The sequence below is a fragment of the Pseudomonas sp. Pseusp21 genome, assembly GCF_059492145.1.
In genome coordinates this window covers 2,966,003-3,196,688 of the sequence record NZ_CP168520.1, presented here as the reverse complement: position 1 = coordinate 3,196,688, position 230,686 = coordinate 2,966,003, and the positions used below count along the sequence as shown (strand labels likewise).

The 230,686-nt window shown below is 60.0% G+C and carries 207 protein-coding genes, 7 tRNA genes and 3 rRNA genes (1 of these 217 only partly in view); 131 read left to right on the top strand and 86 right to left on the bottom strand.

What is annotated here, in order from left to right:
* Positions 1-448 precede the first annotated feature (448 nt).
* The gene (locus ACEN93_RS14535; protein ID WP_223290698.1) at positions 449-2,389 is read left to right on the top strand and encodes a BCCT family transporter; all 1,941 of its coding nucleotides are present in this window, start codon (positions 449-451) and stop codon (positions 2,387-2,389) included.
* A 241-nt stretch (positions 2,390-2,630) separates the two neighbouring features.
* On the opposite strand, the gene choV is transcribed toward ACEN93_RS14535, so the two are convergent.
* The 3 genes from choV to ACEN93_RS14520 all read right to left on the bottom strand — a co-directional run bounded on the left by choV (position 2,631) and on the right by ACEN93_RS14520 (position 5,678).
* Positions 2,631-3,809, bottom strand: a complete 1,179-nt coding sequence (choV, locus tag ACEN93_RS14530) for a choline ABC transporter ATP-binding protein (protein WP_011336304.1) — start codon at positions 3,807-3,809, stop codon at positions 2,631-2,633.
* Positions 3,806-4,651 (bottom strand): choline ABC transporter permease subunit, encoded by an 846-nt coding sequence (gene choW, locus ACEN93_RS14525; RefSeq protein WP_039767993.1) that lies wholly within the window; start codon positions 4,649-4,651, stop codon positions 3,806-3,808. Before choW ends, choV begins: the two co-directional genes overlap by 4 nt.
* A 76-nt stretch (positions 4,652-4,727) precedes the next feature.
* Positions 4,728-5,678: a choline ABC transporter substrate-binding protein gene (locus tag ACEN93_RS14520; RefSeq protein WP_039767994.1), complete on the bottom strand. Its 951-nt coding sequence runs from the start codon at positions 5,676-5,678 to the stop codon at positions 4,728-4,730.
* A gap of 434 nt (positions 5,679-6,112) precedes the next feature.
* Between ACEN93_RS14520 and ACEN93_RS14515 the strand changes: the two genes are divergently transcribed.
* Positions 6,113-7,489, top strand: coding sequence for an L-serine ammonia-lyase (locus ACEN93_RS14515; protein ID WP_039767995.1), 1,377 nt, complete (start codon positions 6,113-6,115; stop codon positions 7,487-7,489).
* A 470-nt stretch (positions 7,490-7,959) separates the two neighbouring features.
* Positions 7,960-9,063 (top strand): choline metabolism transcriptional regulator GbdR, encoded by a 1,104-nt coding sequence (gene gbdR / locus ACEN93_RS14510; protein ID WP_011336300.1) that lies wholly within the window; start codon positions 7,960-7,962, stop codon positions 9,061-9,063.
* Between the two features lie 74 nt (positions 9,064-9,137).
* On the opposite strand, the gene ACEN93_RS14505 is transcribed toward gbdR, so the two are convergent.
* The 6 genes from ACEN93_RS14505 to choX all read right to left on the bottom strand — a co-directional run bounded on the left by ACEN93_RS14505 (position 9,138) and on the right by choX (position 14,420).
* The gene (locus ACEN93_RS14505) at positions 9,138-9,398 is read right to left on the bottom strand and encodes a hypothetical protein (protein ID WP_007959758.1); all 261 of its coding nucleotides are present in this window, start codon (positions 9,396-9,398) and stop codon (positions 9,138-9,140) included.
* Between the two features lie 273 nt (positions 9,399-9,671).
* Positions 9,672-10,835 carry a gamma-butyrobetaine dioxygenase gene (locus tag ACEN93_RS14500; protein WP_039767997.1) on the bottom strand — a complete coding sequence of 388 codons (1,164 nt, stop codon included), beginning with the start codon at positions 10,833-10,835 and terminating at the stop codon, positions 9,672-9,674.
* A gap of 24 nt (positions 10,836-10,859) precedes the next feature.
* Positions 10,860-11,336 (bottom strand): thioesterase family protein, encoded by a 477-nt coding sequence (locus ACEN93_RS14495; protein ID WP_074692115.1) that lies wholly within the window; start codon positions 11,334-11,336, stop codon positions 10,860-10,862.
* A gap of 140 nt (positions 11,337-11,476) precedes the next feature.
* On the bottom strand, positions 11,477-12,442 hold the full coding sequence (locus tag ACEN93_RS14490; protein ID WP_103385380.1) for an L-carnitine dehydrogenase: 966 nt from the start codon (positions 12,440-12,442) through the stop codon (positions 11,477-11,479).
* 70 nt (positions 12,443-12,512) lie between these two features.
* Complete coding sequence (cdhC, locus tag ACEN93_RS14485; protein WP_495610194.1) at positions 12,513-13,400, bottom strand: 3-dehydrocarnitine:acetyl-CoA trimethylamine transferase CdhC; 888 nt, start codon at positions 13,398-13,400, stop codon at positions 12,513-12,515.
* Positions 13,401-13,475: 75 nt separating this feature from the next.
* Positions 13,476-14,420, bottom strand: a complete 945-nt coding sequence (gene choX / locus ACEN93_RS14480; protein WP_039768001.1) for a choline ABC transporter substrate-binding protein — start codon at positions 14,418-14,420, stop codon at positions 13,476-13,478.
* A gap of 192 nt (positions 14,421-14,612) precedes the next feature.
* Here choX and ACEN93_RS14475 point away from each other — a divergent pair, with 192 nt between their 5' ends.
* Together ACEN93_RS14475 and ACEN93_RS14470 are read left to right on the top strand one after the other, a co-directional pair.
* On the top strand, positions 14,613-15,557 hold the full coding sequence (locus ACEN93_RS14475) for a GlxA family transcriptional regulator (protein WP_011336294.1): 945 nt from the start codon (positions 14,613-14,615) through the stop codon (positions 15,555-15,557).
* Positions 15,558-15,625: 68 nt separating this feature from the next.
* Positions 15,626-16,798, top strand: coding sequence for an ATP-binding protein (locus tag ACEN93_RS14470; RefSeq protein WP_495610193.1), 1,173 nt, complete (start codon positions 15,626-15,628; stop codon positions 16,796-16,798).
* Here ACEN93_RS14470 and ACEN93_RS14465 read toward each other — a convergent pair whose 3' ends face one another.
* Positions 16,799-17,215 carry a DUF3010 family protein gene (locus tag ACEN93_RS14465; RefSeq protein WP_007959772.1) on the bottom strand — a complete coding sequence of 139 codons (417 nt, stop codon included), beginning with the start codon at positions 17,213-17,215 and terminating at the stop codon, positions 16,799-16,801.
* A gap of 47 nt (positions 17,216-17,262) precedes the next feature.
* The gene (locus ACEN93_RS14460) at positions 17,263-17,664 is read right to left on the bottom strand and encodes a lysozyme inhibitor LprI family protein (protein WP_445434673.1); all 402 of its coding nucleotides are present in this window, start codon (positions 17,662-17,664) and stop codon (positions 17,263-17,265) included.
* Between the two features lie 234 nt (positions 17,665-17,898).
* Here ACEN93_RS14460 and ACEN93_RS14455 point away from each other — a divergent pair, with 234 nt between their 5' ends.
* The 9 genes from ACEN93_RS14455 to ACEN93_RS14415 all read left to right on the top strand — a co-directional run bounded on the left by ACEN93_RS14455 (position 17,899) and on the right by ACEN93_RS14415 (position 33,585).
* Positions 17,899-18,876 carry a dipeptidase gene (locus ACEN93_RS14455; RefSeq protein WP_039768004.1) on the top strand — a complete coding sequence of 326 codons (978 nt, stop codon included), beginning with the start codon at positions 17,899-17,901 and terminating at the stop codon, positions 18,874-18,876.
* A gap of 77 nt (positions 18,877-18,953) precedes the next feature.
* Positions 18,954-19,484 carry a DUF5943 domain-containing protein gene (locus ACEN93_RS14450; RefSeq protein ID WP_011336290.1) on the top strand — a complete coding sequence of 177 codons (531 nt, stop codon included), beginning with the start codon at positions 18,954-18,956 and terminating at the stop codon, positions 19,482-19,484.
* Positions 19,485-19,499: 15 nt separating this feature from the next.
* Complete coding sequence (gene dgcA, locus ACEN93_RS14445; protein WP_064599960.1) at positions 19,500-21,560, top strand: dimethylglycine demethylation protein DgcA; 2,061 nt, start codon at positions 19,500-19,502, stop codon at positions 21,558-21,560.
* Between the two features lie 150 nt (positions 21,561-21,710).
* The gene (dgcB, locus tag ACEN93_RS14440) at positions 21,711-23,660 is read left to right on the top strand and encodes a dimethylglycine demethylation protein DgcB (protein ID WP_039768006.1); all 1,950 of its coding nucleotides are present in this window, start codon (positions 21,711-21,713) and stop codon (positions 23,658-23,660) included.
* Entirely contained in the window at positions 23,660-24,880 is a 1,221-nt protein-coding gene (gene etfA, locus ACEN93_RS14435) for an electron transfer flavoprotein subunit alpha (RefSeq protein WP_007959785.1), read from the top strand. The genes dgcB and etfA overlap by 1 nt, the downstream gene beginning before the upstream one ends.
* A gap of 9 nt (positions 24,881-24,889) precedes the next feature.
* The gene (gene etfB, locus ACEN93_RS14430; RefSeq protein ID WP_074692129.1) at positions 24,890-25,660 is read left to right on the top strand and encodes an electron transfer flavoprotein subunit beta; all 771 of its coding nucleotides are present in this window, start codon (positions 24,890-24,892) and stop codon (positions 25,658-25,660) included.
* A 1,185-nt stretch (positions 25,661-26,845) separates the two neighbouring features.
* A complete protein-coding gene (locus tag ACEN93_RS14425) occupies positions 26,846-30,298 on the top strand; it encodes a GMC family oxidoreductase N-terminal domain-containing protein (RefSeq protein WP_495610192.1) in 3,453 nt (1,150 codons plus the stop codon).
* A 148-nt stretch (positions 30,299-30,446) separates the two neighbouring features.
* The gene (locus tag ACEN93_RS14420) at positions 30,447-32,315 is read left to right on the top strand and encodes a c-type cytochrome (RefSeq protein ID WP_495610191.1); all 1,869 of its coding nucleotides are present in this window, start codon (positions 30,447-30,449) and stop codon (positions 32,313-32,315) included.
* Positions 32,316-32,340: 25 nt separating this feature from the next.
* Positions 32,341-33,585: a metallophosphoesterase family protein gene (locus ACEN93_RS14415; RefSeq protein ID WP_495610190.1), complete on the top strand. Its 1,245-nt coding sequence runs from the start codon at positions 32,341-32,343 to the stop codon at positions 33,583-33,585.
* 142 nt (positions 33,586-33,727) lie between these two features.
* Here the strand turns inward: ACEN93_RS14415 and gbca are convergent, their stop codons facing one another.
* Positions 33,728-35,020 carry a glycine betaine monooxygenase oxygenase subunit gene (gene gbca, locus ACEN93_RS14410; RefSeq protein ID WP_039768012.1) on the bottom strand — a complete coding sequence of 431 codons (1,293 nt, stop codon included), beginning with the start codon at positions 35,018-35,020 and terminating at the stop codon, positions 33,728-33,730.
* 293 nt (positions 35,021-35,313) lie between these two features.
* Between gbca and gbcB the strand changes: the two genes are divergently transcribed.
* Positions 35,314-36,414, top strand: a complete 1,101-nt coding sequence (gbcB, locus tag ACEN93_RS14405) for a glycine betaine monooxygenase reductase subunit (RefSeq protein ID WP_011336281.1) — start codon at positions 35,314-35,316, stop codon at positions 36,412-36,414.
* A 228-nt stretch (positions 36,415-36,642) separates the two neighbouring features.
* Here gbcB and ACEN93_RS14400 read toward each other — a convergent pair whose 3' ends face one another.
* The 3 genes from ACEN93_RS14400 to ACEN93_RS14390 all read right to left on the bottom strand — a co-directional run bounded on the left by ACEN93_RS14400 (position 36,643) and on the right by ACEN93_RS14390 (position 39,720).
* Complete coding sequence (locus ACEN93_RS14400) at positions 36,643-37,467, bottom strand: SDR family oxidoreductase (RefSeq protein WP_039768013.1); 825 nt, start codon at positions 37,465-37,467, stop codon at positions 36,643-36,645.
* A 354-nt stretch (positions 37,468-37,821) separates the two neighbouring features.
* Positions 37,822-38,355 carry an REP-associated tyrosine transposase gene (locus ACEN93_RS14395; protein ID WP_074692140.1) on the bottom strand — a complete coding sequence of 178 codons (534 nt, stop codon included), beginning with the start codon at positions 38,353-38,355 and terminating at the stop codon, positions 37,822-37,824.
* Between the two features lie 324 nt (positions 38,356-38,679).
* A complete protein-coding gene (locus ACEN93_RS14390; protein WP_039768015.1) occupies positions 38,680-39,720 on the bottom strand; it encodes a threonine aldolase family protein in 1,041 nt (346 codons plus the stop codon).
* Positions 39,721-39,848: 128 nt separating this feature from the next.
* Here ACEN93_RS14390 and ACEN93_RS14385 point away from each other — a divergent pair, with 128 nt between their 5' ends.
* The 8 genes from ACEN93_RS14385 to fdhA all read left to right on the top strand — a co-directional run bounded on the left by ACEN93_RS14385 (position 39,849) and on the right by fdhA (position 49,579).
* The gene (locus tag ACEN93_RS14385) at positions 39,849-40,559 is read left to right on the top strand and encodes a TraX family protein (RefSeq protein WP_495610189.1); all 711 of its coding nucleotides are present in this window, start codon (positions 39,849-39,851) and stop codon (positions 40,557-40,559) included.
* Between the two features lie 156 nt (positions 40,560-40,715).
* On the top strand, positions 40,716-41,969 hold the full coding sequence (gene glyA / locus ACEN93_RS14380) for a serine hydroxymethyltransferase (protein ID WP_064599942.1): 1,254 nt from the start codon (positions 40,716-40,718) through the stop codon (positions 41,967-41,969).
* Between the two features lie 20 nt (positions 41,970-41,989).
* Entirely contained in the window at positions 41,990-43,240 is a 1,251-nt protein-coding gene (locus tag ACEN93_RS14375; RefSeq protein ID WP_003206307.1) for a sarcosine oxidase subunit beta, read from the top strand.
* Between the two features lie 14 nt (positions 43,241-43,254).
* A complete protein-coding gene (locus tag ACEN93_RS14370; protein ID WP_007959805.1) occupies positions 43,255-43,584 on the top strand; it encodes a sarcosine oxidase subunit delta in 330 nt (109 codons plus the stop codon).
* On the top strand, positions 43,581-46,598 hold the full coding sequence (locus tag ACEN93_RS14365; protein ID WP_074692149.1) for a sarcosine oxidase subunit alpha: 3,018 nt from the start codon (positions 43,581-43,583) through the stop codon (positions 46,596-46,598). The genes ACEN93_RS14370 and ACEN93_RS14365 overlap by 4 nt, the downstream gene beginning before the upstream one ends.
* Before the next feature lie 147 nt (positions 46,599-46,745).
* Entirely contained in the window at positions 46,746-47,378 is a 633-nt protein-coding gene (locus ACEN93_RS14360; protein WP_495610188.1) for a sarcosine oxidase subunit gamma, read from the top strand.
* 13 nt (positions 47,379-47,391) lie between these two features.
* On the top strand, positions 47,392-48,249 hold the full coding sequence (gene purU / locus ACEN93_RS14355) for a formyltetrahydrofolate deformylase (RefSeq protein WP_007959808.1): 858 nt from the start codon (positions 47,392-47,394) through the stop codon (positions 48,247-48,249).
* Positions 48,250-48,379: 130 nt separating this feature from the next.
* Positions 48,380-49,579, top strand: coding sequence for a formaldehyde dehydrogenase, glutathione-independent (fdhA, locus tag ACEN93_RS14350; protein WP_011336270.1), 1,200 nt, complete (start codon positions 48,380-48,382; stop codon positions 49,577-49,579).
* Positions 49,580-49,633: 54 nt separating this feature from the next.
* Here fdhA and ACEN93_RS14345 read toward each other — a convergent pair whose 3' ends face one another.
* Positions 49,634-49,936 carry a hypothetical protein gene (locus tag ACEN93_RS14345; protein ID WP_074692150.1) on the bottom strand — a complete coding sequence of 101 codons (303 nt, stop codon included), beginning with the start codon at positions 49,934-49,936 and terminating at the stop codon, positions 49,634-49,636.
* A gap of 259 nt (positions 49,937-50,195) precedes the next feature.
* On the opposite strand from ACEN93_RS14345, the gene ACEN93_RS14340 reads away from it, so the two are divergent.
* Positions 50,196-50,753, top strand: coding sequence for a DUF2780 domain-containing protein (locus ACEN93_RS14340; protein WP_039768021.1), 558 nt, complete (start codon positions 50,196-50,198; stop codon positions 50,751-50,753).
* 1 nt (position 50,754) lies between these two features.
* On the opposite strand, the gene yihG is transcribed toward ACEN93_RS14340, so the two are convergent.
* Entirely contained in the window at positions 50,755-51,642 is an 888-nt protein-coding gene (yihG, locus tag ACEN93_RS14335) for a 1-acylglycerol-3-phosphate O-acyltransferase, YihG family (protein WP_039768022.1), read from the bottom strand.
* Between the two features lie 265 nt (positions 51,643-51,907).
* Here yihG and rloA2 point away from each other — a divergent pair, with 265 nt between their 5' ends.
* From rloA2 to creD, 4 genes are all read left to right on the top strand, one after another.
* Complete coding sequence (rloA2, locus tag ACEN93_RS14330) at positions 51,908-52,411, top strand: retropepsin-like aspartic peptidase RloA2 (RefSeq protein WP_007959815.1); 504 nt, start codon at positions 51,908-51,910, stop codon at positions 52,409-52,411.
* A gap of 74 nt (positions 52,412-52,485) precedes the next feature.
* A complete protein-coding gene (creB, locus tag ACEN93_RS14325) occupies positions 52,486-53,166 on the top strand; it encodes a two-component system response regulator CreB (protein ID WP_007959816.1) in 681 nt (226 codons plus the stop codon).
* A complete protein-coding gene (creC, locus tag ACEN93_RS14320; RefSeq protein WP_039768024.1) occupies positions 53,166-54,581 on the top strand; it encodes a two-component system sensor histidine kinase CreC in 1,416 nt (471 codons plus the stop codon). The genes creB and creC overlap by 1 nt, the downstream gene beginning before the upstream one ends.
* An 82-nt stretch (positions 54,582-54,663) precedes the next feature.
* A complete protein-coding gene (gene creD / locus ACEN93_RS14315; RefSeq protein WP_495610187.1) occupies positions 54,664-56,034 on the top strand; it encodes a cell envelope integrity protein CreD in 1,371 nt (456 codons plus the stop codon).
* 87 nt (positions 56,035-56,121) lie between these two features.
* Here creD and ACEN93_RS14310 read toward each other — a convergent pair whose 3' ends face one another.
* From ACEN93_RS14310 to ACEN93_RS14275, 8 genes are all read right to left on the bottom strand, one after another.
* Complete coding sequence (locus ACEN93_RS14310) at positions 56,122-56,751, bottom strand: glutathione S-transferase (protein ID WP_103385432.1); 630 nt, start codon at positions 56,749-56,751, stop codon at positions 56,122-56,124.
* Between the two features lie 65 nt (positions 56,752-56,816).
* A complete protein-coding gene (locus ACEN93_RS14305; protein ID WP_039768028.1) occupies positions 56,817-56,996 on the bottom strand; it encodes a hypothetical protein in 180 nt (59 codons plus the stop codon).
* Entirely contained in the window at positions 56,993-58,123 is a 1,131-nt protein-coding gene (locus ACEN93_RS14300) for a PepSY-associated TM helix domain-containing protein (protein WP_495611529.1), read from the bottom strand. Before ACEN93_RS14300 ends, ACEN93_RS14305 begins: the two co-directional genes overlap by 4 nt.
* Before the next feature lie 74 nt (positions 58,124-58,197).
* Positions 58,198-60,624 carry a TonB-dependent siderophore receptor gene (locus ACEN93_RS14295; RefSeq protein WP_495611528.1) on the bottom strand — a complete coding sequence of 809 codons (2,427 nt, stop codon included), beginning with the start codon at positions 60,622-60,624 and terminating at the stop codon, positions 58,198-58,200.
* Between the two features lie 178 nt (positions 60,625-60,802).
* Positions 60,803-61,774 (bottom strand): FecR domain-containing protein, encoded by a 972-nt coding sequence (locus tag ACEN93_RS14290; RefSeq protein WP_085612966.1) that lies wholly within the window; start codon positions 61,772-61,774, stop codon positions 60,803-60,805.
* Positions 61,771-62,289 (bottom strand): RNA polymerase sigma factor, encoded by a 519-nt coding sequence (locus ACEN93_RS14285; RefSeq protein ID WP_039768032.1) that lies wholly within the window; start codon positions 62,287-62,289, stop codon positions 61,771-61,773. The genes ACEN93_RS14290 and ACEN93_RS14285 overlap by 4 nt, the downstream gene beginning before the upstream one ends.
* A gap of 110 nt (positions 62,290-62,399) precedes the next feature.
* Entirely contained in the window at positions 62,400-63,107 is a 708-nt protein-coding gene (locus ACEN93_RS14280) for a 3'-5' exonuclease (protein ID WP_495611527.1), read from the bottom strand.
* The gene (locus tag ACEN93_RS14275; protein ID WP_490842983.1) at positions 63,104-65,044 is read right to left on the bottom strand and encodes a putative nucleotidyltransferase substrate binding domain-containing protein; all 1,941 of its coding nucleotides are present in this window, start codon (positions 65,042-65,044) and stop codon (positions 63,104-63,106) included. Before ACEN93_RS14275 ends, ACEN93_RS14280 begins: the two co-directional genes overlap by 4 nt.
* Before the next feature lie 254 nt (positions 65,045-65,298).
* On the opposite strand from ACEN93_RS14275, the gene ACEN93_RS14270 reads away from it, so the two are divergent.
* Positions 65,299-65,745 carry a response regulator gene (locus ACEN93_RS14270; protein ID WP_085654016.1) on the top strand — a complete coding sequence of 149 codons (447 nt, stop codon included), beginning with the start codon at positions 65,299-65,301 and terminating at the stop codon, positions 65,743-65,745.
* Positions 65,746-65,816: 71 nt separating this feature from the next.
* On the opposite strand, the gene ACEN93_RS14265 is transcribed toward ACEN93_RS14270, so the two are convergent.
* The gene (locus ACEN93_RS14265) at positions 65,817-67,994 is read right to left on the bottom strand and encodes a malate synthase G (RefSeq protein WP_495611526.1); all 2,178 of its coding nucleotides are present in this window, start codon (positions 67,992-67,994) and stop codon (positions 65,817-65,819) included.
* Positions 67,995-68,448: 454 nt separating this feature from the next.
* Here ACEN93_RS14265 and ACEN93_RS14260 point away from each other — a divergent pair, with 454 nt between their 5' ends.
* The gene (locus tag ACEN93_RS14260) at positions 68,449-68,967 is read left to right on the top strand and encodes a glycine cleavage system transcriptional repressor (RefSeq protein ID WP_011336250.1); all 519 of its coding nucleotides are present in this window, start codon (positions 68,449-68,451) and stop codon (positions 68,965-68,967) included.
* A gap of 223 nt (positions 68,968-69,190) precedes the next feature.
* Here ACEN93_RS14260 and rarD read toward each other — a convergent pair whose 3' ends face one another.
* The 5 genes from rarD to ACEN93_RS14235 form a co-directional block, all read right to left on the bottom strand.
* Positions 69,191-70,078, bottom strand: a complete 888-nt coding sequence (gene rarD / locus ACEN93_RS14255; RefSeq protein ID WP_495611525.1) for an EamA family transporter RarD — start codon at positions 70,076-70,078, stop codon at positions 69,191-69,193.
* A 66-nt stretch (positions 70,079-70,144) separates the two neighbouring features.
* Positions 70,145-71,119, bottom strand: coding sequence for a serine/threonine protein kinase (locus tag ACEN93_RS14250; protein WP_495611524.1), 975 nt, complete (start codon positions 71,117-71,119; stop codon positions 70,145-70,147).
* Between the two features lie 116 nt (positions 71,120-71,235).
* Positions 71,236-73,137 (bottom strand): PhoX family protein, encoded by a 1,902-nt coding sequence (locus ACEN93_RS14245; RefSeq protein WP_495611523.1) that lies wholly within the window; start codon positions 73,135-73,137, stop codon positions 71,236-71,238.
* A 68-nt stretch (positions 73,138-73,205) separates the two neighbouring features.
* Positions 73,206-73,970 carry a TOBE domain-containing protein gene (locus ACEN93_RS14240; RefSeq protein WP_414881152.1) on the bottom strand — a complete coding sequence of 255 codons (765 nt, stop codon included), beginning with the start codon at positions 73,968-73,970 and terminating at the stop codon, positions 73,206-73,208.
* Positions 73,971-74,028: 58 nt separating this feature from the next.
* The gene (locus ACEN93_RS14235; RefSeq protein ID WP_490840634.1) at positions 74,029-74,766 is read right to left on the bottom strand and encodes a ComFC family protein; all 738 of its coding nucleotides are present in this window, start codon (positions 74,764-74,766) and stop codon (positions 74,029-74,031) included.
* A gap of 91 nt (positions 74,767-74,857) precedes the next feature.
* Here ACEN93_RS14235 and bioB point away from each other — a divergent pair, with 91 nt between their 5' ends.
* From bioB to ACEN93_RS14205, 6 genes are all read left to right on the top strand, one after another.
* Positions 74,858-75,913: a biotin synthase BioB gene (bioB, locus tag ACEN93_RS14230; protein WP_011336244.1), complete on the top strand. Its 1,056-nt coding sequence runs from the start codon at positions 74,858-74,860 to the stop codon at positions 75,911-75,913.
* Positions 75,914-75,981: 68 nt separating this feature from the next.
* A complete protein-coding gene (bioF, locus tag ACEN93_RS14225) occupies positions 75,982-77,160 on the top strand; it encodes an 8-amino-7-oxononanoate synthase (protein ID WP_134333628.1) in 1,179 nt (392 codons plus the stop codon).
* Positions 77,153-77,884 carry an alpha/beta fold hydrolase gene (locus ACEN93_RS14220; RefSeq protein ID WP_414881148.1) on the top strand — a complete coding sequence of 244 codons (732 nt, stop codon included), beginning with the start codon at positions 77,153-77,155 and terminating at the stop codon, positions 77,882-77,884. Before bioF ends, ACEN93_RS14220 begins: the two co-directional genes overlap by 8 nt.
* Positions 77,877-78,683: a malonyl-ACP O-methyltransferase BioC gene (gene bioC, locus ACEN93_RS14215; protein WP_414881147.1), complete on the top strand. Its 807-nt coding sequence runs from the start codon at positions 77,877-77,879 to the stop codon at positions 78,681-78,683. Before ACEN93_RS14220 ends, bioC begins: the two co-directional genes overlap by 8 nt.
* Entirely contained in the window at positions 78,680-79,360 is a 681-nt protein-coding gene (gene bioD, locus ACEN93_RS14210; RefSeq protein WP_007959854.1) for a dethiobiotin synthase, read from the top strand. The genes bioC and bioD overlap by 4 nt, the downstream gene beginning before the upstream one ends.
* A 106-nt stretch (positions 79,361-79,466) precedes the next feature.
* Complete coding sequence (locus ACEN93_RS14205; RefSeq protein WP_007959856.1) at positions 79,467-79,763, top strand: hypothetical protein; 297 nt, start codon at positions 79,467-79,469, stop codon at positions 79,761-79,763.
* 89 nt (positions 79,764-79,852) lie between these two features.
* On the opposite strand, the gene ACEN93_RS14200 is transcribed toward ACEN93_RS14205, so the two are convergent.
* A complete protein-coding gene (locus ACEN93_RS14200; protein WP_103385406.1) occupies positions 79,853-81,103 on the bottom strand; it encodes a hypothetical protein in 1,251 nt (416 codons plus the stop codon).
* A 315-nt stretch (positions 81,104-81,418) separates the two neighbouring features.
* On the opposite strand from ACEN93_RS14200, the gene ACEN93_RS14195 reads away from it, so the two are divergent.
* The 5 genes from ACEN93_RS14195 to ACEN93_RS14175 all read left to right on the top strand — a co-directional run bounded on the left by ACEN93_RS14195 (position 81,419) and on the right by ACEN93_RS14175 (position 90,950).
* Positions 81,419-83,224 carry a phenylacyl-CoA dehydrogenase gene (locus ACEN93_RS14195; RefSeq protein WP_074692190.1) on the top strand — a complete coding sequence of 602 codons (1,806 nt, stop codon included), beginning with the start codon at positions 81,419-81,421 and terminating at the stop codon, positions 83,222-83,224.
* A gap of 261 nt (positions 83,225-83,485) precedes the next feature.
* Complete coding sequence (locus ACEN93_RS14190) at positions 83,486-85,600, top strand: cytochrome-c peroxidase (RefSeq protein ID WP_103385408.1); 2,115 nt, start codon at positions 83,486-83,488, stop codon at positions 85,598-85,600.
* 210 nt (positions 85,601-85,810) lie between these two features.
* The gene (locus tag ACEN93_RS14185; protein ID WP_007959861.1) at positions 85,811-87,100 is read left to right on the top strand and encodes a GGDEF domain-containing protein; all 1,290 of its coding nucleotides are present in this window, start codon (positions 85,811-85,813) and stop codon (positions 87,098-87,100) included.
* A gap of 90 nt (positions 87,101-87,190) precedes the next feature.
* The gene (locus ACEN93_RS14180; protein WP_495611522.1) at positions 87,191-88,987 is read left to right on the top strand and encodes an acyl-CoA dehydrogenase C-terminal domain-containing protein; all 1,797 of its coding nucleotides are present in this window, start codon (positions 87,191-87,193) and stop codon (positions 88,985-88,987) included.
* A gap of 184 nt (positions 88,988-89,171) precedes the next feature.
* Positions 89,172-90,950 (top strand): acyl-CoA dehydrogenase C-terminal domain-containing protein, encoded by a 1,779-nt coding sequence (locus ACEN93_RS14175; protein WP_074692198.1) that lies wholly within the window; start codon positions 89,172-89,174, stop codon positions 90,948-90,950.
* A gap of 227 nt (positions 90,951-91,177) precedes the next feature.
* On the opposite strand, the gene ACEN93_RS14170 is transcribed toward ACEN93_RS14175, so the two are convergent.
* Positions 91,178-92,107, bottom strand: a complete 930-nt coding sequence (locus ACEN93_RS14170; RefSeq protein ID WP_064380308.1) for a LysR family transcriptional regulator — start codon at positions 92,105-92,107, stop codon at positions 91,178-91,180.
* Between the two features lie 169 nt (positions 92,108-92,276).
* Here ACEN93_RS14170 and ACEN93_RS14165 point away from each other — a divergent pair, with 169 nt between their 5' ends.
* The 4 genes from ACEN93_RS14165 (at position 92,277) to ACEN93_RS14150 (ending at position 94,748) form a co-directional block, all read left to right on the top strand.
* The gene (locus ACEN93_RS14165; RefSeq protein WP_495611521.1) at positions 92,277-93,560 is read left to right on the top strand and encodes an aspartate aminotransferase family protein; all 1,284 of its coding nucleotides are present in this window, start codon (positions 92,277-92,279) and stop codon (positions 93,558-93,560) included.
* Between the two features lie 252 nt (positions 93,561-93,812).
* Positions 93,813-94,169, top strand: coding sequence for a type II toxin-antitoxin system RelE/ParE family toxin (locus ACEN93_RS14160; protein ID WP_134333631.1), 357 nt, complete (start codon positions 93,813-93,815; stop codon positions 94,167-94,169).
* Entirely contained in the window at positions 94,162-94,482 is a 321-nt protein-coding gene (locus ACEN93_RS14155) for a helix-turn-helix domain-containing protein (RefSeq protein ID WP_039768053.1), read from the top strand. Before ACEN93_RS14160 ends, ACEN93_RS14155 begins: the two co-directional genes overlap by 8 nt.
* A gap of 107 nt (positions 94,483-94,589) precedes the next feature.
* Positions 94,590-94,748, top strand: coding sequence for a YqaE/Pmp3 family membrane protein (locus ACEN93_RS14150; RefSeq protein WP_003228885.1), 159 nt, complete (start codon positions 94,590-94,592; stop codon positions 94,746-94,748).
* A gap of 3 nt (positions 94,749-94,751) precedes the next feature.
* On the opposite strand, the gene ACEN93_RS14145 is transcribed toward ACEN93_RS14150, so the two are convergent.
* The 16 genes from ACEN93_RS14145 to rpsU all read right to left on the bottom strand — a co-directional run bounded on the left by ACEN93_RS14145 (position 94,752) and on the right by rpsU (position 115,105).
* Complete coding sequence (locus ACEN93_RS14145) at positions 94,752-96,560, bottom strand: S9 family peptidase (RefSeq protein ID WP_495611520.1); 1,809 nt, start codon at positions 96,558-96,560, stop codon at positions 94,752-94,754.
* Positions 96,526-97,698, bottom strand: coding sequence for a pyrroloquinoline quinone biosynthesis protein PqqE (gene pqqE, locus ACEN93_RS14140; protein ID WP_103385413.1), 1,173 nt, complete (start codon positions 97,696-97,698; stop codon positions 96,526-96,528). Before pqqE ends, ACEN93_RS14145 begins: the two co-directional genes overlap by 35 nt.
* Positions 97,670-97,945, bottom strand: coding sequence for a pyrroloquinoline quinone biosynthesis peptide chaperone PqqD (gene pqqD, locus ACEN93_RS14135; RefSeq protein WP_495611519.1), 276 nt, complete (start codon positions 97,943-97,945; stop codon positions 97,670-97,672). The genes pqqE and pqqD overlap by 29 nt, the downstream gene beginning before the upstream one ends.
* On the bottom strand, positions 97,942-98,694 hold the full coding sequence (gene pqqC, locus ACEN93_RS14130) for a pyrroloquinoline-quinone synthase PqqC (protein WP_011336228.1): 753 nt from the start codon (positions 98,692-98,694) through the stop codon (positions 97,942-97,944). Before pqqC ends, pqqD begins: the two co-directional genes overlap by 4 nt.
* 21 nt (positions 98,695-98,715) lie before the next feature.
* Positions 98,716-99,627, bottom strand: coding sequence for a pyrroloquinoline quinone biosynthesis protein PqqB (gene pqqB, locus ACEN93_RS14125; RefSeq protein ID WP_495611518.1), 912 nt, complete (start codon positions 99,625-99,627; stop codon positions 98,716-98,718).
* Between the two features lie 84 nt (positions 99,628-99,711).
* The gene (gene pqqA, locus ACEN93_RS14120) at positions 99,712-99,786 is read right to left on the bottom strand and encodes a pyrroloquinoline quinone precursor peptide PqqA (RefSeq protein WP_003444522.1); all 75 of its coding nucleotides are present in this window, start codon (positions 99,784-99,786) and stop codon (positions 99,712-99,714) included.
* Positions 99,787-99,945: 159 nt separating this feature from the next.
* Positions 99,946-102,372 carry a pyrroloquinoline quinone biosynthesis protein PqqF gene (pqqF, locus tag ACEN93_RS14115; protein WP_495611517.1) on the bottom strand — a complete coding sequence of 809 codons (2,427 nt, stop codon included), beginning with the start codon at positions 102,370-102,372 and terminating at the stop codon, positions 99,946-99,948.
* A gap of 38 nt (positions 102,373-102,410) precedes the next feature.
* Positions 102,411-103,205 (bottom strand): carbon-nitrogen hydrolase family protein, encoded by a 795-nt coding sequence (locus tag ACEN93_RS14110; protein WP_495611516.1) that lies wholly within the window; start codon positions 103,203-103,205, stop codon positions 102,411-102,413.
* Positions 103,206-103,217: 12 nt separating this feature from the next.
* Positions 103,218-104,900, bottom strand: coding sequence for a flavin monoamine oxidase family protein (locus ACEN93_RS14105; RefSeq protein WP_495611515.1), 1,683 nt, complete (start codon positions 104,898-104,900; stop codon positions 103,218-103,220).
* Between the two features lie 146 nt (positions 104,901-105,046).
* Positions 105,047-105,508, bottom strand: a complete 462-nt coding sequence (locus tag ACEN93_RS14100) for an Lrp/AsnC family transcriptional regulator (protein ID WP_064599860.1) — start codon at positions 105,506-105,508, stop codon at positions 105,047-105,049.
* A gap of 167 nt (positions 105,509-105,675) precedes the next feature.
* Positions 105,676-106,428: a YuaM family protein gene (locus ACEN93_RS14095; protein WP_210709710.1), complete on the bottom strand. Its 753-nt coding sequence runs from the start codon at positions 106,426-106,428 to the stop codon at positions 105,676-105,678.
* A gap of 133 nt (positions 106,429-106,561) precedes the next feature.
* Positions 106,562-106,638, bottom strand: a tRNA-Ile gene (locus ACEN93_RS14090).
* A gap of 15 nt (positions 106,639-106,653) precedes the next feature.
* The gene (locus tag ACEN93_RS14085; RefSeq protein WP_039768065.1) at positions 106,654-110,400 is read right to left on the bottom strand and encodes a bifunctional diguanylate cyclase/phosphodiesterase; all 3,747 of its coding nucleotides are present in this window, start codon (positions 110,398-110,400) and stop codon (positions 106,654-106,656) included.
* A 126-nt stretch (positions 110,401-110,526) separates the two neighbouring features.
* A complete protein-coding gene (gene rpoD / locus ACEN93_RS14080) occupies positions 110,527-112,374 on the bottom strand; it encodes an RNA polymerase sigma factor RpoD (protein WP_039768067.1) in 1,848 nt (615 codons plus the stop codon).
* Positions 112,375-112,441: 67 nt separating this feature from the next.
* Positions 112,442-114,409, bottom strand: a complete 1,968-nt coding sequence (gene dnaG, locus ACEN93_RS14075; protein ID WP_039768069.1) for a DNA primase — start codon at positions 114,407-114,409, stop codon at positions 112,442-112,444.
* 480 nt (positions 114,410-114,889) lie between these two features.
* A complete protein-coding gene (gene rpsU / locus ACEN93_RS14070; RefSeq protein ID WP_002551877.1) occupies positions 114,890-115,105 on the bottom strand; it encodes a 30S ribosomal protein S21 in 216 nt (71 codons plus the stop codon).
* Between the two features lie 199 nt (positions 115,106-115,304).
* Between rpsU and tsaD the strand changes: the two genes are divergently transcribed.
* Positions 115,305-116,330, top strand: coding sequence for a tRNA (adenosine(37)-N6)-threonylcarbamoyltransferase complex transferase subunit TsaD (tsaD, locus tag ACEN93_RS14065; RefSeq protein ID WP_039768071.1), 1,026 nt, complete (start codon positions 115,305-115,307; stop codon positions 116,328-116,330).
* 23 nt (positions 116,331-116,353) lie between these two features.
* On the opposite strand, the gene plsY is transcribed toward tsaD, so the two are convergent.
* On the bottom strand, positions 116,354-116,923 hold the full coding sequence (plsY, locus tag ACEN93_RS14060) for a glycerol-3-phosphate 1-O-acyltransferase PlsY (protein ID WP_007959895.1): 570 nt from the start codon (positions 116,921-116,923) through the stop codon (positions 116,354-116,356).
* A gap of 74 nt (positions 116,924-116,997) precedes the next feature.
* Here plsY and folB point away from each other — a divergent pair, with 74 nt between their 5' ends.
* Together folB and folK are read left to right on the top strand one after the other, a co-directional pair.
* A complete protein-coding gene (folB, locus tag ACEN93_RS14055; protein WP_064380331.1) occupies positions 116,998-117,354 on the top strand; it encodes a dihydroneopterin aldolase in 357 nt (118 codons plus the stop codon).
* Positions 117,345-117,863 carry a 2-amino-4-hydroxy-6-hydroxymethyldihydropteridine diphosphokinase gene (gene folK, locus ACEN93_RS14050; RefSeq protein ID WP_495611514.1) on the top strand — a complete coding sequence of 173 codons (519 nt, stop codon included), beginning with the start codon at positions 117,345-117,347 and terminating at the stop codon, positions 117,861-117,863. Before folB ends, folK begins: the two co-directional genes overlap by 10 nt.
* Before the next feature lie 39 nt (positions 117,864-117,902).
* Here folK and ACEN93_RS14045 read toward each other — a convergent pair whose 3' ends face one another.
* The 11 genes from ACEN93_RS14045 to ACEN93_RS13995 all read right to left on the bottom strand — a co-directional run bounded on the left by ACEN93_RS14045 (position 117,903) and on the right by ACEN93_RS13995 (position 132,001).
* Positions 117,903-119,132: a multifunctional CCA addition/repair protein gene (locus ACEN93_RS14045; protein WP_039768076.1), complete on the bottom strand. Its 1,230-nt coding sequence runs from the start codon at positions 119,130-119,132 to the stop codon at positions 117,903-117,905.
* Positions 119,133-119,195: 63 nt separating this feature from the next.
* Positions 119,196-120,758 carry a SpoVR family protein gene (locus ACEN93_RS14040; RefSeq protein WP_039768077.1) on the bottom strand — a complete coding sequence of 521 codons (1,563 nt, stop codon included), beginning with the start codon at positions 120,756-120,758 and terminating at the stop codon, positions 119,196-119,198.
* A complete protein-coding gene (locus tag ACEN93_RS14035) occupies positions 120,755-122,026 on the bottom strand; it encodes a YeaH/YhbH family protein (RefSeq protein ID WP_007959907.1) in 1,272 nt (423 codons plus the stop codon). The genes ACEN93_RS14040 and ACEN93_RS14035 overlap by 4 nt, the downstream gene beginning before the upstream one ends.
* A gap of 120 nt (positions 122,027-122,146) precedes the next feature.
* Positions 122,147-124,069: a PrkA family serine protein kinase gene (locus ACEN93_RS14030; RefSeq protein ID WP_064599839.1), complete on the bottom strand. Its 1,923-nt coding sequence runs from the start codon at positions 124,067-124,069 to the stop codon at positions 122,147-122,149.
* A 297-nt stretch (positions 124,070-124,366) separates the two neighbouring features.
* Positions 124,367-124,696, bottom strand: coding sequence for a thiosulfate sulfurtransferase GlpE (gene glpE, locus ACEN93_RS14025; RefSeq protein WP_039768079.1), 330 nt, complete (start codon positions 124,694-124,696; stop codon positions 124,367-124,369).
* A 33-nt stretch (positions 124,697-124,729) separates the two neighbouring features.
* A complete protein-coding gene (locus ACEN93_RS14020) occupies positions 124,730-125,611 on the bottom strand; it encodes a symmetrical bis(5'-nucleosyl)-tetraphosphatase (RefSeq protein ID WP_074692226.1) in 882 nt (293 codons plus the stop codon).
* Entirely contained in the window at positions 125,611-125,991 is a 381-nt protein-coding gene (apaG, locus tag ACEN93_RS14015) for a Co2+/Mg2+ efflux facilitator ApaG/CorD (RefSeq protein ID WP_039768081.1), read from the bottom strand. The genes ACEN93_RS14020 and apaG overlap by 1 nt, the downstream gene beginning before the upstream one ends.
* A gap of 113 nt (positions 125,992-126,104) precedes the next feature.
* Positions 126,105-126,923, bottom strand: coding sequence for a 16S rRNA (adenine(1518)-N(6)/adenine(1519)-N(6))-dimethyltransferase RsmA (gene rsmA / locus ACEN93_RS14010; protein WP_039768082.1), 819 nt, complete (start codon positions 126,921-126,923; stop codon positions 126,105-126,107).
* The gene (pdxA, locus tag ACEN93_RS14005; RefSeq protein WP_039768083.1) at positions 126,920-127,909 is read right to left on the bottom strand and encodes a 4-hydroxythreonine-4-phosphate dehydrogenase PdxA; all 990 of its coding nucleotides are present in this window, start codon (positions 127,907-127,909) and stop codon (positions 126,920-126,922) included. Before pdxA ends, rsmA begins: the two co-directional genes overlap by 4 nt.
* Positions 127,906-129,222: a peptidylprolyl isomerase gene (locus ACEN93_RS14000; protein ID WP_495611513.1), complete on the bottom strand. Its 1,317-nt coding sequence runs from the start codon at positions 129,220-129,222 to the stop codon at positions 127,906-127,908. The genes pdxA and ACEN93_RS14000 overlap by 4 nt, the downstream gene beginning before the upstream one ends.
* Positions 129,203-132,001, bottom strand: a complete 2,799-nt coding sequence (locus ACEN93_RS13995; RefSeq protein ID WP_039768085.1) for an LPS-assembly protein LptD — start codon at positions 131,999-132,001, stop codon at positions 129,203-129,205. Before ACEN93_RS13995 ends, ACEN93_RS14000 begins: the two co-directional genes overlap by 20 nt.
* A gap of 130 nt (positions 132,002-132,131) precedes the next feature.
* On the opposite strand from ACEN93_RS13995, the gene ACEN93_RS13990 reads away from it, so the two are divergent.
* Genes ACEN93_RS13990 through ACEN93_RS13980 form a run of 3 tightly spaced genes read left to right on the top strand, consistent with a single transcriptional unit; the run spans position 132,132 to position 134,588 of the window.
* Complete coding sequence (locus tag ACEN93_RS13990; protein ID WP_210709705.1) at positions 132,132-133,151, top strand: aminoglycoside phosphotransferase family protein; 1,020 nt, start codon at positions 132,132-132,134, stop codon at positions 133,149-133,151.
* Entirely contained in the window at positions 133,148-133,819 is a 672-nt protein-coding gene (murU, locus tag ACEN93_RS13985; RefSeq protein WP_039768087.1) for an N-acetylmuramate alpha-1-phosphate uridylyltransferase MurU, read from the top strand. The genes ACEN93_RS13990 and murU overlap by 4 nt, the downstream gene beginning before the upstream one ends.
* A 1-nt stretch (position 133,820) precedes the next feature.
* Positions 133,821-134,588, top strand: a complete 768-nt coding sequence (locus ACEN93_RS13980) for a TerB family tellurite resistance protein (protein ID WP_039768088.1) — start codon at positions 133,821-133,823, stop codon at positions 134,586-134,588.
* 49 nt (positions 134,589-134,637) lie between these two features.
* On the opposite strand, the gene ACEN93_RS13975 is transcribed toward ACEN93_RS13980, so the two are convergent.
* Positions 134,638-135,627 carry an alpha/beta hydrolase family protein gene (locus tag ACEN93_RS13975; protein ID WP_210709704.1) on the bottom strand — a complete coding sequence of 330 codons (990 nt, stop codon included), beginning with the start codon at positions 135,625-135,627 and terminating at the stop codon, positions 134,638-134,640.
* A gap of 73 nt (positions 135,628-135,700) precedes the next feature.
* Here ACEN93_RS13975 and ACEN93_RS13970 point away from each other — a divergent pair, with 73 nt between their 5' ends.
* The 10 genes from ACEN93_RS13970 to trpE all read left to right on the top strand — a co-directional run bounded on the left by ACEN93_RS13970 (position 135,701) and on the right by trpE (position 147,959).
* Positions 135,701-138,100 carry a PAS domain-containing sensor histidine kinase gene (locus tag ACEN93_RS13970; RefSeq protein ID WP_085612927.1) on the top strand — a complete coding sequence of 800 codons (2,400 nt, stop codon included), beginning with the start codon at positions 135,701-135,703 and terminating at the stop codon, positions 138,098-138,100.
* Entirely contained in the window at positions 138,101-138,730 is a 630-nt protein-coding gene (locus tag ACEN93_RS13965) for a response regulator (RefSeq protein WP_007959929.1), read from the top strand.
* Between the two features lie 218 nt (positions 138,731-138,948).
* The gene (locus tag ACEN93_RS13960) at positions 138,949-140,073 is read left to right on the top strand and encodes an ABC transporter ATP-binding protein (protein ID WP_007959931.1); all 1,125 of its coding nucleotides are present in this window, start codon (positions 138,949-138,951) and stop codon (positions 140,071-140,073) included.
* A 48-nt stretch (positions 140,074-140,121) separates the two neighbouring features.
* A complete protein-coding gene (locus ACEN93_RS13955; RefSeq protein WP_007959933.1) occupies positions 140,122-141,165 on the top strand; it encodes an ABC transporter substrate-binding protein in 1,044 nt (347 codons plus the stop codon).
* A 212-nt stretch (positions 141,166-141,377) separates the two neighbouring features.
* Positions 141,378-142,625: an ABC transporter permease gene (locus ACEN93_RS13950; RefSeq protein ID WP_007959935.1), complete on the top strand. Its 1,248-nt coding sequence runs from the start codon at positions 141,378-141,380 to the stop codon at positions 142,623-142,625.
* A gap of 12 nt (positions 142,626-142,637) precedes the next feature.
* Complete coding sequence (locus ACEN93_RS13945) at positions 142,638-143,462, top strand: ABC transporter permease (RefSeq protein ID WP_163976614.1); 825 nt, start codon at positions 142,638-142,640, stop codon at positions 143,460-143,462.
* Between the two features lie 194 nt (positions 143,463-143,656).
* On the top strand, positions 143,657-144,805 hold the full coding sequence (locus tag ACEN93_RS13940) for an iron-containing alcohol dehydrogenase (protein WP_236188436.1): 1,149 nt from the start codon (positions 143,657-143,659) through the stop codon (positions 144,803-144,805).
* Between the two features lie 114 nt (positions 144,806-144,919).
* Positions 144,920-145,594 (top strand): ribulose-phosphate 3-epimerase, encoded by a 675-nt coding sequence (gene rpe / locus ACEN93_RS13935; RefSeq protein WP_064599815.1) that lies wholly within the window; start codon positions 144,920-144,922, stop codon positions 145,592-145,594.
* Entirely contained in the window at positions 145,591-146,409 is an 819-nt protein-coding gene (locus ACEN93_RS13930) for a phosphoglycolate phosphatase (RefSeq protein WP_007956306.1), read from the top strand. Before rpe ends, ACEN93_RS13930 begins: the two co-directional genes overlap by 4 nt.
* A gap of 71 nt (positions 146,410-146,480) precedes the next feature.
* Complete coding sequence (gene trpE, locus ACEN93_RS13925; RefSeq protein ID WP_039768096.1) at positions 146,481-147,959, top strand: anthranilate synthase component I; 1,479 nt, start codon at positions 146,481-146,483, stop codon at positions 147,957-147,959.
* A 69-nt stretch (positions 147,960-148,028) separates the two neighbouring features.
* Here trpE and estP read toward each other — a convergent pair whose 3' ends face one another.
* On the bottom strand, positions 148,029-149,939 hold the full coding sequence (estP, locus tag ACEN93_RS13920) for an esterase EstP (RefSeq protein WP_039768097.1): 1,911 nt from the start codon (positions 149,937-149,939) through the stop codon (positions 148,029-148,031).
* Positions 149,940-150,341: 402 nt separating this feature from the next.
* Between estP and ACEN93_RS13915 the strand changes: the two genes are divergently transcribed.
* The 4 genes from ACEN93_RS13915 (at position 150,342) to ACEN93_RS13900 (ending at position 153,622) form a co-directional block, all read left to right on the top strand.
* A complete protein-coding gene (locus tag ACEN93_RS13915; RefSeq protein WP_007956309.1) occupies positions 150,342-150,935 on the top strand; it encodes an aminodeoxychorismate/anthranilate synthase component II in 594 nt (197 codons plus the stop codon).
* A gap of 9 nt (positions 150,936-150,944) precedes the next feature.
* Complete coding sequence (trpD, locus tag ACEN93_RS13910; protein WP_039768098.1) at positions 150,945-151,994, top strand: anthranilate phosphoribosyltransferase; 1,050 nt, start codon at positions 150,945-150,947, stop codon at positions 151,992-151,994.
* On the top strand, positions 151,991-152,827 hold the full coding sequence (gene trpC, locus ACEN93_RS13905; protein ID WP_039768100.1) for an indole-3-glycerol phosphate synthase TrpC: 837 nt from the start codon (positions 151,991-151,993) through the stop codon (positions 152,825-152,827). Before trpD ends, trpC begins: the two co-directional genes overlap by 4 nt.
* Positions 152,828-152,923: 96 nt before the next feature.
* The gene (locus ACEN93_RS13900; RefSeq protein ID WP_039768101.1) at positions 152,924-153,622 is read left to right on the top strand and encodes a lipoate--protein ligase family protein; all 699 of its coding nucleotides are present in this window, start codon (positions 152,924-152,926) and stop codon (positions 153,620-153,622) included.
* A gap of 10 nt (positions 153,623-153,632) precedes the next feature.
* Here the strand turns inward: ACEN93_RS13900 and crp are convergent, their stop codons facing one another.
* Complete coding sequence (gene crp / locus ACEN93_RS13895; RefSeq protein WP_011336190.1) at positions 153,633-154,277, bottom strand: cAMP-activated global transcriptional regulator CRP; 645 nt, start codon at positions 154,275-154,277, stop codon at positions 153,633-153,635.
* 236 nt (positions 154,278-154,513) lie between these two features.
* Between crp and ACEN93_RS13890 the strand changes: the two genes are divergently transcribed.
* Together ACEN93_RS13890 and speD are read left to right on the top strand one after the other, a co-directional pair.
* Positions 154,514-154,936 (top strand): OsmC family protein, encoded by a 423-nt coding sequence (locus ACEN93_RS13890; RefSeq protein ID WP_016772921.1) that lies wholly within the window; start codon positions 154,514-154,516, stop codon positions 154,934-154,936.
* Positions 154,937-155,173: 237 nt separating this feature from the next.
* Complete coding sequence (gene speD / locus ACEN93_RS13885) at positions 155,174-155,968, top strand: adenosylmethionine decarboxylase (protein ID WP_007956315.1); 795 nt, start codon at positions 155,174-155,176, stop codon at positions 155,966-155,968.
* A gap of 61 nt (positions 155,969-156,029) precedes the next feature.
* Here the strand turns inward: speD and coq7 are convergent, their stop codons facing one another.
* From coq7 to hemJ, 6 genes are all read right to left on the bottom strand, one after another.
* The gene (gene coq7 / locus ACEN93_RS13880) at positions 156,030-156,677 is read right to left on the bottom strand and encodes a 2-polyprenyl-3-methyl-6-methoxy-1,4-benzoquinone monooxygenase (protein WP_007956317.1); all 648 of its coding nucleotides are present in this window, start codon (positions 156,675-156,677) and stop codon (positions 156,030-156,032) included.
* A 107-nt stretch (positions 156,678-156,784) separates the two neighbouring features.
* Positions 156,785-157,123: a histidine triad nucleotide-binding protein gene (locus ACEN93_RS13875; RefSeq protein WP_007956318.1), complete on the bottom strand. Its 339-nt coding sequence runs from the start codon at positions 157,121-157,123 to the stop codon at positions 156,785-156,787.
* A gap of 81 nt (positions 157,124-157,204) precedes the next feature.
* On the bottom strand, positions 157,205-157,993 hold the full coding sequence (locus tag ACEN93_RS13870; RefSeq protein ID WP_007956321.1) for an SDR family NAD(P)-dependent oxidoreductase: 789 nt from the start codon (positions 157,991-157,993) through the stop codon (positions 157,205-157,207).
* Positions 157,994-158,054: 61 nt separating this feature from the next.
* A complete protein-coding gene (locus ACEN93_RS13865; protein WP_039768105.1) occupies positions 158,055-159,005 on the bottom strand; it encodes a DUF805 domain-containing protein in 951 nt (316 codons plus the stop codon).
* Positions 159,006-159,075: 70 nt separating this feature from the next.
* On the bottom strand, positions 159,076-160,044 hold the full coding sequence (locus tag ACEN93_RS13860; protein WP_039768107.1) for an NAD(P)H-dependent flavin oxidoreductase: 969 nt from the start codon (positions 160,042-160,044) through the stop codon (positions 159,076-159,078).
* Positions 160,045-160,077: 33 nt separating this feature from the next.
* Positions 160,078-160,506 (bottom strand): protoporphyrinogen oxidase HemJ, encoded by a 429-nt coding sequence (gene hemJ / locus ACEN93_RS13855; protein ID WP_011336184.1) that lies wholly within the window; start codon positions 160,504-160,506, stop codon positions 160,078-160,080.
* Between the two features lie 135 nt (positions 160,507-160,641).
* Between hemJ and argC the strand changes: the two genes are divergently transcribed.
* Both argC and erpA read left to right on the top strand, forming a co-directional pair.
* Positions 160,642-161,676, top strand: a complete 1,035-nt coding sequence (gene argC, locus ACEN93_RS13850) for an N-acetyl-gamma-glutamyl-phosphate reductase (RefSeq protein ID WP_074692255.1) — start codon at positions 160,642-160,644, stop codon at positions 161,674-161,676.
* A 168-nt stretch (positions 161,677-161,844) separates the two neighbouring features.
* Complete coding sequence (gene erpA / locus ACEN93_RS13845) at positions 161,845-162,195, top strand: iron-sulfur cluster insertion protein ErpA (RefSeq protein WP_003228776.1); 351 nt, start codon at positions 161,845-161,847, stop codon at positions 162,193-162,195.
* 72 nt (positions 162,196-162,267) lie between these two features.
* On the opposite strand, the gene ACEN93_RS13840 is transcribed toward erpA, so the two are convergent.
* Positions 162,268-163,359 (bottom strand): anhydro-N-acetylmuramic acid kinase, encoded by a 1,092-nt coding sequence (locus ACEN93_RS13840; RefSeq protein WP_495611512.1) that lies wholly within the window; start codon positions 163,357-163,359, stop codon positions 162,268-162,270.
* A gap of 3 nt (positions 163,360-163,362) precedes the next feature.
* Positions 163,363-164,787 carry a peptidoglycan DD-metalloendopeptidase family protein gene (locus tag ACEN93_RS13835; protein ID WP_103385429.1) on the bottom strand — a complete coding sequence of 475 codons (1,425 nt, stop codon included), beginning with the start codon at positions 164,785-164,787 and terminating at the stop codon, positions 163,363-163,365.
* Between the two features lie 210 nt (positions 164,788-164,997).
* Here ACEN93_RS13835 and tyrS point away from each other — a divergent pair, with 210 nt between their 5' ends.
* The 56 genes from tyrS to bfr all read left to right on the top strand — a co-directional run bounded on the left by tyrS (position 164,998) and on the right by bfr (position 208,672).
* Positions 164,998-166,197, top strand: coding sequence for a tyrosine--tRNA ligase (gene tyrS / locus ACEN93_RS13830; RefSeq protein ID WP_074692263.1), 1,200 nt, complete (start codon positions 164,998-165,000; stop codon positions 166,195-166,197).
* 551 nt (positions 166,198-166,748) lie between these two features.
* Positions 166,749-168,285 (top strand): 16S ribosomal RNA (locus ACEN93_RS13825).
* 81 nt (positions 168,286-168,366) lie between these two features.
* Positions 168,367-168,443, top strand: a tRNA-Ile gene (locus tag ACEN93_RS13820).
* Between the two features lie 30 nt (positions 168,444-168,473).
* Positions 168,474-168,549 (top strand) — tRNA-Ala (locus ACEN93_RS13815).
* A gap of 244 nt (positions 168,550-168,793) precedes the next feature.
* Positions 168,794-171,684 (top strand): 23S ribosomal RNA (locus tag ACEN93_RS13810).
* A 157-nt stretch (positions 171,685-171,841) separates the two neighbouring features.
* Positions 171,842-171,957: ribosomal RNA gene (rrf, locus tag ACEN93_RS13805) — 5S ribosomal RNA — on the top strand.
* Together the 16S, 23S and 5S rRNA genes with 2 tRNA genes alongside form the textbook arrangement of a ribosomal RNA operon.
* A gap of 132 nt (positions 171,958-172,089) precedes the next feature.
* Positions 172,090-173,043, top strand: a complete 954-nt coding sequence (gene birA / locus ACEN93_RS13800; RefSeq protein WP_074692372.1) for a bifunctional biotin--[acetyl-CoA-carboxylase] ligase/biotin operon repressor BirA — start codon at positions 172,090-172,092, stop codon at positions 173,041-173,043.
* A complete protein-coding gene (locus tag ACEN93_RS13795; protein WP_039773325.1) occupies positions 173,033-173,782 on the top strand; it encodes a pantothenate kinase in 750 nt (249 codons plus the stop codon). The genes birA and ACEN93_RS13795 overlap by 11 nt, the downstream gene beginning before the upstream one ends.
* A gap of 7 nt (positions 173,783-173,789) precedes the next feature.
* Positions 173,790-174,230 (top strand): hypothetical protein, encoded by a 441-nt coding sequence (locus ACEN93_RS13790; RefSeq protein ID WP_080770675.1) that lies wholly within the window; start codon positions 173,790-173,792, stop codon positions 174,228-174,230.
* Between the two features lie 143 nt (positions 174,231-174,373).
* A tRNA-Tyr gene (locus ACEN93_RS13785) sits at positions 174,374-174,458 on the top strand.
* Positions 174,459-174,483: 25 nt separating this feature from the next.
* Positions 174,484-174,557 (top strand) — tRNA-Gly (locus tag ACEN93_RS13780).
* Between the two features lie 26 nt (positions 174,558-174,583).
* Positions 174,584-174,659 (top strand) — tRNA-Thr (locus ACEN93_RS13775).
* Positions 174,660-174,744: 85 nt separating this feature from the next.
* Positions 174,745-175,938, top strand: coding sequence for an elongation factor Tu (tuf, locus tag ACEN93_RS13770; protein ID WP_010220303.1), 1,194 nt, complete (start codon positions 174,745-174,747; stop codon positions 175,936-175,938).
* A 53-nt stretch (positions 175,939-175,991) separates the two neighbouring features.
* Positions 175,992-176,067 (top strand) — tRNA-Trp (locus ACEN93_RS13765).
* A 45-nt stretch (positions 176,068-176,112) separates the two neighbouring features.
* Positions 176,113-176,481, top strand: coding sequence for a preprotein translocase subunit SecE (gene secE / locus ACEN93_RS13760; protein WP_007957600.1), 369 nt, complete (start codon positions 176,113-176,115; stop codon positions 176,479-176,481).
* 9 nt (positions 176,482-176,490) lie between these two features.
* Positions 176,491-177,024, top strand: a complete 534-nt coding sequence (nusG, locus tag ACEN93_RS13755) for a transcription termination/antitermination protein NusG (protein ID WP_007957598.1) — start codon at positions 176,491-176,493, stop codon at positions 177,022-177,024.
* Positions 177,025-177,141: 117 nt separating this feature from the next.
* Positions 177,142-177,573, top strand: coding sequence for a 50S ribosomal protein L11 (gene rplK / locus ACEN93_RS13750; protein WP_003228756.1), 432 nt, complete (start codon positions 177,142-177,144; stop codon positions 177,571-177,573).
* Entirely contained in the window at positions 177,573-178,268 is a 696-nt protein-coding gene (rplA, locus tag ACEN93_RS13745) for a 50S ribosomal protein L1 (protein ID WP_003228754.1), read from the top strand. The genes rplK and rplA overlap by 1 nt, the downstream gene beginning before the upstream one ends.
* A 198-nt stretch (positions 178,269-178,466) precedes the next feature.
* Positions 178,467-178,967 carry a 50S ribosomal protein L10 gene (gene rplJ, locus ACEN93_RS13740; RefSeq protein WP_007957597.1) on the top strand — a complete coding sequence of 167 codons (501 nt, stop codon included), beginning with the start codon at positions 178,467-178,469 and terminating at the stop codon, positions 178,965-178,967.
* Between the two features lie 79 nt (positions 178,968-179,046).
* Positions 179,047-179,412 (top strand): 50S ribosomal protein L7/L12, encoded by a 366-nt coding sequence (rplL, locus tag ACEN93_RS13735; RefSeq protein ID WP_007957596.1) that lies wholly within the window; start codon positions 179,047-179,049, stop codon positions 179,410-179,412.
* A 220-nt stretch (positions 179,413-179,632) separates the two neighbouring features.
* Entirely contained in the window at positions 179,633-183,706 is a 4,074-nt protein-coding gene (gene rpoB, locus ACEN93_RS13730) for a DNA-directed RNA polymerase subunit beta (protein ID WP_039772428.1), read from the top strand.
* Between the two features lie 63 nt (positions 183,707-183,769).
* On the top strand, positions 183,770-187,969 hold the full coding sequence (rpoC, locus tag ACEN93_RS13725) for a DNA-directed RNA polymerase subunit beta' (protein WP_103385522.1): 4,200 nt from the start codon (positions 183,770-183,772) through the stop codon (positions 187,967-187,969).
* A 215-nt stretch (positions 187,970-188,184) separates the two neighbouring features.
* Positions 188,185-188,556, top strand: a complete 372-nt coding sequence (gene rpsL / locus ACEN93_RS13720) for a 30S ribosomal protein S12 (protein ID WP_003186084.1) — start codon at positions 188,185-188,187, stop codon at positions 188,554-188,556.
* 108 nt (positions 188,557-188,664) lie between these two features.
* Positions 188,665-189,138, top strand: coding sequence for a 30S ribosomal protein S7 (gene rpsG, locus ACEN93_RS13715; RefSeq protein WP_007957592.1), 474 nt, complete (start codon positions 188,665-188,667; stop codon positions 189,136-189,138).
* A gap of 30 nt (positions 189,139-189,168) precedes the next feature.
* Positions 189,169-191,274, top strand: a complete 2,106-nt coding sequence (gene fusA / locus ACEN93_RS13710; protein WP_039772423.1) for an elongation factor G — start codon at positions 189,169-189,171, stop codon at positions 191,272-191,274.
* Between the two features lie 31 nt (positions 191,275-191,305).
* On the top strand, positions 191,306-192,499 hold the full coding sequence (gene tuf / locus ACEN93_RS13705) for an elongation factor Tu (RefSeq protein ID WP_010220303.1): 1,194 nt from the start codon (positions 191,306-191,308) through the stop codon (positions 192,497-192,499).
* A gap of 157 nt (positions 192,500-192,656) precedes the next feature.
* Positions 192,657-192,968 carry a 30S ribosomal protein S10 gene (rpsJ, locus tag ACEN93_RS13700; protein ID WP_003186070.1) on the top strand — a complete coding sequence of 104 codons (312 nt, stop codon included), beginning with the start codon at positions 192,657-192,659 and terminating at the stop codon, positions 192,966-192,968.
* Between the two features lie 80 nt (positions 192,969-193,048).
* Positions 193,049-193,684, top strand: coding sequence for a 50S ribosomal protein L3 (gene rplC / locus ACEN93_RS13695; protein ID WP_007955641.1), 636 nt, complete (start codon positions 193,049-193,051; stop codon positions 193,682-193,684).
* Positions 193,685-193,696: 12 nt separating this feature from the next.
* On the top strand, positions 193,697-194,299 hold the full coding sequence (rplD, locus tag ACEN93_RS13690) for a 50S ribosomal protein L4 (protein WP_003228735.1): 603 nt from the start codon (positions 193,697-193,699) through the stop codon (positions 194,297-194,299).
* Positions 194,296-194,595 carry a 50S ribosomal protein L23 gene (gene rplW, locus ACEN93_RS13685; protein ID WP_002555488.1) on the top strand — a complete coding sequence of 100 codons (300 nt, stop codon included), beginning with the start codon at positions 194,296-194,298 and terminating at the stop codon, positions 194,593-194,595. The genes rplD and rplW overlap by 4 nt, the downstream gene beginning before the upstream one ends.
* A gap of 14 nt (positions 194,596-194,609) precedes the next feature.
* Positions 194,610-195,434, top strand: a complete 825-nt coding sequence (gene rplB, locus ACEN93_RS13680; protein ID WP_003186055.1) for a 50S ribosomal protein L2 — start codon at positions 194,610-194,612, stop codon at positions 195,432-195,434.
* A 16-nt stretch (positions 195,435-195,450) separates the two neighbouring features.
* Positions 195,451-195,726, top strand: a complete 276-nt coding sequence (rpsS, locus tag ACEN93_RS13675; protein ID WP_011336172.1) for a 30S ribosomal protein S19 — start codon at positions 195,451-195,453, stop codon at positions 195,724-195,726.
* An 11-nt stretch (positions 195,727-195,737) separates the two neighbouring features.
* Complete coding sequence (gene rplV, locus ACEN93_RS13670) at positions 195,738-196,070, top strand: 50S ribosomal protein L22 (RefSeq protein ID WP_003103908.1); 333 nt, start codon at positions 195,738-195,740, stop codon at positions 196,068-196,070.
* Positions 196,071-196,083: 13 nt separating this feature from the next.
* Complete coding sequence (gene rpsC, locus ACEN93_RS13665; protein ID WP_003176422.1) at positions 196,084-196,770, top strand: 30S ribosomal protein S3; 687 nt, start codon at positions 196,084-196,086, stop codon at positions 196,768-196,770.
* 12 nt (positions 196,771-196,782) lie between these two features.
* Positions 196,783-197,196, top strand: coding sequence for a 50S ribosomal protein L16 (gene rplP, locus ACEN93_RS13660; RefSeq protein WP_003228729.1), 414 nt, complete (start codon positions 196,783-196,785; stop codon positions 197,194-197,196).
* On the top strand, positions 197,196-197,387 hold the full coding sequence (gene rpmC, locus ACEN93_RS13655) for a 50S ribosomal protein L29 (RefSeq protein ID WP_002555481.1): 192 nt from the start codon (positions 197,196-197,198) through the stop codon (positions 197,385-197,387). Before rplP ends, rpmC begins: the two co-directional genes overlap by 1 nt.
* 2 nt (positions 197,388-197,389) lie before the next feature.
* Entirely contained in the window at positions 197,390-197,656 is a 267-nt protein-coding gene (gene rpsQ / locus ACEN93_RS13650) for a 30S ribosomal protein S17 (protein ID WP_003194644.1), read from the top strand.
* A gap of 23 nt (positions 197,657-197,679) precedes the next feature.
* A complete protein-coding gene (gene rplN, locus ACEN93_RS13645) occupies positions 197,680-198,048 on the top strand; it encodes a 50S ribosomal protein L14 (RefSeq protein WP_002555479.1) in 369 nt (122 codons plus the stop codon).
* 11 nt (positions 198,049-198,059) lie between these two features.
* Entirely contained in the window at positions 198,060-198,374 is a 315-nt protein-coding gene (gene rplX / locus ACEN93_RS13640) for a 50S ribosomal protein L24 (RefSeq protein WP_003186046.1), read from the top strand.
* A gap of 20 nt (positions 198,375-198,394) precedes the next feature.
* A complete protein-coding gene (rplE, locus tag ACEN93_RS13635; RefSeq protein ID WP_003210069.1) occupies positions 198,395-198,934 on the top strand; it encodes a 50S ribosomal protein L5 in 540 nt (179 codons plus the stop codon).
* A 13-nt stretch (positions 198,935-198,947) separates the two neighbouring features.
* Entirely contained in the window at positions 198,948-199,253 is a 306-nt protein-coding gene (rpsN, locus tag ACEN93_RS13630) for a 30S ribosomal protein S14 (protein ID WP_007955639.1), read from the top strand.
* Between the two features lie 209 nt (positions 199,254-199,462).
* Positions 199,463-199,855 carry a 30S ribosomal protein S8 gene (gene rpsH / locus ACEN93_RS13625; RefSeq protein WP_003228724.1) on the top strand — a complete coding sequence of 131 codons (393 nt, stop codon included), beginning with the start codon at positions 199,463-199,465 and terminating at the stop codon, positions 199,853-199,855.
* 12 nt (positions 199,856-199,867) lie between these two features.
* Positions 199,868-200,401, top strand: coding sequence for a 50S ribosomal protein L6 (rplF, locus tag ACEN93_RS13620; RefSeq protein ID WP_011336170.1), 534 nt, complete (start codon positions 199,868-199,870; stop codon positions 200,399-200,401).
* 10 nt (positions 200,402-200,411) lie between these two features.
* A complete protein-coding gene (rplR, locus tag ACEN93_RS13615) occupies positions 200,412-200,762 on the top strand; it encodes a 50S ribosomal protein L18 (protein WP_003186037.1) in 351 nt (116 codons plus the stop codon).
* A 3-nt stretch (positions 200,763-200,765) separates the two neighbouring features.
* Positions 200,766-201,266 carry a 30S ribosomal protein S5 gene (rpsE, locus tag ACEN93_RS13610; protein WP_039771985.1) on the top strand — a complete coding sequence of 167 codons (501 nt, stop codon included), beginning with the start codon at positions 200,766-200,768 and terminating at the stop codon, positions 201,264-201,266.
* A gap of 2 nt (positions 201,267-201,268) precedes the next feature.
* Complete coding sequence (gene rpmD / locus ACEN93_RS13605) at positions 201,269-201,445, top strand: 50S ribosomal protein L30 (RefSeq protein WP_003176408.1); 177 nt, start codon at positions 201,269-201,271, stop codon at positions 201,443-201,445.
* A 3-nt stretch (positions 201,446-201,448) separates the two neighbouring features.
* Positions 201,449-201,886, top strand: coding sequence for a 50S ribosomal protein L15 (gene rplO, locus ACEN93_RS13600; RefSeq protein ID WP_003228720.1), 438 nt, complete (start codon positions 201,449-201,451; stop codon positions 201,884-201,886).
* Positions 201,887-203,215, top strand: a complete 1,329-nt coding sequence (gene secY, locus ACEN93_RS13595) for a preprotein translocase subunit SecY (protein ID WP_003228718.1) — start codon at positions 201,887-201,889, stop codon at positions 203,213-203,215.
* Positions 203,216-203,242: 27 nt separating this feature from the next.
* Entirely contained in the window at positions 203,243-203,359 is a 117-nt protein-coding gene (gene rpmJ, locus ACEN93_RS13590; RefSeq protein ID WP_002555468.1) for a 50S ribosomal protein L36, read from the top strand.
* 130 nt (positions 203,360-203,489) lie between these two features.
* Positions 203,490-203,846 carry a 30S ribosomal protein S13 gene (gene rpsM, locus ACEN93_RS13585; protein WP_009045849.1) on the top strand — a complete coding sequence of 119 codons (357 nt, stop codon included), beginning with the start codon at positions 203,490-203,492 and terminating at the stop codon, positions 203,844-203,846.
* Positions 203,847-203,876: 30 nt separating this feature from the next.
* Positions 203,877-204,266: a 30S ribosomal protein S11 gene (rpsK, locus tag ACEN93_RS13580; protein ID WP_002555466.1), complete on the top strand. Its 390-nt coding sequence runs from the start codon at positions 203,877-203,879 to the stop codon at positions 204,264-204,266.
* 18 nt (positions 204,267-204,284) lie between these two features.
* Positions 204,285-204,905, top strand: coding sequence for a 30S ribosomal protein S4 (rpsD, locus tag ACEN93_RS13575; protein WP_011336168.1), 621 nt, complete (start codon positions 204,285-204,287; stop codon positions 204,903-204,905).
* Between the two features lie 26 nt (positions 204,906-204,931).
* Complete coding sequence (locus ACEN93_RS13570) at positions 204,932-205,933, top strand: DNA-directed RNA polymerase subunit alpha (protein WP_003186012.1); 1,002 nt, start codon at positions 204,932-204,934, stop codon at positions 205,931-205,933.
* A gap of 42 nt (positions 205,934-205,975) precedes the next feature.
* Complete coding sequence (gene rplQ, locus ACEN93_RS13565) at positions 205,976-206,362, top strand: 50S ribosomal protein L17 (RefSeq protein WP_007955635.1); 387 nt, start codon at positions 205,976-205,978, stop codon at positions 206,360-206,362.
* A 238-nt stretch (positions 206,363-206,600) separates the two neighbouring features.
* On the top strand, positions 206,601-208,055 hold the full coding sequence (locus ACEN93_RS13560; protein WP_495611511.1) for a catalase: 1,455 nt from the start codon (positions 206,601-206,603) through the stop codon (positions 208,053-208,055).
* A gap of 149 nt (positions 208,056-208,204) precedes the next feature.
* Entirely contained in the window at positions 208,205-208,672 is a 468-nt protein-coding gene (gene bfr, locus ACEN93_RS13555; RefSeq protein WP_064382244.1) for a bacterioferritin, read from the top strand.
* A 65-nt stretch (positions 208,673-208,737) separates the two neighbouring features.
* Here bfr and uvrA read toward each other — a convergent pair whose 3' ends face one another.
* A complete protein-coding gene (uvrA, locus tag ACEN93_RS13550; protein WP_039771981.1) occupies positions 208,738-211,572 on the bottom strand; it encodes an excinuclease ABC subunit UvrA in 2,835 nt (944 codons plus the stop codon).
* Between the two features lie 191 nt (positions 211,573-211,763).
* Between uvrA and ACEN93_RS13545 the strand changes: the two genes are divergently transcribed.
* Together ACEN93_RS13545 and ACEN93_RS13540 are read left to right on the top strand one after the other, a co-directional pair.
* A complete protein-coding gene (locus ACEN93_RS13545; protein ID WP_039771979.1) occupies positions 211,764-213,161 on the top strand; it encodes an MFS transporter in 1,398 nt (465 codons plus the stop codon).
* A 9-nt stretch (positions 213,162-213,170) separates the two neighbouring features.
* On the top strand, positions 213,171-213,689 hold the full coding sequence (locus tag ACEN93_RS13540) for a single-stranded DNA-binding protein (RefSeq protein ID WP_007966163.1): 519 nt from the start codon (positions 213,171-213,173) through the stop codon (positions 213,687-213,689).
* A 76-nt stretch (positions 213,690-213,765) separates the two neighbouring features.
* Here ACEN93_RS13540 and ACEN93_RS13535 read toward each other — a convergent pair whose 3' ends face one another.
* The 7 genes from ACEN93_RS13535 to ACEN93_RS13505 form a co-directional block, all read right to left on the bottom strand.
* Positions 213,766-214,923, bottom strand: a complete 1,158-nt coding sequence (locus ACEN93_RS13535; RefSeq protein WP_495611510.1) for a glutathionylspermidine synthase family protein — start codon at positions 214,921-214,923, stop codon at positions 213,766-213,768.
* A 2-nt stretch (positions 214,924-214,925) separates the two neighbouring features.
* Entirely contained in the window at positions 214,926-215,618 is a 693-nt protein-coding gene (locus ACEN93_RS13530; protein WP_039771974.1) for a DUF1190 domain-containing protein, read from the bottom strand.
* 17 nt (positions 215,619-215,635) lie between these two features.
* Positions 215,636-216,061, bottom strand: coding sequence for a DUF350 domain-containing protein (locus tag ACEN93_RS13525; RefSeq protein WP_074691674.1), 426 nt, complete (start codon positions 216,059-216,061; stop codon positions 215,636-215,638).
* Positions 216,062-216,074: 13 nt separating this feature from the next.
* The gene (locus tag ACEN93_RS13520; protein ID WP_085654911.1) at positions 216,075-216,725 is read right to left on the bottom strand and encodes a DUF2491 family protein; all 651 of its coding nucleotides are present in this window, start codon (positions 216,723-216,725) and stop codon (positions 216,075-216,077) included.
* A gap of 123 nt (positions 216,726-216,848) precedes the next feature.
* The gene (locus tag ACEN93_RS13515; protein ID WP_210710539.1) at positions 216,849-217,547 is read right to left on the bottom strand and encodes a PspA/IM30 family protein; all 699 of its coding nucleotides are present in this window, start codon (positions 217,545-217,547) and stop codon (positions 216,849-216,851) included.
* 17 nt (positions 217,548-217,564) lie between these two features.
* Positions 217,565-218,233: a YjfI family protein gene (locus ACEN93_RS13510; RefSeq protein WP_039771966.1), complete on the bottom strand. Its 669-nt coding sequence runs from the start codon at positions 218,231-218,233 to the stop codon at positions 217,565-217,567.
* A 153-nt stretch (positions 218,234-218,386) separates the two neighbouring features.
* Positions 218,387-218,941, bottom strand: a complete 555-nt coding sequence (locus ACEN93_RS13505) for a cysteine hydrolase family protein (RefSeq protein ID WP_039771964.1) — start codon at positions 218,939-218,941, stop codon at positions 218,387-218,389.
* A gap of 100 nt (positions 218,942-219,041) precedes the next feature.
* Between ACEN93_RS13505 and ACEN93_RS13500 the strand changes: the two genes are divergently transcribed.
* The 3 genes from ACEN93_RS13500 (at position 219,042) to ACEN93_RS13490 (ending at position 222,069) form a co-directional block, all read left to right on the top strand.
* Entirely contained in the window at positions 219,042-220,037 is a 996-nt protein-coding gene (locus ACEN93_RS13500; RefSeq protein WP_495611509.1) for a GlxA family transcriptional regulator, read from the top strand.
* Positions 220,038-220,214: 177 nt separating this feature from the next.
* Positions 220,215-221,321 (top strand): DUF3182 family protein, encoded by a 1,107-nt coding sequence (locus ACEN93_RS13495; RefSeq protein ID WP_495611508.1) that lies wholly within the window; start codon positions 220,215-220,217, stop codon positions 221,319-221,321.
* Positions 221,311-222,069 (top strand): alpha/beta hydrolase family protein, encoded by a 759-nt coding sequence (locus tag ACEN93_RS13490; RefSeq protein ID WP_495611507.1) that lies wholly within the window; start codon positions 221,311-221,313, stop codon positions 222,067-222,069. The genes ACEN93_RS13495 and ACEN93_RS13490 overlap by 11 nt, the downstream gene beginning before the upstream one ends.
* Here the strand turns inward: ACEN93_RS13490 and ACEN93_RS13485 are convergent.
* The 5 genes from ACEN93_RS13485 to ACEN93_RS13465 form a co-directional block, all read right to left on the bottom strand.
* Complete coding sequence (locus ACEN93_RS13485) at positions 222,057-223,058, bottom strand: lysylphosphatidylglycerol synthase domain-containing protein (protein WP_495611506.1); 1,002 nt, start codon at positions 223,056-223,058, stop codon at positions 222,057-222,059. The genes ACEN93_RS13490 and ACEN93_RS13485 overlap by 13 nt on opposite strands.
* Positions 223,055-224,341, bottom strand: coding sequence for a cardiolipin synthase ClsB (gene clsB, locus ACEN93_RS13480; protein WP_074691657.1), 1,287 nt, complete (start codon positions 224,339-224,341; stop codon positions 223,055-223,057). The genes ACEN93_RS13485 and clsB overlap by 4 nt, the downstream gene beginning before the upstream one ends.
* Complete coding sequence (locus ACEN93_RS13475; RefSeq protein ID WP_039771952.1) at positions 224,338-225,135, bottom strand: endonuclease/exonuclease/phosphatase family protein; 798 nt, start codon at positions 225,133-225,135, stop codon at positions 224,338-224,340. The genes clsB and ACEN93_RS13475 overlap by 4 nt, the downstream gene beginning before the upstream one ends.
* Positions 225,132-226,058 (bottom strand): DUF72 domain-containing protein, encoded by a 927-nt coding sequence (locus ACEN93_RS13470; protein ID WP_495611505.1) that lies wholly within the window; start codon positions 226,056-226,058, stop codon positions 225,132-225,134. The genes ACEN93_RS13475 and ACEN93_RS13470 overlap by 4 nt, the downstream gene beginning before the upstream one ends.
* 101 nt (positions 226,059-226,159) lie before the next feature.
* Positions 226,160-227,371, bottom strand: a complete 1,212-nt coding sequence (locus tag ACEN93_RS13465) for an MFS transporter (RefSeq protein ID WP_085668103.1) — start codon at positions 227,369-227,371, stop codon at positions 226,160-226,162.
* Between the two features lie 320 nt (positions 227,372-227,691).
* Here ACEN93_RS13465 and ACEN93_RS13460 point away from each other — a divergent pair, with 320 nt between their 5' ends.
* Entirely contained in the window at positions 227,692-229,797 is a 2,106-nt protein-coding gene (locus tag ACEN93_RS13460) for a mechanosensitive ion channel family protein (protein WP_495611504.1), read from the top strand.
* On the opposite strand, the gene ACEN93_RS13455 is transcribed toward ACEN93_RS13460, so the two are convergent.
* On the bottom strand, positions 229,791-230,686 hold the 3' end of the coding sequence (locus ACEN93_RS13455; RefSeq protein WP_495611503.1) for a DEAD/DEAH box helicase. It continues 3,400 nt past the right edge of the window; only the last 896 of its 4,296 coding nucleotides appear in the window; its start codon lies beyond the right edge, outside the window; it ends in the stop codon at positions 229,791-229,793. The genes ACEN93_RS13460 and ACEN93_RS13455 overlap by 7 nt on opposite strands.

Below are 230,686 nucleotides of genomic sequence, written 5' to 3'. Positions count from 1 at the left end.
GACGCCTATCGGATTGAGGGCCAGTCTATTTTGTTTTGATTGAACGTTCAATCAACAAAGAATAAGATCTGCGACAAATCGTCGCTGCCTACAGATTTTTCCTACGTGTAAGTGGCGATAAAACCGACATCCGAAAAGGCTCGAAACCTGCGCGCGGCAAGGCGCGGTTCGACGTTCGATGGACGTGTTGAATGGGCAAGACGCTCAAGGCCAGGTTTCGGATGAACGTCCATGCCTCGGCCACGACGGCGATTCGCGGTGCCATCTCTGCAGGTTCGGGCTTTTTTCGGGGTGTCTTTATATCACCCGCCGGTCGGCTGCCAACTAACCGATTGGTCGGGTTCCGTGTTGCCTTGTGTTCTTCTCTCGCACTGCCTGGAGCATTTGTGCCATGAGTTCTGCCTCGCTAATAAAGACCCCGCCCGAGAAGGTGACGGTCAACGGTTGGGTGTTTTACACCTCTACCGCGCTGATTCTGTTGTTGACCGCCATTCTGATCATCGCCCCGCAAGAGGCCGGCAGAATGCTGGGAGTGGCTCAGGCCTGGTTGTCCCGCAGCTTCGGCTGGTACTACATGGTGGTGATCGCCGCTTACCTGGTGTTTGTGGTGGGCCTGGCGTTTTCCTCGTACGGCAAACTCAAACTGGGCAGCAAGGACGACACCCCGGATTTCAGCTACGGCGCCTGGGCCGGGATGCTGTTCTCGTCGGGTATCGGTATTTCGCTGCTGTACTTCGGTGCATCCGAGCCGCTGGATCACTACTTCAATCCGCCGGAAGGTGCGTCGGCTACCAACATGGCGGCGCGTCAGGCTGTTCAGCTGACTTTCCTGCACTGGGGCCTGCACGGCTGGGCGATCTACGCACTGGTCGGTCTGGCCGTGGCCTATTTCGCTTACCGTCATAACCAGCCGCTGGCCCTGCGTTCGGCGCTGTATCCGCTGGTGGGCGAGCGTTGGGTCAAGGGCGCTGCCGGTCATGCGGTAGACGGTTTCGGCATGTTCGTGACCCTGCTGGGTCTGGTGACCAACCTGGGGATCGGCTCGCTGCAAGTGTCCTCGGGCCTGGAAAACCTGTTCGGCATGGAGCACAGCAACACCAACCTGCTGATCGTGATCATCGTGATGAGCACCGTGGCCACCATCGCTGCCGTGTCCGGTGTGGAAAACGGCATCCGTCGTCTGTCCAACCTCAACATCATCCTGTTCAGCGGCCTGCTGATTTTCGTCCTGCTGTTCGGCCCGACCCTGCACCTGCTCAACGGCTTCGTGCAGAACATCGGCGACTACCTCAACGGCGTGGTGCTGAAGACTTTCGACCTGTACGTCTATGAAGGCGACAGTGAGAAGTCCGACCGCTGGCTGGGTCTGTGGACGCTGTTCTACTGGGCGTGGTGGATTTCCTGGGCCCCATTCGTCGGCATGTTCATCGCGCGTATTTCCCGTGGTCGTACCGTGCGTGAACTGGTGGCTGGCGTGCTGCTGATTCCGCTGGGTTTCACCCTGGCGTGGCTGTCGATCTTCGGTAACTCGGCGCTGGATCTGGTGATGAACCAGGGCGCGGTGGAACTCGGCAAGACGGCACTGGAACAGCCGTCGATGGCGATCTATCAGTTGCTTGAACACTACCCGGCGTCGAAAGTCGTGATCGGCGTGTCGATCTTCGTTGGTTTCGTGCTGTTCCTGACACCGGCCGACTCCGGCGCGGTGATGATGGCGAACCTGTCCTGCAAGGGCGGCAACGTCGACGAAGACGCTCCGCACTGGTTGCGGATCTTCTGGTCGGTCGTGATCACCCTGGTGACCATCGGCCTGCTGTTCGCCGGTAACTTCGAAGCCATGCAGACCATGGTGGTGCTGGCCGGTCTGCCGTTCTCGGTGGTGCTGGTGTGCTTCATGTTCGGCTTGCACAAGGCGATGCGCCAGGACATGCAGATCGAACAGGAGCAGGCGCAACTGGCTGAACGCGGTCGTCGTGGTTTCAGCGAGCGCCTGACCCAGCTGGACCTGCAACCGAGCCAGTCGGTGGTGCAGCGCTTCATGGATAAACATGTCAGCCCGGCGCTGGAAGATGCCGCGGCGCAAATGCGTGCCCAGGGTCTGGAAGTGCAGACGCTGCTGGGCAAATCCAAGCGCTGCATGGGCGTGCGGGTCGAGATGGAAGAGGGCAACCCTTTTGTCTACGAAGTGAGCCTTGACGGCTATCTGGCGACCCCGAGCGAGTCGGTTCAGTCCGATGAAGCGCGCCAGCGTTTCTACCGCGCCGAGGTGTACCTGCACAACGGCAGCCAGGACTACGACCTGATGGGCTTCACACAGGATCAGATCACACGTGATGTGCTCGATCAGTTTGAAAGCCATCGGCAGCTCCTTGGCCGGGTCTATAGCTGAGTTGTGAAGTGATCTTTCCTGCACGTTGTGCGGGAATACAAAGGGGCTCAAGTTGAGCCCCTTTTTTGTGTCTGATCGTTCCCACGCTCTGCGTGGGAATGCCTCAACGGACGCTCCGCGTTCGGCTTTTGATTTGGGACGCGGAGCGTCCCGGGCTGCATTCCCACGCGGACGGTTCGACGCCTCGACGTGGGAACGATCACGCCGCGATCCTCTCGCGGCGTTTTTGTGTCTGCTCTCTTTACCCCAGGTTCTTGCCGAGCAGCGCGTGATACAGCTCGCTGTCCCCAAGAATCCCCACCACATGGTTGTTGTCATGCAGCACCAGTTTGTTGCCAGTCTGGTAACGGATCTGCAACGCGTCGCGCATGCCGATGTTCGAGTCCACCAGCGTCGGTTTGCGCTCCAGGCCTTCCACGGCTTGCCCCGGTGCCCAGTTCTGCAGGTTCAGCACCGAACCGTTCTGCCGCGCACCCTTGATGGTGTTGCCTTCGGCCAGATCCAGCCACGAATCGCCGCCCGGATCCAGACATACCGAACCGTTGATGCGTTTGCAGTTGTCCAGGGTGCGCATCAGGCTGCGACCGCACAGCACGTTCAGCGGGTTGGTGTGGGCGACGAAGGTGCGCACGTAATCGTCCGCCGGGTTGAGCACGATCTCCTCCGGCACGCTGTACTGGATGATCCGGCCGTCCTTCATGATCGCGATGCGGCTACCGAGTTTCAGCGCCTCGTCGAGGTCGTGGCTCACGAACACGATGGTCTTGCTCAGCTTGCGTTGCAGTTCCAGCAGTTCATCCTGCAGACCCTGACGGATCAGCGGGTCGAGCGCCGAGAACGGTTCGTCCATCAGCAGAATGTCGGCGTCCATCGCCAGCGCGCGGGCCAGGCCGACACGCTGCTGCATGCCGCCGGACAGCTCGTCGGGCTTCTTGTTGCGCCATTGGGTCAGGCCAACCAGTTCGAGTTTGTCATCGACCAGTTTGCGCCGTTCCTTCTCCGGACGACCCTGCATTTCCAGACCGAAACTGATGTTCTCGCGCACCGTCAGCCAGGGCATCAGGGCGAACTTCTGGAACACCATCGCGATGCGTTTGGTGCGCATCATTTTCAGCTCGGCCGGGGAGCAGGAAGCGATGTCGATCTGCTTGCCTTCATGTTCGACGAACAGCTTGCCGCGGCTCACGGTGTTGAGGCCGTTGATGCAGCGCAGCAGGCTCGACTTGCCGGAGCCGGACAGGCCCATCAGCACGCAGATCTCGCCTTTGTTGATGTCCAGGCTGGCCTTTTCAACGCCAACGATCTGCCCGGTCTTTTTCAGGATTTCACTGCGGGTCAAGCCTTGATCGAGAAGTTTCAGTGCTTCGCGCGGATCTTTGGTGAAGATCACGTCAACGTTATCGAAGCGAATTATGCTCATGCGTCACCCCCTGCTTTGGCGTCGGGTTGTTTGCAGATACGGTCGAGCATGATCGCCAGCAGTACGATCGCCAGGCCCGCTTCGAAGCCGAGGGCGATATCAGCAGTGTTCAGTGCGTTGACCACCGGTTTGCCGAGTCCGTCGGCGCCCACCAGTGCCGCGATCACCACCATCGACAGCGACAGCATGATGCACTGGGTGATGCCGGCCGCGATGCTCGGCATGGCGTGAGGCAGTTCGATCCGTGAAAGCAGTTGGCGACGCGAGCAGCCGAAGGCCTTGCCGGCGTCCATCAGTTCTTGCGGGACATCGCGGATGCCCAGGTAGGTCAGGCGGATCGGCGCGGCGATGGCGAACACCACCGTCGAGATCAGGCCCGGCACCACACCCAGCCCGAAGAGGGTCAGGGTAGGAATGAGGTAAACGAAGGTCGGTACGGTCTGCATCAGATCGAGTACCGGCCTCATCAAAGTGTAGAACATCGGTTTGTGCGCGGCGACGATGCCCAGCGGCACGCCGATGACCACGCAGACCAGGGTCGCGAACATGACCTGGGCGAGGGTTTCCATGGTTTCCTGCCAGTACCCCAGGTTGAGGATCAGCAGGAAGGAGGCGACCACGAACGCGGTCAGGCCCCATTTGCGTTGGATGAAGTGGGCCAGCAGGGCGATGAGGCCGATCAGCACCAGCGGGTTGAACCAGGTCAGCGCAAACGTCACGCCGTGGATCATCGTTTCCAGTGTCACGGCGATTGCGTCGAAGGTGTTGGCGCCGTGTTGCGTCAACCATTCAACGAAGCCCGCGATGTACTGGCCTAAAGGGATTTTCTGATCAATCAGCATGGTAGTGAACGTCCGCATGCAAGGAATAAACAGCCCGGGCGGTTAGCCCGCCCGGCATAAGCGATGCCTCTTTAATTCAAGGCTGTGCGAGTTTGGCTTTCACGGCCTCCAGGCCTGGTTTACCGTCAATGGTGGTCACGCCAGCGAGCCAGGTATCGAGCACCTGTGGATTCTTTTTCAGCCAGGCCTTGGCGGCCGCGTCAGGCTTCATCTTGTCGTCCAGGATGTTGCCCATCAGTTCGCTTTCCATGTCGACGGTGAACTCCAGGTTTTTCAGCAGTTGGCCAACGTTGCTGCATTCCTCGGCGTAGCCCTTGCGGGTGTTGGTCGCCACGGTGGCGGCGCCGAAATCCGGGCCGAAGAAGTCATCGCCGCCGGTCAGGTACTGAATCTTGAAGCGCTTGTTCATCGGGTGCGGCGCCCAGCCGAGGAACACCACGGCGGTGTCGCGTTTTTGCGCGCGGTCGACCTGCGACAGCATGCCCGCCTCGCTGGATTCGACTACCTTGAAGCCGGCGTCTTTCAGGCCGAAGGCGTTCTTGTCGATCATGCTCTGGATCAGACGGTTGCCGTCGTTGCCCGGCTCGATCCCGTAGATCTTGCCGTCGAGTTCCTTCTTGAATTTGGCGATGTCGGCGAAGTCGTGCAGGCCCTTGTCATACAAGGCCTGCGGAACGGCGAGGGTGTACTTGGCGCCCTTGAGGTTGGTGCGCACGGTTTCCACGGTGCCGGCGTCGCGGTAGGCCTTGATGTCGTTTTCCATGGTCGGCATCCAGTTGCCGAGGAACACGTCCATGTTCTTGCCGTCGGCCAGCGACTTGTAGGTCACGGGTACGGAAATCATGGTGGTCTTGGTCTTGTAGCCGAGGGCCTGAAGCACGACGGAGGTGGTGGCGGTGGTTGCGGTGATGTCGGTCCAGCCGACATCGGAGAAGTTCACGGTACTGCACTGCGCCGGTTCTGCGGCTTGAGCCAGTAACGGCAGACTCAGCATGGCGGCCAACAACAACGACGGGGAACCTTTCATGAATGGACTCCTTGGTGTTTTTTTTGGCAGTGTTCCGATTGGACCACCGCACTTATGGGTTGCGGTTGGATGGCGTTCTGGAGACAGCTCTACCGCAGCGCCTTGCAATCGAGTCGATACGATCATGTACCAGTGAAAATCTGACGCCTACAGGGTGCGTCGTATCCAGTACAGGGATGGTCGCATCCAGTGTCAGTGACGTCGTTTACAGCTTTTTTCTGCCCTTTCTGGCCATCTGAACCGCATAAAAACGGCGAAAACACGGGCTGAAACCGGCACGGCGTTAGTGGGCATGAGTGCGTCGGTGTCAGACGCCGAGCGACCCGGGAAAAGCCTGATGATGCGGGCATTCCGGCGGATCGCAGCTTGAGCGTAGCAGCTCCGCCAGCGGGCGTTTCACGCCCCGGACCGGCACTTTCAGGAGCTCTGCAGCAATGGCTATCAGCGTTTTCGACCTGTTCAAAATCGGCATTGGCCCCTCCAGTTCCCACACCGTCGGGCCCATGCGCGCCGCCGCCCTGTTTGTCGAGTCATTGCGCGACAAACATTTGCTGGAGCAGGTGCGTCGCATCGAGGTGCAGCTGTTCGGTTCGCTGTCGGCCACCGGGGTCGGTCACGGCAGCGACAACGCGGTGATCATGGGCCTGATGGGCGAGTGGCCGGACGCGATCGACCCGTCGCAGATCGGCCCGCGGATCCAGGCTCTGCGTGAAACCCACACGCTGCTGCTCGACGGTCGTTTGTCGGTGCCCTTTATATGGGCCCGCGACATGCGCCTGATTGACGAGAACCTGCCGTTCCACCCCAACGCCATGACCCTGGTTGCCGAAGGCGATCACGGCGAGCTGCATCGCGACACCTACTATTCGGTCGGCGGCGGTTTTGTGGTGGACGAGGCGCAGGCCTCCAGCGGCGTGGTGGATCTGGATCGCACCGAGTTGCCTTACGATTTTTCCAGCGCGGTGGAGCTGCTGGAGCTGTGCAAGACCCACAACCTGCGCGTGGCCGAATTGATGATGGCCAACGAAAAGGTCTGGCGCAGCGAAGAGGAAATCCGCGCCGGCCTGATGAAGCTCTGGCGGGCGATGCAGGATTGCGTCGAGCAGGGCCTCAAGCACGAAGGCATCCTGCCGGGCGGCCTCAACGTGCGCCGCCGCGCGGCGAAGTTGCACCGCAGCCTTCAGGAACTGAACAAGCCCAACGTGATCGGCTCGACCCTCAGCGCGATGGAGTGGGTCAACCTGTTCGCCCTCGCGGTGAACGAGGAAAACGCCGCCGGCGGGCGCATGGTCACGGCACCCACCAACGGCGCGGCGGGGATCATTCCGGCGGTGCTGCACTACTTCATGAAATTCAGCGAGGCGGTGACCGACGCCAACGTGGTCGACTACTTCCTCGGGGCGGCGGCGGTGGGGATTCTGTGCAAGAAGAACGCCTCGATCTCCGGTGCCGAAGTCGGGTGTCAGGGGGAAGTCGGTTCGGCCTGCGCAATGGCGGCAGCTGGTCTGGCGGAAATCCTCGGCGCAAGCCCCGAGCAGTTGTGCAACGCGGCGGAAATCGGCCTGGAACACAACCTGGGTCTGACCTGCGATCCGGTGGGCGGCCTGGTGCAAGTGCCGTGCATCGAACGCAATGCGATTGCGGCGGTGAAGGCGATCAATGCCGCGCAGATGGCCTTGCGTGGGGACGGTCAGCACTTCATCTCGCTGGACCGGGTGATCCGCACCATGCGCGATACCGGCGCCGACATGCATGACAAATATAAAGAGACTTCGCGGGGCGGGTTGGCGGTCAGCGCGGTGGAGTGCTGATACCTGGTCGCCCCAATCGCTGGCTTGCCAGCGACGGGGCCGGACCAGTCAAAACTGCGCACCAAGTGAGCACCGGATATCAAACGCGCCACCTTTTGGCGCGTCGCTATCGGATAAGAGTCTTTCCTGCCTCCAGCGCCTGATTCGCAGGCGCTACCGTCCGTCACCCGTGCCTGCGGTGACACTGTAGGACAATCGCGCGCAGGCCAGTTCCCACAAGTGCTACCGATTTGCTCACACGCTCCGGGGCAGGGCTTTCGCGGCCACTGATGGCACTTCGAATTACCCTTCGTCGGAGCGCTTGTATAGACGCGTCGCGACGTCGTTTTCAGGAGTTATTGAACAGCCATTCAATTTTAGGCATGGCAATTGCTCTGTCATAACAAAGCCCGTCTCACGCAAGAGAACGATGGCAATAACAAGAGCCTCCGCCTGAGGCCATCACCCGCTTTGTGTGAGGAGATACCGCGATGACGTCGTTCAACTCCGGGGCTCAACCCCAGAACCGTGCGCCTCAATCCATCGGCTTTCTGCTGCTGGACAATTTCACGCTGATTTCCCTGGCTTCCGCAGTCGAACCGCTGCGCATGGCCAACCAGTTGTCCGGTCGCGAGCTGTATCGCTGGACCACCCTCACCGTCGACGGCGGCCAGGTCTGGGCCAGTGACGGTCTGCAGATCACCCCCGACGCTTCCATGCATAAAGCCCCGGCCCTCGACACCGTCATCGTGTGCGGCGGGATCGGCATTCAACGTACCGTTACCCGTGAACACGTGTCGTGGCTGCAAAGCCAGGCGCGGCAGTCACGCCGCCTCGGTGCCGTGTGCACCGGCAGTTGGGCCCTGGCCTGCGCCGGCCTGCTCGACGGCTTCGATTGCAGCGTGCACTGGGAATGTCTGGCGGCGATGCAGGAAGCTTTCCCGCGTGTTGCGATGAGCACCCGCCTGTTTACCCTCGACCGTAACCGTTTCACCAGCTCCGGCGGCACCGCGCCGCTGGACATGATGCTGCACCTGATCAGCCGCGATCACGGTCGTGAACTGTCCGCCGCGATCTCCGAGATGTTCGTCTACGAACGCATCCGCAACGAGCAGGATCACCAGCGCGTACCGCTCAAGCACATGCTCGGCACCAACCAGCCGAAACTGCAGGAAATCGTTGCGCTGATGGAAGCCAACCTGGAAGAGCCGATCGACCTCGACGAACTGGCGGTGTACGTCGCCGTGTCCCGTCGCCAGCTCGAACGCCTGTTCCAGAAATACCTGCACTGCTCGCCGTCGCGCTACTACCTCAAGCTGCGCCTGATCCGTGCGCGGCAACTGCTCAAGCAGACGCCGATGTCGATCATCGAAGTGGCGTCGGTCTGCGGGTTTGTGTCGACGCCGCACTTCTCCAAGTGCTACCGCGAATACTTCGGCATTCCGCCGCGTGACGAGCGCGTCGGCTCCAACACCACCCAGCAGGTGGCAATGATGCCGCTGCCGCAGGCCATCGTGATGTCGCCGCTGTCCGGGCCGATGTCGGCGCTGAGCCAGGCACGCAACGAGTCGACCTTCGCCAGCGTGCGCCTCTAAAACGAAAGATCGCAGCCTGCGACAGCGCCTTCAGGAAAGGCACTGTCGCAGGCTGCGATCTTTTTTGTCTGGTATCAGGCGCGGGTCTGTTGATACTGCGCCAGGGCCGGCAGCAACTGCTTGTCGATGGCTTCGCGCACGGTCGGCTGAATGCTCGCGCTGCTGGTGTACATCTGCTTGACCATGGTGCGCAGCGTGTTGGCGCGGACATCGTCCAGACCCCGCACCGCGCACTCGCAGGCCTGCTGGGCGGTGGAGCCCGACGGTACTTCGAATCCCAACGACTTGAGTTGGCCCAACAGGTCTTCCTGATCGATCAAATCGGCATACATCATGACGCGAATCCTTCTTCGGCAACGGAGGTCGTGGCTCGATTCTGGTAGGCATGCCCAGGCACGGCAAGGGCGATTTGTCGCAGTGTCCACATTGGCTATGAGCATGTCGTTTTCGGCTAACTCGCCGTCAAGGGGAGTGGGCACACTGGCCTCAGCTCGCTTCACGAAGGTTTGGTCACCCTCGCCACGGCAGCTCCTCAACAGTACCCTCGCCCCGATCCTGTCACGGCTTGTATCGGGGCTTTTTTTACCTGCGAATTACGATGATGCGGTCTAGCGTTGCAACACCAGAATCCGCGACAGCAATTCATCCCGATCGATGTAGCAGCCCTGAAAATGCCGGGCCCCGGTGGTCGGGTCGAACGCATTTCGCGCGTGCAAAGTGCGGCGGTTGTCGAAGCACCACAACTCGCCCGGATTGAGCCGCTGCATCACCCGAAAGCGTGGCTCGCGGGTCATGGCGATGAAGCGCCGATAAGCGCGATACAGCAGGGGCATTTGCTCCACGGACGTGTCGAACGCCCCGCGCAAAAAGTTGGCCATGCGGATTTCCGCGACCCGGCCCAACGCGTCCAGGGCGATGATCGGTGCGAGGCAGCGATAGTCGCTGTGGCGGTCCTTGTTGCGAAACTCCACCGGGATTTCGCACAGCGCCTGAAACGACGCGGGATCTTCCTGGCGCAACGCTTCGGCAATCGCAAAACCGTCGACGAAAATGCTCTCGCCACCCTCGGCGTCGTTCACCAGGCAATGCAGAAATTGCAGGCCCGGTTGCAGCTCGCGGGTCGGCAGGTCGGTGTGCAATGGCAGGTTGAAAGCGGTGTAGGCGTTGCTGTCGGCGTCGGCCTTGGATTGCACGTTGAACAGCACGCCGAAGTTGCTCTCGCGGATGAACGAAATGCGCTGGGCGATCAGCTTCAGCGAACCGGGTTCGGTGGGTACGCCGCGCACCTGGGTCAGGCCGATGTCGCGTACCGCCAGCAACCATTGCAGCAGTGCGGCGTTGTCGTTCATCAGCGCCGCATAGTCGAACACCGGCAACTGCAAATCACTGCGCCACAGGAAGGGTTTCGGCCTGGAGGCGAGGCGTTCGGTGCGCGATTCATCATCGTAGGCGTGGGCGCGCAACCAGCCGGCATCGAAGCGGCTGAGGTGGCCGTCCTGCCAGTCGATACGCAGGCAGCCATCGGTGTCGATGTGCACCGCGCATGGCGTCAGGTCGGGAGCCGCATCGATGATCTCGAACACCTGCTCACGTGTGACGCTGTAGACGCAGTGCGGACAGGGACAGTTGTCGCGCAGCCACACGTGGTGGAACGGGCTGACGCGCCCGTCGGCCCATTCAATCAGGACGCGATCCGCCAGGTTCTGCACGCCGTTCAGCGCGCTGATCAACGGATAAGTACGGAAATCGGCAACGGCAACGGCGGTTTGCATGGCGGCTCCTTGTGAGGGATGGATTTACCGGGCTGGGGGCAGGGCGATGACTCGGCCGATGTAAGCGGGAGCGGGCAGATCGGCCTGCTCGGCGACGATGGCTTGCAGACGGCCCAGGGTGTCCGGGGTAAACGGCGCGGAACGCGGCCCGGCCAGGTCGACGTGCAGCAGCATCTGTTCGTTGCCGGCCAGCTCCTTGTCACCGCCGGCCAGATGCAGGCTGTGATAGAGGTGCAGACGTTTCTGGTCGTGACCGATGATCTGCGTGCGCACTTCGACTTCGGCATCGAGCTTCACTTCGTGCAGGTAGTTGAGGTGCAGTTCGAGGGTGAACAGCGAGTGGCCGCTGGCTTCGCGGTTGTTGCTGTCCATGCCGAGACGATCCATCAGGGCGTCGGTGGCGTAGCTGAAAATCAGCAGATAAAAGGCGTCGCGCAGGTGGCCGTTGTAGTCGACCCAGTCGCGGATGATGCGGGTTTGGTAGGTGGTGAGGGTGGGCATATTTTCTCCTGATGCGATCGTTCCCACGCTCTGCGTGGGAACGCCTCCTGTGACGCTCTGCGTCACGCTTCTGGGACGCAGAGCGTCCCGGGCTGCATTCCCACGCAGACGGTTCGACGCCTCGACGTGGGAGCGATCGGTTACTCGCTGAAACTCATCCCATGCTTCTCTTTGGTGGTCTTCACCGCCTCAAGCACCGCCAGCAGGCAATCATCACGATAGCGCTCCAGCGCCGAAATACTGTGCCGGCCCAGTTGATCGCTGGTGCCGTCCACCACATCGTCGATCAACTTGTCGGTCAGTTCCGGTGCCGGCAGGTACGTCCACGGCAACTGCAACGCCGGGCCGAACTGCGACATGAAGTGGCGCATACCGGCATCGCCACCGGCCAGGGTGTAAGTCAAGAACGTACCCATGAACGACCAGCGCAGGCCCGCGCCAAAGCGGATCGCATCGTCGATCTCACCGGTGGTCGCCACACCGTCGTTGACCAGGTGCAGCGCCTCACGCCACAGCGCTTCGAGCAGGCGGTCGGCGATGAAGCCCGGCACTTCCTTGCGCACATGCAGCGGGCGCATGCCGAGGGATTCGTAGACGTTCATCGCCGCTTGAATCGCTTGCGGCGCGGTGTTCTTGCCGCCGACCACTTCCACCAATGGCAGCAGGTAAACCGGGTTGAACGGGTGACCGACCACGCAACGTTCCGGGTGGGTCGAGCTCTCGTAGAACTCGCTCGGCAACAGGCCGGAAGTGCTGGAACCGATCAACGCATTCGGCTTGGCCGCCGCACTGATTTTGCTGTGCAGATCCAGTTTCAGTTCGAGGCGTTCCGGGGCGCTTTCCTGGATGAAATCCGCATCGCGCACGCACTCTTCAATGGTCGCCACAAAGCGCAGGCGATCCTGCGACGCGCCCGGCGCCAGACCGTTTTTCTCCAGCGCGCCCCAGGCGTTGGCCACGCGTTTGCGCAGCGCCGCTTCGGCACCCGGCGCCGGGTCCCAGGCCACCACGTCGAGGCCGTGGGCGAGGGCGCGGGCGACCCAGCCGCTGCCGATGACGCCGCTGCCCAGTGCTGCGAAGGTTTTGATTTCGGTGATAAAGCTCATGGTCACTTCCTGGAATGAGGCAAAAAAACGGTGGGCGTCAATGGCCCGCCCACCGGGGGAAAGGGTGATTTCAGCCGCGCTGGGTCAGACCCATCTTCTTGCGACCTTCAGCCGGGGTCAGCACGCGGGCGCCGAGGCGGCTGAGGATTTCGGTGGCGCGTTCGACCAGTTGGCCGTTGGTCGCCAGCACGCCTTTGTCCAGCCACAGGTTGTCTTCCAGGCCGACCCGCACGTTGCCGCCAAGCAGCACCGCTTGCGCCGCCATCGGCATCTGCATCCGGCCGATGCCGAACCCGGCCCACACCGCGTCGGCGGGCAGGTTGTCGACCATGGCTTTCATGGTGGTGGGGTCGGCCGGCGCGCCCCACGGGATACCCAGGCACAGCTGGAACAGCGGGTTGTCGAGCAGGCCTTCCTTGATCATCTGTTTGGCGAACCACAGGTGGCCAGTGTCGAAAATCTCCAGCTCCGCCTTCACGCCCAGCTCGGTGATGCGCTTGGCACCGGCCCGCAGTTGGGCCGGGGTGGAGACATAAATGGTGTCGCCGTCGCCGAAGTTCAGGGTGCCGCAATCCAGCGTGCAGATTTCCGGCAGCAGTTCTTCGACGTGGGCCAGACGGGTCAGCGGGCCGACCAGATCGGTGTTCGGACCGAACTCCATCGGGCTCTCGCCAGGGCCGATTTCCAGGTCGCCGCCCATGCCGGCGGTGAGGTTGACGATGATGTCGACGTCGGCTTCGCGGATGCGCTCCATGACTTCGCGGTACAGCGCCACGTCACGGCTGAACTTGCCGGTCTGCGGGTCACGAACGTGGCAGTGCACGACCGTGGCGCCGGCCTTGGCCGCTTCCACCGCAGCTGCGGCGATCTGTTTCGGGGTGACCGGCACGTGTGGGCTTTTGGCGGTCGTGTCGCCAGCACCGGTGAGTGCGCAGGTGATGATGACGTCGTGATTCATGGTGCGTTTTCCTTCAGGCGTGATGGGTCTGTTCGCAGCCCGTGGCGGGCTGCGAAGTGGTTCGTTCGTTGCGGTTTATTTGCTGGTGAGCTGGAGGTTTTCAGCCGCCGGTTTGCCATCGAAAGTGGTGACGCCTTCGAGCCAGCGCTGTTTGTCCTGCGGGTGATCCTTGAGCCATTGTTTGGCCGATTCGAAAGCGTCCTTGTGATCGAGCAGCGGCTGCATCATCCGGCTCTCGTCTTCGGCGGTGAACGTCAGGTTGCTCAGCAGGCGACTGACGTTCGGGCATTGTTCGGCGTATTTCGGCGCGGTGACGGTCCATACGGTGGCCATGCCTTCGTTCGGGCCGAGGGCGTCGTCGCTGCCGGTCAGATAAGTCATCTGCACGTTGACGTTCATCGGGTGCGGCGCCCAGCCGAAGAACACCACGGCCTCCTTGCGGCGCACGGCGCGATCGACGGCGGCGAGCATGCCGGCCTCGCTGGATTCCACGAGCTGGAACTTGCCGAGGCCGAACTGGTTCTTGGCGATCATCGCCTTGATCTGGGTGTTGGCGCCCGAGCCGGGCTCGATGCCGTAGATCTTGCCGCCCAGTTCTTTCTCGAATTTGGCGATGTCGGCGAAGGTTTTCAGGCCTTTGTCCGCCAGGTAGGTCGGCACGGCGAGGGTGGCGCGGGCGTCCTTGAGGCTTGGCGCTTCAAGCACCTTGACCTGGTTGGCCTCGACGAACGGGGTGATGGTCTGGGTCATCAGCGGGTTCCAGTAGCCGAGGAACAGGTCCAGACGCTGGTCGCGGATGCCGGCGAAGACGATCTGCTGGGAGGCGCTGGTCTGTTTGGTGCTGTAGCCGAGGCCGTCGAGCAGAACCTGGGCCATGGCACTGGTGGCGATCACGTCGGTCCAGTTCACCACGCCCATGCGCACGTTCTGACACGATGCGGAATCGGCCGCCATGACACTGGCGCTTAAAAACGCGGTACCGCTGAGTGCGAGAACACAGCTGCTGATCAGTCGTTTCATGTCGGGTTCCTCGGCAGGTCGTTATTGTGGGTTCCGGTGTCTGTGCGCCGGTGATGCTCAAATTACGCAGCAATGCCCCCGTAAAAACGCACTGCGGCGACCAGCTCTTGCACTGCAGCGACCTGTGCTCTTGAATGCCGCCGACAACTGGCGTATCAACGTTGCACGCTACCCGCTGACCGAGTGCGCGCCATGTCCCAGGATTTCTACTTTCTGTTGATGCCGGGTTTTTCCGCCATCGGTTTCATCTCTGCGATCGAACCGCTGCGGGTGGCCAACCGCTTTCGCGGCGAGCTGTATCGCTGGCACGTCTTGAGCGCCGATGGCGGGGCGGTGCTGGCGAGCAACGGGATGTCGGTCAACGCCGATGCGGCGCTGGAGCCGCTGAAGAAAGGGGCGACGCTGCTGGTGGTCGCCGGTTTTGAACCGCTGAAGTTCGCCACCCCGGCGCTGGAGCACTGGCTGCGACGGCTGGACAACGAAGGCGTGACCCTCGGCGCCATCGACACCGGCAGCTTCGTCCTTGCCGAGGCCGGCCTGCTCGATGGTCATCGCCTGACCCTGCACTGGGAGGCCATCGACGCCTTCAAGGAATCTTATCCACAGCTCAGCGTCACCCAGGAGCTGTTTGAGATCGACCGTCGGCGCATCACTTCTGCCGGCGGCACCGCGTCAATCGACCTGATGCTCGACCTGATCGCTCAGGCCCACGGCCCGCAACTGGCGATCCAGGTCAGCGAGCAATTTGTATTGGGGCGGATTCGTCCGCGCAAGGACCACCAGCGCATGGAGGTCGCCACGCGCTATGGCATCAGCAACAAGAAGCTGGTGCATGTGATCGGCGAGATGGAGCAGCACAGCGAACCGCCGCTGACCACTTTGGAACTGGCGGAATCGATCAAGGTGACGCGGCGGCAACTGGAGCGTTTGTTTCGGCTGCATCTGAATGACACGCCGAGCAATTTCTATCTGCGCTTAAGACTGGAAAAGGCCCGACAGCTGCTGCGCCAGACCGACATGAGCGTGCTGGAAGTCAGCATCGCCTGCGGGTTTGAATCCCCGTCGTATTTCACCCGCAGCTACCGGGCGAAGTTTGCCCGGTGTCCGCGAGAGGATCGGCGACGGGAGGCCGTTTGACGGACGATTATAGTTAATTATACTTTTAGGTATAAATTACAGTCGTTTGAATAATTGAGTGTAAAACCATGTCCCGAAACAACGGCTTCGTCTTCCGCCGCCCCGCTCTGGCCCGCAGCGTTGCCGATGGTCTGGTGGGTGCAGGTCTGCAGGATTTCACCTCCGGCCTTTTTTTGGCAGCGCCGCGTCGCACAGGCAAAAGTACCTTTCTGCGCGAGGATCTGATCCCGGAATGCCAGGCCCGAGGCTGGCTGACGGTTTACGTCGACCTGTGGGCCGATAAGGAAAAAGACCCTGCTGACTTGATCGCCAGTGCCATTGCAGGTGCGTTGGTCCCCTTTGAAAAGGGCATCCGCAAACTGGCGAAAAATATCGGCATCGAAAAACTCAGCTTTCTGCGCACCTTGTCCTGGGATTTCACCAAGCCGCAACTGCCGGCCGGCGCGACCCTGACGCAAGCACTGGAACTGCTCCACAGCGCCGCCGAAAAATCCGTAGTGCTGGTGATCGACGAGGCCCAGCACGCACTCACCACAGCAGCGGGCATTAACGCAATGTTTGCCCTGAAGGCCGCACGGGATCAGCTCAATCAGGGGCGTGAAGGCGAGGGCAGCGGGTTGCATCTGGTGTTCACCGGTTCCAATCGCGACAAACTCGCCCACCTGGTACTGGGCAAGAGCCAACCGTTTTTCGGCTCGAGCATCACGCCCTTTCCGCTGCTGGGGAAAGAGTTCACCCAGGCGTACACCTTGCACCTCAACGCCCATCTGGCCGAGACCAACCAGTTCAGTGCGGCCGATATCGACGACGCCTTTGAATTGGTGGGGCGGCGCCCGGAAATGTTGCGCACCATCATCGGCGAAGTCGCGCTGGAGCTGGGCGAGGCCAGCAATCTGGGGCAACTGCTGCAAAGCCGTGCCGAATTGTTGCGCGCAGGCGTATGGACCGAGTTCGAGAGCGCGTGGAACGCTCTGACCATCCCTCAGCGCGCCGTGCTGGAGGTGATGGTGGAGCGCTCACAGAACAACGAGCCATTCGCGCCGTTCACAGACAGCACGCTCACGGCCGTCAGCAAGGCACTGGAAAACCTGGGCAGCGACGTGGTGCCGGGCACCCAGACCATTCAGGCCTGCATCGATGCCCTGCGTGACAAGGAGCTGGTGTGGAAGTCGAGCCGTGGTGGCTATGCGCTGGAAGACAAGTCCTTCGGCGACTGGCTGAGCACGCGTAAAGCGCGCTAGCTACTTCTTCACCAACGCCGAGCACGCTGCCTTGTAGGCTTCATGCTGATACTTGTTCAGCGTCCCCGGCAGCTCGAAATTGTGCTTCTTGGCCTGGGCATTGATCGTCTGCGGCGACAGCAGCGTCACCTCGCAACCGTCCAGCAACTGAAACACACCCTCGATCTTGAACGTGGTCGGTCCACCGGCAAACTCGCCCTTCTTGCTGCGCTTCTTGATCGCGATGCGATCAATCGAGTTCTCGCGCACGAACGACGCCACTTGTGCGGCGAACAGCTTCACGTTGGCCGCCTCGTCGTCATCGTCCAGCGCGATTTTCTTGGTGTTCAGCGCGACATGGCTCAGCACCGAACCGTCGAGGGAGGCCACGGCGATGATCGCTTCACTGCCTTTGATTTCGATACCGCAGATGTTCATGTGAATCCCTTGATTGGCTGAAGAGGTGCAGCTTACAGCTCAAGCCCTCACTCCTGCCCAATCGACTCCAAAAACTCCGACCGCTCGTCACTCATCCGCGCCACGCAGTCATTCTGCGCAATCTTGAACGCCTTGCTGCCGTCCGTCGCCGGGAAGGCTTCGACGGCGCAGTCGGCGTCGCGGGTCTTCAGCCATTGTTGCTGGGCGGCTTTGAGTTTGGCGGTGATGTCGGCCAGTTGCGCCGGGTTCTTGCCGTAGGCCGTCTGCATGCGCTCGTTCAGGCTGGCGTAGTTGTCCTTGAGCAGGTCCTCGGCGGTGGTGCGGCTGTAGGCCGAGCATTCCAGGGTCTGGATGTCGTTTTCCACCGCGTCGCACGGGTTGTTGTCCGACTCTTCGGCGGCGTGTACGCCGGTCGCAATCAGGGCCAGGGCCAGGAAAATCGATTTCATTGATGTCGCCGCTCTAATCCAGTGGTGTTTCCGGGATGCGGCAGATTCTGGCTCAAGCTCGCGGGCTTGAACAGGTGGCCGGTCGGACCGGTTGGCGACCCTTTGTCGCGGATTGACGCTTTCGGCAATTCCCCTGTCGTTTTTGCACCCGGCTGGTCGCGCACCGAGGCATATGCTGGCCCCAAAGCGCCGGCAGACGATTCGGCGCATGAATCGCCAATAAGGGGACGCCTGATGAGCCCAGCCGAATTACACGCCGACAGCATCGTTATCGACGGTCTGATCATTGCCAAATGGAACCGCGAGCTGTTCGAAGACATGCGCAAGGGCGGTCTGACGGCGGCCAACTGCACCGTGTCGGTGTGGGAGGGCTTTCAGGCCACGGTCAATAACATCGCCGCCAGCCAGAAACTGATTCGCGAAAACAGCGACCTGGTGATCCCCGTCCGCACCACCGCCGACATCCGCAAGGCCAAGGAGCAGGGCAAGACCGGCATTCTCTTCGGCTTCCAGAACGCCCACGCGTTCGAAGACCAGATCGGCTATGTCGAGGTGTTCAAGCAGCTCGGCGTCGGTATCGTGCAGATGTGCTACAACACCCAGAACCTGGTGGGCACCGGTTGCTACGAACGTGACGGCGGTCTGTCGGGTTTCGGTCGCGAAATCGTTGCCGAGATGAACCGTGTCGGCGTCATGTGCGACCTGTCCCACGTCGGCTCCAAGACTTCCGAGGAAGTCATCCTCGAATCGAAAAAACCGGTCTGCTATTCCCACTGCCTGCCGTCGGGGCTGAAAGAGCACCCGCGCAACAAATCCGATGAAGAGCTCAAGTTTATTGCTGACCACGGCGGTTTCGTCGGCGTGACCATGTTCGCGCCGTTCCTGGCCAAGGGTATCGATTCGACCATCGACGACTACGCCGAAGCCATCGAATACACCATGAACCTGGTCGGCGAAGACGCCATCGGCATTGGCACCGACTTCACCCAGGGTCACGGCCAGGACTTCTTCGAATACCTGACCCACGACAAGGGCTACGCCCGCCGTCTGACCAACTTCGGCAAGATCATCAACCCGCTGGGCATCCGCACCGTCGGCGAGTTCCCGAACCTGACCGAAACCCTGCTCAAGCGCGGCCACTCCGAGCGCGTGGTACGCAAGATCATGGGCGAAAACTGGGTCAACGTCCTCAAAGACGTCTGGGGCGAATAAGCCGCCGCTTCCCGAATACTTTCCCCCGGCCGTCCGCGCCGGGGGCAACACCAAAATTTTTCTGGAGTTAAGTTTCCATGGCCAAGATCGCCCCGCAATTGCCAATCGAAGTCGACAGCGAGACCGGTGTCTGGACCTCCGACGCCCTGCCGATGCTGTACGTGCCGCGCCATTTCTTCGTCAACAACCACATGGGCATCGAGGAAGTGCTGGGCGCTGACGCCTATGCCGAAATCCTCTACAAGGCCGGCTACAAATCCGCCTGGCACTGGTGTGAAAAAGAAGCCGAGTGCCACGGCCTGGAAGGCGTCGCGGTGTTCGAACACTACATGAAGCGCCTGTCGCAGCGCGGCTGGGGCCTGTTCAAGATCCAGGACATCGACCTCGACAAAGGCACCGCCAGCGTCAAGCTCGAACACTCGGCGTTCGTCTACGTCTACGGCAAGGTCGGGCGCAAGGTCGACTACATGTTCACCGGCTGGTTTGCCGGTGCCATGGACCAGATCCTCGCCGCTCGCGGCAGCCAGATCCGCACCGTGGCCGAGCAGGTTTACGGTGGCTCCGAAGAAGGCCACGACGACGGCCTGTTCACCGTCAAGCCGTTGTAAGTCGAGGAACCCGCCATGGCTTTCGAAGCAATGTTTCAGCCAATTCAAATTGGCAAACTGACCATCCGCAACCGCGTGCTCAGCACCGCGCATGCCGAGGTCTACGCGACCGACGGCGGCATGACCACCGAGCGGTACGTCAAGTATTACGAAGAGAAAGCCAAGGGCGGCATCGGCCTGGCGATCTGTGGCGGTTCGTCCGTGGTGGCGATCGACAGCCCGCAGCAATGGTGGAGTTCGGTGAACCTGTCCACCGACCGGATCATCCCGCACTTCCAGAATCTCGCCGACGCCATGCACAAGCATGGCGCCAAGATCATGATCCAGATTACCCACATGGGCCGTCGCTCCCGTTGGGACGGTTTCCACTGGCCGACCCTGATGTCGCCGTCGGGCATCCGTGAACCGGTACACCGCGCCACTTGCAAAACGATTGAGCCGGAAGAGATCTGGCGGGTGATCGGCAACTATGCGCAAGCCGCGCGCCGCGCCAAGGCCGGTGGCCTGGACGGCGTCGAACTGTCGGCCGTGCACCAGCACATGATCGACCAGTTCTGGAGCCCGCGCGTCAACAAGCGGACCGACGAGTGGGGCGGCACTTTCGAAGGCCGGATGAAATTCGGTCTGGAAGTCCTGAAAGCCGTGCGTGCCGAGGTCGGTGACGACTTCTGCGTCGGCATGCGCATCTGCGGTGACGAGTTCCACCCGGACGGTCTGTCCCACGAAGACATGAAGCAGATCGCCAAGTATTACGACGACACCGGCATGCTCGATTTCATCGGCGTCGTCGGCTCGGGTTGCGACACCCACAACACCCTGGCCAACGTGATTCCGAACATGAGTTATCCGCCGGAGCCGTTCCTGCACCTGGCGGCCGGGATCAAGGAAGTGGTCAAGGTTCCGGTGCTGCACGCGCAGAACATCAAGGACCCGAACCAGGCCACGCGGATCCTGGAGGGCGGTTACGTCGACATGGTCGGCATGACCCGCGCCCACATCGCCGACCCGCACCTGATCGCCAAGATCAAGATGGGCCAGGTCGACCAGATCAAGCAGTGCGTCGGCGCCAACTATTGCATCGACCGTCAGTACCAGGGTCTGGACGTGCTGTGCATCCAGAACGCGGCGACTTCCCGTGAATACATGGGCGTGCCGCACATCATCGAGAAATCCACCGGGCCGAAACGCAAGGTGGTGATCGTCGGTGCCGGCCCGGCGGGGATGGAAGCGGCCCGTGTGGCGGCCGAACGTGGCCACGACGTGACCCTGTTCGAGAAGAAGGAATTCATCGGCGGCCAGATCACTACCGCCTCGAAAGCGCCGCAGCGTGACCAGATCGCCGGCATCACCCGCTGGTTCCAGCTGGAACTGGCGCGGCTGAAAGTCGACCTGCGTCTGGGCACTGCGGCGGACGCCGACACCATCATGGACCTGCGTCCGGACATCGTGGTGCTGGCCGTTGGCGGGCATCCGTATCTGGAGCAGAACGAACACTGGGGCGCCGCTGAAGGGCTGGTCGTCAGCAGCTGGGACGTGCTCGACGGCAAGGTCGCGCCGGGCAAGAACGTGCTGGTCTACGACACCATTTGCGAGTTCACCGGGATGTCGGTGGCCGACTTCCTCGCCGACAAGGGCAGCCAAGTCGAGATCGTCACCGACGACATCAAGCCGGGCGTGGCCATCGGTGGTACGTCGTTCCCGACCTACTACCGCAGCATGTACCCGAAAGAAGTGATCATGACCGGCGACATGATGCTGGAGAAGGTCTACCGCGAAGGCGACAAACTCGTCGCCGTGCTGGAGAACGAATACACCGGCGCAAAAGAGGAGCGGGTGGTGGATCAGGTGGTCGTCGAGAACGGCGTGCGCCCGGACGAAGAAATCTACTACGCCCTCAAGGACGGCTCGCGCAACAAGGGCCAGATCGACGTCGAGGCGCTGTTCGCGATCCAGCCGCAACCTTCGTTGAGCAGCACCGGCGACGGTTATCTGCTGTTCCGCATCGGTGACTGCGTGGCGCAGCGTAATACCCACGCCGCCATCTACGACGCCCTGCGGTTGTGCAAAGACTTCTAAACGCTCTAGGCCTGATCGTTCCCACGCTCTGCGTGGGAACGCATCAATGGACGCTCTGCGTCCGCTCTTGGGACGCAGAGCGTCCCGGGCTGCATTCCCACGCAGAGCGTGGGAACGATCACTGACCCTGCGGTCTTTGGGAGCTTCACCATGTTGAACACCCTTCTTCCAATCCTGTTGTTCGCAGCCTTGGCCCTCGCGGTGCTGGGAGCGTTGCGGCGGGTGGCCATGTGGCGCCGGGGCCGGGCCTCGAAGGTCGATCTGATCGGCGGCCTGTTCGCCATGCCCAAGCGTTACATGGTCGATCTGCACCACGTGGTGGCGCGGGACAAATACATCGCCAACACCCACGTCGCCACGGCGGGCGGTGCAGTGGCGTCGATCGTGCTGGCGATTCTGGTGCACGGTTTCGGCCTGCACAACCGCATTCTCGGCTACGCGTTGCTGCTGATGACGGCGGTGATGTTCGTCGGGGCGATCTTCGTTTATCGGCGCCGGCTCAACCCGCCGTCGCGGCTGTCGAAAGGCCCGTGGATGCGCCTGCCGAAAAGCCTGCTGGCGTTCTCGGCCTCGTTCTTCCTGGTGACCTTGCCGGTGGCCGGGATCCTGCCGGAGAACTTCGGCGGCTGGGTGCTTGCAGCAATTCTCGGGATCGGTGTGCTGTGGGGCGTGTCGGAGCTGTTCTTCGGCATGACCTGGGGCGGCCCGATGAAACACGCCTTCGCCGGTGCGTTGCACCTGGCCTGGCACCGCCGCGCCGAACGTTTTGGTGGCGGCCGTTCCACCGGTTTGAAACCGCTGGACCTGAATGATCCGACCGCGCCGCTGGGCGTGGAGAAACCCAAGGATTTCACCTGGAACCAGTTGCTTGGTTTCGACGCCTGCGTGCAGTGCGGCAAGTGCGAAGCGGCGTGCCCGGCGTTCGCCGCCGGCCAGCCGCTGAACCCGAAAAAACTGATTCAGGACATGGTCGTCGGCCTCGCCGGCGGCACCGATGCCAAGTTCGCCGGCAGCCCTTATCCCGGCAAACCGGTGGGCGAACACGGCGGCAATCCGCATCAACCGATCGTCAACGGCCTGGTCGATGCCGAAACCCTGTGGTCGTGCACCACCTGCCGCGCCTGCGTCGAGGAATGCCCGATGATGATCGAGCACGTCGATGCCATCGTCGACATGCGCCGCCACCTGACTCTGGAAAAAGGCGCTACCCCGAACAAGGGCGCCGAAGTCCTGGAAAACCTGATTGCCACCGACAACCCCGGCGGTTTCGCCCCGGGCGGACGGATGAACTGGGCGGCCGACCTGAACCTCAACCTGCTCAGCGAGAAGAAGTCCACCGACGTGCTGTTCTGGGTTGGCGACGGTGCCTTCGACATGCGCAACCAGCGCACTCTGCGTGCGTTCGTCAAAGTGCTGAAAGCGGCCAAGGTCGACTTCGCGGTACTGGGGCTGGAAGAACGCGACAGCGGCGACGTGGCCCGGCGTCTTGGCGACGAAGCGACTTTCCAGCTGCTCGCAAAACGCAATATCCAGACCTTGGCCAAATACAGTTTCAACCGCATCGTCACCTGCGATCCGCACAGCTTCCACGTGTTGAAAAATGAGTACGGCGCGTTCGATGGCAACTACCTCGTGCAGCACCACAGCACTTATCTGGCGGAAATCATTCAGGCTGGCGCGCTGAACCTCGGACAGCACAAAGGCAACAGCGTGACCTATCACGATCCGTGCTACCTCGGCCGCTACAACGGCGAGTACGAGGCGCCGCGCGAAGTGCTGCGCGCCCTCGGCATCGAGATCAAGGAAATGCAACGTTCCGGCTTCCGTTCGCGCTGTTGCGGCGGCGGTGGCGGGGCGCCGATCACTGACATTCCGGGCAAGCAGCGGATCCCCGACATGCGCATGGAAGACATTCGCGAGACCGGTGCCGAACTGGTGGCCGTGGGTTGTCCACAGTGCACGGCGATGCTCGAAGGCGTGGTCGAACCGCGTCCGCTGATCAAGGACATCGCCGAACTGGTGGCCGACGCGCTGCTCGAAGACGCCGCGCCGAACAAGCCTGCCACCCCGGCCAAACGTGAACCTGCGGAGGCCCACTGATGAGCGACATTATCCGCCGCGACCCCCGCGCCGAATGGATCGCACGCAACCGCCTGCACCCGCTGCACGCGGCCATGCAACCGGCGCAACACAGCTGGATGGGCCCTAACGGGATCATCCGCAAGAACCTGCACGGCATCGGCTTCATCGGGCCGAACGGCATCAAGCGCATCGACCGCAGCGGCGCCCAGCAGGGCGGGGCGGTCAAGCGTTCGGCCGCGGTCGAAGTGCAATTGCCGCTGCATCAGGTGCCGGCCCCGGCGTTCTATATCAGCGTGGTGCCCGACATGGTCGGTGGCCGCTTGAGCAGCCACGACCGCGACTTGCTCGGCCTGGCTCATCAACTGGCCGGCAGCGACGGCGCTGTGCTGGCCGTGGTGTTCGGCGAGCACAAGGAAAACGCTTTCGCCACCGCAGGCGTTGATCGCTTGCTGGTGCTGGAAGGCGAAGAATTCAGCGGTTATGCACCGGAGCAACGGATCCAGGGCCTGCGGGCTGTGGATAACCAGTTCAACCCGCGTCACTGGCTGCTGCCGGACAGCCGCAGTGGCGGCGGCGAACTCGGTCGGCGCTTTGCTGCCGCACTGGGTGAACGCCCGGCGACACGGGTGTGGCAGGTCAAGGATCAGGAATGCATCGGCCGCGCCGGTGCCGGGTTGCAGGATCTGGCCCGCCCGGTGGCGCGGTTGATTCTGGCGTCCGCCGAATGTGCCGAACCGGTTAGCGAAACCCGTCATGAAGCGCTGCCGGTGGAGTTATCCACACCCGTCGCGCGCAGCTTGTCGCGGATTGAGGATCTGGGTGCGGTGGCGGTGGATCCGGCAGCGATTCCGATGGCCGAGGCCGAGTTCATCTTCTCCGGCGGCAACGGGGTCAAGGACTGGGAGCTTTTCCACAGGACGGCCGCCGCTCTCGGCGCCACCGAAGGCGCTTCGCGGGTGGCGGTGGACGATGGCTTCATGGCCCGTGACCGCCAGGTCGGCGCGTCTGGCACCTGGGTCACCGCGCGGGTTTACGTGGCCGTGGGGATTTCCGGGGCGATCCAGCACCTGCAAGGCATCGGTGCCTGCGACAAGGTGGTGGCGATCAACCTTGATCCGGGTTGCGACATGATCAAGCGTGCCGACCTGTCGGTGATCGGCGAAAGCGCGGAAATTCTTCAGGCCTTGATCGCGGCGGTAGAGGCTTACCGCAACGAAGCCAAGCGCGATGCGGCTTAAGGAACGGTTATGAGCACAAAGATCATCAGTCTGGTTTCAATCGGCGCCCACCCGACCTCCGGCCGCCCTCGCCGCGCCGATCAGGACGCCCGCGCGGTGGAACTCGGCCTGCAACTGGCGGGGGATAACCTGCAAGTGCTGCACGCCGGCGACATCGCGGAACCGGCGCTGCGCGCCTATCTGGGCATGGGGCTTGCGCAGATGCATGTGCTGGAACAACCGGCGGGCGCCGATGCGCTGCCGGCGTTGACCGAGTATCTGCGTGATGCTGGTGCCCAGGTCGTGTTGACCGGCAGCCAGGCGGAAACCGGAGAAGGTTCGGGGATGCTGCCGTTTCTGCTGGCCGAAGGGCTGGGCTGGCCGCTGGTGGTGGGTCTGGCGCAGGTCGAGTCGATCAACGACGGTTCGGCGTTGGTGCTGCAAGCGTTGCCTCGCGGGCAGCGGCGCCGGCTGAAGGTGCGCTTGCCGTTTCTGGCGACTGTGGATAACGCTGCGCCCAAGCCTCGGCAGAGTGCTTACGGCCCGGCGCGGCGTGGCGTTCTGCAGGCAGAAGATGTGGAAGTGGTGGACGACGAATTGCTTGCGGTGGCGACCCTGCAACCGGCCAAGCCTCGGCCGAAACGGTTGAAGGTGATCAAGGCCAAGAGCGGGGCGGACCGGATGAAGGCGGCGACGGCCAAGGCCAGTGGCGGTGGGGGGCAGGTGCTCAAGGGTGTGACTGCTGAGGCCGGGGCGGAAGCGATTTTGAAGTTGTTGATTGAAGAGGGGGTTGTCCGCTAGAAGCCCCCTCACCCTAGCCCTCTCCCGGAGGGAGAGGGAACTGACCGAGTTGAGCTGGCTATTTACATCGACCTGCGACTTCAGCGGTGACCTTGGTTTGGCCAAGCCTGAGAACACATTGATCTTTCAGGTCGATGTAGTTCAGAAGGGCAACTCGGTCGGCTCCCTCTCCCCCCGGGAGAGGGCTGGGGTGAGGGCAGCGGTCACAAGCCATCCACTCCTCAGAATTTACACACAATCCCTGTTAACCACTCTGTGGATAACATGTTCGCCCCTCTCCCAACCCCATACAAACCAAGCCCTCCAGCCCTCAGATCAAAAAACAACCAGCCTAACTCGCGGTTTTTTCTGAGTTTTTCCCCAGAACAACTCCCAGACTTGCCCCCAATCTCTGTTGGCGCTTCTGTGGATAAGATGTTCGCTATCCGCTGCAAGCCATATATAACGTGGCTTACAAAGATCTGATCAAAAAACGATCAATTCAGCCTTTTAACCCATCAATCCCCACACAAACCCCGATTTATCAACGCTTCCAGCGCTTTTCCACAGCACCCGCCAAGTTACCCCCGAACTCTGTTGGCGCTTCTGTGGATAAGGTGTTCGCCATCCTCTGCAAGCCACGTAATACTTGCCATGTAGCGATTTGATCAAAAAACACTCAATCGCTAATGGAAACCCTGCTTCTGGATAAGTCACGGTTTTTCTTCACAAAACCGCGACTATTTTTTCAGATCATCCACAGTTGTCCCCATTAGCTGTGGGTGGCTATGTGGATAACTTGTTTGCCAAACCCTGCAACCCCCGGCGGGCTTAGTCCAAAAGGCGATTGATCAGATTTCATACAGTTCTAAGAGCCTGCCTTGACTTCGATCCGGTGCCTGTCTTCACTGCAATGGCACAAGGACAGCTGTCACTTATCCACATCTGGTTCAGGGAGAACGCGTGATGGATACCCGGCCCCACCGCTTACCCCTCAATCCCTGCATGCTTCGTGCTCTGCCGGCACCTTCGCCGCGCAAGCGCACGTTGCGTCGTGCCGCCAATCAGCACGCCCGTCTGTAGCGCCTGATTCCTGCCCAAACCGCTGTACTGCCGTCGGGATTACCCGAAGGCCAGGTGCCCGTTCGCCCATCGATTGCAGGCAACCGCAGAGTTGCCCCATCTGCCTGAGAGAGGAACCACCTCATGACACGGATCGCAACGCCCATCAGCGACATCAAGGAACACTACGACGTGATCGTCATCGGCTCCGGGTACGGCGGCGGCATTGCCGCTTCGCGCCTGTCCCGGGCCGGTAAAAAGGTCTGTCTGCTGGAACGCGGTCGGGAGATCCAGCCCGGCGAATACCCCAACACCATGATCGCCGCGACCGAAGAGTTGCAGGTACACGATCCGGACGGCCACATCGGCTCGCGCACCGGGTTGTTCGACCTGCACGTCAACGCGCAGCAGAACGTGGTGGTCGGTTGTGGCCTCGGCGGCACGTCGCTGATCAATGCCAACGTTTCCCTGGAGCCGACTGTCGATGTGTTTCAGGATCCGCGCTGGCCATTGGCGGTGCGCGAAGACCACGACGGCTTGCTCCAGTTGGGTTACCAAAAGGCCCGGGAGATGCTCAAACCCAATCCCTACCCGAGCACCGCGCCGAACCTGCCGAAACTCGATGCCAACAAAAAATCCGCAGATTTCCTCAAGCAAGGCGCGCACTTCTACAAGCCGCCGATTAACGTGACCTTCGACAAACTGCCGAACAACCTCAACCACGTCGGCGTCGAGCAACTGCCGTGCAACCACTGCGGCGACTGCGTGTCGGGCTGTAACAACAAGGCCAAGAACACCACGCTGATGAACTACCTGCCGGACGCCACCAATCACGGCGCGGAGATTTTCTGTCAGGCCCAGGTGCGGCATCTGGAGCGCGACGGCAATGGCTGGATCGTGCACTTCCAGTACCTCGATAGCGGCCGCGAGAAGTTCGATGCGCCGACGCTGTTCGTGAAGGCCGACATCGTCGTGGTGTCCGCCGGCACCCTCGGCTCCACTGAAATTCTGCTGCGTTCGCGGGACAAAGGCCTGGCGATGTCCGGCCAGCTCGGCGAGAACATGAGCGGCAACGGCGACATCCTCGGCTTCGGCCACAACTGTGAGCAGACCATCAACGGCATCGGTTTCGGCGCGCATTCGGCCAAGGAACTGCAACCGGTCGGCCCGTGCATCACCTCGATCATCGACATGCGCACCGAGGGTGACCGCAGCAGTCGCATGGTCATCGAGGAAGGCTCGATCCCCGGCGCGCTCGGCCGGCCGATGGTGCCGGCGATGGCCGGGTTCGCCGAAATGATCGGCAAGCCCACCGACGACAGCTTCAGTGGTAAGGTGAAGTACAAGGAGCGCGAAGCCGAAAGCTTCCTGCGCGGCCCGTATCACGGCGCGCTGCACAACATGCAGACGTACCTGATCATGAGCCACGACAGCGGCCAGGGACGCATGGTTCTCGACAGCAAGGATCAACTGCGCATCGACTGGCCGGGTGTCGGCGAGCAGGAAAACTTCAAGATCGGCAACCAACGGCTGTATCAGAGCACCAAAGCCCTGGGCGGGATCTGGGTCGAGAATCCGATCTGGACCAAGCTGCTCAAGCACAGCATCGTCTCGGTGCATCCGCTGGGCGGTTGCGTGATGGGTGAAGACGCCGCGCAAGGCGTGGTCAACCACAAGGGCCAGGTGTTCAGCGGTGCCAGTGGCACCGATGTCTACGCCAACCTGTACGTGACCGACGGCGCGGTGATCCCGACGTCACTGGCGGTCAATCCGCTGCTGACCATCTCTGCCGTGAGCGAGCGCAACATGGGCCTGCTGGCGGCCGACCGTGGCTGGACGATCGACTACACGCTGCCGTCGGCGCCCCGCAAACAGACCGCGCCGCCGACCCTTGGCGTGCAGTTCACCGAAACCATGAAGGGCTACTTCTCCCGCGCCTTTACCGCCGCGCAAAGCACCGACCTGAAGGTTTATGAGGCGGCCGCCAAACGCGGCGAGGCGGACAACTCGCCGATCGACTTCACCCTGACCATCACCGCCAACGACCTCAACCGGATGATCAAGGAGCCGGAACACGCCGCGACCATCGTCGGCACGGTGATCGCCCCGGCGCTGTCGCCGGAACCGCTGACCGCCAGCAACGGTGTGTTCAACCTGTTCGAGCAGTTCGAGCAGCAGGTCGATACGCGCCACATGAAGTACGACATGAAACTGACCGCCGAGGACGGCAACGACTACTTCTTCAGTGCCTTCAAGACCGTGCCGGAAGACAACGGCGTGCTGAATATCTGGCACGACACCAGCACCCTCTACGTCACGCTGTATCGCGGGCCGGACAAGACCGGCGAGGTGATCGGCTCCGGAGTGATGCACATCAAACCGACCGATTTCGCCAAGCAGATGACCACCATGAAAGTCCTCAATGCGCGCAACGAGCGTGAGCGCATCGAAGGGCTGGCGCGGTTCGGCAAGTTCTTCGCCGGGATTCTCTGGGAGAGTTACGGCGGAGTGTTCGCCGGTGACAAATACTTCAACCCCGACGCGCCGCCACGGCTGAAACGGCCACTGGATGCACCGACGCCTGCCGTGCATTTCTTCTCCACCGAAGACGGCGTGCAGTTGCGCCTGACCCGTTATCAGGCCGGCAGCAAAGGACCGGTGATGCTGGTGCATGGTCTGGGTGTGGGCTCGAATATCTTTTCCACCGATACGATCCAGACCAACCTGCTGGAGTTTCTGTGCAAGCACGATTACGACGTGTGGCTGCTGGATTTCCGGGTGAGCATCCTGCTGCCGGCAAGCAAGAAGGAGTGGAACGGCGAGCAGATCGCCCAGTACGACTTCAAGGCCGCCATCGCACAGATCCAGCAGGAAACCAAAGCCAAAGACGTGCAGTGCGTGGTGCATTGCTACGGCGCGACGACCTTCTTCATGTCGCTGCTCGCCGGTTTGCAGGGCGTGCGTTCGGTGGTCTGCTCACAGATTGCCGCCGACACGGTGGTCGCGACGGCAACGGGGCTGAAGGCCGGTCTGCACTTGCCGGGGATGCTTGACGCAATCGGCATCAAATCCATGACTGCCTACGCCGACAGCAAGGAGAACTGGTTCAACCGGCTCTACGACAAGGCCCTCAACGGCTACGCGCGGATCGAAGCCCAGGGCTATTGCACCAACCCGGTGTGCCACCGCATCACTTTCATGTACGCCTCGCTGTATCGCCACGACACCCTCAACGAGACGCTGCACGACAACCTGCACGAGCTGTTCGGCGAGTCGAACATCGAGACCTTCGAGCACCTGGCGCTGATCGTGCGCAAAGGGCATCTGGTGGATTTCAAAGGGCACGACGTGTACATGCCGCACTTTGATCGGCTGACCATGCCGATCTGCTTCATCAGCGGCGCCGACAACCAGTGTTATCTGCCGGAGAGCACGCTCAAGACCTATCAGCGGGTTTGCGAGAAGCACGGGCCGGAACGCTACAGCCGGCATGTGGTGCCGGGTTACGGCCACATCGATTGCATGTTCGGCAAGAACGCGGTGGTCGATGTGTACCCGATCATCCTTGAACACCTGGAGAAAACAGCCCTCGGATAGCCCCCGATCGTATCGATCGTTCCCACGCTCTGCGTGGGAACGCCGCCATGGACGCTCTGCGTCCGCTTTTGTGACGCGGAGCGTCACGAGATGCATTCCCCCGCGGACGGTTCGACGCTTCGACGGGGGAACGATCTGGGGAACTGATATGGACAGCTACATCCGCTGGTTTCAACGCTTCATCTGGCTCGGCATTGCAATGAACATGGTGTTCGCGATCCCGGCGCTGTTCGCGCCGGGGTTGCTGACATCGGTGGTCGGCCTGCCGCCGCAACTCTCCGACCCGTGGCTGGAAAACGCCGGGATGCTGCTGGTCGGCATCAGCGTGTTCTACATGCCGTCGGGCTTCAACGCGCCGCGCTACGTGGTGCACTCCTGGCTGTGCGTGCTGACGCGGCTGATCGCCGTGGCGTTCTGGATCTACCTGATCAACACCAGCAGCCAGGGCTCGGTGTTCGTACCGATGCTGATGGGCGACCTGAGCTTTTTCCTGATCCTCGGCATCCTGCTGTACCTCGGCACCACCCCTGAAAACCGACCACTGGCCCTGCTGTGTGACGGCTGGCGCGAATGGCGGGCGGCGTGGGCGCGGCAGTGGCAGAGTCACGCGTTCAAGGTCGGCACGCTGATCGTGGTGGCGCTGCTGGCGTTCATCGGTTTCCAGACCTGGTATCAGATGCTGCGCGTGGTGCCGGAGCAGGATTACGCCTCCGACGAAGACCACTACAAATACGCCGCGATTGGCTTGGGCATCGAAGCGCGAATCCCGTATTACCTGTTCTCGGTGCTGCCGCAGATGTGCCCGGAAAAGCTGCCGAAACCCGGTGGCTGGGAAGTCTTCGGTTTCCTGTTCGAGAACGGCAAGGACCTGCCGATCGGCATGGCCAAGCGGCAGATCGGCTACCCGACCGTCGAGCCGAACTGCGCGCTGTGCCACACCGGTTCCTACCGGGCGAATGCCAGCGACGTCGCGGTGAATGTGCCGAGCGCACCGGCCAACACCCTGCAACTGCAAGCCTTCCAGTGGTTCGCCTACGATTGCGCCAGCGATCCGAAATTCACCACCGACGCGGTGATGGCGGCGATCAACAGCAAGTTCCAGCTCGGCTTCTTCGAGAAGATCTACAACCGTTACCTGATCATCCCGATGGCCAAGAGCGCGCTGCTCAAACAGAAGCAGGCCTACGCCTGGCAGAAGCTGCGCCCGCAACAGGGACCGGGGCGAACCGACACCTTCAACCCGACGAAGATGGTGGTGTTCGGCTTCCCGGATGACTCGACCATCGGCACCGTCGACCTGCCGCAAGTGTGGAACCAGAAACCCCGGGAATCGATGTACCTGCACTGGGACGGCAATAACAACAAGATCCACGAGCGCAACTACGCCGCTGCGATGGCGGTGGGCGCGACGCCGGAGTCGGTGCTGCCGCCGAGCTTCAATCGGGTGACCAACTGGCTGCTCGGGCACAAGGCGCCGGCGTGGCCGTGGGCACTGGATCAGGCGAAGGTCGCTCAGGGCAAACCGCTGTGGGAGGCTAACTGCGCGGGTTGTCACGATTTCGGTCGCGTCGACACCGGGCAGGTCACCACCAACATCGACCAGCTCGGCACCGATCCGCACCGGCTGAACTCGTTCACCACCGGGCTGGTGGCGGCCTTCCACACCTTCAAGAAACCGCCGTTCGATTTCGGTGCCTACCGCAAGACCCAGAGCTATAGCAACACGCCCACCGACGGCATCTGGCTGCGCGCGCCGTATCTGCACAACGGCTCGGTGCCGACCCTGTGGGACTTGCTGCAACCGCCGGAAAAACGTCCACAGGTGTTCATCACCGGCTCCGATGTCTACGACCCGGTCAACGTTGGCTTCGTGACCAGTGGCGCCCAGGCCAAAGCCTCGGCGGATTTCACCTACGACACGCGCCTGGAGGGCAACCACAACAGCGGTCACCTGTACGGCACGACGCTGTCGGACGCCGACAAGCGTGCGCTGATCGAATTCATGAAAACCCTGTGAACCCTTACGGATAGAGGATTACGCCATGTCAGCGGTCGGGCATCTGAAACACGAATACGACAAGGTCAAGCTGCGCCTGCACGGCTTGTTCACGCGCATCGAAATGGCCTGGATGAAGCTCATCAGCGAGCTGGAGCCGCAGGAGTTTCAAGCCATCATCAAATTGCTCCAGCGCGGTCACGATCAGGCGCAATACGTGCTCAAGCACGGCGAGCTGCCGGACGACGAGCCGGCCGTGCCGTGGGAGTTGTCCCACGGTTTGTCGATCCTGCGTATCGGCAACGCGACGCCGCTGCCGCAATCGCCCGATCAACTGCAGACCAAGGTGCTCAAGGACGGCACGCTGCTGGGCTGTCGCAAGTGGGAGCTGCTGGATCTGCTGTGGAGCGAGGCGCTGCTGAAGTGGATCGAGAACCTGCGCCATCACGCGACCTTCGGCACCGATCCGGCACTGGTGAAAATGGATCGCGAAGTGACGCTGGCGATTGCCGGCGACTGGGGCACCGGGCCGTTCAACAGCCATGCGCCGGCGGTGTCGGTGGCCAACCAGATGCAATTGGCCAATGCCGATTTCACCATTCACCTGGGGGATGTCTATTACGCCGGCACCCACTCCCAGGAAGACACCGACATGGCCGGCTGGCCGATGGGCACCCACGGTTCGTTCACCCTCAACTCCAATCACGAGATGTACAGCGGCGCCCACGGCTATTTCAAGGAGCTGGCCGCGCGTTTTCCGGGGCAGCAGGGCACCAGCTACTTTGCGCTGATCAATGACGACTGGCTGATTGTCGGGCTGGACACGGCGTACGCCTCGGATGTCATGAACCTGTACATGGACGGCACGTTGAACAAGCCGCAGATCGAGTGGATGAAAAGCCTGCCCAAACGCAAGAAACTCATGGTGCTCAGCCACCATCAGGGCTTCGACATCACCGGGCACAACAAGACCGCGCTGTATCAACCGGTGTGCGATGCACTGGGGCGCGAGCCGGATTACTGGTACTGGGGGCATCTGCACAATGGCATCGTCTATGCGCCGCAGGGTGGGCTACACGCGCGCTGTGCCGGGCATGGAGCGATTCCCTACGGCACCACCAGCGAGCTGAACGGGCATTCGCGGGTGCTGTTTTCGGAGACGCAGGATGCCAACGATCCGGACTATCCGCTGCGGGTGTTGAACGGCTACGCGAAGATCAGGTTGGTGGGGGAGGAGATTTTCGAGGAGTTTATCGGGGAGGATGGATCGGTAAGGTGGTCATCGAAATGATGCGGTGATTGTGTGATCGTTCCCACGCTCTGCGTGGGAACGCCTCAATGGACGCTCTGCGTCCGCTTTTGGGACGCAGAGCGTCCCGGGCTGCATTCCCACGCAGAGCGTGGGAACGATCTGTCACTTGCCAGCGATGCTCTTAGCCTTGGACAGGCACGCCTTTGAGGTACGGAGCAGGCTCGGCGCCGAGGTTGCTCAGCATCCGCTCGCTGTACCAGTCCACGAAGTTGACCACGCCGAACTCATAGGTCTTGGAGTACGGGCCCGGCTGGTAGGCGGTGGAGTTGATCCCGCGCTGGTTCTCTTCGGCCAGACGACGGTCCTGATCGTTGGTCGCGTCCCATACCTGGCGCATGCGTTCGACGTCGTAATCCACGCCTTCGACCGCATCCTTGTGCACCAGCCATTTGGTGGTGACCATGGTTTCCTGAGCGCTTATCGGCCACACGGTGAACACGATGATGTGGTCGCCCATGCAGTGGTTCCACGAGTGCGGCAGGTGCAGGATGCGCATCGAGCCCAGGTCCGGGTTCTTGATCCGGCCCATCAGCTTGGCGCAGCCCTGTTTACCGTCCATGGTCATCGACACGGTGCCCTTGAGCAGCGGCATGCGCACGATACGGTTGCGCAGGCCGAAACTGGCGTGGGCGTAAGGGATCTTCTCGGCTTCCCAGGCAGCGGCGGAGGCGGCGACGTGGTCCTTGAACGCCTGATCGGCGCGCGGGTCGGTGACGTCGTCCCATTCCAGCAGGGTTTTCAACAGTTCCGGGTGCGAACCGTTGCAGTGGTAGCACTCGCGGTTGTTTTCCAGCACCAGTTTCCAGTTGGCCTTTTCCATCAAGGTGGTTTGCACCGCCACCTTGGTGTTTTCCATGTCGTACGGTTCCATGTAGTGGTTCAGCGTCGACAGGAAGTCATCGATGGCCGGCGGGTTCTCCGCCAGGCTGATGAAGATGTAGCCGCCGGCAGTCTTCACGTTCACCGGTTTGAGGCCGTATTGCTTCATGTCGAAGTCGGCGCCCATCTCGGTGCCGGCGAACAGCAGGCGACCGTCCAGCTCATACGTCCACTGGTGGTAATGGCAGACCAGTTTGGCGACCTTGCCCTTGTCGCTGGTGCACAGGCGCGAGCCACGGTGGCGGCAGACGTTGTGGAACGCGTGCACCACGCCTTCGGCACCGCGAATGACGATGATCGGGTTCTTGCCGATCTGCAGGGTGATGTAGTTGCCCTTGGCCGGGATCTCGCAGGTCATGCCGGCGATCAACCACTCTTTCTGGAAGATCTCCTGCATGTCGATATCGAACAGACGCTCGTCACTGTAGAACGGTTGCGGCAGCGAATAGGTGCGCTCGCGTTCCTGGAGCATTTGTGCGGTGGCCTTGCGTGCGGGTTCCAGCGGGTCGCCCAGGCTGATTTTTGCGGTGTCCATCGATGAATTCCTCAAGGCCATCTGCGTGGCCGCGAAAGTGGCTGATCGGGTGTGCGGCTAAAGGGTGCAACGCAAGGTGTAAAGAATCTGTTTGTGTTGGGGCGAGTGTGGGGCCGGCGCAGGCGAGAACCTTATCCATGGGCGACATGGTGCAATCTGTTCCCGACGCGCAACCCCCGGTGGTTGGGGGCTGGTCGCGATAAGTATGTCAATGTCGCGGATAGGTAAACGGGGCGTTCGCGCTATACGCAGAATCGCCACATGAAGGCCGACAGTCGGCCGTGGAGAACAGCATGTCGAACAGCTTCCTGAATCCGGTCACCACCCAGACCTGGGCCAATGGCCGACACATCGTCCGTTGCGTCAAAGTCATCCAGGAAACCTGGGATGTGCGCACCTTCTGCTTCATGGCCGACCAACCGATCCTGTTCTTCTTCAAGCCCGGGCAGTTCGTGACCCTGGAGCTGGAAATCGAAGGCCAGCCGATCATGCGTTCGTACACCATCTCCAGCTCGCCGTCGGTGCCGTACAGCTTTTCGGTAACCATCAAGCGGGTGCCGGGGGGCAAGGTGTCCAACTGGCTGCACGACACGCTGCATGAAGGCCAGGAGCTGGCGGTGCACGGGCCGGTCGGGCTGTTCAACGCCATCGACTTCCCGAGCCCGAAAGTGCTGTATCTGAGCGGCGGTGTCGGCATCACCCCGGTGATGTCCATGGCGCGCTGGTTCTACGACACCAACGGCAACGTCGACATGACGTTCATCCACAGCGCCCGCTCGCCGAAAGACATCATTTACCACCGCGAGCTGGAACACATGGCGTCGCGGATCGACAACTTCAGCCTGCACCTGATCTGCGAAAAGCATGGGCTGGGCGAGCCGTGGGCCGGCTATCGCGGCTACCTCAACCACAAGATGCTCGAACTGATGGTGCCGGACTTCCTCGAACGCGAAGTCTTCTGCTGCGGCCCGACGCCGTACATGACCGCGGTCAAGCGCCTGCTGGAAAACGCCGGCTACGACATGAAGCGCTATCACGAGGAGTCCTTCGGCGCCACGCCGCCGGAAGCTCGTGCCGACGCGGTGGAACAGGCCGAGCAGGCGGCGGAAGCACCGGAAGTCCCGGCGGCGGATCTGCACCTGGTGGAATTCACTTCTTCAGACAAGAGCATCCGCGTTGCGCCGGGCGAGACCGTGCATGCGGCGGCTGCGAAGGTCGGCCTGATGATCCCGAAAGCCTGCGGCATGGGGATCTGCGGGACGTGCAAGGTGCTCAAGCTGGGCGGCGAGGTGGAGATGGATCACAACGGCGGGATCACCGAGGACGACGAGGCGGAGGGGTACATTCTTTCTTGCTGCAGTGTGCCGAAGGGGGATGTGCGGATCGAATATTGAGTGGTACTTCAAAAGCCCCTCACCCCAGCCCTCCCGAAACGTCGGACCGCCCGGAGGGAGAGGGAGCTGATTGGGGGATGCTCTAGGAATACGCCGACCTGAATTTTCTTTGCCGAATCCATAATCGATAAGGTCTTGCAGGTCGATGTAGCTCGCCAAAACAACTCGGTCGGTTCCCTCTCCCTTTGGGAGAGGGCTAGGGTGAGGGGGATTTCACAGACTTGCTGATCAATCCACAAACAAATCCGTCATCAACTTCGCATCACTCCCCGGCTCAAAACGGTAATGATCGAATTCGGTCACACCGCTTTCGCGCAAAATCTCCTCATCAATCAACAACCGTCCGGTAATTCGCCGTCCGCTGCTGTCCAGAATCACATGTGCCGCATCCGCCATGATCGCTGGCGTGCGCGCATGCTTGAACGACTCGCGATTGCCCAGCTGAAATTCGATCGCCGCCGTGGCGATCATGGTCTGCGGCCACAGCGAATTGACGCTGATCCCGTAGTTGGCGAATTCCTCGCTCATCCCGACCGTCAGCATGCTCATGCCGTACTTGGTCACGGTGTAGGGGCTGTATTGCGCGAACCATTTGCTGGCCAGATTCAGCGGCGGTGACAGGTTAAGGATGTGCCCGGAGGATTTTTTCAGATAGGGCAGGGCGGCCTGGCTGCACAGCAGCACCGCGCGGGTGTTGATCTGATGCATCAGGTCGAAACGCTTCAGCTCGATGTGCTGCACACCGGTCAACTTGATCGCCCCGGCGTTGTTCACCAGCGCATCGATCCCGCCGAAATGTTCATTGGCCTGGGCCAGCGCCTGACGCACCGCGTCTTCATCACGCACATCCAGTTGCAGCGCCAAAGCCTTGCCGCCGGCCGCTTCGACTTCGGCGGCGACACTGTGGATGGTGCCGGGCAACTTGGCGTGCGGCTCGGCGCTCTTGGCCGCGATCACGATATTGGCCCCGTCCCGCGCGGCCCGCAGCGCAATCTCACGCCCGATGCCACGGCTGGCGCCAGTGATGAACAGGGTTTTGTCTTTCAGCGACATGCGGATGCTCCTGCTTATTGTTATGTGAGCGATGGCTCGACAGACAATGTAGACGATGGAGCTGAAACGGGAGGGAGCCTGATCGCCGATCGTTCCCACGCGGAGCGTGGGAACGAGAAGGGTAAGGAGGTCGATGTGACCTAGCGTCAGGAGGCGACTGTGGCGGCGGTAAGAGAGTCAGTTGTCGCTTTGAGTGGTGATCGTTCCCACGCTCCGCGTGGGAATGCAGCCCTTGACGCTCCGCGTCATGACGATGCCTGGCGTTGCATCGGTGGTGCGGCAGGAACGCGGAGCGTCCCGGTATGCATTCCCACGCAGAGCGTGGGAACGATCTGCGTACGGGATATCAGGAGTTCAGTACCAGCGCTGAACTTCGATCAACCCGTCCAGTCCTGCATAGTTTCGGGCGCTTGAATACCGCCAGTGTTCCGGTAACTCCACATAACCACGCTTTACCGGGTTGTTATGGATGTAATCGAGTTTCTGACGCATGACTTCTTCGCTGTAGACCATCTCTGCGTGAGCGCCTTCCTGCCACATCTGATACACCCGATCTTCCTTGTGTGCCCGTTTGCTGAAGCGAAGGCGCTTCAATGCTCTTTCGGCGCCCCTGTTTTGCAGGTCATCAATGATCTGTCGGGCGGTGAAGGATTTGAATTGGCTCAGGCATTTGCTCAGGTCAGGCGCCTGGGCGACGAAGTGCAGGTGGTTTTCCAGGATCACGTAGCCGTAGAGCTTCAGTTGCTGGTGGGATTGTTGATAGCGCCAACAGTTGAGCAGGTGGTCGACGAGGTAAGGGCGGACGAACAGTGGCAGCCACTCCACCAGCGTGCAGGTCAGGAAGTGAGGCTTTTCGGGTTCGGTGATGGTGTAGCGGCTTCGGCCCATGGGATTCATCCTTGAATCTTGCGGTGCTGTTGAGAGAAACGCGGAGCGTCCCCGGATGCACTCCGACGCAGACGGCTCGACGCCTCGACGGGGGGACGAGCAGAGTGGGGTGGTCGGAGTGATCGCGCTAGAGGCGAAGTCTGTAGCGGCGGTGGGAAAAGTCATCTGTAGCTTTTGATCGTTCCCACGCTCTGCGTGGGAATGCAGCCTTTGACGCTCCGCGTTATGACGGTGCCTGGCGTTACATCAGTGGTGGGGCAGGAACGCGGAGCGTTCCGGTATGCATTCCCACGCGGAGCGTGGGAACGATCAAGGAGGAGGAGATCAGGCCGACATGACTTCGCGGATGTCGCGCGCCAGTTCGCGTACGCGTTCTTCTTCGGTGTCCCACGAGCACATGAAGCGGGCGCCGCCCTTGCCGATGAAGGTGTAGAAGCGCCAGTTCCTGGCGGTCAGGGCGGCAATCGCCGGTTCTGAGAGCTGCAGGAACACGCCGTTGGCCTGGACCGGGAACATCAGTTCCACGCCCGGGATGTCGCTGACCAGTTCGGCCAGCAGTTGCGCGCAGTGGTTGGCGTGGCGGGCGTATTTGAGCCAGGCGTCGTTTTCCAGGATGCCGACCCACGGCGCCGACAGGAAGCGCATCTTCGACGCCAGTTGCCCGGCCTGTTTGCAGCGGTAGTCGAAGTCTTCGGCCAGTTTGTGGTTGAAGAACAGGATTGCCTCACCCACCGCCATGCCGTTTTTCGTGCCACCGAAGCACAGCACGTCGACGCCGGCCTTCCAGGTCAGGTCCGCCGGCGAGCAGCCGAGGAAGGCGCAGGCGTTGGAGAAACGCGCGCCGTCCATGTGCAGGTTCAGGCCCAGCTCCTTGCAGGTGTCGCTGATGGCGCGGACTTCTTCCGGGGTGTAGACGCTGCCGACTTCGGTGGCCTGGGTCAGGGTCACGACGCGCGGTTTCGGGTAGTGGATGTCCTGGCGCTTGAGGGCGACTTCGCGGATCGAGGCCGGGGTGATCTTGCCGTTTTCAGTACCGGCGATCAGCAGTTTCGAACCGTTGGAGAAAAATTCCGGTGCGCCGCATTCGTCGGTTTCGACGTGGGCGGTTTCCGAGCAGATCACGCTGTGGTAACTCTGGCACAGCGACGACAGCGCGAGGGAGTTGGCGGCGGTGCCGTTGAAGGCGAAGAACACTTCGCAGTCGGTCTCGAACAACTTGCGGAAATCATCCGAGGCGCGGGCTGTCCATTCATCGTCGCCATAGGCGCGCTGGTGGCCGTGGTTGGCCTGTTCCATGGCAGCCCAGGCTTCAGGGCAGATACCGGAGTAGTTGTCGCTGGCGAATTGTTGGCTCTTGTCGGTCATGGCCGGCTTCCGTGATCGAGGCGCTTGTGGCGCTTCGTGGGGTCAATGATGGTGCGCACTGTACCGAAGATCATCCGGGGAGCACACGGGATGTCGCTGTCAGAACATTACAGGGATGCGAGCCGATTATGCACCTGAGCCGGCGCGACGGCGCACTCGATCTGCTCAAGTGGCTGGCGCTGCTGAGCATGCTGCTCGATCACTTGCGATATGTCGGGATCAGCGCCGATTGGCTGTATGTGCCGGGACGGCTGGCGTTCCCGTGGTTCTGCCTGGCGATGGCGGCGAACCTGGCGCGGGGCGGCGCGCGCAAGACCGAATGGCGCTACCTGGGCTGGTTGCTGCTGTTCAGCCTGCTCAGCGAGATTCCCTACCGCTTGTACATTCCCGAGCCCGACACCTTGAACGTAATGCCCACCCTGGCGCTGGGCCTGCTGGTGGCGCGGGGCTGGCAGGATCGAGCGCTGATTTCGCGACTGCTGGGCGTCAGTGCTTTGCTGGTGGCCGCGCTGTTCCCGGAGCGACTGATGTTCGGTCTGTTCGGCGTCCTGCTGCCGCTGGCGATGTTGCTGGTGTTTCGCAAACCCTGGTATTTCAGCCTGCTGCCGGGGCTGGTGTGTCTGGCGGCGAATCAATGGCGGGTGCTCTACGAATCCGCGCAGTTCGGTAACCTGGTCGCCATCCTCGGGATTGCGACCTGCCTGATCGCGCCACTGCTCGGAATGTTCCTATTGCGACACGCCACTTGCCTCCACGCGCCACCCATGCGGCGCTGGGCTTATGCGCTCTATCCCGCGCATTTCGTGGTTCTTCTGGCCCTGCGCCAGCTGCTTGTTTGAGTCCGTCGTCTCTGCCATGTCGTAAACGCACCTTTGCGTGGCGTCCGTAGGCATTTGACCTCCCTGCGCCGGCCATACCATCGCATCAAAGGGCACTGGCTGAACGCCGTGCCTTACCGAGACGAATGGCGCACAGATGCCGCTGGGAGAGACGCGATGTTCAGCAAGCAAGACCAGATCCAGGGTTACGACGATGCACTGCTGGCGGCGATGAATGCCGAGGAGCAACGTCAGGAAGATCACATCGAGCTGATCGCGTCGGAGAACTACACCAGCAAACGCGTGATGCAAGCGCAAGGCAGCGGCCTGACCAACAAATACGCCGAAGGCTATCCGGGCAAGCGCTACTACGGTGGCTGCGAGCACGTCGACAAGGTCGAAGCGCTGGCCATCGAACGCGCCAAGCAACTGTTCGGCGCCGATTACGCCAACGTCCAGCCGCACTCCGGTTCCTCGGCCAACAGCGCCGTGTACCTGGCCCTGCTGCAAGCGGGCGACACCATTCTCGGCATGAGCCTGGCCCACGGCGGTCACCTGACCCACGGCGCCAAGGTCTCGTCCTCGGGCAAGCTGTACAACGCCGTGCAGTACGGCATCGACACCAAAACCGGCCTGATCGATTACGACGAAGTCGAGCGTCTGGCCGTCGAGTGCAAACCGAAAATGATCGTCGCCGGTTTCTCGGCCTACTCGAAAACCCTCGACTTCCCGCGCTTCCGTCAGATCGCCGACAAGGTCGGTGCGCTGCTGTTCGTCGATATGGCCCACGTCGCCGGTCTGGTGGCTGCCGGTCTGTACCCGAACCCGCTGCCGTACGCCGACGTGGTCACCACCACCACCCACAAGACCCTGCGCGGTCCGCGTGGCGGCCTGATCCTGGCCAAGTCCAACGAAGAAATCGAGAAGAAGCTCAACGCCGCAGTATTCCCCGGCGCCCAGGGCGGCCCGCTGATGCACGTCATCGCCGGCAAGGCCGTGTGCTTCAAGGAAGCGCTGGAGCCAGGCTTCAAGGCCTATCAGCAACAAGTGATCGACAACGCCCAGGCGATGGCGAGCGTATTTATCAAACGTGGCTACGATGTAGTGTCCGGCGGCACCGACAACCACCTGTTCCTGGTCAGCCTGATCCGTCAGGGCCTCACCGGTAAAGACGCCGACGCCGCCCTCGGTCGCGCGCACATCACCGTCAACAAGAACGCCGTACCGAACGACCCGCAGTCGCCGTTCGTCACCTCCGGCCTGCGCATCGGCACCCCGGCGGTGACCACTCGCGGCTTCAAGGTGACCCAGTGCGTGACGCTGGCCGGCTGGATCTGCGACATCCTCGACAACCTCGGCGATGCCGATGTCGAGGCCAACGTCGCCCAGCAGGTTTCGGCCCTGTGTGCTGACTTCCCGGTTTATCGCTGAGCGTTCTGGAGTACATGACTATGCAACGCTATTCGGGCTTCGGCCTCTTCAAACACTCCCTCAGCCACCACGAAAACTGGCAGCGCATGTGGCGCACGCCGACCCCGAAAAAGGTCTACGACGTGGTCATCGTCGGCGGCGGCGGGCACGGTCTGGCGACGGCCTACTATCTGGCCAAAGAGCACGGCATCACCAACGTGGCCGTGGTCGAGAAGGGCTGGTTGGGTGGCGGTAACACCGCGCGCAACACCACCATCGTTCGCTCCAACTACCTGTGGGACGAGTCGGCTCACCTGTACGAACACGCGATGAAACTGTGGGAAGGCCTGTCTCAGGACCTGAACTACAACGTGATGTTCTCCCAGCGCGGCGTCTACAACCTGTGCCACACCCTGCAGGACATCCGTGATTCCGAGCGTCGGGTCAGCGCCAACCGCCTCAACGGCGTCGACGGCGAACTGCTCAACGCCAAGCAGGTCGCGGACGAAATCCCGTACCTCGATTGCTCGAAAAATACCCGCTACCCGGTGATGGGCGCGACCGTTCAGCGTCGCGGCGGCGTGGCCCGTCACGATGCCGTGGCCTGGGGCTTTGCCCGTGCCGCCGACGCCCTCGGCGTGGACCTGATCCAGCAGACCGAAGTGATCGGTTTCCGCAAGGAAAACGGCGTGTGCATCGGTGTTGAAACCAACAAGGGCTTCATCGGCGCCAAACGCGTCGGCGTGGTCACCGCCGGTAACTCCGGGCACATGGCCAAGCTCGCCGGTTTCCGTCTGCCGATCGAGTCCCACCCGTTGCAGGCGCTGGTGTCCGAGCCGATCAAGCCGATCATCGACAGCGTGATCATGTCCAACGCCGTGCACGGTTACATCAGCCAGTCCGACAAGGGCGACCTGGTGATCGGCGCTGGTATCGACGGCTACAACGGCTACGGCCAGCGCGGTTCGTACCCGGTGATCGAGCACACCATCCAGGCCATCGTCGAGATGTTCCCGGTGCTGTCGCGAGTGCGCATGAACCGTCAGTGGGGCGGCATCGTCGACACCACGCCGGACGCCTGCCCGATCATTTCGAAAACCCCGGTGCCGAACATGTTCTTCAACTGCGGTTGGGGCACCGGTGGCTTCAAGGCCACACCTGGCTCGGGCAACGTGTTTGCCGCGAGTCTGGCCAAGGGTGAAATGCACCCGCTGGCCGCACCTTTCTCCATCGACCGTTTCCACAACGGTGCGTTGATCGACGAACACGGCGCTGCGGCCGTCGCCCACTAACAGGAGAAATCCCTATGTTGCACATCTTCTGTCCTCACTGCGGCGAACTGCGCTCCGAAGAGGAATTCCACGCATCCGGCCAGGCGCACATCCCGCGTCCGCTGGACCCTGCAAGCTGCACCGACGAGGAGTGGGGCGACTACATGTTCTTCCGCGACAACCCTCGCGGTCTGCACCACGAGTTGTGGGATCACGTCGCCGGTTGCCGCCAGTACTTCAACGTCACCCGCGACACCGTGACCTACGAGATTCTCGAAACCTACAAGATCGGCACCAAGCCGCAATTCACCGACAAGGCTGACACTGCGAAAACAGCCACGACGGCGCTGGGAGAGAAGGTATGAGCCAGACCAATCGCCTGTCCAACGGTGGACGGATCGACCGCAACAAAGTGCTGAGCTTCACCTTCAACGGCCAGACCTATAAAGGTTTTGAAGGCGACTCGCTGGCCGCAGCCCTGCTGGCCAACGGCGTCGACATCATTGGCCGCAGCTTCAAGTATTCACGTCCGCGCGGCATCTTCGCCGCCGGTGCCGAAGAGCCGAACGCGGTGCTGCAGATCGGTGCTACCGAAGCCACCCAGATCCCTAACGTGCGCGCCACGCAACAGGCGTTGTACCAGGGCCTGGTCGCCACCAGCACCAACGGCTGGCCGAGCGTCAACAACGACATGATGGGGATTCTCGGCAAGGTCGGCGGCAAGCTGATGCCGCCGGGTTTCTACTACAAAACCTTCATGTACCCGCAATCGTTCTGGATGACTTACGAGAAGTACATTCGCAAGGCTGCCGGCCTGGGCCGTTCGCCGACCGAAGTCGATCCGGACACCTACGACTACATGAACCAGCACTGCGACGTGCTGATCGTCGGCGCCGGCCCGGCCGGTCTGGCCGCTGCCCTGGCGGCTGCGCGCAGCGGTGCGCGGGTGATCATCGCCGACGAGCAGGAAGAGTTCGGCGGCAGCCTGCTCGATTCCCGCGAAAGCCTCGACGGCAAACCGGCGATGGAATGGGTGGCCGGCGTCATCGCTGAATTGAAGAGCACTCCGGACGTGCTGCTGTTGCCGCGCGCCACGGTCAACGGCTACCACGACCACAACTTCCTGACCATTCACGAACGCCTCACCGATCACCTCGGTGACCGCGCGCCGATCGGCCAGGTGCGTCAGCGCATCCACCGCGTCCGCGCCAAACGTGTGGTGCTGGCGACCGGCGCTCACGAGCGTCCGCTGGTCTACGGCAACAACGACGTGCCGGGCAACATGCTCGCTGGCGCAGTCTCGACTTACGTGCGCCGTTATGGCGTGGCACCGGGCAAAAAACTGGTGCTGTCGACCAACAACGATCACGCCTACCGAGTGGCGCTGGACTGGCTCGACGCCAGCCTGCAAGTGGTCGCCATCGCCGACGCCCGCAGCAATCCGCGTGGTGCGCTGGTGGAAGAAGCGCGCGCCAAAGGCATTCGTATCCTCACCGGCAGCGCCGTGATCGAGGCCCGTGGCAGCAAGCACGTGACCGCTGCCCGCGTGGCGGCGATCGATGTCAAAGGCCACAAGGTCACCAGCCCGGGCGAATGGCTCGACTGCGACCTGATCGCCAGCTCCGGCGGTTACAGCCCGGTGGTTCACCTGGCGTCGCACCTCGGCGGCAAGCCGATCTGGCGCGAAGACATCCTCGGCTTCGTACCGGGCGAAGCACCGCAGAAACGCGTGTGCGTCGGTGGCATCAATGGCGTCTACGGTCTTGGCGATTCGCTGGCTGACGGTTTTGAAGGCGGCGTGCGCGCTGCGTCCGAAGCCGGTTTCCAGGCCGTTGAAGCCGTGTTGCCGAAAGCCCTGAGCCGTCTCGAAGAACCAACCCTGGCGCTGTTCCAGGTGCCCCACGAGAAGGGCACTTCGCGGGCACCGAAGCAATTCGTCGACCTGCAGAACGACGTGACCGCCGCCGCCATCGAACTGGCGACCCGCGAAGGTTTCGAGTCGGTCGAGCACGTCAAACGCTACACGGCGCTGGGCTTCGGCACCGATCAGGGCAAGCTCGGCAACGTCAACGGCCTGGCGATTGCCGCCCGTTCGCTGAACGTGACCATCCCGCAGATGGGCACCACGATGTTCCGTCCGAACTACACGCCGGTCACTTTCGGCGCGGTAGCCGGCCGTCACTGCGGGCACATCTTTGAACCGGTGCGTTACACCGCACTGCATCAATGGCACCTGAAAAACGGCGCCGAGTTCGAAGACGTCGGCCAGTGGAAACGTCCGTGGTACTTCCCGAAAAACGGCGAAGACATGCATGCCGCCGTCAAACGCGAATGCAAGGCTGTGCGCGATAGCGTCGGTCTGCTGGACGCTTCGACCCTGGGCAAGATTGACATCCAGGGCCCGGACGCCCGCGAGTTCCTCAACCGCGTGTACACCAACGCCTGGACCAAGCTCGACGTGGGCAAGGCCCGTTACGGCCTGATGTGCAAGGAAGACGGCATGGTCTTCGACGACGGGGTGACGGCGTGTCTGGCCGACAACCATTTCGTCATGACCACCACCACCGGCGGCGCGGCTCGCGTCCTGCAGTGGCTGGAGCTGTACCACCAGACCGAATGGCCGGACCTGAAGGTGTATTTCACCTCCGTCACCGACCACTGGGCGACCATGACCCTGTCCGGCCCGAACAGCCGCAAGCTGCTCAGCGCCGTGACCGACATCGACCTGGCCAACGAAGCGTTCCCGTTCATGACCTGGAAGGAAGGTCTGGTCGGCGGTGTGCCGGCGCGGGTGTTCCGTATCTCGTTCACCGGTGAGCTGTCGTACGAAGTCAACGTCCAGGCCGATTACGCGATGGGCGTGCTGGAAAAAATCGTCGAGGCGGGCAAGCAGTACAACCTGACCCCGTACGGCACCGAAACCATGCACGTGCTGCGGGCCGAGAAGGGCTTCATCATCGTCGGCCAGGACACCGACGGCTCGATGACCCCGGACGACCTGAACATGGGCTGGTGCGTCGGTCGCACCAAACCGTTCTCGTGGATCGGCCAGCGCGGCATGAACCGTGAAGACTGCGTGCGTGACCAGCGTAAGCAGCTGGTGGGCCTGAAGCCGATCGATCCGAACGTCTGGCTGCCGGAAGGTGCACAGCTGGTGTTCAACACCAAGCAGTCGATCCCGATGACCATGGTCGGCCACGTGACCTCCAGCTACGCGCACAACTCCCTCGGCTATTCGTTTGCCATGGGCGTGGTGAAGGGCGGTCTGAAGCGCATGGGCGAGCGGGTGTTCGCACCGCTGGCGGACGGCAGCGTGATCGAGGCGGAAATCGTTTCTTCGGTGTTCTTCGATCCGAAAGGCGATCGCCAGAACATTTGACACTGATCGTTCCCACGTCGAGGCGTCGAACCGTCTGCGTGGGAATGCATCCCGGGACGCTCCGCGTCCCAAGAGCGGACGCAGAGCGTCCATGGCGGCATTCCCACGCAGAGCGTGGGAACGATCAAACAAAAGAATAGGTGCTTTATGACCGCAGCCAACGTTTACCAACAACGCCCGACCACCGGGGCCAAGGCCGAGTCGTCGCTGCATCACGCCGACCTCGCCAGCCTGGTCGGCAAGGGCCGCAAGACCGCCGGTGTGACCGTGCGCGAAAAGAAACTCCTCGGCCATCTGACCATCCGCGGCGACGGCCACGATGCCGCGTTCGCCGCCGGTGTGTACAAGGCGCTGGGCATCGAGTTGCCGGGCGCCCTGAGCGTCATCGTCAAAGGTGAAACCAGCCTGCAATGGATGGGCCCGGATGAGTGGCTGCTGATCGTGCCGAGCGGTGAAGAGTTCGCCGCCGAGCAGAAACTGCGCGAAGCGCTGGGCGATCTGCACATCGCAATCGTCAATGTCAGCGGCGGCCAGCAGATTCTCGAACTGAGCGGCCCGAACGTGCGTCAGGTGCTGATGAAATCCACCAGCTACGACGTGCACCCGAACAACTTCCCGGTCGGCAAGGCTGTCGGCACGGTGTTCGCCAAGTCGCAGTTGATGATTCGCCATACCGCCGAAGACACCTGGGAACTGCTGATCCGTCGCAGCTTCTCGGATTACTGGTGGTTGTGGTTGCAGGATGCGTCCGCCGAATACGGCCTCAGCGTTCAGGCCTGATCAGGAGAAAACGATGAGCCGCGCCCCGGATACATGGATTCTGACCGCCGACTGCCCCAGCGTTCTCGGCACCGTGGACGCGGTGACGCGTTTTCTGTTCGAGCAGGGTTGCTACGTGACCGAGCACCATTCGTTCGATGACCGGCTCTCGGGCCGTTTCTTCATTCGGGTGGAGTTCCGTCAGCCCGACGGTTTTGACGAGCAATCCTTCCGCGCCGGTCTCGCCGAACGCGGTCAGGCGTTCGGCATGATCTTCGAGCTGACCGCGCCGAACTACCGGCCAAAAGTGGTGATCATGGTCTCCAAGGCCGATCACTGCCTCAATGACTTGCTTTACCGCCAGCGCATCGGCCAGTTGTCGATGGACGTGGCGGCGGTGGTGTCGAATCACCCGGACCTCAAGCCGCTGGCCGACTGGCACCAGATTCCCTACTACCATTTTCCCCTCGACCCGAATGACAAACCGGCCCAGGAGCGGCAGGTGTGGCAGGTGATCGAAGAGGCCGGCGCTGAACTGGTGATCCTCGCCCGCTACATGCAGGTGCTGTCGCCGGAGCTGTGCCGCAAGCTCGATGGCAAGGCGATCAATATTCATCACTCGCTGCTGCCGGGCTTCAAGGGTGCCAAGCCGTATCACCAGGCCTATAACAAGGGCGTGAAACTGGTCGGCGCTACCGCGCACTACATCAACAACGACCTGGACGAGGGGCCGATCATCGCCCAGGGCGTCGAGGCGGTGGATCACAGTCATTACCCCGAAGACCTGATTGCCAAGGGCCGCGACATCGAAGGCCTGACCCTGGCCCGGGCTGTTGGGTATCACATTGAAAGAAGGGTTTTTTTGAACGCCAATCGCACGGTCGTTCTCTAGGCCGCTATCGCTGGCTTGCCAGCGATGAGGCCATAACAGGCAACACAAGAATCAGCATCTGTACCCGAGCACTTAACGCGCTGCCTGCCTGGGCGGCGCGGTTCCATAAAAACAACAGCGAGGTGAAAGCATGTCTGGCAATCGTGGTGTGGTGTATCTCGGCGCTGGCAAGGTCGAAGTACAGAAAATCGACTATCCGAAAATGCAGGATCCGCGCGGCAGGAAGATCGAGCACGGTGTCATCCTGCGTGTGGTTTCAACCAACATTTGCGGCTCCGACCAGCACATGGTGCGCGGCCGTACCACCGCTCAGGTCGGTCTGGTGCTGGGACACGAGATCACCGGTGAAGTGATCGAGAAGGGCAGCGACGTCGAAAGCCTGAAAATCGGCGATCTGGTCTCCGTTCCGTTCAACGTGGCTTGCGGGCGCTGCCGTTCCTGCAAGGAGCAGCACACCGGCGTCTGCCTGACCGTCAACCCGGCCCGTGCCGGGGGTGCCTACGGTTACGTCGACATGGGCGACTGGACCGGCGGCCAGGCCGAGTATGTGCTGGTGCCGTACGCCGACTTCAACCTGCTGAAACTGCCGGACCGCGACAAGGCCATGGAGAAAATCCGTGACCTGACCTGCCTCTCCGACATTTTGCCGACCGGTTACCACGGCGCCGTTACCGCTGGCGTCGGTCCGGGCAGCACCGTTTACATTGCCGGCGCTGGCCCGGTCGGTCTGGCCGCTGCCGCCTCTGCCCGTTTGCTCGGCGCTGCGGTGGTGATCGTCGGCGACGTCAACACCATCCGCCTGGCCCACGCCAAGGCTCAGGGTTTCGAAATCGTCGACCTGTCGAAAGACACCCCGCTGCACGAACAGATCGCCGCGCTGCTGGGCGAGCCTGAAGTGGATTGCGCAGTGGACTGCGTCGGCTTCGAAGCCCGTGGTCATGGTCACGACGGCGTCAAATCCGAAGCTCCGGCCACCGTACTCAACTCGCTGATGGGCGTGGTGCGCGTAGCTGGCAAGATCGGCATTCCGGGCCTGTACGTGACCGAAGATCCGGGTGCCGTGGACGCTGCCGCGAAAATGGGCAGCCTGAGCATTCGCTTCGGCCTCGGCTGGGCCAAATCCCACAGCTTCCACACCGGCCAGACCCCGGTGATGAAGTACAACCGTCAGCTGATGCAGGCGATCATGTGGGACCGCATCAACATCGCCGAAGTGGTGGGCGTGCAAGTCATCAGCCTCGACCAGGCGCCGGAAGGTTACGGCGAGTTCGATGCCGGCGTGCCGAAGAAGTTTGTGATTGATCCGCATAAGTTGTTCAGTGCGGCGTAAGTCGTAGCCAAAAAAAGAGCAACCGGTTCGGTTGCTCTTTTTTAAACATCTAACTCACAATTTAACCGAGCATTTGCTGGCATCACCATCGGTGACTGCACACTCAAGGTTTTTATCCCAACCCGATCCAGTAGGCGTAATTGGAGTGCTTGACTCTAAAACAGTCGTGACGCCCAGACTGCCTTTACCATCATTCTGACAAATGAGCTTGTTTCCGCTTTTAATGCGTGCAGCTGTAAATACCGGATCTTCCGCGCCTCCGGAATCGGTCACGGATACCTTTGGGCATTCCAGTGCATGAGCAGTGCTCAGCATTGCCAGGCAAGCCAGCGCACCCGCGAGAACTTTCAGTTTCATTGTTCGTACTCCGTTACGTAATTGGAGTTCATATATTCCATTTCCCCTTCCAACTGTCATAAATGACAGGTTTTTAGTTCTATTTGTAATGGTTGCTGCAGAACTTAGAAGTAAGTGGACTCAGGACGAAATGTTTTCCTGTGGTTGATGCAAGAAAACACAGCTTCTGTCTGGGGGAACATGCTGCCGCCAACCCGGTCAAACCGGCAGTTTGATCGCCTGTATCCGGGCGGTCTTCACGCCACAAGAGGATGTCTGAATGAAGATTTCACGCGGTTTTGCCCTGGCATCGCTCCTGACCCTGGCGGCAGGGCCGGTGTTTGCCGGTTTCAGTTTGAATGACGTGGCCGGCGTGGTATCGGGCATGCAGGGCGGTGACAAGGCTGCGACGGCCGCGCCGACCTCGGAAACCGCTGGCTTGTTGAGTGCGCTGAGCGCACTGGACCTCACGCCACAACAAGCGGTGGGTGGCACCAGTGCCATGTTGGGCCTGGCGAAGAACCAATTGAGCAGCACCGATTATTCCGAACTGGCCAAGGAAGTACCGGGTATTGACCAGTTGTCGGGTGGCGCTGGCAGTCTGGCGGCGTTGAGCGGTCTGCTCGGCTCGTCGGGCAAGTCCGCCGGGCTGGAAAATGCGCTGGGCAACGTCAAGGACACCAATGACCTGAACAACGCCTTCGGTGCGTTGGGCATGGACAGCGGGATGGTCGGCCAGTTTGCCCCGATCCTCCTGCAATATCTCGGTCAACAGGGTGTCGGCGGTTCGCTGCTGCAAAGCTTGGGCAGCATCTGGGGCACCGGCACCAACGGTTGATTCAGCGGCGCTCGACCTTGAGTTCGGCGATGCGCTGATCCTTGAGAGTCCAGAGCTGGTTGACCCAGTTCTGGACCTTCTCGCGAAACACCGGATCATTTTCGTAATCGCCCTGCCACAGGGCCGGATCCAGCTCGCGGGTCTGGATGTCGATGATCACGCGCGGTACGTTGCCGCTGATCAGGTCCCAGAACCCCGGAATCTTCTGCTGTGGATAAACCACGGTCACATCGAGAATCGCGTCCAGCTGTTCGCCCATCGCCGCCAGTACGAACGCCACGCCGCCGGCTTTGGGCTTGAGCAGGTGGCTGAACGGTGATTGCTGCTGAGTGCTTTTGGCGGCGGTGTAACGCGTGCCTTCCAGATAATTCACCACCGTCACCGGCTGACGCTTGAACAGTTCGCACGCCGCTTTGGTGATTTCCAGATCCTTGCCGGCCAGCTCGGGGTTCTTCGCCAGGAACGCCTTGGTGTAGCGCTTCATGAACGGGTAATCCAGCGCCCACCAGGCCAGGCCCAGGAAGGGCACCCAGATCAGCTCTTTCTTGAGGAAGAACTTGAAGAACGGCGTGCGTCGGTTGAGGGTCTGGATCAGCGCCGGGATATCGACCCAGGACTGATGGTTGCTGATCACCAGGTAGGAAGTGTCGCTGCGCAGGTCTTCGCCGCCGCGAATGTCCCATTGCGTGGGGATGCACAGGCGGAAGATCAGCTTGTCGATTTCCGCCCAGGTTTCGGCGATCCACATCACCGCCCACGAGGCGTAGTCGCGAAAGCGCCCCGGCAGGATCAGCTTGAGCACGGCGAACACCATCAGCGGGCCAAACAGCACCAGGGTGTTGGACAACAGCAGCAGGGTGACGAAACAGCCGGTGAGCAGGCGGCGCATAAGCAACTCTTGGAAAACGGATGGGCGCGCCATGATAAGTGGCTTCGGCCGACAGGCCAAATCCACCGGTGACGAATGTTTCACCTGTGGCGCGTTAGTCTGATCGTTCCCACGCTCTGCGTGGGAACGCCGCCGGGGACGCTCTGCGTCCCTGTGACGCGGAGCGTCACCTGATGCATTCCCACGCGGAGCGTGGGAACGATCAAGTAAACAACGGTCTAAAATCTCGCGTCTGACGCCCCCATTTCCCAAGGAAGCCCCTTACGTGAAATCCCTCCTTGCACTGCTTTCCCTCGTCGCCCTGCCGGTGCTCGCCGCCGAACCGACCCTGTACGGTCGTTACGAATACATCGCACTGCCGGAAATCGGCGGCGAAGTGCTCAAGGCCAAGATGGACACCGGCGCACTGACTGCCTCGCTGTCGGCCAAGGACATCGAGACGTTCAAGCGCGACGGCGAAGACTGGGTGCGTTTCCGTCTGGCCACCAAGGACGCCAGCAACAAGGTGTACGAACACAAGGTTGCGCGGATCAGCAAGATCAAGAGTCGCTCGGATGAAGAAGACGAGGGCGAAAGCACCGAAGTGGCCAAGCGCCCGGTGGTCGATCTGGAGCTGTGCCTGGGCGACGTCAAGCGTACCGTGGAGGTCAACCTGACCGACCGCAGCAACTTCAACTACCCGTTGCTGATCGGTGCCAAGGCCCTGCGCGAGTTCGGTGCGGCGGTGAACCCGGCACGACGCTTCACCGCTGACAAGCCAGACTGTTGAAACCAAGTGGTCTCATTGACGTAACGCCGGGCTTGGGGCACCGTTCGCGCACTTAACCCACAGGCTCGGACGCCATGCCTCATATCCTGATTGTCGAAGACGAAGCGGCGATTGCCGACACGCTGATTTTTGCCTTGCAGGGCGAGGGCTTCACCACGACCTGGCTGAGCCTGGGCGCGGCGGCGCTGGAGCATCAGCGCCAGACCCCGGCGGATCTGATCATCCTCGACATCGGCTTGCCGGACATCAGCGGCTTCGAGACCTGCAAACAGTTGCGTCGCTTTAGCGAAGTGCCGGTGCTGTTTCTCAGCGCGCGCAATGCCGAAATCGATCGCGTGGTGGGCCTGGAAATCGGCGCCGATGATTATGTGGTCAAACCGTTCAGCCCACGGGAAGTGGCGGCGCGGGTCCGGGCGATTCTCAAGCGCATGGCGCCACGTCCGGTCATTGAGGCGTCCTCGGCGCTGTTTCGCATCGATCCCGAACGTGTGCAGATCAGCTATCGCGGCCAGCCCCTGAGCCTGACTCGCCACGAATTCCGTCTGCTGCAATGCCTGCTCGAACAACCCGAGCGCGTGTTCAGCCGCGAGCAATTGCTCGATGCGCTGGGCGTGGCGGCGGATGCCGGTTATGAGCGCAGCATCGACAGCCATATCAAAAGCGTGCGCGCCAAATTGCGTCTGGTGCGTGCCGAGGCCGAGCCGATCCAGACCCATCGCGGCCTCGGCTACAGCTACAGCCCGGGGCACAGCTGATGTCGCTGGGGCTGCGGATTTTCCTGGTGTACGTGCTGTTCATCGGCCTGACCGGGTATTTCGTGCTCAACACCGTGATGGAAGAAATCCGCCCCGGCGTGCGCCAGTCCACCGAAGAAACCCTGGTCGACACCGCCAACCTGATGGCGGAAATCCTGCGGGACGATTTCAAGGCCGGCACCCTCAACCAGAATCGCTGGCCGGAATTGCTCCGCGCCTATGGCGAACGCCAGCCGAAGGCGACGATCTGGGGCCTGGCGAAAAACCAGGTCAACCACCGCATCTACGTCACTGACGCCAAGGGCATCGTGGTGCTGGACTCCAGCGGTCTGGCCGTCGGCCAGGACTACTCGCGCTGGAACGACGTCTACCTGACCCTGCGCGGCGAATACGGCGCACGCTCCAGTCGCAGTGACCCGAATGACCCGAACTCCTCGGTGATGCACGTCGGCGCGCCGATTCGCGACAACGGCGCGATCATCGGCGTGGTCACCGTGGCCAAACCCAACAGTTCACTGCAACCCTATGTCGATCGCACCGAACGCCGCCTGCTCGGTTACGGCGCCGGATTGATCGGCCTCGGCCTGTTGCTCGGCGCCGTGCTGTCGTGGTGGCTGAGCCGCGCGCTGCACCGCTTGACCGTGTACGCCCAGGCCGTGAGCGAGGGCCGTCGGGTGGCGGTGCCGCACTATCGCGGTGGCGAGCTGGAGCAGTTGGCGACCGCCGTGGAACAGATGCGCACCCAGCTCGAAGGCAAAGCCTACGTCGAGCGCTATGTGCACACCCTGACCCACGAACTGAAAAGCCCGCTGGCCGCCATTCGCGGTGCCGCCGAGTTGTTGCAGGGCGAGATGCCGGCGGATCAGCGCCTACGTTTTGTCGGCAACATCGACAGTGAAAGTGCTCGGATGCAGCAGTTGATCGAACGCCTGCTCAATCTGGCTCAGGTCGAACAGCGGCAGGGTCTTGAGGAACGCGTCGCAGTGCCATTGGCGGCGCTGGTGGATGAGCTGTTACAGGCTCAAATGGCACGCATCGAAGGCCGGCAACTGCGGATCGAGCAAACCATCGCGCCGGATCTGGCGTTGATAGGCGAGCCGTTTCTGTTGCGTCAGGCGCTGGGCAATTTGCTGGAGAACGCATTGGATTTCACCCCGTCGCACGGTCTGCTGCGCTTCGGCGCCGAGAAAATCGGTGAGCGGGTCGAGCTTCGCCTGTTCAACGAAACCACGCCGATTCCCGACTACGCCTTGCCGCGCTTGAGCGAGCGCTTCTACTCCCTGCCACGCCCGGACAGCGGACGTAAAAGCACTGGTCTCGGGCTCAATTTTGTCGAAGAGGTGATCAAGTTGCACGGTGGTTCGATGCGCATCGGCAACGTCGAAGCCGGGGTGGAAGTCGTTCTGCAGTTGTAGTCTCCACACAAACTCCACATTCCTCCCACAAAACCCCCACATCTCCTTCGCAGACTCTGCCCACCGAAACAGGGAGAGTCCCATGAACAAAAGTCTGACGATAAAACTCGGGGCCATTGCCCTGCTGATCCTGGTGTTGCTGGTGCCGCTGTTGATGATCGACGGCATCATTGATGATCGCCAGCAACTGCGTGACGGCGTGCTGGAATACATCGCCAGAAGCTCAAGCTACAGCCAGCAACTCAGCGGGCCGGTGATGGTTGTGCCGTATCGCAAAGTGGTACGCACCTGGAAAACCAAAGAGAAGAGTGACGAGCGATACCAGGAAATCGGTGAGGAACGTGGACGCCTGTATTTCCTCCCGGAGCGCTTTGAACTCGACGGCCAGGTGCAGACCGAACTACGGGCCCGGGGCATTTACGAAGCGCGGCTGTTCCATGCCGACAACCGCATCAGTGGGCATTTCTCGCTGCCGGCGCAGTTGGGGATCAAGGAAGACTTTGTCGATTACACCTTCGATGCGCCGTTCCTGGCGGTCGGCATCAGTGACATTCGCGGGATCGAAAATGCCTTGAAGCTGGAGCTGGGCGCGCAACGCCTGGACTTCGTGCCCGGTACTCAAGTCGGTTGGCTGGGCGAGGGTGTGCGAGTGACGCTGCCGGCGTTGGACACCGGCAAGACCACGGAACTGGCCTTCGGCTTCGACCTGCGCCTGCAAGGCACCGGTTCGTTGCAGGTGCTGCCGGTGGGCAAGACCAGCCGCGTGAACCTCGCCGCCAACTGGCCGCACCCAAGCTTCATCGGCAACTTCCTGCCGGCCAAACGCGAGATCAACGATCAGGGTTTCACCGCCGATTGGCAGACCTCGTTTTTCTCCACTAATTTGCAAGAAGCGATGAGCCGTTGTGTGTCGGGCAATGATTGCGAGGCGTTCAACGGGCGCAGTTTCGGCGTGAGCTTCATCGATCCGGTGGATCAATATCTGAAGAGTGACCGGGCGATCAAATATGCGCTGCTGTTCATCGTCCTGACGTTCGCCGGTTTCTTCCTGTTCGAAGTGCTGAAAAGCCTGGCGGTGCACCCGGTGCAATACGCGCTGGTGGGTGTGGCGCTGGCGTTCTTTTATCTGTTGCTGCTGTCGTTGTCGGAGCACATCGGGTTTGCCCTGGCGTATCTGTTGTCGGCCAGCGGTTGCGTGCTGTTGATCGGATTCTATGTCTGCCACGTGTTGCGCAGCGTGCGGCATGGTTTGAGCTTTTCGGCGGGGCTGGCGGCGTTGTACGGCTTGCTCTATGGCTTGCTGAGCGCCGAGGATTACGCGCTGCTGATGGGTTCGCTGCTGCTGTTCGGTCTGCTCGGTGTGTTCATGGTGCTGACCCGCAATCTGGACTGGTACGGGATCGGGCAGAAACCGGCCAAATCGCTGGAGTTCGATATCGGAGCGGTGCAATGAGCCGGTTCGTTGGGTTGCGTGAGGAGCAGCGGGAGGCCGAGGTGTTGATGACGCTGATCTTTGCCTCGTTACCTCCCGCCCGGTGCGTCAAGCCTTCGGCATCGTCGCAATCATCGACGGCCGCTGGCTCACTTCAAAGAACCAGTTGGCCAGTTGCGGGTTGGCGTCACGCCAGGCTAGATCCGGAAAGCGCAGATCCAGATAACCCAGCGCACAGGCCACGCTGATCGAAGCGACGTCGAAGTGGCAGGTCAGTTCGGCAATCGCGTCGCGCTCCAGCAAGGCGAGGGCGCGGCGGATCTTCTCGCGCTGGGCCTCGAGCCATTCGTCCCAGTGCTTTTCCGGGGCGCGCAGCACTTGCTCGTAACGCACCATGACCGAGGCGTCCATGATCCCGTCGGCCATCGAGGCCAGGGTCAGGCGCCGCCAGCGGGCCGAGCCGTCGCGGGGGATCAGCGGGTTGCCGACGTGCTGGTGGTCGAGGTAGTCGAGGATCACCCGGCTGTCATGGATGACATTGCCGTCGGCCAGGCGCAGGGCCGGGATCTTGCCCAGCGGGTTGTCTGCGTTGAGGGCGGCGTCCGGGCTGACAGGGCTGAGTACGCAGTCCTGCAGCGCGACGCGATCCTGTTGGCCGGTCTCGTGCAGCAGCACCATGACTTTGCGCACGAACGGGGACAGGGTGTTGTGGAACAGGGTCATGCTGGGAGCGGACATCGGCAGGGTCTCGGTCAGGGGCAATGACGGGCAGCATAGCGCGTTGCCCGTCAGGCTCAAGCCGTTCAGCGATGTTGCAGCAATCCGCGCAGGGCAAGGGCTGCCGGAATGCCCAGACCAATCCAGCTCAAACCATCCCAGATCCCGTCGCCCAGCAACGCCGCGAACAGGCCCGCCGCACTCAGCAGCGCGATCACCAGCGGCGTGCTGAAGACTTTCCAGAAATTCGACTGACGCGGTTTCATGCAGAGGCCTCCGCCGGTTCCTGCACCGGTTTCGCGGCCTTGCGCCGTACCACCCACAGGTACACGCCGCTGGCGAGGACGATGATGGTCAGCACGTCCAGCGTGGCCCAGAGGATTTTCATCGGCATGCCGCCGTAGTCACCGAAGTGCAGCGGCTGCGACATGCCCATGGCGTCCATGTACCACGGTCGTTCTGCCACCGCCGTGACTTGCAGGGTGCTGGCGTCGATCAGCACCGGGGTCAGCAGGTGCGAGGTCAGGTGGGTGCCGCCCTTCATGAATACCGAGTAGTGGTGCTCGCTGGAGAACCGAGTGCCGGGGAAGGCGATGAAGTCCGGTTTCATCCCCGGTGTGACGTCACTGGCAATCTCCAGCACCCGGGTGGCCGGGGCCAGTTGCGTCAGGGGCGGGGCATCGCGGTAGGGCGCGATCAGGGTCGTCAGGGCTTCGGCCCGCCACGCGGCGATCAGCAGATCGGCGCAGGCGCTGATGACACCGGTCACGCCGACCACCAGCGCCCAGGTCAGGGTGACCACACCGATCAGGTTATGCAGGTCGAGCCAGCGCAGGCGGGTGGATTTGTCCTGGCGCACGGTGCCGAACTTCAAGCGGCGCATGAACGGCAGGTACAACACCGTGCCGGACACGATCGCGATCACGAACAGCAAACCCATGAACGCCAGCAGCAATTTGCCCGGCAGGTCGGCGAACATGTCGACGTGCAGACGCAGGATGAACAGCATCAGGCCACCGTTGGCCGAAGGCATTTCCAGGGCTTCGCCGGTGCGCGCGTCGAGCATGAAGGTGTGCGAGGAGTTGGGCTCGGTGCCGGCGGTCCTGGCCATGATTGTCAGCACGGCATTCGGCTCGTCGTCTTCGAAGCCGAAATATTGCACGACTTCGCCGGGCCGATGCTTTTCCGCCGCTTCGACCAGTTGCGCCAGGTTCAGATGCGGCGTGCCCGCCGGCATCACCCGCAACTCGGGCGCATCGCCCAGCAGGTGGTCGATCTCGTGATGGAAAATCAGCGGCAGGCCGGTCAGGGCCAGCAGCAGCAAAAACACGGTGCAGATCAGGCTGGTCCAGGTGTGGACGAAGGACCAGCGGCGAATGGTTTTACTTTTCATTTCATGACCTTCAAAAACACCCAAGCCGTCCACGAGGGACGGCCTGGTTGCAGGGCCTGTTTCAGCTCAGGCGCTTACCACTTGTAAGTGGCGCTGGCGACGACGCTGCGCTGGTCGCCGTAGTAGCAGTAGAAGCTGTCGCAGGTGGAGATGTAATCCTTGTCCAGCAGGTTGGTGGCGTTGAGTGCCAGCGACGCGCCTTTGAGGCTGTTGTCCAGACGACCGAGGTCGTAATGCACGGCGGCGTCGAACACGGTGTAGGCGTCCGCCTTGCCCAGCCAGGTGTTGGCTTTGTCGCCGTAGGTGTTGCCGGTGTAGCGCGCGCCGGCACCGATGCCGAAGCCGTCGAGCACACCGCTGTGCCAGGTGTAATCGGCCCACAGCGACGCTTGCTGATTCGGCATCAGTTGCAGGCGGTTGCCCTTGTCGGCGCCGTTCTGCACTTCGGACTTGGCCAGGGTGTACGCGGCGATGACCTTCAGGTTGTCGGTGACGTCGGAGACGGCTTCCAGCTCAAGGCCTTTGACCTTCACTTCGCCGGTCTGACTGGTGATTGATACGCCGTTGACGAACGAGCTGACCGAGACATTTTTCTGGGTCAGGTCATACACGGCCGCAGTCAGCAGGGTCTTGCTGCCCGGTGGCTGGTACTTGATGCCCAGTTCCCACTGCTTGCCTTCGGTGGGTTTGAGTGATTCGGTCGACGAGGCGTCGGCGCCGGTGGTCGGCTGGAACGATTCGGCGTAGGACAGGTACGGCACGAAACCGGAATCGAACACGTAGCTGATCGCCGCGTTACCGCTGAACGCCTTGTCACGCTGGGTGTTGGTGGCGTCGCCCTTGTTGATGAATTGAGTGCTGGTGTGCACCCAGTCTTCACGACCGCCGAGGGTCAGGCGCCATTGGTCCAGGGCCATCTGGTCCTGAACGTAGAGGCCGGTCTGGTAGGTCTTCTGGTTATAGTCATAGAACGCGGTGGAGCGCGCCGGACGCACGATCGGCTGACCATGGATCGGATTGTTCACGTTGATCTCCGGCGCGCTGCCGAAGATCGAGGTGTAGTTGGTGTTGCTGCGCTGGTGATCCAGACCCAGCAGCAGGGTGTGGCGGATGTCGCCGGTGGCGAAGTCGGCCTGGAAGTTGTTGTCCACGGCGAACTGGCTGATGTCTTCGTCGACGATGGTCGTGGTACGGCCGACGTTACCGTCATTGTCCACTTGAGTGAACGGATACGAGCCGACGGTGATGCCCTGGAACGACAGATCCGACTTGGTGTAGCGCAGGTTCTGCTTGAACTGCCACACATCGTTCAGGCGATGTTCGAAGGCATAGCCCAGCGCGTAGTAGGTGCGGTCGTAATATTCCCAGTCCGGATCGCCCAGATTCTTGTGGTGGGAAACCTTGCCGAACGGCATGTCGATCTTGGTGCCCTGCACCGGCAGGAACTGGCTGGTGATGCCGGTATCGTCGCGGGTGAACTGGGTCAGCAGGGTGAATTTGGTGTCGTCGTCGATGTTCCAGGTCAGGCTCGGCGCGATGTTGTAGCGCTTGTTGTCGACGTGGTCGATCTGCGTGCCGCTGTCACGTACCACACCGCTGAGGCCGTAGAGAAACTGGCCGGCGTCGTCGATCTTGCCGGTGCTGGCGAAGTTGATCTGGCGGTGGTTGTCGCTGCCGTATTGCAGCTGGATTTCGCTGCTCTGCACATCGCTCGGGCGACGGCTGACCATGTCCAGCAGGCCGCCCGGCGGGGTCTGGCCGTAGACGGAAGAGGCCGGGCCGCGCAGCAGGGCGAGGCGGTCGAGGTTCCAGGTTTCCTGTTTCGGGTTGGCGTACACGCCTTTTGGCAGGGGCAGGCCGTCGAGGAACTGGGTCGGTTCGAAGCCGCGCACGCGCAGCCAGTCGGCGCGGGTGTCGCTGCCGTAGCTGCTGGCGGTAATGCCCGGCATGTAGCGCACGGCGTCATCTAGGCTGTGCACGCCTCGGTCTTCCATTTGCTGGCGCGTGGCGACCGAAATCGAACGCGGCGCTTCGACCAGTGCGGTGTCGGTCTTGGTGCCGGCGGCGGTGCGGGTGGCGGTGTAGCCTTCGACCGGGCCCCAGGCGCTTTCGAAGTTTTCCACGCCGATTACCGAGGTTTCCGGCAGGGCCATCGCGCCTTCCGGCACGGCGACCAGGGTGTAGGTGCCGGCGCCGCTCTGTTCCAGTTGCAGACCGGTGCCACGCAGCGCCGCGCGCAGGGCGCCGGCCGCGTCATATTGGCCGTTGACCGGCGCCGAGGTCTTGCCCGCCGCCAGCGACGGGTTCAGCGACAGCGTCAGGCCGCCCTGGCTGGCGATCTGGTTCAGGATGGTCGACAACGGAGCCGCCGGCAGGTTGTAGGCGCGCACGCTCGATGCCTGTTCAGCGGCGATCAGTTGGCTGCTGGCCAGCGGGGTGCAGAGGGCAATGGCGACCGCCAGCAAACTGGGGCGCAACAAGGTGTCTAGCGAACGGGACATACGGCGGCTCCTGAATGGAAATATTTCTCAATTGCCTGTGTGCCGGACGAGATTCGAAAAGTGATAGGGCTGGATGAAAATAATTTCGATTAACGAACGACATCGCTGCGCAAGTCAGCAGAAAGTCCGTTTTCAGGGGGGTGGCAGGCGGCCTGTCGTGGGCAGGCAGTGCTGAATGTCAGGGCTTCGGATCAGCCTTGGCCACGGTCACCCACCAGGGCGTGTGCTGCTCGATCTGCACCGGCAGGGTCGGCAACAGGGCGTTCAGCGCCTTGTCGGTGTCGTGCAGCGGGAAGCTGCCGGTGATGCGCAGGTCGGCGACTTCCGGCGCGATGCCCAGATGGCCGCGACGATAGCGGCCAAGTTCATGCACCAGGTCTTCCAGGCGCGCGTTGTCCACCACCAGCATGCCGCGGGTCCAGGCATCGGCGCCGGGGTTGAGCGCCACCACCGAATCCAGACCGTTGTGGCGGATCAGCACTTGCTGGCCTTCGCGCAGGATCTGCTCCTGCGGATCGGATTGCGGATGCGCCGCGACCGCCGACTGCAACACGCTCAGGCGCGTGCCGGCGTCTTCGCGCTTGACCAGGAACCGCGTGCCCAAGGCGCGCATGCTGCCCTCGGCGGTTTCGACGATGAATGGCCGCGCATCGCCGTGACCGGTTTCGACAAGAATTTCGCCTTCCTGCAACACGATCAGGCGTTGTTTTTCATCGAAACGGACATCCACCGCGCTGTGGGTATTGAGGTTGAGCACGGTGCCATCGGCCAGACGCACCGTACGCTGTTCGCCGGTGGCGGTGCGTTGATCGGCGAGCCAGTAATCCAGCGGCAGATAACGTTCGCCGGCAAACAACGCCAGACCGACCACCGCCACGACACTGGCCAGCCCGCTGCCGAGCTTGCGCACCCGGCGGCGGATGCCTTCGCGCGATTGCAGCAACGCGTTTCGTGCCGGGCCCTTGGCCACGCTGAAACGCTGGTCGAGCATGCCCAACTGGCGCCAGGCGCGGGCGTGTTCTTCGTTGGCCGCGTGCCACTTGGCGAACTCTTCGCGCTCCAGTGGGGTGCTGGAATCGAGGGTCAATTGCCAGGCAATCGCCGCGTCCAGCACATGGGCCGGGACCGGTCTGGAACTGGCCGGGCTCATGTTGGCTCACCGTACAGCGCGATGTAGCACTGTCGAATACCCTGGGCCAGATACTGGCGTACGCGCGGGACCGACACGCCGAGTTTGTCGGCGATCTCGGCGTGGGTCAGGCCATCGAGGCGGTTATAGAGGAAAGCGGCGCGGGCCTTGGTCGACAGCTTGCCGAGCATGCGGTCGATGGCCTTGAGGTCTTCGAGGATCAGTTGCTGTTCTTCGACCGAGGGTTGTTCGCCCTCGGGGATCAGCATCAGTTCGGTCAGATACGCCTGTTCCAGCGCGGCCCGGCGGAAGTAGTCGAACAACAAGCCTTTGGCGATGGCCACCAGAAACGCCCGGGGTTCGCGGGGCGTCAGCAGTTCGTCGCGGCCGAGCAGGCGGACGAAGGTGTCCTGGCTCAGGTCTTCGGCGCGTTGCGGGCAAGCCACGTTGCGCCGCAGCCAAGCCAGCAGCCAGCCGCGGTGGTCGCGATACAACGCACCGACGAGCTCACTGTGAGGGCTTTGGGCTGAAGACACGACGACACCGACTGGGAAGTGTTAACTAACGAGAATTGTTCGCGATTGTGGCAGAGGTGGGAATGGTTAGCAATTGGCCACCGGTCGGGTTGTCGGGCGACAACCCGGATTCAGAACGAATGCGTCTGCTGTCGGCGCTTCCACTGACTCAGGCGTTGCTGCAGATTCAGCGGACTGTGGATCTGCTGCTGGCGTGCCCGGCTGAACAGGATCAGCGCCAGTTCCGCGGTAGCCAGAGCATCGGCGCTCGCATGGTGACGTTCGAACACTTCAAGCTTGAACCAGTCGACCCACTCGTCCAGCCCCGCCTCGCGAATGTGCGCCTGGGGGCAAACCAGCGGGGCGATCTGCGCCACATCGAGGAACACCGTCTGCAACTTGTGCCCCAGATGTTCTTTCAGCGCGCGGCCGAGCATGTGCTGGTCGAACGAGGCGTGAAACGCCAGCACCGGACTGTCGCCGATAAACTCCAGCAGCTCGACCAGGGCTTCGGTGGGCTCGCTGCCGGCGGCAATCGCGCTCGGTGCCAGACCGTGAATCAACACGCTCGGGCCGAGTTTCAGCTCGCGGCATTGCAGGGTGCGTTCGAATTGCTGGCTGAAGTCGATCGCACCGTCCTCGATCACCACCGCGCCGATCGACAGCACCCGATCCTTGTTCAGGTTCAGCCCGGTGGTTTCCAGGTCCAGCACCACCCAGCGTTGTTCGCGCAGACTGCACTCGCGCAGCTCGCCGATGGCCGGCAGTGTCGTCAGGCGCTGTTGCAGGTCGTCCGGCACAACGGGGCTGGCCGGACGCAGCCACGAAAACAGGCTCATAGCTGATACCGCAGGGTCAGGCTGCTTTGCAGGCGCTGGGCCTGGCGCAGGGATTCACGCAGGATGCGCCGGTCCAGATGATTGAGGCTGTCGGGATCGACCCGGTTCGAGTACGGCTGGTTTTCCCGGGTCTGCAGTTGATGCTGCTGCATGCGCGTCTGCTGGATGAAGTGGTAGGCCTCTTCGTACGCGGCGCCATCCAGCCGGTCGATGACTTCTTTATCCACCAGTTGGCGAAAGCGTTCGAGGGTGTTGTTGGCGTCGATGCCATGGGCCAGTGCGAGCAAACGTGCGCCGTCGACAAAGGGTGTCAGGCCCTGGATTTTCAGGTCCAGCGTGGCTTTCTCGCCGTTCTTGCGGGTCAGCACGAATTCACGGAATCGCCCAACCGGCGGACGGTTGCGCAAGGCGTTCTCGGCCATCATTCGCTGGAACAGACGGTTGTCGCCGACCTGATCGAGAATCCCCCGGCGCAATTGCTCGCAACCCTGTTCATCACCCCAGACCACGCGCAGGTCGAAATAAATGCTGGAGCCCAACAGGTTCTCCGGCGTCGCCTCGCGAATAAACGCGGCAAAGCGTCGGGCCCATTCGGCGCGGGACAGGCACAGCTGAGGATTGCCGGCCATGACGTTGCCCTTGCACAGGGTGAAGCCGCATTGCGCCAGGCTGTTATTGATCTGCTGGGCGATGGGCAGCAGCTTGCCGCGAATCTCCGCCGCGTGGGCCGCATCCCGCGCGTCGAACAGAATGCCGTTGTCCTGATCGGTGTGCAGGGTCTGCTCGCGTCGGCCTTCGCTGCCGAAGCACAGCCAGCTGAATGGCACACCGGGGTCGCCTTTTTCGGCGAGGGTCAGTTCGATCACCCGGCACACGGTGTGATCGTTGAGCAGAGTGATGATGTGGGTGATCTGGGTCGACGAGGCACCGTGAGCCAGCATGCGCTCCACCAGTTGGCCGATCTCGCCGCGCAGGGTCACCAACTGTTCGACCCGCTGGGCACTGCGGATGGTCCGCGCCAGGTGCACCAGATCGACCCGTTGCAGCGAGAACAGATCCCGTTCTGAAACCACGCCGCACAGGCGTCGATCCTTGACCAGACACACGTGGGCGATGTGCCGTTCTGTCATGGCAATCGCCGCGTCGAAGGCGCTGTGATCCGGCGAAAGATAGAACGGCGAGTGCGTCATGTGGCGTTCGATCGGCTCGCTGAAATCGCCAGCCCCTTCAGCCACGACATGCCGCAGGTCGCGCAGGGTGAAAATCCCCAGCGGTGCCTTGTGCTCGTCCACCGCGACGATGCTGCCGACCTGTTGTTCGTGCATCAACTTCACCGCTTCGCGCAGTGGGGTGGAGGGGCTGCAGGTCACCGGATGGCGCATGGCCAATTCGCCGAGACGGGTGTTCAGCGAGTATTGGGTGCCGAGGGTTTCCACGGCTTTCTGCTGGACTTGCTGATTGACCTGATCGAGCAGGCTGCTGACCCCGCGCAGGGCGAAATCACGGAAGGTGTTGGAGAGGGCGAACAACTTGATGAACGCCAGTTTGTTCAGTTGCAGGCAGAAGGTGTCTTCGCCGGCCAGGTGTTCGGTGCGAGTCGCCCGTTCGCCGAGCAGCGCGGCGAGGGGAAAACACTCGCCGGTGGTGATTTCAAATGTGGTTTCGGTGCCGCCCTTGGCCGTGTGCGGCCGCTCGCCGACCACCCGGCCCTGCTTGACGATGTAGAAGTGTTCGACCGGCCCGTCGGCGGGTTTGATGATGCTTTCGCCCTGACCGTAGAAGCGCAGCTGGCATTGCTCCACCAGGTAGGCCAGGTGGGCGTGTTCCATTTGATTGAAAGGGGGGAAGCGCTGGAGGAATTGCAAAGTGCCCTGAATGTTCTGCAACACCGCGGTTTTCCCTGCCTGGGTGAAGGCGTCCGCTTTACTCATAACCATTACCGCAGTCTTTTTCGAATTGTTGTTGTCGGATCGTTGCAGCCATGGTCGACCCCATCGCGCGGGGTGCCCATTGGACGTAAGTCTAGGTTGGGCATGCCGTTGGGGAATTTTCGGATATGCCCTACAAAATCAGTCGGAAATTCTTCGGTTCGCCCCTTGGAAAAAAATCCGACGAAGTGCACATTGAAGCTCTGCCCAGCGATGTCTGACCACTGTGCCAGGGGATCGATTTTGAGAACGTAGAGAACGCCATGTCCGACCACGATATTTTGAGCGACGCCGAGCGGGAAGCGCTCAGCGCTGTAATGCTCGAACCCGATCTGCCACCGCAGCGTGTATTGATCGTCGATGACGACAAGGACGCCCGGGAGCTGTTGTCGGAGATTCTGGGATTGGACGGTATCCGTTGCATGACCGCCGCCAGCGGCGAAACCGCGCTGAAAATGCTCGCGGAAAAACCTTCGATCGGGTTGGTGATCACCGACCTGCGCATGGGCAACGTCGATGGCCTGGAGCTGATCCGCCAGGTGCGCGAATCCGTCAGGGCGGCGATGCCGATCATCATTGTGTCCGGTGATGCCGACGTGAAGGATGCGATTGCGGCGATGCATTTGAGCGTGGTGGATTTTTTGCTCAAGCCGATTGATACCGCCAAATTGCTTGGTCTCGTCAGACATGAGCTGGGCATCGAGCCCTAGCCAATCCGGCGCAAACAAAAAAAGCCCTGATCGAAAGATCAGGGCTTTTTCGTGTCCGGCATCAGCGCAGGTTACAGGCCGTTGGCAGCCTTGAACTCGCGACGACGACGGTGCAGAACCGGCTCAGTGTAACCGTTCGGCTGTTTGGTGCCCTCGATCACCAGTTCGACTGCCGCCTGGAAGGCGATGTTGCTGTCGAAGTTCGGGGCCAGCGGACGGTACAGCGGGTCGTTGGCGTTCTGACGGTCCACCACCGGCGCCATGCGCTTGAGGCTTTCCATCACTTGCGCCTCGGTCACGACACCGTGGCGCAGCCAGTTGGCGATGTGCTGGCTGGAGATACGCAGCGTCGCACGGTCTTCCATCAGGCCGATGTCGTTGATGTCCGGCACTTTCGAGCAACCCACGCCCTGGTCGATCCAGCGCACCACGTAGCCGAGAATGCCCTGGGCGTTGTTGTCCAGTTCGTTCTTGATCTGCTCCGGGGTCCAGGTCGGTTTGACCGCCAGCGGGATGGTCAGGATGTCATCGACCGAAGCGCGGGCGCGTTTGGCCAGTTCGGCCTGACGGGCGAACACGTCGACCTTGTGGTAGTGCAGCGCGTGCAGCGCAGCGGCGGTCGGCGACGGAACCCAGGCAGTGTTGGCGCCGGCCAGCGGGTGAGCGATTTTCTGTTCGAGCATCGCCGCCATCAGGTCGGGCATCGCCCACATGCCTTTACCGATTTGCGCACGACCTTGCAGGCCGGTGCTCAGGCCGATATCGACGTTCCAGTTCTCGTAGGCGCCGATCCACTTCTCGGCCTTCATATCAGCCTTGCGCACCATCGGGCCGGCTTCCATGGAGGTGTGGATTTCGTCGCCGGTGCGGTCGAGGAAACCGGTGTTGATGAACACCACGCGCTCGCTGGCCGCCTGGATGCAGGCCTTGAGGTTGACCGTGGTACGGCGTTCCTCGTCCATGATCCCGACTTTCAGGGTGTTGCGCGCAAGGCCCAGCACGTCTTCGATGCGACCGAACAGCTCGTTGGTGAACGCCGCTTCTTCAGGGCCGTGCATCTTCGGTTTGACGATGTAGACCGAACCGGTGCGGGTGTTCTTGCGTGAAGTGTTGCCGTTCAGGTTGTGCATCGCTGCGAGGCAAGTCACCAGACCGTCGAGGATGCCTTCCGGCACTTCGTTGCCGTGCTTGTCGAGGATCGCGTCGATGGTCATCAGGTGACCGACGTTACGCACGAACAACAGCGAGCGGCCGTGCAGGGTCAGTTCGCTGCCGTCGACCTTGGTGTAGGTGCGATCCGGGTTCATGGTACGGGTGAAGGTCTGGCCGCCCTTGGACACGGATTCCGCCAGGTCGCCCTTCATCAGGCCGAGCCAGTTGCGGTAGATCACCACCTTGTCGTCGGCATCGACGGCCGCAACGGAGTCTTCGCAGTCCATGATGGTGGTCAGCGCTGCTTCCATCAGGATGTCTTTGACGCCGGCGGCATCGGTCTGGCCGACCGGGGTGCTGGCGTCGATCTGGATTTCGAAATGCAGGCCGTTGTTCTTCAGCAGGATCGCAATCGGCGCATTGGCATCGCCCTGGAAGCCGATCAGCTGTGCGTCGTTGCGCAGGCCGGTGGTGCTGCCGCCCTTGAGGGTGACGACCAGTTTGCCGTCAGCGATCTTGTAGCCGGTGGAATCGACGTGGGAGCCGGTCGCCAGTGGCGCGGCTTCGTCGAGGAACGCACGGGCGAAGGCAATGACTTTGTCGCCACGCACCTTGTTGTAGCCTTTGCCTTTTTCCGCGCCGCCGGCTTCGCTGATGGCGTCGGTGCCATACAGGGCGTCGTACAGCGAACCCCAGCGGGCGTTCGAGGCGTTGAGGGCGAAGCGGGCGTTCATCACCGGCACCACGAGTTGCGGGCCGGCGGTACGGGCGATTTCGTCATCGACGTTTTGCGTCGTTGCCTGGAAATCAGCCGCTTCTGGCAGCAGATAACCGATCTCTTGCAGGAAGGCTTTATAGGCCACGGCGTCGTGGGGCTGACCGGCACGGCTCTGGTGCCAGCCATCGATACGAGCCTGGAAGTCATCGCGTTTGGCGAGTAGGGCTTTGTTCTTCGGCGCCAGGTCGTGAATGACCTTGTCGGCACCTTCCCAGAATTTGTCGGCGGTGAGGCCGGTACCGGGAATGGCTTCGTTGTTCACGAAGTCGAACAGGACTTTGGCGACCTGCAGGCCACCGACTTGAACGTGTTCAGTCATTGCTTGCCTCACTCTGCTCAGCTATTTCGCTTTTCAGCTCTTCAATTTAACAATGAAGCCTCTGGCCATTTAAACCACAAACCCCTCGACCAGTACATGCCATCGCTGGCGGCTGGGCTGGGACCAATCAACGGCTCGGGGGCCTTGCTGACGGGGCTTTCAGGGTTGCGAACGTGCCTTGGGCAGACATCGATCCAGCGTTATGTAGTGCGCGCTGCGGCATACTACATGATGAGTTGCGGTTGTGAAAATCAGACTAATTACGTCGTTCTGCGACCCCATGACGCATTGCGGTCACGGCGCGGAACGGGATGTTCTCAAAAAACCAATGGATTGTTCCAGTTAAATATAAAAAGTTGTACACGATTTGTGACTTCGAGCGTCTGAGGCGTCTGTCGAACGCTTGCCTATACTTGCTTTTCTATAACAAAAGTCATGACAAGAGGGCTGCGCCATGGATCACCTCGTACTTACTGTCTTTGCACCGGACAAGCCCGGGCAGGTCGAGCGCATCGCCCAATGCATCGCCGAACACGGCGGCAACTGGCTGGAAAGCCGCATGTCGCGGATGGCCGGGCAGTTCGCCGGGATCTTGCGGGTCGGCGTGCCGGCGGAGGCTTACGACGAATTAGTCGATGCCCTACAAGCTTTGTCGGCTCAGGGAATTCGCGTGCTGGTGGCCGAAAGCGGAATCGAGCAGGCCTGCACCTGGAAACCGATCGCCATGGAACTGGTGGGCAATGATCGTCCAGGGATCGTGCGTGACATCACCCGGCTGCTGAGCGAGCAGGGCGTGAACCTCGAACGGCTGGTGACCGAAGTGCGCCCGGCACCGATGAGCAGTGAACCGCTGTTCCACGCCGAAGCGATTCTCGCGGTGCCGCTGACTTTGTCGCTGGACGTGCTGCAATCGCGCCTGGAAACCCTGGCCGATGACTTGATGGTGGAACTGGTGCTGCGCACCGACCTGTGAAGACGGATCGGGTTATCCAGTTTAAACGTGCACCTGCCTGTGGATAACCTGTAGAGACCGGACGCCAGGCCACGTGCGCCGTGGCTTTGCGAAGATTGATCAAAAAACCGCCAGCATTCAGTGACTTGCGCACAAACGGCGGGGATCACGCTGTGGATAACCTTGGGAAGGAACGATACAGGCCACGAGAACCGTGGCCTGTGAAGGTTTGTGCGTTTTTTGATCAGCTGCGACGGCGCAAGCTCAGCCACGCATCGACGCTGTACACCGCCAGACCGGCCCAGATAAACATGAAGGCGATCAGCGTGCTGGACGACAAGTGCTCGCCGAACAGCAGCACGGCTTGCAGCAGCACCAGCGTCGGCGCCAGGTATTGCAGGAAGCCGAGGGTGGTGTAAGGCAGATGCCGTGCCGCCGCGTTGAAGCACACCAGCGGCACCAGCGTCACCGGACCGGCTGCCACCAGCCACCAGGCTTCGGAAGTGCTCCAGAACTCGGCCTGGGCACTGGTCGCGGTCGAATTGAACAGCAGCCACGCGAGGGCGATCGGCACCAGCATCCAGGTTTCCACCACCAGCCCCGGCAGTGCCTTGACCGGCGCCTGCTTGCGGATCAGCCCGTAGAAACCGAAGGTCAGCGCCAGCACCAGCGATACCCACGGCAGGCTGCCGACCTGCCACACCTGCTGCGCCACACCGATAGCCGCCAGACCGACTGCCAGCCACTGCATGCGGCGCAAGCGTTCGCCAAGGATCAGCATGCCCAGCAGCACGTTCACCAGCGGGTTGATGTAATAACCGAGGCTCGCCTCCAGCATCCGGCCATTGTTCACCGACCACACGTAAGTCAGCCAGTTGGCCGCGATCAAGGTGCCGCTGAGCGCAAGAATCGCCAGGCGTTTCGGGTTGTCGCGCAGTTCCTGCCACCAGCCGGGATGCTTCCACACCATCAACAGCAGCGCGCCGAACAGCGCCGACCACAGCACTCGGTGAATGATGATTTCCACCGCCGGCACTTCGGCGATGGCTTTGAAGTAGAGCGGGAACAGTCCCCAGATGATGTAGGCGCTGAGGCCCAGAATGTACCCGCGACGCGGGTTGGCGGCTTGCATGCAGAATCCTTGCTTAGGCAGCTAACAAAGCAGCGATTGTACGGGCAGTTGTATAGACGTGTCGTGTCAGAAAAGCTTCAACGGCTCTTCGTTCAGCGCCGACAGTTGCTCACGCAACGCCAGCACCTGATCGCCCCAATACCGCTCGCTGCCGAACCACGGAAAGCTGCGGGGGAACGCCGGATCGTCCCAACGCCGGGCCAGCCAGGCGCTGTAATGCATCAGGCGCAGGGCGCGCAGCGGTTCGATCAGCGCCAGTTCGCGCGGGTCGAAGTCGTGGAATTCGTTGTAGCCGTCCATCAACTCCGACAGCTGCCCGAGACAATCCTGACGATCGCCGGCGAGCATCATCCAGATGTCCTGCACCGCCGGGCCCATGCGGCAGTCGTCGAGGTCGACGATGTGGAACATCTCGTCGCGGCACATCATGTTGCCGGGGTGGCAGTCGCCATGCATGCGGATGTTCTGGTGCGGGGTGTTGGCGTAGACATCTTCCACACGCTTGAGCAGGTCGCGGGCGACGGACTCGTAGGCCGGCAGAAGGCTCTTGGGAATGAAATTGCCTTCCAGCAAAGTGGTCAGCGAGTCATGGCCGAAGTTCTTCAACGCCAGCGCTTCGCGGTGCTCGAACGGTTTGGTCCCGCCGACCGCGTGCATGCGCCCGAGCAATTGGCCGAGGCGATACAACTGGTCGAGATTGCCCGGTTCCGGCGCCCGGCCACCGCGACGGGGAAACAGGGTGAAACGAAATCCGGCGTGTTCGTGCAGGGTTTCGCCGTTGTGGATCAATGGCGCCACCACCGGGATCTCGACGTCGGCCAGTTCGAAGGTGAACTGGTGTTCTTCGAGAATGGCTTCGTTGGTCCAGCGCTGCGGGCGATAGAACTTGGCGATCAGCGGTTCCGAGTCTTCGATGCCGACCTGATAGACGCGGTTTTCGTAACTGTTGAGCGCCAGAATGCGCGCGTCGCTCAGGAAGCCGATGCTTTCGACGGCATCGAGCACGAGGTCTGGGGTGAGGGTTTCAAACGGGTGGGCCATGCTGACTCCTGCGCGCAGCAGGCTGCCGCGTCCGGCTCAGCATGGTAGCGCAGACGGGCTGTCTTGAGTGGGATCGTTCCCGTGCAGCGCACGGGAACGATCAGAGCGTCGCCCGATCAGGCGCCGACGATCCCGCCATCTTCACGGGTAATCGCCATCACCGATGAGCGTGGCTTGCCGTTCGGCAGGTGCTCAGGGAAGGTCGAACCGCCGTTCTCGCCCGGGTGCTGAATCCCGACGAACAGGGTTTTCTGATCCGGCGAGAAACTGATCCCGGTGACTTCACAGCCGATCGGCCCGACCATGAACCGGCGAATTTCCCCGGTCGCAGGATCGGCGCAGAGCATCTGGTTGTTGCCCATCCCGGCAAAATCACCGGCGTTGCTCGAATCTCCGTCGGTGAGGATCCACAACCGTCCGGCCTTGTCGAAGCCGAGGCCGTCGGGGCTGTTGAACATGTTCTGCGGGGTGATATTCGACGAACCGCCTTTCGGCGTACCGGCGTGGACGCTCGGGTTGCCGGCGACCACGAACAGATCCCAGGCAAAAGTCTTCGACGCGTGATCGTCGCGGTCGGTGCGCCAGCGCAGGATCTGCCCGTAGACGTTCTTCTCGCGCGGGTTCGGCCCGCCCACCGGTTGGCCGTCTTCGCCGCGTTTGGCGTTGTTGGTCAGGGTGCAATAGACCTGACCGTCTTTCGGGCTGACCACGATCCACTCCGGACGGTCCATGCGCGTGGCGCCAACCACGCTGGCTGCCAGCCGCGCATGAATCAGCACTTCGGCCTGATCGGCGAAACCGCTGCTGGCGTCGATGCCGTTCTTGCCGTGGGTCAGTTCGATCCACTGGCCTTGGCCTTTCGGATGGTCCGGGTTGCCGTCGCCCGCATCGAACTTGGCCACGTACAGCGTGCCGTGATCGAGGATGTCGCGGTTGGCTTTGGCGTTGCGGTGGTTGATCTTGTCGCGGCTGACGAATTTGTAGATGAACTCGCCGCGTTCATCGTCGCCCATGTACACCACGGCGCGACCGTCATCGGTCTCGGCCAGTGCGGCGTTTTCATGCTTGAAGCGGCCCAGCGCAGTGCGTTTGACCGGCGTCGATTGCGGGTCGAACGGATCGATCTCCACCACCCAGCCGTGACGGTTGAGCTCGTTGGGGTTCTTCGCCATGTCGAAGCGCGGATCGAACGGATGCCAGTTGATCTCGCGGCTGGCGGCCGATACGCCGTAGCGCTTTTGCGCCGGGTCGAACTGTTGCTGGGCGTTGCTGCTGCCGAAGCAGTCGGTGAAGTTCTCTTCGCAGGTCAGATAAGTGCCCCACGGTGTCTTGCCGTTGGCGCAGTTCTGGAAAGTGCCGAGGACTTTTTTGCCGTGCTTGTCGGCGCTGGTTTTCATCAGCTCATGACCGGCGGCCGGGCCGCTGAGGCGGATCGGCGTGTTGCCGTGGATGCGTCGGTTGTAGCGCGAACCCTGAACGAACTGCCACTGGCCGTTCTTGCGCTGCACTTCGATCACCGACACGCCTTCACAGGCCAGAGCCTTGCGCACGTCCTCGGCCGACTGCGGCATGCCGCCGTGCGGGTAGAGGTAGCGGTAGTTGGTGTATTCGTTGTTGATCGCCATCAACGCGCGGTTTTTCTCGCCCGGGAATTCGAACAGGCTCATGCCGTCGTTGTTGTCGCCGAACTGCACTTCCTGTGCGGCCGCGGTGCCATTACCGCTCGGATCGAAGGCCGGGCCGTTCTTGTGCAGCGGCTGGCCCCAGCTGATCAGCACCGACGACTTGTAGCCCTTGGGCAGGCTGATGGTGTCGGTGGTGGCCGCCGGAATGCTGTCGAAGCCGAGCAGCCGGCTGTTGCCGGCGCTGACACTGGCGGCCAGCACGCTGCGGCTCAGCAGGTTGCCGCCGAGGAACATCGCCGCGCCGCACAGCGCGCCGGCGCTGATGAAACCGCGACGGCTCAGGCCGACCATTTTTTCCAGGTCTGTGGATTGGTTTTCTTCTAATAGGCTCACATCAGGCTCCCTGCATGGTTTTGGCTGCCACCTTAATGCGGGTCGATGACGCTTTCGTTGCAGTGCGCTCAGAGCGGTGTTCCGAGCAGCACATTGGACGGGGAAAACTGCACCTGCACCGGTTGCTCGACCTTCAGACCACGGCTGCGCAAGTCCAGCGGTTCGGCCAGCGCGCACAGGGTCTGGCCGTTGGGCAGGGCGATGCGCACTTCGCTCGGGCCGTCCTCGGCGTCGAGAATCGCCTCGATCCGGCCGCTCAAAAGGTTGTGGCCGACGGCAGGCGTGGCATCTGGCGCGAGCAATTCGAGCCAGCCGGCCTTGATCAGCGCCACCACTTCGGTGCCCGGTTGCAGTTCCAGATGGACGGTGCTGTCGTGGGTGATCTGCGCGTCGATCGACAGGCCTTCAGCCAGTTCGAGGCGGATCAGGTCGTTGCGGCCCTGACCTTCGATCAGCACGACTTTGCCGTGCAGCTGGTTGCGTGCGCTGGTCCTGAGCATCAGCCGACCGAGCAGGTCCAGATCGCTGGCATCCTCGGCCGCCTCCAGTACCTGAGCCTGCAAGGCTTGCAGCTTTTGATAGAGGCGCAGCACTCGCTCGCCCTCGCTCGACAGTTTGGCTCCGCCACCGCCCTTGCCGCCTATCGCTCGCTCAACCAGCGGTTTCTGCGCGAGGTTGTTCAGCTCATCGATGGCATCCCACGCCGCCTTGTAACTCAGGCCGGCGCTCTTCGCGGCACGGGTGATCGAACCCTGTTCGGCGATGTGTTGCAGCAAGGCGATGCGCTGCGGACGGCGGACGATGTGCTGGGACAACAGACTGGGCAGGGACATGGCGGGCGCTTTGTACTGAAGGGTTGAGGGAGGACGTTGGCGGCTCGTGGCGTATCCGTCAAGCCGCGTCGCCGGGTTTTGGCGTACGGGCCAGGCAGTACACATCCACCCGCGCGGCGCCGGCGTCCATCAGCAACCGGGCCAGCGCCTGGGCGGTGGCACCGGTGGTCAGCACGTCGTCGACCAGGGCCAGGTGCCGGCCTTTCACCTGGGCATCGGGGCTCAAGGCGAAGGCGTGACGCAGATTGTGTTTCCGCGCCTTGGCGTTCAGCGCCTGCTGGGCGTCAGTATCCTGCACCCGCAAAAGACAGTGTTCCTCGCAAGGCAGGTCGAGTGACTTGCCCAGCCACTGCGCGAGCATCGCCGCTTGGTTGAAGCCGCGCTGGCGCAAGCGTTTCGGTGCAAGCGGCACCGGTAGCAGAGCGTCCGGGCGAGGCAGGTCTTCTTCGAAGCGATGTTGCAGGAACTCGCCGAGAACGTCGGCAAGCAAGTGGCCAAGTGGCCATTTGGCGTCGTGCTTGAAGCGGGTGATCAGCGTGTCCACCGGAAAGCCATAAATCCAGGGCACAGCCACCTGTTCGAAGGCCGGTGGATCCTGCAGGCAGCCACCACAAGTCAGGCCGGCTGCGAGGGGCAGGGCGCAGGTCAGGCATTGATCGCCCAGCCACGGCAAATCGGTTTCGCAAGCGGTGCAGATCGGGATTTGCGCGTCTGCCGGTTCGTCGCACAATAAGCAGTTCTGTTTGTTTTTTAACCAGATGTAAACCGGCCTTTCGTAGTGTGGTTGACAGCGCATGACTCTTCCTTAAATATGCCGAACATCCGTGTCGTGCCTGTGGGTATTCCGTTTCCCCAGGCACCAGCCAAGCATAACCAAGGAAACGCCCATGAGCGCCAGCACCACTGCCACCCTGCGTCACGACTGGACTTTGGCCGAAGTCAAAGCACTCTTCGTTCAGCCATTCAACGACTTGCTGTTCCAGGCGCAGACGGTGCACCGCGCGCATTTCGACGCCAACCGCGTCCAGGTTTCCACCCTGTTGTCGATCAAGACCGGGGCATGTCCGGAAGATTGCAAATATTGTCCGCAGTCCGGTCACTACAACACCGGGCTGGAAAAAGAAAAGCTGATGGAAGTGCAGAAAGTCCTCGAAGAGGCTGCCCGCGCCAAGGCCATTGGTTCGACCCGTTTCTGCATGGGCGCGGCGTGGAAACACCCGTCGGCCAAGGACATGCCTTACGTGCTGAAGATGGTCGAAGGCGTGAAGGCCATGGGCCTGGAAACCTGCATGACCCTCGGTCGTCTCGATCAGGATCAGACCGAAGCGCTGGCCAAGGCCGGGCTCGACTACTACAACCACAACCTCGACACCTCGCCGGAGTTCTACGGCAGCATCATCACCACCCGCACCTATGCCGAGCGTCTGCAGACCCTGGCCTATGTGCGCGATGCGGGGATGAAAATCTGCTCCGGCGGCATTCTCGGCATGGGCGAGTCCCTCGATGACCGCGCCAACCTGCTGATCCAGCTGGCCAACCTGCCGGAGCATCCGGAATCGGTGCCGATCAACATGCTGGTGAAAGTTGCCGGCACGCCGCTGGAAAACGCCGACGACGTCGATCCGTTCGATTTCATCCGCATGCTCGCCGTGGCGCGCATCCTCATGCCGCAATCCCACGTACGCCTGTCCGCCGGCCGCGAAGCGATGAACGAGCAGATGCAGGCCCTGGCGTTCTTCGCCGGCGCCAACTCGATCTTCTACGGCGACAAACTGCTGACCACCGCCAACCCCCAAGCCGACAAGGACATGCAACTGTTCGCACGTCTGGGCATTCAGCCGGAAGCCCGCGAAGAGCATGCCGACGAAGTGCATCAGGCTGCCATCGAGCAGGCGCTGGTGGAGCAGAAGAGCAGCGAGCAGTTCTACAACGCGGCGGTCTGATCGCCCGTTCTTCTCAGGCGCTGCCTCGGGCGGCGCCTGCTGATTCATTTGCCACCCGTGAGGCTTGCATGTCTTTCGATCTCGCCGCACGCCTTGCTGCCCGTCGTGCCGAAAATCTCTACCGCCAGCGCCCGCTGCTTGAAAGCCCGCAAGGGCCGCAAGTGGTGGTCGACGGTCAGCCGTTGCTGGCGTTCTGCAACAACGATTACCTGGGCCTGGCCAACCATCCGCAAGTGATCGAAGCCTGGCGCGCCGGTGCCTCGAAGTGGGGCGTCGGCGGCGGCGCCTCGCATCTGGTGATCGGTCACAGTGGCCCGCATCACGCACTCGAAGAAGCTTTGGCTGATCTCACCGGACGGCCGCGTGCGCTGTTGTTCACCACCGGTTACATGGCCAACCTCGGCGCGGTCACGGCGCTGGTCGGGCAGGGCGATACGGTGCTGGAAGACCGGCTCAACCATGCCTCGTTGCTGGACGCCGGGTTGTTGTCCGGTGCGCGCTTCAGTCGCTATCTGCACAACGACGCCGACAGCCTCGCCAAGCGCCTGGAAAAAGCCACCGGCAACACGCTGGTGGTCACTGACGGCGTATTCAGCATGGACGGCGACCTCGCCGATCTGCCGGCGCTGGCCCGGGAAACCAAAGCGAAAGGCGCCTGGCTGATGGTCGACGACGCCCACGGTTTCGGTCCGCTGGGGTCGAACGGTGGCGGGATCGTCGAGCATTTCGGTTTGAGCCAGGAGGATGTGCCGGTGCTGGTCGGCACCCTCGGCAAAGCGTTCGGCACGGCGGGTGCGTTCGTCTCGGGCAGTGAAGAGCTGATTGAAAGCCTGATCCAGTTCGCCCGCCCGTACATCTACACCACCAGCCAACCGCCGGCGCTGGCCTGCGCAACCTTGAAAAGTCTGGAACTGCTGCGCAGCGAACACTGGCGTCGCGAGCATTTGCAGACGCTGATCCGCCAGTTCCGCCACGGCGCCGAACAGATCGGCCTGGAACTGATGGAGAGCTTCACGCCGATTCAGCCGATCCTGATCGGCGATGCCGGTCGCGCCGTGCGTCTGTCGCAGATGCTGCGTGAGCGTGGGCTGATGGTCACCGCAATCCGCCCGCCGACCGTGCCTGCCGGCAGCGCGCGGTTGCGGGTGACGCTGACCGCCGCCCACAGCGAGGCGCAGGTGCAGCTATTGTTAGAAGGACTGGCCGATTGCTTTGCGCAACTCAAGTCGGAGCCAAGCCATGCGTGATCGCCTGATTCTGCTACCGGGTTGGGGCCTCGGCGTTTCGCCGCTGGAGCCGCTGGCCGCTGCGTTGCGCGGACTCAACGAACATCTGCAGGTCGATATCGAGCCGTTGCCGGAGCTGGACTCCAGCGATCTGAACGACTGGCTCGACGAGCTCGATGAGCGCATCCCCGAAGATGCCTGGCTCGGCGGCTGGTCGCTGGGTGGCATGCTCGCTTCCGAGCTGGCGGCGCGGCGTGGCGAACATTGCTGCGGCTTGCTGACCCTGGCGAGCAATCCTTCGTTTGTCGCCCATGAACAATGGCCGAGCGCGATGCCCGGCGAGACCTTGGATGCGTTTCTGGCCGGCTGCAGCGCCGATCCGCGCACGACCCTCAAGCGATTCTCGCTGCTGTGCGCCCAGGGCGCGCAAGACGCGCGCGGCTTGTCGCGGCTGTTGCTCGGCGGCGCGCCGAACACTTCGTCGGCCGCTTTGATGGCCGGTCTGGAATTGTTGGCGCAGATCGATACACGCGAAGCCTTGCAGGCATTTCGCGGCCCGCAACTGCATTTGTTTGGCGGGCTGGACGGGCTGGTGCCGGCGGAGGCCGCGGGCGAGTTGTTCGCGTTGCTGGCGGATGTCGAGGTCGGTCTGATCGAGCAGGCCAGCCATGCGTTTCTTCTGGAAGACCCCCACGGTGTGGCGGGTGCGATCCAGGCGTTTTTGAGTGAGTGCGGTGATGACTGATTTGTCTGTTGCGGCGTTGCCCGGCGGCTTGCCTGACAAGCGCCAGGTCGCAGCTTCTTTTTCTCGCGCAGCGGCCAGCTATGACAGCGTCGCCGAGTTGCAGCGCGATGTCGGTACGCAGTTGATGAATCGCTTGCCGGTGGATTTTCTGCCGTCACGCTGGCTGGATCTCGGCTGCGGCACCGGGTATTTCACCCGGGCGCTGGCCGAGCGATTTGGTGAGGGGCTGGCGCTGGATATCGCCGAGGGCATGCTCAATCACGCGCGGCCGTTGGGTGGGGCCATGCACTTTATTGCTGGCGATGCCGAACGTTTGCCGTTACAGGATTCGACCTGCGATCTGATCTTCTCCAGCCTCGCCGTGCAGTGGTGCGCGGACTTCGAAGCGGTGCTCGGCGAAGCGTTTCGGGTGCTGAAACCGGGGGGGATTTTCGCGTTTGCTAGTCTTTGTGTAGGGACGCTGTACGAATTGCGAGACAGCTGGCGTCAGGTCGATGGTCTGGTGCACGTCAACCGCTTCCGCGAATTCGCCCGCTATGAGCAATTGTGCGCGGCCAGTGGTTTGCGCGGTGTTTGTCTGGAGAACCGGCCGCATGTGCTGCATTACCCGGATGTGCGCAGCCTGACCCACGAACTCAAGGCACTGGGCGCGCATAACCTGAACCCTGGCCGGCCGGGTGGATTGACCGGGCGGGCGCGGATTCTGGGGCTGGTCGAGGCTTACGAGCAGTTCCGTCAGCCTCAAGGGCTGCCAGCGACCTATCAGGTGGTCTACGCCGTGTTGGAGAAACCCTTATGAGCGCAGCCTATTTCATCACCGGAACCGACACTGACGTCGGCAAGACCACCGTCGCCGCCGGGTTGCTGCACGCTGCGCGCTCGGCGGGGCTGAGTACGGCGGCGGGCAAACCGGTGGCGTCCGGTTGTGTGGTGACGCCCAGAGGTTTGCGCAATTCCGATGCGCTGGCGTTGCAGGCCGAATGCTCGTTGCCGCTGACCTATCAACAGGTCAACCCGGTGGCGTTTGAGCCGGCCATCGCGCCGCATCTGGCAGCGCGCGAAGCGGGCGTGGCACTGACCGTGCAATCGTTGCTGGCGCCGATGCGCGAGATTCTGGCCATGAACGCCGACTTCACGTTGATCGAAGGCGCGGGCGGCTGGCGGGTGCCGTTGGCGGATCAGGACAATCTGTCGGATCTGGCGATTGCGCTGAAGCTGCCGGTGATTCTGGTGGTCGGCGTGCGCCTGGGTTGCATCAGCCATGCGTTGCTGACTGCCGAGGCGATTGCCCGGGACGGGCTGCAACTGGCGGGATGGGTGGCGAACATCATTGATCCGAAGACGTCGCGGCTGGAAGAAAATCTCGCGACACTGGCCGAGCGGATTCCGGCACCGTGCCTGGGGCGGGTGCCGAAGCTCAAGGCGGTCAGCGCCGAAGCGGTCGCCGATCACTTGCAACTGGATCTGCTCGACTGATTTTGGCTATGACAAGGCACTGTGCCATTAGTGTTTTTGACGGGTGTTTTTCTGACGCCTCTGGTTCAATGGCACCCATTGATCCTTCCCAAGGATGAGAGCTCCCATGGAAATCTCCGGAAACACAGCTTTTTATGCAGGTCTGAGCACCATCCAGACCGGGCAGAACCGCGTCGATCAGGCCGCCAGCCAGATCGCCAGCAGCACCATCGAGCGTTCGGTTACCAGCCAGTCTTCGGAAGTACAGGTCGATCGTCTGCGTTCCGTGGATCGCGCCCAGCAATCGGACCTGGCGAGCAACATGGTCGAAATGGCCCAAGGCAAGTTTCAGGCGGAACTGGGCGTGAAAGTCGCCAAGGCTTCCGATGAAATGCTCGGTACGATCATCGATACGTTTGCCTGATCGTTTGACTTGGCGACATATCGATATCCCTTCATGCTTAAGTTCAATAGCTGCGCCCATTGAGCGTACGAGCGTGGCAGAAAAAGGTATCAGGCGCCCAAGCGGCCCCATATTCTTGGAAAGCGAGTGCTGTGATTATTCCCGGAACTCCCTGAAATGATAACTCGCCCTCCCGGTTGGATCGTCACATCAGTACAGGTACCGATACTGTATCCGCTCCAGAAATTCTCTCTTACTCCGTTTTTGCTAATCCGCTCGTAAACTTCCATTAACGTGCCTGCGAGGTTACCGCTGCCCACGGCCACGATTTTGCCATTCGGATCTATCCCGATCGAGTAAAAGTCCATGGCATCCATTGAGCCAGAAATTAGCAGAGGTACCCCCTTATTGAAGTTTTCATCAATGCTGCCGTCTTTTTCGAGTCTGGCAAGTAGACCCCTGTTGTTCCCGTCAGAGCCCTTCGCATAGCCGGCGATGATGATTTTGTCATCATCCTGGATAGCAACCCGAGAGACGATATCGGCCCAGACAAGCTCCTGAATCTGCGATTCGGTTCCTCGTTCGCCGGCCACTACGACATCGGTATAGCCTGCCTGGCCAAAGGTATAGTCCAGAATGCCCTCATCCGTGTAACGAGCCACGGTGCGTGTCCTCTGTTGTTGATCGACGTATCTCCAGCTACCTGCCACGATAATGCTGCCATTGCCTTGGATCTGGACATTGTTGGCATAACTGTCGAGTCCGTGGAGCCTGATATCGATGAATCCGCTGCCACCGCCAAAACTCTTGTCAGTCTCGCCATCAGCTTGCAGACAAAAAAGCCTGCTCAAAGGGCCTGACGGAAGTGTGTAGGTCGCTGCAATAAGTATCTTCTGACCTTTTTGCAGGCAGCCATCTGCAAACTTGTAGGGTGACCGTGAAGGGGTTGCACCTTCTGGACCAGTAGTAATGACTCTGCGGCCGAACACCAAATCGGGACTACCGCTGGGGTTGAAAAGGGTGACAGCGGGTCTCACGGCGTCGGCTTTCAGCGACTCCCCGATGACCAGAATTTTTCCATCTTCCTGGAGCAATACACGCTGCGGCGTGGATTGGTCGCCATCTTCGAAGTTCCAGGTCCTCTCCTCGAATGAGTCATCTTTAGTGCCGTCGACGAGGTAACGCGACAGGCGAAACCGGTCGCTGATATGTGAGACAACAACCAGTTTGCCGTCTTTATCGGAGATGGTTGAGTTTGCTGTACCTCTTTCGTCGATCTCGATGCGGCCTTCGGTTCCGAAGGTAAGGTCGAGATTACCGGGAGCGTGAGTGTGATTGTTATCACCAGCCTTGATTTCCATTTTGTTCTCCTACTGAAAGATTTCCTCAGGCCACCATGTCTAGAGAGGTGTCCGCGATAGTCAGTACACAGGTTTTGGAACGATTTTTATCCTGTAAAAACTGACAGTCCGACATTCTTTCGGAGCCAATAAATATGCTTTTGAGGCCGATGGCGGGTAGTTTCATCCGGACGAAGGCTTTACGCCTGACGAACGGCAAAAGGGCGACGCTTGACAAGATTTCGGCGTAAACGTATGTTTCAAACAACTGTTTGACCGTCACAACAAATCAACGCGGTCTTTCATTCCCGGTTACATCAGCAGAGGTTTATCGCTATGCCTGACTACAAGGCCCCCTTGCGTGATATTCGCTTCGTTCGTGACGAACTGCTCGGCTACGAAGCGCACTATCAGAGCCTTCCAGCGTGCGCAGAGGCAACGCCGGACATGGTTGACGCCATTCTCGAAGAGGGCGCCAAGTTTTGTGAGCAGGTGCTGGCACCGCTGAACCGCGTGGGTGACACCGAAGGCTGCACCTGGAGCGAGTCGGGCGTGAAAACCCCGACCGGTTTCAAAGAGGCCTACAAGCAATTCGTGGAAGGCGGCTGGCCGAGCCTGGCCCATGACGTCGAGCACGGCGGTCAGGGCCTGCCTGAGTCGCTGGGTCTGGCAGTCAGCGAGATGGTCGGCGAAGCCAACTGGTCGTGGGGCATGTACCCGGGCCTGTCGCACGGCGCGATGAACACGATCTCCGAGCACGGTACTCCAGAGCAGCAAGAAGCCTATCTGACCAAACTGGTCTCCGGCGAATGGACCGGCACCATGTGCCTGACCGAACCGCACTGTGGCACCGACCTGGGCATGCTGCGCACCAAGGCCGAACCTCAGGCCGACGGTTCCTACAAAGTTTCCGGCACCAAGATCTTTATCTCGGCCGGTGAACACGACATGGCCGATAACATCGTCCACATCGTGCTGGCCCGCCTGCCGGACGCACCGGCCGGCACCAAGGGCATCTCGCTGTTCATCGTTCCCAAGTTCCTGCCGAACGCCGACGGCACCGTCGGTGCACGCAACGCCGTGACCTGCGGTTCGATCGAACACAAGATGGGCATCCACGGCAACGCGACCTGCGTGATGAACTTCGACGGCGCGACCGGTTTCCTGATCGGCCCGGCGAACAAAGGCCTGAACTGCATGTTCACCTTCATGAACACCGCACGTCTGGGTACCGCGCTGCAAGGTCTGGCTCACGCCGAAATCGGCTTCCAGGGCGGCCTGAAATACGCTCGCGATCGCCTGCAAATGCGTTCCCTGACTGGCCCGAAAGCGCCGGACAAGGCCGCTGACCCGATCATCGTTCACCCAGACGTACGCCGCATGCTGTTGACCATGAAGGCATTCGCCGAAGGCAACCGTGCGATGGTGTACTTCACGGCCAAACAGGTCGACATCGTCAAATACGGCGTGGACGAAGAAGAGAAGAAGAAAGCCGACGCACTGCTGGCCTTCATGACTCCGATCGCCAAAGCGTTCATGACCGAAGTCGGTTTCGAATCCGCCAACCACGGCGTGCAGATCTACGGTGGCCACGGCTTCATCGCCGAGTGGGGCATGGAGCAGAACGTTCGCGACAGCCGCATCTCGATGCTGTACGAAGGCACCACCGGCATCCAGGCACTCGACCTGCTGGGCCGTAAAGTGCTGATGACTCAAGGCGAGGCTCTCAAAGGCTTCACCAAGATCGTCCACAAGTTCTGCCAGAACAACGAAGGCAACGAAGCCGTCAAAGAATTCGTCGCACCGCTGGCTGCACTGAACAAAGAGTGGGGCGAGCTGACCATGAAGGTCGGTATGGCCGCCATGAAAGATCGCGAAGAAGTCGGCGCGGCCTCCGTGGACTACCTGATGTACTCCGGTTACGCCTGCCTGGCCTATTTCTGGGCTGACATGGCGCGTCTGGCCGCTGAAAAACTGGCTGCCGGCACCACCGACGAGGCGTTCTACACCGCCAAGCTGCAAACCGCGCGCTTCTACTTCCAGCGCATCCTGCCGCGTACCCGTACGCACGTGGCCACCATGCTGTCGGGCGCCAACAACCTGATGGACATGAAAGAAGAAGATTTCGCACTGGGCTACTAAGCCTTAACGCGGTCCTTCAAAAAACCGCTGCTCCCTCGGGGGCAGCGGTTTTTTTGTGCCCGGATTTCCCCAATCCCGGGGCTGATTCCCCAGCATTGATGAAGCCACTCCTTAGCCGAACCCCCTGCGCTTATTGATTCAAAATGTTTCCAGAAGAGTGGCCAATTAATTGCACTGCCCGATTTACCGGTGCTAACCAGAACTGCCTGCTCAAAGAAGCAAGACGCCCGGCACTTAACAACAACAGTCAGGGTGAAGCCTATGAACATCAGTCGACTCGCTCGTTTGACCTTCTGGTTACCCGTTGCGCTGGCAGTCCACAGCGCATGGGCTGCCGACCCCGCCGTGGTCGATCCTCCCGTGCCGGAGGTGCCTTCGTTGCAATCGTTGCGCGGGATGGTGCCCCCCGATCCGTCCGGGACCGAAGGCGGACGCAAGGTCGACCTTATGACCGACTACGTGCTCAACCGTCAGGCTGCGATCCTGCTGGGCAAGGCGTTGTTCTGGGACATGGAGATCGGCAGTGATGGCTCCACGGCCTGCGCGTCCTGCCACTACCACGCCGGCGTCGACCACCGCATCACCAACCAGCTCAACCCCGGCCAGGCGCACACCAACGCCAACGTCGCGTCGATCTTCAACAAACCGTTTGTGGCGTCGGACATTCCCGGTGACGTGGCGTCCTACGCGACCTTGTCCGGCGGCAAGGGCGGCCCGAACTACACGCTGAAGAAAACCGACTTCCCGACCCACGTGCTGAGCAATCCCCTGGAGCGCAACTCGCCCATCGTGTACTCGACGGACGATGTGGTCGGCTCGCAAGGCGTGTTTGACGCCAACTTCGTCAAACCCAATCAGGCGCGTTTCGACAAATGTACTCAGCAGCCGGACGGTATTTTCCAGGTCGGTGGCATCAACGTACGTCGCAGCACCGGACGCAACGCGCCGTCGGTAATCAACGCCGCGTTCAACGTGCGCAACTTCTGGGACGGTCGGGCCAACAACGTGTTCAACGGCTTCTCGCCGTTCGGCAATCGCGACCCGGATGCCGGGATCTACGTGACCAGCGAACGCAGCACGGTCGCCACCAAAGTGCGGCTGGCGCTCAATGACGCGTCAGCTGCCTCGCAAGCCGTCGGTCCGCCCGGCAGTCCGGTGGAAATGTCCTGCGGTGGCCGTACGTTTGCCGACATTGGCCGCAGGATGCTCGACACGTTGATGCTCAAGCAGCAGCGGATCTCGTCCACGGATTCGGTACTGGCTCCGGTGTCCGGCGCACGGCGGCCGACCTATCGCGAGCTGATCAAGAACGCCTTCCAGCCCCGGCTGTGGAATGCCACGCAAAACGTTCTGGTGGGCGGTGCGCCGTACACCCAGATGGAGGCCAACTTCCCGCTGTTCTTCGGCCTGGCGATCCAGATGTATGAGGCCACGCTGGTGTCCGATCAGGCGCCGATCGATGCCTATTTGCAAGGCGATCACACGGCAATGAACGCGCAACAGGTCGAGGGCATGAACCTGTTTCTCGGCAAGGGCAAATGCGTCAATTGCCACGGCGGTCCGGAGCTGACCAACGCCGCCAGCCGCCTGCTTATGCATCCGCGTGAACGCATCGAGCGGATGGTGATGGCCGACAACCTGACCACTCTTTACGACAACGGCTTCTACAACACCGGTGTGCGCCCGACCTCGGAAGACCTGGCCCTCGGCGGCGCGGATGCCTGGGGCAATCCATGGTCGTTCACCCGGCAGTACAACAGTGTGTTGCAGGGCGGCCGCTCGGTCGATCCGCTGGACGTCGATGTCTGCACGTTCGAAGCGCCATTGAGTGCGGCGATTCCGTGCGATGCGACGCTCAAGCCGAACGTCGGTTTCCGCGATTCGGTCGACGGCGCGTTCAAGACGCCGACCCTGCGCAACATCGCCCTGACCGGCCCGTACTTCCACAACGGCAGTCGCTCGACGCTCAAACAGGTGATGGAGTTCTACAACCGTGGCGGTGACCGGCGCGGCGAGGATGCCAACAACACCAGCGGCTTCGAGCATCCGGCGGTGAACCAGCACAACACCTCCAACCTCGACCCGGACATGACGGCGCTGAACCTGACGCCCGATGAAATCGACGCGCTGGTGAAATTCATGGAGGTCGGCCTGACCGATCCGCGCGTGGCCTGGGAGCGCGCACCGTTCGATCATCCGTCGCTGGTGATCCCGCAGGGCCATATCGGCGACGAGAATACCGTCACTCAACGCCCGGCCAGTCCGAAAGTCACGACCCGTCAGGCGATGGACGCATCGCTCTATCTCAAGCCTTACGGTGCTGAAGGCCGGCCAGCGGCAGAGGGGCCATTGCAGCCGTTCTACAACGATCTCTGAGCAGAAAAACACACCATGGCCATCAAGAATGATGGCCATGATGGCCGTCTAGAAGCCATGGCGCAAAAAACCTTACTGAATCCCTCAGCAACCGCCGATTTCGGCCGTTAAAGAGACAGCCTGTGATCTGGATCACATTATGTGTGCTTAACTGGCCACATTGCAGGCACAATGCCATCTCTTTGCCATGACGGGTCGGAGCTTTTACCCTTGCCGCGTTCTTCCGCTGTACGTTTCAGTCATTTCCTGCCTTCACTGCTGTTGTTGCTCGCGGGGTTGGCGGCTGCGTACGTCAAAGACCTCAACGTGTTCTTCACCTCGCTGTTTAACGTGTTGCCGACCTTGGTGCTGCTGTTGGGCGGTTCGTACTGTGCGGTTTACCGACGCCAGCGCGAGCTGTTTCTGATGGTCACGGTGTACATCGCCTACTTCCTGCTCGACACCCAGACCGACTATTACCGCGACAACGGCAAGGTGCGCGAAGACGCGGCTGTGGTGTTCCATCTGGTCTGTCTGCTGTTGCCCTTGCTGTTCGGTCTGTTCGCCGCGTGGCAGGAACGCACGCACCTGTTTCAGGACATGGTCGCGCGCTTCGCCGTGCTGCTGGCCTTTGGCAGCGTGGCGCTGGGGCTTGAGCAAAGCTACCCGCAGGCCTTGCTGATGTGGCTTTCCGAGATCCGCTGGCCGGCGCTGCATGGCGCATGGATGAGCCTGATTCAGTTGTCGTATCCGGTGTTCATCTCGGCGTTTCTGCTGCTGGCCTGGCAATACTGGCGCAACCCGCGGCCGCTGCACGCGGCGCAACTGGTGGGGTTGCTCGGGGTGTTCTGGATGCTGCCGAAAACCTTCATCCTGCCGTTCACCCTGAACATCATGTGCAGCCAGGTGATGCTGATGATTGCGGCGGCGGTGGCGCACGAGGCTTATCAAATGGCCTTCCGCGACGAGCTCACCGGCCTGCCCGGCCGCCGCGCACTCAACGAGCGCATGCAGCGTCTGGGGCGCAACTATGTGCTGGCGATGAGCGACGTCGATCACTTCAAGAAATTCAACGACACCCACGGTCACGACGTGGGGGATCAGGTCTTGCGCCTGGTCGCCAGCAAACTGTCCAAAATCAGCGGCGGCGGTAGGGCGTATCGCTACGGCGGTGAGGAATTCGCCCTGGTGTTTGCGGGCAAAACCCTTGAAGAGTGCATGCCGCATCTGGAAGTCATCCGCGAGTCGATTGCGTCTTACAACATTCAGCTGCGCAATCAGGAAAGCCGCCCGCAGGATGATCAGCAGGGCCGTCAGCGTCGTTCGGGTTCGGGCGCGTCCAGTGTGTCGGTCACGGTCAGCATCGGCGTGGCCGAACGTCTGGAACAGCGCACCCCGGAAGAAGTGCTGAAATCCGCTGACCAGGCGCTCTACAGCGCCAAGGGCGCGGGGCGAAACTGTGTAATGGCGTTCGGTCAGAACCGCCGTGGCGCGGTGCGCATGGACAATGCCGCAGGTTGAGTGATGACGGCGCATTCAGCGTCTGGACAGTGATTGTGGGGCAGGTTGGCCGGCAGTAGGTTGAAGCAATCTGCTGAAGGAGAAGCCACCATGCCCGAATACAAAGCTCCCCTGCGCGACATGCGCTTTCTGATCGACCACGTCTTTGACTTCCACACTCAGTACGCGGCCCTCGGCGCCCACGACGCCAGCCCGGACATGATCAACGCGATCCTCGACGAGGGCGCGAAGTTCTGTGAGAACGTTCTGGCACCGCTCAATCGCAGCGGCGACGAAGAGGGCTGCCATTTCGACAATGGTGTAGTGACAACGCCTACAGGCTTCAAGCAAGCCTTCGCACAATACGTGGAAGGTGGCTGGCACGGTCTGGCGGCAGATCCGACCTACGGTGGCCAGGGCCTGCCAAGTTCGCTGGGGCTGGTGATCAGCGAAATGGTCGCCTCCAGCAATACCTCGTGGGGCATGTACCCGGGCCTGACTCATGGCGCCATGTCGGCGATTCACGCCCACGGCACCGAAGAACAGAAAAACACCTATCTGCGCAAACTTACTGCGGGCCAGTGGACCGGCACCATGTGCCTGACGGAAGCCCATTGCGGCACCGATCTGGGCATCATCAAGACCCGCGCGGTGCCTCAGGCCGACGGCAGTTATGCAGTGACCGGCAGCAAGATTTTCATCTCCGCCGGCGAGCACGACATGAGCGACAACATCATTCATCTGGTGCTGGCCAAACTGCCGGACGCACCGGCCGGGACCAAGGGGATTTCGCTGTTCATCGTGCCGAAATTTCTCCCGGACGCATCCGGTGAGGTGGGCGAGCGCAACGGTGTTTCCTGTGGCTCGATCGAGCACAAGATGGGCATCAAGGCCTCGGCCACCTGCGTGTTGAACTTCGACGACGCCAAAGGCTTCCTGATCGGCGAGCCGAACAAAGGCCTGAATTGCATGTTCACCATGATGAACCATGCACGTCTGGGCACCGGAATGCAGGGCCTGTGTCTGGGCGAAGCGAGTTTTCAGGGCGCAATCAAATACGCCAACGACCGCTTGCAGATGCGTGCCTTGACCGGCGCCAAAGCTCCGGACAAACCGGCCGACCCGATCATCGTCCACCCGGACGTGCGACGCATGCTGCTGACCATGAAAGCCTTCAACGAAGGCAACCGCGCGCTGACCTATTTCACCGCGCAAATGCTCGATGTCGCGCACCTGAGCCCGGACGCCGAGGCGCGTCAGGAGGCCGAAGACTTGTTGGCGTTCCTGACCCCGATCTGCAAGGCGTTCATGACCGACACCGGCCTGGAAGTGACCAACCACGGCATGCAGGTGTTCGGCGGCCACGGATTTATCCGCGAGTGGGGCATGGAGCAACTGGTTCGCGATTGCCGGATCGCGCCGATCTACGAAGGCACCAACGGTATTCAGGCGCTGGATCTGTTGGGGCGCAAAGTGCTGGGCAGCCAGGGCAAGCTGCTGCGTAACTTCACCAAAATCGTCCACAAGTTTTGCGCGGCCAACGCCGGGCATGCGCAACTGGGTGAGTTTGTCGCGCAGCTCGATGGTCTCAACCAGCAGTGGGGCGAGCTGACCATGAAGGTCGGCATGGCGGCGATGAAGAACCCGGATGAAGTCGGCGCCGCGTCGGTGGATTACCTGATGTACAGCGGTTACATCGTTCTCGGCTATCTGTGGCTGCGCATGGCGCTGGTCGCTCAGGCGCAGCTGGAGACGGGCGAGGGGGATGGCGATTTCTGCCAGGGCAAACTGGCGACGTGCGAGTTTTACTTCAAGCGTCTGTTGCCGCGCACCGCGGCACATCGTTCGGCGATCGAGGCGGGCAGCGATTGCCTGATGAAGCTGCCGGCCCAGTTGTTCGCGCTGTAACGCGTGCCTGTTAAACAAAAGAGCCCGCTGATTGCGGGCTTCTTTATGGTGAGTGGCTGGTGACTAAAAATAACAAAACAGTCACTGCCTGACCCTATGTGTCGCAAAAGTTGTTGGGTTACACTCCAGCTCAACGAAAACATCCTTCCACGAATCACCTGTTTAGATCTTTGCGAGGTTTGCCATGGCTGACTACAAAGCGCCGCTGCGCGATATGCGCTTCGTCCTCAATGAAGTGTTCGAAGTCGCCAAACTCTGGGCGGAACTGCCGGCACTGGCCGAAACAGTGGACGCGGAAACCGTCGAAGCCATTCTCGAAGAGGCCGGCAAGGTCACCAGCAAAAGCATCGCGCCCCTGAGCCGTGCCGCCGACGAAGAAGGCTGCCACTGGGCCGACGGTGCCGTCACCACGCCGGCCGGTTTCCCACAGGCCTACCAGACTTATGCCGAAGGCGGCTGGGTCGGTGTTGGCGGTGATCCGGCCTACGGCGGCATGGGCATGCCAAAAGCCGTATCGGCCCAGGTCGAAGAGATGGTCAACTCCGCCAGCCTGGCCTTCGGTCTGTATCCGATGCTGACCGCCGGCGCCTGCCTGTCGATCAACGCCCACGCCAGCGAAGAACTGAAAGCCGCTTACCTGCCGAACATGTACGCCGGTGTCTGGGCCGGTTCCATGTGCCTGACCGAGCCGCACGCCGGCACCGACCTGGGCATCATTCGCACCAAGGCCGAACCTCAGGCCGACGGTTCCTACAAGGTCAGCGGCACCAAGATCTTCATCACCGGCGGTGAGCATGACCTGACCGAAAACATCATCCACCTGGTGCTGGCCAAACTGCCGGACGCACCGGCGGGGCCGAAAGGCATTTCGCTGTTCCTGGTGCCGAAGTTCATGGTCAATGCCGATGGCAGCCTGGGCGCGCGCAACCCGGCGAACTGCGGTTCGATCGAACACAAGATGGGCATCCAGGCCTCTGCCACCTGTGTGATGAACTTCGACGAAGCCGTGGGTTACCTGGTCGGCGAGCCGAACAAGGGCCTGGCGGCGATGTTTACCATGATGAACTACGAGCGTCTGGGCGTCGGTATCCAGGGCCTGGCCACCGGCGAGCGCTCGTACCAGAACGCCATCGAATACGCCCGCGACCGCCTGCAAAGCCGTTCGCCGACCGGCGCGCAGAACAAGGACAAGGTCGCCGACCCGATCATCGTTCACCCGGACGTGCGTCGCATGTTGCTGACCATGAAAGCCTCGAACGAAGGCGGCCGTGCGTTCTCCACTTACGTGGCGATGCAGCTCGACACCGCCAAGTTCAGCGAAGACGCCGCGACCCGCAAGCGTGCGGAAGATCTGGTGGCCTTGCTGACGCCAGTGGCCAAGGCGTTCCTGACCGATCTGGGTCTGGAAACCACCGTCCACGGTCAGCAAATCTTCGGCGGCCACGGCTACATCCGCGAGTGGGGCCAGGAGCAACTGGTGCGGGATGTGCGCATCACGCAGATCTACGAAGGCACCAACGGCATTCAGGCGCTGGACCTGGTGGGTCGCAAGATCGTCGGCAGCGGCGGCGCGTTCTACAAACTGTTCGCCGACGAGATCCGCCATTTCACTGCAACCGCCAATGCCGATCTGGGCGAGTTCACCAAGCCGCTGAATGACGCTGTCGACACCCTCGACGAGCTGACCTCGTGGCTGCTGGACCGGGCGAAAACCAACCCGAACGAAATCGGTGCGGCATCGGTCGAGTATCTGCAAGCGTTCGGCTACACCGCTTACGCGTACATGTGGGCGCTGATGGCCAAGGCATCGCTGGGCAAAGAAGCGCAGGACGATTTCTACGCGAGCAAACTCGGCACGGCACGGTTCTATTTCGCCCGTCTGCTGCCGCGGATTCACTCGCTGAGCGCGTCGGTCAAGGCCGGCAGCGAGTCGCTGTTCCTGCTGGACGCTGCGCAGTTCTGATGATGTAACGTCATGTAAGCGATCTCTTACATGACGTGCTGCTGTTCTCCCATAGGCGTAGATTGGATCCAGAGCTAATCTACTTTCCATGGACGTCGCGCAGGAAGCGCAAAGCAACAACACGGACACGTAGGATTCTGCCAGGGTGGCGGAGTGAAATGGATGTCAGGGAAACAGTCTGCAAAGCCCCGCTTCGGCGGGGTTTTCTTATGCCCGCAGAAAAGTTTTCAGCTCAGCGCGTCCAGCGGTGGTGCACCTTTCAGCGGTTTGTCCTCACGCTGCATCACCTCTTCCAGCAACGTTCGCAGCAAGGCCAATGGCGCTTGCTGGCGCTGCACATCGCGACACACCAGCCCGACCTTCAACGGTACACGCGGCTCACTCAACGGTTTCCACAACAGATCCTGATCGTCGTACTCCTTTTGCGAACGACCGGGTAGCACCGTCGCCAGACGCGTATGCGGCAGGCTGTCTAGAATCCCCACCATATTGTTCAATTCGGCCTGCACTTGCGGGCGTCGTCCGAGGCTGGCCAATTGCGCCTGCCAGATCTGACGGATCTGAAATTCTTCGCCCAATAGCAACATCGGCAATTCGGCCGCCTGACTCATCGAGACTTTCTTGAATTCCCGCAGCGGATGATCCGCCGGGATGACCAGCGTCAGTTCATCTTCGTACAGCATCACGCCGTGCAGACCGGGTTGGCGTGGCGGCAAATAGCTGATGCCGATATCCAGTGAGCCGTTGAGCAGGCGCCGCTCGATCTCAAGCCCGGTCAATTCATAAATCTGTACCACCAGATGCGGCTGGGCCTTGCGCACTCGCTCGAGCATTTGCGGCACCAGGCTGGTGTGCACGGTCTGTAGCACGCCTATCGCCAATGTGCGCAGTGCCTGACCCTTGAAGTTGCCCAGCGCCTCGCGCGCCCGCTGCATGCCGTCGAGCAGCGGCAGGGCGTGGTTGTACAAGGTATGGGCGGCGAGGGTCGGCAACAGGCGTTTGCTGCTGCGTTCGAACAGGGTGACGTCGAGGTTTTGTTCCAGGTGGCGAATCTGCTGGGACAGCGCGGGCTGAGAGATCGACAGGCGCTCGGCGGCGCGTCCGACATGCCCTTCTTCGTAGACCGCGACGAAATAACGCAGTTGTTTGAAATCCATAAGTAACACTTATCGAAAATGCTGAGAAATCGAAATGGCTCGACGCCGTGAACCGGCCTAGTCTAACCGCATTCACAAGGCTTACAGGGCCGGAAAGCGCCATGACCAGCGTTTGTTTCGAAAGTCTTTACATAGGCAGTTCAAAAAACCTCGAGCGAGGTTTTTTTCAATGAATCTGTTCAGTTTGCGGCGCCAGACGCCGAGCCTAGATGACCTGGCTTTTGAAACCCAAGAATCGAACGTCGCTGATGGCCTGAATGCCGAGCGTCTGATGCCCAGTGTCGAGCGCCCGCGGCAGGTATTCGTTCGCGGCCAGGGCTCCTGGCTATGGGACAGCTATGACCGCGCCTACCTGGACTTTTCCCAGGCCGGCGGCGCCAACAGCCTCGGCCACAGCCCTTCGGCGCTGGTCAAGGCCATCGCCAGCCAGGCCCAGGCCCTGATCAATCCCGGTTTCAATCTGCACAACCGCGGCATGCTCAGCCTTGCCGAGCGCCTGTGTGCCAGCACTGCCAGCGATCAGGCGTACCTGCTCAACAGCGGCAGTGAGGCCTGTGAAGCGGCGATCAAACTGGCGCGCAAATGGGGTCAACTGCATCGCGGTGGCGCTTCGCGGATCATTGTCGCCAGACAAGGCTGTCACGGACGTAGTCTGGCGACGATTTCGGCGTCGGACAGTTGCAACCTGCACAACCGCTTCGCGCCGCTGCTGCCGGGTTTCGATCTGGTGCCATTCAATGACCTGCCGGCGCTGCACGCAGCTGTTGATGCGCAGACTGTGGCAATCATGCTTGAACCGATCCAGAGCGATGCCGGAGTAATCCCGGCGACCGAGCATTACCTCAAGGGTGTCGAACGTCTGTGCCGGGAGCTGGGGATTCTGCTGATTCTCGACGAGGTGCAGACCGGTATCGGCCGCTGCGGCACCTTGCTCGCCGAACAGTCCTACGGGGTGCGCGCCGATATCGTCGTGCTCGGCAAAGGCCTCGGCGGTGGCGTGCCGTTGGCCGCGTTGCTGGCGCGAGGCAAGGCCTGCTGTTTCGAACCCGGCGAATTGGGCGGTACGCATCACGGCAACGCGCTGATGACCGCCGCTGGCCTGGTGGTGCTCGACAGCGTGCAGGACCGCGCCTTCCTCGAACAGATCCGGGACAACGGCCAGCATCTGCGCGAAGGGCTCGCCCGTCTGGCCCATCGTTATGAACATGGCGAGTTGCGCGGGCAAGGGCTGTTCTGGGGACTGACCCTGTCGGAAGACTCCGCCGAGGCCGTCGTCAAAGCAGCGCTTCACGAAGGCTTGCTGCTCAACGCCCCGCAAGCCGACTGCCTGCGCTTCACCCCGGCGCTCAACGTCAGCAAGGCCAACATCGACGAAATGCTCCTGCGTCTGGCCCGCGCTTTCTCCCGGGTCCGCACCGCGCAATTGCAATGCCGCAAGGGAATTGCCGTCTGAGCTGAAGTTTCCCACCCGAATTCAAGAACCGTCTCGCGGTATAACGCACGCCCCACGCCTGATTCTTTTGGCGTGGGGCGTTTTTTTGTGGCCGGATTTTTCCATTGCGGTTTATTGCTTGAGGGACCGCCGCTGCAGTGTTTATTTAGCCGGCTTAGGCAAGGATTGCCGAAGCCGGCAGAACACCCTCGTCGAAAGACAGGCTTTGTAATCTATACCACTGAGTGGTATGTTTTTTTGGAAGGGATACCGATGTCGTTCAGGTTGTTCAAGACAAAAGGTTTTGCGATACAGGCCAGCAAAGCATGGATCACCGACGACGAGCTTCGCGAGGCTTTTGCCGAGATGCTTGATGGGCAGGCGGACAATCTGGGAGGCGGAGTCTGGAAGAAGCGCCTGAAAGAAAATCGCTACCGTTCGATCGTTCTGGCCAAAGGCGGGCGTTACTGGATTTATCAGGTGCTGTTCGCCAAAAAGGATCGGAGCAATATCAATTCTGCAGAGTTGAAGGAGCTGCGCAAATTGGCGAAAGCCTATGCACAACTTACCGAAGAGCAGATTCAAGGCTTGTTGGTCATGAAGGCGTTTGTGGAGATAACTCATGAGTAAAAAATTCAAGAGTGACGTATTTGAATCAGTGCACGAGTCGGCCAGTGCTCTGCATGCAGTCGGCGCTATCAGCAAGGCAACGATGCGTGAGTTTGATGAGTCGTGCCTTGCAGCGGTCCCGGATGCGATTCCTGCGGAGCAGATCAAGGCGTTGCGTGAGCGCAACAATGTCAGCCAGCCAGTGTTCGCACGTTATTTGAACACCAGCGCATCGACCGTCAAACAATGGGAATCAGGGGATAAGCATCCAAGCGGAATGGCTTTGAAGCTGCTCAGCATTGTGCAGAAACACGGTCTGCAAATACTGGCTTGAGTGGTCTTGCGCACTCTGTCTGGCGATAGCACTGAACCCTGACAAACGGCACAGGTCGATTAGCTTGTATGGCTCAGGTGAGCCAACCCCCAATCAGGAGCTTCCCCATGGACTTTATCCGCATCATCATCGCCATTCTGTTGCCGCCACTGGGTGTGTTTCTGCAGGTCGGGTTCGGCGGCGCGTTCTGGCTGAACATTCTGCTGACGTTGTGCGGTTACATCCCGGGGATCGTGCACGCGGTGTACATCATCGCCAAGCGCTGAGTCTCAATCCGTCAGGCCCATCACTCGCTGGTAGAACCGCCATTCCTGCTCCAGCGCATGGGCCTGATTGGCGGCCCGGCGGAAGCCGTGACGTTCATCGGCGTAGTAATGCGCTTCGACCTCAATGCCGTTTTGCTCCAGGGCCGCGACCATGTCGCGGGTCTGTTGCGGCACGACCACGGCGTCCAGCTCACCTTGGAAGAAGATCACCGGTACGCGAATGTTGCCTGCGTGCAGCAACGGCGTGCGGGCGGTGTAGCGTTCGGCATCTTTCTCGGGATCTCCGATCAGCCAGTCCAGGTAATCGCCTTCGAACTTGTGTGTTGCGCGGGCCAGGGCCACCGGGTCGCTGACGCCGTACAGGCTGGCGCCGGCGCGAAATACCTGATGGAACGCCAGGGCACATAGCGTCGTGTAACCACCGGCGCTGCCGCCACGGATGAATGCACGATCACCGTCGATCATGTCGCGACCATTAAGGTAGGCCACGACCGCACACGCGTCCTCGACGTCCACCGCGCCCCAACTCAGATGCAGCGCCTGCCGATACTCCCGCCCATAGCCGCTGCTGCCACGGTAGTTGAGGTCGGCGACGGCGAAGCCTCGTTGTGTCCAGTACTGAATGCGCGGGTCGAGCATCGGGTAGCAGGCTGATGTCGGGCCGCCGTGGATGAACACCACCAGCGGCGGTTTCGCATCGCCATTCGTGGCCGGGTAAAAGAAACCGTGTGCTTCACCCGAACCGCTGGGGTAGCGCAGGGTTTGCGGACGGCTGATGCGCTCGGCTGGCAGCGGTGCGACACCGCCAGCCAGGACATTCACCTCATGAGATTCGCGATCAATGGCGATCACCGCTGAAGGGCTGACCGGTGAGGCGGCAATGCAGTAAACAAATTGATCATCGACAGCCAGATGACGGAAGCGGCTGTAATCACCGGTGAAGTCTTCGCCGTTGAGCGCCAGACGACCGAAACCGCCTTCGCTCCAGCTCGCCAGAAAGCTTTCGCCGGCGGGCAGCCAGGTGCAGCCGCCAAGTTGCCATGGGGCTGGAGCGTGATCGGCTTCGGCGCTGGCTAACGGTTGCAAGCCGTTTGCCGACTCGACCCACGGTTGCCAATAACCATCACGATCGGTCAGACAGCCCAGTCGGCCATTGGCATCGAAACGCGGTTGCTGGATCGACTCTTCAAGGGCTTCACCCGCCACACAGCGTGGGACGGAAAACCCGTTATCCGAGCGCTCGGCGAGCATCAGTCGGGTGGATGTCCACGGCTGATGCGGACGGCTCCACTCGATCCACGCCAGGCGCTGGCCGCCCGGGCTGATGATCGGCGACGCGTAAAAATCCGCGCCTTCAACCAGCATTTGGCGGTCGCCATTCGCCAGATCGATAGCCACCAGCCGATGGCGATCACCGTTCTCTTCAACGGCCAGCACGTGTCCGTCGGCGTAGTTCAGATCGCCATAACGACACTCGCCAGACGTCAATGCCAGGGGCTCGCCATCCAGGGTCTGGCGATACAACTGCTGATCCGCCTCGTTGACGAAAACCACCCCGTCAGGCGTCAGACAAAACGCCCCACCGCCATATTCGTACACCCGGCTGCGCACGCTGAAACCCGCAGGCGTCAGACATTTCGCCACGCCATCGCACCAATGCCAGATCCGGCACGCGGCGTCTGTCGGGCGATATTCATTCCAGAACAAACCATGGGCGCCGAGCTGCAATTCGGCGAAGTCCACGCCGGCGGCAACCGCGGCGGTGGCGCTGAAAGGCTCAGCCTTTGGCGATGAGGCGCGAGTTTCGTTCATTGCGAAAGGCCAGTTGTTCGATGGTCTGGGTGGCGTGCTCGGCTTCTTCGCGGGCCTTGAGGATCACACCGTGATGTTCGGACTTGCTGCACACCGGGTCGGCATTGCTGGCATCGCCGGTGAGCATGAAAGCCTGGCAGCGGCAGCCGCCGAAGTCCTGCTCTTTCTCGTCGCAGGAGCGGCACGGCTCGGGCATCCAGTCATAGCCGCGAAAGCGGTTGAAGCCGAAGGAGTCGTACCAGATGTGCTGCATGCTGTGGTCGCGCACATTGGGAAATTGTACCGGCAGCTGTCGGGCGCCATGACAGGGCAGGGCGGTGCCGTCCGGGGTGACTGTCAGAAACAGGCTGCCCCAGCCATTCATGCAGGCTTTCGGGCGTTCTTCGTAATAGTCCGGGGTGACGAAAATCAGCTTGCACGGATGCCCTTCGGCTTCCAGCTTGGCGCGGTATTCGTTAGTGATGCGTTCGGCGCGAACCAGTTGTTCCCTGGTCGGCAACAGGCCGACACGATTGAGCTGCGCCCAGCCGTAGAACTGGCAGGTGGCGAGTTCGACGAAATCGGCCTCCAGCGCGATGCACAGCTCGATGATGCGGTCGATCTTGTCGATGTTGTGCCGATGGGTGACGAAGTTCAGCACCATCGGATAACCGTGAGCCTTCACGGCACGGGCCATTTCCAGTTTCTGCGCGAAGGCTTTTTTCGAGCCGGCGAGCAGGTTGTTCACTTGCTCGTCGCTGGCCTGGAAACTGATCTGGATGTGATCGAGCCCGGCCTTCTTGAAGTCGCTGATCTTCTGCTCGGTCAGACCGATACCGGAGGTGATCAGGTTGGTGTAGAAGCCCAGCTGACGCGCTTCGCGGATCAGCTCGGCAAGGTCTTGGCGCACCAGCGGTTCGCCCCCGGAAAAGCCCAGTTGCGCTGCGCCCATCTCCCGCGCTTCGCGGAACACCTTGATCCACTGTTCAGTGCTCAGCTCTTTGCCCTGCTCGGCGAAGTCCAGCGGATTGGAGCAGTACGGGCATTGCAGCGGGCAACGGTAGGTCAGCTCGGCGAGCAGCCACAGCGGCAGGCCGACTTCCGGTTTGGCCGGGACTTGCACCGATGACTCAGGCAAGTTCGATCCAGTGTTGCGCACGGGCAACCTCCATGAATTGCTCGATGTCGTCACCGAGCTCGGGCACGCCGGGGAACTGTCTGTCGAGTTGGGCGATGATCGCCGCGACATCCCGTTCACCGTCGATCAGGCCGCCGATCAACGCGGCACTTTCATTGAGTTTGATCATGCCTTCCGGGTACAGCAGCACGTGGCCTTTCTGGGCCGGTTCGTACTGGAAACGGTAGCCGGGACGCCAGGTCGGGGTCTTGCTGCGGTCGAAACTCATAAGGCGATTCCTTTATGCCAGACCCGTTGATCGGTGACGCTGTGATACGGCGGGCGGTTCAGTTCGTAGGCCATGCTCATGGCATCGAGCATGCTCCAAAGGATGTCCAGTTTGAACTGGAGAATTTCCAGCATGCGCTCCTGACCTTCGCGGGTCTTATAGTGCTCCAGCGTAATCGCCAGACCATGCTCGACATCGCGCCGGGCCTGACCGAGACGGGTGCGGAAATATTCGTAGCCGGCCGGGTCGATCCACGGGTAATGCTGTGGCCAGCTGTCGAGACGCGACTGGTGGATCTGCGGCGCGAACAGTTCGGTCAAAGAGCTGCTGGCAGCTTCCTGCCAACTGGCGCGGCGGGCGAAGTTGACGTAGGCATCGACGGCGAAACGCACGCCGGGCAGCACCAGTTCCTGGGAACGCAATTGATCCGGATCGAGACCGACGGCCTGGCCCAGACGCAGCCAGGCTTCGATGCCGCCGTCCTCACCGGGCGCGCCGTCGTGGTCGAGCAGGCGCTGAATCCATTCGCGGCGGATCTCGCGATCCGGGCAGTTGGCGAGGATCGCTGCGTCTTTCAGGGGAATGTTCACCTGATAGTAGAAGCGGTTGGCGACCCAGCCCTGGATCTGCTCGCGGGTGGCCCGGCCTTCATACATCGCCACGTGATACGGGTGATGAATGTGGTAATAGGCGCCCTTGGCGCGCAGGGCCGCTTCGAATTCGGCGGGGGACAGCGGGGTGTCGGTCATTGCGGTTCTCCGGGCCATTCGTTACAGGACGATGCTCATGCCGTCATACGCCACTTCAACATTGCGCCGCACCAGTTCCGCGCGCTCCGGAGAGTCTTCGTCGAGAATCGGGTTGGTGTTGTTGATGTGGATAAGCACCTTGCGCTGCTCGGGAAGCTGCTTCAGCACTTCGAGCATGCCGCCGGGGCCGTTCTGCGCCAGGTGGCCCATTTCGCGGCCGGTGCGGGTGCCGACGCCACGACGCTGCATTTCATCGTCGTCCCACATCGTCCCGTCCACCAGCACGCAGTCGCTGCCGGCCATGATTTCCAGCAATGGCGCGTCGACCTTGCCCAAACCCGGCGCGTAGAACAATTTGCCGCCAGTGCCGAGGTCTTCGACGATCAGGCCGATGTTGTCGCCCGGATGCGGGTCGAAGCGGTGCGGCGAGTAGGGCGGTGCGGCGCTGCGCAACGGCAGCGGGGTGAAGCGCAGGTTCGGGCAGGCGGCGACGGTGAAGCTCTGGTCGAGTTCGATGCGGTTCCAGTCCAGCCCGCCGTTCCAGTGCTTGAGTATGGTGAACAGCGGAAAACCGGTGCTCAGGTCTTCGTGGACCATGTCCGTGCACCAGACCTGATGCGGGCAACCTTCGCGCAGGCTGAGCAGACCGGTGGTGTGGTCGATCTGGCTGTCCATCAGGATGATCGCGCTGATGCCGGTGTCTCGCAGGGCGCGGCCCGGCTGCATCGGGGCGAAGCTCTGAAGCTGCGCGCGGATGTCCGGCGAGGCATTGCACAGCACCCAGTTCACGCCGTCATCGGAAATCGCGATGGACGATTGGGTACGGGCCTGGGCATTCAGGCTGCCATCGCGAAAACCGGCGCAATTGACGCAGTTGCAGTTCCACTGCGGAAAACCGCCACCGGCGGCCGAACCCAGAATCTGGACGAACATGAACGCTCCATCATTTCAACGCTGAAAATAAAACGCCCCGGCGAGCCGAGGCGTTGCACTGCAGTGTTCTGCTTGAGGCAGGACTCAGCGGCTGGCGAAGTACATGGTGACTTCGAAGCCGATGCGCAGGTCGGTGTAAGCAGGTTTGGTCCAGGCCATCGGGTGACTCCTTTTTCAGGTGGGTGGGATAGCGCTATCCATAGGTATAGTCCACGGCAGCGCAGGGATGTTCCAAATAGTTAGGTGGCTATGTTACTCAAAATTTCAGGGGGTTTGCCCGTGAATCTTTGAGAAAGCTCCTTGCAGCCCCGGTAATGATCAATTTGCCGCTTGCCACGGTGCGCCCGGCGAAGGGCTGTTGGCCAGGACGTGCCAGCCGCCTTCGACGCGGATTAAACAGTGTGCGGCGGCCAGCAATGCCTCGCGGTCAAGCTGACTTATGGCATTGCGCAGTTGAATCAGGTAATCCGACGAGTGGCCAGAAAGTTTTGCCTGCCACAGAAGTTCGGCAGCCTCCTTGCCGGGCAGAATGCTGGCATCCAGGTGTACGGCGAGTATCTGGCGCTGCTCGACGAGGAAGGCGTCATCGAAGTTTTCGATCAGCGCGGGGATGCCTTCGATGAACTGTTGAACGTGATCGAGCAGTTGCGCGGGAGTGGCGGTCGGCGATTGCACGCCGAACTGCCATCCACCCTGGCCGTGTACCTGTCTGAAAGCACTGAACACCGCGTATCCCAGTTGCAATTCACCTCGTAGCCGCTGATAGAACGGCGTGTGGCACAGGTGCGCAAGGAAGCGCCACGCGGCTTCGCTGGGAATGTCCGGTCTGGCGGTCGGGCAGAACAGCAGTAATGCGTGTTCGCTGGAGTCGGTGTCGAACTGATCCCAGCGAAGTTGTGCGTGGAATGCCGGCAGGGTCGGTAATTCATTGGATGGCTTACCGGGAATGCGGCTCAGGGCCAGTCCCATGGCCGATTGGGTATCGGCATCGAGACCCAGCGCCAGACCATCCCAACGGGAAGTTGTCCACAGCTGCTTGGCATCATCGGATTGCGCAACCACGGGCAGACAACGCTCGGGCCATGCCTTGAGCAATTGACGGATCAGCATCGACGGCACTGGCGGCTCATCGCTTGGCGAGTCGGCATCGACCTGCGTCAGATATTTCAGCGCATGTTCCAGCACAACCGGCAGTGTGTCCTGCAGGCCGGTCAATTTCAGCAGCCACTGATTACCCGTAGCGCTGAAGGACAACTCCACCCCGGCCTGACGCGCGTCGTCAGACACCTCCCGCAGGCTGCGTTGCAGTTTCGCTTGCAGCTCGGCCGTGGCCGCCGCCTCCGTCTGCCAGCGCACATACACCGTACCTTCGTCACCGTTATCCGGCAGCGCCTGGCTGAATTGCATTGGCGAGCGTTCGCGGCGGCTGCGCGAACGATCCTGAGCAAACGTGCGCAGGCCTCGGTGGGCGCTGGTCTGGCCGCGGATCAGACCGGCGTTTGCCAGCGGCTCGGCTGCGCGCAGAAACGGGTTGGCAGCGGGCAGATGCCAGTGACTGCTGAAGTTATCCACAGCGCCGATTTTGCCGAGAATCACTTTGAGCGCCGTAACGGCCGCGTCGGACAGTCCGCTCTCGAGTTGTTCGCTGTCGAGTCGCGCCAGTTGCAACGCACCGCTGACCTGCTGCTGACGCTGAAGCTGTGCCGAATATTCCTCCCGCAAAGTCGGCCAGTCCTGCTGGGCTGCGAAGAAGCTCAACCAGTCGAGAAACTGCGCGCGGATGGCGTCGAGTGGACCGGATGGCGTCGTGAATTGAAGGTGCAGCAAAGCCTGCTCAGCAAATTGGTAGGGCACACAGGCCTGTAAACCTTCCGCCAGACCCTGCTGCTGCAAATGGGCGAGCAAGCCACCGGGTTTGGCGCTGTTCAACCAGTGGCAGAGAAACGCCAGCGCTTCGGCTGACGACTCCGGTAACTCCTCCAACGCAAACAGCAGATTGCCGCGATGCTCGCCGGCCTGTTGATAACTTTCCTGCGCGTTACCCATCAAGCGTACGGGGGCTGCCTGTGCAGTTTTATCCCCAGGCGTCAGCGTGGCGGCAAACTGTTCGGCCAGCGTGCGCAGCTCTTCAACACTCTGCGGCCCGACCAGGCTCAGGGTCATCTGCCCGGTGCGGTAGAACTGTTGGTGGAAGTCTTTCAATGCCTGTTGAAAGTCCGCTTGCTCCACCGGCAGGCTGTCGCGGTTTCCGGCGTGGAAACCGCGCAACGGATGTTCCGCTGACAACCCTTCGAACAGCGCTTCTTTCTGCTGAGCCGCAGCATCCTGCGTCCACGCGACAAACTCCGCCTGCAACACTTCCCGTTCCCGCAACTGATCGTCCGGATTCATACGCGGATGGGCGAGCATGTCTGACAGACGCTCCAGCCCGGCGCTGAACGACGCTGGCGGCAATTCAAAGAAGAAATCGGTGGTGCGCTCGCGGGTGCTGGCATTCACCTGGCCGCCGTGACCTTGCACGTAGGCCATCAGCCCTTGCTGTGCAGGAAATCGCTCGGTGCCGAGAAACAGCAGATGCTCAAGGAAGTGCGCCAGCCCCGGCCATGCCAACGGCACGTCATGACTGCCGGCCGCCACTCGCAACGCAGCGGCGCTGCGTTTCAGGCCGGGCACGTGACGCAGGGTCACGCGCAAGCCGTTGGCCAGGGTTTCGGTGTGGGGGCGGGGGTGAGTCGGCGCAGGCATGGGCACTTCCAGAACAGTGAAGTGCCAATGCTAGCGGATTAGCGCTTGTTGAGCGCGTCGTAAAGTTCGGGACGGCGGTCGTTGAAGTAACGGTTGGCGCTACGGGAGTCGACCATCAACTGGCGATCCAGCTCACCGACGATCAGTGCTTCATCCAATCCTGCCTGGGCGATGCGGCTGCCATCCGGCGCGGCGATGCTGCTTTGCCCGCAGTAATGGATGTCGCCCTCGTGGCCGCAATAGTTGGCGTACGCCACGTAGCACTGGTTTTCGAAAGCCCGGGAGCGCACGGAGACGTCGGCAATGAAATCGAAAGGAATCATGTTGGCTGTCGGCACCAGAATCAGTTCGGCACCTTCAAGGGCCAGGCGCCGGGCGTTTTCCGGGAACTCCAGGTCGTAGCAGATCAGGAACCCGAGCTTCCAGCCGTTGAGCTCGACGAGGGGAAACTCGCCATCGCCGGCGCTGAACATCGAACGATCCAGATCGCCGAACAGATGCGTCTTGCGGTAATTGCACAGGCGCTCGCCGTTTGAGTCGATTAACTGCACGGCGTTGTAGATCTGTCCTTCGGCGGTGCGCTCAGGGTAACCGTAAAGAATCGCCAGACCGGCAGCCTTGGCGATACGTCCGACTTGCTGCGCCCACTCACCGTTGTAGACCTCGGCCAATGTCGCGACCGCCTCCTTGCCGATGTTGTAGCCGGTGAGAAACATCTCCGGCACCACCAGCAGATCGGCGCCTTTGGCCTCCATCGCCAGTTGATGCAGGCGCTGAAGGTTGGCGGCGGGTTCCAGTGGCAGCGGTGGACATTGGTAAAGGGCTACACGCATCGGGGATTCCTCTTACTCGGGCAGGGCGATCGGGCCGATGTCTTTGAACACATCGCCCGGGCCGGGGTTCTCTTTATGTGTGGACCCGCCGAAGTGCTTCATGATTCCCCACACCGCGTTGAGCGACGTTTGCACCGCGCCTTCAACCCAGGCCGGCGTCCACGACACGTCGTCACCGGCGATGAAAATCCCGCGCTGCTCCGGCGGCATGTCGTCCTGCATGAAGTGCGCGTACATGCGCTGGTTGTAGCGATAGTGGCCGGGCAGGGCGCCCTTGAACGCGCCGAGGAAGTGCGGGTCGGCTTCCCAGGACACGGTGATCGGATCGCCGATGATCCGCGCGGCGATGTCGACCTTCGGGTAGATCTTCTTCAGCGCATCCAGCGCCAGTTTCACGCGTTTTTCCACCGGGTGCGGGAGCATCTTGAGCGCATCGCTCATCCACGAGTACGACAGGCAGATCACACCGGGTTTGTCGTCGCCGTTGTCGAACAGGTAAGTACCACGGGTCAGGCGATCAGTGAGGGTCATGCTCATCAGGTCGCGGCCGGTTTCCGGGTCCTTGTCCTTCCAGAACGGGCGGTCGACCATCACGAAGGTCTTCGACGATTGCATGTAGCGAGTGCGGTCCAGCGCCATCCACATCTTCTGCGAGAACAGGGTCTCGTCGCATTCGATCTGGGTGGTCAGCAGCCAGCTCTGGCAGGTGGTCAGTACGGCCGCGTATTCGCGGGTGTCGCCGTTGTTGTCGGTGACTGCGAAGCGTCCGTCAGGCGCGTGGGCGATTTTCTTCACCCCGGAGCGCGGGGCGCCGTGGTGCAGCGATTTCAGGCTGGTGCCTTGCGGCCAGTGTACGCAGCGTTCCGGCGCATGACGCCAGATGCCTTGCGGCACTTGTTCCACACCGCCGACCACCAGGTGCTGGTGATCGTCGCAGTTGGTCATCACCACACGGAAGATTTCCAGCATCGAGTTGGGGAAGTCCGAGTCCCAGCCGCCAGTACCGAAACCGACCTGACCGAACACTTCGCGGTGATGGAACGACAGTTTGGCGAAGGCTTTCGAGGTGGCGACGAAGTCGTAGAAGGTGCGGTCGTCCCACAGCGGCACCAGGGTGTTCCACAGTTCCTTGAGGCGTGGCACGTCGCGGTCGCGGATCGCCTGCTGGATATCGGCGAACTGCGAGCCGGCCTCCAAAGCGTCGGCCCAGGCGTCAGCCACTTCCTGGAACAGTGCAGGAAGATCCTTCAGGCTCTGTGCGTAATGGGTTTTGCCTTCCAGGTCGATCACGGTGCTGCCGGAGGCCGGCGTCAGCGGGTTGGGGAAGGGCTTGGTCTCGAGGCCGAGTTTGTCGACGTAGTGATAGAACGCGGTGGAAGACACCGGGAAGCGCATGCCGCCGAGCTCGGCGACGATGCCGTCGGTACCGTTGAACGCTTGCGAACGCAGGCGTCCACCAAGCTTCGAGGCCTCATACACGACCGGTTTCAAGCCGAGCTTCATCAGCTCGTAAGCCGCCACCAGACCGGCGATACCGGCCCCGACGATCGCCACTTCGGCACCGTGGTTGTGCTCGGGAATGCTGCCCAGACCAGCCGGGTGTTCGATCCAGTCGTCGAAGGCGAAAGGGAAGTCCGGACCGAAAATGGTGATCGGTTTCTTACCGTCTGCAGGATGGCGATTGTGCTTGTTCATGGCTGACCTTGCTGGCGACCCGACGCTGGAGGCGCGTCTGAGTATAGGAAAAGATGCCAGCCATTCTAGGGAGCGTAGAACACGTTAATAAGACGCAATGTGTCGTCGTTTTGAGTGTTTGAGCTGCAATGTGACGATGGTGATGATCAAACTGGATGCCCGCGATCAATCTTGCTGCTGAGGATGATCGACGTCGTGGTCTTCTCCACGCCGTCTACGCTGCCGATCTGATCCAGAAGCTGATCGAGTTGTTCCGGTGAATCGGTCCGCAGCCAGGCTACGTAGTCAAATTCACCACTCACCGCGCACAATTGCTGCACTTGGGCCATCGCGCTCAACCGGCGCAGCACCTCTTTGCCGGAGCGTGGCTGCACTTTGATTCCGACGTAAGCCTGCAGCCCGCCATCTACCACACGCTGGCCCAGACGCACGCCGTAACCAGTGATGACCTTGGCCTTTTCCAGTCGCGCCAGTCGTGAAGTCACGGTGGTGCGGGCGATCCCCAATTGCCGGGCCAGCATCGCCACGCTTTCGCGGGCGTTGATTTGCAGGGCAGCGATCAGCTGGCGGTCGATTTCATCGAGCACGGGTGGGCGGATGTCGGACAAAGAGGTTCTCCATGGCGTGCGGATTACTGGTCCGTATGTTACAGGCTCGTTTGGCGAGACGCTTGTGAGAGGCCACTGGGCAGTTGGTGGTGTGTGGCCGTTGTCGAATAGAGGGAAATGCTGAGTCGACAAAGCCGCGGTTTACGCGGCTTTTTACATCTGCGGATTCAGGCTTCTGATTTTTTACATTGCCTGCTCAGGACATGTTCGATGAGTTCGACTTGAAAGCGATAGCGGGCGCTGACTTGTTTAAGTAACAACGCACCCAGAGACAGGCCTAGCACCATGGCAATGATCATCAACAGTGCAGTATTTCCCCAATTACCCAACACAAAACCGGCTTCAAGGGTTTTGCCAAGCCATGGAAAACCACCAAACTCCTTGGCGCAAACATAAGCTGTTCCCAGCAGGGCGAGCCCTGCCGTTTTTTCTCCAAAGAAATAAGCGACCCTTGCTTCTGCTCGGGTGATCTTTAGCTGCAGCCAGTATTTCGCTTCTTGTAGCACCGAAATCGCATGGTGCTGGAGTGAGTCGACCAACGTATTTTCATGCCTTATATCGTCGATCATGTTTTTCAGACTGATAGTTTTCCATCGTTTGAGAATGCAGATTTGCGCCACGATGGGAGTCAGGAACGAGAGCAGTACAGACACCGTCGAGGTAAAAATTAACACCAGTGCCAGGTCTTTTCCCCACATGGGAAGTGATTTGATGGAGCTATGCCAATAGGCCATGCAGCCCGCCAACGCAATTCCTCCCGCTCCGAAGCCTAGGAACAAGTTGGTCAATCTGTCGGCATTGACTTCCAGTTTGGTCCTGCGTGCTTTCGCTTTGAGCGGTTCGCAGGTATTCAGGTATTCGAGAACCTTGATGGTCTGTTCGATAGTGTTCTCTGGAATTTCCTTTTCCATGTTGCTCATTTTTTGCTCCAGTTGATGCAAGAGTCCGTCTTGGCATTGATGCAATGCCAGATGGGGCTTGAGTGCTTCCAGTGCACTTATGTTCCAAATACAAAAAAAGGTTTATGCCGTTGGCATAAACCTTTGTCTTGTTTGGTGGGCCCACACGGACTTGAACCGTGGACCAAAGGATTATGAGTCCTCTGCTCTAACCAACTGAGCTATAGGCCCTCAGTAGGCCGCGGATTATAGCGACGGTTTCTCGGCTGTGCTATCCGAAAAATCCGATACGGCTATACGAAGAAACGTCGCGGCGAACTCTTCTGGTGGCAGCGGCAGGCTGACGATGTAGCCTTGGATCTGTTCGCAGCCTTCGGCGGCGAGGAACTGTTGTTGGGCCTGGGTTTCCACGCCTTCGGCAATTACTGTGAATTGCATGCTGCGGCCGAGAGCGATGATGGCGCGGACAATCGCCGCGTCGTGCGGGTCGTCGGGCAGGCCGCGAACGAACGACTGGTCGATCTTGAGGATGTCCAGCGGCAGGCGTTTGAGGTAACTCAACGAGGAATAACCGGTGCCGAAGTCATCGATGGCCAGTTGCACGCCGAGTTGTTTGAGCTGGTGCAGCACTGCCAGCGCTTCTTCAGCCTGGCTCATGATGAAGTTTTCGGTAATTTCCAGTTGCAGTAATTCCGGCTGCAGGCGGTTGTCCTTGAGCAGTTGCTCGATGCGTCCCAGCAGATTCGGTTGACGCAGTTGTGCGCCGGCGAGGTTCACCGATAGCGGGCCGAGGGATTCATAGATCTGGCCCCACTCGAACATCTGCCGGCAGGCGGTTTCCAGCACCCAGTCGCCGATTTGCAGAATCATGCCGTTCTCTTCTGCCAGCGGAATGAAATGCTCTGGCGGCACTTCGCCGAAGTTCGGGTGGCGCCAGCGGATCAGGGCTTCGGCGCCGACCAGATTGTGATCGTCGAGGCTGATTTTCGGCTGGTAATAAAGGTACAACTCCTCGCGCTCGATGGCCCGACGAAGTTCGTGTTCCAGTGCTACGCGTTCGCTGGCCTGGGCGGTGAGGTCGCGGGTGTAGCTTTCGACCCGGTTGCGGCCCTTGGCCTTGGAGCGGTACATCGCCGCGTCCGCGTTCTTGATCAGGGTCGCAACATCGCAGCCGTCGCGCGGGTAAAGGCTGGTGCCGATGCTGGCGCTGATGAAGAACTCATGCTCGCCGGCCTGGAACGGCGCGCCGAAGCAGTTCAGCAGTTTGGTGGCGATGTTGTCGGCATCGCCGGGTTGTTGCAGGCCGGGCAACAGAATGATGAATTCGTCGCCACCCAGCCGCGCGACGGTGTCGATGTCTCGCAGTTGCTCCTTGAGGCGTACGGCGATGCCCTTGAGCAGCAAATCGCCGACCGGGTGACCGAGGCTGTCGTTGATGTGCTTGAAACGGTCGAGGTCGAGGAAGAGCACAGCGCCCTGGCCGCCGTTTTCCTGCTGACTGTTGAGTGCCGTCAACAGACGGCTTTCGAACAGCGTACGGTTTGGCAGCCCTGTGAGCGGGTCGTGATGGGCCTGGTAGTCGAGTTTGGCCTGGGCGTGCTTGAGGCTGGAGATATCGGCAAACACCGCAACGAAGTGGGTGATGAACTTGTCGCGGTTGCGCACGGCGCTGATGGTCAGCCAGCTCGGGTACAGCTCGCCATTTTTACGCCGGTTGGAGATCTCGCCCTGCCAGTGACCTTCGTCGGTCAATTGATGCCACATCGCCGCGTAAAACGCGCTGTCGTGCAGTCCGGAGGCCAGCAGGCGCGGAGTGTGACCCAGTGCTTCGCTTTCGCTGTAGCCGGTGATTTCGGTGAAGGCCCGGTTCACGGCGCTGATGTGTTGCTGGGTGTCGGTGATCAGCACGCCTTCGGCAGTGCTCTCGAACACGGTCGCAGCTTGCTGCAGTTTTTCCTGCATCAAGTGGCGCTCGGTGATGTCCCGGGCGATGGTCAGCATGCAGTCTTCGTCGCCGATGGGCAGCGGACGGCTGGAGACTTCGCAGAGGCGGATCTGCCCGTCGCTGCGGCGGATATGGCAGCTGAAGTCGCGAACGAACCCGTCGCGGTGCAGCAGATCGAGCATTTGCTTGCGCTCGTTGAGGTTGACCCAGATGCCCAGGTCCAGCGCCGAGCGATCCACCGACATGGCGCTGTTGAAACCAGTGATACGACTGAAACCTTCGTTGACCTCCAGCAACAGACCATCGCTCTGGCGCGACAGCAGCAGACCATCCGGCGAGGCGTGGAAAGCCTTGGCGAACTTTTCTTCGGAGGTTTGCAGTTGCTGCTGGGTTTCCTTGAGCTGGGTGATGTCGCGCACCACCACGACCAGCGCCGGTGTGGTGTCGAGCTCGAAGGGTTCAGCGGAAATCAGCCCGGTGAACACCTGACCATTGTTGCGGCGAAAGGGCATCTCCAGGTTGCGAATGCTGCCGGCCTGCAGCCGCTGAAGCAGGCCGGGACCAACACCGGGAATGCCCCAGATGTTGAGTTCGGTGGCGGTCTGGCCGATGACTTCTTCGGCCTTGAGCCCGATCTGCTCCTCAAAGGCTTCGTTGACCTCCAGCAGGCAGCCGTCGGAGAGCCGTGCAATGACCAGGATGTCCGGGCATTGCTGGAATACCGACGCGAACTTCTGTTCCGACAGGCGCAACGCCTCTTCAGTGCGCTTGGTTTCGCTGATGTCGATCATCAGGCCGCGCATTACCGGTTCATGGCCATGTTCGATCAGGCTGACGATGTCGCGCACCCACAGGCAGCGGCCGTCAGCGGTGATCACCCGGTAATCGAGGCTGTGGTCGCGTCCAGCCAAGACTTCGTGATCGCAGAAGCTCTGGGCGCGGGTCAGATCCGCCGGGTGAATGATGTTGCGCCAGAAGCCCGGAATCAGCCAGTGAGACAGCGGATAACCGAGCAGATCTTCGGCGTGGGGCGAAACATAGCTGTAGGTGAAGTCACTGATCCGCGCTTCCCAGGCGATGGCCGAAAGACTCTCCACGAGTCCGCGATAGTGGTATTCGCTGCTGCGCAGTTCCTGTTCGAGGTCGATGCGGCGGGCGATTTCCGAACTGAGGCGGCGGTTGATGCGGATCACCACCGCCAGCACGATGACCAGAAGCGAGAGACCCGGTAAGCCGTAAACCAGCAGATCGGACCAGAATGTCCGGTGATCGAGGACGTTGCCCACCCAATGTTCCTGAATGCTGCTGATTTCCTCCGGGGACATATCGGCAAGAACCTTGTCCAGAATCCCCACCAGCATTTTGTTGTCCCGAGGAACGCCCATCGCCAGTTGGTAGCGATAAGGGGTTTCGCCGCTGACATACAAACCATCCAGTTTGAGCTGGCGCAGGCTCCAGACGCTGGAGGCCAGATCGCCGACCACGGCGTCCACTTCATCGGTGGCCAGGGCCTGCAGCGCAGAGCTGACATTGGGCATCGCCACCAGGTTCAGGTCGGGATGATGGGTGCGCAGCAGTTCGTGGGGCGCGTAGTTTTCCACTACGGCGATTTTCAGGCCGTAAAGCTCCTCGAGCTTGCGCGGTTGCGGGCCGCCGACGTGGGCGAGGATGACGATCGGAAAGTCGAGATAAGGGCGGGTGAACGACAGGTAGCTCTGGCGTTCCGGGGTGGACATGATGCCCGGCAACAGGTCGATCTTGCCGTTTTTCGCTTGTTCGAGCACTACGGTCCAGCTCACCGGCTCGATGGGCGTGAGTTTGATCGCCAGGCGTTGGCGAATCACATCGATATAGTCCGCCGCCAGGCCCTGGTAGCGATTCTGGTCGTCGCGGAACTCGAAGGGCGGCCACGATGCATCGACACCCAGGCGCAGGTCCGGGTGAGCCGCCAGCCAGCTACGTTCTTCATCGTTCAGAGTCAGCGCGTCAGCCGTTGCGGTCCAGATCATCAGTGGCAGCAAAAAAAGCACGGACGCCAGTCTGGGCATAACGGTCTCGTTATGGCTCGGGGGGAATGTTTCGAGTGTAGACGGGCTGTGCGCGGGGGAGGGCGGAGCTGAGTATTTAATCTGCCATATAAACAAAACCCCCGGCCTGGGCCGGGGGTTCTGGTATCACTCGTCGAGGAAGGAGCGCAGATGCTCGCTTCGCGTCGGGTGGCGCAGCTTGCGCAGCGCCTTGGCTTCGATCTGACGGATCCGCTCGCGGGTCACGTCAAACTGTTTGCCGACTTCTTCGAGCGTATGGTCGGTGTTCATGTCGATACCGAAACGCATGCGCAGTACCTTGGCTTCACGGGCAGTAAGGCCGGACAGCACTTCGCGGGTCGCTTCTTTCAGGCTCTCAACAGTGGCGACATCGATTGGCGACTGCATGGTCGAGTCTTCGATGAAGTCACCCAGATGGGAGTCTTCGTCATCACCGATCGGGGTTTCCATGGAGATCGGCTCTTTGGCGATCTTCAATACCTTGCGGATCTTGTCCTCAGGCATTTCCATGCGTTCACCCAGCTCTTCCGGGGTCGGTTCGCGACCCATTTCCTGCAGCATCTGGCGGGAAATACGGTTGAGCTTGTTGATTGTCTCGATCATGTGCACCGGAATACGGATGGTGCGGGCCTGGTCGGCGATCGAGCGAGTGATCGCCTGACGGATCCACCAGGTGGCATAAGTCGAGAACTTGTAACCACGACGGTATTCGAACTTGTCCACCGCTTTCATCAGACCGATGTTGCCTTCCTGGATCAGATCGAGGAATTGCAGGCCGCGGTTGGTGTACTTCTTGGCGATGGAGATCACCAGACGCAAGTTTGCTTCAACCATTTCTTTCTTCGCGCGGCGGGCCTTGGCCTCACCGATCGACATGCGACGGTTGATGTCCTTGATCTCGGCGATGGTCAAACCGGTCTCGGTTTCCAGCGCGGTCAGCTTCTGCTGGCAACGGATGATGTCCGGTTGCACGCGAGCAATGGCTTCGGCGTACTTGCTCTTGCCTTTGGCCAGGGCGTCGGACCAGCTTTCGTCGACTTCGTTGCCCGGGAACTGGCGCAGGAAGTCGGCGCGAGGCATACGTGCATCACGTACGCAGAGTTGCATGATCGCGCGCTCTTGCTGACGCAGACGATCCAGGGCACTGCGAACACGCTCGACCAGGGCTTCGAATTGCTTCGGCACCAGTTTGATCGGCATGAACAGCTCGGCCAGGGCCAACAGTTCGGCAATTGCCGCCTTGTTGTGACGACCGTGCTTTTTCAGGGCCTTGCGGGTGATTTCCATCTGGTCGGCGACAGCACCGAAGCGCTGTGCGGCAATGACCGGATCCGGACCGCTTTCGGCTTCTTCTTCGTCATCGGAAGCTTCGGCGTCGTCATCGTCGTCGGATTCTTCGGCTTTCGCCGCTTTCGCGTCGATCGGCGGCGGCACTTCGGCGGCAGGCGGCGCAATGCCGTCGTCCGGGTCGATGTAACCGCTCAGAACGTCGGACAGGCGACCGCCCTCGGTAGTGACGCGAGTGTATTCGGAAAGAATATGGTCAACCGTGCCAGGGAAGTGCGCGATGGCGCTCATCACTTCACGGATGCCTTCTTCGATGCGTTTGGCGATTTCGATTTCGCCTTCACGAGTCAGAAGCTCGACCGTACCCATTTCACGCATGTACATGCGCACCGGGTCGGTGGTGCGACCGATATCGGTCTCCACCGCCGCCAACGCAGCGGCTGCTTCTTCCGCAGCGGCCTCGTCGGTATCGGCGTCGGCCAGCATAAGGGCGTCCGCATCCGGAGCACTCTCGTGTACGGGGATCCCCATGTCGTTAATCATGCGGATGATGTCTTCCACCTGCTCCGGATCTGAAATATCCTCGGGCAGGTGGTCGTTGACCTCGGCGTAAGTCAGATACTTCTGCTCACGACCCAGTTTGATCAACTCAATAATACGAGACTGCTGTTGCGCTTTTCCGGACATAACACCCTATCCACTGAAGGTCTTGGCGGGCAAAAAACAAGCCGAGGATTATACCTGAGCTATGACCTCACGCGCCAGTTGAGGTCGGGTTTGATGCGGAAACATTGCGACTTAAAAGGTCGCGCAGTTGATTTTTCTCTTCGGCGCTCAGTTCGCTTTGACGCGCTTTCCTGAGCAGTTGTTCCAGATTTCGCTCGCGTTGGCGGGCTGACAAGCTAGTAATGGTGTCGAAAAACTGTTGTTCAAGGTTGTCTCCGTCAATCAGCCATTCCTTTTCCGCCAGCGCCTTGAGCAAGCGGCCCTGTTCGGTTCCGTGCCATCGCGCGATCAACTGAAATGAGTTTAGCTTGGGATTCTTCTGTACGGCTTCGAGCAGTGCCACCAGCAGTTGTGCGTTGGTCTGGTTCTCGTCCGCGAAGTGCCCGGCGTCCTCGACTTTCTCCGCCAGTTGCGGGTGATGCAGCAAGGTTCTCAGTGCGGCAAGGGTCGGTGGTTCGACGGCGGCCGGCACGCGCGGGGCACGGGGCTGGTCGCGATCGCCGCCACGCTTGCCATTCTTGTCCCACGGTTTCTTGTCCCATTTCTTGCCGCCGGCACCGGGTTTCTTCGGCGTCCATTCCTGCTGCGGCACATACATCTCTTGTGCCTGCGGCTGATGGTAGTCGCTGTAGTCCGGCATGGCGTCATAGTCGATGCCCGGGTCGTAGGCGGGCGGTGCTTCCTGTGGCGCGCTCTGGGCCAGCTGGCTGACGCTTTCACTGCTCAGGCCGGTGATCTCGCTCAGGCGCTGACGCATCAGGATGCGCAGGTTGGCGCCAGGGACCTTGTCGATCAGCGGTGCTGCGAGCGTGGCCATGTGGGCCTTGCCCTCCAGTGAGCGCGGGTCGGCTTCTTCGGTCAGTTGCTGGAAGAAGTAGTCCGCCAGCGGCTGTGCATGCTGATTGATCCGGGCGCGGAAGGCGTCAGTGCCCTCGGCGCGAATCAACGTATCCGGGTCTTCGCCTTCAGGCAGAAACAGAAAGCGTGCACGGCGACCGTCCTGCAGGCAGGGCAGTGTGGCTTCCAGTGCGCGCCAGGCGGCATTGCGGCCAGCCTGGTCGCCATCAAAGCAAAACAGTACGTTCGGCACGACGCGAAACAGGCGCTTGAGGTGTTCTTCGCTGGTGGCGGTGCCCAATGTCGCGACGGCATTGCGCAGGCCTTGTTGGGCCAGGGCGATGACGTCCATATAGCCCTCGACGACGATGATTTCGTCGAGGTTGCGATTGTTCTTGCGTGCTTCGTAGAGGCCGTAGAGTTCCTGGCCTTTATGGAACACGGGGGTTTCCGGCGAGTTCAGGTATTTCGGCTTGTCGTCACCGAGCACTCGTCCACCGAAAGCGATGATCCGTCCACGGGTGTCGCGGATCGGGAACATCACGCGATCGCGAAAGCGGTCGTAGCGTTTGCCGGTTTCGGCGTTTTCGATCAGCAGGCCGGCATCGATCATGGCTTTCTGCTGCAAGGTGTCGCTGCTCAAGTGTTTGAACAGGTTGTCCCATCCCGGCGGTGCGAATCCGAGGCCGAAGTCCCGGGCGATTTCGCCGGTCAGGCCGCGACCCTTGAGGTAGTCCACTGCAGCCTTGCGTGCCGGATGGCTTTTGAGCGCCTGTCGATAAAAGTCGGCGGCGGCTGTGAGCAGCGGGTACAGCGGTGAGTCGGTCGGCTGGCGCGGTTTGTTCGAGCGACCGCCTTCTTCGCGTGGGACTTCCATGCCGGCGGCTTTGGCCAGATCTTCGACAGCCTGGGGGAAGTCCAGGTTGTCGTGATCCATGAGAAAGCCGAGGGCGTTGCCGCCGGCGCCGCAGCCGAAGCAGTAATAGAACTGCTTATCGGGACTGACGCTGAACGACGGGGTTTTCTCTTTATGGAACGGGCAGCAGGCGGTGTAGTTTTTGCCGGCCTTCTTCAATTGCACGCGCGAGCTGACCACGTCGACGATGTCGGTGCGGTTCAGAAGGTCGTCAATGAAGCTCTGGGGAATCAGCCCGGCCATGGCGTTCTCGTCTGCGCTGTAATGGGTCCGATGCGAAAGGCGGCCGGACGCGGGTCAATGAGTGATGCGCGCACGTTGGGCGGCTCGACCGGTGTCGTTTGCGTAATCGCTGTCGGGAAGTGTATCTGCCGAAAATCCACTGACGTTAGTGCTCATCAGTCTTCGACTATTCGAAAATGTTGCGCTGAATCCGCTGACGGCTGGTAATCGGCCTCGGATAGCTCATGAAGCGGGCACGCAAGCTGGTGCCTTGGGCTGATCGTCGTAAGAGGAATCAGTGGGTGTGCTCGTCAGTAGCCTTGAAAGGCTCGTCAGAAAAGACGTGCACCGCTGGCAAAAGAGCCAGGCCTGACGCGGTGAAGCGGGTTTGTCTCGGTCGCATCTGCGGCTTCGACGGTGAAGCATCAAGCGTTTTACGCAAATGCCATTAGCCCGGCTGAGGGCCGGGCTTGGCAGAAGCTTGCTACGATCGTCTGTGTATTAGTACAGACGAACGGCGCGGCGCTGTTCGCGCTGAACTTTCTTGGCGTGACGCTTAACAGCAGCAGCTGCCTTGCGCTTACGCTCAGAAGTTGGCTTCTCGTAAAATTCGCGGCTACGAACTTCAGCCAGTACACCGGCTTTTTCGCAGGAGCGCTTGAAACGACGCAGAGCTACGTCGAAGGGTTCGTTCTCTTTAACTTTGACGGCTGGCATCCAGAGCTACCTTCATTCATTACCGGGGTCAACATCCTCGCGGCAAAAGAGCACTTGAAGACGTCGGTTTTTAAGGGTTGCGGATGTTAACCCCTCATCGCTCGGAATGCAAAGCCTCTGATCGAAAACCGCTGGTCGGGGCATCACGCGGCGACTATTATGCGCGCCTTCGAATTCAGCCTAAACAAGGCGCAAACCCATGCTAGTACTGGGATTAGAAACTTCCTGCGACGAAACCGGCGTCGCTTTGTACGACAGTGAACGCGGCCTGCTGGCCGATGCGCTGTTCAGTCAGATCGACCTGCACCGTGTCTATGGTGGCGTGGTGCCGGAGCTGGCCTCGCGCGATCACGTCAAGCGCATGCTGCCCCTGATTCGTCAGGTGCTGGCCGAGGCGGACTGCGTACCAACCGAGATCGACGCCATCGCCTACACCGCGGGTCCCGGCCTGGTCGGTGCGCTGCTGGTGGGGGCTTCGTGCGCCCAGGCGCTGGCCTTTGCCTGGGGCATTCCGGCCCTTGGCGTGCATCACATGGAAGGCCATCTGCTGGCGCCGATGCTGGAGCCAAAACCGCCGGAATTTCCGTTCGTCGCTTTGTTGGTGTCCGGTGGTCATACGCAGCTGGTTCAGGTCGATGGCATCGGCCAATACAGCCTGCTCGGCGAGACGCTGGACGATGCCGCGGGCGAAGCTTTCGACAAGACTGCAAAAATGATGGGCCTGAATTATCCGGGCGGACCGGAAATCGCCAAGCTGGCAGAGAAGGGCGTCGCAGGACGTTTCACCTTCCCGCGTCCGATGTGTGATCGCCCGGGCCTGGATTTCAGCTTCAGCGGCCTGAAGACCTTCGCCCTCAACACCTGGCAGCAGTGCGTCAGCGCCGGGGACGACAGCGAGCAAGCCCGTTGCGACATCGCGCTGGCGTTCCAGCAGGCCGTGGTGGAGACTTTGACCATCAAGTGCAAGCGTGCCCTCAAGCAGGCCGGCATGAAACGTCTGGTGATCGCCGGCGGCGTCAGTGCCAACAAGGCGCTGCGTGTTTCGCTGGAGAAGATGCTCGGCGACATGAAGGGCGATGTGTTCTATGCCCGTCCCGAGTTTTGCACCGATAACGGCGCGATGATTGCGTTTGCCGGCTGCCAGCGTTTGCAGGCCGGTCAGCAGGAGAGTCTGGCGATCAGCGTGCAGGCGCGCTGGCCGATGGAGCAGTTGTCGGCGCTGTGATGAGCGGCGCTCACGTGCGGTATTTAAAAATGCCGTTCGCGCCCGGCGAACAGGTCGCGTAGATTGCCCCGGTGGCGCCAGACGATCAGCAGTGTCAGCGTGCTCATCGGCAACAGCGCCGCCGGTTCCTGCCAGGCCAGCAACGGCAGGGTCAGCGGAGTGGCGATCAGCGCCGCCAGCGAGCTGGTGCGGGTCAGGTAGAACGTCAGCAGCCAGGCGCACACGGCCAGCAGCGCGGCGGGTGGATACAGCCCCAGCAGCATGCCGGCCGCCGTGGCGACGCCCTTGCCACCGCGAAAGCGAAAGTACAACGGGAACAGGTGACCGATCACGGCGCAGACGCCGATCCACGCTTGATCCTGCAGCGAAAGGCCCATAGCCGAGGCGATCAGCACCGGCAGCAGGCCTTTGCACAGATCACCCAGCAGGGTCAGGATCGCGAGTTTGCGTCCGGCCAGGCGCAGCATGTTGGTGGCGCCGGCATTACCCGAGCCACTCATTCGCGGATCCGGATTTCCGGTCAGGCGGCTGAGCAAAATGGCGAAGGACAGAGAGCCGAGCAGGTAGGCGAGGATCGCCAGTAACCAAAACATGCTAACTATTCCGGGCGAGGACGCCCTGATTCTAACGGCGCATTGCGCCCTTGTCGTGCAGCGGAGAAAAGTGCTTGGACAGAGTGTTTATCGAGGGCCTGGAAGTCGACACCGTGATCGGTGCCTACGACTGGGAGCGCGGCATCCGACAGTGCCTGCGTCTTGATCTGAGCTTCGCCTGGGACAATCGGCCGGCCGCCGCCGGTGACGACCTGACCCTGGCGCTCGATTACGCCAGTGTATCCACGCGGATCCAGGCCTTTGCCGAGCAATCCCGGTATCAACTGGTCGAGACGTTCGCCGAACGTCTGGTTGAAGTGCTGATGAGTGAATTCAAGATCACCTGGGTGCGCCTGAAGCTGACCAAGCCAGGTGCCGTACCGGCCGCCAAGGGTGGCGTGGGTGTGGAGATCGAGCGCGGATGTCGCTGACCCAGGTCTATCTCGGGCTCGGTAGCAATATCGAGCGCGAAACCCATTTGCAGGCCGGTCTGGATGCCTTGTCCACGTTTCTGGTGGATATCCGCTGTTCGCCTGTGTTCGAAAGCCAGCCGGTGGGAATCAAGAGCGGGCCGTTCTTCAACTTCGTGGTGTCGGCTTTTACGGATCTGCCGTTGATCGAGCTGGATCGCCGCTTGAAATTCATTGAAGCGGACAACGGTCGCTATGCGCCGGATCGCAAGGGCTTGCCGCTGGATATCGACGTGTTGCTGTACGGCGATCTGGCCGGCAACTTCGACGGGCTGATCCTGCCCCGGGCGGAAATCCTGAAAAATGCCTTTGTGCTGTGGCCGCTGTCTTTGATTGCGCCGGATCGGGTACATCCCGGTGTAGGAAAAAGCTTTGCCACGTTGTGGGCCGAAGCGCAGATCGATCAGGTGCTGGCACCGGTCGGATTCGAGTGGCGCGGTACTCAGCTCACGCCTTCAGGTCTGGCTTGAACGGTTTGATCCGCCCTGGCGAGGGCGGATCAAATGTTTTCAGGACGCCGCCGATTCCTTGTAAACCTTCAGCGCCTTGAGCCGTTCGCGCTTGAGTGCCTCGCCCAGTTCCGGGCCTTTGAATCCCTTCTCCAGCAACGGCTGCACTGCCACGCCGCGCGCCACATTGGCCGCACCGCGCAGGTAATCCGCCTGTGGATAACTGCGCTGCTCAAGCCCTTTGCGGCCTCGGGCATCCATCTCGCACGCGACGATGAATTCTTCGAAACGCTGTGGTCGACGGTAAACGTCAAAGCTTTGCAGCAACTCAAGCAAAGTCGACGCTTTCAACTCCAGGGCGCGATGCCCGTGGGTGTGATATTGGCCGACCAGCAAGGCCAACTCCTGACAGTCCTTCGGCGCCTTGAAGCGTTCGTTGACCGCTTTGATCAACGTCAGGCCTTTGTGCTCATGGGCGATGTGTCGTGGCCATTCCGCTTCTGGCGTCAGGCCTTTGCCGAGGTCGTGCAGCAGGCAGGCCCAGCGCACGGTCAGCGGCTGCTTGTGCAGGGCTGACTGCTCAAGCACGCTCAGGGTGTGAATACCGCTGTCGATTTCCGGATGATGGGCTTCCGGTTGCGGCACGCCGAACAAGGCATCGACCTCTGGCATCAGCACCTTCAAGGCGCCGCAATCGCGCAACACCTGAATGAACACCTGGGGCTGATCTTCCATCAGTGCGCGGGAAATCTCCTTCCAGCTGCGTTCGGCCGTAAGGGCTTCCAGTTCACCTGATTCGCTGAGCTGACGCATCAACTCCAAAGTTTCGGGCGCTACCTTGAAACCCAGCTCTGCGTAGCGGGCAGCAAAGCGCGCAACACGCAGAACCCTGAGCGGATCTTCGGCAAACGCGGGGGAAACGTGGCGCAGGATCCGCTCTTCAAGATCACGCTGACCGTGGTAGGGATCGGTCAGGTTTTGCTGATCGTCTTCGGCCATGGCATTGATTGTCAGGTCACGGCGGATCAGGTCTTCTTCCAGCGTGACCTCGGGGCTGGCGTGAAAGGTGAAGCCACCATAACCGCGACCGCTCTTGCGCTCGGTGCGGGCGAGGGCGTACTCCTCGCCGCTTTTCGGGTGAAGAAACACCGGGAAATCCGCACCGACCGGGCGATATCCCTTGGCAAGCATTTCTTCCGTGGTCGCGCCGACCACCACCCAATCGATATCGGTGACCGGTTTGCCCAGCAGGCGATCACGTACCGCACCGCCGACCTTGTAAATCTGCATAAAAAACCTCCGTTGGCCCGACAGGATAACCCTTGCGCCGGACTTTCGGAGGCCTGAACGGGATCAAAGATGAATGACGGCGAGGTCGAGTCGACCGTAATCCCCCTCGCTGTGTTCGCTGCGGGGCGGAACGTGATGGGTTTTCATGATCTGGTCGCCCTGCAGGGTTTCCAGATGAATGTCGAAACCCCATAGCCGGTGCAGGTGTTTGAGGACCTCTTCGGTGGAATCGCCCAGCGGTTTGCGGTCGTGTTGCTGGTGGCGCAGGGTCAGCGAGCGGTCGCCGCGGCGATCGATGCTGTAGATCTGCACGTTCGGCTCGCGGTTACCCAGGTTGTATTGCGCGGCGAGCGTTTCGCGGATGATCCGGTAACCGCCCTCGTCATGGATCGCCGGTACCAGCAGATCGTCCTTCTGGTCGTCATCGAGGATGCTGAACAGCTTCAGGTCGCGGATCACCTTGGGTGACAGGTACTGCAGGATGAAACTCTCGTCCTTGAAGCTGCTCATGGCGAACTTGATGGTCGACAACCAATCGCTGCCGGCGATTTCCGGGAACCAGCGGCGGTCTTCTTCCGTGGGCTCTTCGCACATGCGCCGGATGTCGCGATACATCGCAAAGCCCAGGGCATACGGGTTGATGCCGTTGTAATACGGGCTGTCGAACCCCGGCTGGAACACCACGCTGGTGTGGGACGTCAGGAACTCCATCATGAAGCCGTCGGTCACCAGGCCTTCGTCGTACAGGTCGTTCATCAGCGTGTAGTGCCAGAACGTCGCCCAGCCTTCGTTCATCACCTGGGTCTGGCGCTGTGGATAGAAATACTGGGCGATCTTGCGCACGATCCGCACGATCTCGCGCTGCCAGGGTTCCAGCAGCGGGGCGTGTTTCTCGATGAAATACAGGATGTTTTCCTGCGGTTCGGCCGGGAAGCGCGCGTTGTCCTTGTCGCTGTACTTGTCTGCGCCTTTGGGGATGGTGCGCCACAGGTCGTTGATCTGTTTCTGCAAGTGCTCCTCGCGATCCTTCTGCCGGCGCCGCTCTTCCTCCGCGGAAATCGGATACGGACGCTTGTAGCGGTCGACGCCGTAGTTCATCAGGGCATGGCAGGAGTCGAGCAGATCCTCCACCGCATCGATGCCGTGGCGCTCTTCGCACTGCATGATGTACTGCTTGGCGAACACCAGGTAATCGATAATCGAACTGGCGTCGGTCCAGGTTCGGAACAGATAGTTGCCCTTGAAGAAGCTGTTGTGGCCGTAGCAGGCATGCGCGACCACCAGCGCCTGCATGCAGATGGTGTTTTCCTCCATCAGGTAGGCGATACACGGGTCCGAGTTGATCACGATCTCGTACGCCAGCCCCATCTGCCCACGACTGTAGGATTTTTCGGTACTGAGAAAGTGCTTGCCGTAGGACCAATGGTGATAGCCAAGCGGCATGCCGACCGACGCATACGCGTCCATCATCTGTTCGGCGGTGATCACTTCGATCTGGTTGGGATAGGTATCCAGGGCATACCGGGCCGCGATACGGGCGATTTCACGGTCGTACGTCTGGATCAGCTCGAATGTCCATTCCGAGCCGGTGGAAATGGGTTGGCGCTTCTGCTCTTTGGCGGTCATGTCACTAACCTGCGCTGGAAGAGTTCACGGAAGACCGGATAGATATCCCCGGCCGAGACCAGTTGTTGCTGGGCAAAAGTGTCGGAAAAGGCTTCGGCGATGCGCTCGTACTCGTACCACAAGGCCTGATGTTCGCGCGGGGTGATCTCCACGTAAGTGTAGTACTGCACGAACGGCATGATCTGGTTGATCAGGATGTCGCGGCAAATCGGCGAGTCGTCGTTCCAGTTGTCGCCGTCGGAAGCCTGGGCGGCGTAGATGTTCCATTCGTTGCTTGGGTAGCGCTCGGCCATGATCTCCTGCATCAGCTTGAGTGCACTGGAAACGATGGTGCCGCCGGTTTCCCGGGAATAGAAAAACTCTTCTTCGTCCACTTCCCGGGCGCTGGTGTGGTGGCGGATGAACACCACGTCGATCTTGTCGTAGTTCCGCTTGAGGAACAGGTACAACAGGATGAAGAAGCGCTTGGCGATGTCCTTGGTCGCCTGGGTCATGGAGCCGGAAACGTCCATCAGGCAGAACATCACGGCCTTCGAGCTGGGGTTCGGCTGCTTGATCAGCAGGTTGTACTTGAGGTCGAAGGTATCGAGGAACGGCACCCGATGGATGCGCGCACTGAGTTTCTCGATTTCCGCCTCGAGATCCTGAATATCCCCGAAGTTATCCGGTTCTTCGCGTTTCAGTCGCGCCAGCTCTTCTTTGACTTCGCGCAGTTTGGCGCGGCTGCTGCCCGACAACGCAATGCGCCGTGCATGAGCCGAACGCAGGGTACGGATGATGTTGATCCGCGACGGGTTGCCCTCGTTGCTGATCCCCGCACGTACGGTCTTGAAGGTGTCGGTGCCGGTCAGGTTGCGCTTGACCAGGTTGGGCAGTTCGAGGTCCTCGAACATGAATTCGAGGAATTCTTCCTGGGTGATCTGGAAGACGAACTCGTCCATGCCTTCGCCGGAGTTGCCGGCCTTGCCTGGCCCACGGCCACCTCCGCCTCCCGGCGGACGGGCAATATGTTCGCCGGCGGTGAACTCCTTGTTGCCGGGATGGACCACGGTCTGCTTGCCGCCGCGACCATGGTGAAGCACCGGCTCGTCGATATCGCGACCGGGAATGCTGATCTGCTCACCGTGTTCCATATCGGTAATGGAACGCCGGCTGACCGCCTCTTCGACAGCCTTCTTGATGTGGTCACGGTAACGCCGCAGGAAGCGCTGACGGTTCACCGTGCTCTTGTTCTTGCCATTGAGACGTCGGTCGATCACATAGCTCATAGGAGGCCCTCCGGGCAGCTTCAAGTAGTGAGCTGCGAGCCGCAAGTGCAGGCATATGCCCTGGCATCAGGCTCATGCGCTTTTTTACTTGCAGCTCGAAGCTTGTAGCTTGCAGCTGCTTTACTGCGATTTCCGGACCCGCAGATACCACTCGGAGAGCAGTCGTACCTGTTTGTCGGTGTAGCCGCGTTCGACCATTCGTGTAACGAAGTCGTTGTGTTTCTGTTGATCCTCTTTGCTGGCCTTGGCGTTGAAGCTGATGACTGGCAGCAGGTCCTCGGTGTTCGAGAACATTTTCTTCTCGATGACCACCCGCAGTTTTTCGTAGCTGAGCCAGGTCGGGTTCTTGCCGTTGTTGTTGGCCCGGGCGCGCAACACGAAGTTGACGATTTCGTTGCGGAAATCCTTCGGATTGCTGATGCCGGCCGGTTTCTCGATTTTTTCCAGCTCCTCGTTGAGGGCGACGCGGTTGAGGATCTCGCCGGTTTCCGGATCTCGGTACTCCTGATCCTGAATCCAGAAGTCCGCATACAGCACGTAGCGGTCGAAGATGTTCTGGCCGTATTCGCTGTAAGACTCGAGGTAGGCGGTTTGGATCTCCTTGCCGATGAATTCGATATAACGCGGCGCCAGGTATTCTTTCAGGTAGCGCAGGTAGCGCTCGCGGGTTTCGGCCTGGAACTGTTCCTGTTCGATCTGCTGTTCCAGCACATAGAGCAGGTGTACCGGGTTGGCGGCGATTTCGTGCGGATCGAAGTTGAAGACCTTGGACAGAATCTTGAACGCGAACCGGGTCGACAGACCATTCATGCCTTCGTCGACGCCCGCCGCATCGCGGTATTCCTGAATCGACTTGGCCTTCGGATCGGTGTCCTTGAGGTTTTCGCCGTCATACACGCGCATCTTCGAATAGATGTTGGAGTTTTCCGGCTCCTTCAGGCGTGACAGCACAGTGAACTGCGCCAGCATCTTCAGGGTGTCCGGCGCGCAATGGGCCTTGGACAAGGAGCTGTTGAACAACAGCTTGTCGTAGATCTTCACTTCGTCGCTGACCCGCAGGCAGTACGGCACCTTGACGATGTAGATCCGGTCGATGAAGGCTTCGTTGTTCTTGTTGTTGCGGAAGGTGTGCCACTCCGACTCGTTGGAGTGGGCCAGCAGGATCCCGGTGAACGGAATTGCGCCCAGGCCTTCGGTACTGTTGTAGTTGCCTTCCTGAGTGGCGGTCAGTAACGGGTGCAGCACCTTGATCGGTGCCTTGAACATCTCGACGAATTCCATCAGGCCCTGGTTGGCCCGGCACAGCGCACCTGAGTAGCTGTAGGCGTCGGCGTCGTTCTGCGGGAATTCTTCGAGTTTGCGGATATCGACCTTGCCCACCAGCGCGGAGATGTCCTGGTTGTTTTCGTCACCCGGCTCGGTCTTGGCCACGGCGATCTGGTTGAGGATCGATGGGTACAGCTTGACCACGCGGAACTGGCTGATGTCGCCGCCGAATTCGGCCAGGCGCTTGGTGGCCCATGGCGACATGATGGTGTTCAGGTAGCGCCGTGGAATGCCGAAGTCTTCCTCGAGGATCGCGCCATCTTCGGTGGCGTTGAACAGACCCAAAGGCGATTCGAATACCGGCGAGCCCTTGATCGCGTAGAAGGGCACTTTTTCCATCAGTTGTTTCAGCTTCTCGGCCAAAGACGATTTACCGCCGCCGACAGGGCCGAGCAGATAAAGGATCTGTTTCTTCTCTTCCAGGCCCTGAGCGGCATGGCGGAAATACGACACGATCTGGTCGATGCATTCTTCCATCCCGTGGAAGTCTTCAAAGGCCGGATAGCGGCGGATCACCTTGTTGGAAAAGATTCGTGACAGCCTCGAGTTGGTCGAGGTGTCGAGCAGTTCCGGTTCGCCGATGGCCATTAACAGACGCTCGGCGGCGGAAACGTAGGCACTGCGATCCTTTTTGCACAGTTCCAGGTACTCCTGCAGGGAGAATTCTTCCTGGCGTGTGGACTCGAAGCGTTGTTGGAAGTGGCTAAAGATACTCATGACGTCACCTCGCTCGATACGTGGAGCCGACGCCGGATCACTCAGTCGATGCTGGCAAGCAGCCGCTGTGGCAGCTGATTGTTTACCCCCCAGAACACTTTCGCGGTCGACAACCTTGAAAGTCACTCCCGATGACCCGTGCGCCGGTGTACCGGCTCTCCCCTGTTTTGGATGGCCTGGGCTTAAGGATAGTTGGGAATTCGGGAGGTAAAGGCGAGATACGTAATTAGTTGTGGCAAGACCGTTCGTCTGCCGCCGCGGGCCCACGGGAGCCGGGGCCTGCGCGTTACAAAAAAATTATTCGGAGCTGCCTTGCGCGGTTTCCGAAGGAAAAGTCGTACGCCACAGTTCGAAGCCGCCGTCCATGCTGTAGACGTCGGAGAAGCCCTGGCTCACGAGGTAGGCCGCGGCACCCTGGCTCGAGTTGCCGTGGTAGCAGACCACGACGGTCGGAGCATCGAGGTCGGCGCCCTGGATGAAAGCATGCAGGGAATGATTATCCAGATGTTTCGAGCCACTGATGTGCAGGGCGGCGAAGGTCGCCGGGTCGCGGACGTCGACCACGACTGCACCTTGCTCGCGCAGGGCCTGGGCCTGCTCCGGGGGAATACGTTTGAATTCGCTCATGGCGGGTTCCTGTTGCTCGGCTGAAAGCGCAGTCTAACGCGGGACGCTGACTGGCGAAGTTTCGGGGATAAGTGGTGCGACGGTTGGGGCAAGGCCACCATGCTCATCGCATTTGCATGACAGGCGTTCGCCGCTGTCGACGTTCATCAGGGTCAGACTGCCGCCCCAGACACAACCGGTGTCCAGTGCGCAGATGCCTGGCTCATGGACATTGCCTTCCAGCGCCGCCCAGTGACCGAAGATGATCCGCAGACCTTTGGTCTTCCGATCCTTGTGCTGGAACCAGGGCTTATATCCCGGTGGCGCGGTGTCGAGGCCTTCCTTGCTCTTGAGGTCAAGCTTGCCTTCGGCGGTGCAGAAGCGCATGCGCGTGAAATAGTTGGTGATGACTCGCAGGCGGGTGACGCCTTTGAGATCGTTGTCCCACTTCGCCGGTTCGTTGCCGTACATGCCGTCGAGGTAGGCGGGAAACAGATTGTCGTCGCGCAGGGCGGTTTCGACCTCGGCGGCGCACTTCAGAGCGCGCCGCAGCGACCATTGCGGCGGGATGCCGGCGTGGGCCATGGCGACATCACGCACTTCGTCGTAGTGCATCAGCTTTTGCTGACGCAACCACTCCATCAGCACCGGGCCGTCGGGGGCTTCGATAATCTCGCGCAGGGTGTCGGACTTTTTCAGGCGCTCGATCTTTTTAGCGGCCGCCAGCAGGTGCAGGTCGTGATTGCCCAGCACGCAAACCAGCGATTCGCGCATGCCATATAGAAAACGCAGGGTTTCCAGCGATTGCGGGCCACGGTTGACCAGGTCGCCGACCAGCCACAGCCGATCGATCGACGGATCGAACGCAACCTGCTTGAGCAGGCATTTCAGCGGTTCGAGGCAGCCTTGCAAGTCCCCCACGGCATACGTCGCCATCAGTGCAGGGCTCCGGGGACGGCGAGGCGGAAGGGCTTGATGATTGCGTCGAAATGTTTGCCGTCGCTGGCAACCATTTCGTAAGTGCCTTGCATGGTGCCGACCTTGGTGGTCATGACCGTGCCGCTGCTGTACGTGTGGCTTTTGCCTGAATCGATCAGTGGTTGCTGGCCGACGACACCGGCGCCGCGGACTTCTTCGACATGGCCGTCGCCGTCAGTGATCACCCAGTGACGCGACATCAGGCGTGCGGGCTGCTCGCCATTATTCTGCACGGTGATGGTGTAGGCGAAGGCGAAGCGGTCGTGCTCGGGTTGCGATTGGTCTGCCAGATAGTGGGTAACGACGCTGACATCGACCTGATAACGAGGATCGGACATGCAAAAGGGCCTTAAACGAAGCGGAACGCGAGGGGTAGCTGATGGGGAATCAGTCTAGGCAAGTATCGGGCAGTAAACCAGAGTGGCGTCCTGCCCGATAGCGTTCACGGCTGTCAGTCGGCGGCGGGGGTTGCCGGGATCTGTACCGCGAGCTGGTCGGCCAGACGTACGAATGCCGCCAGATCCAGTTGCTCGGGACGCAGACTGCCATCAACGCCGGCGGCTTCGATTTCAGCGTTGCTGAGCAGTTGTTTGAGGGTGTTGCGCAGGGTTTTGCGGCGCTGGTTGAAAGCTTCGCGAACCACGCGTTCGAGCAGGCGATGATCCTTGGCCGGGTGCGGCAGAACCGCGTGCGGCACCAGGCGAACGATGGCCGAGTCGACTTTCGGTGGCGGGTTGAATGCGCCCGGCCCCACGTTGAACAGATGCTCTACGCGGCAATGGTACTGAACCATGATCGACAACCGACCCCAGTCACCACCACCCGGACCTGCGGCCAGACGCTCGACCACTTCCTTCTGCAGCATGAAGTGCATGTCGCGAATAATGCCGGCGTTGTTCAGCAGGTGGAAAATCAGCGGCGTGGAGATGTTGTACGGCAGGTTACCGACCACGCGCAGGCTGTTCGGCGCAGCGTTCAGGCTGTTGAAGTCGAACTTCAGCGCATCGCCCTGATGCAGGTTGAAATTGCTCTTGCCGGCGAACTGCTGGTTGAGGATCGGGATCAGGTCCTTGTCCAGCTCCACTACGTCCAGCTGTGCGCCGGAGTTGAGGATGCCGGCAGTCAATGCGCCCTGGCCCGGGCCGATCTCCAGCATGCGGTCGCCGGCCTTGGCACTGATGGAGCGCAGGATGCGGTCGATGACGCCGGCATCATGCAGGAAGTTTTGGCCAAAGCGTTTGCGCGCCTTGTGTTGGTATTGCTCGGTCATAAACGGGTCTCGGCCATCTGGTAGGCGGTTTCCAGGGCGACTTGCAGGCTGCCGGTGTCGATCCTGCCGCTGCCGGCCAGATCCAGGGCGGTGCCATGGTCGACCGACGTGCGGATGATCGGCAGGCCCAGGGTCACGTTGACCGCAGCGCCGAAGCCTTTGTACTTCAGCACGGGCAGGCCCTGGTCGTGGTACATCGCCAGCACCGCGTCGCAGTGCTCCAGATATTTGGGGGTAAACAGAGTGTCGGCAGGCAGCGGGCCACGAAGGTCCATGCCCTCGCCGCGCAGGCGCTCCAATGTGGGTTCGATGATGTCGATTTCTTCATGGCCCAGGTGTCCGCCTTCACCGGCGTGCGGATTGAGCCCGCAGACCAGGATGCGCGGTTGGGCGATGCCGAATTTTTGTTGCAGGTCGGCGTGCAGAATCCGCGTGACCCGTTCCAGCCGCTCCGGCGTGATCGCATCGGCGATGGCGCGCAAGGGCAGGTGAGTGGTGACCAGCGCCACGCGCAAACCGCGGGTGGCGAGCATCATCACCACTTGGGCGGTGTGGGTCAGGTCGGCGAGAAATTCGGTGTGACCGGAAAACGCGATACCCGATTCGTTGATCACGCCCTTGTGAACCGGGGCGGTGATCATCCCGGCGAAATCACCGTTCAGGCAGCCATTGCCGGCGCGGGTCAGGGTTTCGAGGACGAATGCGGCGTTGGCCTTGTCCAGTTGCCCGGCGACCACCGGGGCGCTGAGTGGGGTGTCCCAGACATACAGGCTGTTGGCGGGCGCCGGAGCGTCCGGCCAGTGGTCAGGCGCAACGTCCAGCAAACTGACGGCCAACCCCAGCTGCGCGGCCCGCTCTTGGAGCAGGTCGCGGCTGGTGATGGCAATCAGGGGGTGTGGCTGGGCTTGCGAGGCGAGCAGCAGGCACAGGTCGGGACCGATGCCGGCCGGTTCGCCGGGTGTCAGCGCGAAACGCTTGGGTTTCACTGCGCTGCCTGGTCTGCACCAGGGAGTTTGATCTCTACGTACGCTTCGTCACGGATCTGACGCAGCCAGGTTTGCAGCTCTTCGTCGTATTTGCGGTTACGCAGTACGGTCATCGCTTGCTGCTCACGGGCCTGTTCGGTGCTGTCGGTGGCGCGACGGCCAAGGACTTCCAGAACGTGCCAGCCGTACTGGGTCTGGAACGGCTTGGACAGCTGACCCTGCTGGGACTTGGCCATCACGGCGCGGAATTCCGGTACCAGTGCGTTCGGGTCGATCCAGTTCAGGTCGCCGCCGTTGAGGGTAGAACCCGGGTCTTCCGAGTACTTCTTGGCCAGTTCGGCAAAATCTTCACCGGCTTCGATGCGGTTATAGAGCGACTGAGCCAGTTCCTTGGTCTTGGCTTCGTCGCGAACCGGACTTGGCTTGACCAGAATATGGCGCACATGCACTTCGTCGCGCATCTGGCTTTCGCCACCACGTTTTTCCAGCAGCTTCAGGATGATGAAACCACCTGGGGTGCGTGCCGGTTGAGTGATGTCGCCGATAGCCATGCGGCTCAACTCACGGTCGAACGGCGGTGGCAGTTGAGCGGCTTTACGCCAGCCCATATCGCCGCCTTCCAGAGCGTTGTCACTGGCGGAGTTGGCCACGGCCATCTGGCCGAAGTCAGCGCCTTGCTTGAGCTGCTGGTAAACGTCCATCGCCTTGCGTGCAGCACTCTGAATCGCTTCGGAGTTGGCGCTTTCCGGGGTCGGGATCAGGATGTTGGCCAGGTGCAGCTCTTCTGACAGTTGCATCTTGCCCAGGTCGGAGGCGAGGAAGTTCTTCACTTCCTGTTCCGAGACCTGAATGCGCTCGGCCACGCGGCGCTGACGCACACGGCTGATGATCATTTCACGACGGATCTGCTCGCGAGCGTCGTTGTAAGACAGACCATCGCGAGACAGGGCGATGCGGAACTGCTCCGGGGTCATGTTGTTGCGCTGGGCAATGGTGCCAACCGCCTGGTTCAGTTCTTCATCGGTGATGCGGATGCCGGAACGTTCGCCGATCTGCAGTTGCAGATTTTCAACGATCAGGCGCTCGAGCACCTGTTGATCCAGCACGCCCGGAGGCGGCAGACCGCCGCCACGCTTGGCGATGGTTTGCTGAACTTCGTGGACGCGTTGATCCAGCTGGCTCTGCATGACCACGTCGTTGTCGACGATGGCCACAACCTTATCGATGGACTGCACCGCGGCGTTGGCCGCGGTACCCAGGAACAGCGCGCCCAGCATCAGCGGGCGCAGACAATCAGAAAGCTTGGTCTTCACGTTGACGATAACCTTGGATGCCTTTGTCGAGGAAGCTCTCTACCTTGGCGCCAGTGAGGCCGCCGAGTCCCTTCAGAACAATTTGGAGGAAGACGCCGTGGTCGCCTTTTTCGTTTTCCGGGGCGTTCTGACTGAATTCGTCATAGCTGACCCAGTAACGGTTGATCAGGCGCAGTTTCCAGCAGCAGTTGTCATATTCGAAACCACCGAAGGCTTCCAGCGTGCGATTGCGGTTGTAGTCGTACTGCCAGCGGCTGATCGCGCTCCACTGCGGAACGATCGGCCAGATGACCGAGAAGTCATGCTGCTGGATCTTGTAGTAGTCCTTCACGTAGCCAGGCTGGCCCGGGGTACCGTAGTCACCGCCACCCACCGACCATTTACCGGTGTTCTGGTCGTAACGGACCTGGTCGTTGCGATAGCGATAGCCGACGTTGACCACCTTGTTCGGGTTGTCTTCAGGCTGGTAGTGGAACATCGCGCTACCCGAACGCGGGCTGCGGCTGTCCGGATCCCAGTTGTAGTCGGCCGTGGTGCGCCAGTCGCGGTTCCAGCGGTATTCGTATTCCAGCGCGTAAGGCGAAACATTGGCCTTGGCGTCGTCGCGGTCGTTGAACGCGATGCCTGGCAGTTGGACTTCGCGATCCTTGAAGTACAGAGCCTGGCCGACGCTGATGCGTTGACGCTCGAACCCGTCGTCTTCGATCCAGCGGCTGGTCACGCCCAGCGACAGCTTGTTCTCGTCGCCAACACGGTCGGAACCGGAGAAACGGTTGTCACGGAACAGCGACGCATAGTTGAAGGTGTATTCGCTGGTGTCGAATACCGGAATGTCTTCCTGATCCACCTTCGGCACATAGAGATAGAACATGCGCGGCTCAAGCGTCTGGCGGTAGTTCTTGCCAAAGAAGGACGTGTTGCGGTCAAAGTACAGACCACCGTCAACGCTGGCGATCGGCACGCCGCGACTCTGGTTGCTGTCGAAGGTGCCGTTGAGTTTGTTCTGCTCTGCTGTCTGGGCGGCAATTTGCGATTTGCCGGTGCCGTCCAGATCCAGTTGATACTGGGTGTACTGATATTTGAGCGACGGAGTCAGGTAGCCATAGGTCGTGCTCATCGGCAGGCTGACACCTGGTTTCAGGTTCAGACGGTCACCATTGGCGCGAGCGAGCCCGAATACGTTGTTATCGAGGCGTGGCTCGACAGTGCCGTCTTCGTTGGTAAAGTTGCCGTTTTTCAGATCACGGTCAAAACGAACGATCTCGGTCTCGTAGTCGAAATTCAGGCCTTCCGGATGATAGGGCAGCTGACCATTGAAGGTGATCTGCGGCAGACGGTCATATGGCGTGATGTTCGATACGGTCGCCAGCTGGTACGCCTGGGCATTCAAACGGGCGATGTAACTGTCGCCACGATAGGTGACCGAGCCCTGCTGATTCACGTAGTCGTCGCTCTTCACACCAATCTGATCGGTCTGCAAATCCTGGAAGTAGTACGGATCGCTGATCTTGGTGTAATCCACCTGGGTGAGCACGCGGGAGTCGAGACCACCCTTGTGTTGCCAGTTGTACATGTAGCGGGTCTTGTCGTAGTCGGTCTGGCCCTTGCGCTCGTCGTCCTCGTCGTTGAGGTACGCCGCACCGAACTGACCTTCGCTGGACTTGGTGAGGTAGCGGAATTCGCCTTCCATCAACAGGCCGCGTTTAGCCATGTAACGTGGATACAACGTGGCATCGTAGTTCGGTGCCAGGTTGAAGTAGTACGGGGTGACCAGCATGAAGCCGGTGTCGCTGCCGGTGCCGATGGTCGGCGGCAGGAAACCCGACTGACGACGATCGTCGATCGGGAAGTAGATGTACGGGGTGTACAGGACCGGAATGTCCTTGACCCGCAGCGTCACGTTGGTCGCGGTACCGAAACCGGTGGCAGGGTTCAGGGTGATGTTGTTGCCCTTGAGCTGCCAGGCGTTGCTGTTCGGTTCGCACGTGGTGTACGTGCCGTCCTTCAGACGAATGATCGCGTTTTCGGCACGCTTGGCGTACAGCGCGTTACCGCGGATGCGCGATTTGTGCATCACGTATTCGGCGTTGTCGACCTTGGCTTCACCAGTGTCGAGCTGCACATCGGCGTGGTCGCCGACGATCAGCGCGCCGTTGTCGCGAATGCGCACGTTGCCCGCCAGTTCGCCACGGCTTTCGGCCTGATACAGGTTGGCCTCATCGGCTTCGACCTGCATGCTGCCCTGACGCATGACCACGTCACCGGCCAGACTCGCGACCTGCGAATCCTGCTGATAACGCGATGCCTTGGCGCCGATGAAGGTCGGGGCGTCACTTTTATTCGTCTTGTCATTCATGCCAGGACGAATCGGTTCGATATAGGAACCAGAGCAGTAAGGACCGGTCTCGGCCAGTTGGGCGGCGGTGAGCTTCTCGCGCGGAACCCAGTCGAGGTGACTGTAGTCTTCGCTACGGGATTTCAGGCCGCGGCCCTTGGACTCGGTAACCAGTACCGGCTTGGGCCCGGACTCCGCGGTGGAGCCGTTCTGGGCCGGAGCTTCGCCAGCGGCGCTGACGGCACTGCCGTCGTGCACGGGACGCGGCGGCAAGGCAGCGGCCGGCGTCTTCGGCGAGCAGGCCCAGCCACCCGTTGCCGACACGGCGCAGTCATACTGCTCGGCGGCAACAACGAATGAACTGGCCAGAGGTTGCATAGCCAGCAGACTGCCGGTTACCAACAACGGAAATTTTTTACGAAACGCGGGGGATTTCAATGCCATCTTATTAGTCCGGGCTTCCTGCGTGCCATCTGCCCGCGGTGTGGGCCGCACGCCTCTCGATGGTCTGAAAAAGATGCTGGATAATAAAGCATGACCCGCTTGACGGCTAGCGCCGTCGGAGACCCTTGCAATGCCTGATCAAGATGTACGCTTGCAACACCTTAAAGTTTGGCTCGATGAACAGTTGGCAACCCTTTTTGCGAATCAGGGCTGGGGAGCCGTACCCCCGGCCACGTTGACCGCGGCCAGCAGCGACGCGAGTTTCCGCCGGTATTTCCGTTGGGAAGGCGCGGGTCGCAGCTTCGTCGTGATGGACGCGCCGCCGCCTCAGGAAAACTGCAAACCGTTCGTGGATATCGCCTTTTTGCTGGCGAAATCCGGTATCAACGTGCCGAAAATTTATGCCGAAGACCTCGAACGTGGCTTTCTTTTGCTCAATGACCTGGGCAACCAGACCTATCTGGACGTGATCGACAGCGAAAATGCCGACGCGTTGTTCAGCGATGCCCTGCAAGCGCTGCTGGCTTTTCAGCAGCTGCCGATGGTGGCGCCGCTGCCGAGCTATGACGTCGCGTTGTTGCGCCGCGAGCTGGAACTGTTTCCCGAGTGGTACGTGAAACGCGAGTTGGGCGTCGAGTTCGATGCAACCCAACAGCAGCAGTGGCAAAAGGTCAGCGAGCTGCTGATCGACAGCGCCCTGGCCCAGCCGAAAGTGCTGGTGCACCGCGACTACATGCCGCGCAACCTGATGCTCAGCGAGCCTAATCCCGGCGTGCTGGATTTCCAGGACGCGGTGTATGGTCCGGTGACCTACGACGTGACCTGCCTGTTCAAGGACGCCTTCCTCAGTTGGCCTGAAGAACGTGTGCGCGGCTGGCTGGAAAGCTACTGGCAGCAGGCGTCAGCACTGGACATCCCGGTGCAGCCGGACTTCGAAGAGTTTCTGCGCGCCAGCGATCTGATGGGCGTGCAGCGTCATCTGAAAGTCATCGGCATCTTCGCCCGCATCTGCCATCGCGACGGCAAGCCGCGTTACCTCGGTGATGTGCCGCGTTTCTTCTCTTATATAGAAGCGGTCATCGCCCGCCGTCCCGAGTTGGCGGATCTGCAGGCACTGCTCGCCAGCCTGCGTGGTGGAGTGACGGCATGAAGGCAATGATTCTGGCGGCCGGCAAAGGCGAGCGCATGCGCCCGCTGACCCTGACCACCCCGAAGCCGCTGGTGCGTGCCGGCGGCGTGCCGCTGATTGAATATCACCTGCGTGCCCTGGCCGCGGCCGGTTTCAATGAGATCGTGATCAACCATGCCTGGCTCGGCCGGCAGATTGAAGATCACTTGGGCGATGGCTCGCAGTTCGGCGTGTCGATCCAGTACTCGCCGGAGGGCGAGCCACTGGAAACCGGCGGCGGCATTTTCCGCGCCTTGCCGCTGTTGGGCGACGACGCGTTTCTGGTGGTCAACGGCGATATCTGGACCGATTACGACTTCAGCGTGCTGCATCAGCCGATCACCGGGCTGGCGCATCTGGTGCTGGCGGACAACCCGGCCCATCACCCGACAGGCGACTTCACCCTGACCGACGGCCAGGTGCGTGATGGCCAGGCCGAGGCGGCAACCCTGACCTACAGCGGCATCGCCGTATTGCACCCGCAGTTGTTTGACGGCTGCAGCGGCGGTGCCTTCAAACTGGCGCCGCTGCTGCGTAAAGCCATGGCGGACGGGCAGGTGACCGGCGAGCGACTGAAAGGTCGCTGGGTCGATGTCGGTACCCACGAGCGTCTGGCCGAAGCCGAAGCCTTGATAGAAGCGAGTCGCTGATATGTTGTGGCCAGGGACTCTGATTGGAGCCGGAGCGGGTTTTGCTATCGCCAGCATTCCGGGGGCCATGCTTGGGGCTTTGTTGGGGCAGGCGCTGGATCGGCGCCTGCATTTGCAGAGCTGGGGGCATTTGCGGGAAAAACTCGGCGGCCGGCCGATGCTGCGCAACGACGAACTGTTATTCGTGTTGCTCGGGCGTCTGGCCAAGAGCGACGGGCGGGTCACGGACGGTCACATCCAGCAGGCGCGGCATGAGATGCGCGCGCTGGAAATGAGCGAGCCGGCACAGCGCCGGGCGATTGCCGCGTTCAATCGCGGCAAGTCCGGCAACGACAATCTGCGCGGTTATCTGCGTCGATTGAGCACTCAACCCCATGCCGCTGAAGGTGTATTGCGCGCCTGCTGGCGAATGGTCTTCGCCGATGGTCGGGCCGGCGTCAGCGAGCGGGAATTGCTGGCGCAGTGGGGCAAGTGGCTGGGCTGGACGACCCACCAGATCCAGGCGCTGGCGGCGGACTACGAGCCACACAAGCGTCCGATCGTCAGCGCGGCGGTGAGCTATCAGGAGGCGATGCGCCTGCTCGGCGTCTCAGCCACCAGCGAACCGGCACAGATCAAACGCGCCTATCGGCGTCTGCTCAGCCGGCATCACCCGGACAAGGTGGCCGGGACAGGTGCCACGCCGGCGCAGGTGCGTGAGGCCACCGAGAGGACCCGCGAATTGCACAATGCCTACACGTTGATTCGCGAACGGCGGGATTTTCGCTAGGCATAAAAAAATCGCAGCGTTGGGCTGCGATTTTTTTGTCTGCGCTTTGTCAGTCGGGGCTCTGCGGATTCAACCAGCCACGCACCCGGCGGAACAATTGCTCCTGTTCAGCCTTGTTGTCCGGCAGGGCCTTGAGTGCGACCTGACTGAACGCGGACGTCTTCAACCGTTTGCTGGCCTGCATGCGCTCCAGTGCCGCGTTGCGGTCCAGCGCTTTATCCATGTAGAAAATGTCCGCGGTCGGCAGCTTCAGGGTCGGCGTCAGTTCCACCAGTTGCGGTTGGGCCTTGGCCGGGGTCTGCGCGGCTACCAGGACCAGCTTCTCGACCTGCGAGTTTTGTCGCTCGCTCATGTAGCGCGCCGCCCAGTAAGCACCGGTGCCATGGCCGAGGACGACGATGCTGCGCGCGCTCTGTTGTTCGGCGTAGGCCAGCGCGGCGTCGATGCGGGCGAAAATTCGCTCGGCGTCGGCCTTGGACTGTTCCTCGGAGGTTTCGGCAACGACCTTATCGGCCACATCGGCTTCGCCGCCGGCGGCTTGTTCGATCGGCTCGGCGGTGGTCGAATCCTTGCTGCCCGGGTCGGCGGTTTTCGCTGCGGCGGGTGCTTCGACCACGCGCGGCGCGATGGCATCGCTTTGCAGATCGGGCAGGGTGATACTCAGGCTGCTCCACTCGACGTCCGGCAACTTGCGGCGCAACGGGCCGATCGCCTGGGGCCAGTCGGCGGTTTCGCCGGCGCCGGGAATGAGGATCACTGCGCCTTTGGGTTCGGCGGTGTTGGCCGGTTTCCACAGGGCGAGGAAGGTGTCGCTGCCGGCTTGCAGTTGCTGTTGTTCCTGGGCCGGAACCTTGCGTTCGAGTGCCGCGGCTTCTTCCTGACTACGCTCAAGCAGTGGCTGGCGTTCGACCGGTTTTTCTTCGGCGGCTTTTTCTGCGGCGGGGGCGGGTGCCGGATCCGCGGCTTCGACGGAAAACGCACAAGGCAGGATCAGCGACAGGCACAATGCTGGCATTGCCAGGCGATAGACAGGGGGCATCGGTTATTCCAGGCCAGAAGTTATCCCGGCAGCCTAATGGGTTGGTCAGAATTTGTCAGTGTATGAGACTTCAATGATGCGTTTTTGCTGCCTGTGGGTTATCGGCTGTCTGGCGTTTCCCTTGATGGGCTGGGCGGCGCCTGCGCCACCGAGCCACCTCGCGCGGTTATCGGCGAGCGAACAACAGTGGCTCGCACAGCACAACGAATTGCGTGTCGGTCTGGTATTGCAGGCGCCGTACGCGCAATACGACCGGCGCTTGCAGCGGCTGTCGGGGGCCAATGTCGAAGTGATGAAGGCATTGGCCCGTGCGCTGAATGTCGAGCTGAGCTGGCGCAACTTTCAGGATCTGGCACAACTCGAGGCCGCTGCCCGGGACGGCGAAATCGACATCGCCCCAGGCCTGACCCAGACCCCGGGCGGCCTGCGTCTTTGGCAGTTTTCCGACCCGTACATGCGCGTGCCGCAACTGGTGGTCAGCGACCAGAAAAGCAGCGCGACCGTGGAACTGGAAAAACTCGACAGCCAGACCCGCGTCGCCGTGCGCATGCCCGGCGTAACCGCCGATTATCTGCGCGGCAACTATCCGCACCTGAATCTGCAAGGCGTACCGATGGAGCGTCAGGCGCTGCAACTGTTGCTGAGTCAGCAGGCGTCCTACGCGGTGGTCGATGAGGCGCAGCTCGGGCGGCTGTCGGCGGAACCGGAGTTTGCCGGGCTGGTGGTGGTCGGTGACATCGGTCTGCCGCAACTGCTGCGCATCGGCACCCGTCGCGACTGGCCGGAACTGGCCGGGATCGTCGAGAGTGCCTTGCGCGCAATTCCGGCCAAGGATCTGGAGCGCCTGCATGCCCAATGGCTGCAACCCAAATATCCGCGACTCTCCGAATCGCCGGGCTTCTGGCAGAACCTGAGCCTGTTGTTCGCGGTGCTGCTGCTCAGCTGCGTGGCCATCGTCTTCTGGCAGCGCCGCCAGCAGCGCAGTCTTGAACAGCGCCTGCTCGACGCCCGTGAAGACATCGCCCTGCGCGCCGCCAGCGAAGAAGCCCTGCGTCTGACTCAGTTTTCCATCGATCAGAGCACCGTCGGCATTCTCTGGGTCAACTGGGACAGCCATGTGCGCTACGCCAACCGTGCGGCAGAAAACATGCTCGGTTATCCACAGGGCGCGATCATCGACCGCCCGTTGATCGACTTTGAGCCGGGGCTGCACATGGATCGCTGGCTCAACCTGTGGAAACGCGCCCGAGCCAGCGAAGAAGGGCCGCTGAGCTTTGAAACCAATTGTGTGCGGGCCGATGGCAGTGTGCTGCCGGCGGACGTGTCGCTGAGCTTCCTGCGTTTTCGCGATGGCGAGTATCTGGTGGTCTATCTCACCGATGTCACCGAGCGTCGTCGTGCCCTGGCTGCGTTGCAGGAAAGCGAGGCGCGGCTGCAAGGCATCGCGGCTAACGTGCCGGGGCTGGTATTCCGCCTTGAGCGCGCACCGGTGACCGGGCAGATCGACTTTGCCTACATCAGCGAGGGCAGCGAAAGTCTGGTCGGCTACGCGCCGGCCGCCATCGCCCATCGCGACATGGGCCTGCGCAGTCTGGTGCATCCGGATGACCGGGCCGCTTATCACCAGACTCAGGACCAGGCGCTGGACACCGACAGCGACTGGTCGTGGCAGGGCCGGATTCTCACGCGCCAGGGCGAGCAGCGCTGGGCTGAGATCAAGGCCATCACCCGTCAACTGGAGGGCGGTGCCTATGTCTGGGACGGCATTGTCTGGGACATCACCGAAAGTAAACGCATCGAACTGGAGCTGGCGGCCTCCCGCGAACAACTGCGCGAACTGTCGGCGCACCTGGAAAGCGTGCGGGAAGAGGAAAAGGCGCGCATCGCCCGGGAGGTTCACGATGAACTGGGGCAGATGCTGACGGTGCTGAAACTGGAAACGTCGATGTGCGAACTGGCCTACGCGCAACTTGATCCGGGTCTGAACGAGCGCTTGAACAGCATGAAGCGCCTGATTGCCCAGTTGTTCCAGCTGGTGCGGGATGTGGCGACGGCGCTGCGCCCGCCGATCCTCGATGCCGGGATCGCCTCGGCCATCGAGTGGCAGGCGCGGCGCTTCGAGGCGCGCACGCAGATTCCGTGTCTGGTGCAGGTGCCGGACAACCTTGCGCCCCTCAGTGACGCCAAGGCCATCGGCCTGTTCCGCATTCTTCAGGAGGCGCTGACCAACGTCATGCGCCATGCCCAGGCGCATACTGTGGAACTGACGCTGACGCAGGAAGGCAACGAATTGTGTCTGACGGTCAGCGATGATGGCGTAGGATTTGTCGCCGCTGCCGGCAGGCCGACATCCTTTGGACTGGTGGGCATGCGCGAGCGGGTGTTGATCATGGGCGGGCAGCTGTCACTCGACAGCGAGCCGGGCGAGGGCACCACGCTGAGCGTGCGGGTGCCACTGGATGAGGAGAAGTAAGTGATCCGTGTACTGGTAGCCGAAGACCACACCATCGTTCGCGAAGGCATCAAGCAATTGATCGGCCTGGCCAAGGATCTGCAGGTGGTGGGGGAGGCGAGCAACGGCGAGCAATTGCTGGAAACCCTGCGCAATGTGCCCTGCGAAGTGGTGTTGCTGGACATCTCGATGCCCGGCGTCAACGGGCTCGAAGCGATTCCACGAATCCGCGCGCTGAACCATCCGCCGGCGATTCTGGTGCTGTCGATGCACGACGAAGCACAGATGGCCGCCCGGGCGCTGAAGGTCGGCGCCGCCGGTTATGCCACCAAGGACAGCGATCCGGCACTGCTGCTGACGGCAATTCGCAAGGTCGCGGCGGGCGGGCGCTACATCGACCCGGAGCTGGCCGACCGCATGGTCTTCGAAGTCGGCCTGACCGATGCGCGACCACTGCACTCGTTGCTGTCGGAGCGCGAATTCTCGGTGTTCGAACGTCTTGCCCAAGGCGCCAACGTCAACGACATCGCCCAGCAACTGGCCCTGAGCAGCAAGACCATCAGTACCCACAAGGCGCGGCTGATGCAGAAACTCAACATCACTTCGCTCGCCGAGCTGGTGAAGTACGCGATGGAACACAAGCTCCTCTGAGCGACATATCCAATAGCGACAGGCGCTTTTGCCGGTTCTGACGGCTTGAGCCCCGACCCATGCGTCGGGTTTGCCAAAACGCGCCATCCTTGTAGGGCAATCCCTACCCCCGGCCTTCCATCCGGCTGAGGCGATTCTCTCCTGCGCCCCGATTTGCGTGACTGCAAGCAGCCACTAGGCTTAATCCCACAGCAGTCATCAATAACAAAGGTGTGGGTATGAGCCAGGTCGAATCAAACGCAGGGGCCAGCGATGTGCTGGTCAGCTTTCGTGGAGTGCAGAAGAGCTACGACGGCGAGAACCTGATCGTCAAAGACCTCAACCTGGACATTCGCAAGGGCGAATTCCTCACCTTGCTCGGGCCGTCCGGCTCGGGCAAGACCACCAGCCTGATGATGCTCGCCGGTTTCGAAACGCCGACCGCCGGTGAGATCCTCCTCGCCGGGCGGGCGATCAACAACGTGCCGCCGCACAAACGCGACATCGGTATGGTGTTCCAGAACTACGCGCTGTTCCCGCACATGACCGTCGCTGAAAACCTGGCGTTTCCGCTGACTGTGCGCGGCCTGAACAAGAGCGACGTCAGCGACAAGGTCAAGAAAGTCCTGAGCATGGTGCAGCTTGATGCGTTCGCATCGCGTTACCCGGCGCAACTGTCCGGCGGCCAGCAACAACGTGTGGCTTTGGCCCGTGCGCTGGTGTTCGAGCCGCAACTGGTGTTGATGGACGAACCCCTCGGCGCCCTCGACAAACAGCTGCGTGAACACATGCAGATGGAAATCAAACACCTGCACCAGCGCCTCGGCGTGACCGTGGTCTACGTGACCCACGACCAGGGCGAAGCCCTGACCATGTCCGATCGTGTCGCCGTATTCCATCAGGGCGAAATCCAGCAGATCGCCCCGCCGCGCACCCTCTACGAGGAACCGAAAAACACCTTCGTCGCCAACTTCATCGGCGAGAACAACCGCCTCAACGGTCGCCTGCTCAGCCAGAACGGCGAGCGCTGCGTGGTCGAGCTGGGGCGCGGGGAAAAGGTCGAGGCGCTGGCGGTCAACATCGGCCAGACCGGCGAGCCGGTCACCCTGTCGATCCGTCCGGAGCGCGTCAGCCTCAACGGTTCGAGTGACCAGTGCGTCAACCGCTTCTCCGGGCGGGTGGCCGAATTCATCTATCTGGGCGACCACGTCCGGGTGCGCCTGGAAGTCTGCGGCAAGACCGACTTCTTCGTGAAACAACCGATTGCCGAGCTCGATCCAGCGCTCGCGGTCGGCGACGTGGTTCCGCTTGGCTGGCAGGTCGAGCACGTTCGCGCGCTCGATCCACTTCTAGAGGCGCACTGAAACGCCCCGCAATACCAACACCAACCCTGCACGTGGAGAGAACAATAAATGTTGAGATCCCTGAAGTTCACAGCCCTGACCCTGGGCCTGATGGGTGCGGCAAGCGCAATGGCCGCCGGCCCGGATCTGACCGTGGTGTCGTTTGGCGGGGCGAACAAGGCGGCGCAAGTCAAAGCCTTCTACGCACCGTGGGAAGCGGCGGGCAACGGCAAGATCGTCGCTGGCGAGTACAACGGCGAGATGGCCAAGGTCAAAGCCATGGTCGACACCAAGAGCGTGTCCTGGGATCTGGTAGAGGTTGAATCGCCGGAGCTGTCCCGTGGCTGCGACGAAGACATGTTCGAGCAACTCGATCCTGCGCTGTTCGGCAAATCCGAAGACTACGTCAAAGGCGCGATCCAGCCTTGCGGCGTGGGTTTCTTCGTGTGGTCGACCGTATTGGCCTACAACGCCGACAAGCTGAAAACCGCACCGACCAGTTGGGCGGATTTCTGGGACACCAAAAAATTCCCGGGCAAACGTGGCCTGCGCAAAGGCGCCAAGTACACCCTCGAATTCGCACTGATGGCCGACGGCGTAGCGCCGAAAGACGTGTACAAGGAACTGGCCAGCAAGGGCGGTCAGGATCGCGCGTTCAAGAAACTGGATGAGTTGAAACCGAACATCCAGTGGTGGGAAGCCGGCGCCCAGCCGCCGCAATACCTCGCTTCCGGTGACGTGGTCATGAGCTCGGCCTACAACGGTCGTATCGCTGCCGTGCAGAAAGAATCCAATCTGAAAGTGGTGTGGAACGGCGGTATCTACGACTTCGATGCGTGGGCCATCCCGAAAGGCCTGGACGCCAAGCGCGCCGAAGCGGCGAAGAAATTCATCGCGTTCTCGGTGCAGCCGCAACAGCAGAAGACCTACTCGGAAAACATCGCCTACGGCCCGGCCAACTCCCAGGCTGTGCCGTTGCTGGACAAGGCAATCCTGAAAGACATGCCGACCACCCCGGAAAACATCGCCAATCAGGTGCAGATCGACGTCAGCTTCTGGGCTGACAACGGCGAGCAACTGGAGCAGCGCTTCAATTCCTGGGCTGCGAAGTAACTACGTCACACGGGCCGACGGCTACCGGATGATCATTCCCACGTCGAGGCGTCGAACCGTCCGCGTGGGAATGTCGCCCGGGACGCTCCGCGTCCCTGTGACGCAGAGCGTCACTGAATGCGTTCCCACGCAGAGCGTGGGAACGATCAGTACCCAAAGTTCGAGGCGGTATTCGCCGCTTTTGTAACGATCAAAGATTTGCGGAGTACGTCATGGCCATCGCCGTTCCCCTGAACGAGGGCAACAGCCCCACCTTGAAGCAGCGGCTCAAGCACGCCGAGCGGGTCAACCGCTGGAAGGCCCAGGCGCTGATCGCGCCGCTGGTGCTGTTTCTGTTGCTGGTGTTCCTGGTGCCGATCGTGGCGCTGCTCTATAAAAGTGTCGGCAACCCGGAAGTGGTTGGCGGCATGCCGCGCACCGTAACCGCGATTGCTGCGTGGGACGGCCGAGGCCTGCCCGCAGAACCGGTCTACAAAGCCGCCAGCGAAGACCTCGCCGAAGCGCGCAAAAACCAGACCCTGGGCGATCTGTCCAAGCGCCTGAACATGGAGTTGGCCGGCTATCGCAGCCTGCTGACCAAAACCGCCCGCTCGCTGCCATTCGCCAGCGAACCGGCCTCTTATAAAGAAGCGCTGGAGGGCCTCGACGAGCGTTGGGGCGATCCGGCCTACTGGCAAGCGGTTAAGCGCAACACCAGCAGCATCACCCCGTTCTATCTGTTGGCAGCGGTGGATCACCGCATCGACGACCTCGGCGAAATTGCCCCGGCCACCCCGGATCAGGCGATCTACCTCGACATCTTCGCCCGGACCTTCTGGATGGGCCTGATCATCACCGTTATCTGCCTGGTGCTGGCCTATCCGCTGGCCTACCTGCTGGCCAACCTGCCGTCGCGTCAAAGCAACCTGCTGATGATTCTGGTGCTGCTGCCGTTCTGGACTTCGATCCTGGTGCGAGTCGCCGCGTGGATCGTGTTGCTGCAATCCGGCGGATTGATCAACAGCGCGTTGATGGCGATGGGGATAATCGATAAACCGCTGGAGCTGGTGTTCAACCGCACCGGGGTCTACATCTCGATGGTGCACATCCTGCTGCCGTTCATGATCCTGCCGATCTACAGCGTGATGAAAGGCATCTCGCCGACCTACATGCGTGCCGCGATTTCCCTCGGCTGCCATCCGTTCGCCAGTTTCTGGCGGGTGTACTTCCCGCAGACCTACGCCGGCGTCGGCGCCGGTTGCCTGTTGGTGTTCATCCTCGCCATCGGCTACTACATCACCCCGGCGCTGCTGGGCAGCCCGAACGATCAGATGGTCAGCTACTTCGTCGCGTTCTACACCAACACCAGCATCAACTGGGGCATGGCCACTGCGCTCGGCGGGCTGTTACTGCTGGCGACCGTGGTGCTTTATCTGATCTACAGCTGGCTGGTGGGCGCTAGTCGCCTGCGCCTGAGCTAAGGGGAATTTGAAATGCTGAGTCCTTATATGTCGCCTGTCGAGCGGGTGTGGTTCTACAGCTTGCGGATCCTCTGCGGCTTGATCCTGTTGTTCCTGATCCTGCCGGTGCTGGTGATCGTGCCGCTGTCGTTCAACTCGGGCAGTTTTCTGGTGTACCCGCTGCAAGGCTTTTCGCTGCACTGGTACCACGACTTCTTCGCCTCGGCGGAGTGGATGCGCTCGCTGAAGAACAGCATCATCGTCGCCCCGGCCGCGACCGTGCTGGCGATGGTGTTCGGCACGCTGGCGGCCATCGGCCTGACCCGTGGCGACTTTCCCGGCAAGCCGCTGGTGATGGCGCTGGTGATTTCGCCGATGGTGGTGCCGGTGGTGATCATCGGTGTGGCCAGTTACCTGTTCTTCGCGCCGCTGGGCCTGGGCAACAGTTTCTTCTCGCTGATCGTGGTGCACGCGGTGCTCGGTGTGCCGTTCGTGATCATCACGGTGTCGGCGACGTTGCAGGGTTTCAACCATAACCTGGTGCGGGCGGCGGCCAGCCTTGGTGCTTCGCCATTGACCACGTTCCGTCGGGTGACCTTGCCGCTGATTGCGCCGGGGGTGATTTCCGGGGCGCTGTTTGCCTTTGCAACCTCGTTCGATGAAGTGGTGGTGACGTTGTTCCTTGCAGGTCCCGAGCAGGCGACGTTGCCTCGGCAGATGTTCAGCGGGATTCGCGAGAACCTGAGTCCGACGATTGCTGCGGCTGCGACGTTGTTGATTGCCTTCTCGGTGATTCTGTTGCTGACGCTGGAATGGCTGCGTGGGCGGAGTGAGAAGCTGCGTACTGCTCAGGTCTGAGCCCAGCTCGATATTGTTCCCTCGCTCCGCGTTCCAGCTCCCGAATGGAACGCGGAGCGTCCCTGGCTGCATTCCCACGCGGAGCGTGGGAACGATCAGTGTGCGGGTTGCCATTCATGCGCTGAATGACAGACAACCCGATTTCCCCAGCTACGCTTGTGCTCAGCTCCCACATCTATAAGAGGCTGCGCACGATGAGTCTTTCCTCGTTCAAGATTGCTCACAAACTGATCACCGGCGCCGGGGCCATCGAGCAGCTGGCGGCCGAACTCACGCGGCTGGATATCGACAACCCGCTGATCGTCACCGACGCCGCATTGGTCAAGTCCGGCACGGTGGAGCTGGCGCTGGCGCAGATCGGTGAGCGCGAGTACGAAATCTTCGACCGGGTGCTGCCGGATCCGGAGATCGCCATCGTCGAGGATTGCATGCGTGTCTACCGAGAGGGCGGGCATGACGGGTTGATCGGCCTCGGTGGCGGCAGTGCCATCGACATCGCCAAGAGCGTTGCGGCGTACGCCGGTTATCACGGTGCACTGGAGGATCTGTTCGGCGTCGATCAGGTGCCGCGCAAAGGCCCACCGTTGATTGCGATCCCGACCACTGCCGGCACCGGTTCTGAAGTGACCAACGTCGCCATCCTTTCGGACAAGGTCGCGCAACTGAAGAAAGGCATCGTCAGCGACTACCTGTTGCCGGACGTGGCGTTGGTCAGTCCGCAAATGACGCTGACCTGTCCGCGCAGTGTCACCGCCGCCAGTGGCGTCGATGCGCTTGTGCATGCCATCGAGTCCTATCTGTCACTGAATGCCTCGCCGATCACCGATTCGCTGGCCATCGGCGCGATCAAGTTGATCGCCCGATCCTTGCCCAAGGCCTACGCCAATCCGTCCAACCTGCAAGCCCGGGAGGATATGGCCACCGCCAGCCTGATGGCCGGCATGGCGTTCGGTAATGCCGGGGTCGGCGCGGTGCATGCGCTGGCGTATCCGCTGGGCGGGCGATTCAACATTGCTCACGGCGTCAGCAATGCGTTGCTGCTGCCGTATGTCATGACCTGGAACAAGATGGCCTGCGTCGAGCGGATGCAGGATATTGCCGAAGCCATGGGGGTGAAGACCGCTCATCTGAGTCTCAATGAAGCGGCCGACAGCGCCGTCGCGGCGATGACCGAACTGTGCGCGGCGGTAGAAATCCCGCAGGGTCTGCGCAGTTTCGGCGTGCCTGAAGAAGCGATCCCGGCCATGGCCGTAGAGGCCGCCGGCATCGAGCGCCTGATGCGCAACAACCCGCGCAAGCTCAGCGCCGCCGACATCGAGAAGATCTACCGGGCGGCCTACTGAGAACCCGCCGGTCATCGGTCATGGCACAACCCAATCATCGCGGTCACGGTGCGCGCGCGGAAACTTGAGGTATACAATGCGCGCCATCGTGATTTAGCTCAGAAAAGGTGCGTCATGCAGCCCTTCGTTATTGCTCCGTCGATTCTCTCTGCCGACTTCGCCCGCCTGGGCGAGGAAGTGGATAACGTGCTGGCCGCCGGTGCCGACTTCGTCCACTTCGATGTCATGGACAACCACTACGTGCCGAACCTGACCATCGGCCCGATGGTCTGCGCCGCGTTGCGCAAGTACGGCGTGACCGCGCCGATCGACGCGCACCTGATGGTCAGCCCGGTGGATCGCATCGTCGGCGACTTCATCGAAGCCGGCGCCACTTACATCACCTTCCACCCGGAAGCCACGCTGCACGTCGATCGTTCGCTGCAACTGATCCGTGAAGGCGGCTGCAAATCCGGTCTGGTGTTCAACCCGGCAACCCCGCTGGACGTGCTCAAGTACGTGATCGACAAGGTCGACATGGTCTTGCTGATGAGCGTCAACCCGGGCTTCGGCGGGCAGAAATTCATCCCCGGCACCCTCGACAAGCTGCGCGAAGCGCGGGCGATCATCGATGCCTCGGGCCGTGACATCCGCCTGGAAATCGACGGCGGCGTCAACGTCAACAACATCCGCGAAATCGCTGCTGCCGGCGCCGACACCTTTGTCGCCGGCTCGGCGATCTTCAATGCGCCGAACTATCAGGACGTCATCGACAAGATGCGTTCCGAACTGGCGCTGGCTCGCCCATGAGCGGTTTTGAGCAGCTGTTCCCGGGGCAACTGCCGCGGTTGGTGATGTTCGATCTGGATGGCACGCTGATCGATTCGGTACCCGACCTGGCGGCGGCTGTGGATAACATGCTGCTCTCCCTCGGGCGCAAGCCTGCCGGTATCGAGTCGGTGCGCGAGTGGGTCGGCAACGGTGCGCCGGTGCTGGTGCGCCGCGCCTTGGCCGGCGGCATCGATCATTCCTCCGTGGATGACGTCGAAGCCGAGCACGCGCTGGAAGTTTTCATGGAGGCCTACGGCGCCAGCCATGAGCTGACCGTGGTCTATCCCGGCGTGCGCGACACCCTCAAATGGCTGCACAAGCAGGGCGTGGCCATGGCGCTGATCACCAACAAGCCGGAGCGCTTCGTCGCGCCGCTGCTGGATCAGATGAAGATCGGCCGCTACTTCAAGTGGATCATCGGCGGCGATACCCTGCCGCAGAAGAAGCCCGATCCGGCGGCGCTGTTCTTCGTCATGAAGATGTCCGGGATTCCGGCCTCGCAATCGCTGTTCGTCGGTGATTCGCGCAGCGACGTGCTGGCGGCGAAAGCGGCGGGGGTCAAATGCGTCGGGCTCAGCTATGGCTACAACCATGGCCGGCCGATTGCCGAGGAATCCCCGGCGCTGGTGATCGACGATCTGCGCAAGCTAATTCCCGGTTGCCTGGATACGGCCGCTGAGATAACGTTGCCCGACGCTTCTCAATCCCCTTCTGGAAACGCCATCGTGGTGGTCACCCGCAAACTCTGGATGAAAGTCATCAAGGCTCTGGCCCGCTGGCGTTGGCGCGCCTGACTTGTTCCTGGCCGGCCTGCCGGCGCGTTTGCACACCTGACTGATTTGCCCCTCACACCACGAGGCACCCTATGATCCGCGAAGAATTCCTGCGTCTGGCCGCTGACGGCTATAACCGCATTCCGCTGGCCTGCGAAACCCTGGCCGACTTCGACACGCCGCTGTCGATCTACCTGAAACTGGCCGACCAGCCCAACTCCTACCTGCTCGAATCAGTGCAGGGCGGCGAGAAATGGGGCCGTTACTCGATCATCGGCCTGCCGTGCCGCACCGTGCTGCGGGTTCACGACCATCACGTGAGTATCACCGTCGATGGCGTCGAGACCGAAAGCCATGACGTCGAAGATCCGCTGGCCTTCGTCGAAACCTTCAAGGCCCGCTACAACGTGCCGACCATTGCCGGTCTGCCGCGCTTCAACGGCGGTCTGGTGGGTTACTTCGGTTACGACTGTGTGCGCTATGTAGAGAAGCGCCTCGGCAAATGCCCGAACCCGGATCCGCTGGGCGTGCCGGACATTCTGCTGATGGTTTCCGACGCGGTGGTGGTGTTCGACAACCTCGCCGGCAAGATGCACGCGATCGTGCTGGCCGACCCGGCGCAGGCCGATGCCTACGAGCAGGGCCAGGCGCAATTGCAGGAGTTGCTGGAAAAACTGCGTCAGCCGATCACCCCGCGCCGTGGCCTGGATTTCAGCAAGCAGCAGGCGGCCGAGCCGGTGTTCCGCTCCAGTTTCACCCAGGACGACTACGAAAAAGCCGTCGACACCATCAAGGAATACATCCTCGCCGGTGACTGCATGCAGGTCGTGCCGTCCCAGCGCATGTCGATCGACTTCAAGGCGGCGCCGATCGATCTGTACCGCGCACTGCGTTGCTTCAACCCGACGCCGTACATGTACTTCTTCAACTTCGGCGATTTCCACGTCGTCGGCAGTTCGCCCGAAGTGCTGGTACGGGTCGAAGACAACCTGATCACCGTGCGCCCGATTGCCGGCACCCGTCCTCGCGGGGCGACCGAAGAGGCGGACGTGGCGCTGGAAGAAGACCTGCTGTCCGACGACAAGGAGATCGCCGAGCACCTGATGCTGATCGACCTCGGTCGTAACGACACCGGGCGCGTATCGGAAATCGGCTCGGTGAAGCTCACCGAGAAAATGGTCATCGAGCGTTATTCCAACGTGATGCACATCGTGTCCAACGTCACCGGTCAGTTGAAGGCCGGGTTGACGGCGATGGACGCACTGCGGGCGATCCTGCCGGCGGGCACCTTGTCCGGCGCGCCGAAGATCCGTGCGATGGAAATCATCGACGAACTGGAGCCGGTCAAGCGTGGCGTGTATGGCGGCGCGGTCGGCTACTTCGCCTGGAATGGCAACATGGACACCGCGATTGCGATCCGTACCGCAGTGATCAAGAACGGCGAACTGCACGTGCAGGCCGGTGGCGGCATCGTCGCTGACTCGGTGCCGGCGCTGGAATGGGAAGAAACCATCAACAAGCGCCGGGCGATGTTCCGCGCTGTTGCGCTCGCCGAGCAAACCCCGGACTGAGTGATTGCTGATTCAGCCAAAAAAAACGCGGCGCCTGTGAGGGCGCCGCGTTTTTTTATGGCCTGCGAATCAGAAGTCGAGCGCTACGCCGACGTTGATCCCTTGCTGGGTAAAGTCGTCATCCTTGCGGATGTCGTAGCTGGCGCGCAATGCCAGATCCTTGGTGAGGTTGTGGCTCACGCCCAGGTTCAGGCGGTTGAGGTTGGTTTGAGGGGCGTAGCCGGCCAGGGTGTAGCGGTTGTTTGGCAGGCTATTGAGGTTCATCGTCACATGCTGGGTGTCGTCGTTGTACTCGCGTTCGTGGGCCAGTTCGCCGAACACCTGGGTCTGCGAGGTGATCTGGTACTTGCCCTGGATCCCGAGGCCGAGACGGCGGGAAATGCGCGACTGGTCATCGAACGTTAGCGCGGTGGAGTCGGCGCCGTTTTCCGAATAGCCATCGACTTCAACCTTGGCGAAATCGGCGCTGACGAATGGCGACAGGTGCCATGGGCTGCTCGCTTCTGGCGCAATGTCGTAGCCCACGCGTCCGCTGAAGGCCAGAACATAGCCGTCGGTATCGCCTTTCTCGCCGCGTTCGTTGACCCCCAGCTGGAATTTGCGTTTGAGGCTGTCGTAATCCAGATGCCCGGCGGTCACGGCGGCGTCACCCCACCAGCGGTTCTGCTGGTACTGGGCGAATGCGGTGCCCAGATAAGTGTTCAGCTTGTAGTCGGAGTCGTTGTCGCCGGCCTCGAGCTTCTGATTGTAGAAACCGGCCGCCACGCCCACGCGCCAGGCGTCGTTGAGACGGTAGCTGCCGCCGATGTTCAGGTTGTAACCGTTGCCGTCGGCGCTGGCGCCGCTGCGTTGGCTGTCGAAGTCCTGATGCTGGCCGCCACCGGCGACAATCGCCCGCCATTGGCCAACGGCCTGCCAGTTTTCCCAATCTGCCAGCCACTGGTTGCGCAGTTCATCCTGATGCGAGCGCAGGGTGCCTTGGGCCATTTGCGGCAACAGGGTCGCTTCCCATGGTGCGGCCAGCAGCGAGTAGGCGTAATCGGCAATCAGGCGCTGCCCGGCTTCGGTCGGGTGGACGGCGTCGTTGTAGATCAGCTTGGACGGATCCGGGGTGGCGCTGTTGATCCCGTACCGCGCGTTCTCCGTGCAGCTGTTGCCGCTGAAGCAGGTGCCGACCAGATTCTGGTCAGTGGCCAGGCCGAACTGCGCCGGATTGGCAAATGCCTCTTTGAGCAGAACCGGGACGTTCAGCGGGATGACGTTGGCATTGACGCTCTGCAACTGGCTGACCAGTTCGGTGTTGAACTGGGCGCTGAGTTGCGAGGTGAAGGCCTGCAGCGGTGAACCGTTGATGGCCGGAGTCAGGCCGATGTCCGGCAACAGCCAGACCATGATGTAACGGGCGCCGGCGCCTTGCAGTGTGCGTACGCTGTCGACCAGTCGATCGGCAGCGGCATTCGCCTGAGGAAGACTGGTGACGCGGCCCTGGAGGAAATCGTTGCCACCCCCGGTCAGGTAATACAGGGCATTCGGGTCGGCGCGGAAACCGTTCGACGGCAGATAACCGGCGCGGGTGCGTTCGCCGGTGGCGGACTGGCTGGTGATCGAGTCGAGAATCTGGTCGGTACGGTAGCCGCCGACAGCCCAGTTGTTACCGTCCGGCTGGCCTTGGCCGGCACGAACTGCTGAGGACGAGGAGGCGGTCTGGTCCGGGGTGAAGCCGAGACGGCCTCCGAGCAATTGGGTGGAATTGAGTGAGTAGAACTCACCGCTGCCGTCCTGATAGTTCGGGCCCGTGCGGTTGGTGTAGCGTTCGGTGGCGCCGGCCGGGCCGCCGCTGTCGGTGAAAGTCCCCGCATCGCTCAGGCTGTCGCCGAAGACCACGAAATTCGAATAAGGATTGGGTGCGGCGTTCGCCTGGGCGCAGGCCATCGCGAGCAGGCATCCGGCGAGCGGTACAAACAACGTCTGTTTGATCATGAGCAAGTCCGTTTATTTATTGTTGTAGTGAACGAAATGACAGTACCAAAAACTTCCGGCGATTTGCCATCGGTCGTCAACCCTCCCATTGTTTTATCCCCCACGGCCCCGGCCATATTGCACGCTCCGCCCAGCTAAGTTACTGTGCCGAAACGTATGAACGAGACCTTCCCCGTGTTGATCACCAGCAAACTTCTGGATCAAGTCATCAAGGCACACGCCCGCTGGCGTTGGCGCGCCTGAATCTATTCTGCCGGCCCCGCCGGATCTGTATCGCTTTGCCTTCCTTGCCCGTTTGAAATGCCGCTGTGCCGACGCGACCTGCGCGCCTGACCGTGTGCAGCGCCTGGCAAGTCATCCGAAGGCTGTCTTCAAGTCAGAATTCAAGAGGTTCGAAACGCCATGTTGCTGATGATCGACAACTACGACTCCTTTACTTACAACGTTGTGCAATATCTCGGCGAGCTGGGTGCCGAGGTCAAGGTGGTGCGCAACGACGAACTGACCATCGCCGAAATCGAAGCGCTCAACCCTGAGCGGATCGTCGTATCCCCGGGCCCGTGCACGCCGACCGAAGCCGGCATTTCCATCGAAGCCATCAAGCATTTCGCCGGCAAACTGCCGATCCTCGGCGTCTGCCTCGGTCACCAGTCCATCGGCCAGGCTTTTGGCGGCGATGTCGTCCGCGCCCGGCAGGTGATGCACGGTAAGACTAGTCCGGTATTCCACGAGGACAAGGGCGTGTTTGCCGGGCTGAACCGCCCGCTGACCGTCACCCGCTATCATTCCCTGATCGTTAAACACGAAACGTTGCCCGATTGCCTGGAGCTGACGGCGTGGACCCAGCACGATGACGGTTCGGTCGACGAAATCATGGGCCTGCGTCACAAGACCCTGAACATCGAGGGCGTACAGTTCCACCCGGAATCGATCCTCACCGAACAGGGCCATGAACTGTTCGCCAACTTCCTCAAACAAACCGGCGGCACGCGCTAAGGACTTCCCATGAATATCAAGACAGCCCTGAGCCGTATCGTCGATCACCTTGACCTCAGCACCGATGAAATGCGCGACGTGATGCGCGAAATCATGACCGGCCAATGCACTGACGCGCAGATCGGCGCGTTCATGATGGCCATGCGCATGAAGAGCGAGAGCATCGACGAGATCGTCGGCGCCGTGTCGGTGATGCGCGAACTGGCGGACAAGGTCGAACTCAAGACCCTCGACGGCGTGGTCGATGTGGTCGGCACCGGCGGTGACGGGGCGAATATTTTCAACGTGTCGACCGCGTCTTCCTTTGTGGTCGCTGCTGCTGGCTGCACCGTGGCCAAGCACGGTAACCGTGCCGTATCGGGCAAGAGCGGCAGTGCCGACCTGCTGGAAGCCGCCGGCATCTACCTCAACCTGACCCCGGTTCAGGTGGCGCGCTGCATCGATAACGTCGGCATCGGTTTCATGTTTGCCCAGACTCACCACAAAGCCATGAAGTACGCCGCCGGCCCGCGTCGCGATCTCGGTCTGCGCACCCTGTTCAACATGCTCGGCCCGCTTACGAATCCGGCCGGTGTGAAACATCAGGTGGTGGGCGTGTTCACCCCGGCGCTGTGCCGGCCGTTGGCTGAAGTCTTGCAGCGTCTGGGCAGCAAGCACGTGCTGGTGGTGCATTCGAAGGACGGTCTGGACGAGTTCAGTCTGGCGGCGCCGACCTTTGTCGCCGAGCTGAAGGACGATCAGATCACCGAATATTGGGTCGAGCCGGAAGATCTGGGCATGAAGAGCCAGAGCCTGCACGGCCTGTCGGTCGAAGGCCCGGAAGCGTCGCTGGCGCTGATCCGCGATGCACTGGGCAAGCGCAAGACCGAGAACGGCCAGAAGGCTGCCGAAATGATCGTGCTCAATGCCGGTGCGGCGCTGTATGCCGCCGATCTGGCGACAAGTCTGAAAGAGGGCGTGGCACTGGCCCACGACGCTCTGCACACCGGTCTTGCTCGGGAAAAACTCGAGGAGTTGGGTGCCTTTACCGCGGTATTCAAAGTGGAGAATGAGGGATGAGTGTACCGACGGTTCTGGAAAACATTCTGGCCCGCAAGGTTCAGGAAGTCGCCGAGCGTAGCGCTCGTGTGAGCCTGAGCGAGCTGGAAAGTCTGGCCAAGGCGGCCGATGCACCCCGTGGTTTTGCCCAGGCATTGCTGGCGCAGGCCAAGAAGAAACAACCGGCGGTCATCGCCGAAATCAAGAAGGCGTCGCCGAGCAAAGGCGTGATCCGCGAGAACTTCGTTCCCGCCGAGATCGCCAAAAGCTACGAGAAGGGCGGGGCGACCTGCCTGTCGGTGCTGACCGATATCGACTATTTCCAGGGCGCCGATGCCTACCTGCAACAGGCCCGCGCGGCGTGCTCGCTGCCGGTGATCCGCAAGGACTTCATGATCGATCCGTACCAGATCGTTGAAGCCCGTGCCCTGGGCGCCGATTGTGTGTTGTTGATCGTATCCGCGCTGGACGATGTGAAAATGGCCGAACTGGCGTCGGTCGCCAAAGACGTCGGCCTCGACGTGCTGGTGGAAGTGCACGACGGCGATGAGCTGGAGCGCGCGTTGAAAACCCTCGACACGCCGCTGGTCGGGGTCAACAACCGCAACCTGCACACCTTTGACGTGAGCCTGGAAACCACCCTCGACCTGCTGCCGCGCATTCCGCGCGATCGTCTGGTGATCACCGAAAGCGGCATCCTCAACCGTGCCGATGTCGAGTTGATGGAAATCAGCGATGTTTACGCGTTCCTGGTCGGCGAAGCGTTCATGCGCGCCGAAAGTCCGGGCATCGAACTGCAGCGTCTGTTCTTCCCTGAACGCGGCGTTCCGGTGAGTGGTTCGACCCTCGACTGATCGAGTCTTTGCAGGCGCCCGTCCCTTTGTGGGAGCGGGCTTGCCCGCGAAGGCGGCATAAGATTCACCTCAGACTCAACGTCCTATGGAAACCTTATGATCCCCACTTCCCTGACCATCGAAGCCGGCCTGCAAGCCGAACAGGATCTGCTGGCCTCGGTCTGCGCTGGCGATGCCGAATTCGGCTTGTTGTTCTGGCAGCCCAGCGACCGCGCCTTGGTCATGCCGCGCCGTTTGAATCGCCTCTCCGGATTCGATCACGCCTGCGAAGTCTCCGCCGCGGCCGGTTGGCCGGTGTTGCTGCGTGAAACCGGCGGCGAACCGGTTCCGCAATCGGCGTCGACCATCAATATTGCGCTGGTCTACGCACCGCCTCGCAGTGAAGGCGATCTGAACCGCATCGAAACCGGTTACCGGAGGTTGTGTGATCCGATCTGTGAGTTGCTGGATGAGTTGGGCGGCACTTCGTCGTTGGGTGAAATCGACGGTGCGTTCTGCGACGGTCGCTTCAACGTCAATCTCGACGGTCGCAAGATGGTCGGCACCGCTCAGCGCTGGCGCCAGAGTCAGGGTGGTCAGCGTCCGGTGGGATTGGTGCACGGGGCGATGCTGGTGGATGACGAACGTGAGTCGATGGTCGCGGCGGTCAACCGATTCAACGAGGCGTGTGGCCTGGAGCAGCGGGTACGTGCCGCCAGCCACATCGCTCTGCACGAAAAATTCCCGGCGCCCCATGCACTGGCACGCCTCGATGAACTCTTTCGTTTGATGCTGGCGCAGATCTACGCCGGCTGAGCTATAGAACTCAGCGAGTGCCGAAGACCACCATGGTCTTGCCTTTCACATCGACCAGGTTGCGCTCCTCAAGATCCTTGAGCACGCGACCGACCATCTCTCGAGAACAACCGACAATCCGGCCGATTTCCTGACGGGTCACCTTGATCTGCATGCCGTCCGGGTGAGTCATGGCGTCCGGTTGTTTGCACAGCTCCAGCAGGCAGCGAGCGACACGACCGGTGACGTCGAAGAACGCCAGGTCGCCGACCTTGCGTGTGGTGTTGCGCAGGCGTTGTGCGATTTGTCCGCTGAGGACGTAAAGAATGTCCGGATCCTGTTGCGACAACTCGCGGAACTTGGCGTAGCTGATTTCCGCGACTTCGCATTCAACCTTGGCCCGCACCCAGGCGCTGCGCTGCTGTTCCTGGCCGGCTTCTTCGAACAGGCCCAGCTCGCCGAAGAAATCCCCTGCATTCAGGTACGCGATGATCATCTCGCGGCCGTCGTCATCCTCGATCAGGATCGTGACCGAACCGCGGATGATGAAGTACAGCGTGTCGGAGCGATCCCCGGCGCAGATGATGTTGCTCTTGGCCGCGTGACGGCGGCGCTGGCAATGCATCAGCAGCTTGTCGAGGTTCTTGATTTTGGGTGTGGGGGTAATACCAACCATGGTTGTATCCCGAAAAGACTGCACGGTTATATTTGGTTTTTATATGAGGCGCTGAGGCGGTCGCTACACAGTCTGGCGAAGGCGCCAGTGAATTGGCGCCAGCTTACCAGACACTTCGTCGAAATTTCGAGAAATCACCTACGTTAAAGGTGCATTCGTCCTAGGAACCTGCTCGCTGTCCGGGCGGGGCCCTGTGCTAAGCTGGCGACCCTTTTTTCTACAGTGGAGTCTTGGCGATGAAGGCACGCATCCAATGGGCTGGCGAAGCCATGTTCCTCGGCGAATCCGGCAGCGGTCATGTCGTGGTCATGGATGGTCCGCCGGACGCCGGTGGTCGTAATCTGGGTGTCCGCCCCATGGAAATGCTCCTGCTGGGTGTCGGCGGTTGCAGCAATTTCGACGTGGTCAGCATTTTGAAGAAGTCCCGTCAGGCCGTTGAAAGCTGCGAAGCCTTTCTGGATGCCGAACGCGCGACCGAAGATCCGAAAGTGTTCACCAAGATCCACATGCACTTCGTGGTCAAGGGCCGGGGCCTGAAAGAAGCCCAGGTCAAACGCGCCATCGAACTGTCTGCGGAGAAATATTGCTCGGCCTCGATCATGCTCGGCGCGGCTGGCGTAGCGATCACCCACGACTACGAAATCGTTGAACTCGGCTGAGCCGACATTCAACTATCATAAAAGCAGTGCAGACTCTGGCGATCCCCCGCTGACGTCTGCATAATGCGCCACTTTTTTCAGGGCCGTGATCAGTCAATCGACGGGTCATCCGCCTGAACAGATAACCAAAATCGCCATCGCGAAGAGGTGTTAACCGTCCTACGCAGGTGCGTTGTTCGCACTTGACGGGCATGCTTGATCACGCGGCCGTGCCGCATACATAGAGAGTTTTTAACGGTGAAAAGCAAACTCAAGCTCCACGGGTTCAATAACCTGACAAAGACCTTGAGCTTCAACATCTATGACATCTGCTACGCGGAAACCCCGCAAGACCAGCAGGCTTACGTCGAGTACATCAATCAAGAGTACAACGCCGAACGCCTGACGCAGATCCTCACGGAAGTTGTCGAAATCATTGGTGCCAACATTCTGAACATTGCGAGTCAGAACTATGAGCCTCAGGGTGCCAGCGTCACGATTCTGATCTCGGAAGAGCCGGTGACCCCGACCGAAAGCCAGATCGAAGAATCCCCGGGCCCGTTGCCCGAAATCATCCTGGCCCACCTCGACAAGAGCCACATCACGGTGCACACCTACCCGGAAATCCATCCGGACGCCGGTATCGCGACCTTCCGTGTGGACATCGACGTGTCGACCTGTGGTGTCATTTCACCGCTCAAAGCGCTCAACTTCCTCATTCACCAGTTCGATTCGGACATCGTGACCGTGGATTACCGTGTGCGCGGCTTCACCCGTGACGTTGAAGGTAACAAGCACTTCATCGACCACGAGATCAACTCGATCCAGAACTACCTCTCCGAAGACACCCGCGACGCGTATCAGATGACCGACGTGAACGTGTATCAGGAAAACCTGTTCCACACCAAGATGCTGCTGAAGAACTTCGAACTGGACAACTACCTGTTCGGCGACGCCACCAGCAATCTGTCTTCCGAGCAACGTGCTCAGGTGACCGAGCGTGTGAAGCACGAAATGCTGGAAATCTTCTACGCGCGCAATATGCCGAGCTAAGAAATCCAGGCACAAAAAAAGGCGACTGCTTTGCGGCAGTCGCCTTTTTTATGGGCGTTTTTCAGATCCGGTAAGTGCTCTTGGTCATCACTTTGGCCAGCAGGCTCATGCCGAACTTCACCGGCGCCGGAAAGCGGAAACCGCCAGCCTCCAATGCACTTTCCGCATGATGCTCTTCATCAATACGCATCTGCTCCAGAATCGCCCGGGATTTTTCGTCCTCGGCCGGGAGTTGCTCCAGATGCTCGTTCAGATGCTTGCAGACCTGATGCTCGGTCGCCGCGACAAACCCGAGGCTGACCTTGTCGCTGATCAGCCCGGCCACTGCACCGATGCCGAACGACATGCCATAGAACAGCGGATTGAGCACGCTGGTGTGGCTGCCCAGCTGGTGAATGCGCTGTTCGCACCAGACTAGATGATCGATCTCTTCTTCGGCCGCATGCTCCATGGCCTCGCGCACCTGTGGCAGCTTGGCGGTCAGCGCCTGGCCCTGATACAGCGCCTGGGCGCAGACTTCGCCGGTGTGGTTGATGCGCATCAGACCGGCGACGTGGCGGGTGTCTTCATCGCTCATCTGCACATCGGGCTGCACGATCGCCGGCGACGGACGGTACGGCTGGCCGCTGAAGGGCAGCAGGGTACGCATCGCGGCATCGGCTTGCAGCAGAAGACGATCAATGGGCGAGTAGTGACGTTGGGTAGTCATGCTGACCTCCGGGAAGAATCTCGGCGGCCAGTTTAACCGAATCGGCCGGGGAAGGTTTGCGCTGGGTCATGTGGGAGCGGGGCGCTCCCACCGATCGTTGGGTTCAATCAGCCCGGCGGCCAGTTCATCTGGCGTTGACCGAGCACGTGCATGTGAATGTGGTAGACAGTCTGCCCGCCCATTTCATTGCAGTTCATCACCACCCGGAAGCCTTCCTCGCAACCCAGTTCCAGCGCCAGACGCTGGGCGGTGAACAGGATATGCCCGGCCAGTGCCTTGTCGTCTTCGGTCAGGTCATTGAGGGTGCGTACCGGTTTCTTCGGGATCACCAGAAAATGCACCGGTGCCTGTGGGGCGATATCGTGGAACGCCAGAACCTGGTCGTCCTCGTAAATGATCTTCGCCGGGATTTCCCGGTTGATGATCTTGGTGAACAGAGTATCCACAGCTGTTTTCTCCGTTGTTTGGGCTGGCCTGAGTGTACTCATAGGGGGATTAGCCCGCCCAGTGTTTTGCCGTAGGGCTTTTCAGCGCGGGCAGTAAGCCTTGTTGACCATGCCGACAATCGTGCGATTGAGCCAGCGCGAACCGAGCCGTGGCAGAAAGGCGAACCAGCGGTTTCGGCGTCCGGGAATGATGATCGCGCGGTTTTTCTCCAGGGCGCGCACGGTATACAGCGCGACCTCCTCGGGGCTCATCAGCAGTTTGCTGGCGTTGAGTTTGTCGTTGTTCAGTTGCGCGGTGCGAAAGAACGCGGTGCGGGTCGGACCGGGACAGAGCACCGACACCTTGACCGCACACTTCTTCAATTCCACCCGCAGTGCTTCCGAGAAGTGCAGAACATACGCCTTGCTGGCGTAATAGGTGCTCATCCACGGCCCGGGGTTGAAGGCCGCCACCGACGCGACATTGAGAATCTGCCCGCCACCCTGCAACGCCATGCTGTTGCCGATGGCATGGCACAGGCGGGTGAGCGCGAGGATGTTCACTTCGATCAGGTCCTGCTCGGTCATCCAGTCCTGGGCCAGGAACGGGCCGCAAGTACCGATGCCGGCACAGTTGACCAGCAGATCGATCTGCCGGTCGCCTTCTTCAAGCTCCAGCAGAAAGCCGGACAGGCGCAGCGGCTCGCCGAGATCACAGGCGCGGAACAGCACCTCCACGCCGAAGCGTTGGGTCAGTTCAATCGCAATGCTTTCCAGCTGATCACGCTGGCGGGCCACCAGAATCAGGCTGCGGCCACGGCGTGCCAGGGCTTCGGCCATGGCCAGGCCGATGCCGCTGGAGGCGCCGGTGATCAGAGCGTAACGGGTCATGCAAATCTCCATCGCAACAGCGCCGCGCCGTCGACGCAGGTGTCACGGCGGGGAGCGTTGTTCATTCTTTCGCAGAGTCTACAGGGGCGAGAGCAGCTTCGGCTGCATCGTCTGCCGAATTCGCGGCCGGCTCGACTTCGACATCGATTTCATCGGTGGTCACCGAACCGCTCTCATAGCTGCTTTCAAGACTGCTTTCGTATTCCTGCTGGATGGCGGTAATCCCACCCAGCAAGCCGCCCATGAAAAACAGCCCGATAAACACGATCCACAAAGAGCACAGCACTTTGACTGCCGTACTGTTCGGCGGAGGTGGTGGGCCATAGCGGTTGGCGCCGGTATTGCCCGGCACGACCATGATCACCAGCGGGAAGAAGCTGCCCACGAACGGAACAAGGGTCAGCAGCCAGAGCCATCCCGACCAGCCGATATCGTGCAAGCGCTGAATGCTGAACAGGATGCCGACGATCGCGAAGGCCAGGAACAGGAAGAAGGCGAGGAGACCGCCGATGATCAGCCCCGTCGTCGAGTCGGCGCTGACCAGGCCCAGGCCGATCAGCGCGAACACGCTGACGATTGGCAGGGTTACCAGGCTCAACACCATCGACCAAGCCAGGTAACGCAAACGGCCGATCCGGCCCTCGACGCTGAACGGCTTTAGCGGCGCGAACGCCGGCAGGCTTTCACCGACAGCGGCGCGAGGGGGCGCATAAGGCGAGTCAGGCTCCGCGACGGCGGCGCTTTGCTCGTGGACATCCGACAGATTCAGCTCGATGGGCGTTTCCGCTTCGATCCGGGCGTCGATCCCGGTCTTGCCCAGCGCTTGCAGATAGGTCTGCGCATCGCTGTGCGACAGATCACGCTTGAGCGCGACGGTGCGGCCATTGAACAGGCGCTCGATGGCGGCGACATCGCTTTTGAACAGATCGGCCAGGTTCAATTTGGCCGTGGTGATATCGACGCCGGGCTGGAGCGCGCCGTCGAAAACGATCTTGTAACGGGGTTCGCTCATGGCCGAGGCATCCTTGTCGCGAGATAAATTGAGTCTAAGGCCAGTCAGACAGCGACCGGCCAGGTTTCATTCAGCGCGGCCAGCGTTTCGGCAGTTGCGCTGCGTGCTCCAGGGCTTGGCGGTACTCGGCATCGAGACGCGCCACCAGTTGATCCACGCTTGGCAGATCGTCGATTTGCCCCACGCCCTGACCCGCAGACCACACGGTTTTCCAGGCCTTGGCTTCGTCGTTGATCGGCTTGAGCTTGTCGCCGAAATTCACTTCACCCTTGCCTTGCAGGGCTGCCATGTCGAAACCGGCGGCCTCCAGGCTTTGGCGCATGAAGCTGGCCGGAACACCGGACACGGCAGGAGTATGAATGATGTCGGCGGCTTTGGCAGTCAGCAGCATCTGCTTGTAGGCGTCAGGCGCATGACTTTCAGTGGTGCCGATAAATCGCGTGCCGAAGTAGGCCAGATCCGCGCCGAGCAGTTGTGCGGCGAGAATCTCATGCCCATGGTTCAAACATCCTGCAAGCAACAGGGTCTTGTCGAAGAACTCGCGGATCTCGGCGATCAGCGAAAACGGACTCCAGGTCCCGGCGTGCCCACCGGCACCGGCTGCAACAGCGATCAAACCATCGACACCGGCCTCGGCGGCTTTCTCGGCATGGCGGCGGGTCGTCACGTCGTGGAAGACCAGACCGCCGTAACTGTGCACGGCGTCTACTACTTCCTTCACCGCGCCGAGGCTGGTGATGACGATAGGTACCTTGTGCTGGACGCAGATGTCCAGGTCCGCCTCCAGACGTGGATTGCTCTTGTGAACAATCAGATTCACGGCATAAGGCGCCGGGTTCTCCAGTGTCGCCAGGCCTGCTTCGATCTGCTCCAGCCAGGCCTTGAACCCGCTGCTTTCGCGTTGGTTCAGCGCCGGGAAGCTGCCAACCACGCCGTTGCGGCAGCACGCCAGCACCAGTTCAGGATTGGAAATCAGGAACATCGGTGCCGCCACCACAGGCAGGCGCAGACGTTGTTCGAGCAGAGCGGGCAGCGACATCGGAAGTACCCCGGAAAGTTGTATTTGTTGAAGTTAGAACGGCTTGACCACGACCAGAATTACGATAGCCAGCAATAGCAGAACCGGCACTTCATTGAACCAGCGATAAAAGACATGGCTGCGGGTGTTCTCGCCACGGGCAAAACGTTTTACCTGCGCGCCGCACATGTGGTGGTAGCCGATCAACAGCACGACCAGGGTCAGTTTGGCGTGGATCCAGCCACCGCTGCTAAAGATGCTCGGGTTGAGATAGATCAGCCAGCCGCCGAAGATCAGCGCGGCGATCATCGCCGGGCCCATGATGCCGCGATAGAGCTTGCGCTCCATGATGCTGAAGCGTTCCTTGCTGATCGTGTCTTCACTTTGCGCGTGATAAACGAACAGTCGCGGCAGATAGAACAGCCCGGCAAACCAGCACACGATGCTGACGATATGTAGCGCTTTGATCCACAGATAGAGCATTTTTGGTTATTCCCTGATTCACGGTAAGCCGGATAGTAGAGGCTTGAGCGTCCGCACGTCACCTTGACGGTTGTCGCAGGGGCGCGCGGCCCCTATTATCGACGGCTTTCCAGTGGGTTCGTTGAGGGCAGGTTTATGGTCAAGGTCGGTATCGTCGGCGGCACGGGTTACACCGGTGTCGAACTGCTGCGTCTGTTGGCACAGCATCCGCAGGCAGAAGTGGTGGTGATCACTTCCCGATCCGAGGCCGGTCTGGCCGTGGCTGACATGTACCCGAACCTGCGCGGTCACTATGACGGTCTGGCATTCAGCGTACCGGACATCAAGACGCTGGGCGCTTGCGACGTGGTGTTCTTCGCGACTCCGCACGGCGTTGCTCACGCACTGGCCGGCGAATTGCTGGCGGCCGGCACCAAGGTCATCGACCTGTCGGCAGACTTCCGTCTGCAGGACGCCGATGAATGGTCCAAGTGGTACGGCCAGCCGCACGGCGCGCCAGAGCTGCTGGACGAAGCGGTTTACGGCTTGCCGGAAGTCAATCGCGAGCAGATCAAGAAAGCACGCCTGATCGCGGTGCCGGGTTGTTACCCGACCGCGACGCAGCTGGGCTTCCTTCCGTTGCTTGAGGCGGGCATTGCCGACGCTTCGCACCTGATCGCCGACTGCAAGTCCGGTGTCAGCGGTGCCGGTCGTGGTGCTGCCGTAGGCTCGCTGTACTCCGAGACGTCGGAAAGCATGAAGGCCTATGCGGTGAAAGGTCACCGTCATCTGCCGGAAATTCGCCAGGGGCTGCGTCGTGCTGCAGGCAAGGACGTCGGTCTGACTTTTGTGCCGCACCTGACGCCGATGATTCGTGGCATTCACTCCACGCTCTACGCGACTGTGGTGGACCGCTCGGTGGATCTGCAGGCGCTGTTCGAGAAACGTTATGCCAATGAGCCGTTCGTCGACGTGATGCCGGCTGGCAGCCATCCGGAAACCCGCAGCGTGCGTGGCGCCAACGTCTGCCGCATCGCCGTTCACCGTCCGCAGGATGGCGATCTGGTGGTGGTGCTGTCGGTGATCGACAACCTGGTCAAGGGCGCGTCGGGTCAGGCCGTGCAGAACATGAACATCCTGTTCGGTCTGGATGAGCGTTTTGGCCTGTCCCACGCCGGCATGCTGCCGTAACGACTGATCTTGCTTGGTAAAAAGGCCCGTCTAACGGGCCTTTTTGCATTCTGGTCGGTTGATCTGCTTTATTGATATACCGTAACAATAGTTGACCGATTTTCTAGGACAAGCGGATAATGCGCGTCATCACGCATTATGGCGGCGTAACGCCGGGAGATAGTCAGCATGAGCGTCGAATCCTTCACCCCCACGGCTTTGCAATTCACTCAAGGTGCCGCGCACAAGGTGAAGAGCCTGGTCGATGAAGAGGGGAATGATCGCTTGAAGCTGCGCGTATTCGTTACGGGCGGCGGTTGTTCAGGGTTTCAGTACGGCTTCACCTTCGATGAAGATGTGGCCGAGGACGACACCATCGTCGAGCGCGAAGGCGTCAGTCTGGTGGTTGATCCGATGAGCTTCCAATACCTGGCAGGTGCCGAGGTGGATTATCAGGAGGGTCTGGAAGGTTCGCGTTTCGTGATCAAGAACCCGAATGCCACCACCACTTGTGGTTGCGGCTCCTCGTTCTCGATCTGATAGCGCTTCACCGAACACAATAAAACGCCGCAGAACCTCACGGTTCTGCGGCGTTTTGTTATCTGCGATTTGTCAGTTGGGGTAGATGGCGCCGAGTACGCGCAGGCCTTTGGCGCCGGTGACGCTCGGGCGATTGGCGGCGATCCCTTCCAGACAGCAGTGAGCCAGCCAGGCGAAGGCCATGGCCTCGACCCAGTCCGGATCAACGCCGTGAGTCGACGTGCTGGCGACCTTGGCGTTCGGCAGCAACCCGGCCAGACGATTCATCAGTGTTGCGTTGTGAGCGCCACCGCCGCAGACCAGCAGTTCCCGAGTGTCGGACTGAGCGCTTTGCAGTGAATCGACAATAGTCAGTGCGGTGAGCTCCAGCAGCGTCGCTTGCACGTTCTCCGCCGGGAACACTGGCAGGCGCGAAAGGTGTTGCTCCAGCCAAGGCAGGTTGAAGACTTCGCGGCCGGTGCTCTTTGGGCCTTGCGTCACGAAAAACGGATCGCTGAGCAGGGCTTTCAGCAGGGTGGGCTCAACCTTGCCGCTGGCTGCCCATTGCCCGTTGCGGTCGTAGTTCTCGCCCCGTTGCTGATGAATCCAGGCATCCATCAGCACATTCCCAGGCCCACAGTCGAAACCGGCTACAGGCTTGTTCGGCTCAATCAGACTGAGATTGCTGAAACCGCCGACATTCAGGACCGCGCGGTTACCGGTACGCTCTTCGAACAACGCTTCATGAAAGGCCGGAACCAGCGGGGCCCCCTGGCCACCGGCGGCTACATCGCGGCTACGGAAGTCGCTGACGACGGTGATGCCGGTCAGTTCGGTGAGCAGGGCGGGGTTACCGATCTGTACGGTGAAACCGCGTGCCGGTTCATGGCGAATGGTCTGGCCGTGGCTGCCGATCGCGCGAATGGCTTCAGGCTTGAGCTGTTGCTGTTCGAGGAGGGTATGGATCCCTTGCGCGGCGAGCTTCACCCAATTCTGCTGGGCAATCGCTGAACGGGCGATTTCGTCAGGGCCGCTGGCGCACAAGCCAAGCAGCTCGGCGCGCAGGGTGTCAGGCATGGGGATGTAGTGCGTGGCGACCAGATTGATCGCCGAGGATTGCTCGATCAGGGCGATGTCCAGCCCGTCGAGACTGGTGCCGGACATCACGCCGATATAAAGAGCCATGGCTTAACGTTTGCTCGAAGCCAGCATGGTGGCTTTTTCCTGATCCATACGAGCCATCAGTGGCTGGCTCTGCGCCAGGAAGCGGGCGCGTTCGGATTTGGCGATCGGGTCGGCCATCGGCAGCTTCTGGCCCAATGGATCGACGTGGACACCGTTGACCTGGAACTCATAGTGCAGGTGCGGACCGGTGGACAGGCCGGTGGTGCCGATGTAACCGATCACTTGGCCCTGTTTAACTGTGCCGCCGGTCTTCACGCCCTTGGCGAAGCCCTGCATGTGGCCATACAGCGTACGGTAAGTGTTGCCGTGCTGGATGATCACGGTGTTGCCGTAACCGCCGCGACGGCCGGCCAGCAGCACTTTGCCGTCGCCGGCAGCCTTGATTGGCGTACCGCGTGGAGCGGCGTAGTCGACGCCTTTGTGGGCGCGGATCTTGTTGAGGATCGGGTGTTTGCGGCCCATGGAAAATTTAGAGCTGATGCGGGCGAAGTCCACCGGTGTACGGATGAACGCCTTGCGCATGCTGTTGCCATCGGCGGTGTAATAGCTGCTGTTGCCCTGCTTGTTGGTGTAACGCACGGCGGTGTAAGTCTTGCCGCGGTTGGTGAAGCGGGCGGACAGGATCGGACCGTTGCCAACGGCTTTGCCGTTGACCACTTTCTGTTCATAGATCACATCGAACTCGTCACCCTGGCGGATATCCTGGGCGAAGTCGACGTCGTAGCCAAAGACACTGGCCATGTCCATGGTCAGGCTGTGGGACAGGCCTGCGCGGGCGGCGGACTGCGACAGCGAGCTGTTGATCACACCGTGTACATAAGCGGTGCGAACAGTCGGTTTGGCGGTAACGCGGTTGAACACATAACCCTTGTCATTCTTGGTCAGGGTGATGGTTTCAACGTCGCTGACCTTGCTGTGCAGGTTGGTCAGCTGACCTTGGGGATTCAATTCGAATTCGAGTTTCTGGCCATGTTTGAGCTGACTGAACTGCTTGGCTTGTCTATCACTGGCCAGCACTTCATGGACGGCCGCGGCCGGGAGGCCAACTTTCTCGAACAGTGTAGAAAGCGTATCGCCCTTGGAGACGATCACTTCCCTGTGATTTGGGGCCTTCTTTTCTTCAGCTACCGGTGTCGGCGCTGGTGCGGCCTGAGCGGTTTCCTGCGTCTCTTCGGCGCTGTTTTCGATCTGCGCGAAAGGGGAAGCTACGGACTCATTTGTGGCTTGAGCTGCGTCGGCAGCGTCTTGATCTTGTGTCAGTTGTTCAGCAGGACTTTCCAGTTCAAGGCTCAGCGTTGTCTTTTTGGCTTCAACATCACTGGATGGAAACACCAGGAGCGCCAAGCTGAGAAGGGCGGCGATCCCACTTGCGGCGAGCAGGTGGGTCTTCGGGTAAAGCGGTGGCGCTTTAGACGGTTCAGTGGTCATAAGTAATTTGACTTTGAAAAAGATGAATTGGAAAAGATGAATGACATGATGAAGATGAAATAACTGTATAAAATATAACCAAATCATCTCTGAAGCAAGTCTGCGGACGCCCTGTCCGTGGATTGGTGTCCGTGCGCCGGGCAAAACTTGTATTTGGTGCGCGATCTTGTATGGTTGGTTCCCTTTGAATCTGAGCCTTGCGGGTCTGTTATGAAGTCGGTTGAAGAGCAGCTAGCGCTGATTAAACGTGGTGCGGAAGAACTGTTGGTCGAGTCCGAGCTGATCGAAAAGCTCAAGCGTGGCCAGCCGCTGCGAATCAAGGCCGGCTTCGATCCAACTGCGCCGGATCTGCACCTTGGTCACACTGTGCTTATTAATAAGCTGCGCCAGTTCCAGGAGCTGGGGCATCAAGTGATCTTCCTTATTGGTGATTTCACCGGAATGATCGGTGATCCGAGCGGCAAGAGCGCCACTCGCCCTCCATTGACCCGTGAGCAGGTTCTGGAAAACGCCGAGACCTACAAGGCCCAGGTGTTCAAGATTCTTGATCCGACGAAAACCGAAGTCGCGTTCAACTCCACCTGGATGGATCAGATGGGGCCTGCGGACTTTATTCGTCTGACTTCGCAGTACACCGTTGCTCGTATGCTCGAGCGTGATGACTTCGACAAGCGCTACACCACCAATCAGCCGATTGCCATTCACGAATTCCTCTATCCGCTGGTGCAGGGTTATGACTCGGTTGCTTTGCGCGCTGACGTTGAACTGGGTGGTACCGATCAGAAGTTCAACCTGCTGATGGGGCGTGAGCTGCAGCGTGGTTACGGCCAGGAAGCGCAGTGCATCCTGACGATGCCGTTGCTTGAAGGTCTGGATGGCGTGAAGAAGATGTCCAAGTCGCTGGGCAACTACGTCGGTATCCAGGAAGCGCCGGGTGTCATGTACAGCAAGCTGGTCTCGATTCCTGATGCGTTGATGTGGCGTTACTTCGAGTTGCTCAGCTTCCGTTCAATGGATGAGATCAATGCGTTCCGTGCTGATGTGGAGGTCGGCGCTAATCCTCGCGATATCAAGATCAAGCTGGCCGAGGAGATTGTTGCGCGCTTCCACGGTGAAGAGGCTGCGGCCAATGCTCACCGTGGTGCGGGTAACCGTATGAAGGATGGCGAGCTGCCGGATGATCTGCCAGAGATCGAACTGACAGCTGCCGAGGATATGCCGATTGCTGCTGTCCTTAATAAGGCGGGTCTGGTGAAGAACTCGGCAGCTGCTCGTGATCTGCTGGCTTCCGGTGGTGTGCGTGTAGATGGTGAGGTGGTTGATCGTTCCTTTATATATGTACTGGGCGCGACTCACGTTTGCCAGGCCGGCAAGAAGGCTTTCGCACGGATTACGCTGAAATCTGAGTAAAGTTGAAATAAGGGGTTGACGGCGAATTCCAGAGGTCTATAATTCGCCCACTTCCGGCGCAGTCGAAACGGAAAACTCCTTGAGATTCAATGAGTTAAGTAGGTTTCGATAGTGGATCGCTTCAGTTCATCGAAGCCTGGAAGGAGTTGGAAATGCCGGTTTTCTGGTGCTTTCAACGGTTCGATCTTCTCGGTCGAAGGCGGAGAAAAAGAGGTGTTGACAGCAGCGTGTAACGCTGTAGAATTCGCCTCCCGCTAACGAGAGATCGGAAGCGCAAGTGGTTGAAGTTGTTGAAGAAATCTTCGAAAACTTCTGAAAATAATCACTTGACAGCAAATGAGGCTGCTGTACAATGCGCGCCTCGGTTGAGACGAAAGATCTTAACCAACCGCTCTTTAACAACTGAATCAAGCAATTCGTGTGGGTGCTTGTGGAGTCAGACTGATAGTCAACAAGATTATCAGCATCACAAGTTACTCCGCGAGAAATCAAAGATGTAACCAACGATTGCTGAGCCAAGTTTAGGGTTTCTTAAAAACCCAAAGATGTTTGAACTGAAGAGTTTGATCATGGCTCAGATTGAACGCTGGCGGCAGGCCTAACACATGCAAGTCGAGCGGATGAAGGGAGCTTGCTCCTGAATTCAGCGGCGGACGGGTGAGTAATGCCTAGGAATCTGCCTGGTAGTGGGGGACAACGTTTCGAAAGGAACGCTAATACCGCATACGTCCTACGGGAGAAAGCAGGGGACCTTCGGGCCTTGCGCTATCAGATGAGCCTAGGTCGGATTAGCTAGTTGGTGAGGTAATGGCTCACCAAGGCGACGATCCGTAACTGGTCTGAGAGGATGATCAGTCACACTGGAACTGAGACACGGTCCAGACTCCTACGGGAGGCAGCAGTGGGGAATATTGGACAATGGGCGAAAGCCTGATCCAGCCATGCCGCGTGTGTGAAGAAGGTCTTCGGATTGTAAAGCACTTTAAGTTGGGAGGAAGGGTTGTAGATTAATACTCTGCAATTTTGACGTTACCGACAGAATAAGCACCGGCTAACTCTGTGCCAGCAGCCGCGGTAATACAGAGGGTGCAAGCGTTAATCGGAATTACTGGGCGTAAAGCGCGCGTAGGTGGTTCGTTAAGTTGGATGTGAAATCCCCGGGCTCAACCTGGGAACTGCATCCAAAACTGGCGAGCTAGAGTATGGTAGAGGGTGGTGGAATTTCCTGTGTAGCGGTGAAATGCGTAGATATAGGAAGGAACACCAGTGGCGAAGGCGACCACCTGGACTGATACTGACACTGAGGTGCGAAAGCGTGGGGAGCAAACAGGATTAGATACCCTGGTAGTCCACGCCGTAAACGATGTCAACTAGCCGTTGGGAGCCTTGAGCTCTTAGTGGCGCAGCTAACGCATTAAGTTGACCGCCTGGGGAGTACGGCCGCAAGGTTAAAACTCAAATGAATTGACGGGGGCCCGCACAAGCGGTGGAGCATGTGGTTTAATTCGAAGCAACGCGAAGAACCTTACCAGGCCTTGACATCCAATGAACTTTCCAGAGATGGATTGGTGCCTTCGGGAGCATTGAGACAGGTGCTGCATGGCTGTCGTCAGCTCGTGTCGTGAGATGTTGGGTTAAGTCCCGTAACGAGCGCAACCCTTGTCCTTAGTTACCAGCACGTTATGGTGGGCACTCTAAGGAGACTGCCGGTGACAAACCGGAGGAAGGTGGGGATGACGTCAAGTCATCATGGCCCTTACGGCCTGGGCTACACACGTGCTACAATGGTCGGTACAAAGGGTTGCCAAGCCGCGAGGTGGAGCTAATCCCATAAAACCGATCGTAGTCCGGATCGCAGTCTGCAACTCGACTGCGTGAAGTCGGAATCGCTAGTAATCGCGAATCAGAATGTCGCGGTGAATACGTTCCCGGGCCTTGTACACACCGCCCGTCACACCATGGGAGTGGGTTGCACCAGAAGTAGCTAGTCTAACCTTCGGGAGGACGGTTACCACGGTGTGATTCATGACTGGGGTGAAGTCGTAACAAGGTAGCCGTAGGGGAACCTGCGGCTGGATCACCTCCTTAATCGACGACATCAGCTGCTCCATAAGTTCCCACACGAATTGCTTGATTCATTGAAGAAGACGAAAGAAGCAGCCCGAAATTGGGTCTGTAGCTCAGTTGGTTAGAGCGCACCCCTGATAAGGGTGAGGTCGGCAGTTCGAATCTGCCCAGACCCACCAATTTTGTGTGGGAAACGCCTGTAGAAATACGGGGCCATAGCTCAGCTGGGAGAGCGCCTGCCTTGCACGCAGGAGGTCAGCGGTTCGATCCCGCTTGGCTCCACCACTACTGCTTCTGAAGTAAGAGCTTAGAAATGAGCATTCCATCGTTGTGATGGTGAATGTTGATTTCTAGTCTTTGACTAGTTCGTTCTTTAAAAATTTGGGTATGTGGTAGAAAGATAGACTGAGAGCCACTTTCACTGGTGGTGATCAGGCTAAGGTAAAATTTGTGAGTTCTCTTAGTTGAGAAATTCGAATTTTCGGCGAATGTCGTCTTCACAGTATAACCAGATTGCTTGGGGTTATATGGTCAAGTGAAGAAGCGCATACGGTGGATGCCTTGGCAGTCAGAGGCGATGAAAGACGTGGTAGCCTGCGAAAAGCTTCGGGGAGTCGGCAAACAGACTTTGATCCGGAGATGTCTGAATGGGGGAACCCAGCCATCACAAGATGGTTATCTTGTACTGAATACATAGGTGCAAGAGGCGAACCAGGGGAACTGAAACATCTAAGTACCCTGAGGAAAAGAAATCAACCGAGATTCCCTTAGTAGTGGCGAGCGAACGGGGACTAGCCCTTAAGTGGCTTTGAGATTAGCGGAACGCTCTGGAAAGTGCGGCCATAGTGGGTGATAGCCCTGTACGCGAAAGTCTCTTAGTCATGAAATCGAGTAGGACGGAGCACGAGAAACTTTGTCTGAATATGGGGGGACCATCCTCCAAGGCTAAATACTACTGACTGACCGATAGTGAACTAGTACCGTGAGGGAAAGGCGAAAAGAACCCCGGAGAGGGGAGTGAAATAGATCCTGAAACCGTATGCGTACAAGCAGTGGGAGCAGACTTTGTTCTGTGACTGCGTACCTTTTGTATAATGGGTCAGCGACTTATTTTCAGTGGCGAGCTTAACCGAATAGGGGAGGCGTAGCGAAAGCGAGTCTTAATAGGGCGTCTAGTCGCTGGGAATAGACCCGAAACCGGGCGATCTATCCATGGGCAGGTTGAAGGTTAGGTAACACTGACTGGAGGACCGAACCGACTACCGTTGAAAAGTTAGCGGATGACCTGTGGATCGGAGTGAAAGGCTAATCAAGCTCGGAGATAGCTGGTTCTCCTCGAAAGCTATTTAGGTAGCGCCTCATGTATCACTGTAGGGGGTAGAGCACTGTTTCGGCTAGGGGGTCATCCCGACTTACCAAACCGATGCAAACTCCGAATACCTACAAGTGCCGAGCATGGGAGACACACGGCGGGTGCTAACGTCCGTCGTGAAAAGGGAAACAACCCAGACCGTCAGCTAAGGTCCCAAAGTTATGGTTAAGTGGGAAACGATGTGGGAAGGCTTAGACAGCTAGGAGGTTGGCTTAGAAGCAGCCACCCTTTAAAGAAAGCGTAATAGCTCACTAGTCGAGTCGGCCTGCGCGGAAGATGTAACGGGGCTCAAACCATACACCGAAGCTACGGGTATCACGCAAGTGATGCGGTAGAGGAGCGTTCTGTAAGCCTGTGAAGGTGAGTTGAGAAGCTTGCTGGAGGTATCAGAAGTGCGAATGCTGACATGAGTAACGACAATGGGTGTGAAAAACACCCACGCCGAAAGACCAAGGTTTCCTGCGCAACGTTAATCGACGCAGGGTTAGTCGGTCCCTAAGGCGAGGCTGAAAAGCGTAGTCGATGGAAAACAGGTTAATATTCCTGTACTTCTGGTTATTGCGATGGAGGGACGGAGAAGGCTAGGCCAGCTTGGCGTTGGTTGTCCAAGTTTAAGGTGGTAGGCTGAAATCTTAGGTAAATCCGGGGTTTCAAGGCCGAGAGCTGATGACGAGTTGCCTTTAGGCGACGAAGTGGTTGATGCCATGCTTCCAAGAAAAGCTTCTAAGCTTCAGATAACCAGGAACCGTACCCCAAACCGACACAGGTGGTTGGGTAGAGAATACCAAGGCGCTTGAGAGAACTCGGGTGAAGGAACTAGGCAAAATGGCACCGTAACTTCGGGAGAAGGTGCGCCGGTGAGGGTGAAGCACTTGCTGCGTAAGCCCACGCCGGTCGAAGATACCAGGCCGCTGCGACTGTTTATTAAAAACACAGCACTCTGCAAACACGAAAGTGGACGTATAGGGTGTGACGCCTGCCCGGTGCCGGAAGGTTAATTGATGGGGTTAGCTAACGCGAAGCTCTTGATCGAAGCCCCGGTAAACGGCGGCCGTAACTATAACGGTCCTAAGGTAGCGAAATTCCTTGTCGGGTAAGTTCCGACCTGCACGAATGGCGTAACGATGGCGGCGCTGTCTCCACCCGAGACTCAGTGAAATTGAAATCGCTGTGAAGATGCAGTGTATCCGCGGCTAGACGGAAAGACCCCGTGAACCTTTACTATAGCTTTGCACTGGACTTTGAATTTGCTTGTGTAGGATAGGTGGGAGGCTTTGAAGCGTGGACGCCAGTTCGCGTGGAGCCATCCTTGAAATACCACCCTGGCAACTTTGAGGTTCTAACTCAGGTCCGTTATCCGGATCGAGGACAGTGTATGGTGGGTAGTTTGACTGGGGCGGTCTCCTCCTAAAGAGTAACGGAGGAGTACGAAGGTGCGCTCAGACCGGTCGGAAATCGGTCGTAGAGTATAAAGGCAAAAGCGCGCTTGACTGCGAGACAGACACGTCGAGCAGGTACGAAAGTAGGTCTTAGTGATCCGGTGGTTCTGTATGGAAGGGCCATCGCTCAACGGATAAAAGGTACTCCGGGGATAACAGGCTGATACCGCCCAAGAGTTCATATCGACGGCGGTGTTTGGCACCTCGATGTCGGCTCATCACATCCTGGGGCTGAAGCCGGTCCCAAGGGTATGGCTGTTCGCCATTTAAAGTGGTACGCGAGCTGGGTTTAGAACGTCGTGAGACAGTTCGGTCCCTATCTGCCGTGGACGTTTGAGATTTGAGAGGGGCTGCTCCTAGTACGAGAGGACCGGAGTGGACGAACCTCTGGTGTTCCGGTTGTCACGCCAGTGGCATTGCCGGGTAGCTATGTTCGGGAAAGATAACCGCTGAAAGCATCTAAGCGGGAAACTTGCCTCAAGATGAGATCTCACTGGAACCTTGAGTTCCCTGAAGGGCCGTCGAAGACTACGACGTTGATAGGTTGGGTGTGTAAGCGCTGTGAGGCGTTGAGCTAACCAATACTAATTGCCCGTGAGGCTTGACCATATAACACCCAAGCAATCTGTAGACTCGAAAGAGCATCAGATTGCGGTGTGTGAAGACGCAATGAACCGAAAGTTCGATGCTCACAAAACACCGAAAGCTGTCACATACCCAATTTGCTGAAGCGAGGCCATCCGGTCACGAGTCAGTACCCGAATTTCTTGACGACCATAGAGCGTTGGAACCACCTGATCCCATCCCGAACTCAGAAGTGAAACGATGCATCGCCGATGGTAGTGTGGGGTTTCCCCATGTGAGAGTAGGTCATCGTCAAGATTAAATTCCGAAACCCCAATTGCGAAAGCAGTTGGGGTTTTGTTTTGCCTGCAGGAAAATGGATCGTTTGAATTCTATGCAGCGGCCTGGTGCATGGCTATTATTCGGGCCTCATTTTGAGGCGAGATCAGCATGCTGACGTTGTTGAACCTTCTGAAGGATGGTCGATTCCATTCCGGTCAGGCCTTGGGTGTTGCCCTGGGAATTAGTCGAAGTGCGGTGTGGAAGCAGCTTCAGCATCTGGAAGCAGAGCTTGGGTTATCCATACATAAAGTTCGAGGGCGGGGCTATCAATTGGCCTCGCCGCTGACGCTGCTTGACTCGCGCGAAATAGAGGAAAGTATTGCTGACTGGTCTGTCAGTGTCTTTGATTCCATCGACTCAACTAATGCGGAATCGCTGCGCGCGATAGATCGAGGACGGGTGGCGCCCTTTCTTATACTGGCTGAACGGCAGAGTTCCGGGCGAGGGCGCAGGGGGCGTAAATGGGTGAGTCCATTTGCCGAAAACCTTTATTACAGTCTCGTGTTGCGCATCGATGGTGGGATGCGTCAGCTCGAGGGGCTAAGTCTTGTTGTCGGTTTGGCGGTCAGGCAGGCCTTGCATGTGCTAGGGGTGCCAAGTGCAGGGCTGAAGTGGCCCAATGATGTATTGGTCGGACGAAAAAAAATCGCCGGGATCCTGCTAGAGCTGGTTGGTGATCCAGCAGACGTTTGCCATGTAGTGTTGGGCATAGGCATCAATGTCAACATGCAGGCTACGGACGAAGTCGATCAGCAATGGACTTCAATGCGCCTAGAGTCGGGCAAGTCTTGTGATCGCAATGCTCTGGCGGTTGAGCTGAGTAAGCAGTTGCAACTCTATCTGCAGCGTCACCAATCGGGCGGCTTTTCTGCGCTTCAGGCGGAGTGGGAGGCGAGCCATTTGTGGCAAGGGCGGCCGGTTTCTCTCACTGCCGGTGTCAATAAGGTAGATGGTGTGGTGCTGGGAATCGATAATCAAGGCGCGCTGCGGCTAAAGGTGGATGGTGTGGAAAAGGTCTTTAGTGGTGGTGAGCTCAGCTTGAGGTTGCGTGATGATTCTTGAGCTCGATTGTGGAAACAGTTTTATTAAGTGGCGGGTACTGAATGCCGAGCTGAGAGTCTTGGTCGCGGAAGGTGTGGTCGATTCTGATGGGGCATTGGTTGAGGGGCTTCGATCGCTTGAGAAAATATCTCTCGATAAATGTCGCCTTGTCAGTGTAAGAACTGAAGATGAAACTAATTTGCTGATTGGCTTGCTCAGGCGTGAATTCGGCATTTCCGTCGTCTGTGCGGCGCCTGCTCGCGAGATGTCCGGTGTAAAGAATGGTTACGACGATTATGAGCGTCTTGGCCTCGATCGCTGGCTGGCGATGCTTGGTGGTTTTCACTTGGCTAAAGGGGCTTGTCTTGTTCTAGATTTCGGGACAGCGGTGACTGCCGATTTCATCTCGGCGGACGGTGATCATCTGGGGGGCTTCATTTGCCCTGGCATGCCGCTAATGCGTAATCAGCTACGTACTCATACTCGAAAAATCCGCTATGGGGATCTCGCGGCGGAGCGAGCGTTGACCAGTCAGGCTCCTGGGCGCAACACGGCTGAGGCTGTAGAGCGTGGCTGTTCGTTGATGCTCAGAGGGTTCGTATTGACGCAGCTGGAGATGGCGCATTCCTACTGGGGTGATGACTACAGTGTCTTCATTACGGGGGGTGATGCCGAACTGGTCTCGGATGTTGCGCCTGGCGCTCGGGTTGTTTCCGATTTGGTGTTCGTGGGTTTGGCTATGGCGTGTCCTTTGTCCTGAGGTTTGTATGCGTTGGTTGTTCCTTCTGCTTCTGGTACTCAATGTTTTTTATTACGTCTGGCATCAGCAGGAGGCCCCGCTACGCGCAAAGGATGTCACGCCGCTCAGTCTTTATCGTGGCTCGCAACAGGATATTCGCTTGCTGAGTGAGGCTGGTGGTGATGCTCCCCGTGAAAAAAGGACTGGTGGAAAGTCTGATGAGCAGTGTCTTTACGTAGGTGGTTTGGCGCGTCCCGAGTCCGCTCGGGCGTTAGAGCAGCGTTTGACGGAGCTTGGAGCAAAAGCTCTTCCTTCGTCAAAAGAGTCTTCCGGCGGCTCATATTGGTTCCAGCTTGCGCCCGAAACCCAGCGTTTACTGGGTGATGCTCAGCTACGAAACCTTTCCAAGGAATTCAATGAGTTAAAACATAAAATAATGCCGTGCGAGGGGGTTGCACCTACTGAATAGTTTGCATAGAATGGCGCCCGCTCCACAGCGAAGACCTGAAAAGGTTGATGTGATGGAGTGATGTCAACGCAGCTAACCTCAGGTTTTTAAATGAGAAAATGCTTGACAGAGGGTTGGCATAGTATAGAATGCCGGCCTGATTAGGAGGGGTTCCCGAGCGGCCAAAGGGATCAGACTGTAAATCTGACGTCTACGACTTCGAAGGTTCGAATCCTTCTCCCTCCACCAGATTTTAGCGTGAGCTGCAGGCTCCGCGGGTATAGTTTAGTGGTAGAACCTCAGCCTTCCAAGCTGATGATGCGGGTTCGATTCCCGCTACCCGCTCCAAGTTTGCAGGTTGTGCAAAGTGTTACGCTCTTGTAGCTCAGTTGGTAGAGCACACCCTTGGTAAGGGTGAGGTCAGCGGTTCAAATCCGCTCAAGAGCTCCATATAACAAGGCAGATATGAAAATATCTGCCTTTGTTTTAATGGCTTAAGTTGTTTGCTCAATTTCTTCTGTTAGGGGTGATATCGATGGCTAAGGAAAAATTTGATCGTTCCCTGCCGCACGTCAACGTTGGCACCATCGGTCACGTAGACCACGGTAAAACCACGTTGACCGCTGCTCTGACTCGCGTCTGCTCCGAAGTTTTCGGTTCGGCCGTAGTTGAGTTCGACAAGATCGACAGCGCGCCAGAAGAAAAAGCTCGCGGTATCACCATCAACACCGCGCACGTTGAGTACAACTCGAACATTCGTCACTACGCTCACGTTGACTGCCCAGGTCACGCTGACTACGTGAAGAACATGATCACTGGTGCTGCGCAGATGGACGGCGCGATCCTGGTTTGCTCGGCCGCTGATGGTCCGATGCCACAAACCCGTGAGCACATCCTGCTGTCCCGTCAGGTAGGCGTTCCGTACATCGTGGTTTTCCTGAACAAGGCTGACCTGGTAGACGACGCTGAGCTGCTGGAACTGGTTGAGATGGAAGTTCGCGACCTGCTGTCCACCTATGACTTCCCAGGCGACGACACTCCGATCATCATCGGTTCTGCTCGTATGGCGCTGGAAGGCAAAGACGACAACGAAATGGGCACCACCGCTGTTAAGAAGCTGGTGGAAACTCTGGACAGCTACATCCCAGAGCCAGAGCGTGCTATCGACAAGCCGTTCCTGATGCCAATCGAAGACGTGTTCTCGATCTCGGGTCGCGGTACTGTTGTAACTGGCCGTATCGAGCGCGGTATCGTTCGCGTTCAGGACGCCCTGGAAATCGTTGGTCTGCGTGACACCACCACCACCACCTGCACCGGTGTTGAGATGTTCCGCAAGCTGCTGGACGAAGGTCGTGCTGGCGAGAACTGCGGCGTTCTGCTGCGTGGTACCAAGCGTGACGACGTTGAGCGTGGTCAGGTTCTGGTTAAGCCGGGTTCGGTTAAGCCGCACACCAAGTTCACCGCAGAAGTTTACGTTCTGAGCAAGGAAGAGGGTGGTCGTCACACTCCGTTCTTCAAAGGCTACCGTCCACAGTTCTACTTCCGTACTACTGACGTGACTGGTAACTGCGAGCTGCCAGAAGGCGTTGAAATGGTAATGCCAGGTGACAACATTCAGATGACTGTTACCCTGATCAAAACCATCGCGATGGAAGACGGTCTGCGTTTCGCAATCCGTGAAGGCGGCCGTACCGTTGGTGCTGGTGTCGTGGCTAAGATCATCGAGTAAACAGTTGTAATGTCTTTTTCAGGCCGGCATAATGGTCGGCCTGATTTTGTTTTAGGTCAGTAGCTCAATTGGCAGAGCGACGGTCTCCAAAACCGTAGGTTGGGGGTTCGATTCCCTCCTGACCTGCCAGATTCACTTGGTGTGTCTGGCTTTCTTTTCACAGGATCTTCATAGATGACTCCTAAAGCTGAAGCTCAAGGCTCTCGCTTCGATTTACTCAAGTGGCTCGTCGTAGTCGCTTTGGTAATTGTTGGCGTTGTCGGTAATCAGTATTACGCTGCTTCGCCGATCCTGTACCGTGTACTCGCATTGCTTGTCATTGCTGCTGTAGCCGCCTTTGTAGGTCTGCAGACTGCCAAGGGCAAGTCTTTCTTTGTACTGGTTAAGGAAGCTCGCACCGAGATTCGTAAAGTCGTATGGCCAACTCGCCAAGAAACCACGCAGACCACGCTGATTGTTGTGGCTGTTGTTCTGGTTATGGCGTTGCTGTTGTGGGGGCTTGATTCCCTGCTCGGCTGGCTTGTTTCCTTGATTGTCGGCTAAGGGTGTCCCGTGGCTAAGCGTTGGTACGTTGTGCATGCTTACTCGGGTTACGAGAAGCATGTAATGCGTTCGTTGATCGAGCGTGTAAAGCTGGCTGGCATGGAAGATGGCTTCGGCGAAATTCTGGTTCCCACTGAAGAAGTGGTTGAAATGCGTAATGGCCAGAAACGCAAAAGCGAGCGCAAATTCTTCCCGGGTTATGTGCTGGTTCAGATGGATATGAACGAGGGTACTTGGCACTTGGTCAAGGATACTCCTCGGGTGATGGGTTTTATCGGCGGTACTGCTGATAAGCCGGCACCAATCACCGATAAAGAAGCTGAGGCGATTTTGCGTCGCGTTGCCGACGGTAGCGACAAGCCGAAGCCGAAGACGTTGTTCGAGCCAGGCGAAACCGTTCGAGTCAATGACGGGCCGTTCGCTGACTTTAACGGCGTTGTTGAAGAAGTTAACTACGAAAAGAGCCGGATCCAAGTGGCAGTGCTCATTTTCGGACGCTCTACTCCGGTAGAGTTGGAGTTCAGTCAGGTCGAAAAGGTCTAGCTGAGCAAGCATCCCAACCCCGCAGCCCTAGGCTGTGGGGTTTTGTCGTCACTGGGATAAACGCGCAAGTAACCGGGGAGCCTTTCGAGGCGTTCGAACCCGTAATTGGAGTGCCTCATGGCCAAGAAGATTACCGCTTACATCAAGCTGCAAGTGAAGGCCGCTCAGGCTAACCCAAGTCCACCTGTTGGTCCTGCTCTGGGGCAGCACGGCGTGAACATCATGGAATTCTGCAAAGCTTTCAACGCCCGTACCCAGGGTCTGGAAGCTGGTCTGCCGACTCCAGTGATCATCACTGTCTACAGCGACCGTAGCTTCACTTTCGAAACCAAATCCACCCCTGCTTCGGTTCTGCTGAAGAAGGCGGCCGGTCTGACCAGCGGTTCCGCTCGTCCGAACACCGTTAAGGTTGGCACTGTTACCCGTGCTCAGCTGGAAGAAATCGCGAAAACCAAAAACGCGGATCTGACTGCAGCTGATATGGATGCAGCCGTGCGTACTATCGCCGGTTCTGCTCGTAGCATGGGCCTTAACGTGGAGGGTGTGTAATGGCTAAGCTGACCAAGCGTCAAAAGGCTATCGCCGGCAAAATCGAAGCAGGCAAGGCCTACAACATTGTAGACGCCGCTGCACTGCTGGCCGAGCTGTCGACTGTCAAGTTCAGCGAGTCGTTCGACGTAGCTGTAAACCTGGGCGTAGACCCGCGTAAATCCGACCAGGTTGTTCGTAGCGCTACTGTGCTGCCACACGGCACTGGCAAGACTGTTCGCGTTGCTGTGTTCACCCAGGGTCCAGCTGCTGAGGCCGCTCTGGCTGCCGGCGCTGACCGTGTAGGTATGGACGACCTGGCTGCCGAAATGAAAGGCGGCGACCTGAACTATGACGTAGTGATCGCATCCCCGGATGCCATGCGCGTTGTAGGTCAACTGGGTCAGATCCTCGGTCCACGTGGTCTGATGCCTAACCCGAAAGTCGGCACTGTTACCCCAGACGTCGCTACCGCGGTTAAAAATGCCAAGGCTGGTCAGGTTCGTTATCGCACCGACAAAAACGGCATCATTCACACTTCCGTTGGCAAGATCGGCTTCGATGCCGTCAAGCTGAAGGAAAACGTTGAAGCCCTGATCGCTGATCTGAAGCGTATCAAGCCAGCTTCTTCGAAAGGTATCTACGTCAAGCGCGTTACCCTGAGCACCACTATGGGCCCAGGTCTGGTCATCGATCAGAGCTCGCTGGACGCATAAGACAAAAATTGGCGCAGTTGACTGCGCCAATTGAAAGATTGGGGTCCCTGCCTGGCGGGGGCTATCCAAGACCGTAGGCGACGCAAGTCTTAAACCTCAAGCCTACGCAGATGGTGCTCCCGGTTCCTTACCGAATCAGACACCAAAACGACATTCGGTTTCGATCGAATGAAACGGTAACAAGCAGGAGTTAAACCCGTGGCAATTAATCTCGAAGACAAGAAGGCCATCGTCGCTGAAGTCAACGAGGCTGCCAAAGTCGCTCTGTCCGCTGTCGTGGTTGATGCCCGTGGCGTAACAGTAGGCGCAATGACCGGACTCCGTAAAGAGGCTCGTGAAGCTGGCGTTTACGTACGTGTTGTACGTAACACCCTGCTCAAGCGCGCTGTTGCTGACACTCCTTACAGTGTCCTCAACGACGTGTTCACCGGCCCGACCCTGATTGCATTCTCCAACGAACACCCGGGCGCTGCTGCTCGTCTGTTCAAGGAATTTGCCAAGGGTCAGGACAAGTTCGAGATCAAGGCAGCTTCGTTCGAGGGCAAGTTCCTCGCAGCGAATGAGATCGACGTGCTGGCAAGCCTGCCAACTCGCGACGAAGCTATTGCGAAACTGATGAGCGTGATTCAAGGCGCTACCAGCAAGCTGGCTCGTACTCTGGCGGCAATTCGCGATCAGAAAGAAGCAGCTGCAGCCTGAGGCTGAGCGTTTCCACTCTCGCGTATTTTTGTTTATTTCGACGGCCGTACAGGCTGTCCACCAAATCAGGAATTGAGTCATGTCTCTGACTAACGAACAAATCATCGAAGCAATCGGCCAGAAAACCGTTCTGGAAGTTGTTGAGCTGATCAAAGCAATGGAAGAAACCTTCGGCGTGACCGCTGCTGTTGCTGCTGCTGGTCCAGCTGCTGCTGCCGCTGTTGTTGAAGAGCAAACCGAGTTCAACGTTGTTCTGGTTGAAGCCGGCGAGAAGAAAGTAAACGTGATCAAGGCAGTTCGTGAACTGACTGGTCTGGGCCTGAAAGAAGCCAAAGAGAAAGTCGACGGCGCTCCTCAGGTTGTAGCTGAAGGCGTTTCGAAAGAAGCTGCTGAAGACGCTAAGAAGAAGCTGGAAGAAGCAGGCGCTAAAGTCGAGCTGAAGTAAGCATCGACTTTGCTCCTCCAGCCCGAGCGTCAAGCGACAGGCTGATGGCTGGTGGCTCTTGCCACCGGCCTTTTTCCGTTATTGGCAGCCGACTGGGTCGGTGTCGATAACGAGCTGTAACCACCCGATGCGGTGGCGCAAACCATGGGGTTTGCACGATTTTCTGGCTGCTCCCGTCGGGAGGGGCCAAACAAGCAGGTGACCAAGCTGGGGAACGCTGATGGCTTACTCATATACTGAGAAAAAACGTATCCGCAAGGACTTTAGCAAGTTGCCGGACGTCATGGATGTGCCTTACCTCCTGGCCATCCAGCTGGATTCGTATCGTGAATTCTTGCAAGCGGGAGCGACTAAAGATCAGTTCCGCGACGTGGGCCTGCATGCGGCCTTCAAATCCGTTTTCCCGATCATCAGCTACTCCGGCAATGCTGCGCTGGAGTACGTCGGTTATCGCCTGGGCGAACCGGCATTTGATGTCAAAGAATGCGTATTGCGCGGTGTAACTTTCGCCGTACCTTTGCGGGTAAAAGTGCGCCTGATCATTTTCGACAAAGAATCGTCGAACAAAGCGATCAAGGACATCAAAGAGCAAGAAGTCTACATGGGTGAAATCCCATTGATGACTGAGAACGGTACCTTTGTAATCAACGGTACCGAGCGTGTTATCGTTTCCCAGCTGCACCGTTCCCCGGGCGTGTTCTTCGACCACGACCGTGGCAAGACGCACAGCTCCGGCAAACTGCTGTACTCCGCGCGCATCATTCCTTACCGCGGTTCGTGGCTGGACTTCGAGTTCGACCCGAAAGACTGCGTATTCGTGCGTATCGACCGTCGTCGCAAGCTGCCAGCCTCGGTACTGCTGCGTGCGCTCGGTTATACCACCGAGGAAGTGCTGGACGCGTTCTACACCACCAACGTATTCCACGTGAAAGGCGAAGGCCTGAGCCTGGAGCTGGTGCCTCAGCGCCTGCGTGGTGAAGTTGCTGTTCTCGACATCCAGGACGACAAAGGCAAGGTGATTGTTGAGCAGGGCCGTCGTATTACTGCCCGCCACATCAACCAGCTGGAAAAAGCCGGGATCAAAGAGCTGGACGTGCCTCTGGATTACGTTCTGGGTCGTACCACCGCCAAGGCGATCGTGCACCCGGCTACCGGTGAGATCCTGGCAGAGTGCAATACCGAGCTGTCGACCGAGATCCTGGCGAAAATCGCCAAGGCCGGCGTCGTACGCATCGAAACTCTGTACACCAACGACATCGACTGCGGTCCGTTCGTCTCCGACACTCTGAAGATCGACTCCACCAGCAACCAATTGGAAGCGCTGGTCGAGATCTATCGCATGATGCGTCCAGGCGAGCCGCCAACCAAAGACGCTGCCGAGACCCTGTTCAACAACCTGTTCTTCAGCCCTGAGCGCTATGACCTGTCTGCGGTCGGCCGGATGAAGTTCAACCGTCGTATCGGTCGTACCGAGATCGAAGGTTCGGGCGTGCTGTGCAAGGAAGACATCGTCGCGGTACTGAAGACTCTGGTCGACATCCGTAACGGTAAAGGCATCGTCGACGACATCGACCACCTGGGTAACCGTCGTGTTCGCTGCGTAGGCGAAATGGCCGAGAACCAGTTCCGCGTTGGCCTGGTACGTGTTGAGCGTGCGGTCAAAGAGCGTCTGTCGATGGCTGAAAGCGAAGGCCTGATGCCGCAAGACCTGATCAACGCCAAGCCAGTGGCTGCGGCGGTGAAAGAGTTCTTCGGTTCCAGCCAGCTGTCGCAGTTCATGGACCAGAACAACCCGCTGTCCGAGATCACCCACAAGCGTCGTGTCTCTGCACTCGGCCCTGGCGGTCTGACTCGTGAGCGCGCGGGCTTCGAAGTCCGTGACGTACACCCGACTCACTACGGTCGTGTCTGCCCGATTGAAACGCCTGAAGGTCCGAACATCGGTCTGATCAACTCGCTGGCTGCTTACGCTCGCACCAACCAGTACGGCTTCCTCGAGAGCCCGTACCGCGTGGTGAAAGAGGGTGTGGTCACCGACGACATCGTGTTCCTGTCCGCCATTGAAGAAGCCGATCACGTGATCGCGCAGGCTTCGGCGACCATGAACGAGCAGAAAGTACTGATCGACGAACTGGTTGCCGTACGTCACCTGAACGAATTCACCGTCAAGGCGCCGGAAGACGTCACCTTGATGGACGTTTCGCCGAAGCAGGTAGTTTCGGTTGCAGCGTCGCTGATTCCGTTCCTCGAGCACGACGACGCCAACCGTGCGTTGATGGGTTCGAACATGCAGCGTCAGGCTGTGCCAACCCTGCGCGCTGACAAGCCGCTGGTCGGTACCGGCATGGAGCGTAACGTGGCTCGCGACTCCGGCGTTTGCGTCGTGGCTCGTCGTGGCGGCGTGATCGACTCCGTTGATGCCAGCCGTATCGTGGTTCGCGTTGCCGATGACGAAGTTGAAACCGGCGAAGCTGGTGTCGACATCTACAACCTGACCAAATACACCCGCTCGAACCAGAACACCTGCATCAACCAGCGTCCGCTGGTGAGCAAGGGTGATCGTGTTCAGCGTGGCGACATCATGGCCGACGGCCCGTCCACCGACATGGGTGAACTGGCGCTGGGTCAGAACATGCGCATCGCGTTCATGGCATGGAACGGCTTCAACTTCGAAGACTCCATCTGCCTGTCCGAGCGTGTGGTTCAGGAAGACCGTTTCACCACGATCCACATTCAGGAACTGACCTGTGTGGCTCGTGACACCAAGCTTGGCCCAGAGGAAATCACTGCGGACATCCCTAACGTGGGTGAAGCTGCACTGAACAAGCTGGACGAAGCCGGTATCGTTTACGTAGGTGCTGAAGTCGGCGCAGGCGACATCCTGGTAGGTAAGGTCACTCCGAAAGGCGAGACCCAACTCACTCCGGAAGAAAAACTGCTGCGCGCAATCTTCGGTGAGAAAGCCAGCGACGTTAAAGACACTTCCCTGCGTGTGCCCACCGGCACCAAAGGTACTGTCATCGACGTACAGGTCTTCACTCGTGACGGCGTTGAGCGTGATGCTCGTGCCCTGTCGATCGAGAAGTCCCAGCTGGACGAGATCCGCAAGGATCTGAACGAAGAGTTCCGCATCGTTGAAGGCGCGACCTTCGAGCGTCTGCGTTCCGCTCTGGTAGGCCACAAGGCTGAGGGTGGCGCGGGCCTGAAGAAAGGTCAGGACATCACCGACGAAGTACTCGACGGTCTTGAGCATGGTCAGTGGTTCAAACTGCGCATGGCTGAAGATGCTCTGAACGAGCAGCTCGAGAAGGCACAGGCCTACATCGTTGATCGTCGCCGTCTGCTGGACGACAAGTTCGAAGACAAGAAGCGCAAACTGCAGCAGGGCGATGACCTGGCTCCAGGTGTGCTGAAAATCGTCAAGGTTTACCTGGCAATCCGTCGTCGCATCCAGCCGGGCGACAAGATGGCCGGTCGTCACGGTAACAAAGGTGTGGTCTCCGTGATCATGCCGGTTGAAGACATGCCGCACGATGCCAATGGCACACCGGTCGACGTCGTCCTCAATCCACTGGGCGTACCTTCGCGTATGAACGTTGGTCAGATCCTTGAAACCCACCTCGGCCTCGCGGCCAAAGGTCTGGGCGAGAAGATCAACCGGATGGTCGAAGAGCAGCGTAAAGTCGCTGAACTGCGTACTTTCCTGGACGAGATCTACAACCAGATCGGCGGTCGTAACGAAGATCTGGACAGCTTCTCCGATCAGGAAATCCTGGATCTGGCGAAGAACCTGCGTGGCGGTGTTCCAATGGCCACTCCAGTGTTCGACGGTGCCAAGGAAAGCGAAATCAAGGCCATGCTGAAACTGGCAGACCTGCCAGAAAGCGGCCAGATGCAGCTGACCGACGGCCGTACCGGCAACAAGTTCGAGCGTCCAGTTACCGTTGGCTACATGTACATGCTGAAGCTGAACCACTTGGTAGACGACAAGATGCATGCGCGTTCTACCGGTTCGTACAGCCTGGTTACCCAGCAGCCGCTGGGTGGTAAGGCGCAGTTCGGTGGTCAGCGTTTCGGGGAGATGGAGGTCTGGGCACTGGAAGCATACGGTGCTGCTTACACTCTGCAAGAAATGCTCACAGTGAAGTCGGACGATGTGAACGGCCGGACCAAGATGTACAAAAACATCGTGGACGGCGATCACCGTATGGAGCCGGGCATGCCCGAGTCCTTCAACGTGTTGATCAAGGAAATTCGTTCCCTCGGCATCGATATCGATCTGGAAACCGAATAACACGTGACGCGATCGAGAGCGGGGCAGGATTGCCCGCTCTCTGCTCCGCCAGGAGGAAAGGCCTTGAAAGACCTACTGAATTTGCTGAAAAACCAGGGTCAAGTCGAAGAGTTCGACGCCATCCGTATCGGATTGGCCTCGCCTGAGATGATCCGCTCGTGGTCGTTCGGTGAAGTTAAAAAGCCGGAAACCATCAACTACCGTACGTTCAAACCTGAGCGTGACGGTCTGTTCTGCGCCAAGATCTTTGGCCCGGTAAAGGATTACGAGTGCCTGTGCGGTAAGTACAAGCGCTTGAAGCACCGTGGTGTGATCTGCGAGAAGTGCGGCGTTGAAGTTGCACTGGCCAAGGTTCGTCGTGAGCGTATGGCGCACATCGAACTGGCTTCGCCGGTTGCCCACATCTGGTTCCTGAAATCGCTGCCGTCCCGTATCGGCCTGCTGATGGATATGACCCTGCGTGATATCGAACGCGTTCTCTACTTCGAGAGCTATGTCGTTATCGATCCGGGCATGACCACTCTTGAAAAAGGTCAGTTGCTGAACGACGAGCAGTACTTCGAAGCGCTGGAAGAGTTCGGTGACGATTTCGACGCCCGCATGGGTGCTGAAGCTGTCCGTGAACTGCTGCACGCTATCGACCTGGAACACGAGATTGGCCGTCTGCGTGAAGAGATTCCGCAAACCAACTCCGAAACCAAGATCAAGAAGCTGTCCAAGCGTCTGAAGTTGATGGAAGCCTTCCAGGGTTCCGGCAACCTGCCAGAGTGGATGGTGCTGACCGTTCTGCCGGTTCTGCCGCCAGATCTGCGTCCACTGGTCCCGCTGGATGGCGGTCGTTTCGCGACTTCCGACCTCAACGACTTGTATCGTCGAGTGATCAACCGTAACAACCGTTTGAAGCGCCTGCTGGATCTGTCCGCTCCGGACATCATCGTGCGCAACGAAAAGCGTATGTTGCAGGAAGCTGTCGATGCACTGCTCGACAACGGTCGTCGTGGCCGCGCTATCACCGGTTCGAACAAGCGTCCTCTGAAATCCCTGGCTGACATGATCAAGGGTAAGCAAGGTCGTTTCCGTCAGAACTTGCTCGGTAAGCGTGTTGACTACTCCGGTCGTTCGGTAATTACCGTTGGTCCGACCCTGCGTCTGCACCAGTGCGGTCTGCCGAAGAAGATGGCTCTCGAGCTGTTCAAGCCGTTCATTTTCGGCAAGCTGGAAATGCGTGGTCTGGCGACCACCATCAAAGCGGCCAAGAAAATGGTCGAGCGCGAACTGCCAGAGGTTTGGGACGTTCTCGCGGAAGTGATTCGCGAACACCCGGTTCTTCTCAACCGTGCACCGACCCTTCACCGTCTGGGTATCCAGGCGTTTGAACCGGTACTGATCGAAGGTAAGGCTATCCAGCTGCACCCTCTGGTCTGCGCCGCGTACAACGCCGACTTCGACGGCGACCAAATGGCCGTGCACGTACCGCTGACGCTGGAAGCCCAGCTCGAAGCGCGTGCGTTGATGATGTCGACCAACAACATTCTGTCGCCAGCCAACGGTGAGCCAATCATCGTTCCGTCGCAGGACGTTGTATTGGGTCTCTACTACATGACTCGTGAAGCGATCAACGCCAAGGGCGAAGGTCGTGTGTTCGCGGATCTGCAGGAAGTTGACCGTGTGTTCCGTGCCGGCGAAGCCGCACTGCACGCCAAGATCAAGGTTCGTATCAACGAAACCGTGAACGATCGTGACGGCAACAGCGTGAACAACACCCGTATCGTCGACACCACTGTCGGCCGTGCGCTGCTGTTCCAGGTTGTGCCAAAAGGTCTGTCGTTCGACGTCGTCAACCTGCCGATGAAGAAAAAGGCGATCTCCAAGCTGATCAACCAGTGCTACCGCGTGGTTGGTCTGAAAGAGACCGTGATCTTCGCTGACCAGTTGATGTACACCGGTTTTGCCTACTCGACCATCTCCGGCGTTTCCATCGGTGTTAACGACTTCGTTATCCCGGACGAAAAAGCCCGCATCATCGGTGCTGCCACCGACGAAGTGAAAGAAATCGAGAGCCAGTACGCCTCCGGCCTGGTAACCCAGGGCGAGAAGTACAACAAAGTGATCGACCTTTGGTCGAAAGCGAACGATGAAGTCTCCAAGGCGATGATGGCCAACCTCTCGAAAGAGAAAGTCATCGACCGTCACGGCGACGAAGTCGAGCAAGAATCGTTCAACTCGATGTACATGATGGCCGACTCGGGTGCGCGGGGTTCCGCAGCACAGATTCGTCAGCTGGCCGGTATGCGTGGTCTGATGGCCAAGCCGGACGGTTCCATCATTGAAACACCGATTACTGCGAACTTCCGTGAAGGTCTGAGCGTACTCCAGTACTTCATCTCGACTCACGGTGCTCGTAAAGGTCTGGCGGATACCGCGTTGAAAACTGCGAACTCCGGTTACCTGACTCGTCGTCTGGTAGACGTGGCGCAGGATCTGGTCGTGACCGAGATCGATTGCGGCACCGAACACGGTCTGCTGATGACTCCGCACATTGAAGGCGGTGACGTTGTAGAACCGTTGGGTGAGCGCGTATTGGGTCGTGTCATCGCCCGTGACGTATTCAAGCCGGGTACCGAGGACGTTATCGTTCCTGCAGGCACTCTGGTAGACGAGAAGTGGGTTGAGTTCATCGAGCTGAACAGCATCGACGAAGTAATCGTGCGTTCGCCGATCAGCTGCGAAACCCGCTATGGCATTTGCGCCAAGTGCTACGGCCGTGACCTGGCTCGTGGTCACCAGGTGAACATCGGTGAAGCGGTCGGCGTTATCGCTGCCCAGTCCATCGGTGAGCCGGGTACCCAGTTGACGATGCGTACGTTCCACATCGGTGGTGCGGCAAGCCGTACTTCCGCAGCCGACAGCGTTCAGGTGAAGAATGGCGGTACCGTCCGTCTGCACAACCTGAAACACGTTGAGCGTTTGGATGGCAACCTGGTTGCTGTGTCTCGTTCCGGTGAGCTGGCAATCGCTGACGACTTCGGTCGTGAGCGCGAGCGTTACAAGCTGCCGTACGGTGCCGTGATTTCGGTTAAAGAAGGTGACAAGGTCGACGCTGGCGCAATCGTGGCCAAGTGGGATCCGCACACTCACCCGATCGTTACCGAAATGAAAGGTACCGTGACCTACGTGGGCATGGAAGAAGGCATCACGATCAAGCGTCAGACTGACGAACTGACCGGTATGACCAACATTGAAGTACTCGATGCCAAAGACCGTCCGGCTGCCGGCAAGGACATCCGTCCTGCGGTGAAGATGGTTGATGACAACGGCAAGGATCTGTTGCTGCCAGGCACTGACGTTATCGCTCAGTACTTCCTGCCAGCCAACGCCCTGGTCGGTGTTGCGGACGGTGCGAAGATTGCGATCGGTGATGTTATCGCTCGTATCCCGCAAGAAACTTCGAAAACCCGTGACATCACCGGTGGTCTGCCGCGTGTTGCCGACCTGTTCGAAGCCCGTCGTCCGAAAGAGGCGTCGATTCTGGCTGAAGTCAGCGGCACCATCGCGTTCGGTAAAGAGACCAAGGGCAAGCGCCGTCTGGTCATTACCCCGAACGACGGTAGCGATCCGTACGAAGAGCTGATTCCGAAGTGGCGTCACCTGAACGTGTTCGAAGGCGAACAGGTAAACCGCGGCGAAGTTATCTCCGACGGTCCGAGCGATCCGCATGACATCCTGCGTCTGCTGGGTGTAAGCGCGTTGGCCAAGTACATCGTCAACGAGATCCAGGACGTTTACCGCCTGCAAGGCGTGAAGATCAACGACAAGCACATCGAGACCATCCTGCGTCAGATGCTGCGTAAAGTTGAGATCTCCGAGTCCGGCGACTCCAGCTTCATCAAGGGCGACCAGATGGAACTGACTCACGTTCTGGTAGAGAACGAGCGTCTGAATGCGGAAGACAAGTTTGTCTCCAAGTTCACCCGCGTTCTGCTGGGTATCACCAAGGCGTCGTTGTCGACCGAATCGTTCATCTCGGCGGCTTCCTTCCAGGAAACCACCCGCGTACTGACCGAAGCGGCCGTAACCGGCAAGCGCGATTACCTGCGCGGCCTGAAAGAAAACGTGGTCGTGGGTCGTCTGATCCCGGCCGGTACCGGTCTGGCTTATCACAGCGAGCGCAAGCGTCGTCGTGATGCAGACAAGCCGTTGCGCGTGAGCGCCAGTGAAGTGGAAGCAGCACTGACCGAAGCGCTGAACTCGAGCGGTAACTGAGTTCTGCGAAAAATGAGCTGAGGCCCTGATCAAGCCGTTCATCGAATCGAGACAATTTGTCGAGGTTCGACGAGCGGGGAGGTCGGGGCCTTGCCTTGACTGGGGACAAGATCCTCTTTAGACTCTTGATCCCCTAAATTTGGCGGGAATTCGTTCCTGCCATTTTGCTTTTCTTGCAAGACAATAGCGTCGCAAGACAACAGTGGAGCTAGTAGATGGCAACTATCAACCAGCTGGTACGTCAGCCGCGTAAGCGTATCGTCGAGAAATCCGACGTGCCTGCGCTGCAGAACTGCCCGCAACGTCGTGGCGTGTGCACCCGTGTGTACACCACTACGCCGAAAAAACCTAACTCGGCACTGCGTAAAGTATGCCGTGTGCGTCTGACCAACGGTTTCGAGGTTTCCTCGTACATCGGTGGTGAAGGCCACAACCTGCAAGAGCACAGCGTGGTACTGATCCGCGGCGGTCGTGTAAAAGACTTGCCAGGTGTTCGTTACCACACCGTTCGCGGCTCCTTGGATACTTCCGGCGTTAAAGGCCGTAACCAGGGTCGTTCGAAGTACGGTACCAAGCGTCCGAAGTAATCGGCCGTTTTGCAGATTTTCATTTTATTGAGTCGATAAGAGTAAGGTCGGGCGCGCATCCACTGGATCTGTCCCGAGCTAACCTGAAGACCGTTTGAGGGCTTATCAATGCCAAGACGTCGCGTAGCAGCAAAGCGTGAGATTCTGGACGATCCGAAATACGGAAGCCAAATCCTCGCCAAATTCATGAACCACGTTATGGAAAGCGGCAAGAAAGCCGTTGCCGAGCGTATCGTTTATGGTGCCCTGGAAACCGTTGCGGCTCGCAAGACCGGCACCGATCCCCTGGAACTCTTCGAAAAAGCACTCGACGCCATCGCTCCGCTGGTCGAAGTGAAGTCGCGCCGCGTTGGTGGTGCTACTTACCAGGTTCCGGTCGAGGTTCGTCCGTCCCGTCGTAACGCTCTGGCAATGCGCTGGTTGGTAGACTTCGCCCGCAAGCGCGGCGAGAAGTCTATGGCTCTGCGCTTGGCTGGCGAGCTGCTGGATGCTGCTGAAGGTAAAGGTGCTGCTGTTAAGAAGCGTGAAGACGTGCACCGTATGGCCGAAGCTAACAAAGCTTTCTCGCACTACCGCTTCTAATTTTAGCTTCACTAATTTTGCGAGGGCTTTATGGCTCGTACTACTCCGATTAGTCGCTACCGTAACATCGGTATCGTCGCTCACGTGGATGCTGGTAAAACCACCACCACCGAGCGCGTCCTTTTTTACACTGGCAAAAGTCACAAAATGGGCGAGGTGCATGACGGCGCCGCGACCACAGACTGGATGGTTCAGGAGCAGGAGCGTGGTATTACCATTACTTCTGCTGCCATTACCGCCTTCTGGAAAGGTTCCGAGAAGCAGTACCCACACGAGCATCGTTTCAACGTAATCGATACCCCGGGCCACGTAGACTTCACCATTGAAGTAGAGCGTTCCCTGCGCGTACTCGACGGCGCTGTCGTTGTGTTCTGCGGTACTTCGGGTGTTGAGCCTCAGTCGGAAACCGTATGGCGTCAGGCCAACAAATACGGCGTTCCACGTCTTGTTTACGTAAACAAGATGGACCGTGCTGGTGCCAACTTCCTGCGCGTGATCGGTCAGATCAAGCAGCGTCTGGGTCACACTCCGGTGCCGATCCAGCTGGCTATCGGTTCGGAAGACAACTTCCAGGGCCAGATCGACCTGATCAACATGCAAGCTGTCTACTGGAATGACTCTGACAAGGGTATGGTTCCAGTTCGCAAGGAAATCCCTGCGGACATGCTCGAGCTGGCTGAAGAATGGCGCAACAACATGGTTGAAGCCGCCGCTGAAGCCAACGAAGACCTGATGAACAAGTACCTGGAAGGTGAAGAGCTGTCGATCGAAGAGATCAAGGCTGCTTTGCGTGCACGTACTATCGCCGGCGAAATCGTTCTGGCTGTTTGCGGTTCTTCGTTCAAGAACAAGGGCGTTCCCCTGGTTCTCGACGCCGTTATCGACTTCCTGCCTGCTCCGACCGACATTCCTGCTATCAAGGGTTCCAACCCTGATAACGAGGAAGAAGAGATGGAGCGTCATGCAAGCGACGACGAGCCGTTCGCGGCCCTGGCGTTCAAGATCGCTACCGACCCGTTCGTGGGTACCTTGACCTTCGTCCGTGTTTACTCGGGCGTGTTGAACTCCGGCGACGGCGTGATCAACTCGGTTAAAGGCAAGAAAGAGCGCGTGGGTCGTATGGTGCAAATGCACGCAAACGCCCGTGAAGAGATCAAGGAAGTGCGCGCTGGCGACATCGCGGCCCTGATCGGCATGAAGGACGTCACCACTGGTGAAACCCTCTGCAACGCTGACAAGCCAATCATCCTGGTTCGCATGGACTTCCCGGAGCCGGTTATTTCGGTTGCCGTAGAGCCTAAGACCAAGGATGACCAGGAAAAAATGGGTATCGCTCTGGGCAAGCTTGCTCAGGAAGACCCGTCTTTCCGCGTTAAAACTGATGAAGAGACTGGTCAAACGATCATCTCCGGCATGGGCGAACTGCACCTGGACATCCTGGTTGACCGGATGCGCCGTGAGTTCAACGTCGAAGCCAACATCGGCAAGCCGCAGGTTTCGTACCGTGAGCGCATCACGAAGAACTGCGAAATCGAAGGCAAGTTCGTTCGTCAGTCCGGCGGTCGTGGCCAGTTCGGTCACTGCTGGATTCGCTTTGCTCCTGCTGACGAAGGTCAGGAAGGTCTGCAATTCCTGAACGAAGTAGTGGGTGGTGTGGTTCCTAAGGAATACATCCCGGCTATCCAGAAGGGTATCGAAGAGCAGATGAAGAACGGCGTTGTTGCCGGCTATCCGCTGATCGGCCTGAAGGCTACCGTGTTCGATGGTTCTTACCACGACGTCGACTCCAACGAGATGGCGTTTAAAGTGGCTGCTTCCATGGCGACCAAGCAACTGGCCCAGAAGGGCGGTGGTGAGTTGCTCGAGCCGATCATGGCGGTAGAGGTTGTTACGCCTGAAGACTATATGGGTGATGTGATGGGCGACCTTAACCGTCGTCGCGGCATGATCCAGGGTATGGAAGACACAGTGTCCGGCAAGGTTATCCGTGCCGAGGTTCCACTGGGTGAGATGTTCGGTTATGCGACCGACGTTCGTTCCATGTCCCAGGGTCGCGCAAGCTACTCTATGGAATTCAAAAAATACGATACGGCTCCGTCGCACATCGTCGAATCCGTTACCAAAAAACAAGGCTGATTCAGCCCCTTTAGGCTAGGAGTTAATTGTCGTGGCTAAAGAAAAATTTGATCGTTCCCTACCGCACGTAAACGTTGGCACCATCGGCCACGTTGACCACGGTAAAACCACTCTGACCGCTGCTCTGACTCGCGTCTGCTCCGAAGTTTTCGGTTCGGCCGTAGTTGAATTCGACAAGATCGACAGCGCACCAGAAGAAAAAGCTCGCGGTATCACCATCAACACCGCGCACGTTGAGTACAACTCGAACATTCGTCACTACGCTCACGTTGACTGCCCAGGTCACGCTGACTACGTGAAGAACATGATCACTGGTGCTGCGCAGATGGACGGCGCGATCCTGGTTTGCTCGGCCGCTGATGGTCCGATGCCACAAACCCGTGAGCACATCCTGCTGTCCCGTCAGGTAGGCGTTCCGTACATCGTGGTTTTCCTGAACAAGGCTGACCTGGTAGACGACGCTGAGCTGCTGGAACTGGTTGAGATGGAAGTTCGCGACCTGCTGTCCACCTATGACTTCCCAGGCGACGACACTCCGATCATCATCGGTTCTGCTCGTATGGCGCTGGAAGGCAAAGACGACAACGAAATGGGCACCACCGCTGTTAAGAAGCTGGTGGAAACTCTGGACAGCTACATCCCAGAGCCAGAGCGTGCTATCGACAAGCCGTTCCTGATGCCAATCGAAGACGTGTTCTCGATCTCGGGTCGCGGTACTGTTGTAACTGGCCGTATCGAGCGCGGTATCGTTCGCGTTCAGGACGCCCTGGAAATCGTTGGTCTGCGTGACACCACCACCACCACCTGCACCGGTGTTGAGATGTTCCGCAAGCTGCTGGACGAAGGTCGTGCTGGCGAGAACTGCGGCGTTCTGCTGCGTGGTACCAAGCGTGACGACGTTGAGCGTGGTCAGGTTCTGGTTAAGCCGGGTTCGGTTAAGCCGCACACCAAGTTCACCGCAGAAGTTTACGTTCTGAGCAAGGAAGAAGGCGGTCGTCACACTCCGTTCTTCAAAGGCTACCGTCCACAGTTCTACTTCCGTACTACTGACGTGACTGGTAACTGCGAGCTGCCAGAAGGCGTTGAAATGGTAATGCCAGGTGACAACATTCAGATGACTGTTACCCTGATCAAAACCATCGCGATGGAAGACGGTCTGCGTTTCGCAATCCGTGAAGGCGGCCGTACCGTTGGTGCTGGCGTCGTAGCTAAAATCATCGAGTGATCTCTTTATTGAGTCAGCTCTGATGAGTTGAAAAAGCCCCCGCTTAGCGGGGGCTTTTTTATTGGGTTGACACCTATCTGGGGCGTCTATAGAATTGCGCCTCCTTTTAACGGGCGTATTGCGCCCGGTGGGAATAGCAGCCGGAGTCTGAAATCCAATGCAAAATCAGCAAATCCGTATCAGGTTGAAGGCTTTTGACCATCGCCTGATCGACCAATCAACCCAGGAAATCGTGGAAACCGCGAAACGTACTGGTGCTCAAGTGCGTGGTCCAATTCCACTGCCTACCCGTAAAGAGCGGTTCACCGTTCTGGTTTCCCCGCACGTCAACAAAGACGCGCGTGACCAGTACGAAATCCGCACTCATAAGCGCGTTCTGGACATCGTTCAGCCAACGGATAAAACCGTTGATGCACTTATGAAGCTTGATCTTGCGGCCGGTGTGGAAGTGCAGATCAGCCTCGGCTAAGACTCGGTCTTGGTCGTGTAACGCTCTGAAATGGGCGGCCATAGCGGGTGAAAGCCCCGTACACTCATGAGGTTTACAACATGACTATTGGTGTAGTCGGTCGTAAAGCGGGTATGACCCGTATTTTCACCGAAGAAGGTGTCTCCATTCCGGTCACGGTCATTGAGATCGAGCCGAATCGCGTCACCCAGTTCAAAACTGAAGAAACCGATGGCTATCGTGCAGTGCAAGTCACTGTCGGCGAGCGTCGTGCTTCCCGTGTTACAGCTGCTCAAGCTGGCCACTTCGCCAAGGCGAACGTTGCCGCTGGTCGTACCGTAATGGAATTCCGTCTTGAAGAAGGCGAGTACCAGGCCGGCGATCTGATCAATGCTGAAATCTTCGCTGCTGGTCAACTGGTTGATGTAACCGGTCAGTCCAAAGGTAAAGGCTTCCAGGGTACGATCAAGCGTTGGAACTTCCGCGGGCAAGATAACACCCACGGTAACTCCGTATCCCACCGCGTCCCAGGCTCTATCGGCCAGTGCCAGACTCCTGGTCGTGTATTCAAGGGCAAAAAAATGTCCGGTCATATGGGCGCTGAGCGCGTGACCGTGCAGTCCCTGGAAGTAGTGCGCGTGGACGCTGAACGCAATCTGTTGTTGGTCAAGGGCGCTGTACCTGGCGCTACTGGCGGCAACCTGGTTGTACGTCCGGCAGCCAAGGCTCGCGGTTAAGGGGAAGCTGACATGCAATTAAATGTAAATGACGCTCAAGCGATCGAAGTTTCCGAACTGACATTTGGCGGCGAGTTCAACGAGACGCTGGTTCACCAAGCAGTCGTGGCCTACATGGCTGGCGGCCGTCAGGGTAGCAAGCAGCAGAAGACCCGTTCCGACGTTCGTGGTGGCGGCAAGCGCCCATGGCGTCAGAAAGGTACTGGCCGTGCTCGTGCCGGTACTATCCGCAGCCCAATCTGGCGCGGCGGCGGCACCACCTTTGCAGCTCGTCCACAGGATCACTCCCAGAAGCTGAACAAGAAGATGTATCGCGCAGCAATGCGTTCCATCCTTGCTGAGCTGGTGCGTACTGATCGTCTGGTCGTGGTTCAGGATTTCGCAGTTGAAACTCCGAAAACCAAAGACCTGCTGGGCAAACTGAACAACATGAGCCTGACCGATGTTCTGATCGTGTCGGACGCTGTTGATCAGAACCTGTACCTGGCTGCTCGCAACCTGCCACACGTTGATGTACGTGACGTGCAAGGTTCCGATCCAGTTAGTCTGATCGCATACGACAAGGTGTTGATCACCGTGTCGGCCGTGAAGAAATTCGAGGAGCTGCTGGGATGAACCAGGAACGCGTATTTAAAGTTCTGCTTGGCCCGCACGTTTCCGAGAAGGCTACGGTTCTGGCAGACAAGAAAGGCCAGTTCGTTTTCAAGGTTGCTACTGACGCAACCAAGCTGGAAATCAAGAAGGCCGTCGAAAGCCTGTTCAGCGTGAAAGTTGAGCGTGTTACTACCCTGAATGTTCTGGGTAAGAGCAAGCGCACCGCTCGCGGTCTGGGCAAGCGTAATGACTGGAAGAAGGCAGTTATCTCCCTTCAGCCAGGCCAAGATCTCGATTTCAGCAGCAGTGCTGAGTAAGGAAGGGGTGCATCATGGCAATCGTTAAATGCAAACCGACTTCCCCTGGCCGCCGTTTTGTGGTCAAGGTGGTCAACCAGGAGCTGCATAAAGGCGCTCCTCACGCACCGCTGCTCGAGAAAAAATCGAAGTCTGGTGGTCGTAACAACAATGGCCGTATTACCACTCGTCACATCGGTGGTGGTCATAAGCAGCATTATCGTCTGGTCGACTTCCGTCGCAACGACAAAGATGGCATCGCTGCCACTGTCGAGCGTATCGAATACGATCCAAACCGTACTGCTCACATCGCTCTGCTGCTGTACGCAGATGGCGAGCGTCGCTACATCATCGCCCCTAAAGGCGTGAGCGCTGGCGACCAGTTGATCGCAGGTGCTTTGGCACCGATCAAGCCGGGTAACGCTCTGCAACTGCGCAACATTCCAGTTGGTAGCACCGTACACGGCATCGAACTGAAGCCAGGTAAGGGCGCGCAAATCGCTCGTTCCGCTGGCGCTTCGGCTCAGCTGATCGCTCGTGAAGGCGTTTACGTGACCCTGCGTCTGCGTTCGGGTGAAATGCGTAAAGTACTGGCTGAGTGCCGTGCGACCCTGGGCGAAGTCTCGAACTCCGAGCACAGCCTGCGTTCGCTGGGTAAAGCTGGTGCCAAGCGCTGGCGTGGCGTTCGCCCAACCGTTCGTGGTGTTGCCATGAACCCGGTTGACCACCCACATGGTGGTGGTGAAGGTCGTACCTCTGGTGGTCGTCATCCGGTATCGCCATGGGGCTTCCCGACTAAGGGCGCGAAGACTCGTGGTAATAAGCGTACCGACAAAATGATCGTCCGTCGTCGCAAGTAAATAGAGGGATACGACAGTGCCACGTTCTCTGAAAAAAGGTCCTTTTATTGATCTTCACCTACTGAAGAAGATCGAAGTGGCGGCGGAAAAGAACGATCGCAAACCAATTAAGACTTGGTCGCGTCGTTCGATGATCCTGCCACAAATGGTCGGTCTGACCATCGCAGTACACAACGGTCGTCAGCACGTCCCAGTTCTCGTTAACGAAGACATGGTCGGCCACAAACTGGGCGAGTTCGCCGGTACCCGCAACTATCGCGGGCACGTGGCAGACAAGAAAGCCAAGCGTTAAGGGGTAAGGAAATGGAAGTAGCCGCTAAGTTGTCGGGCGCTCGAATCTCCGCCCAGAAAGCCCGCTTGGTCGCCGACCAGATCCGCGGGAAGAAGGTGGGCGAAGCGCTCAACCTGTTGGCTTTCAGCAGTAAGAAAGCCGCCGAGATCATGAAAAAAGTGCTGGAGTCGGCCGTAGCCAACGCCGAGCATAACGAAGGCGCAGACGTTGATGACCTGAAGGTCAGCACCGTTTTCGTCAACGAAGGGCGTTCGCTGAAGCGCATCATGCCACGTGCCAAAGGCCGTGCTGATCGCATCGTCAAGCGGTCTTGCCATATCACTGTCAAGGTTGCTGACAAGTAACGGAGTCGAAGAGATGGGTCAGAAAGTACATCCCATTGGCATTCGCCTGGGAATCGTCAAGGAGCACACCTCCGTCTGGTACGCAGACGGTCGGACTTATGCGGACTACTTGTTCGCTGATCTGAAGGTGCGTGAATACCTCCAAGACAAACTAAAAAGCGCGTCCGTAAGCCGTATCGATATCCATCGTCCGGCTCAAACTGCACGCATCACCATCCACACCGCTCGTCCAGGTATTGTTATCGGGAAGAAAGGTGAAGATGTTGAGAAACTGCGTCAGGACCTGACCAAGCAAATGGGTGTGCCTGTGCACATCAATATCGAAGAGATCCGCAAGCCGGAGCTCGACGGTATGCTGGTTGCGCAGAGCGTAGCTCAGCAGCTGGAGCGTCGTGTAATGTTCCGTCGCGCCATGAAGCGCGCTGTACAGAACGCCATGCGCATTGGTGCCAAAGGCATCAAAATCCAAGTGAGCGGTCGTCTCGGCGGTGCTGAAATCGCACGTACTGAATGGTATCGCGAAGGTCGTGTGCCACTGCACACCCTGCGTGCCGACATCGACTATGCCAACTACGAAGCTCACACCACTTACGGTGTGATCGGTGTAAAGGTTTGGATCTTCAAAGGCGAAGTAATTGGTGGTCGCCAAGAAGAGCTGAAGCCACAAGCACCAGCGCCTCGTAAAAAAGCTGCTAAGTAAGGGGTACGCCAAATGTTGCAACCTAAGCGTACGAAGTTCCGCAAGCAGATGACCGGCCACAACCGTGGTCTGGCACTGCGCGGTAGCAAAGTCAGCTTCGGCGAGTTCGCGCTGAAGTCTGTAGCTCGTGGTCGTCTCACCGCTCGTCAGATCGAGTCAGCGCGTCGTGCACTGACCCGTCACGTAAAACGTGGCGGCAAGATCTGGATCCGTGTATTCCCGGACAAGCCGATCTCCAAGAAGCCTCTCGAGGTTCGTATGGGTAAAGGTAAGGGTAACGTGGAGTACTGGGTTGCCCAGATTCAGCCAGGCAAAGTCCTGTATGAAATCGAGGGTGTTTCTGAAGAGCTGGCGCGTGAGGCTTTCGCCCTGGCTGCTGCAAAGCTGCCGCTCGCCACCTCCTTTGTTAAACGGACGGTGATGTGATGAAAGCGAATGAACTTCGTGAAAAATCCGCACAGCAGCTGAACGAGCAACTGCTCGGCTTGCTGCGCGACCAGTTCAATCTGCGTATGCAGAAAGCAACTGGCCAGTTGGGGCAGTCTCATCTGCTCTCGCAAGTTAAGCGTGACATCGCTCGCGTGAAGACTGTGCTCAACCAGCAGGCAGGTAAGTGATCATGGCTGAAGCCGAAAAAACTGTCCGTACGCTGACTGGCCGTGTTGTCAGCGACAAGATGGACAAAACCATCACCGTTCTGATCGAGCGTCGCGTTAAGCACCCGATCTACGGTAAATACGTTAAGCGTTCGACTAAGCTGCACGCGCACGACGAAACCAATCAGTGCCACATCGGCGACAAAGTCACTATTCGTGAAACTCGTCCGATGGCCAAGACCAAGTCTTGGGCGCTGGTTGATGTTCTCGAACGCGCTGTGGAAGTCTAAGGGCTAGGGGTCGGAGAAATTATATGATTCAGACTCAATCCATGCTCGATGTGGCCGATAACAGCGGTGCTCGCCGTGTTATGTGCATCAAGGTGCTGGGTGGCTCCCATCGTCGTTACGCTGGTATCGGTGACATCATCAAAGTTACCGTGAAGGAAGCAATTCCTCGCGGTAAGGTGAAAAAAGGCCAGGTGATGACTGCTGTTGTAGTCCGCACTCGTCACGGCGTACGTCGTGCTGATGGCTCCATTATCCGCTTTGATGGCAACGCTGCTGTTCTTCTGAACAACAAGCAAGAGCCGATCGGCACCCGTATCTTTGGGCCAGTGACCCGTGAACTTCGTACTGAGAAGTTCATGAAGATCGTCTCGCTCGCCCCAGAAGTGCTGTAAGGAGATCCGACATGCAAAAGATTCGTCGTGACGACGAGATCATCGTGATCGCCGGCAAAGACAAAGGTAAGCGCGGTAAGGTGCTGAAGGTTCTTGCTGACAACCGTCTGGTTGTTGGCGGTCTGAACCTGGTCAAGCGTCATACCAAGCCTAACCCGATGTCGGGCGTACAGGGCGGTATCGTCGAGAAAGAAGCGCCACTGCACGCTTCCAACGTCGCCATCTTCAACGGCGAAACCAACAAGGCTGACCGCGTTGGTTTCAAAGTAGAAGACGGTAAGAAAATTCGTGTCTTCAAGTCGACCCAAAAAGCGGTTGATGCTTGAACACTGCTAGGTAGAAGACCATGGCACGACTAAAAGAGATTTACCGGAAGGAAATCGCTCCGAAACTTAAGGAAGAACTTAAGCTTTCGAACGTGATGGAAGTTCCGCGCGTTACCAAGATCACCCTGAACATGGGTCTGGGCGAAGCGATCGGCGACAAAAAAGTCATCGAGCACGCTGTTGCTGACCTGGAAAAGATCACCGGCCAGAAAGTCGTTGTGACCTACGCTCGCAAATCCATCGCTGGCTTTAAAGTCCGTGAAGGTTGGCCGATCGGCGTCAAAGTGACCCTGCGCCGTGAGCGTATGTACGAGTTCCTGGATCGTCTGCTGTCGATCTCCCTGCCTCGGGTTCGCGACTTCCGCGGCCTGAATGCCAAGTCCTTTGATGGTCGTGGCAACTACAGCATGGGCGTGAAAGAGCAGATCATTTTCCCGGAAATCGACTACGACAAGATCGATGCTCTCCGCGGTCTGGACATTACCCTGACCACCACTGCTAAGAACGATGACGAAGGCCGCGCTCTGCTGCGTGCTTTCAAATTCCCGTTCCGCAACTGATTGGAGTAGGAAAATGGCCAAGAAGAGCATGAAAAACCGTGAGCTGAAGCGTCAGCTCACCGTTGCTAAATACGCCGTCAAGCGTGCAGCGCTGAAAGCTATCATCGTCGATCTGAACGCAAGTCCAGAAGCGCGTTGGGAAGCTACCGTAGCTCTGCAGAAGCAACCGCGTGACGCAAGCGCTTCGCGCATGCGTAACCGTTGCCGTCTGACCGGTCGTCCGCACGGCGTTTACCGCAAGTTCGGCCTCGGCCGTAACAAACTGCGTGAAGCGGCAATGCGTGGTGACGTACCAGGCCTGGTTAAAGCCAGCTGGTAATTGCTGTCAAAGCCTTGATGGTCGGGGTCGCAAGAACCTGACCATCGGTGGCCTTGAACTTGAATCAAGCCCCTTTTGGGGCTTGATTCATTTCTGGGGTGTGTCTAGAATGACCGGCTCGCCTGAGCCCGTGTTTTTTACGCCCGGAATTCCTCGGCGACAAGTAGTAGCCGCAAGGCTAATTTTTCTGTATTAGGAGCGTCTAGCCCATGAGTATGCAGGACCCGTTAGCGGACATGCTAACTCGAATCCGTAATGCCCAGATGGCTGAAAAGTCCGTCGTAAGCATGCCGTCTTCCACGTTGAAGGTGGCTGTAGCAAAAGTCCTGAAGGACGAAGGTTACATCGCGGGTTATCAGATCAGCAGCGAAACCAAGCCGCTGCTGTCCATCGAGCTGAAATACTTCGAAGGCCGTCCGGTCATCGAAGAAGTGAAGCGCGTTAGCCGTCCAGGCCTGCGTCAGTACAAGTCCGTCGAAGATCTGCCAAAGGTACGTGGTGGTCTCGGTGTGTCTATCGTCTCCACCAACAAAGGTGTGATGACTGATCGTGCTGCGCGCGCTGCCGGTGTCGGCGGCGAAGTTCTTTGCACTGTGTTCTAAGGGGGGATAAGCATGTCTCGCGTCGCTAAGAACCCCGTTAAGCTGCCAGCCGGTGTCGAAGTAAAATTCGCAGGCCAACAGCTTTCGGTGAAGGGTGCCAAGGGTACTCTTGAACTGAACGTCCATTCGTCCGTTGAAGTCGTTGAAGAAGCTGGTGAGCTGCGTTTTGCTGCTCGCAATGGCGATCAACAGACTCGCGCAATGGCCGGTACCACTCGTGCGTTGGTAAACAACATGGTCCAGGGCGTAAGCCAAGGCTTCGAGCGCAAGCTCCAGCTGGTCGGTGTTGGTTACAAAGCGCAAGCAAAAGGTCAGGTGCTGAACCTGGCTCTTGGCTTCTCGCACCCAGTGGATTACGAACTGCCGGAAGGCATCACCGCTGAGACTCCTAGCCAGACCGATATCCTGATCAAGGGCATCGACAAGCAGCTGGTAGGTCAAGTGGCCGCCGAGATCCGCGACTTCCGTCCACCAGAGCCGTACAAAGGCAAAGGTGTGCGCTACGCGGACGAAGTCGTCCGTCGTAAAGAAGCCAAGAAGAAGTAGGGCATAGCAAATGACCGACAAAAAAGTTACTCGACTGCGTCGCGCTCGCAAAGCACGCCTGAAAATGCACGAACTCGAAGTCGTGCGTCTCTGCGTGTTCCGCTCTTCGCAGCACATCTACGCCCAGGTCATTTCGGCCGACGGCAACAAAGTCCTGGCAAGCGCCTCGACTTTGGATAAAGAACTGCGTGATGGCGCCACTGGCAACATCGACGCGGCCACTAAGGTTGGCCAGCTGGTCGCTACGCGTGCTAAGGCCGCTGGCGTCTCGCAGGTGGCTTTCGACCGCTCTGGCTTCAAGTACCATGGCCGCGTGAAAGCGCTGGCTGATGCTGCTCGTGAAGCTGGGCTGGAGTTCTAAGTTATGTCAAATAACGACCAAAAGCGCGACGAAGGCTACATCGAGAAGCTGGTTCAAGTTAACCGCGTAGCCAAAACCGTTAAAGGCGGCCGTATCTTCACTTTCACCGCGTTGACCGTGGTTGGTGATGGTAAAGGGCGTGTTGGCTTCGGCCGTGGCAAGTCGCGTGAAGTGCCTGCTGCGATTCAGAAGGCAATGGAAGCTGCTCGCCGCAACATGATCCAGGTTGATCTGAACGGCACCACTCTGCAGTACGCAATGAAGTCCGCCCATGGCGCTTCGAAGGTGTACATGCAGCCTGCTTCTGAAGGTACCGGTATCATCGCTGGCGGCGCTATGCGTGCTGTCCTCGAAGTTGCTGGCGTTCAGAACGTTCTGGCCAAGTGCTACGGCTCGACTAACCCTGTAAACGTGGTTCACGCCACTTTCAAGGGTCTGAAGGCTATGCAATCTCCTGAGTCCATCGCTGCCAAGCGTGGCCTGTCTGTATCGGAGATCAAGTAATCATGGCTACCGTTAAAGTTACGCTGATCAAAAGCATGACCGGCCGCATCCCTAACCACAAACTGTGCGTTAAGGGTCTGGGTCTGCGTCGCATCGGTCACACTGTAGAAGTCCAGGATACTCCCGAGAATCGCGGGATGATCAACAAGGCTTACTACATGCTGCGTGTCGAGGGTTAATCGATGAAACTCAATGATCTGAGTCCAGCGCCGGGTTCCCGTCGCGAAAAGCATCGTCCGGGCCGTGGTATCGGTAGTGGTTTGGGTAAGACTGGTGGCCGTGGTCACAAAGGTCAGACTTCCCGCTCCGGTGGCACCATTGCTCCAGGCTTTGAAGGCGGTCAACAGCCGCTGCATCGTCGCCTGCCGAAGTTCGGTTTCGTTTCCCTGAAAGCCATGGACCGCGCAGAAGTGCGTCTGTCCGAGCTGGCTAAAGTGGAAGGCGATATCGTCACCGTGCAGTCCCTGAAAGATGCCAACGTGATCAACGTCAACGTACAGCGTGTGAAAATCATGCTGTCCGGTGAAGTGACTCGCGCTGTCACTATCGGCAAGGGAATCGGCGCCACCAAAGGTGCGCGTGCGGCTATCGAAGCAGCTGGCGGCAAGTTCGAGGAATAAATGGCTAAGCAAGGTGCTCTCTCTGCGCTCGGCAAAGGCGGTATGTCTGAACTTTGGGCTCGTCTGCGTTTTCTGTTCCTGGCGATTATCGTCTACCGAATAGGCGCACACATCCCGGTTCCAGGTATCAACCCGGACCGACTCGCAGACCTGTTTCGACAGAATGAGGGGACCATTCTTAGCTTGTTCAACATGTTTTCCGGCGGCGCGCTGGAGCGGATGAGCATCTTTGCACTGGGGATCATGCCGTATATTTCGGCATCGATCATCATGCAACTGATGACCGCCGTCAGCCCGCAGCTGGAGCAGTTGAAGAAGGAAGGTGAAGCTGGCCGTCGCAAGATCAGCCAGTACACCCGCTACGGCACCGTCGTCCTCGCTCTCGTTCAGGCCATTGGCATGTCCATTGGTCTGGCGGGGCAGGGCGTTGCGTTCACTGGTGACTTTGGCTTCCATTTCGTCGCGGTCTCCACGTTTGTGGCTGGCGCGATGTTCATGATGTGGCTGGGTGAGCAGATTACTGAGCGTGGTGTAGGCAACGGTATCTCGATGTTGATTTTTTCGGGTATCGTCGCCGGTCTTCCGAGAGCAATCGGGCAGTCTTTTGAGTCTGCGCGTCAGGGCGATATCAACATCTTCGCCTTGGTTGCCATCGGTTTGCTGGCAGTAGCGATTATCGGTTTCGTGGTGTTCATTGAGCGTGGTCAGCGTCGTATCGCTGTTCACTACGCCAAGCGTCAGCAGGGCCGCAAGGTTTTTGCTGCGCAGACAAGCCACTTGCCGCTGAAGGTGAACATGGCCGGTGTTATTCCGGCTATTTTCGCGAGCAGCATTTTGCTGTTCCCGGCTTCGTTGGGTGCCTGGTTTGGTCAGTCTGAAGGTATGGGCTGGTTGCAGGACATCTCGCAGTCGATCGCTCCTGGTCAGCCGTTGAATATTCTGCTGTTTAGTGCAGGGATTATTTTCTTCTGCTTCTTCTATACGGCGTTGATGTTCAATCCGAAAGACGTAGCGGAAAACCTGAAGAAGTCCGGTGCCTTTATTCCGGGCATCCGTCCAGGTGAGCAGTCCGCACGCTATATTGATGGCGTTCTGACTCGCTTGACCATGTTCGGTGCTCTTTACATGACGGCCGTGTGCTTGTTGCCCCAGTTCCTGGTGGTTGCAGCAAACGTTCCGTTCTACCTTGGCGGGACCTCGTTGCTGATCGTGGTCGTGGTTGTGATGGACTTCATGTCCCAAGTACAATCGCACCTCGTTTCGCACCAGTACGAATCCCTGATGAAGAAAGCCAACCTGAAGGGTTACGGCAGCGGCATGTTGCGCTGAGTACCCATAAGGTTCGAGGAGTTGGTGATGAAAGTTCGTGCATCGGTGAAAAAGCTGTGCCGTAACTGCAAGATTATTCGCCGCGAAGGTGTTGTTCGAGTAATTTGCAGCGCGGAACCGCGTCACAAACAGCGCCAAGGCTGAGTGTGATTGTGCTTCAAGCCCGGTAGCTAGTGCGCTACCGGGTTGATTATTTGTTATTACAGCGATATTATCTCGCGCCCTATTTCTTGGCTTCCGGGGCGTAGGTAGCTGTCAATTGGAGTCCCACTGAATGGCCCGTATTGCAGGCGTTAACATTCCAGATAACAAGCATACTGTTATCTCGCTGACCTACATCTATGGTGTTGGTCGCACTACTGCACAGAAGATCTGTGCAGAGACTGGGGTAAACCCAGCCGCAAAGATCAAGGATCTGAGCGACGAGCAGATTGAACAGCTGCGTGGCGAAGTGGCGAAGTTCACCACTGAAGGTGACCTGCGTCGCGAAATCAACATGAAAATCAAGCGCTTGATGGACCTCGGTTGCTATCGCGGTCTGCGTCATCGTCGTGGTCTGCCAGTACGCGGTCAGCGTACCAAGACCAACGCGCGTACCCGTAAAGGTCCGCGTAAGCCGATCCGCAAGTAATCGCCCCAGCGAATCGACAGGAATTTAATCATGGCAAAACCTGCTGCTCGTCCTCGTAAAAAAGTTAAAAAGACAGTGGTTGATGGCATCGCCCACATCCATGCCTCTTTTAACAACACCATCGTGACCATCACCGACCGTCAAGGTAACGCTCTTTCCTGGGCTACCTCCGGTGGTTCGGGTTTCCGCGGTTCCCGCAAGTCCACCCCGTTCGCTGCTCAAGTAGCTGCTGAGCGTGCTGGTCAAGCTGCGCTGGAATACGGCCTGAAAAACCTCGACGTGAATGTCAAGGGCCCAGGTCCAGGTCGTGAATCCGCAGTCCGCGCTTTGAACGGCTGTGGCTACAAGATCGCCAGCATCACCGACGTGACGCCAATCCCGCACAACGGGTGCCGTCCGCCGAAGAAGCGCCGCGTGTAATCCAGGAGATTGTAAAGAATGGCTCGTTACATTGGTCCAAAATGCAAACTCGCTCGTCGCGAAGGCACCGATCTCTTCCTGAAGAGCGGCGTGCGCGCGATCGAATCGAAGTGCAACATTGAAGCAGCACCTGGTATCCACGGCCAACGCCGCGGTCGCCAGTCCGATTACGGCACCCAACTGCGCGAAAAGCAGAAGGTCCGTCGTATTTACGGCGTTCTCGAGCGTCAGTTCAGCGGCTACTACAAAGCTGCTGCCAGCAAGAAAGGTGCAACTGGTGAAAACCTGCTGCAACTGCTCGAATGCCGTCTGGACAACGTTGTATACCGTATGGGCTTCGGTTCGACTCGTGCCGAATCCCGTCAGCTGGTATCGCACAAGTCGATCAGCGTTAACGGCCAGACCGTAAACGTTCCGTCCTACCAGGTTCGTGCTGGTGACGTGGTTGCTGTTCGCGAGAAGGCAAAGAACCAACTTCGCATTGTCCAAGCTCTCGAGCTGTGCGCCCAACGTGGTCGCGTAGAATGGGTAGAGGTAGATGCTGAGAAGAAGTCGGGCGTTTTCAAGAACGTTCCTGCTCGCAGTGATCTGTCCGCCGACATCAACGAAAGCCTGATTGTCGAGCTCTACTCCAAGTAAGTAAGGGCTAGAAAATAGGTGCATCCATGCAGATTTCGGTAAATGAGTTCCTGACACCCCGCCACATTGATGTGCAGGTTGTCAGTCCAACCCGCGCCAAGATCACTCTCGAGCCTCTCGAGCGTGGTTTTGGCCACACCCTGGGCAACGCGCTGCGCCGCATCCTGTTGTCCTCAATGCCCGGCTGCGCAGTAGTCGAGGCCGAGATTGACGGTGTGCTCCACGAGTACAGCGCCATCGAAGGTGTACAGGAAGACGTAATTGAAATCCTGTTGAACCTTAAAGGTCTGGCCATCAAGCTGCACGGTCGTGACGAAGTTACGCTGACCTTGTCGAAGAAGGGTTCGGGGGTGGTTACCGCTGCCGATATTCAGCTGGATCATGATGTCGAGATCGTTAATCCCGATCACGTAATCGCTAACCTGGCGTCTAACGGCGCCCTGAACATGAAGCTCACTGTAGCTCGTGGTCGTGGTTATGAACCAGCCGACTCGCGTCAGAGCGATGAAGACGAAAGCCGCAGCATCGGTCGCTTGCAGCTTGACTCTTCGTTCAGCCCGGTTCGCCGTATCGCATACGTGGTGGAAAACGCCCGTGTCGAGCAGCGTACCAACCTGGACAAGCTGGTTATTGATCTGGAAACCAACGGTACCCTGGATCCTGAAGAGGCTATCCGCCGCGCTGCAACCATCCTGCAACAGCAGTTGGCTGCGTTCGTCGACCTCAAAGGTGACAGTGAGCCAGTGGTTGTCGAGCAGGAAGACGAGATCGATCCGATCCTGCTTCGCCCGGTTGACGATCTGGAACTGACTGTACGTTCGGCTAACTGCCTTAAGGCGGAAAACATCTACTACATCGGCGACCTGATTCAGCGTACCGAAGTAGAGCTGTTGAAGACTCCGAACCTGGGCAAGAAATCCTTGACTGAAATCAAGGACGTTCTGGCCTCCCGCGGTCTGTCCCTCGGCATGCGCCTCGACAACTGGCCGCCTGCAAGTCTTAAGAAGGACGACAAGGCGACTGCCTGATCGTCGTAATCACCGAACGTAGTGTTTGGTAAGGAATGAACCATGCGTCATCGTAAAAGTGGGCGTCACCTGAGCCGCACCAGCTCGCACCGCAAGGCCATGTTCCAAAACATGGCGGTGTCGCTGTTCGAGCACGAGCTGATCAAAACTACTCTGCCAAAAGCCAAAGAACTGCGCCGCGTTGCCGAGCCGCTGATCACTCTGGCCAAGACAGACAGCGTTGCTAACCGTCGTCTGGCTTTCGACCGTACTCGTTCGAAAGCTATCGTTGGTAAGCTCTTCAACGACCTGGGCAAGCGTTACGCTACCCGTGAGGGTGGCTACCTGCGCATCCTCAAGTGCGGTTTCCGCGCTGGCGACAACGCGCCTATGGCGTACGTCGAACTGGTTGATCGTGCTGTCGGCGGTGAAGCTGTATCCGCTGAGTAAGACGTCAGTCTTAAACAAGGAACCGGGCCTAGTGCCCGGTTTTTTGTGCCTGTAAGAAATGCGCTGTTCGTACAAGCTTCTACCCTGTTTGGGTCTGCACTATGTGCGGGGATTCGGTGTTAGTTTTTCTCTATTGATGACCATAAGTTAATGAATTTGTGGCTGTCATACTGATGATCGATACTCCCCAACAAGCCGATTAGCCGGCAGTTCAAGACCGATAGAGGATGAAGATCGCATGAGCCAGAACAAGACGCTTACGACCGCCAGTGGCGCACCTGTCGCCGATAACCAGAACTCTCGCTCCGCTGGCCCTCGTGGCCCGTTGCTGCTCGATGACTTCCACTTGATCGAGAAGCTTGCCCACTTCAACCGGGAAAACATTCCTGAGCGTCGTGTACACGCCAAGGGGTCGGGTGCCTACGGCACTTTCACCGTTACCCGTGACATTACTCAGTACACCAGCGCCAAACTGTTTTCTGCCGTCGGCAAGCAAACCCCGACATTCCTGCGCTTCTCCACCGTCGGTGGTGAGCGTGGCTCGGCTGACACCGAGCGCGATCCGCGTGGTTTCGCCCTCAAGTTCTATACCGAAGAAGGCAACTGGGACATCGTTGGCAACAACACCCCGGTGTTCTTCATCCGTGATCCACTTAAATTCCCTGACTTTATCCACACCCAGAAGCGACTGCCGCAAAGCAACCTGAAAAGCGCGCAGATGATGTGGGACTTCTGGTCGCATTCGCCTGAAGCGCTGCACCAGGTCACGATTCTGTTCTCTGATCGCGGTATTCCGGACGGATATCGCCATATGCACGGTTTCGGCAGCCACACCTACAGCCTGATCAGTGCTCAGGGCGAGCGTCACTGGGTGAAGTGGCACTACAAGACCAAGCAAGGGATCAAGAACCTTGCGCCGGCAGACGCTGCACGCCTGGCGGGCACTGATCCGGATTACGCACAGCGTGACCTGTTCGAAGCCATCGAGCGTGGTGACTTCCCGAAATGGAGCGTATGCATCCAGATCATGACCGAAGCCCAGGCCGCTGCGCACTATGAGAACCCGTTCGACGTGACCAAGACCTGGTCGCAAAAGGAGTTTCCACTGATCGAAGTGGGTGAACTGGAACTGAACCGTAACCCGCTCAACTACTTTGCCGAAGTCGAGCAAGCCGCGTTCGGCCCGAGCAACATGGTGCCTGGCGTAGGTCTGTCGCCAGATCGCATGCTGCAAGGTCGGGTATTCGCGTACGCCGATGCCCACCGCTACCGCGTAGGTACCAATCACCAGCAACTGCCAGTGAACGCCCCACGCAGCCCGGTGAATACTTACCAGCGCGACGGTTCGATGGCATTTGGCAGTAACGGTGGCGCAACGCCGAACTATGAGCCGAACAGCTACGTAGAGTCGCCGAAACAAGCGCCGCACTTTGCCGAGCCTGCACTGGCCCTGAACGGCGCGGCTGATCGCTACGATCACCGCGAAGACACCGACTACTACAGCCACGCTGGCGCGCTGTTCCGCTTGATGAGCGACGAACAGAAAGCGTTGCTGGTCAGCAACATCGCCGGGGCGATGGCGGGGGTGTCGAGTGACGTCGTCGATCGTCAGCTGCAGCATTTCTACAAGGCCGATCCGGCGTACGGAGAAGCAATCGCAAAGCTGCTCAACGTACAGCTTAACGAAGTCTAAACGAGAAGCAGAACCGCCCTCATTTGGGCGGTTTTTGCGTTATTTAGGCTGCTTTTCTCAGAATATCTTCGCTTTTATTGCGCGAAGTGAGTGACCTTCCAGTCAGGTTGGTTCAAACTACAGACTTTCAAGCAGGGAGATGTAGGGCGATGCAAGGCCACCCAGACGTTATCGATTACCTCAACACGTTGCTGACCGGCGAACTGGCCGCGCGTGACCAATATTTCGTTCACTCGCGGATGTATGAGGACTGGGGATTCACCAAGCTCTACGAACGAATCAACCACGAGATGGAAGAAGAGGCCGGTCATGCCGATGCGCTGATGCGCCGGATTCTGATGCTTGAAGGCACCCCGCGCATGCGCCCGGATGATCTGGATGTCGGCACTACGGTGCAAACCATGCTCGAAGCGGATCTGCGCCTGGAGTACAAGGTGCGCGCCGCGCTGTGCAAGGGCATCGAACTGTGCGAACAGCACGGCGACTATGTCAGCCGCGAGATCCTGCGGGTTCAGCTCAATGACACCGAAGAAGATCACACCTACTGGCTGGAAAAGCAGCTCGGCCTGATCAAGCTGATCGGTATCCAGAACTACCTGCAGTCCCACGCGTCCTGATTGCAGCCGGTACAAAAAAGCCCCTGTCACTGATGAAGTGACAGGGGCTTTTTCATGCCCGGCGATCAGGCCCGATCGCGGATCAACAGCGGCTTGAGGTAATGCCCGGTGTGAGACTGCTTCATCTCGGCCACTTCCTCCGGCGTACCGGTGGCGATGATCTGGCCACCTTTCGAACCGCCCTCGGGGCCGAGATCCACCAGCCAGTCGGCGGTCTTGATCACGTCGAGGTTGTGCTCGATCACCACCACGGTGTTGCCGTGGTCGCGCAGGCGATGCAGTACGTCGAGCAGTTGCTGGATATCCGCGAAATGCAGACCGGTAGTCGGCTCATCGAGGATGTACAGGGTCTTGCCGGTATCGCGCTTGGACAGCTCGCGGGACAACTTGACCCGCTGTGCTTCACCACCAGACAGCGTCGTCGCCGATTGCCCGAGCTTGATGTACGACAGGCCTACATCCATCAGTGTTTGCAGCTTGCGCGCCAGCGCCGGCACCGCGTCGAAGAACTCCCGCGCTTCCTCGATGGTCATCTCGAGGGTTTCGTGGATGTTCTTGCCCTTGTATTTGATCTCCAGGGTTTCGCGGTTGTAGCGCTTGCTCTTGCACACGTCGCACGGGACGTAGATGTCAGGCAGGAAGTGCATTTCCACCTTGATCAGACCGTCACCCTGGCAGGCTTCGCAGCGACCGCCCTTGACGTTAAACGAGAAACGTCCAGGGCCATAACCACGGGAGCGGGACTCGGGTACGCCGGCGAACAGCTCACGAATTGGCGTGAACAGCCCGGTGTAGGTCGCCGGGTTGGAACGTGGCGTACGGCCGATCGGGCTCTGGTCGATGTCGACGACCTTGTCCAGATGCTCCAGGCCTTTGATGCTGTCGTGGGCTGCCGCTTCCAGGGTGGTCGCGCCATTGAGTGCCGTGGCGCTCAGCGGAAACAGCGTGTTGTTGATCAGCGTCGATTTGCCCGAGCCCGAGACACCGGTCACACAAGTCAGCAAGCCGATCGGGATTTCCAGGTCGACGTTGCGCAGGTTGTTGCCCCGCGCGCCCTTGAGCGCCAGCACCTGTTTCTTGTTGCGCGGCGTGCGCTTGGCCGGCACTTCAATCTTCACCCGGCCCGACAGGTATTTACCGGTCAGCGAGTCCGGGTGTGCCATGACTTCGTCCGGCGTGCCTTCGGCGACGATCTGCCCGCCATGAACCCCGGCGCCCGGGCCGATATCCACTACGTAGTCAGCGAGACGAATCGCGTCTTCGTCATGCTCGACCACGATCACCGTATTGCCGATGTCGCGCAGGTGCTTGAGGGTGCCGAGCAGGCGGTCATTGTCGCGCTGGTGCAGGCCAATGGACGGCTCGTCGAGGATGTACAGAACACCCACAAGGCCCGCGCCGATCTGGCTGGCCAGACGAATCCGCTGCGCTTCACCGCCAGACAACGTATCGGCACTGCGATCCAGCGACAGATAGTCCAGGCCGACGTTGACCAGAAACTGCAGGCGCTCGCGAATTTCCTTGAGAATCTTGTCGGCGATCTCGCCGCGGCGGCCGGTCATCTTCAGCGCGCCGAAGTAATCGCAGGCGTCGCCGATCGGCAGGTTGGTCACCGCCGGCAGGGTTTTCTCGCCGACCCACACGTGTCGCGCTTCGCGACGCAGGCGGGTACCACGGCAATCCGGGCACGACTGGGTGCTGAGGAACTTCGCCAGCTCTTCACGCACACTGGCCGATTCGGTTTCGCGGTAGCGGCGCTCAAGGTTCGGCACGATGCCTTCGAACGGGTGCGAGCGTTTGACGATGTCGCCCCGGTCGTTGAGGTATTTGAAATCGACGTTCTGCGAACCGCTGCCGTGCAGGATGAACTTCTGCTGATCGGCCGGCAGCTCGTTGAACGGCTGCTCCAGGCTGAAGCCGTAATGCGCGGCCAGTGATCCGAGCATCTGGAAGTAATAGACGTTACGCCTGTCCCAGCCACGGATCGCGCCTTCGGCCAGGGTCAAATCACCGTTGACCAGTCGCTTGATGTCGAAAAACTGCTTCACCCCCAGACCGTCGCAGGTCGGGCAGGCGCCGGCCGGGTTGTTGAAGGAAAACAGCTTGGGTTCCAGCTCGCTGATTGCGTGGCCGCAGATCGGGCAGGCGAAGCGCGCGGAGAAGATCATCTCTTCGCCCGGCTCGTCGTCCATCGGCGCCACCAGGGCGATGCCGTCGGCCAGCTTCAGTGCGGTTTCGAAGGATTCCGCCAGACGCTGCTGCAGGTCGGCGCGTACCTTGAAACGGTCGACAACGACTTCAATCGTATGCTTCTTCTGTTTATCCAGTTTCGGCAGTTCGTCCAGCTCACAGAGCCGGCCGTTGACCCGGGCCCGGACGAAGCCCTGGGCACGCAGTTCTTCGAACACCGACAGGTGCTCGCCCTTGCGCTCGCGGATCACCGGCGCCAGCAGCATCAGCTTGCTGCCTTCCGGCTGGGCGAGTACCAGGTCGACCATCTGGCTTACAGTCTGCGCTTCCAGCGGAATGTCGTGATCCGGGCAGCGTGGCGTACCGACGCGGGCATAGAGCAGACGCAGGTAGTCGTAGATTTCGGTGATCGTGCCGACCGTGGAACGCGGGTTGTGCGAGGTCGACTTCTGTTCGATGGAGATCGCCGGCGACAGGCCTTCGATGGTGTCGACGTCGGGTTTTTCCATCATCGACAGGAACTGCCGGGCATAGGCCGACAGGGATTCGACATAGCGGCGCTGACCTTCGGCGTACAGCGTGTCGAAAGCCAGGGAAGACTTGCCGGATCCGGACAGGCCGGTGATGACGATCAGTTTGTCCCGTGGCAGGGTCAGGTCGATGTTCTTCAGGTTGTGGGTGCGGGCCCCACGAATCAGGATCTTGTCCAAAATGGCCTCGCTCGGCGGGCGTCGAAAACACAGGAGTATACGGCCAAATACTGGATGGATGCACACTATCAAGTGAAGGGTTTTTTGCCTTACATGAAGAGAGTTTCATCTGTACGCGTCAAAGCGTCGCGATATACCCCGTCTCTCGATGGGACTGGTAGAATCGCCGCCGGTTCACACGAGGTTTTTCCATGCACGATCCCCACAGCGAACGCATGAGTGGCAGCGAGACCCGCGCGGCGAGCGGTCTGGCCCTGGTGTTCGCCTTCCGTATGCTTGGCATGTTCATGGTGTTGCCGGTACTGGCGACCTACGGCATGGATCTGGCGGGAGCGACCCCGGCCCTGATCGGGCTGGCGATCGGCGCTTACGGCCTGACCCAGGCGATTTTCCAGATTCCGTTCGGGATCATTTCCGACCGCATCGGCCGGCGTCCGGTGATTTACCTGGGGCTGATCGTCTTCGCCCTCGGCAGTGTGCTGGCGGCTCAGGCCGATTCGATCTGGGGTGTGATCGCCGGGCGGATTCTGCAGGGCGCCGGGGCGATTTCTGCGGCGGTCATGGCCCTGCTCTCCGACCTGACCCGCGAACAGCACCGCACCAAAGCCATGGCCATGATCGGCATGACCATCGGCCTGTCGTTCGCCGTGGCCATGGTGGTCGGCCCGCTGCTGACCCGTGCGTTCGGCCTGTCCGGCCTGTTTCTCGCCACCGGCGGCATGGCCCTGGTCGGGATCGTGATCGTGATGTTCATGGTGCCGAAGTCCACCGGGCCGCTGAGTCATCGCGAGTCCGGCGTTGCACGCCAGGCGTTGATGCCGACGCTCAAGCACCCGGACCTGCTGCGGCTGGACCTGGGCATTTTTGTGTTACATGCGATGTTGATGTCGAGCTTCGTCGCACTGCCCCTGGCGCTGGTCGAAAAGGCCGGTCTGCCCAAGGAGCAGCACTGGTGGGTGTACCTCACCGCACTGCTGATTTCCTTCTTCGCCATGATTCCGTTCATCATCTACGGCGAGAAGAGACGCAAAATGAAACGAGTTCTGCTCGGCGCCGTGATGACGCTGATGCTGACTGAGCTATTCTTCTGGCAGTTCGGCGACAGCCTGCGGGCTCTGGTGATCGGGACGGTGGTGTTCTTCACCGCGTTCAATCTGCTGGAGGCATCGCTGCCGTCGCTGATCAGCAAGGTTTCACCGGCAGGTGGCAAGGGCACGGCCATGGGCGTGTACTCCACCAGTCAGTTCCTCGGTTCGGCACTCGGCGGGATTCTCGGCGGCTGGATGTTCCAGCATGGCGGTCTGTCGGTTGTGTTCCTCGGATGTGCCGGGCTGGCTGCACTTTGGCTGGCCTTTGCTGTTACCATGCGCGAACCTCCCTACGTGACGAGCCTGCGCCTGCCGCTGTCGCCCGAAGCGATCCGCGAAGCGGGTCTGGTCGAGCGTCTCAAGGCCCTCGTAGGGGTAACTGATGCAGTGATAGTCGCTGATGAAGCGGCGATCTACATCAAACTGGACACCGAATTAATGGATCGCACCACTCTCGAACGCCTGGTGAACAACCCGGCGCAGACTGCGTGCGAAGCCTAGGAGAACGTTATGGCCCGTGGGGTTAACAAAGTCATTCTGGTCGGTACTTGCGGCCAGGATCCCGAAGTACGCTACCTGCCCAACGGTAACGCCGTGACCAACCTGAGTCTGGCGACCAGCGAGCAGTGGACCGACAAGCAGACCGGTCAGAAGGTCGAGAAGACCGAGTGGCACCGTGTATCGATGTTCGGCAAGGTTGCCGAAATCGCCGGCGAATACCTGCGCAAAGGTTCGCAGGTCTACATCGAAGGCAAGCTGCAGACCCGTGAGTGGGAAAAAGACGGTATCAAGCGTTACACCACCGAGATCGTGGTCGACATGCAAGGCACCATGCAACTGCTCGGCGGCCGTCCGCAACAGGGCGACCAACAAGGCGGTGGCAACAACTATCAGCAGCAGGCGCCACGCCAGCAGGCTCCGCGTCCGCAGCAGTCGGCACCTCAGCAGCGTCCGGCCCCGGCTCCACAGCAGGCCGCACCGCAACCGGCTCCGGATTTCGACAGCTTCGATGACGATATTCCGTTCTGATTCGCTGCTGTATCCGCGTTAAATAAAAAAGGCCCGTCGCTGAACACGACGGGCCTTTTTCATGCCCGCAGGTTTTTCAATCAAGTATCAAATGCGGCAGGAACCGGCTCGAATCCTTGGTGATCAGGCTGTTGTCTTCGCGCACGCCAATCCCCGCCGCCTGATCACCGATCACCCAGGAACCGATCAGCGTGTAGCTGTCGTCGAACTTCGGCAAAGGGGCAAATTCCTGCAGGATGAAGGGCGCATCGGTGTAGGGCCCACCCTCCTTGACGATCAAGCCCTCGGCGGTCTGCAGTTCGATGTTGGCACCTTCCCGCGAGAAGTACGGTTTACGCACCCAGCCCTTGGGCACCGCGCTGCCCGGCTTCGGATCTAGATGTGCGGCGAGCAGGTTCGGATGGCCTTTGTGCAGTTCCCAAAGCAACGGCAGGGCGCCCTTGTTGGAAAGGATCGACTTCCACGCCGGTTCGAAAAACTGGGTGTCGCATTCGGCGATCGCCGCGCCGAACGGTTCGTGGAAGATGAACTCCCAGGCGTGCAGCTTGAACAGGTGCGGAATCCAACGATCTTCGAGATCCACGAAACGACCGTCAGCGCTCAGGCCGATGTCTTCGATGTCGATGTGCCGTGATTCGATGCCGACCTTTTCTGCGATCAGCCGCAGGTAATCCGTGGTGCCCTTGTCTTCGACCGAGTCTTTCATCGAGGCGAAGTAAAACGGCCGCGTGAGTTTCAGTTGGGCGAAGGCTTCGTGCAGCCGGGTGTCGATGCTGTTGAACTGGTCGGCATGGCGCGGCAGCAGCCCGCGCTCGATGCACTGCTCCAGCCAGCCCCACTGGAACGCCGCCGCTTCGTAAAGACTGGTGGGCGTGTCGTAGTTGAGCTCGAGCAGTTTCGCCGGACCATTGCCGCTGTAGGAGAAGTCCATGCGCCCGTACAGATGCGGATGACCTTCCAGCCAGGACGTTCGGATCATGTCGTAGTACGACGCCGGAATGCTCAGGCGATCCAGCAGTTCTTCGCTGTGCACGACGCGGTCGACCAGGTCCATGCACATCTCGTGCAGTTCAGTGGTCGGATCCTCCAGATCGTTTTCGATCTGTGCGAGCGTGAACTGGTAGTAGGCGCGCTCGTCCCAGTACGGCTCGTCGTCGATGGTGTGAAACAGAAAGCCGAGGCTTTCGGCGGTCTGTTTCCAGTCGTGGCGCTCGGCGCAGTGGATCTTCTTCATGGTCAGCTGCTCGAACGGCCCCAGCCGCCCCAACCGCTGCGGGCGCTGGACTGGCTGCCGAAGCCGCCACGGGAGGTGGACGCAGCGACGTTGACCGGTTTGCGGTAATCGCTGTCGTAGTCCCGCTGGCTGCGGCTCGGCGCCGATTCGATGCGACGGTTCAGCGTCGAGGTGTCGTAGGTCTGGCGGGTATTGCGCTCACGATAAACCGGCCGCGAGTCGATCGCGCGGTTGTTGCTCATGGCATTGCCGATCAGCCATCCGGTGAGCCAGCCGTTGCCTGCACCGCTGGACGAGTGCGAAGTGCTGGTCTGATTGCTCTGCACGGCGGCCGCGTCGCCGGCGGGCATCTGGGCATTGGCGATCGCATCGAGGTTCTGCGCCGGCTCACCGTCCTGCGGCACTTTGAAGCCACCGAGTTTCGGTACGAAACGGCCGGCGGAATTTTTCTGACACCAGTCGGCGGCGAAGTCCGCGTCGCAGGCAGCCTTGTCGTCGTAGGCCGGGGAGATCCGCCGGTGTTCGGCCAGGGCTGCGACGTAGGCGTTCGAGCAGACATCCGGTGCCACTTCGGCATCGACGCACTGTTCGACGCTCTGGAAGTTGCGTTGCTGTTCCTGGGCGGCCACTTCACCAGAAATCGCCAGAGCCACCGAAGCGGCCAGCGACAGTTGAACGTACTTGCTTCGTTTCATCTCAGGCTTCCTGCCGATCAGTAGGACGGGGTCATGCACGCGGCGTTGAGCATGCCGACGCTGATCGCCACCGCCGCCACATAGATGCCCGCGGCGATTTCACCGTTGGCGATGCGTTGGGACGTGCCCTTGAGCACCAACCCGGTCGCCAGGAAAGCCAGCAATTGCACCGCGGCCGCGATCACCGCCCAGAGGACGAAGTCAAGGACGTTGATCGAATGAGCGATCACGTTGCTGGCCGGAATCGCGAAACCGATGATCGCGCCGGACAGGGCAATGGCGGCGGCGACGTTGCCGGAACGGATCAGCTCGAATTCCTTGTGCGGCGTGACGCGGGTGTAGACGAACTGAAACAGCATGAACAGCAGCACGGCGCCGATCAGGTAGGCAACGAAACCGACCAGTGCGGCTTTGTTCAGGGAAATGGACAACGCTTCCAGCATGGAAAACTTCCTTTTAAATGGTGCTCAAATCGGTGGTGTACAGCGAGATTCCCAGCGAGGTGCTCAGGCTGACGGTGCCTTCTTCGTCCTGTTCGACGGAGAACAGCAAGAGTTCGCGGCGATCGGTCAGGCCGGTGTCCCGGGCGTAGAGCATCGAGTGATGGTTGATGGTGTAGGACTCGTCCGGGTTGATCACCTGTTCGGTCAGCGGCACCAGTTCGGTCTGACCGCGTTCGGTGCCCCACTCACGGGTGTATTCGACGCCTTCGTGGCGATAGGTCGGTAGGCCGATCAGGCTGTTCGGGCCGGCCAGACGCTGCAATTCGGCGTCACTGTTGACCGTCACGTAGCTAACGTAGTTGAACAGCGTCACCGACTCGATCTGGTCATCACCGGTGACATGGATCTGTACCCAGAATTCTTCATCGTTCAGATAGTAGCGATGCAGTTTGTTCGACTGACCGAGGTCGATCCAGCCGGCGCTCCAGATGGCCTGGGCGTCGGGAACCCGCACTGAAGTGCTGCCGTCGAGCAACAGGCCGAGGGTCGTGTCGAAGCGAATCGCCTTGCCCTGCGCCAGTCCGAGCGGGCCGCCGGCAGACCCGGACGCTGGCGCGGCCGACTGCCAGTTGCTGGTGCCGAGCAAATCTTTGAACCATCCCATGGGTACATTCCTTGAAGCGGGTGGAGGTATTCGTTGGCAAAACGCCGCTAGTGTACCGGCCTCGTGACAAACGAGCAGGCAAAAAAGAAGGGCACCCGGTGCCCTTCTGTTTTCTCGCCGCCGTTACTGGGCGGACTTCTGCTTCAGACGCTCGAGGATGGCGTTGGCGCTGCCTTCGTTCGGCGTGATGCCGGCTTCGCGCAGCTTGCGATCCAGGTCGTTGCCGGTCGACGCATCGGCCAGTTCGTCGGCAGCGCTCAGCTCGGCAGCGCGTTGCTGCTGTTTGGCTTGCAGGCGGTTCAGGGTACCGACGGCGGTTTCCAGCTTGCCGTTGGCGCCGCCGCTGGCGATCGAGGCGCTGACCTGCGCTTTCTGCACGCTGTCACGGGCCTTGGCCATGTCGACTTGCTGGCGCAGGCTCTTGATCCGCGCTTCGGCCTTGTTGATGTCCTTGCGCATGTTGTCGGCGTAGGTGCCGAACTCGTCGGTCTGCTTTTTCTCGACGCCCAGGTCGTTGGTCAGGGTCGAAATCGCTTCGGCCACTTCCAGCGCCAGGTCTTCACGGCCGGCGTTCAGGGCGGAAACGGCCTTGGCTTCCAGGTCCCTGATCTTGGCTTCGTACTCGCTCACGCGGTCGGCGGAGAGTTTGTGCTTGGCCATGATGGTGACCAGTTCGCGACGGGCATTGGACAGCGCGCTGTCGGCGTCACGGATTTCCTGATCGAGGATGCGCAGGGCCTGTTGGTCGGCGATCGCTTCGCCGACTTCGTTGGCGCCGCCGCGCAGCGCGGTGAACAACTTGCTCCAGATGGACTGAGTCATTGGATATTCCCTGTTGATTACTTGAAGAAGTGTTCGAAGGCTTCGCTGGCGCGCTGTACGTTGTCGACCAGGGTTTTCACCTCGGTGACCACGTTGGTCAGGCTCGAGTCGGCACTCAGTGCACCGAACATGTTGTAGACGGTCTGGCCGTTGGGCATGGTCTCGATGCCGATCGACGACAGCGGGAACATTTCCCGGCTGCGCAGCACGGCGTCGTTGAAGGCGCGCACGTCAGTGATCGAATCGATGTCCACCAGCACGGTGTCGACGATGATCTGCTGACCGGCGAGGGCGATGTGAATCGGCAGACCGCCGAATTCGTTCATTTCCAGCTTGAGGCTGGGTTCGGAACTCTGGATCAGAGACAGCGTGATCTCTTGCGAAGCCACCTCGTCCAGCGCCTTGAAAGCGTTGTAGAGGCTATCGATGTTCCAGTTGTTGCCTGCGCTCATGTAATTCTCCGACATGAAAGAGCCAGCCAGAATCGGTTGGCGTAGCTGTTGCTCCATTTGCTTGAGCAAGCTTCGGTTTTCCGGAAGCACCCAAGTTTCGTGTTTCACATAACCGGCGGCAGCCAGGCCCGCGCGCATCTGCTTCATGTAGAAGCTCGACGGTTTTTTCGCGGACGGTGTCGAGCGCACTCCCTTTGGGCTCTCTGACTGGGTGGCAGGGGAGCGGCTTTTCATGGCGATGACTCCGTTATGAACATCTCACGCGTGAGCCACACTACAACCAAATCAAAATGCCATCAATGGCTCACGCGTGAGATTTTCTTGAGCCACAAAAAAACGCCCGCAGCGAGGCGGGCGCAGGTATTTCCAGTTGTATCAGAGCAGAGCTCAGCGGCTGGCGGCGAGGAACTCGTCGGTGGACACCACGCTGGCGTAGGCAAACCCCAGCGCCGACATGAACGCCGCATGCACGTGGGCGGCGGGCACGGTCAGACCGTTGAATTCCAGGTCACGGCTGGCGCAGGCATCGTGGATCACCGTAACGGTGTAACCCAGATCGGCCGCCGCACGGGTGATGCCGTCGACGCACATGTGGCTCATGCTGCCGACCACCACCAACTCGTTGATGCCTTGTTCGTCGAGGATCGATTGCAGCTCGGTTTCGCGGAACGAGTTGACGAAGTGCTTGAGCACCACCGGCTCGTCGGTGCGGTTGAGCACTTTCGGATGCAGTTTCGCGCCTTCGGAGCCCGGGGTGAAAAACGGTGCCTCGGGCGAGGTGAATTCGTGGCGGATGTGCACCACCGAATCACCGGCTTCACGGAAGGCCGCGATCAGCCGGGCGGCGTTGTCGGCGGCGGCGTCGGCACCGACCAGCGGCCATTTGCCTTGGGGGAAGTAGTCGTTCTGGATATCGACTACGATGAGCGCTTGCTTGGCCATGGGTGTGTCCTCGAAGTGTGGGTGGGTGTGGGTTCAGTATTGGCGCTGGCCACGGTTTCGAGGATTGGCCGCACCGACAATACACAGGGGAAAACTGACAATGGGTGCAGAAAGGACCGTCGCGGAACTGGGCGTGCTGATGTATCCCGGGGCGCAGATGGCGGCGGTGCATGGCCTGACCGACCTGTTCGGGGTCGCCAACCGGATCGCCGCCGAACACCAGGCCACGCAATTGCCGCTGCTGCGGATCAGCCACTGGCAGGTCGATGACGACCACCCGCCCGTGCGGGTTTACGACAGTCATCCCGGAGCCGACAACGGTTTGCTGGCGGTGTTGATCCCGCCGTCCATTGCCGGTTTTTCCGCGGCACAGATGCCGGCCGGGCTGCAGCCCTGGCTGCGTGAACAACATGCTCGTGGCGCGACGCTTGGCGGGGTTTGTGTCGGCTCGTGGCTGCTGGCGGAGAGCGGGTTGCTCGATGGTCGCAGCGCTACCACGCACTGGACTTCGGCCAAGGCCTTCGCCGAGTGTTACCCGAAGATCAGGCTCAAGGCCGACACGCCGATTGTCGACGACGGTGACCTGATAACGACGGCGGGGCTGATGGCCTGGTCAGAGCTTGGTTTGCGTCTGGTGGACCGATTGCTCGGGCCGAGCATCGCCAGCAGCACCGCGCGGTTTCTGGTGGTGGAGCACAGCGACAGCGCCAGTGCGTGCGGCAGCAATTTTGCGCCGATCCTCAATCATGGCGACGGGCCGATTCTTCAGGTTCAGCATTGGCTGCAGGGCACCGGCGCGACCGATGTCTCGCTGGCGGCAATGGCCGAACGTGCGGGTCTGGAGGAGCGAACATTTCTGCGCCGTTTCCGTGCGGCGACCGGTCTGAAACCCACCGAATACTGCCAGCACCTGCGGGTTGGCAAGGCCCGGGAAATGCTCGAGTTCACCAATGGCACCATCGACCATATTGCGTGGACGGTGGGTTATCAGGATCCGGGAGCCTTTCGCGCAACGTTCAAGAAAATCACCGGGCTGGCGCCGAGTGAATACCGCACGCGATTCGGCGTCAGTCCGCCGCCTGCCGTGGCGAAGTAAAACGTACCCGTCGTGCAAAATGCCGGACCCTGCAGCGCGGTCGTGCAGATTGAAACGGGCGCGGTGCCAGTACGGGTTTTTCAAGTGGCTGATTTTCAGAGTGTTTCAGGCGAGCCCCGGTTGGCCTGATCTCTGCACCCTCTGACCTACATTCAACCCGCCGTTGGAGGGGGACGCATGACCCCGACATCCCGCAGGAAAGTGGTCGTCGCCCATTCGGTCCGGCCCGGCGCACCACAACATGAAGTGCAGACCAACAAGGCTCTCGCGCGATGGCTGGCGCAGATCCTCGGCCTCAAGTTCGGCGGCAGTTACGACGCTGAAAAACATCGCGGCCGGGATATTTATCTGCTGCCGACCCAGACCCTCGTTGGCGCTGCGGCCCGCGAACTGGGCGTGAGCGGCCCGGACGATTTGTGGGGCGGTTTTGTCGAGCACGATTTCATCTGCACCAAAGCCATCAGCCACGGTTTGCGCAGCCATCAGGCCCATGCGCCGCAAGGCTGGTCGCCATTGTTTTCCGAGCGGGTGCGCACCGTGGTGCTGGACGGGCTCAGCGTCTTTGCGCTGGAGGATGCGCGGCCCGCCGCCGAACATCTGTTGTACAGCGGCCCGATCCGGATCAAGCCCATCCACGCCTGTGCCGGGCGGGGTCAGGAAGTGATCAAGAGTCTCGATGCGTTCGATGAAATCCTCGCCCGACCCGAGGCTGAAGAATTGTTCAGCGATGGCGTGGTGCTGGAGCAGGATTTGAGTCAGGTGGTTACCCATAGCGTCGGTCAGTCGTTCATCGGCGGCAGGGTGCTGAGTTACTGCGGTGATCAATACTTGACCAAGGACGCCCACGGCGAAGAGGTGTACGGCGGCTCGAACCTGCTGGTGGTGCAGGGCGGCTACGAGGAGCTGCTGGCGCTGGATCTGCCCGACGACGTGCGTCTGGCGATCCAGCAGGCGCAGGTGTTCGACCGGGCGGCGGACGAAGCCTATCCGCGCTTCTATGCCTCGCGGCGCAATTACGACATCGCCCAGGGCCTGGACAGCGAAGGCCGGCCGCGCAGTGGCGTGCTCGAGCAGTCCTGGCGCATGGGTGGTGCCAGCAGCGCGGAAGTGGCGGCGCTGCAAAGTTTCGTCAACGATCCTTCGATGCGCGCGATCCGCGTGTCATCGGTGGAAACCTATACCGATCAAGCCCTGCCGGCGGATGCCATTGAGGTGTATCGCGGGCCGGCCGAGAACAGCGACTTTCTCCTCAAATACGTAACGGTCAAATCCTATGACGGCTAGAAGCGAAAGCATTCAAATCGACATTGATGATGAACAGATGAGCGGGACGTTTCTCAGTCCCAAATCGAAAGTCCCCGGCGTGTTGTTCGTGCACGGCTGGGGCGGCAGTCAGGAGCGGGATCTGGAACGGGCCAAAGGCATCGCCGGCCTGGGTTGTGTGTGCCTGACGTTCGACCTGCGCGGGCACATCGGCGGCACCGGCATTCCGCTGAGCCGGGTCACCCGCGAAGACAACCTGCGTGACTTGCTGGCGGCCTACGATCGGCTGCTCGCCCATCCGGCACTGGACACTTCGGCCATTGCGGTGGTGGGCACCAGCTATGGCGGTTACCTCGCTTCAATTCTGACCTCGCTGCGCCCGGTGCGCTGGCTGGCGCTGCGGGTGCCGGCGCTGTACCGCGACGAGCAATGGCACACGCCCAAGCGCGAGCTGGACAAGGCCGATCTGCGCGATTATCGCAGCACGCTGATCCGCGCCGACAGCAACCGCGCCTTACACGCCTGCTCGCAATTCACCGGGGACGTGCTGCTGGTGCAGTCGGAAACCGATGAGTACGTGCCCCATGCGACGATCATGAGTTACCGCGCCGCATGCCAGCAGACCCATTCGCTGACCCACCGCATCATCGACGGCGCCGACCATGCCCTGAGCGATCCGACCTCTCAGCAGGCCTACACCTCAATCCTGGTCGACTGGATCACCGAGATGGTGGTGGGCGAGCGGTTGAGCATCATTCAGTCGCGCTGATCAGATTTGGGATTCTTCTCGATCCGCAACGCCTTGGCCTTGGCTTCCACCACCAGGTACATCAGCACGGTGATCAGCAGCGGCAGCAGGAAATAAATCGCCCGATACGCCAGCAGCCCCGCCACCAGACTGCCGCGTGAGGCCTCGTGTTGCAGCAGCGCCACGAACACCGCTTCCAGTACGCCGAGCCCGGCGGGAATGTGGGTGATGACCCCGGCAATCGCACTGATCAGCAGCACCCCGAGCACCAGCGGATAGTCGAGCTTGCTCGGCAGCAAGGTGAAAATCACCGCCGCCATCAACGACCAGTTGAGCGCCCCGAGCAGCAATTGCAGAACCGCCATGCGCAGCGATGGCAGGTTGATTTCCACCCCGCGAATCGACCACTCGCGACGCCGGGAAAACTGGCAGGCAACCAGATAACCGACACTGACCAACAGCAGCAACACGCCAATGCCCTGCAACGCGCCGCTGCTGACTTTCCAGCCCGGTGGCATGCGCACCAGCCCGCTGGCGAACACCACGCCGGCGATGGTCATGTAGCCGAACCAGTTGGTCGCCAGGCTCAGGCCGAGGATCTTGGCGATGTTGCTTTTGCTCACCCCGAGCCGCGAGTACAACCGATAACGCATGGCGATCCCGCCGACCCATGCGCTGAGGTTGAGGTTGAATGCATAGCTGATGACGCCCACCGGCAGGATCTGTTTCCACGTCAGGTCCTGACGAATGTAAGTGCGGCCGATCAGGTCGAAACTGGCGTACACCAGAAAGCTCAGCAAGGTCAGGCTGGAGGCGATGATCAGCGTGCGCACCTTGAAGTCGGCGAGAGTTTGCAGCACCTCGGCCCATTCGATGCGGCTGGCGAACATCGTCAGCAGGACGATCAGCGCCAGAAAAAACAGCAGGGTCAGCGGACGTTTCCAGCGACTCCAGCGGGACTTGCTCGCCGGTGCCGGATGCACGGCTGCGTGGGCTTCGGAATGGCTCATGAAGGATCGCTCCCGGCGGCATGGGAAAAGGGTTTGAGCCGTGGCTTGTGCGCCGGCAGCCAGCCGGCCATCGCCGGGAAATGCCGCAGGAAGTGAAACACCAGAAAGCCCACGGTCATGTGCCAGATCCGACCGCGCGGCGACTTCGCGGCGTCCATCGCCTTGCAGTGGTTGTGGCTGAGGTCTTCGAGGCGTTCGAACAGGTGGCGATTGAAGGCGCGGTCGCGGATCAGCACGTTGGCTTCCAGGTTCAGCGACAGGCTCAGCGGATCAAGATTGCTCGAGCCGACGGTGCTCCATTCCTCGTCCACCAGCGCCACTTTACCGTGCAACGGCCGCTCGCAATATTCGTGAATCTGCACCCCGGCCTTGAGCAGGTAGTCGTAGGTCATGCGCGCGGCGAGTTTGGCCACCAGCATGTCCGGCTGCCCCTGCAGAATCAGCCGCACCTCGACCCCGCGCCGGGCAGCGTTACGGATTTCGCGCAGCAGGCGGTAGCCAGGAAAGAAGTAGGCGTTGGCGATCACCACCCGCCGTTGGGCGCGGCGCAGCACCTGCAGATAGACGTCTTCGATATCGGTGGGGTGGCGATCGTTGTCGCGGAACACCAGACGTACCTGACCGTCGTGATCGTCAAACGCCATCTCGGCGCGACGCTGCCGGCGCCGTTGCCACCAGAACCTTGCGCGTCCCGGACGGCCGCTTTGCAGCAGGGCGAAATGATGGATGTCGGTCACCGCCGGGCCCTGAATCTCCACCGAGTAATCCTGCTTCGCTTCAGGACCGAAATCGGCCAGGTGATCGCCGGAAAAATTGATCCCGCCGATGAACGCAACCAGCCCGTCGACCACCACAATCTTGCGATGCAAACGGCGGAACCAGTTGGTGCGAATACCCAGATGCTTGGGGGCCGGATCGAAGATTTGCAAATGCACGCCGGCTTCACTCAGCGCGGCGAGATAGCCGGTGCTCAATTCGCCGCAACCGAATCCGTCGAGGCTGACGGTGGTGCGCACGCCACGGCGGGCGGCATCGATCAGAATTTCCTGCAACTCTTTCCCGACCTTGTCTTCGAAGACGATGAAGGTCTCCAGCAGGATTTCGCTTTTTGCTGCGCGCATCGCTTCGAAGACCCGGGGGAAATACTCTTCGCCGTTTTCCAGCAACTCGACGCGGTTGTTACCCTGCCAGCGATACTCGACATCGACGGTGCCGGGCTGGCGCACGGGTGGGTTGATGCTGACCGGCTCTACGGCGGATTTCTCCAACGGTGCACTGCTCATAGTTCAATCTCCACCGATAGCGGTGCGTGGTCGGAAAGGTGTGACCAGGGACGGTTCGCCAGCACTTTGGGCTGGCTGGCTTTGAGGTTGCGCACGTAGATCCGGTCCAGGCGCAGCAACGGCATGCGGGCCGGAAAACTGCGCGCCGGTTTGCCGTGATGCGCCGCAAACACTTCACGCAGGCCACAGGGTTCAAGCAAGGCATCGGCGCGCTGGCGCCAGTCGTTGAAATCGCCGGCGACGATCACCGGCGCATCCTCAGGCAGTTCGGCCAGGCGCTTTTTCAGCAGAGCCAACTGATCGTTGCGATGGCTTTCGCGCAGGCCCAGATGGACGCAGATCGCGTGCACCTCACGGTCGTCTCCCGGCAGGCGCAGCACGCAATGCAGCAGCCCGCGGTTTTCGTGGCCGCTGATCGACACGTCGAGGTTGTCATGGCGCACGATCTGGAATTTCGACAGCACCGCATTGCCATGATCGCCCTCCGGGTACACGGCGTTGCGGCCGTAGGCGAACTGCGGCCAGAGACTGTCGGCGAGAAATTCGTACTGCGGCATCGTCGGCCAATTGTTGTAGCGCTTGGGATGATGTTCGTGGGTGCCGTGAACTTCCTGAAGAAACACCACGTCGGCGGACACGCTGCGCACCGCTTCGCGCAATTCCGGCAGGATGAAGCGCCGGTTCAGGGCGGTGAAACCCTTGTGGGTGTTTACCGTCAGCACAGTGAAACGGCGCTCGGTGGTGATGACCGTGGACTGCTCGTCGGTGAAGCCGAGCGGCTCGGGAATGCTCATGCGAGTACCCCTTCGGCGGCTGGCTCACCGGGCACGGTTTCAAGGTTTTTATCCAGATCGAAACGCTGCAACAGGCTGCGGGCATCGAAAGGCGCGCGAACCTTGATGTCGTTGTCGAAGTAGCAGAAAACCTCGCGGGATTTACGGGCCCGAGGCTTCAGGCGCGGCGCGATCAAATGGGCGTCGCGCGGTTGCCTGCCGTGGTGCCAGGCGTCGATCCGTTCGGCCCAGCGTTGCAGCGCGGCGCGGGTGTAACCGCTGGCATAGAGCTCTTCGGCACCGTGCAGGCGCAGGTAGACGAAATCGCTGGTCAGGTCTTCGCGGTACGGCCATTTCCCGGCGGTGTCGGCGATCACCAGCGCAGTGTTGTAGCGCTTGAGCAGGCGCACGAAGTCGGGATCGATGAAACTGTCGTTGCGGATTTCCACGGCATGGCGCAGCGGTTTTTTGCCGTAGGCCTTCAGGCTCGCGTGGCCGTGCAGGTGTGAGTCGTGCTGACGGGCGAGGGCGGCAGCGGCCTGGGTGTCGTGGGGCAACTGGTCGAGAAAGGCTTCGAAACGCTCGGGGTCGAAAGTGAAGTTGGGCGGGAATTGCCAAAGGACCGGCCCGAGTTTTTCCTTCAGTTCCAGCACCCCGGAGGCGAAGAAATTGGCCAGGGGTTTTTCGATATCGCGCAGACGGCGGATGTGGGTGATGAAACGGGGTGCCTTGATGCTGAACACGAAATCGTCCGGCGTTTCGGCGTACCACAGGGCGTAGCGTTCCGGCCGTTGCAGGGCATAGAACGATCCGTTGATTTCGATGCTGTTGACCGCCCGTGAGGCGAACTGCAATTCGCGTTTCTGCGCCAGCCCCTTCGGGTAAAAGTCCCCGCGCCACGGGGCGTAACGCCAGCCTGAAATGCCGATATGAATCGTAGCCATGCCGCCTCCCGTCGAAAGTCCCCATACGGCCTCTGTCTGTGGATGACTGCGGGCGGTCGCGGAAAGTTTCGACGGGATTACGGACGGTCGGGCTGGCTTGATCAGTGCCCGGTGACGATCCGGGCCGAGCCTTCGGCGGGTTCGGCGTATACCGGGCCCAGGCGATCGAGGCGACCGCTCCAGGCCGTCAGGGCCAGTGCCACCAGCACCACCAGGCCGCCGATCCACGCGGTGTGAATCAGGCCGATGTGCTCGACGATCAAACCACCACCCCACGCGCCACCGGCAATACCGAGGTTGAACGCGGCAATGTTCAGCCCCGAGGCCACGTCCACGGCGTGCGGTGTGTGATGTTCAGCCTGACGCACCACGTACACCTGCAAGCCCGGCACGTTGCCGAAGGCGACCGCGCCCCAGACCAGCACGGTGGCCAGTGCCAGCCACGGGTTGGCGGCGGTGAAGGTGAGCACGAACAGCACGGCGGCGAGCAGGGCGAAGATGATTTTCAGTGCGCTGATCGGCCCGCGTTTGTCGGCCAGTTTGCCGCCCCAGAGGTTGCCGACCGCCACCGACACGCCGTACACCAGCAACACCAGGCTGACGGTGCCGGCGCTGAAACCGGAGATGTCCTGGAGGATCGGCGCCAGGAACGTGAAGGCGATGAACGAGCCGCCGTAGCCAATGGCGGTCATGGCGTACACCAGCAACAGGCGTGGTTGCCTGAGCACCTGCAATTGCTGCAACAGCGACGCCGGTTTGCTGTGGGCAATGTTGTTCGGCACATACAGCAGGCTGCCGATAAACGCGATCACGCCCAGTGCTGACACGGCGAGGAAGGTTTCACGCCAGCCGAAATGCTGACCGATGAACGTGCCCAGCGGCACGCCGGTGACCAGCGCCACGGTCAGGCCGGTGAACATGATCGCAATCGCACTGGCGGCTTTCTCCTTGGGCACCAGGCTGGTGGCGATGGTCGAGCCGATCGAAAAGAACACGCCATGGGCCAGACCCGTGACGATCCGCGCCAATACCAGCGATTCATAACTCGGCGCCAGCCAGGCCAGCAGGTTGCCGAGGGTGAACAGCACCATCAGCGACAGCAGCAACAGTTTGCGCGGGACCTTGCCGGTGAGGGCGGTCAGCACCGGCGCACCGATGGCTACGCCGAGGGCATACAGACTGACCAGCAGACCGGCGGACGGCAGGCTGACGCCGAGATCGGCGCCGATGGTGGGAAGCAGGCCAACGATGACGAACTCGGTCGTCCCGATGGCGAAAGCGCTGAGGGTCAGCGCGAGCAGGGCAATGGGCATGACGGCACTCCGGTTGAGGATTGAATGGAGCGCAGTGTCGGGGTTTGGTGGGGGTGGAAAAATACAGGGATGGGCATTTGATATTTGCGTGCGACGCAAATATCAGCCCCTTGAGGTGATCGTTCCCACGCTCCGCGTGGGAATGCAGCCAGAGACGCTCCGCGTCTCAAAGAGCGGACGCAGAGCGTCCAGGGAGGCATTCCCACGCAGAGCGTGGGAACGATCAGTGAGGGGGCGTGGGCGTGGGAACGATCAAAACCGAACTTGCCGGGCCAAAACCGATCAGTTCCTTACAGGTTCAACCAAGGGAGCTCTGCGTTTTGACCAGGTTCAGGATCGCGATTCTATTGGGGGCATTGCTGTTGTTCGGCGGCCATGCAGTGCAAGCCGCCAGCCTGCCGGGCGTTGCGGCGGCCAGTGAAGAGCCGGCCAAACCGGAGCCCATCGTGCAGGGCGGACTGCTCGGCGCCATCAGTTCCAGCATCGACGACGTGCAGGACAAGCTCGACCTCAACGAGCATCTGGTCGACGCCTGGCGCCTGCGCGCCGATCGGGCGGCGGATGAAGTCGACAGGCTGGTCAATCAACCTTCGAACCGCTCAGGCTGGAGCGTGGCGGGGGACTTCATGATGCTGTCCGGCGTGTGGCTGGGCACGTTTGCCGTGTTGACGGTACTCGGCAGTGTGCTGGGCAAGCGTCTGCGGGAAGGGCGCTGGCTGCGCACCCGCCAGCGCAGTCAGGACCTGCTCGGTTACCTGTTGCCCTACACGCTGCCCGCGCTGATCTGCCTGCCGCTGACCCTGTACGTCAGCCATTTTCTGTCGGCCTCGGTGGGGCGAGCGCTGGCGCTGTGTTTTGCCTACGCCACCAGCAGCGGGATATTTTCCACGTCGATGCTGTTGTGCGTGGTGGTGATGTTCAATGTCGGCCACAAGCGCCGCGCCGTGCAGATCATCCGCGACTACTGCCCGAAACCGCTGTTCCTGATCGGCTTTCTCGCTGCGTTGAGTGACGCCCTGACCAGCCCGCAGATCGCCCGGCAACTGGGCGGCAACATCACCAGCAGCATTGCGGTGTTCACCGGTCTGCTGGCGTCGATCATCTTCGGCCTGCTGGTGATTCGCCTGCGTCGGCCGGTGGCGCACCTGATCCGCAATCGCCCGCTGGCACAGCGCCTGAAACAGCCGTCGCTGCAGGAGTCCCTGAGGATTTTTTCCGGGCTCTGGTACTGGCCGATCGTCTTGATGGTGCTGGTCTCGGCGGTCAATCTGATCGGCATTGGCGAGGACAATCAAAAGGCCCTGCGTTGTGCGTTGTTCACTACGGTGCTGTTGATCGGCACGGTGTTTCTCAGCACCGTGCTGCAACACCTGTTCAAATCGCGCAGGGCCGAGGCGATCCAGCGCAGCAGTGCCTACAAGGAACGCTTTCTCAGCCTGTTGCACGCCTTGCTGCGGATCGTCATTGCGATTGTGTTCATCGATATTCTCGGGCGGATCTGGGGTGTGTCGCTGCTCGATTTTGCGCAAAGCAGCACGGTCGGTCGGGCGATCAGCAATGCGCTGAGCAGCATCGGTCTGATCTTCCTCGTGACGTGGCTGTTGTGGGTGGTACTCGACACGGCGATTCAGGAAGCACTGAAACCACCGGTCAGCAAACGCTCGGCGCGTCAGCCCAGCACCCGGGTGAAAACCATCCTGCCGCTGCTGCGCAATGCGATCAAAATCATCCTGGTGGTGATCTGCGCGATCACCACCATGGCCAATCTCGGGATCAACGTCGCACCGCTGCTGGCCGGTGCCGGGGTGGTCGGCCTGGCCATCGGTTTCGGCTCGCAGCAACTGGTGCAGGACGTGATCACCGGGCTGTTCATCATCATCGAAGACACCCTGTCGATCGGCGACTGGGTCGTGCTCGATTCCGGGCATGCCGGCACGGTCGAAGGCCTGACCATTCGCACCCTGCGCCTGCGTGACGGCAAGGGCTTCGTGCATTCGGTGCCGTTTGGCCAGATCAAGGCCGTGACCAATCAATCGCGGCAGTTTGCGTTCGCGTTTTTCTCGGTGCAGTTCACCTACGACACCGATGTCGACAAGGCCATCGAGCTGATCCGCGAGGCGGGGGATTCGATTCGCGAAGACCCGTTCCTCAAGTACAACCTGCAGGGTCCGCTGGATGTGTTCGGCGTGGACAGGATGGACCTGAACGGCGTGGTGTTGACCGCGCAGTTCCGCACGGTCTCGGGCGGGCAATACGCGGTGAGCCGCGCGTTCAATCAGCGCCTGAAAAAGCTTGTGGATAACAGCCCCTGGGTGCATTTCGCGCAGACTTATCCACAGCAGGTTCTGTTGCCCAAGCGACAGGACGACGAGGTGGCGCCGGCGCATTCGTCGGTGGTGTTGCCGGAGCAGGTGCGCACTCAGTGACGGGTCAGCTTGTTGCGGATTTCGCTCATGGCGGCGGAGTCCAGCTCCACCCAGAATTGCGGCTTGCCCGCGACCTCGGCAGCGACCGGCAAACCGTCGCGATATACCAGCCGATTGCTCGCCAGCGCCGGCACCTTCGCCCCCGGTAACAAGTTGCCGGCGAGGTTCAGCGGATCGACGCCGCACACCGCGATCAAGCTGCCGTCGTGGGGGCGACGGCGGACTTCGCGCAGCAGCGGAATCGCCTCGGGCAGGGCGAATTGCTCGCCGGCCAGACCGCTGACAAAACGCCCGCCACGAATCTCGCCCCGGGCTTCCAGGCGATGGAATGTGCGCAGCAGTTCGCGCCAGCTCGGCAACCAATCGGCTTCGCGTTCCAGCAGGCGCCAGAACACCACGCCGTAGCGACGCAACAAGGTCACGGCGACATGTTCAAGTGTTTCGGGCGACGCTGTTTGTCGGTTTTCCACAACCGGCCCGCGACGCAATAACGCCCAGCGCCCGGCATCGTCCATGCCACCGACAAACGCCCCGCGCCCGCGTCGACTGCTGCGCTGCTGGCGCTTGCTCGCCGGGGTGATCAGCGCCCGCAATCCGGCAAAACTGTCGGCATTCACCAGACCGGCGCCGACCAGTTCCTGCAAGGCGATTTCCAGCTCGGTGCGCAGCAGGTGTGCTTCATGAATCAGCTCATCGAAAAACAACGCGCCGTGCTGGCTCAGTGCGTCGAACACCTTGCGGGTTTTGGGCGACAGTTCACTGATTAGCGTCTGCTCGGCCAGCGCACTCCACAAGCCGACCTGACTGCGCGGCAGCAACACGATCGGTGTGCTGCGCAACGCCGTTCCGCTGATGTTTTGCCGGGCGCTGAGGCGCGTCCATACCACCT

Bases quoted from the DNA above. Each gene is read 5' to 3' on its own strand.
- choV (WP_011336304.1), bottom strand. From the start codon at position 3,809: ATGAGCATAATTCGCTTCGATAACGTTGACGTGATCTTCACCAAAGAT.
- choW (WP_039767993.1), bottom strand. From the start codon at position 4,651: ATGCTGATTGATCAGAAAATCCCTTTAGGCCAGTACATCGCGGGCTTC.
- ACEN93_RS14520 (WP_039767994.1), bottom strand. From the start codon at position 5,678: ATGAAAGGTTCCCCGTCGTTGTTGTTGGCCGCCATGCTGAGTCTGCCG.
- ACEN93_RS14515 (WP_039767995.1), top strand. From the start codon at position 6,113: ATGGCTATCAGCGTTTTCGACCTGTTCAAAATCGGCATTGGCCCCTCC.
- gbdR (WP_011336300.1), top strand. From the start codon at position 7,960: ATGACGTCGTTCAACTCCGGGGCTCAACCCCAGAACCGTGCGCCTCAA.
- ACEN93_RS14505 (WP_007959758.1), bottom strand. From the start codon at position 9,398: ATGATGTATGCCGATTTGATCGATCAGGAAGACCTGTTGGGCCAACTC.
- ACEN93_RS14500 (WP_039767997.1), bottom strand. From the start codon at position 10,835: ATGCAAACCGCCGTTGCCGTTGCCGATTTCCGTACTTATCCGTTGATC.
- ACEN93_RS14495 (WP_074692115.1), bottom strand. From the start codon at position 11,336: ATGCCCACCCTCACCACCTACCAAACCCGCATCATCCGCGACTGGGTC.
- ACEN93_RS14490 (WP_103385380.1), bottom strand. From the start codon at position 12,442: ATGAGCTTTATCACCGAAATCAAAACCTTCGCAGCACTGGGCAGCGGC.
- cdhC (WP_495610194.1), bottom strand. From the start codon at position 13,400: ATGAATCACGACGTCATCATCACCTGCGCACTCACCGGTGCTGGCGAC.
- choX (WP_039768001.1), bottom strand. From the start codon at position 14,420: ATGAAACGACTGATCAGCAGCTGTGTTCTCGCACTCAGCGGTACCGCG.
- ACEN93_RS14475 (WP_011336294.1), top strand. From the start codon at position 14,613: ATGTCCCAGGATTTCTACTTTCTGTTGATGCCGGGTTTTTCCGCCATC.
- ACEN93_RS14470 (WP_495610193.1), top strand. From the start codon at position 15,626: ATGTCCCGAAACAACGGCTTCGTCTTCCGCCGCCCCGCTCTGGCCCGC.
- ACEN93_RS14465 (WP_007959772.1), bottom strand. From the start codon at position 17,215: ATGAACATCTGCGGTATCGAAATCAAAGGCAGTGAAGCGATCATCGCC.
- ACEN93_RS14460 (WP_445434673.1), bottom strand. From the start codon at position 17,664: ATGAAATCGATTTTCCTGGCCCTGGCCCTGATTGCGACCGGCGTACAC.
- ACEN93_RS14455 (WP_039768004.1), top strand. From the start codon at position 17,899: ATGAGCCCAGCCGAATTACACGCCGACAGCATCGTTATCGACGGTCTG.
- ACEN93_RS14450 (WP_011336290.1), top strand. From the start codon at position 18,954: ATGGCCAAGATCGCCCCGCAATTGCCAATCGAAGTCGACAGCGAGACC.
- dgcA (WP_064599960.1), top strand. From the start codon at position 19,500: ATGGCTTTCGAAGCAATGTTTCAGCCAATTCAAATTGGCAAACTGACC.
- dgcB (WP_039768006.1), top strand. From the start codon at position 21,711: ATGTTGAACACCCTTCTTCCAATCCTGTTGTTCGCAGCCTTGGCCCTC.
- etfA (WP_007959785.1), top strand. From the start codon at position 23,660: ATGAGCGACATTATCCGCCGCGACCCCCGCGCCGAATGGATCGCACGC.
- etfB (WP_074692129.1), top strand. From the start codon at position 24,890: ATGAGCACAAAGATCATCAGTCTGGTTTCAATCGGCGCCCACCCGACC.
- ACEN93_RS14425 (WP_495610192.1), top strand. From the start codon at position 26,846: ATGACACGGATCGCAACGCCCATCAGCGACATCAAGGAACACTACGAC.
- ACEN93_RS14420 (WP_495610191.1), top strand. From the start codon at position 30,447: ATGGACAGCTACATCCGCTGGTTTCAACGCTTCATCTGGCTCGGCATT.
- ACEN93_RS14415 (WP_495610190.1), top strand. From the start codon at position 32,341: ATGTCAGCGGTCGGGCATCTGAAACACGAATACGACAAGGTCAAGCTG.
- gbca (WP_039768012.1), bottom strand. From the start codon at position 35,020: ATGGACACCGCAAAAATCAGCCTGGGCGACCCGCTGGAACCCGCACGC.
- gbcB (WP_011336281.1), top strand. From the start codon at position 35,314: ATGTCGAACAGCTTCCTGAATCCGGTCACCACCCAGACCTGGGCCAAT.
- ACEN93_RS14400 (WP_039768013.1), bottom strand. From the start codon at position 37,467: ATGTCGCTGAAAGACAAAACCCTGTTCATCACTGGCGCCAGCCGTGGC.
- ACEN93_RS14395 (WP_074692140.1), bottom strand. From the start codon at position 38,355: ATGGGCCGAAGCCGCTACACCATCACCGAACCCGAAAAGCCTCACTTC.
- ACEN93_RS14390 (WP_039768015.1), bottom strand. From the start codon at position 39,720: ATGACCGACAAGAGCCAACAATTCGCCAGCGACAACTACTCCGGTATC.
- ACEN93_RS14385 (WP_495610189.1), top strand. From the start codon at position 39,849: ATGCACCTGAGCCGGCGCGACGGCGCACTCGATCTGCTCAAGTGGCTG.
- glyA (WP_064599942.1), top strand. From the start codon at position 40,716: ATGTTCAGCAAGCAAGACCAGATCCAGGGTTACGACGATGCACTGCTG.
- ACEN93_RS14375 (WP_003206307.1), top strand. From the start codon at position 41,990: ATGCAACGCTATTCGGGCTTCGGCCTCTTCAAACACTCCCTCAGCCAC.
- ACEN93_RS14370 (WP_007959805.1), top strand. From the start codon at position 43,255: ATGTTGCACATCTTCTGTCCTCACTGCGGCGAACTGCGCTCCGAAGAG.
- ACEN93_RS14365 (WP_074692149.1), top strand. From the start codon at position 43,581: ATGAGCCAGACCAATCGCCTGTCCAACGGTGGACGGATCGACCGCAAC.
- ACEN93_RS14360 (WP_495610188.1), top strand. From the start codon at position 46,746: ATGACCGCAGCCAACGTTTACCAACAACGCCCGACCACCGGGGCCAAG.
- purU (WP_007959808.1), top strand. From the start codon at position 47,392: ATGAGCCGCGCCCCGGATACATGGATTCTGACCGCCGACTGCCCCAGC.
- fdhA (WP_011336270.1), top strand. From the start codon at position 48,380: ATGTCTGGCAATCGTGGTGTGGTGTATCTCGGCGCTGGCAAGGTCGAA.
- ACEN93_RS14345 (WP_074692150.1), bottom strand. From the start codon at position 49,936: ATGAAACTGAAAGTTCTCGCGGGTGCGCTGGCTTGCCTGGCAATGCTG.
- ACEN93_RS14340 (WP_039768021.1), top strand. From the start codon at position 50,196: ATGAAGATTTCACGCGGTTTTGCCCTGGCATCGCTCCTGACCCTGGCG.
- yihG (WP_039768022.1), bottom strand. From the start codon at position 51,642: ATGCGCCGCCTGCTCACCGGCTGTTTCGTCACCCTGCTGCTGTTGTCC.
- creB (WP_007959816.1), top strand. From the start codon at position 52,486: ATGCCTCATATCCTGATTGTCGAAGACGAAGCGGCGATTGCCGACACG.
- creC (WP_039768024.1), top strand. From the start codon at position 53,166: ATGTCGCTGGGGCTGCGGATTTTCCTGGTGTACGTGCTGTTCATCGGC.
- creD (WP_495610187.1), top strand. From the start codon at position 54,664: ATGAACAAAAGTCTGACGATAAAACTCGGGGCCATTGCCCTGCTGATC.
- ACEN93_RS14310 (WP_103385432.1), bottom strand. From the start codon at position 56,751: ATGTCCGCTCCCAGCATGACCCTGTTCCACAACACCCTGTCCCCGTTC.
- ACEN93_RS14305 (WP_039768028.1), bottom strand. From the start codon at position 56,996: ATGAAACCGCGTCAGTCGAATTTCTGGAAAGTCTTCAGCACGCCGCTG.
- ACEN93_RS14300 (WP_495611529.1), bottom strand. From the start codon at position 58,123: ATGAAAAGTAAAACCATTCGCCGCTGGTCCTTCGTCCACACCTGGACC.
- ACEN93_RS14295 (WP_495611528.1), bottom strand. From the start codon at position 60,624: ATGTCCCGTTCGCTAGACACCTTGTTGCGCCCCAGTTTGCTGGCGGTC.
- ACEN93_RS14290 (WP_085612966.1), bottom strand. From the start codon at position 61,774: ATGAGCCCGGCCAGTTCCAGACCGGTCCCGGCCCATGTGCTGGACGCG.
- ACEN93_RS14280 (WP_495611527.1), bottom strand. From the start codon at position 63,107: ATGAGCCTGTTTTCGTGGCTGCGTCCGGCCAGCCCCGTTGTGCCGGAC.
- ACEN93_RS14275 (WP_490842983.1), bottom strand. From the start codon at position 65,044: ATGGTTATGAGTAAAGCGGACGCCTTCACCCAGGCAGGGAAAACCGCG.
- ACEN93_RS14270 (WP_085654016.1), top strand. From the start codon at position 65,299: ATGTCCGACCACGATATTTTGAGCGACGCCGAGCGGGAAGCGCTCAGC.
- ACEN93_RS14265 (WP_495611526.1), bottom strand. From the start codon at position 67,994: ATGACTGAACACGTTCAAGTCGGTGGCCTGCAGGTCGCCAAAGTCCTG.
- ACEN93_RS14260 (WP_011336250.1), top strand. From the start codon at position 68,449: ATGGATCACCTCGTACTTACTGTCTTTGCACCGGACAAGCCCGGGCAG.
- rarD (WP_495611525.1), bottom strand. From the start codon at position 70,078: ATGCAAGCCGCCAACCCGCGTCGCGGGTACATTCTGGGCCTCAGCGCC.
- ACEN93_RS14250 (WP_495611524.1), bottom strand. From the start codon at position 71,119: ATGGCCCACCCGTTTGAAACCCTCACCCCAGACCTCGTGCTCGATGCC.
- ACEN93_RS14240 (WP_414881152.1), bottom strand. From the start codon at position 73,970: ATGTCCCTGCCCAGTCTGTTGTCCCAGCACATCGTCCGCCGTCCGCAG.
- ACEN93_RS14235 (WP_490840634.1), bottom strand. From the start codon at position 74,766: ATGCGCTGTCAACCACACTACGAAAGGCCGGTTTACATCTGGTTAAAA.
- bioB (WP_011336244.1), top strand. From the start codon at position 74,858: ATGAGCGCCAGCACCACTGCCACCCTGCGTCACGACTGGACTTTGGCC.
- bioF (WP_134333628.1), top strand. From the start codon at position 75,982: ATGTCTTTCGATCTCGCCGCACGCCTTGCTGCCCGTCGTGCCGAAAAT.
- ACEN93_RS14220 (WP_414881148.1), top strand. From the start codon at position 77,153: ATGCGTGATCGCCTGATTCTGCTACCGGGTTGGGGCCTCGGCGTTTCG.
- bioC (WP_414881147.1), top strand. From the start codon at position 77,877: ATGACTGATTTGTCTGTTGCGGCGTTGCCCGGCGGCTTGCCTGACAAG.
- bioD (WP_007959854.1), top strand. From the start codon at position 78,680: ATGAGCGCAGCCTATTTCATCACCGGAACCGACACTGACGTCGGCAAG.
- ACEN93_RS14205 (WP_007959856.1), top strand. From the start codon at position 79,467: ATGGAAATCTCCGGAAACACAGCTTTTTATGCAGGTCTGAGCACCATC.
- ACEN93_RS14200 (WP_103385406.1), bottom strand. From the start codon at position 81,103: ATGGAAATCAAGGCTGGTGATAACAATCACACTCACGCTCCCGGTAAT.
- ACEN93_RS14195 (WP_074692190.1), top strand. From the start codon at position 81,419: ATGCCTGACTACAAGGCCCCCTTGCGTGATATTCGCTTCGTTCGTGAC.
- ACEN93_RS14190 (WP_103385408.1), top strand. From the start codon at position 83,486: ATGAACATCAGTCGACTCGCTCGTTTGACCTTCTGGTTACCCGTTGCG.
- ACEN93_RS14180 (WP_495611522.1), top strand. From the start codon at position 87,191: ATGCCCGAATACAAAGCTCCCCTGCGCGACATGCGCTTTCTGATCGAC.
- ACEN93_RS14175 (WP_074692198.1), top strand. From the start codon at position 89,172: ATGGCTGACTACAAAGCGCCGCTGCGCGATATGCGCTTCGTCCTCAAT.
- ACEN93_RS14170 (WP_064380308.1), bottom strand. From the start codon at position 92,107: ATGGATTTCAAACAACTGCGTTATTTCGTCGCGGTCTACGAAGAAGGG.
- ACEN93_RS14165 (WP_495611521.1), top strand. From the start codon at position 92,277: ATGAATCTGTTCAGTTTGCGGCGCCAGACGCCGAGCCTAGATGACCTG.
- ACEN93_RS14160 (WP_134333631.1), top strand. From the start codon at position 93,813: ATGTCGTTCAGGTTGTTCAAGACAAAAGGTTTTGCGATACAGGCCAGC.
- ACEN93_RS14155 (WP_039768053.1), top strand. From the start codon at position 94,162: ATGAGTAAAAAATTCAAGAGTGACGTATTTGAATCAGTGCACGAGTCG.
- ACEN93_RS14150 (WP_003228885.1), top strand. From the start codon at position 94,590: ATGGACTTTATCCGCATCATCATCGCCATTCTGTTGCCGCCACTGGGT.
- ACEN93_RS14145 (WP_495611520.1), bottom strand. From the start codon at position 96,560: ATGAACGAAACTCGCGCCTCATCGCCAAAGGCTGAGCCTTTCAGCGCC.
- pqqD (WP_495611519.1), bottom strand. From the start codon at position 97,945: ATGAGTTTCGACCGCAGCAAGACCCCGACCTGGCGTCCCGGCTACCGT.
- pqqC (WP_011336228.1), bottom strand. From the start codon at position 98,694: ATGACCGACACCCCGCTGTCCCCCGCCGAATTCGAAGCGGCCCTGCGC.
- pqqB (WP_495611518.1), bottom strand. From the start codon at position 99,627: ATGTTCGTCCAGATTCTGGGTTCGGCCGCCGGTGGCGGTTTTCCGCAG.
- pqqF (WP_495611517.1), bottom strand. From the start codon at position 102,372: ATGCCTGCGCCGACTCACCCCCGCCCCCACACCGAAACCCTGGCCAAC.
- ACEN93_RS14110 (WP_495611516.1), bottom strand. From the start codon at position 103,205: ATGCGTGTAGCCCTTTACCAATGTCCACCGCTGCCACTGGAACCCGCC.
- ACEN93_RS14105 (WP_495611515.1), bottom strand. From the start codon at position 104,900: ATGAACAAGCACAATCGCCATCCTGCAGACGGTAAGAAACCGATCACC.
- ACEN93_RS14095 (WP_210709710.1), bottom strand. From the start codon at position 106,428: ATGAGCAACATGGAAAAGGAAATTCCAGAGAACACTATCGAACAGACC.
- ACEN93_RS14085 (WP_039768065.1), bottom strand. From the start codon at position 110,400: ATGCCCAGACTGGCGTCCGTGCTTTTTTTGCTGCCACTGATGATCTGG.
- rpoD (WP_039768067.1), bottom strand. From the start codon at position 112,374: ATGTCCGGAAAAGCGCAACAGCAGTCTCGTATTATTGAGTTGATCAAA.
- dnaG (WP_039768069.1), bottom strand. From the start codon at position 114,409: ATGGCCGGGCTGATTCCCCAGAGCTTCATTGACGACCTTCTGAACCGC.
- rpsU (WP_002551877.1), bottom strand. From the start codon at position 115,105: ATGCCAGCCGTCAAAGTTAAAGAGAACGAACCCTTCGACGTAGCTCTG.
- tsaD (WP_039768071.1), top strand. From the start codon at position 115,305: ATGCTAGTACTGGGATTAGAAACTTCCTGCGACGAAACCGGCGTCGCT.
- plsY (WP_007959895.1), bottom strand. From the start codon at position 116,923: ATGTTTTGGTTACTGGCGATCCTCGCCTACCTGCTCGGCTCTCTGTCC.
- folK (WP_495611514.1), top strand. From the start codon at position 117,345: ATGTCGCTGACCCAGGTCTATCTCGGGCTCGGTAGCAATATCGAGCGC.
- ACEN93_RS14045 (WP_039768076.1), bottom strand. From the start codon at position 119,132: ATGCAGATTTACAAGGTCGGCGGTGCGGTACGTGATCGCCTGCTGGGC.
- ACEN93_RS14040 (WP_039768077.1), bottom strand. From the start codon at position 120,758: ATGACCGCCAAAGAGCAGAAGCGCCAACCCATTTCCACCGGCTCGGAA.
- ACEN93_RS14035 (WP_007959907.1), bottom strand. From the start codon at position 122,026: ATGAGCTATGTGATCGACCGACGTCTCAATGGCAAGAACAAGAGCACG.
- ACEN93_RS14030 (WP_064599839.1), bottom strand. From the start codon at position 124,069: ATGAGTATCTTTAGCCACTTCCAACAACGCTTCGAGTCCACACGCCAG.
- glpE (WP_039768079.1), bottom strand. From the start codon at position 124,696: ATGAGCGAATTCAAACGTATTCCCCCGGAGCAGGCCCAGGCCCTGCGC.
- ACEN93_RS14020 (WP_074692226.1), bottom strand. From the start codon at position 125,611: ATGGCGACGTATGCCGTGGGGGACTTGCAAGGCTGCCTCGAACCGCTG.
- apaG (WP_039768081.1), bottom strand. From the start codon at position 125,991: ATGTCCGATCCTCGTTATCAGGTCGATGTCAGCGTCGTTACCCACTAT.
- rsmA (WP_039768082.1), bottom strand. From the start codon at position 126,923: ATGACCGAGCAATACCAACACAAGGCGCGCAAACGCTTTGGCCAAAAC.
- ACEN93_RS13995 (WP_039768085.1), bottom strand. From the start codon at position 132,001: ATGGCATTGAAATCCCCCGCGTTTCGTAAAAAATTTCCGTTGTTGGTA.
- ACEN93_RS13990 (WP_210709705.1), top strand. From the start codon at position 132,132: ATGCCTGATCAAGATGTACGCTTGCAACACCTTAAAGTTTGGCTCGAT.
- murU (WP_039768087.1), top strand. From the start codon at position 133,148: ATGAAGGCAATGATTCTGGCGGCCGGCAAAGGCGAGCGCATGCGCCCG.
- ACEN93_RS13980 (WP_039768088.1), top strand. From the start codon at position 133,821: ATGTTGTGGCCAGGGACTCTGATTGGAGCCGGAGCGGGTTTTGCTATC.
- ACEN93_RS13975 (WP_210709704.1), bottom strand. From the start codon at position 135,627: ATGCCCCCTGTCTATCGCCTGGCAATGCCAGCATTGTGCCTGTCGCTG.
- ACEN93_RS13970 (WP_085612927.1), top strand. From the start codon at position 135,701: ATGATGCGTTTTTGCTGCCTGTGGGTTATCGGCTGTCTGGCGTTTCCC.
- ACEN93_RS13960 (WP_007959931.1), top strand. From the start codon at position 138,949: ATGAGCCAGGTCGAATCAAACGCAGGGGCCAGCGATGTGCTGGTCAGC.
- ACEN93_RS13955 (WP_007959933.1), top strand. From the start codon at position 140,122: ATGTTGAGATCCCTGAAGTTCACAGCCCTGACCCTGGGCCTGATGGGT.
- ACEN93_RS13950 (WP_007959935.1), top strand. From the start codon at position 141,378: ATGGCCATCGCCGTTCCCCTGAACGAGGGCAACAGCCCCACCTTGAAG.
- ACEN93_RS13945 (WP_163976614.1), top strand. From the start codon at position 142,638: ATGCTGAGTCCTTATATGTCGCCTGTCGAGCGGGTGTGGTTCTACAGC.
- ACEN93_RS13940 (WP_236188436.1), top strand. From the start codon at position 143,657: ATGAGTCTTTCCTCGTTCAAGATTGCTCACAAACTGATCACCGGCGCC.
- rpe (WP_064599815.1), top strand. From the start codon at position 144,920: ATGCAGCCCTTCGTTATTGCTCCGTCGATTCTCTCTGCCGACTTCGCC.
- ACEN93_RS13930 (WP_007956306.1), top strand. From the start codon at position 145,591: ATGAGCGGTTTTGAGCAGCTGTTCCCGGGGCAACTGCCGCGGTTGGTG.
- trpE (WP_039768096.1), top strand. From the start codon at position 146,481: ATGATCCGCGAAGAATTCCTGCGTCTGGCCGCTGACGGCTATAACCGC.
- estP (WP_039768097.1), bottom strand. From the start codon at position 149,939: ATGATCAAACAGACGTTGTTTGTACCGCTCGCCGGATGCCTGCTCGCG.
- ACEN93_RS13915 (WP_007956309.1), top strand. From the start codon at position 150,342: ATGTTGCTGATGATCGACAACTACGACTCCTTTACTTACAACGTTGTG.
- trpD (WP_039768098.1), top strand. From the start codon at position 150,945: ATGAATATCAAGACAGCCCTGAGCCGTATCGTCGATCACCTTGACCTC.
- trpC (WP_039768100.1), top strand. From the start codon at position 151,991: ATGAGTGTACCGACGGTTCTGGAAAACATTCTGGCCCGCAAGGTTCAG.
- ACEN93_RS13900 (WP_039768101.1), top strand. From the start codon at position 152,924: ATGATCCCCACTTCCCTGACCATCGAAGCCGGCCTGCAAGCCGAACAG.
- crp (WP_011336190.1), bottom strand. From the start codon at position 154,277: ATGGTTGGTATTACCCCCACACCCAAAATCAAGAACCTCGACAAGCTG.
- ACEN93_RS13890 (WP_016772921.1), top strand. From the start codon at position 154,514: ATGAAGGCACGCATCCAATGGGCTGGCGAAGCCATGTTCCTCGGCGAA.
- coq7 (WP_007956317.1), bottom strand. From the start codon at position 156,677: ATGACTACCCAACGTCACTACTCGCCCATTGATCGTCTTCTGCTGCAA.
- ACEN93_RS13870 (WP_007956321.1), bottom strand. From the start codon at position 157,993: ATGACCCGTTACGCTCTGATCACCGGCGCCTCCAGCGGCATCGGCCTG.
- ACEN93_RS13865 (WP_039768105.1), bottom strand. From the start codon at position 159,005: ATGAGCGAACCCCGTTACAAGATCGTTTTCGACGGCGCGCTCCAGCCC.
- ACEN93_RS13860 (WP_039768107.1), bottom strand. From the start codon at position 160,044: ATGTCGCTGCCCGCTCTGCTCGAACAACGTCTGCGCCTGCCTGTGGTG.
- hemJ (WP_011336184.1), bottom strand. From the start codon at position 160,506: ATGCTCTATCTGTGGATCAAAGCGCTACATATCGTCAGCATCGTGTGC.
- argC (WP_074692255.1), top strand. From the start codon at position 160,642: ATGGTCAAGGTCGGTATCGTCGGCGGCACGGGTTACACCGGTGTCGAA.
- erpA (WP_003228776.1), top strand. From the start codon at position 161,845: ATGAGCGTCGAATCCTTCACCCCCACGGCTTTGCAATTCACTCAAGGT.
- ACEN93_RS13840 (WP_495611512.1), bottom strand. From the start codon at position 163,359: ATGGCTCTTTATATCGGCGTGATGTCCGGCACCAGTCTCGACGGGCTG.
- ACEN93_RS13835 (WP_103385429.1), bottom strand. From the start codon at position 164,787: ATGACCACTGAACCGTCTAAAGCGCCACCGCTTTACCCGAAGACCCAC.
- tyrS (WP_074692263.1), top strand. From the start codon at position 164,998: ATGAAGTCGGTTGAAGAGCAGCTAGCGCTGATTAAACGTGGTGCGGAA.
- birA (WP_074692372.1), top strand. From the start codon at position 172,090: ATGCTGACGTTGTTGAACCTTCTGAAGGATGGTCGATTCCATTCCGGT.
- ACEN93_RS13795 (WP_039773325.1), top strand. From the start codon at position 173,033: ATGATTCTTGAGCTCGATTGTGGAAACAGTTTTATTAAGTGGCGGGTA.
- ACEN93_RS13790 (WP_080770675.1), top strand. From the start codon at position 173,790: ATGCGTTGGTTGTTCCTTCTGCTTCTGGTACTCAATGTTTTTTATTAC.
- tuf (WP_010220303.1), top strand. From the start codon at position 174,745: ATGGCTAAGGAAAAATTTGATCGTTCCCTGCCGCACGTCAACGTTGGC.
- secE (WP_007957600.1), top strand. From the start codon at position 176,113: ATGACTCCTAAAGCTGAAGCTCAAGGCTCTCGCTTCGATTTACTCAAG.
- rplK (WP_003228756.1), top strand. From the start codon at position 177,142: ATGGCCAAGAAGATTACCGCTTACATCAAGCTGCAAGTGAAGGCCGCT.
- rplA (WP_003228754.1), top strand. From the start codon at position 177,573: ATGGCTAAGCTGACCAAGCGTCAAAAGGCTATCGCCGGCAAAATCGAA.
- rplL (WP_007957596.1), top strand. From the start codon at position 179,047: ATGTCTCTGACTAACGAACAAATCATCGAAGCAATCGGCCAGAAAACC.
- rpoB (WP_039772428.1), top strand. From the start codon at position 179,633: ATGGCTTACTCATATACTGAGAAAAAACGTATCCGCAAGGACTTTAGC.
- rpsL (WP_003186084.1), top strand. From the start codon at position 188,185: ATGGCAACTATCAACCAGCTGGTACGTCAGCCGCGTAAGCGTATCGTC.
- rpsG (WP_007957592.1), top strand. From the start codon at position 188,665: ATGCCAAGACGTCGCGTAGCAGCAAAGCGTGAGATTCTGGACGATCCG.
- fusA (WP_039772423.1), top strand. From the start codon at position 189,169: ATGGCTCGTACTACTCCGATTAGTCGCTACCGTAACATCGGTATCGTC.
- rpsJ (WP_003186070.1), top strand. From the start codon at position 192,657: ATGCAAAATCAGCAAATCCGTATCAGGTTGAAGGCTTTTGACCATCGC.
- rplC (WP_007955641.1), top strand. From the start codon at position 193,049: ATGACTATTGGTGTAGTCGGTCGTAAAGCGGGTATGACCCGTATTTTC.
- rplD (WP_003228735.1), top strand. From the start codon at position 193,697: ATGCAATTAAATGTAAATGACGCTCAAGCGATCGAAGTTTCCGAACTG.
- rplW (WP_002555488.1), top strand. From the start codon at position 194,296: ATGAACCAGGAACGCGTATTTAAAGTTCTGCTTGGCCCGCACGTTTCC.
- rplB (WP_003186055.1), top strand. From the start codon at position 194,610: ATGGCAATCGTTAAATGCAAACCGACTTCCCCTGGCCGCCGTTTTGTG.
- rplV (WP_003103908.1), top strand. From the start codon at position 195,738: ATGGAAGTAGCCGCTAAGTTGTCGGGCGCTCGAATCTCCGCCCAGAAA.
- rpsC (WP_003176422.1), top strand. From the start codon at position 196,084: ATGGGTCAGAAAGTACATCCCATTGGCATTCGCCTGGGAATCGTCAAG.
- rplP (WP_003228729.1), top strand. From the start codon at position 196,783: ATGTTGCAACCTAAGCGTACGAAGTTCCGCAAGCAGATGACCGGCCAC.
- rpmC (WP_002555481.1), top strand. From the start codon at position 197,196: ATGAAAGCGAATGAACTTCGTGAAAAATCCGCACAGCAGCTGAACGAG.
- rpsQ (WP_003194644.1), top strand. From the start codon at position 197,390: ATGGCTGAAGCCGAAAAAACTGTCCGTACGCTGACTGGCCGTGTTGTC.
- rplN (WP_002555479.1), top strand. From the start codon at position 197,680: ATGATTCAGACTCAATCCATGCTCGATGTGGCCGATAACAGCGGTGCT.
- rplX (WP_003186046.1), top strand. From the start codon at position 198,060: ATGCAAAAGATTCGTCGTGACGACGAGATCATCGTGATCGCCGGCAAA.
- rplE (WP_003210069.1), top strand. From the start codon at position 198,395: ATGGCACGACTAAAAGAGATTTACCGGAAGGAAATCGCTCCGAAACTT.
- rpsN (WP_007955639.1), top strand. From the start codon at position 198,948: ATGGCCAAGAAGAGCATGAAAAACCGTGAGCTGAAGCGTCAGCTCACC.
- rpsH (WP_003228724.1), top strand. From the start codon at position 199,463: ATGAGTATGCAGGACCCGTTAGCGGACATGCTAACTCGAATCCGTAAT.
- rplF (WP_011336170.1), top strand. From the start codon at position 199,868: ATGTCTCGCGTCGCTAAGAACCCCGTTAAGCTGCCAGCCGGTGTCGAA.
- rplR (WP_003186037.1), top strand. From the start codon at position 200,412: ATGACCGACAAAAAAGTTACTCGACTGCGTCGCGCTCGCAAAGCACGC.
- rpsE (WP_039771985.1), top strand. From the start codon at position 200,766: ATGTCAAATAACGACCAAAAGCGCGACGAAGGCTACATCGAGAAGCTG.
- rpmD (WP_003176408.1), top strand. From the start codon at position 201,269: ATGGCTACCGTTAAAGTTACGCTGATCAAAAGCATGACCGGCCGCATC.
- rplO (WP_003228720.1), top strand. From the start codon at position 201,449: ATGAAACTCAATGATCTGAGTCCAGCGCCGGGTTCCCGTCGCGAAAAG.
- secY (WP_003228718.1), top strand. From the start codon at position 201,887: ATGGCTAAGCAAGGTGCTCTCTCTGCGCTCGGCAAAGGCGGTATGTCT.
- rpmJ (WP_002555468.1), top strand. From the start codon at position 203,243: ATGAAAGTTCGTGCATCGGTGAAAAAGCTGTGCCGTAACTGCAAGATT.
- rpsM (WP_009045849.1), top strand. From the start codon at position 203,490: ATGGCCCGTATTGCAGGCGTTAACATTCCAGATAACAAGCATACTGTT.
- rpsK (WP_002555466.1), top strand. From the start codon at position 203,877: ATGGCAAAACCTGCTGCTCGTCCTCGTAAAAAAGTTAAAAAGACAGTG.
- rpsD (WP_011336168.1), top strand. From the start codon at position 204,285: ATGGCTCGTTACATTGGTCCAAAATGCAAACTCGCTCGTCGCGAAGGC.
- ACEN93_RS13570 (WP_003186012.1), top strand. From the start codon at position 204,932: ATGCAGATTTCGGTAAATGAGTTCCTGACACCCCGCCACATTGATGTG.
- rplQ (WP_007955635.1), top strand. From the start codon at position 205,976: ATGCGTCATCGTAAAAGTGGGCGTCACCTGAGCCGCACCAGCTCGCAC.
- ACEN93_RS13560 (WP_495611511.1), top strand. From the start codon at position 206,601: ATGAGCCAGAACAAGACGCTTACGACCGCCAGTGGCGCACCTGTCGCC.
- bfr (WP_064382244.1), top strand. From the start codon at position 208,205: ATGCAAGGCCACCCAGACGTTATCGATTACCTCAACACGTTGCTGACC.
- ACEN93_RS13545 (WP_039771979.1), top strand. From the start codon at position 211,764: ATGCACGATCCCCACAGCGAACGCATGAGTGGCAGCGAGACCCGCGCG.
- ACEN93_RS13540 (WP_007966163.1), top strand. From the start codon at position 213,171: ATGGCCCGTGGGGTTAACAAAGTCATTCTGGTCGGTACTTGCGGCCAG.
- ACEN93_RS13535 (WP_495611510.1), bottom strand. From the start codon at position 214,923: ATGAAGAAGATCCACTGCGCCGAGCGCCACGACTGGAAACAGACCGCC.
- ACEN93_RS13530 (WP_039771974.1), bottom strand. From the start codon at position 215,618: ATGAAACGAAGCAAGTACGTTCAACTGTCGCTGGCCGCTTCGGTGGCT.
- ACEN93_RS13525 (WP_074691674.1), bottom strand. From the start codon at position 216,061: ATGCTGGAAGCGTTGTCCATTTCCCTGAACAAAGCCGCACTGGTCGGT.
- ACEN93_RS13520 (WP_085654911.1), bottom strand. From the start codon at position 216,725: ATGGGATGGTTCAAAGATTTGCTCGGCACCAGCAACTGGCAGTCGGCC.
- ACEN93_RS13515 (WP_210710539.1), bottom strand. From the start codon at position 217,547: ATGACTCAGTCCATCTGGAGCAAGTTGTTCACCGCGCTGCGCGGCGGC.
- ACEN93_RS13510 (WP_039771966.1), bottom strand. From the start codon at position 218,233: ATGAAAAGCCGCTCCCCTGCCACCCAGTCAGAGAGCCCAAAGGGAGTG.
- ACEN93_RS13505 (WP_039771964.1), bottom strand. From the start codon at position 218,941: ATGGCCAAGCAAGCGCTCATCGTAGTCGATATCCAGAACGACTACTTC.
- ACEN93_RS13500 (WP_495611509.1), top strand. From the start codon at position 219,042: ATGGGTGCAGAAAGGACCGTCGCGGAACTGGGCGTGCTGATGTATCCC.
- ACEN93_RS13495 (WP_495611508.1), top strand. From the start codon at position 220,215: ATGACCCCGACATCCCGCAGGAAAGTGGTCGTCGCCCATTCGGTCCGG.
- ACEN93_RS13490 (WP_495611507.1), top strand. From the start codon at position 221,311: ATGACGGCTAGAAGCGAAAGCATTCAAATCGACATTGATGATGAACAG.
- ACEN93_RS13485 (WP_495611506.1), bottom strand. From the start codon at position 223,058: ATGAGCCATTCCGAAGCCCACGCAGCCGTGCATCCGGCACCGGCGAGC.
- clsB (WP_074691657.1), bottom strand. From the start codon at position 224,341: ATGAGCAGTGCACCGTTGGAGAAATCCGCCGTAGAGCCGGTCAGCATC.
- ACEN93_RS13475 (WP_039771952.1), bottom strand. From the start codon at position 225,135: ATGAGCATTCCCGAGCCGCTCGGCTTCACCGACGAGCAGTCCACGGTC.
- ACEN93_RS13470 (WP_495611505.1), bottom strand. From the start codon at position 226,058: ATGGCTACGATTCATATCGGCATTTCAGGCTGGCGTTACGCCCCGTGG.
- ACEN93_RS13465 (WP_085668103.1), bottom strand. From the start codon at position 227,371: ATGCCCATTGCCCTGCTCGCGCTGACCCTCAGCGCTTTCGCCATCGGG.